Origin of the sequence: Roseateles microcysteis (assembly GCF_036880965.1) — a bacterium.
Taxonomy (GTDB): Bacteria; Pseudomonadota; Gammaproteobacteria; order Burkholderiales; family Burkholderiaceae_C; genus JAUASW01.
The window spans coordinates 112885-340898 of the sequence record NZ_JBAJMV010000005.1; the positions used below are offsets into that span (position 1 = coordinate 112885).

At 66.5% G+C, this 228014-nt stretch carries 193 protein-coding genes, 2 tRNA genes and 1 pseudogene (2 of these 196 only partly in view); 98 read left to right on the forward strand and 98 right to left on the reverse strand.

Annotated features, from left to right (window positions below):
- The 3 genes in view from V3596_RS14890 to V3596_RS14900 are tightly spaced (at most 17 nt apart) and all read left to right on the forward strand, a layout consistent with a single transcriptional unit that may run on beyond the window.
- Positions 1–558, forward strand: partial view of a glycoside hydrolase family 28 protein gene (locus V3596_RS14890; protein ID WP_334278565.1) — the end only. The gene continues 828 nt to the left of window position 1, outside the view; only the last 558 of its 1386 coding nucleotides appear in the window; the start codon falls outside the window, past its left edge; it ends in the stop codon at positions 556–558.
- A 17-nt stretch (positions 559–575) separates the two neighbouring features.
- Positions 576–887 (forward strand): L-rhamnose mutarotase, encoded by a 312-nt coding sequence (locus V3596_RS14895; protein WP_334278566.1) that lies wholly within the window; start codon positions 576–578, stop codon positions 885–887.
- Positions 888–896: 9 nt separating this feature from the next.
- Positions 897–3920, forward strand: coding sequence for a rhamnogalacturonan lyase family protein (locus V3596_RS14900; RefSeq protein WP_334278567.1), 3024 nt, complete (start codon positions 897–899; stop codon positions 3918–3920).
- A 121-nt stretch (positions 3921–4041) separates the two neighbouring features.
- Here V3596_RS14900 and V3596_RS14905 read toward each other — a convergent pair whose 3' ends face one another.
- The 9 genes from V3596_RS14905 to V3596_RS14945 form a co-directional block, all read right to left on the reverse strand.
- Entirely contained in the window at positions 4042–5076 is a 1035-nt protein-coding gene (locus V3596_RS14905; RefSeq protein ID WP_334278568.1) for a hypothetical protein, read from the reverse strand.
- 140 nt (positions 5077–5216) lie between these two features.
- Entirely contained in the window at positions 5217–6467 is a 1251-nt protein-coding gene (locus V3596_RS14910) for a D-alanyl-D-alanine carboxypeptidase family protein (protein WP_334278569.1), read from the reverse strand.
- Positions 6468–6587: 120 nt separating this feature from the next.
- Complete coding sequence (locus tag V3596_RS14915) at positions 6588–7256, reverse strand: GAF domain-containing protein (RefSeq protein ID WP_334278570.1); 669 nt, start codon at positions 7254–7256, stop codon at positions 6588–6590.
- A gap of 185 nt (positions 7257–7441) precedes the next feature.
- The gene (locus V3596_RS14920; RefSeq protein WP_334278571.1) at positions 7442–9478 is read right to left on the reverse strand and encodes a M13 family metallopeptidase; all 2037 of its coding nucleotides are present in this window, start codon (positions 9476–9478) and stop codon (positions 7442–7444) included.
- 122 nt (positions 9479–9600) lie between these two features.
- Entirely contained in the window at positions 9601–9864 is a 264-nt protein-coding gene (locus V3596_RS14925; protein WP_334278572.1) for a hypothetical protein, read from the reverse strand.
- Positions 9865–9901: 37 nt separating this feature from the next.
- Positions 9902–10504 (reverse strand): YdeI/OmpD-associated family protein, encoded by a 603-nt coding sequence (locus V3596_RS14930; protein WP_334278573.1) that lies wholly within the window; start codon positions 10502–10504, stop codon positions 9902–9904.
- Between the two features lie 96 nt (positions 10505–10600).
- Positions 10601–10951: an RNA recognition motif domain-containing protein gene (locus V3596_RS14935; RefSeq protein ID WP_334278575.1), complete on the reverse strand. Its 351-nt coding sequence runs from the start codon at positions 10949–10951 to the stop codon at positions 10601–10603.
- 103 nt (positions 10952–11054) lie between these two features.
- A complete protein-coding gene (locus V3596_RS14940) occupies positions 11055–11264 on the reverse strand; it encodes a hypothetical protein (RefSeq protein WP_334278576.1) in 210 nt (69 codons plus the stop codon).
- Positions 11265–11457: 193 nt separating this feature from the next.
- The gene (locus tag V3596_RS14945; protein ID WP_334278577.1) at positions 11458–12861 is read right to left on the reverse strand and encodes a TolB-like translocation protein; all 1404 of its coding nucleotides are present in this window, start codon (positions 12859–12861) and stop codon (positions 11458–11460) included.
- A 225-nt stretch (positions 12862–13086) separates the two neighbouring features.
- On the opposite strand from V3596_RS14945, the gene V3596_RS14950 reads away from it, so the two are divergent.
- The 8 genes from V3596_RS14950 to V3596_RS14985 all read left to right on the forward strand — a co-directional run bounded on the left by V3596_RS14950 (position 13087) and on the right by V3596_RS14985 (position 28408).
- A complete protein-coding gene (locus V3596_RS14950; protein WP_334278578.1) occupies positions 13087–14784 on the forward strand; it encodes a rhamnogalacturonan acetylesterase in 1698 nt (565 codons plus the stop codon).
- Positions 14771–18688, forward strand: coding sequence for a beta-galactosidase (locus V3596_RS14955; RefSeq protein WP_334278579.1), 3918 nt, complete (start codon positions 14771–14773; stop codon positions 18686–18688). The genes V3596_RS14950 and V3596_RS14955 overlap by 14 nt, the downstream gene beginning before the upstream one ends.
- 10 nt (positions 18689–18698) lie before the next feature.
- Positions 18699–21116: a glycoside hydrolase family 2 TIM barrel-domain containing protein gene (locus V3596_RS14960; RefSeq protein ID WP_334278580.1), complete on the forward strand. Its 2418-nt coding sequence runs from the start codon at positions 18699–18701 to the stop codon at positions 21114–21116.
- Positions 21113–24076, forward strand: a complete 2964-nt coding sequence (locus tag V3596_RS14965; RefSeq protein WP_334278581.1) for a glycoside hydrolase family 2 protein — start codon at positions 21113–21115, stop codon at positions 24074–24076. The genes V3596_RS14960 and V3596_RS14965 overlap by 4 nt, the downstream gene beginning before the upstream one ends.
- Positions 24073–25242, forward strand: coding sequence for a beta-galactosidase BglB (gene bglB / locus V3596_RS14970; RefSeq protein ID WP_334278582.1), 1170 nt, complete (start codon positions 24073–24075; stop codon positions 25240–25242). The genes V3596_RS14965 and bglB overlap by 4 nt, the downstream gene beginning before the upstream one ends.
- 34 nt (positions 25243–25276) lie before the next feature.
- On the forward strand, positions 25277–26893 hold the full coding sequence (locus tag V3596_RS14975; RefSeq protein WP_334278583.1) for an MFS transporter: 1617 nt from the start codon (positions 25277–25279) through the stop codon (positions 26891–26893).
- A gap of 81 nt (positions 26894–26974) precedes the next feature.
- Positions 26975–27607 (forward strand): histidine phosphatase family protein, encoded by a 633-nt coding sequence (locus V3596_RS14980; protein ID WP_334278584.1) that lies wholly within the window; start codon positions 26975–26977, stop codon positions 27605–27607.
- A 159-nt stretch (positions 27608–27766) separates the two neighbouring features.
- Positions 27767–28408 (forward strand): RpiB/LacA/LacB family sugar-phosphate isomerase, encoded by a 642-nt coding sequence (locus tag V3596_RS14985; RefSeq protein ID WP_334278585.1) that lies wholly within the window; start codon positions 27767–27769, stop codon positions 28406–28408.
- A 103-nt stretch (positions 28409–28511) separates the two neighbouring features.
- Here V3596_RS14985 and V3596_RS14990 read toward each other — a convergent pair whose 3' ends face one another.
- From V3596_RS14990 to V3596_RS15010, 5 genes and pseudogenes are all read right to left on the reverse strand, one after another.
- Entirely contained in the window at positions 28512–28898 is a 387-nt protein-coding gene (locus tag V3596_RS14990; protein WP_334278586.1) for a hypothetical protein, read from the reverse strand.
- 295 nt (positions 28899–29193) lie between these two features.
- Positions 29194–29883 (reverse strand): glutathione S-transferase family protein, encoded by a 690-nt coding sequence (locus tag V3596_RS14995; RefSeq protein ID WP_334278587.1) that lies wholly within the window; start codon positions 29881–29883, stop codon positions 29194–29196.
- 65 nt (positions 29884–29948) lie between these two features.
- Positions 29949–30677, reverse strand: a pseudogene (locus V3596_RS15000) (YoaK family protein); the annotation flags it as partial.
- A gap of 33 nt (positions 30678–30710) precedes the next feature.
- Positions 30711–31475 (reverse strand): spermine/spermidine synthase domain-containing protein, encoded by a 765-nt coding sequence (locus V3596_RS15005; protein ID WP_334278588.1) that lies wholly within the window; start codon positions 31473–31475, stop codon positions 30711–30713.
- A gap of 36 nt (positions 31476–31511) precedes the next feature.
- On the reverse strand, positions 31512–31862 hold the full coding sequence (locus V3596_RS15010) for a zinc ribbon domain-containing protein YjdM (RefSeq protein ID WP_334278589.1): 351 nt from the start codon (positions 31860–31862) through the stop codon (positions 31512–31514).
- 22 nt (positions 31863–31884) lie between these two features.
- On the opposite strand from V3596_RS15010, the gene V3596_RS15015 reads away from it, so the two are divergent.
- Positions 31885–32319: a hypothetical protein gene (locus V3596_RS15015; protein ID WP_334278590.1), complete on the forward strand. Its 435-nt coding sequence runs from the start codon at positions 31885–31887 to the stop codon at positions 32317–32319.
- 178 nt (positions 32320–32497) lie between these two features.
- On the opposite strand, the gene V3596_RS15020 is transcribed toward V3596_RS15015, so the two are convergent.
- From V3596_RS15020 to V3596_RS15080, 13 genes are all read right to left on the reverse strand, one after another.
- On the reverse strand, positions 32498–33310 hold the full coding sequence (locus V3596_RS15020) for a hypothetical protein (protein ID WP_334278591.1): 813 nt from the start codon (positions 33308–33310) through the stop codon (positions 32498–32500).
- A gap of 32 nt (positions 33311–33342) precedes the next feature.
- Positions 33343–34062: a retron system putative HNH endonuclease gene (locus V3596_RS15025; RefSeq protein WP_334278592.1), complete on the reverse strand. Its 720-nt coding sequence runs from the start codon at positions 34060–34062 to the stop codon at positions 33343–33345.
- Positions 34059–35480: an AAA family ATPase gene (locus V3596_RS15030; RefSeq protein WP_334278593.1), complete on the reverse strand. Its 1422-nt coding sequence runs from the start codon at positions 35478–35480 to the stop codon at positions 34059–34061. The genes V3596_RS15025 and V3596_RS15030 overlap by 4 nt, the downstream gene beginning before the upstream one ends.
- Positions 35481–35622: 142 nt before the next feature.
- Positions 35623–38871, reverse strand: a complete 3249-nt coding sequence (locus tag V3596_RS15035) for a type I restriction endonuclease subunit R (protein WP_416383985.1) — start codon at positions 38869–38871, stop codon at positions 35623–35625.
- A 64-nt stretch (positions 38872–38935) separates the two neighbouring features.
- Positions 38936–39418 (reverse strand): hypothetical protein, encoded by a 483-nt coding sequence (locus tag V3596_RS15040; RefSeq protein WP_334278595.1) that lies wholly within the window; start codon positions 39416–39418, stop codon positions 38936–38938.
- A 23-nt stretch (positions 39419–39441) separates the two neighbouring features.
- Complete coding sequence (locus tag V3596_RS15045) at positions 39442–40143, reverse strand: DUF3800 domain-containing protein (protein WP_334278596.1); 702 nt, start codon at positions 40141–40143, stop codon at positions 39442–39444.
- Complete coding sequence (locus V3596_RS15050) at positions 40140–41462, reverse strand: restriction endonuclease subunit S (protein WP_334278597.1); 1323 nt, start codon at positions 41460–41462, stop codon at positions 40140–40142. Before V3596_RS15050 ends, V3596_RS15045 begins: the two co-directional genes overlap by 4 nt.
- Positions 41452–43020 carry a class I SAM-dependent DNA methyltransferase gene (locus V3596_RS15055; RefSeq protein ID WP_334278598.1) on the reverse strand — a complete coding sequence of 523 codons (1569 nt, stop codon included), beginning with the start codon at positions 43018–43020 and terminating at the stop codon, positions 41452–41454. The genes V3596_RS15050 and V3596_RS15055 overlap by 11 nt, the downstream gene beginning before the upstream one ends.
- Before the next feature lie 16 nt (positions 43021–43036).
- Positions 43037–43810: an NYN domain-containing protein gene (locus V3596_RS15060; protein ID WP_334278599.1), complete on the reverse strand. Its 774-nt coding sequence runs from the start codon at positions 43808–43810 to the stop codon at positions 43037–43039.
- Positions 43811–44058: 248 nt separating this feature from the next.
- A complete protein-coding gene (locus V3596_RS15065) occupies positions 44059–44613 on the reverse strand; it encodes a DUF6933 domain-containing protein (protein WP_334278600.1) in 555 nt (184 codons plus the stop codon).
- Between the two features lie 87 nt (positions 44614–44700).
- Positions 44701–44776: transfer RNA gene (locus V3596_RS15070), tRNA-Asn, on the reverse strand.
- 71 nt (positions 44777–44847) lie between these two features.
- Positions 44848–44923, reverse strand: a tRNA-Asn gene (locus V3596_RS15075).
- A 36-nt stretch (positions 44924–44959) separates the two neighbouring features.
- Positions 44960–47083 (reverse strand): TonB-dependent siderophore receptor, encoded by a 2124-nt coding sequence (locus tag V3596_RS15080; RefSeq protein WP_334278601.1) that lies wholly within the window; start codon positions 47081–47083, stop codon positions 44960–44962.
- 362 nt (positions 47084–47445) lie between these two features.
- Here V3596_RS15080 and V3596_RS15085 point away from each other — a divergent pair, with 362 nt between their 5' ends.
- Positions 47446–52386, forward strand: coding sequence for a C39 family peptidase (locus V3596_RS15085; RefSeq protein ID WP_334278602.1), 4941 nt, complete (start codon positions 47446–47448; stop codon positions 52384–52386).
- Between the two features lie 48 nt (positions 52387–52434).
- On the opposite strand, the gene V3596_RS15090 is transcribed toward V3596_RS15085, so the two are convergent.
- From V3596_RS15090 to ybiB, 10 genes are all read right to left on the reverse strand, one after another.
- On the reverse strand, positions 52435–53547 hold the full coding sequence (locus V3596_RS15090; RefSeq protein WP_334278603.1) for an NAD(P)/FAD-dependent oxidoreductase: 1113 nt from the start codon (positions 53545–53547) through the stop codon (positions 52435–52437).
- 52 nt (positions 53548–53599) lie between these two features.
- Positions 53600–53923 (reverse strand): ferredoxin FdxA, encoded by a 324-nt coding sequence (gene fdxA, locus V3596_RS15095; protein ID WP_282826253.1) that lies wholly within the window; start codon positions 53921–53923, stop codon positions 53600–53602.
- 65 nt (positions 53924–53988) lie between these two features.
- Positions 53989–54762 carry a uroporphyrinogen-III C-methyltransferase gene (cobA, locus tag V3596_RS15100; protein ID WP_334278604.1) on the reverse strand — a complete coding sequence of 258 codons (774 nt, stop codon included), beginning with the start codon at positions 54760–54762 and terminating at the stop codon, positions 53989–53991.
- 5 nt (positions 54763–54767) lie between these two features.
- Positions 54768–56066, reverse strand: coding sequence for a sulfate adenylyltransferase subunit 1 (locus V3596_RS15105; protein WP_334278605.1), 1299 nt, complete (start codon positions 56064–56066; stop codon positions 54768–54770).
- Positions 56066–57025, reverse strand: a complete 960-nt coding sequence (gene cysD / locus V3596_RS15110; protein WP_334278606.1) for a sulfate adenylyltransferase subunit CysD — start codon at positions 57023–57025, stop codon at positions 56066–56068. The genes V3596_RS15105 and cysD overlap by 1 nt, the downstream gene beginning before the upstream one ends.
- On the reverse strand, positions 57022–57819 hold the full coding sequence (locus V3596_RS15115) for a phosphoadenylyl-sulfate reductase (protein WP_334278607.1): 798 nt from the start codon (positions 57817–57819) through the stop codon (positions 57022–57024). Before V3596_RS15115 ends, cysD begins: the two co-directional genes overlap by 4 nt.
- Positions 57816–58304, reverse strand: a complete 489-nt coding sequence (locus V3596_RS15120; RefSeq protein ID WP_334278608.1) for a DUF934 domain-containing protein — start codon at positions 58302–58304, stop codon at positions 57816–57818. Before V3596_RS15120 ends, V3596_RS15115 begins: the two co-directional genes overlap by 4 nt.
- An 18-nt stretch (positions 58305–58322) precedes the next feature.
- Positions 58323–60023, reverse strand: a complete 1701-nt coding sequence (locus tag V3596_RS15125) for a nitrite/sulfite reductase (protein ID WP_334278609.1) — start codon at positions 60021–60023, stop codon at positions 58323–58325.
- An 18-nt stretch (positions 60024–60041) separates the two neighbouring features.
- The gene (locus V3596_RS15130; RefSeq protein ID WP_334278610.1) at positions 60042–60809 is read right to left on the reverse strand and encodes a sulfite exporter TauE/SafE family protein; all 768 of its coding nucleotides are present in this window, start codon (positions 60807–60809) and stop codon (positions 60042–60044) included.
- A gap of 120 nt (positions 60810–60929) precedes the next feature.
- Positions 60930–61850, reverse strand: a complete 921-nt coding sequence (gene ybiB / locus V3596_RS15135) for a DNA-binding protein YbiB (RefSeq protein WP_334278611.1) — start codon at positions 61848–61850, stop codon at positions 60930–60932.
- A gap of 99 nt (positions 61851–61949) precedes the next feature.
- Between ybiB and V3596_RS15140 the strand changes: the two genes are divergently transcribed.
- Entirely contained in the window at positions 61950–62093 is a 144-nt protein-coding gene (locus tag V3596_RS15140; protein WP_334278612.1) for a hypothetical protein, read from the forward strand.
- 9 nt (positions 62094–62102) lie between these two features.
- Here the strand turns inward: V3596_RS15140 and V3596_RS15145 are convergent, their stop codons facing one another.
- Entirely contained in the window at positions 62103–62735 is a 633-nt protein-coding gene (locus V3596_RS15145) for a thiol:disulfide interchange protein DsbA/DsbL (protein WP_334278613.1), read from the reverse strand.
- A 54-nt stretch (positions 62736–62789) separates the two neighbouring features.
- Positions 62790–63677: a DUF4399 domain-containing protein gene (locus tag V3596_RS15150; protein ID WP_334278614.1), complete on the reverse strand. Its 888-nt coding sequence runs from the start codon at positions 63675–63677 to the stop codon at positions 62790–62792.
- A 187-nt stretch (positions 63678–63864) separates the two neighbouring features.
- On the opposite strand from V3596_RS15150, the gene V3596_RS15155 reads away from it, so the two are divergent.
- Complete coding sequence (locus V3596_RS15155) at positions 63865–64800, forward strand: patatin-like phospholipase family protein (protein ID WP_334278615.1); 936 nt, start codon at positions 63865–63867, stop codon at positions 64798–64800.
- Entirely contained in the window at positions 64800–65429 is a 630-nt protein-coding gene (locus V3596_RS15160; protein ID WP_334278616.1) for an LON peptidase substrate-binding domain-containing protein, read from the forward strand. Before V3596_RS15155 ends, V3596_RS15160 begins: the two co-directional genes overlap by 1 nt.
- A gap of 124 nt (positions 65430–65553) precedes the next feature.
- Here the strand turns inward: V3596_RS15160 and V3596_RS15165 are convergent, their stop codons facing one another.
- Positions 65554–66111 (reverse strand): phasin family protein, encoded by a 558-nt coding sequence (locus V3596_RS15165; RefSeq protein ID WP_334278618.1) that lies wholly within the window; start codon positions 66109–66111, stop codon positions 65554–65556.
- A gap of 243 nt (positions 66112–66354) precedes the next feature.
- On the opposite strand from V3596_RS15165, the gene V3596_RS15170 reads away from it, so the two are divergent.
- From V3596_RS15170 to V3596_RS15190, 5 genes are read left to right on the forward strand one after another with little or no spacing between them, the layout of a single operon-like run.
- Complete coding sequence (locus V3596_RS15170; RefSeq protein WP_334278619.1) at positions 66355–67296, forward strand: histone deacetylase family protein; 942 nt, start codon at positions 66355–66357, stop codon at positions 67294–67296.
- A gap of 11 nt (positions 67297–67307) precedes the next feature.
- On the forward strand, positions 67308–67766 hold the full coding sequence (locus V3596_RS15175; protein WP_334278620.1) for an acyl-CoA thioesterase: 459 nt from the start codon (positions 67308–67310) through the stop codon (positions 67764–67766).
- Positions 67763–68485, forward strand: a complete 723-nt coding sequence (locus tag V3596_RS15180) for a nitroreductase (RefSeq protein ID WP_334278621.1) — start codon at positions 67763–67765, stop codon at positions 68483–68485. The genes V3596_RS15175 and V3596_RS15180 overlap by 4 nt, the downstream gene beginning before the upstream one ends.
- A gap of 4 nt (positions 68486–68489) precedes the next feature.
- The gene (locus V3596_RS15185) at positions 68490–69470 is read left to right on the forward strand and encodes a 2-hydroxyacid dehydrogenase (protein WP_334278622.1); all 981 of its coding nucleotides are present in this window, start codon (positions 68490–68492) and stop codon (positions 69468–69470) included.
- Positions 69467–71314, forward strand: a complete 1848-nt coding sequence (locus V3596_RS15190; RefSeq protein WP_334278623.1) for a diguanylate cyclase — start codon at positions 69467–69469, stop codon at positions 71312–71314. The genes V3596_RS15185 and V3596_RS15190 overlap by 4 nt, the downstream gene beginning before the upstream one ends.
- Before the next feature lie 75 nt (positions 71315–71389).
- On the opposite strand, the gene pgaD is transcribed toward V3596_RS15190, so the two are convergent.
- The 4 genes from pgaD to V3596_RS15210 are packed head-to-tail and all read right to left on the reverse strand — an operon-like array spanning position 71390 to position 76567.
- A complete protein-coding gene (gene pgaD, locus V3596_RS15195) occupies positions 71390–71908 on the reverse strand; it encodes a poly-beta-1,6-N-acetyl-D-glucosamine biosynthesis protein PgaD (RefSeq protein WP_334278624.1) in 519 nt (172 codons plus the stop codon).
- Positions 71905–73167 (reverse strand): poly-beta-1,6-N-acetyl-D-glucosamine synthase, encoded by a 1263-nt coding sequence (gene pgaC / locus V3596_RS15200; protein ID WP_334278625.1) that lies wholly within the window; start codon positions 73165–73167, stop codon positions 71905–71907. The genes pgaD and pgaC overlap by 4 nt, the downstream gene beginning before the upstream one ends.
- Positions 73167–75656, reverse strand: coding sequence for a poly-beta-1,6 N-acetyl-D-glucosamine export porin PgaA (gene pgaA / locus V3596_RS15205; RefSeq protein WP_334278626.1), 2490 nt, complete (start codon positions 75654–75656; stop codon positions 73167–73169). The genes pgaC and pgaA overlap by 1 nt, the downstream gene beginning before the upstream one ends.
- Before the next feature lie 14 nt (positions 75657–75670).
- Positions 75671–76567 carry a PEP-CTERM sorting domain-containing protein gene (locus tag V3596_RS15210; RefSeq protein WP_334278627.1) on the reverse strand — a complete coding sequence of 299 codons (897 nt, stop codon included), beginning with the start codon at positions 76565–76567 and terminating at the stop codon, positions 75671–75673.
- Positions 76568–76800: 233 nt separating this feature from the next.
- Between V3596_RS15210 and V3596_RS15215 the strand changes: the two genes are divergently transcribed.
- The 4 genes from V3596_RS15215 (at position 76801) to V3596_RS15230 (ending at position 84344) form a co-directional block, all read left to right on the forward strand.
- A complete protein-coding gene (locus V3596_RS15215) occupies positions 76801–78195 on the forward strand; it encodes a DNA recombination protein RmuC (protein ID WP_334278628.1) in 1395 nt (464 codons plus the stop codon).
- Between the two features lie 4 nt (positions 78196–78199).
- Positions 78200–79366, forward strand: a complete 1167-nt coding sequence (locus V3596_RS15220; protein WP_334278629.1) for an MFS transporter — start codon at positions 78200–78202, stop codon at positions 79364–79366.
- Between the two features lie 47 nt (positions 79367–79413).
- Positions 79414–82218, forward strand: coding sequence for a M16 family metallopeptidase (locus V3596_RS15225; RefSeq protein ID WP_334278630.1), 2805 nt, complete (start codon positions 79414–79416; stop codon positions 82216–82218).
- Between the two features lie 65 nt (positions 82219–82283).
- The gene (locus V3596_RS15230; RefSeq protein WP_334278631.1) at positions 82284–84344 is read left to right on the forward strand and encodes a M66 family metalloprotease; all 2061 of its coding nucleotides are present in this window, start codon (positions 82284–82286) and stop codon (positions 84342–84344) included.
- On the opposite strand, the gene V3596_RS15235 is transcribed toward V3596_RS15230, so the two are convergent.
- A complete protein-coding gene (locus V3596_RS15235; protein WP_334278632.1) occupies positions 84302–84826 on the reverse strand; it encodes a hypothetical protein in 525 nt (174 codons plus the stop codon). The genes V3596_RS15230 and V3596_RS15235 overlap by 43 nt on opposite strands.
- Positions 84827–85077: 251 nt before the next feature.
- Here V3596_RS15235 and V3596_RS15240 point away from each other — a divergent pair, with 251 nt between their 5' ends.
- On the forward strand, positions 85078–86574 hold the full coding sequence (locus tag V3596_RS15240) for a sulfatase-like hydrolase/transferase (protein ID WP_334278633.1): 1497 nt from the start codon (positions 85078–85080) through the stop codon (positions 86572–86574).
- On the opposite strand, the gene V3596_RS15245 is transcribed toward V3596_RS15240, so the two are convergent.
- The 3 genes from V3596_RS15245 to V3596_RS15255 form a co-directional block, all read right to left on the reverse strand.
- Complete coding sequence (locus tag V3596_RS15245) at positions 86529–86981, reverse strand: universal stress protein (protein ID WP_334278634.1); 453 nt, start codon at positions 86979–86981, stop codon at positions 86529–86531. The two genes, V3596_RS15240 and V3596_RS15245, sit on opposite strands and share 46 nt — an antisense overlap.
- Positions 86982–87128: 147 nt before the next feature.
- Positions 87129–87683: a hypothetical protein gene (locus V3596_RS15250; RefSeq protein ID WP_334278635.1), complete on the reverse strand. Its 555-nt coding sequence runs from the start codon at positions 87681–87683 to the stop codon at positions 87129–87131.
- 43 nt (positions 87684–87726) lie between these two features.
- A complete protein-coding gene (locus V3596_RS15255) occupies positions 87727–88545 on the reverse strand; it encodes a beta/gamma crystallin-related protein (RefSeq protein ID WP_334278636.1) in 819 nt (272 codons plus the stop codon).
- A 192-nt stretch (positions 88546–88737) separates the two neighbouring features.
- Here V3596_RS15255 and V3596_RS15260 point away from each other — a divergent pair, with 192 nt between their 5' ends.
- Positions 88738–89139: a response regulator gene (locus V3596_RS15260; protein WP_334278637.1), complete on the forward strand. Its 402-nt coding sequence runs from the start codon at positions 88738–88740 to the stop codon at positions 89137–89139.
- Here V3596_RS15260 and V3596_RS15265 read toward each other — a convergent pair.
- On the reverse strand, positions 89117–89755 hold the full coding sequence (locus tag V3596_RS15265) for a response regulator transcription factor (protein WP_334278638.1): 639 nt from the start codon (positions 89753–89755) through the stop codon (positions 89117–89119). The genes V3596_RS15260 and V3596_RS15265 overlap by 23 nt on opposite strands.
- Positions 89756–89787: 32 nt before the next feature.
- On the opposite strand from V3596_RS15265, the gene V3596_RS15270 reads away from it, so the two are divergent.
- The 4 genes from V3596_RS15270 to V3596_RS15285 all read left to right on the forward strand — a co-directional run bounded on the left by V3596_RS15270 (position 89788) and on the right by V3596_RS15285 (position 91648).
- Entirely contained in the window at positions 89788–90489 is a 702-nt protein-coding gene (locus V3596_RS15270) for a sensor histidine kinase (protein WP_334278639.1), read from the forward strand.
- Positions 90490–90639: 150 nt separating this feature from the next.
- Positions 90640–90891, forward strand: coding sequence for a hypothetical protein (locus V3596_RS15275; RefSeq protein WP_334278640.1), 252 nt, complete (start codon positions 90640–90642; stop codon positions 90889–90891).
- Positions 90891–91298, forward strand: coding sequence for a hypothetical protein (locus V3596_RS15280; RefSeq protein WP_334278641.1), 408 nt, complete (start codon positions 90891–90893; stop codon positions 91296–91298). Before V3596_RS15275 ends, V3596_RS15280 begins: the two co-directional genes overlap by 1 nt.
- A complete protein-coding gene (locus tag V3596_RS15285) occupies positions 91295–91648 on the forward strand; it encodes a hypothetical protein (RefSeq protein WP_334278642.1) in 354 nt (117 codons plus the stop codon). The genes V3596_RS15280 and V3596_RS15285 overlap by 4 nt, the downstream gene beginning before the upstream one ends.
- Here the strand turns inward: V3596_RS15285 and V3596_RS15290 are convergent, their stop codons facing one another.
- The 5 genes from V3596_RS15290 to V3596_RS15310 all read right to left on the reverse strand — a co-directional run bounded on the left by V3596_RS15290 (position 91649) and on the right by V3596_RS15310 (position 94928).
- Entirely contained in the window at positions 91649–92419 is a 771-nt protein-coding gene (locus V3596_RS15290; RefSeq protein WP_334278644.1) for a GGDEF domain-containing protein, read from the reverse strand.
- Between the two features lie 194 nt (positions 92420–92613).
- Complete coding sequence (locus tag V3596_RS15295) at positions 92614–92772, reverse strand: DUF3309 family protein (protein ID WP_334278645.1); 159 nt, start codon at positions 92770–92772, stop codon at positions 92614–92616.
- Between the two features lie 121 nt (positions 92773–92893).
- On the reverse strand, positions 92894–93358 hold the full coding sequence (locus tag V3596_RS15300; protein ID WP_334278646.1) for an RcnB family protein: 465 nt from the start codon (positions 93356–93358) through the stop codon (positions 92894–92896).
- 73 nt (positions 93359–93431) lie between these two features.
- Positions 93432–94124, reverse strand: a complete 693-nt coding sequence (locus tag V3596_RS15305) for a Crp/Fnr family transcriptional regulator (RefSeq protein ID WP_334278647.1) — start codon at positions 94122–94124, stop codon at positions 93432–93434.
- Between the two features lie 84 nt (positions 94125–94208).
- Positions 94209–94928, reverse strand: coding sequence for a Crp/Fnr family transcriptional regulator (locus tag V3596_RS15310; RefSeq protein WP_334278649.1), 720 nt, complete (start codon positions 94926–94928; stop codon positions 94209–94211).
- Between the two features lie 160 nt (positions 94929–95088).
- Here V3596_RS15310 and V3596_RS15315 point away from each other — a divergent pair, with 160 nt between their 5' ends.
- The 4 genes from V3596_RS15315 (at position 95089) to V3596_RS15330 (ending at position 105389) form a co-directional block, all read left to right on the forward strand.
- The gene (locus tag V3596_RS15315) at positions 95089–95652 is read left to right on the forward strand and encodes a sterol desaturase family protein (protein WP_334278650.1); all 564 of its coding nucleotides are present in this window, start codon (positions 95089–95091) and stop codon (positions 95650–95652) included.
- A gap of 100 nt (positions 95653–95752) precedes the next feature.
- Positions 95753–96979, forward strand: a complete 1227-nt coding sequence (locus V3596_RS15320) for an OmpA family protein (protein ID WP_334278652.1) — start codon at positions 95753–95755, stop codon at positions 96977–96979.
- Positions 96980–96982: 3 nt separating this feature from the next.
- A complete protein-coding gene (locus tag V3596_RS15325) occupies positions 96983–97219 on the forward strand; it encodes a hypothetical protein (RefSeq protein WP_334278653.1) in 237 nt (78 codons plus the stop codon).
- A gap of 10 nt (positions 97220–97229) precedes the next feature.
- Positions 97230–105389 carry a glycoside hydrolase family 94 protein gene (locus V3596_RS15330; RefSeq protein WP_334278654.1) on the forward strand — a complete coding sequence of 2720 codons (8160 nt, stop codon included), beginning with the start codon at positions 97230–97232 and terminating at the stop codon, positions 105387–105389.
- A gap of 1 nt (position 105390) precedes the next feature.
- Here V3596_RS15330 and V3596_RS15335 read toward each other — a convergent pair whose 3' ends face one another.
- Positions 105391–106353 carry an OmpA family protein gene (locus V3596_RS15335; RefSeq protein WP_334278656.1) on the reverse strand — a complete coding sequence of 321 codons (963 nt, stop codon included), beginning with the start codon at positions 106351–106353 and terminating at the stop codon, positions 105391–105393.
- Positions 106350–106760, reverse strand: coding sequence for a DUF4398 domain-containing protein (locus V3596_RS15340; RefSeq protein WP_334278657.1), 411 nt, complete (start codon positions 106758–106760; stop codon positions 106350–106352). The genes V3596_RS15335 and V3596_RS15340 overlap by 4 nt, the downstream gene beginning before the upstream one ends.
- A gap of 203 nt (positions 106761–106963) precedes the next feature.
- Here V3596_RS15340 and V3596_RS15345 point away from each other — a divergent pair, with 203 nt between their 5' ends.
- Both V3596_RS15345 and V3596_RS15350 read left to right on the forward strand, forming a co-directional pair.
- The gene (locus V3596_RS15345) at positions 106964–107524 is read left to right on the forward strand and encodes a ferritin-like domain-containing protein (RefSeq protein ID WP_416383986.1); all 561 of its coding nucleotides are present in this window, start codon (positions 106964–106966) and stop codon (positions 107522–107524) included.
- Between the two features lie 50 nt (positions 107525–107574).
- Positions 107575–107889 carry a BON domain-containing protein gene (locus tag V3596_RS15350; RefSeq protein ID WP_334278658.1) on the forward strand — a complete coding sequence of 105 codons (315 nt, stop codon included), beginning with the start codon at positions 107575–107577 and terminating at the stop codon, positions 107887–107889.
- 40 nt (positions 107890–107929) lie between these two features.
- Here the strand turns inward: V3596_RS15350 and V3596_RS15355 are convergent, their stop codons facing one another.
- Positions 107930–109621, reverse strand: a complete 1692-nt coding sequence (locus tag V3596_RS15355) for an amidohydrolase (protein ID WP_334278659.1) — start codon at positions 109619–109621, stop codon at positions 107930–107932.
- Positions 109622–109723: 102 nt separating this feature from the next.
- On the opposite strand from V3596_RS15355, the gene V3596_RS15360 reads away from it, so the two are divergent.
- Genes V3596_RS15360 through V3596_RS15375 form a run of 4 tightly spaced genes read left to right on the forward strand, consistent with a single transcriptional unit; the run spans position 109724 to position 116703 of the window.
- Positions 109724–112711: a CHAT domain-containing protein gene (locus tag V3596_RS15360; protein ID WP_334278661.1), complete on the forward strand. Its 2988-nt coding sequence runs from the start codon at positions 109724–109726 to the stop codon at positions 112709–112711.
- Positions 112712–112757: 46 nt separating this feature from the next.
- Entirely contained in the window at positions 112758–113357 is a 600-nt protein-coding gene (locus V3596_RS15365; RefSeq protein ID WP_334278662.1) for a FecR family protein, read from the forward strand.
- 13 nt (positions 113358–113370) lie between these two features.
- Positions 113371–116286, forward strand: coding sequence for an EAL domain-containing protein (locus V3596_RS15370; protein WP_334278663.1), 2916 nt, complete (start codon positions 113371–113373; stop codon positions 116284–116286).
- Between the two features lie 21 nt (positions 116287–116307).
- Complete coding sequence (locus tag V3596_RS15375) at positions 116308–116703, forward strand: GFA family protein (protein ID WP_334278664.1); 396 nt, start codon at positions 116308–116310, stop codon at positions 116701–116703.
- A gap of 19 nt (positions 116704–116722) precedes the next feature.
- Here the strand turns inward: V3596_RS15375 and V3596_RS15380 are convergent, their stop codons facing one another.
- The 4 genes from V3596_RS15380 to V3596_RS15395 all read right to left on the reverse strand — a co-directional run bounded on the left by V3596_RS15380 (position 116723) and on the right by V3596_RS15395 (position 122821).
- Positions 116723–118738 carry a M3 family metallopeptidase gene (locus tag V3596_RS15380; RefSeq protein ID WP_334278665.1) on the reverse strand — a complete coding sequence of 672 codons (2016 nt, stop codon included), beginning with the start codon at positions 118736–118738 and terminating at the stop codon, positions 116723–116725.
- Positions 118739–118745: 7 nt separating this feature from the next.
- Positions 118746–119600: a bifunctional methylenetetrahydrofolate dehydrogenase/methenyltetrahydrofolate cyclohydrolase FolD gene (gene folD / locus V3596_RS15385; protein ID WP_334278666.1), complete on the reverse strand. Its 855-nt coding sequence runs from the start codon at positions 119598–119600 to the stop codon at positions 118746–118748.
- Between the two features lie 63 nt (positions 119601–119663).
- Positions 119664–120287 carry a response regulator transcription factor gene (locus V3596_RS15390; protein WP_334278667.1) on the reverse strand — a complete coding sequence of 208 codons (624 nt, stop codon included), beginning with the start codon at positions 120285–120287 and terminating at the stop codon, positions 119664–119666.
- Positions 120284–122821 carry a PAS domain S-box protein gene (locus tag V3596_RS15395; protein WP_334278668.1) on the reverse strand — a complete coding sequence of 846 codons (2538 nt, stop codon included), beginning with the start codon at positions 122819–122821 and terminating at the stop codon, positions 120284–120286. The genes V3596_RS15390 and V3596_RS15395 overlap by 4 nt, the downstream gene beginning before the upstream one ends.
- 176 nt (positions 122822–122997) lie before the next feature.
- Here V3596_RS15395 and aceE point away from each other — a divergent pair, with 176 nt between their 5' ends.
- From aceE to V3596_RS15425, 6 genes are all read left to right on the forward strand, one after another.
- Entirely contained in the window at positions 122998–125706 is a 2709-nt protein-coding gene (aceE, locus tag V3596_RS15400; RefSeq protein ID WP_334278669.1) for a pyruvate dehydrogenase (acetyl-transferring), homodimeric type, read from the forward strand.
- A 25-nt stretch (positions 125707–125731) separates the two neighbouring features.
- Positions 125732–127429 (forward strand): dihydrolipoyllysine-residue acetyltransferase, encoded by a 1698-nt coding sequence (gene aceF / locus V3596_RS15405; protein ID WP_334278670.1) that lies wholly within the window; start codon positions 125732–125734, stop codon positions 127427–127429.
- Positions 127430–127442: 13 nt separating this feature from the next.
- On the forward strand, positions 127443–129248 hold the full coding sequence (gene lpdA, locus V3596_RS15410; RefSeq protein ID WP_334278672.1) for a dihydrolipoyl dehydrogenase: 1806 nt from the start codon (positions 127443–127445) through the stop codon (positions 129246–129248).
- A gap of 520 nt (positions 129249–129768) precedes the next feature.
- Positions 129769–131100, forward strand: coding sequence for an NTP/NDP exchange transporter (locus V3596_RS15415; protein WP_334278673.1), 1332 nt, complete (start codon positions 129769–129771; stop codon positions 131098–131100).
- The gene (locus V3596_RS15420) at positions 131097–132221 is read left to right on the forward strand and encodes an NAD-dependent epimerase/dehydratase family protein (protein WP_334278674.1); all 1125 of its coding nucleotides are present in this window, start codon (positions 131097–131099) and stop codon (positions 132219–132221) included. The genes V3596_RS15415 and V3596_RS15420 overlap by 4 nt, the downstream gene beginning before the upstream one ends.
- Before the next feature lie 53 nt (positions 132222–132274).
- Complete coding sequence (locus V3596_RS15425; protein WP_334278676.1) at positions 132275–134149, forward strand: hypothetical protein; 1875 nt, start codon at positions 132275–132277, stop codon at positions 134147–134149.
- Between the two features lie 50 nt (positions 134150–134199).
- On the opposite strand, the gene V3596_RS15430 is transcribed toward V3596_RS15425, so the two are convergent.
- Complete coding sequence (locus V3596_RS15430; RefSeq protein WP_334278677.1) at positions 134200–134784, reverse strand: hypothetical protein; 585 nt, start codon at positions 134782–134784, stop codon at positions 134200–134202.
- Positions 134785–134861: 77 nt separating this feature from the next.
- On the opposite strand from V3596_RS15430, the gene V3596_RS15435 reads away from it, so the two are divergent.
- The gene (locus V3596_RS15435) at positions 134862–135743 is read left to right on the forward strand and encodes a BPSS1187 family protein (RefSeq protein ID WP_334278678.1); all 882 of its coding nucleotides are present in this window, start codon (positions 134862–134864) and stop codon (positions 135741–135743) included.
- Positions 135744–135756: 13 nt separating this feature from the next.
- Here the strand turns inward: V3596_RS15435 and V3596_RS15440 are convergent, their stop codons facing one another.
- Positions 135757–136134 (reverse strand): hypothetical protein, encoded by a 378-nt coding sequence (locus V3596_RS15440; protein WP_334278679.1) that lies wholly within the window; start codon positions 136132–136134, stop codon positions 135757–135759.
- Positions 136135–136279: 145 nt separating this feature from the next.
- Here V3596_RS15440 and V3596_RS15445 point away from each other — a divergent pair, with 145 nt between their 5' ends.
- On the forward strand, positions 136280–137458 hold the full coding sequence (locus V3596_RS15445; protein WP_334278680.1) for a DUF3667 domain-containing protein: 1179 nt from the start codon (positions 136280–136282) through the stop codon (positions 137456–137458).
- Between the two features lie 13 nt (positions 137459–137471).
- On the opposite strand, the gene V3596_RS15450 is transcribed toward V3596_RS15445, so the two are convergent.
- Positions 137472–138335: an HDOD domain-containing protein gene (locus V3596_RS15450; protein ID WP_334278681.1), complete on the reverse strand. Its 864-nt coding sequence runs from the start codon at positions 138333–138335 to the stop codon at positions 137472–137474.
- A gap of 166 nt (positions 138336–138501) precedes the next feature.
- On the opposite strand from V3596_RS15450, the gene V3596_RS15455 reads away from it, so the two are divergent.
- Together V3596_RS15455 and V3596_RS15460 are read left to right on the forward strand one after the other, a co-directional pair.
- Positions 138502–139125 (forward strand): transglutaminase-like cysteine peptidase, encoded by a 624-nt coding sequence (locus V3596_RS15455; protein ID WP_334278682.1) that lies wholly within the window; start codon positions 138502–138504, stop codon positions 139123–139125.
- 34 nt (positions 139126–139159) lie between these two features.
- Positions 139160–141079 carry a bifunctional diguanylate cyclase/phosphodiesterase gene (locus tag V3596_RS15460; protein ID WP_334278683.1) on the forward strand — a complete coding sequence of 640 codons (1920 nt, stop codon included), beginning with the start codon at positions 139160–139162 and terminating at the stop codon, positions 141077–141079.
- Positions 141080–141098: 19 nt separating this feature from the next.
- Here the strand turns inward: V3596_RS15460 and V3596_RS15465 are convergent, their stop codons facing one another.
- Together V3596_RS15465 and V3596_RS15470 are read right to left on the reverse strand one after the other, a co-directional pair.
- Positions 141099–142160, reverse strand: coding sequence for a proline iminopeptidase-family hydrolase (locus tag V3596_RS15465; RefSeq protein ID WP_334278684.1), 1062 nt, complete (start codon positions 142158–142160; stop codon positions 141099–141101).
- 43 nt (positions 142161–142203) lie between these two features.
- Positions 142204–142764: an NUDIX hydrolase gene (locus tag V3596_RS15470; protein WP_334278685.1), complete on the reverse strand. Its 561-nt coding sequence runs from the start codon at positions 142762–142764 to the stop codon at positions 142204–142206.
- Between the two features lie 70 nt (positions 142765–142834).
- Here V3596_RS15470 and maiA point away from each other — a divergent pair, with 70 nt between their 5' ends.
- Together maiA and pgeF are read left to right on the forward strand one after the other, a co-directional pair.
- Positions 142835–143473, forward strand: coding sequence for a maleylacetoacetate isomerase (gene maiA / locus V3596_RS15475; RefSeq protein ID WP_334278686.1), 639 nt, complete (start codon positions 142835–142837; stop codon positions 143471–143473).
- Positions 143474–143552: 79 nt separating this feature from the next.
- Positions 143553–144323 carry a peptidoglycan editing factor PgeF gene (gene pgeF / locus V3596_RS15480; protein ID WP_334278687.1) on the forward strand — a complete coding sequence of 257 codons (771 nt, stop codon included), beginning with the start codon at positions 143553–143555 and terminating at the stop codon, positions 144321–144323.
- On the opposite strand, the gene V3596_RS15485 is transcribed toward pgeF, so the two are convergent.
- Positions 144255–144527: a hypothetical protein gene (locus V3596_RS15485; protein WP_334278688.1), complete on the reverse strand. Its 273-nt coding sequence runs from the start codon at positions 144525–144527 to the stop codon at positions 144255–144257. The two genes, pgeF and V3596_RS15485, sit on opposite strands and share 69 nt — an antisense overlap.
- 162 nt (positions 144528–144689) lie before the next feature.
- On the opposite strand from V3596_RS15485, the gene phaC reads away from it, so the two are divergent.
- From phaC to phbB, 3 genes are all read left to right on the forward strand, one after another.
- Positions 144690–146318, forward strand: a complete 1629-nt coding sequence (gene phaC / locus V3596_RS15490) for a class I poly(R)-hydroxyalkanoic acid synthase (protein WP_334278930.1) — start codon at positions 144690–144692, stop codon at positions 146316–146318.
- A 25-nt stretch (positions 146319–146343) separates the two neighbouring features.
- On the forward strand, positions 146344–147525 hold the full coding sequence (locus V3596_RS15495) for an acetyl-CoA C-acetyltransferase (RefSeq protein WP_334278689.1): 1182 nt from the start codon (positions 146344–146346) through the stop codon (positions 147523–147525).
- A gap of 100 nt (positions 147526–147625) precedes the next feature.
- Complete coding sequence (phbB, locus tag V3596_RS15500; protein ID WP_334278690.1) at positions 147626–148363, forward strand: acetoacetyl-CoA reductase; 738 nt, start codon at positions 147626–147628, stop codon at positions 148361–148363.
- An 83-nt stretch (positions 148364–148446) separates the two neighbouring features.
- Here phbB and V3596_RS15505 read toward each other — a convergent pair whose 3' ends face one another.
- On the reverse strand, positions 148447–149238 hold the full coding sequence (locus tag V3596_RS15505) for an IclR family transcriptional regulator domain-containing protein (protein ID WP_334278691.1): 792 nt from the start codon (positions 149236–149238) through the stop codon (positions 148447–148449).
- A gap of 74 nt (positions 149239–149312) precedes the next feature.
- Here V3596_RS15505 and V3596_RS15510 point away from each other — a divergent pair, with 74 nt between their 5' ends.
- From V3596_RS15510 to ntrC, 9 genes are all read left to right on the forward strand, one after another.
- Complete coding sequence (locus V3596_RS15510; protein ID WP_334278692.1) at positions 149313–150125, forward strand: TIGR00266 family protein; 813 nt, start codon at positions 149313–149315, stop codon at positions 150123–150125.
- 76 nt (positions 150126–150201) lie between these two features.
- Positions 150202–151188, forward strand: a complete 987-nt coding sequence (locus V3596_RS15515; RefSeq protein WP_334278931.1) for a YncE family protein — start codon at positions 150202–150204, stop codon at positions 151186–151188.
- Positions 151185–151973 carry a polysaccharide deacetylase family protein gene (locus V3596_RS15520; RefSeq protein WP_395386617.1) on the forward strand — a complete coding sequence of 263 codons (789 nt, stop codon included), beginning with the start codon at positions 151185–151187 and terminating at the stop codon, positions 151971–151973. Before V3596_RS15515 ends, V3596_RS15520 begins: the two co-directional genes overlap by 4 nt.
- The gene (locus V3596_RS15525; protein ID WP_334278693.1) at positions 151970–152935 is read left to right on the forward strand and encodes a sterol desaturase family protein; all 966 of its coding nucleotides are present in this window, start codon (positions 151970–151972) and stop codon (positions 152933–152935) included. Before V3596_RS15520 ends, V3596_RS15525 begins: the two co-directional genes overlap by 4 nt.
- A 49-nt stretch (positions 152936–152984) precedes the next feature.
- Positions 152985–153839 (forward strand): EI24 domain-containing protein, encoded by an 855-nt coding sequence (locus tag V3596_RS15530; protein WP_334278933.1) that lies wholly within the window; start codon positions 152985–152987, stop codon positions 153837–153839.
- Positions 153840–154098: 259 nt separating this feature from the next.
- Positions 154099–155514, forward strand: coding sequence for a type I glutamate--ammonia ligase (glnA, locus tag V3596_RS15535; protein ID WP_334278695.1), 1416 nt, complete (start codon positions 154099–154101; stop codon positions 155512–155514).
- Positions 155515–155602: 88 nt separating this feature from the next.
- Complete coding sequence (locus tag V3596_RS15540) at positions 155603–156112, forward strand: hypothetical protein (protein WP_334278696.1); 510 nt, start codon at positions 155603–155605, stop codon at positions 156110–156112.
- 34 nt (positions 156113–156146) lie between these two features.
- A complete protein-coding gene (gene glnL, locus V3596_RS15545; protein WP_334278697.1) occupies positions 156147–157250 on the forward strand; it encodes a nitrogen regulation protein NR(II) in 1104 nt (367 codons plus the stop codon).
- An 18-nt stretch (positions 157251–157268) separates the two neighbouring features.
- Positions 157269–158750 (forward strand): nitrogen regulation protein NR(I), encoded by a 1482-nt coding sequence (ntrC, locus tag V3596_RS15550; protein WP_334278698.1) that lies wholly within the window; start codon positions 157269–157271, stop codon positions 158748–158750.
- On the opposite strand, the gene V3596_RS15555 is transcribed toward ntrC, so the two are convergent.
- Positions 158751–159701: an MBL fold metallo-hydrolase gene (locus tag V3596_RS15555; protein ID WP_334278699.1), complete on the reverse strand. Its 951-nt coding sequence runs from the start codon at positions 159699–159701 to the stop codon at positions 158751–158753.
- Positions 159702–159725: 24 nt separating this feature from the next.
- Here V3596_RS15555 and def point away from each other — a divergent pair, with 24 nt between their 5' ends.
- A complete protein-coding gene (def, locus tag V3596_RS15560) occupies positions 159726–160265 on the forward strand; it encodes a peptide deformylase (protein ID WP_334278700.1) in 540 nt (179 codons plus the stop codon).
- A 77-nt stretch (positions 160266–160342) separates the two neighbouring features.
- Entirely contained in the window at positions 160343–162370 is a 2028-nt protein-coding gene (locus V3596_RS15565) for a DUF6600 domain-containing protein (RefSeq protein WP_334278701.1), read from the forward strand.
- 10 nt (positions 162371–162380) lie between these two features.
- Here the strand turns inward: V3596_RS15565 and V3596_RS15570 are convergent, their stop codons facing one another.
- A complete protein-coding gene (locus V3596_RS15570; protein WP_416383988.1) occupies positions 162381–163010 on the reverse strand; it encodes an arylesterase in 630 nt (209 codons plus the stop codon).
- 17 nt (positions 163011–163027) lie between these two features.
- Here V3596_RS15570 and V3596_RS15575 point away from each other — a divergent pair, with 17 nt between their 5' ends.
- Positions 163028–163726, forward strand: coding sequence for an ABC transporter ATP-binding protein (locus V3596_RS15575; protein ID WP_334278702.1), 699 nt, complete (start codon positions 163028–163030; stop codon positions 163724–163726).
- A 491-nt stretch (positions 163727–164217) separates the two neighbouring features.
- Here the strand turns inward: V3596_RS15575 and V3596_RS15580 are convergent, their stop codons facing one another.
- The 5 genes from V3596_RS15580 to V3596_RS15600 form a co-directional block, all read right to left on the reverse strand.
- Positions 164218–165024, reverse strand: a complete 807-nt coding sequence (locus tag V3596_RS15580) for a peptidylprolyl isomerase (protein WP_334278703.1) — start codon at positions 165022–165024, stop codon at positions 164218–164220.
- Positions 165025–165092: 68 nt separating this feature from the next.
- Complete coding sequence (locus V3596_RS15585; protein WP_334278704.1) at positions 165093–165380, reverse strand: BolA family protein; 288 nt, start codon at positions 165378–165380, stop codon at positions 165093–165095.
- Positions 165377–166021, reverse strand: a complete 645-nt coding sequence (locus V3596_RS15590) for a septation protein A (RefSeq protein WP_334278705.1) — start codon at positions 166019–166021, stop codon at positions 165377–165379. The genes V3596_RS15585 and V3596_RS15590 overlap by 4 nt, the downstream gene beginning before the upstream one ends.
- Before the next feature lie 3 nt (positions 166022–166024).
- Complete coding sequence (gene msrB, locus V3596_RS15595) at positions 166025–166450, reverse strand: peptide-methionine (R)-S-oxide reductase MsrB (protein WP_334278706.1); 426 nt, start codon at positions 166448–166450, stop codon at positions 166025–166027.
- Complete coding sequence (locus V3596_RS15600) at positions 166447–167940, reverse strand: protein adenylyltransferase SelO (RefSeq protein WP_334278707.1); 1494 nt, start codon at positions 167938–167940, stop codon at positions 166447–166449. The genes msrB and V3596_RS15600 overlap by 4 nt, the downstream gene beginning before the upstream one ends.
- A 123-nt stretch (positions 167941–168063) precedes the next feature.
- On the opposite strand from V3596_RS15600, the gene V3596_RS15605 reads away from it, so the two are divergent.
- From V3596_RS15605 to V3596_RS15635, 7 genes are all read left to right on the forward strand, one after another.
- A complete protein-coding gene (locus tag V3596_RS15605; protein WP_334278708.1) occupies positions 168064–169710 on the forward strand; it encodes a 3-(methylthio)propionyl-CoA ligase in 1647 nt (548 codons plus the stop codon).
- Between the two features lie 111 nt (positions 169711–169821).
- On the forward strand, positions 169822–171063 hold the full coding sequence (locus V3596_RS15610; RefSeq protein WP_334278709.1) for a branched-chain amino acid ABC transporter substrate-binding protein: 1242 nt from the start codon (positions 169822–169824) through the stop codon (positions 171061–171063).
- A gap of 199 nt (positions 171064–171262) precedes the next feature.
- Positions 171263–172222 (forward strand): branched-chain amino acid ABC transporter permease, encoded by a 960-nt coding sequence (locus V3596_RS15615; protein WP_395386862.1) that lies wholly within the window; start codon positions 171263–171265, stop codon positions 172220–172222.
- 85 nt (positions 172223–172307) lie between these two features.
- A complete protein-coding gene (locus V3596_RS15620) occupies positions 172308–173615 on the forward strand; it encodes a branched-chain amino acid ABC transporter permease (RefSeq protein ID WP_334278711.1) in 1308 nt (435 codons plus the stop codon).
- On the forward strand, positions 173615–174385 hold the full coding sequence (locus tag V3596_RS15625; protein WP_334278712.1) for an ABC transporter ATP-binding protein: 771 nt from the start codon (positions 173615–173617) through the stop codon (positions 174383–174385). The genes V3596_RS15620 and V3596_RS15625 overlap by 1 nt, the downstream gene beginning before the upstream one ends.
- Positions 174382–175092 carry an ABC transporter ATP-binding protein gene (locus tag V3596_RS15630; RefSeq protein ID WP_334278713.1) on the forward strand — a complete coding sequence of 237 codons (711 nt, stop codon included), beginning with the start codon at positions 174382–174384 and terminating at the stop codon, positions 175090–175092. Before V3596_RS15625 ends, V3596_RS15630 begins: the two co-directional genes overlap by 4 nt.
- A 150-nt stretch (positions 175093–175242) precedes the next feature.
- Positions 175243–175626 (forward strand): hypothetical protein, encoded by a 384-nt coding sequence (locus V3596_RS15635; protein ID WP_334278714.1) that lies wholly within the window; start codon positions 175243–175245, stop codon positions 175624–175626.
- Here the strand turns inward: V3596_RS15635 and V3596_RS15640 are convergent.
- The 8 genes from V3596_RS15640 to V3596_RS15675 form a co-directional block, all read right to left on the reverse strand.
- On the reverse strand, positions 175623–176795 hold the full coding sequence (locus tag V3596_RS15640; protein ID WP_334278715.1) for an esterase/lipase family protein: 1173 nt from the start codon (positions 176793–176795) through the stop codon (positions 175623–175625). The genes V3596_RS15635 and V3596_RS15640 overlap by 4 nt on opposite strands.
- Before the next feature lie 61 nt (positions 176796–176856).
- A complete protein-coding gene (locus tag V3596_RS15645) occupies positions 176857–177774 on the reverse strand; it encodes a haloalkane dehalogenase (protein WP_334278716.1) in 918 nt (305 codons plus the stop codon).
- 15 nt (positions 177775–177789) lie between these two features.
- Complete coding sequence (locus tag V3596_RS15650) at positions 177790–178866, reverse strand: MBL fold metallo-hydrolase (RefSeq protein WP_334278717.1); 1077 nt, start codon at positions 178864–178866, stop codon at positions 177790–177792.
- Between the two features lie 24 nt (positions 178867–178890).
- Complete coding sequence (locus tag V3596_RS15655; protein ID WP_334278718.1) at positions 178891–179685, reverse strand: SDR family NAD(P)-dependent oxidoreductase; 795 nt, start codon at positions 179683–179685, stop codon at positions 178891–178893.
- Positions 179682–180929, reverse strand: a complete 1248-nt coding sequence (locus tag V3596_RS15660) for a hypothetical protein (RefSeq protein WP_334278719.1) — start codon at positions 180927–180929, stop codon at positions 179682–179684. Before V3596_RS15660 ends, V3596_RS15655 begins: the two co-directional genes overlap by 4 nt.
- Positions 180926–182704: an arylsulfatase gene (locus V3596_RS15665; RefSeq protein WP_334278720.1), complete on the reverse strand. Its 1779-nt coding sequence runs from the start codon at positions 182702–182704 to the stop codon at positions 180926–180928. The genes V3596_RS15660 and V3596_RS15665 overlap by 4 nt, the downstream gene beginning before the upstream one ends.
- 11 nt (positions 182705–182715) lie before the next feature.
- The gene (locus V3596_RS15670) at positions 182716–184005 is read right to left on the reverse strand and encodes a DsbA family protein (RefSeq protein WP_334278721.1); all 1290 of its coding nucleotides are present in this window, start codon (positions 184003–184005) and stop codon (positions 182716–182718) included.
- A gap of 11 nt (positions 184006–184016) precedes the next feature.
- Complete coding sequence (locus V3596_RS15675) at positions 184017–185204, reverse strand: SphA family protein (protein WP_334278722.1); 1188 nt, start codon at positions 185202–185204, stop codon at positions 184017–184019.
- 163 nt (positions 185205–185367) lie between these two features.
- On the opposite strand from V3596_RS15675, the gene V3596_RS15680 reads away from it, so the two are divergent.
- A complete protein-coding gene (locus tag V3596_RS15680; protein WP_334278723.1) occupies positions 185368–186009 on the forward strand; it encodes a TetR/AcrR family transcriptional regulator in 642 nt (213 codons plus the stop codon).
- A gap of 19 nt (positions 186010–186028) precedes the next feature.
- Here the strand turns inward: V3596_RS15680 and V3596_RS15685 are convergent, their stop codons facing one another.
- From V3596_RS15685 to V3596_RS15710, 6 genes are read right to left on the reverse strand one after another with little or no spacing between them, the layout of a single operon-like run.
- Entirely contained in the window at positions 186029–187420 is a 1392-nt protein-coding gene (locus tag V3596_RS15685) for a DUF1254 domain-containing protein (RefSeq protein WP_334278724.1), read from the reverse strand.
- Positions 187417–188448 carry a formylglycine-generating enzyme family protein gene (locus V3596_RS15690; protein WP_334278725.1) on the reverse strand — a complete coding sequence of 344 codons (1032 nt, stop codon included), beginning with the start codon at positions 188446–188448 and terminating at the stop codon, positions 187417–187419. Before V3596_RS15690 ends, V3596_RS15685 begins: the two co-directional genes overlap by 4 nt.
- Before the next feature lie 19 nt (positions 188449–188467).
- A complete protein-coding gene (locus V3596_RS15695; RefSeq protein WP_334278726.1) occupies positions 188468–190129 on the reverse strand; it encodes a sulfatase-like hydrolase/transferase in 1662 nt (553 codons plus the stop codon).
- 13 nt (positions 190130–190142) lie between these two features.
- Positions 190143–190763, reverse strand: a complete 621-nt coding sequence (locus tag V3596_RS15700; RefSeq protein WP_334278727.1) for a hypothetical protein — start codon at positions 190761–190763, stop codon at positions 190143–190145.
- Positions 190760–191593, reverse strand: a complete 834-nt coding sequence (locus tag V3596_RS15705; RefSeq protein ID WP_334278728.1) for a metal-dependent hydrolase — start codon at positions 191591–191593, stop codon at positions 190760–190762. Before V3596_RS15705 ends, V3596_RS15700 begins: the two co-directional genes overlap by 4 nt.
- 24 nt (positions 191594–191617) lie before the next feature.
- Positions 191618–193288: an AMP-binding protein gene (locus V3596_RS15710; RefSeq protein ID WP_334278729.1), complete on the reverse strand. Its 1671-nt coding sequence runs from the start codon at positions 193286–193288 to the stop codon at positions 191618–191620.
- A gap of 200 nt (positions 193289–193488) precedes the next feature.
- Between V3596_RS15710 and V3596_RS15715 the strand changes: the two genes are divergently transcribed.
- The 6 genes from V3596_RS15715 to V3596_RS15740 are packed head-to-tail and all read left to right on the forward strand — an operon-like array spanning position 193489 to position 200119.
- Positions 193489–195585, forward strand: coding sequence for a 3-hydroxyacyl-CoA dehydrogenase NAD-binding domain-containing protein (locus V3596_RS15715; RefSeq protein WP_334278730.1), 2097 nt, complete (start codon positions 193489–193491; stop codon positions 195583–195585).
- A gap of 18 nt (positions 195586–195603) precedes the next feature.
- Positions 195604–196779, forward strand: coding sequence for an acetyl-CoA C-acyltransferase (locus tag V3596_RS15720; RefSeq protein ID WP_334278731.1), 1176 nt, complete (start codon positions 195604–195606; stop codon positions 196777–196779).
- Between the two features lie 13 nt (positions 196780–196792).
- Positions 196793–198607: an acyl-CoA dehydrogenase gene (locus V3596_RS15725; RefSeq protein ID WP_334278732.1), complete on the forward strand. Its 1815-nt coding sequence runs from the start codon at positions 196793–196795 to the stop codon at positions 198605–198607.
- Positions 198594–198827 carry a hypothetical protein gene (locus V3596_RS15730; protein WP_334278733.1) on the forward strand — a complete coding sequence of 78 codons (234 nt, stop codon included), beginning with the start codon at positions 198594–198596 and terminating at the stop codon, positions 198825–198827. Before V3596_RS15725 ends, V3596_RS15730 begins: the two co-directional genes overlap by 14 nt.
- Positions 198828–198858: 31 nt before the next feature.
- Positions 198859–199650: an SDR family oxidoreductase gene (locus tag V3596_RS15735; protein ID WP_334278734.1), complete on the forward strand. Its 792-nt coding sequence runs from the start codon at positions 198859–198861 to the stop codon at positions 199648–199650.
- A gap of 4 nt (positions 199651–199654) precedes the next feature.
- Entirely contained in the window at positions 199655–200119 is a 465-nt protein-coding gene (locus tag V3596_RS15740; protein WP_334278735.1) for a PaaI family thioesterase, read from the forward strand.
- A gap of 2 nt (positions 200120–200121) precedes the next feature.
- On the opposite strand, the gene V3596_RS15745 is transcribed toward V3596_RS15740, so the two are convergent.
- Positions 200122–200937: a substrate-binding periplasmic protein gene (locus V3596_RS15745; protein ID WP_334278736.1), complete on the reverse strand. Its 816-nt coding sequence runs from the start codon at positions 200935–200937 to the stop codon at positions 200122–200124.
- 37 nt (positions 200938–200974) lie between these two features.
- Here V3596_RS15745 and V3596_RS15750 point away from each other — a divergent pair, with 37 nt between their 5' ends.
- Genes V3596_RS15750 through V3596_RS15775 form a run of 6 tightly spaced genes read left to right on the forward strand, consistent with a single transcriptional unit; the run spans position 200975 to position 205996 of the window.
- Entirely contained in the window at positions 200975–202000 is a 1026-nt protein-coding gene (locus V3596_RS15750) for an NADP-dependent oxidoreductase (RefSeq protein WP_334278737.1), read from the forward strand.
- Between the two features lie 2 nt (positions 202001–202002).
- Complete coding sequence (locus tag V3596_RS15755; RefSeq protein ID WP_334278738.1) at positions 202003–202437, forward strand: GNAT family N-acetyltransferase; 435 nt, start codon at positions 202003–202005, stop codon at positions 202435–202437.
- Positions 202434–203360, forward strand: coding sequence for a glutathione S-transferase family protein (locus tag V3596_RS15760; RefSeq protein ID WP_334278739.1), 927 nt, complete (start codon positions 202434–202436; stop codon positions 203358–203360). The genes V3596_RS15755 and V3596_RS15760 overlap by 4 nt, the downstream gene beginning before the upstream one ends.
- Positions 203361–203363: 3 nt before the next feature.
- Entirely contained in the window at positions 203364–204266 is a 903-nt protein-coding gene (locus V3596_RS15765; protein ID WP_334278740.1) for an SDR family oxidoreductase, read from the forward strand.
- A 51-nt stretch (positions 204267–204317) separates the two neighbouring features.
- Positions 204318–205568 carry a TIGR03862 family flavoprotein gene (locus V3596_RS15770; RefSeq protein WP_334278741.1) on the forward strand — a complete coding sequence of 417 codons (1251 nt, stop codon included), beginning with the start codon at positions 204318–204320 and terminating at the stop codon, positions 205566–205568.
- A complete protein-coding gene (locus V3596_RS15775; RefSeq protein WP_334278742.1) occupies positions 205565–205996 on the forward strand; it encodes an HIT family protein in 432 nt (143 codons plus the stop codon). The genes V3596_RS15770 and V3596_RS15775 overlap by 4 nt, the downstream gene beginning before the upstream one ends.
- A gap of 8 nt (positions 205997–206004) precedes the next feature.
- Here V3596_RS15775 and V3596_RS15780 read toward each other — a convergent pair whose 3' ends face one another.
- Positions 206005–206439 (reverse strand): hypothetical protein, encoded by a 435-nt coding sequence (locus V3596_RS15780; RefSeq protein WP_334278743.1) that lies wholly within the window; start codon positions 206437–206439, stop codon positions 206005–206007.
- A gap of 255 nt (positions 206440–206694) precedes the next feature.
- Entirely contained in the window at positions 206695–207477 is a 783-nt protein-coding gene (locus tag V3596_RS15785) for a substrate-binding periplasmic protein (RefSeq protein WP_334278744.1), read from the reverse strand.
- Positions 207478–207580: 103 nt separating this feature from the next.
- On the opposite strand from V3596_RS15785, the gene V3596_RS15790 reads away from it, so the two are divergent.
- From V3596_RS15790 to kdsA, 6 genes are all read left to right on the forward strand, one after another.
- Complete coding sequence (locus V3596_RS15790; RefSeq protein ID WP_334278745.1) at positions 207581–210568, forward strand: VIT domain-containing protein; 2988 nt, start codon at positions 207581–207583, stop codon at positions 210566–210568.
- A 60-nt stretch (positions 210569–210628) separates the two neighbouring features.
- Positions 210629–211063, forward strand: a complete 435-nt coding sequence (locus V3596_RS15795; RefSeq protein ID WP_334278746.1) for a gamma-butyrobetaine hydroxylase family protein — start codon at positions 210629–210631, stop codon at positions 211061–211063.
- 23 nt (positions 211064–211086) lie between these two features.
- Entirely contained in the window at positions 211087–211818 is a 732-nt protein-coding gene (gene ubiE / locus V3596_RS15800) for a bifunctional demethylmenaquinone methyltransferase/2-methoxy-6-polyprenyl-1,4-benzoquinol methylase UbiE (protein ID WP_334278747.1), read from the forward strand.
- A 233-nt stretch (positions 211819–212051) separates the two neighbouring features.
- A complete protein-coding gene (locus V3596_RS15805) occupies positions 212052–212978 on the forward strand; it encodes an EpsD family peptidyl-prolyl cis-trans isomerase (RefSeq protein WP_334278748.1) in 927 nt (308 codons plus the stop codon).
- A gap of 119 nt (positions 212979–213097) precedes the next feature.
- Positions 213098–214105, forward strand: a complete 1008-nt coding sequence (locus V3596_RS15810) for an NAD-dependent epimerase (protein WP_395386582.1) — start codon at positions 213098–213100, stop codon at positions 214103–214105.
- Positions 214106–214110: 5 nt separating this feature from the next.
- Entirely contained in the window at positions 214111–214950 is an 840-nt protein-coding gene (kdsA, locus tag V3596_RS15815) for a 3-deoxy-8-phosphooctulonate synthase (protein ID WP_334278749.1), read from the forward strand.
- A gap of 19 nt (positions 214951–214969) precedes the next feature.
- Here the strand turns inward: kdsA and rfbC are convergent, their stop codons facing one another.
- From rfbC to galE, 6 genes are all read right to left on the reverse strand, one after another.
- Positions 214970–215527 carry a dTDP-4-dehydrorhamnose 3,5-epimerase gene (gene rfbC / locus V3596_RS15820; protein ID WP_334278750.1) on the reverse strand — a complete coding sequence of 186 codons (558 nt, stop codon included), beginning with the start codon at positions 215525–215527 and terminating at the stop codon, positions 214970–214972.
- A 17-nt stretch (positions 215528–215544) separates the two neighbouring features.
- Positions 215545–216432, reverse strand: a complete 888-nt coding sequence (gene rfbA, locus V3596_RS15825; protein ID WP_334278751.1) for a glucose-1-phosphate thymidylyltransferase RfbA — start codon at positions 216430–216432, stop codon at positions 215545–215547.
- 10 nt (positions 216433–216442) lie between these two features.
- Positions 216443–217327, reverse strand: coding sequence for a dTDP-4-dehydrorhamnose reductase (rfbD, locus tag V3596_RS15830; protein WP_334278752.1), 885 nt, complete (start codon positions 217325–217327; stop codon positions 216443–216445).
- Between the two features lie 8 nt (positions 217328–217335).
- Complete coding sequence (rfbB, locus tag V3596_RS15835) at positions 217336–218391, reverse strand: dTDP-glucose 4,6-dehydratase (protein ID WP_334278753.1); 1056 nt, start codon at positions 218389–218391, stop codon at positions 217336–217338.
- 12 nt (positions 218392–218403) lie between these two features.
- Entirely contained in the window at positions 218404–219843 is a 1440-nt protein-coding gene (locus tag V3596_RS15840; protein ID WP_334278755.1) for a mannose-1-phosphate guanylyltransferase/mannose-6-phosphate isomerase, read from the reverse strand.
- A gap of 83 nt (positions 219844–219926) precedes the next feature.
- Positions 219927–220937 (reverse strand): UDP-glucose 4-epimerase GalE, encoded by a 1011-nt coding sequence (galE, locus tag V3596_RS15845; protein ID WP_334278756.1) that lies wholly within the window; start codon positions 220935–220937, stop codon positions 219927–219929.
- A gap of 150 nt (positions 220938–221087) precedes the next feature.
- Here galE and V3596_RS15850 point away from each other — a divergent pair, with 150 nt between their 5' ends.
- From V3596_RS15850 to V3596_RS15865, 4 genes are all read left to right on the forward strand, one after another.
- Positions 221088–221618 (forward strand): hypothetical protein, encoded by a 531-nt coding sequence (locus V3596_RS15850; RefSeq protein ID WP_334278757.1) that lies wholly within the window; start codon positions 221088–221090, stop codon positions 221616–221618.
- A complete protein-coding gene (ubiB, locus tag V3596_RS15855; protein WP_334278758.1) occupies positions 221615–223162 on the forward strand; it encodes a ubiquinone biosynthesis regulatory protein kinase UbiB in 1548 nt (515 codons plus the stop codon). Before V3596_RS15850 ends, ubiB begins: the two co-directional genes overlap by 4 nt.
- Positions 223163–223216: 54 nt before the next feature.
- Positions 223217–227059 (forward strand): two-component regulator propeller domain-containing protein, encoded by a 3843-nt coding sequence (locus V3596_RS15860; protein ID WP_334278759.1) that lies wholly within the window; start codon positions 223217–223219, stop codon positions 227057–227059.
- A gap of 111 nt (positions 227060–227170) precedes the next feature.
- Positions 227171–228014, forward strand: the 5' portion of a protein-coding gene (locus tag V3596_RS15865; RefSeq protein WP_334278760.1) for a high affinity choline transporter 1. Its footprint extends 632 nt past the window's final position; the window shows 844 of its 1476 coding nt (coding positions 1–844); the start codon lies at positions 227171–227173; its stop codon lies off the right edge, out of view.

Here is a 228014-nt window from a genome sequence, read left to right on the forward strand (position 1 = left end):
GAGGTGCATGCGCCGGTGCCGGTGGGCATCCTCTTCAAGTCGGCGCCGACACGGGGTGGCTTTGCGGAACGCTTGACGCTGCGCGACATCAAGCTGATCGACGTGCCCGTGGTGCTGCGCGCCACGATGAACTGGAACCCCGGCTACAGCCGCGCGGAGATTCCGGCTGGCATGGCGGACGTGCCCGCCCATTGGCGCGTGATTGCCAAGCCGGTGAGCGCCGAGGACGGCCGCACGCGCATCGCTGATGTGCGGGTCTCCGGCCTGCAGGCGCGCGGCGCACAGCTCGCCTTCGAGGTGGAGGGCGTGGCGCAGGCGCCGCTCGCCGGCTTCCGCTTTGACTGTATCGACATCGAAGCGCAGCGCGGCGGCTACATCTACGGCGCCAAGGACTGGCTGTTCAGCGACGCGAAGATCGTGCTGCTGGCCGGTGAACCCGTCGCCCTGCCCAACGACCAAGACGTGCAAGGCCTGCCCAGCAAGACCTGGCACTTGCAGGCATCGCTGAACAAGCCCGACCCGTCGCTGCAAAGCTTCGCGGTCCAGGATGTTTCCTGAAATCTGAGGTGAACGAGATGAACCACGCTTTCAAGATGAAGTTGAAGCCCGGCATGGTGGAGGAGTACCGCCGCCGCCACGATGAGCTCTGGCCCGACCTGGCGGAGGCGCTGCGCGGGGCGGGCATTTACGACTACTCGATCTTCCTGGACGAGGAAACGCTGTCGCTGTTCGCGGTCTTGAAGCGCAAGCCCGGCTATCCGTTCGACGACCTGCCCAAGCAGGCCGTGATGCGCCGCTGGTGGGACTACATGGCGCCGCTGATGGAATGCCATCCCGACAACCGCCCGATCGACTGGCCGCTGGAGCCGATGTTCCATTTCGACTGAGAGTTGCTGATGCGCCTTCTCCTCCCCACCTTGCTGATTGCGCTCTCGTGTGGCGCAGCCGCTGCTGCCCAATCGCTGCCGGCGCGGCAGATGGAAATGCTGGACCGCGGCCTGGTCGCCATTCCCTCTGATGCCGGCATGCTCGTCAGCTGGCGCCTGCTGGGCACGGATGCGGCCGACCTGAAGTTCAACCTCTACCGCGGCAAGACCAGGCTGAACAAGCAGCCGCTGGAAGCGAGCAACTTTCTCGATGCGGAGGGCAGGCCCGACAGCCGCTACACGCTCCGCCTGGTCAGCGCCGGCAAGGAGCAGGGCGCCGATGCCGCGAGCGCCAGCCCCTGGGCCGCGGCCTACCAGTCCATTCCGGTTAGGAAGCCGGCCGACGGCGTGACACCCGATGGCGTGGCCTACAGCTACCAGCTGAACGACGGCTCGGCCGCCGACCTGGATGGCGACGGCAGCTACGAGCTGATCGTCAAATGGCAGCCGAGCAATGCCAAGGACAACTCGCAGAAGGGCTACACCGGCCCCACCTATGTGGACGCCTACAAGCTCGATGGCACGCAGCTCTGGCGCATCGACCTCGGCCGCAACATCCGCGCCGGTGCCCACTACACGCACTTCCTGGCCTACGACTTCGACGGCGACGGCAAGGCCGAGCTGATGATGAAGACGGCCGACGGCAGCATCGACGGCCGCGGCACCGTGATCGGCGATGCCAGTGCCGACTACCGCAATGAAGGCGGCTATGTGCTGGCCGGCCCCGAGTTCCTGACCGTGTTCAATGGCATGACGGGTGCGGCGATGGCCACCGTGGACTATGTGCCCGGCCGCGGCGACTCGATGGCGACGACCTGGGGCGATGCCTATGGCAACCGCGTGGACCGCTTCCTGGCCGGCGTGGCCTATCTCGACGGCCAGCGGCCCAGCGCCGTGTTCTCGCGCGGCTACTACACCCGCGCCGTGCTCGCGGCCTGGGACTGGCGCGACGGCAAGCTGACGCAGCGCTGGGTGTTCGACAGCGACAAGGCCGGAGGCGAAGCCCGAGGGCAGGGCGCTCACTGGTTCTCGGTGGCCGACGTGGACGGCGATGGCAAGGACGACATCGTCTATGGCGCCGCCACCATCGCCAGCAATGGCACGCTGCTCTACAGCACCAATCTCTGCCACGGCGACGCCTTGCATGTGGGCAAGCTCGACCCGGCGCGGCCGGGCTTGCAGATCTTCATGGTCCACGAGGCGCCTAAGTGCTACGGCGAGCATGGCCTCGCGATGCACGACGCCGCCACCGGCAAGATCCTGTGGAGCATGTCGGGCAGGAACACCGATGTGGGCCGCGGTGTCTGCATGGACATCGACCCGGCCCATCCCGGCGAAGAATGCTGGGGCTCGATCGGCGGCCTGATGAGCGCCAGCGGCCAGCTGATCAGCGAGAAGGCGCCGCGCAAGTACAACTTCGCGATCTGGTGGGACGGCGACCTCCTGCGCGAATCGCTGGACCATGTCGGCATCGACAAGTGGGACCCGGCCTCCTTTTCGTTCAGCAAGCTGCTGGATGGCGCGAAGTTCGGGGCCAGGTCGAACAACGGCACCAAGGGCACGCCCGTGCTCTCGGCCGACCTGCTCGGCGACTGGCGCGAGGAAGTGGTCTGGCGCAATGCCGACGACACGGCACTGCTGGTCTTCAGCACGCCGCACCCGACCATGCAGCGCCTCACGACGCTGATGCACAACCCGCAGTACCGCGTGCAGGTGGCAGCGCAGAACGCCGGCTACAACCAGCCGCCGCATCCCAGCTTCCACCTCGGTGCGGGCATGGCCGCGCCGGTGCAGGAGGCGATGTACACGCCCTCGGCCAGCACGGCCGCCAGGCGGGTGGAGCTGGGCAAGGGCACGCCCGCACCAGGCTTCGAGCGCGGCGCGGCGGCCAACACCGGCAAGCCTTTCTACGTGGGCTTCGATCTGCCCGAAGGCAACTACGAGGTGCGCTTGTTGCTGGGCGACGATGCCGCGCCCTCAGACACCACGGTGCGCGCCGAACTGCGCCGCCTGATGCTCGAGCGGGTCATGGTGCCGGCCGGCGGCAGCCTGGAGCAGCGCTTCACCGTCAACATCCGCACGCCGAAGATCGCCGCGCGCCCTGGCCTCGAAGCCGGCAGCGTCAAGCTGAAGGCCCCGCGCGAAACGGTGGAAGAAGCCTGGGGCTGGGACCAACGCCTGACGCTGGAGTTCACCGGCACGAACCCGGCCGTGCGCCGCATCGAGGTCGTGCCGGTGAGTGCAACGCCCACGCTCTTCCTGCTCGGCGACTCCACCGTGGCCGACCAGTCGCAGGAGCCCTATGCCAGCTGGGGCCAGATGTTGCCCCGCTTCTTCAAGCCCGGCGTGGCGGTGGCCAACCATGGCGAATCGGGCGAGACCTTTCGCGACTCCCTGGCCCGCCGCCGCCTCGACAAGATCCTCTCCGTGCTCAAGCCCGGCGACACCGTGCTCTTCCAGTTCGGCCACAACGACCAGAAACAGCAGAAAGACGGCAGCGGTAATGCCGAGACTTACCGCGCGGAGTTGAAGCAGCACATCGAGGCCGTGCGCGCCTTCGGCGGCACGCCCGTGGTCGTCTCCTCGATGGAGCGCCGCAACTTCGACGAGCAGGCCAAGGTACGCCCCTCGCTGATCGAGTACGCCGAAGCGGCGCGCCAGGTTGCCAAGGAACTGGACGCGCCCTTCATCGACCTGAATGCGATCAGCAAGCGGGTCTACGAAGCGCTGGGCGTTGAAGGTTCACGCGCCGCGTTCGCGCAGCCCGAGCCGGGCAAGATCGACAACACGCATCACAGCAACTACGGGGCCTACCAGCTGGCGAAGGCGATTGCGCAGGGGCTGCGGGACGCGAAGCTGCCGGTGGCGGCGCTGTTGCGCGAGGACTTCGCGGGGTATGAGGCGGGGAGGCCGGATGCGGTGGCTGGCTTCGTGCTGCCGGCGAGCCCGAGGTTTACGCATGAGCGGCCGTTGGGGGATGAGGGGAACAGGTGAGGGGCGGGAGAGGGTGGGTGGCTGGTTGGGCAATGGCGACTATGCGCGGGAGCTGCCTGTTAACCTGCGCCCCACCAAGCCGCGGTTGGTGCCGCCGAGTAGCCGCACGCTCTTCGGGGCGTCAGGTCCCGTTCCTAAACTCCAAGTAGCCTCGCGCGTCGAGTGCTTCCCGTATTCGACGATCCTCACGACTTTTGCCCGTGTAAAAGGCGCAAATTTTTAGGTTGGATGAAAAGGACGTACTCAAGAAGTGAGCGGGATCAACTGCTGTCAATCCAAGTCGGATCTCGTTCAGTTCGATTAGATGCTCCAGGCCGGAGACGGATTGCAGCGTCTTGCAATTGAAGAGCTTTAGATGCTTCAACCGAGAGTTGGCTGGCGTTATGTCGAGGTGCTTTAGCTGGATCTGGTCCTCCACGGTCAGTGCCGTCAACTCGGGGAACCGGTCAAGGCCTTCCAACTTAGAAAGGCCCCGAACACGAACGATCTCTAGCTCTTGCAACTTCGGTGCGGCAACTTCCGAAATGGAGTCCCTGCCGCCTAGTCCGATAGTCAGCCTAGAGAGGTTGGTGACGCCGCCAATGAAGTCGAACTGGGTGCGCTTGGGAATACACCAAAGTGCCAGCGACTTGAGCATCGCCAGGTCTGAAATTGCGTCGATCCCTCTCGTGTGCCCTGACAAGTACAACGATTCGAGCTGGCCGTAGCCAGAGAGGTATGAAAGATCCAAATTGTTCGACTTGGTCGGCCCCAGCGAGAGCGAACGAACCGTTTGCAGGTTCGGGTTCTTCAGGAGGGTCGGGGCAGCAAGATTGTGAACGCCAATAGAGAGCCGCTCTAGATGCGTCAGCGTAGCGAGTGTCTCGACATTGAGAACACTTTGCAGGCAGTCAATGCTTAGGTTCGCAACACTGGGCACTTCCAGGAGTGCTTTGGCGTCAAAGTCCGAGTTGTAGTGTCCGTAAAACCGAACCTCTAGCTGGCTTCCATACCGGGCGCTGAGTTCGTCTATCGTCTTCAGATCGTTGCTGGTATAGATTGCTCTATCGAACTGGACGACAAGCCCTTCGCCGCCTTCCAAACGAGCGCCCGCGTCAGCCAGTTCCTCTTTGCTCGGGTTGTTGATGCGAGTCGGAACGCTCAATTGATGGGGCATCTATGTGAGACACGTGGCTGGTGATGCTAGCAGGCGTCGTACACGGATTTCAGCTGACCGCCTTGGGCTGATAGCAGTAGGTCGTGGCGACTCTATAAACGGCTGCAGTAAGCCTGTCGACGCCAAAACCCCCAGCTCCTTTACTTCGAGAACCACCCCGCCACCCGCTGACGCAGCCGTTCAAAGAACCCCGCCCGCTCCACGTCAGCCAGCGCCACCAAGTTGGCCTCGCCGAGTTGCTTGCCGTTGGCCGTGGCCACGATCTTGCCGATCACGGCGCCCTTGGCGATGGGTGCTTCAAGTGCTGGATTCAGCGTGACTGCCGTCTTGACGGCGGCGGCCTGGCCCTTGGGCACGACCAGCGACCAGGGCTGTGCAAGGCCGGCATTGACCGTGGGCGCCACGCCGTAGGTGACCTTGGCGCTGGTCAGCGTTGCGCCCGGCTGTGCAGGCGTGGCGGCCTCGAAGTTGGCGTAGCCCCAGTTGAACAGCACGCGCGTCTGGTCGGCGCGGGCCTGCTTGCTGTCGGCGTTCATGATGACCGAGATCAGGCGCATGCCGTTGCGATTGGCCGAGGCGGTCAGGCAGTAGCCCGCTTCTTCGGTGTGCCCGGTCTTGAGCCCGTCCACCGTGGAGTCGGTGTACAGCAGCGCATTGCGGTTGCCCTGCTTGATGCCGTTGTAGCTGAACTCGCGCTCGGCGTAGATCGGGTAGTACTCGCCGCTGTTGCGGATGATGGCTGCCGCCAGCACGGCCAGGTCGCGGGCCGAGGCCTTGTTGTTGGGATCGGGCAGGCCGGCCGAATTGGCGAACTGGGTCTTGCTCATGCCCAGCTTCTTCGCCTCAGCGTTCATCATCGCCACGAAGCCGGCCTCGGAGCCGCCGATGTGCTCGGCCAGGGCCTTGGAGGCATCGTTGCCGCTGGCGATGACCACGCCGCGCAGCATGTCCATCAGGGAGGCCTGCGCATTGAGCGGCACGAACATGCAGCTGTCGCCGTCCTTGCCGCCGCGGCACCAGGCGTTGAGGCTCATGGTGACCGGATCGGTGGGCTTGACCTTGCCGTTCTTGAGCGCCTGTTCGACCAGGTAGCTGGTCATCATCTTGGTCAGCGAGGCCGGCGGCAGCGGCTCGTCGGGGTTGGACGAGGCCAGGATCTGCCCGGTGTTGAAGTCCATCAGCACCCAAGCCTTGTTGGCGAGGACCGGCACCGACTGCCCGTTGGCGTCGGTGGTCATCGCGGGTTCAGCGGGGGCCTTGGCCTTTTGCTTGTGTGCGGTGGCACGCTGCTTGGTGTGCGGGGCGCTGAGCGCTGTGCTCGGCACGGCGACCAGGAGGGCGCTCGCAAGCACGATGGGAAGCTGGAAGACAGAGTGGGCGCGCGAATTCATCGAGAGGTGCTTTTTGGAAACGAAACAGCCGGGAGCATGAAAAGAGTCGGCAACTGGCAGGGGAGGCCACGAAGCCGGAGCAGGCATTGTGCCAATGAGTAGCGCTGTCGATGGCGGGGGCTACTGGCCCGGGCTGCTCGTCCCGGTGCCGACCTGGCGCTGGAGCAAGATGCAGTCAAGGGCAAATGCCATCTCCTCTGTCAGGTCGCCGAGCACGGCGAGCATCTCGCTGTCAAAGAAGTTCGGTTCCCCCGCACAGAGCATCAGCACCGCGTGGACTTGCGAGTCTCGGCGGATTGGCAGCCATGCGATGGAGCGTATGCTGTGATCCACCGCCTCCTCGCGCCAGCGGCCTGCTCGAGGGTCGAGGACGTAGTCGTTGCTGACCAGCTGGGTTCCGTCCAGCAGGGCTCGCACCGTGTATGTACCGCGCATCTCGGGCGCATCCAGGGCAAATGGATTCGGTACGTTTTCGAGGATGCGTGTCGCCGGTCCGGCGCTTCCCAGGCGCCGCACCCAGGCGCCGTCGACAGCGTAGACACAAGCCAGCACGGCATACCCGGTCTCCACGCTCATGCGGCAGGCCGCTTGCCAAAGTTCCTCTTCTCTCCGGTAGCTCCGGAATAGCCGGCTTGCCCGCGCGTGGGCCGCGAGAAAGCGGTTGAGCCGGTTGATTCGGCTGGATTCCGCGTTGAAGTGGCGCCGCTCGGCCTTCAGCAGGGCCAGCGCATAGACCAGGCCGGCGGCAAGTAGCGCGATGCACAGCATCAGCCAGTGGGTGCCCGTCAAGATTGAACTCCAGCGACAAGTGGGACTTCCTGGAATCTACTCTGACTAGGCGCACTGCAAGCGTCTGGCGAACCCTCTTGACGTTGGCCAGACCGGTGCGAGCCTGCAGCGCCCAACAAGAAGGGCCTGCAACGCCGGCCCTTCTGCCATTCAACGCATTCAGCGCTTGCGCGCCGCAGCAGCGCTTACCAGATCACCACCCGCTTCTCGTCCGGGCGCACCATCGGGTCACCCGCCTTGCAGCCATAGGCCTTGGCGAAGGCCGGCATGTTGGACGGCGCACCGTTGGCGCGGAAGCTGGCGGGCGAATGCACGTCGGTGTTCAGGCGCGTCAGCTGGGCCTGGTCGCGGATGCTGCCGGCCCACACCTTGGCCCAGTTCATGAAGAAGCGCTGGTCGCGGCTCATGCCGTCGAGCATGGCATCGGGCTTGCCGGCGGTGGCCTTGACCATGGCGTCGTACGCCATGTTGAGGCCGCCGAGGTCGCCGATGTTCTCGCCCAGCGTCATGCGGCCATTGACCTTCTTGTCCGGGTAGTTGGCCAGCGGCGCGTATTCGTCGGCCTGGGCCACCAGCTTGTTGGCACGTTCGTCGAAGCGCTTGCGGTCTTCGGCGGTCCACCAGTTGGTGTTGTTGCCCTCGCCGTCGAACTGGCTGCCCTGGTCGTCGAAGCCATGGCCGGCCTCGTGGCCGATGACGGCACCGATGCCGCCGTAGTTGATGGCGTCGTCACCCTTGGCGTAGTAGAAGGGCGGCTGCAGGATGGCTGCGGGGAAGTTGATGGTGTTGGTGGACGGGCTGTAGGAGGCATTGACCGTCTGCGGCGTCATGCCCCATTCATAGCGGTTCGTTTCCTTGCCGATCTTGGCGAGATTGAAGCGCTGGTTGAAGACGCGGGCCGCGCGCACATTGGCATAGTGGCTGTCGGCGGTGATGCTCAGGCCGCTCCAGTCACGCCAGTTGTCGGGGTAGCCGATCTTGGGCAGGAAGGTGGCCCACTTGGCGATGGCCTTGGCCTTGGTTTCCGGGCTCATCCAGTCGAGGTTCTCGATGCGTTCCTTCAGGGCATTGCGCACGTTGTCGACCAGCTCCTGCGCACGGGCCTTGGCCTCGGGCGGGAAGTACTCCTTCACATAGAGCTGGCCCAGGGCCTGGCCCATGCTGCCGTTGACCGCGCCCAGGGCGCGCTTCCAGCGGGCTTCCTGCTCGGGCGTGCCGTTGACAGCCTTGCCGTAGAAGGCGAAGTTCTCGTCCTGGAAGGCCTTGGACAGTGAAGGCGCCGCGCCGTCGATGGCGTGGAAGGCGAAATAGGCCTGCCATTGCGCCACCGGGGCCTCGGCCAGCAGGGCATCAAGTGCAGCGAAGAACTTGGGATGCGAGAGCGAGAAGCCGCCCGCGCTGGCCACGCCGGCATCGACCTTCATGACCTTGAAGTAGCTGGCCCAATCCCAGTGCGGGGTGATCTTGTTGGCCTGTTCGACGCTGACGAAGTTGTACTGGTTCGCAGGCTTGCGCAGCTCCACGCGCAGCAGGGAAGCGGCGGCCAGCTTCGTCTCGAGCTGCATCACCAGTGCGGCCCGGGCCTTGGCCTCTTCGGCGGGCGTGCCGGTCAGCTCGAAGTGCTTGGCGATGTGGGCCAGATAGGCCTCGCGCAGCTTGGCGTACTCGTCCTTGCTGTAGTACTCGGGGCCGGGCAGGCCGAGGCCGCCCTGGCTGGCGAATGCGATCTGGCGCTTGGCGTTCTTGTAGTCGGCGCTGACGCCGAAGCCGAAGGTGCGACCCTCGGCGCGGGCATGGGCATGCTGCAGCCAGGCAACCACATCGGCGCTGGTCTTCAGCGACTCGATGGCCGCGAGGTCCTTCTTGATCGGGTCGAAGCCGGCGCGCTCGATGGCGGCCTCGTCCATGGCGGCCCGGTAGATCCAGCCGATCTTCTGCTCGATGGAGCCTGCCTTGGCGCTGTCGGCATTCTTGGCCGCGGCCTCGACGATGCTGCGCTGCGCGTCCTGGCTCTTCTGGGCCAGGGCATCAAAGCCGCCCCAACGGCTCTTGTCCGCAGGGATGGGGTTGGCCTTGATCCAGTTGTTGTTGGACCAGGCATTGAAGTCGGTGCAGGCGGACAGGCTCTTGTCCACATCGGGCACGAATTCGGGGATGGCGGCGGCTTGGGCAAATTGGGCGCAGCACAGGGCTGCTGCCAGGGTCAGGGCGCGTGGGGTCACTCAAAACTCCAGGGAGGACGTAAATGCGAAGCGCGCACCATAGCCCCGCGGCCGAGTCGCCACCCATGCCGAAAGTCATTCAGGACTGCAAACAAAAGCAAATCCCGGCGGCCGGCCGGCTGTCAGCGGCGCGTGCGCGGCGGGCTCTTGCCGCGATGGGCCTTGGACCATTCGTAGTCGGAGCCATCGGGCAGCTTGCGGTCTGCGACCGTGGCTACGCCGGGCCGGCCAACGCTCTCCGCCAACTCGGTCGAGATGATGACGTGGTGCCGGCCTTCGCGTCGCCTGAGTTCAGCGCAGGCGAGCGCCTCGACCAACTGGCTGCCCTCGAATGCCTGGGAGGCGGGGCTGGTATCGGCTTCGAGCCAGAAGACAACGATGCTCATGGGGGGCTGATCCTGGCAATGCCTTGAGGGCGACGAGTCATTGTTTCTTTCCCTGCGGGTAGATCGTCTCGCCGCGCTTGAGCATGTCGACAAAGGCCGCGATCTTTTTCTGGCGGCCGGCTGCCGTCTTCATGTGGTGGACGCGAAAGGCGAGCGCAAAGCGGTTCTGCGCGCTGAGGCTAGCCAGCATGGCGCGGGCCTTGGGCTCGGCGTCGATGGCTGCCTGCAGGTCGTCAGGGATCTTCATGTCCTGGCCGCTGCCATAGGCGCGCTCCCAGCGGCCGTCAGCCTGGGCTGCCTGCACTTGCGCCAGGCCGTGCTCGGTCATCCGGCCTGCCTGGATCAGGCGCGCCACGTTGGCGACGTTGATCTTGCTCCACACACTCTTGCTGCGCCGTTTCGTGTAGCGCTGCAGGTAGCTCGTATCGTCCAAGCCCTTGCGCAAGCCATCGATCCAGCCCCAGCAAAGCACCACGTCGACGGCCTGCTTCGGCGTGATGGAAGCCAGGCCCGAGCTCACCTTGTGGATCTTGATCCAGACCTCGTCTGCCGTGTCGTGATGCTGGGCGAGCCAGTCGTGGAAGCTCTGCTCATCGGCGAACTCGCGGAGGTTCTCGGGGACTGTCGCTGGGGATGCCATGGGACGGGTGCTTGCTCGTGCGCGCAGAGTTTACTGAGGGCCGCAGCAAAAAAAACCGACTCGGGAGAGTCGGTTTTTTGCTGGAGCCTGCGGGCTTCAGTAGCGGCCGCCGCCAAAGCCACCGTTGCCGTAGCCGACGTCCGAGCGCTTGGCTGCGCGGTAGCCTTCCGGGCTGTAGCCCGTCGAGCTGTTGCCGGCTTCGCGAGGACGGGCCAGGTTGACGACGATCGAGCGTCCATCGACCGACATGCCGTTCAGCGCGGCGATGGCCTTTTCGGCGACTTCCGCGGAAGCCACTTCCACAAAACCGAAGCCTTTGGAAATGCCGGTGTCCCGGTCCATCATGACCCGGGCGGAGGAAACATTTCCGTACGCCGAGAAATTGCTTCTCAGGCTGGCATCGGTCACGGAGTAGGGCAGGTTGCCCACATAAAGTTTGCTGGTCATTGAAGATCCTTTCTGAAGTATCGGCGCACCGTCAGCGCGCACTGGGGCGACACGGCGGCCGCAGCGGGGGGAAGTGAGTGCAAGATCTGGCAGAAGCAGATGTTCAGCACGGAGGCGGGTTCGGCATGCAAGCCTGCAGCCAGCCCTGGGTGACCGCGAAGAGCCGCGCAGCGTCGCGCGACGCGAAGGTCTTGTCGAATCGGAACACGCGGCAGTAGCTGCCGTTGCCCTTGGCGCGATGAACCGAGAATGAGGCGCGAAAGCGGCCGCAGTCGGTCTGATGTGTCGCGGGCGAGACGACGAACTTGCCCATGGAAATTGCGGTGTTGGAAATCTTGTTCAGTCAGAGGCGCGGGCTTGAATTGCCCGGCGGGAGCGTGTGTTGGCTCGGATGGCCGCTGCTCAGCAGGCCAAGGAGGAGGTCGGTAGCCAATGGCAGCCGACCATGCGTGTCACCTGCCGTGGCGGTGCAGGGGTCAGGCGGATTATACCGCCCGGCCATCAGCTCACGGCTTGCCCGCCACGGCCCGCTTCAACCACGCCTGCGGCACCGGCACCACCACGATGTTCATGCCGCGTCCGTCGGGCGACAGCATGGCCGACTGGATCTGGATCCTGGTGCCATCGGGGCTGAAGGTGGGGTGGATGTGGTCGCGCGCGGTGTCCTTGTGGCCGGCGCTGAGCAGCATCATTTCGCTGGTCTTGCGGTCGATCAGGTAGAGGCCGCGCGCGAAGTCGTCGCCCACCGCCCAACGGCCGTCGGCCGAGCCGTGCACATGCCAGAGTCCGCTGCCTGAGGGCGTCTGCCCGACGATCTGCATTTCGCGGCTGCGCAGGTTGACGATGGCCAGGCCCGTCGGCTTCTCGCGCGTGCCGGACGGCCCCCACGCCGCGTCCTGCCCCGGGTTCGGGCCTTCCACGCCGGTGCCCGCCGGGCCCTTGTGCTCGACACCGGGAATCGGCCGGTGGCCCATGATGGCCAGGGCCACTTCGTCCTTGCCGATGATGGCCTCGTGCGTGACCCATTCGTGCTCAGACTCGGGGTAGAGCGGGCGCAGGCCCGTGCCGTCGCCCTTCACGGTCCAGGTGCGTTGCGGCGACTTGCCGCCGGTCTCCCAGCTGAACACCAGCTCGCCGGGGTTCCACAGATTGGCCTGGATGTGGCCAATCTGGAAAGGCACCGAAACCACATGCTGGATCGCACCGGTCAACACATTCATCTTGGCGATGCCGGTCGGGCCAGCGCCCATGTTGCGCGGGCCGAAGGGCGGTTCGATCTTGGTGCCGGGCGGCAGATGCTTGGCCGCAGCTGCCTTGGAGCCGACCCGGAAATAGAACCAGTCTTCATCGGCGTCGAGCGCCGTGTCGCCCACGGCGCCCAGCTCGGCCGGCACTTCGCCGACGATGCGCTGGTAGTGCTCGGCCTTCTTGAGCGTGCCGGCCTTGCTGTCGGCGAACAGGCGGGCGAGGTCCACCGCCACCACTTGCTTCTTCACTTCAACAGCCGGTGGCGTGCCCTTGGCGCGTGGCTCGGCTTCGCGCAGGAAGAAGAGCCGCATGCTTTTCTGCGCCGGGTTGAGCATGCCGTCGTAGCCGCCTTCGGTGACCTGCACGATGTCGCCGGTCTGCTCGTTCACGGCCATTGCTTCGCCGGCCACCATCGCGGAGCGGAAGATCAGCCACTGGCCATCAGACGTCCATTGCGGATGCGTCTGATAGATCTTGGCGTCGCCGTGCGGCTGCGTGGTCAGGAAGGTCAGCGGCGTGCCGGTGATCGGGTCCGTCACCACCTGGCGCTCCGACGGGAAGCGCTTGCCGATTTCCGCGAGGGCCGGCTGCGTGAGGGCCATCGAAACGCAGAGCAGGGCGCTGGCCCTCATCAAATTCGGCAGGGCTTTCAGCTTGTTCATGACTCAATGCGGTGCATGGAAGGTGGCGCGATGGTAGCCACGCACCCTCGCAATGAGCAGTGTCTTGAGCGGTCGATTCCGAATCGCTCACGATGATGCGTTATTGGTGCGCTGACGCATGGTTTCGGGCGAATCGCCCTAGCATTGCCGCCAAACAGGTCATGGGCTTTCCAAGCGCGTGGCGACAGTGCGCCCACAGCGCCCATATTTCGAGACAAAGCAGCCATGACTCTTTCCCGTCGGACTCGCTGGATCTTTGCTGGTCTTCTTGCTTGCTGGACTGCCGTTCAAGCGCAGGCGCCGCTGCCCGCTGCGGTGAACACCGACCCGCTCGGCGCCTTGAAGATCGTGCTGCCCGAGCCGGCCAATCCGGCCCTGCCCACGGTCATGCTGATCGGCGACTCCACCGTTCGCAATGGCCGCGACGATGGCCAGAACCTGGGCGTGGAAGGGCAGTGGGGTTGGGGCACGCCCATCGCCGCCTATTTCGACGCCAGCAAGGTCAACCTGGTCAACCGGGCCATCGGCGGCTTGAGCAGCCGCACCTACATCAGTGGCACGCACTGGCAGCGCACGGTCGCGCACCTGAAGCGCGGCGACACCTTGCTGATCCAGTTCGGCCACAACGACTCGAGCGCCATCAACGACAACAGCCGCGCTCGCGGCACCATCAAGGGCATTGGCGAAGAAAGCCAGGACATCGTCAATCAGCTGACGGGCCAGGCCGAAACGGTGCACAGCTATGGCTGGTACCTGCGCTTCTACATCGCGCAAGCGAAGGCGATGGGCGTCAAGCCCGTGATCGTTTCGCCGGTGCCGCGCAAGCGCTGGGACGAGGCCGGCAAGATCGGCCGCTCCAGTGGCAACGGCTACGCCGGCTGGGCCGCCGAGGTGGCGAAGCAGGAGGGCGTGCCCTTCATCGACCTGAACGAGCTGGTGGCGCAGCGCTACGACGCAATGGGCCGCGAGGCGGTGATGAGCCTGTTCCCGCGCGTGACGCCGGACGAATCGGTGCACACGAACTGGGCCGGGGCGCTGTTGAACGCGCAGATCGTCGTGGCCTCTTTGCAGCAGCAGAAGGCCGTGCCGGCCGAGTACATCCTGGCGGCGGACAAGGTGAAGCTGGTCTTGCCCGTTGCCAAACCGAAGGAGGACGATCGCCCGGTGGTGGACGCTGTCCGCGTGAGCAAGGAAGCGCCCATGAACGCGCAGCTGCCCAGCCTCTTCATCGTGGGCGACTCCACGGTCAGGAGTGGCGGCCAGAACGGCGCCTACGGCTGGGGCGAGCGCATCGCGCCCTTCTTCGACACGGCGAAGATCAACATCGTCAACCACGCCATCGGCGGCCGCAGCAGCCGCACCTTCCTGACTGAAGGGCGCTGGGCTTCAGTGATGGCGCAGCTGAAGGCAGGCGACTTCGTCCTGATCCAGTTCGGCCACAACGATGGTGGCCGCATTGGCGACCCGGCCTCCAAGCGCCGGGCCTCGGGCCCCGGCATCGGCGATGAAGTGGTGGACGACCCCAAGCCCGATGGCACCAGCGAGCAGGTGCACACCTTCGGCTGGTACATGGCCCGCTACATCGCCGACGCGCGCGCCAAGGGCGCGACGGTGGTCGTGCTCTCGCCGATTCCGCACAAGGACAAGTGGCAGCAGGGCCGCGACTTCGAGAACTTCGCGCAATGGGGCGAGCAGGTGGCCAAGGCCGGCGGCGCGCAGTTCATCGACCTGACCCTGCTGGTAGCGGCCGGCTACAAGGGCATCGGCGAAGAGAAGGTCAACGCCTTCTTCTCGGATGCGCGCACCCACACCAATGAGGCCGGCGCCGTCTTCAATGCAGCGCGCGTTGTCGATGGCCTGCGCCTGCTGCCTGGCAATCCGTTCGCCGCCTATCTCTCTGGAGCCGCCGATGCGCAGCGCTGATTTTTGCCGGCTGTGTGCCGGCTTTTCGCTGAGCCTTGCGCTGGGCCTCGCGAGCGTGGCCACGCAGGCGCAAGACCTGCCCGCGCAATTGCTCAATGCGGCACCCACGCCGACCAAGACCACCGTCGCGCCGGTCAAGAAGGGCGAGCACACTTATCTGATGTCGGCCTTCATGGCCACTTCGCAGAACACGCTGAGCCTGTTCAGCTCGAACGACGGCATCAACTTCACGACGCTGGCCTCCGAGGCCTATACGCCTGCCAAGGAGCTGCTGCGCGACCCGTCGATCATGCGGGCGGCCGATGGCCTGTACTACATCGCCTACACCACCAACTGGTCGGGCCAGACCTTCGGCATCGCCAAGTCCGCGGACCTCAAGAGCTGGACGCATGTGGCCGACGTCACCGTGCCGCTCGATGGCCTGAAGAACGTCTGGGCGCCCGAATGGTTCCGCGACAAGGACGGCCGCTGGCAGCTGGTGATGTCGCTTTCCACCCAGGGCACCGAAGGCCCGTTCGCCGCGTACTACATGACGCCGCTGGATGCGAGCTTCGCGAAGTTCTCGGCGCCGGTGCCGATGCAGGGCCTTTCCGGCAACTACATCGACACCTTTGTCGTGCTGAAGGACGGCAAGCACCACGCCTTCACCAAGAACGAGACCACCAAGCTGATCGAGCTGGCGACTGCTGAAACGCTTGCCGGCCCGTGGACCTTCGTGAAGCAGGGCGATTGGGCGGGCTGGGGCGGCCCGTCGGAAGGCCAGGCGCTGGCGCCCATCACCGGGGCAGATGGCCGCAAGGGCTGGCGCATCTATTTCGACGACTACATGACCAAGCGCTACTGGTACTCCGACAGCTTCGACGGCTTTCAGAGCTGGTCGAAGAAGAAGGAGCTGGGCGGCGTTTCCGGCACGGTGCGGCACTTCACCGTGATTGCCGAAGAGACGGCCGCGCTTGCCAAGGCCATCGCGCCCAAGGGCAAGGCCAGGAGCATTGCCTGGGACAGGTACTCGCTGATCATCGACGGCCGGCGTGAGATGATCTTTGCGGGCGAGTTCCATCCTTTCCGACTGCCATCGCCCAGCCTCTGGCGCGATGTGCTGCAGAAGATGAAGGCCTCGGGATTGAACGCCGTGTCCTTCTACTTCTCCTGGGGCTACCACTCGGCCAAGCCCGGGCATTACGACTTCAGCAATGTCCGCAATATCGAGCGGGCGATCCAGATGGCGGAGGAGGAGGGCCTCTTCGTCATCGCCCGCATGGGCCCGTATGTGAATGCCGAGCTGACCGGTGGCGGCTTCCCTGGCTGGCTGTTCCGCCAGCGGGCCGAGGCGCGCACCGATGCGGCCGAGTATCAAGAAGCGACTGACGAATGGATGACGCAGATCAACGCCATCCTGGCGCGCCACCAGATCACCGATGGTGGCGGCACGGTCATCGCCTACCAGCTGGAGAACGAGCTGTTCTCGGTGCAGCCCAAGAACATCCGCCACATGCAGCATCTGGCCGACAAGGCGCGGGCCGACGGCATCACCGTGCCGCTGTTCCACAACGCGGCCTCGCGCCTGCCGGACTGGGTGCCCAGGAGCTCCACGGCGCCGTTCGTCAACCATGGGCCGACCGACCTCTATGCGTTTGACGGCTACCCGGGCGGCGTGTGCGGCGTGGACGCGCAACCGGGCGCACCGGCGCGCGCGCCGGACTGGGGCATCTACGGCACCAATGTGCCCAAGGTCGGCTCGCTCGCGTCGCCCAACACGCCGGGCTTCGTGGCCGAGATCGGCGCGGGCTGGTTCGACTACTGGGGGTCGAACGGCACGTATGAATGCACGGCCAGGCGCCAGGGGCCGGGCTATCAGCGCGTGTTCTACGGCACCAGCCTGATCAATTCGCTGACCATCCATTCCATCTACATGGCCTTCGGCGGCACCAGCTGGGGCTGGCAGCCAGGGCCCATCGTCTACACCTCGTATGACTACGGCTCGCCGATCAGCGAAGCACGTGTGCTGCGCGACAAGGCCTATGTCCTGAAGCAGATGGGCAGCTTCGTGCAGGCCGCCGCGCCGGTGCTGGCGCAGATGGACAAGGGCGAGGTGATTGCGCCGTCCACCGACAAGATCAAGCTCTATCACAACCTCAACAAGGCGCTCGGCACGCATGTGCTGTTCGCGGTGCAGAACCCGTCGAGCAACACGGGCACGGAGCGCTTCACGTTCCCGCTGCAGACGCTTGACGGCAGCTACCGTGTGCCGCAAGCCGGCACGCTGCAGCTCTCGGGGCAGGACGCCAAGATGCTGCTGGCAGCGTACAAGATGGAGCGCCAGCACCTGGTCTATTCCACCTCGGAGATCCAGACGCATCTGCAGCAGGGCGAGCGCGATGTGGCCCTGCTCTACGGCCGCGTGGGTGAAGATGGCGAGACGGTTCTGCGCTTCGCCTCAAAGCCCAAGGTCGAGTTGCTGAGCGGCCAGGCGGCCGTGGCCTTTGATGCCAAGTCGGGCGACCTGCGCCTGAACTATCAGCACCAGGGCCTGATCGAACTGAAGATCAGCGGCGGAGGCCGCGCGCCGCTCGTGCTCCTGATCGCCGATGAAAAGACGGGCTGGCAGTTCTGGAAGCTGCAGAGCAACCAGGGTGCCGTGCTGGCGCAGAGCGCGGCCCTGCTGCGCACCGCGGAAGTGAAGGCCGGCGCGTTGGCGCTGACGGGTGATACGGAAGCGGACAGCGCGCTGCGCGTCTGGGTTCAGCCGGGCATCAAGTTGTTGAGCTTCAATGGCGAGCAGCTCACAAGCAAGCCGCAACGCGACAGCCTGCAGTCCACGGTGGCGCTCAAGGGCCCGGACAAGTTCACGCTGCCCGACCTGATGCAGCAGGCCTGGACCCGCCGCTGGGATTCGCTGGAGTCCAAGCCTGATTTCGACGACAGCAGCTGGCGCAAGACCGATGCCACCGGCTCAGCCGCCAATGTCTACACCGCACCCGACAAGGGCCAGCCGGTGCTGTCGATGAGCGAGTACGGCTTCCACCACGGTGACGTCTGGTACCGCGGCCGCTTCAAGGTGACCGACCCCAAGGCCAACCGTCTGGAGCTCTTTTTCGGCGGCGGCGGTGCGGGCCTGATCCAGGTGTGGCTCGATGGGCAGTTCATCGGCCAGCAAGACCACGACACCGGCCGCCCGTTCCCCGAGACGACCGACACCTTTCGCAAGACGCTGCAAGACCTGACCCCGGGCGAGCATGTCTTGTCGGTCCTGGTGCGCAACAACTCGCACAACTGGGACCTGTTTGCCGACGACGTGCACAAGGAAGCGCGCGGCCTCATTTCGGCCTCGCTGAGCACGCGCAGCGGCCAGCGCTTCGCCACAACCATCGCCTGGAAGATCCAGGGCAACAAGGGTGGTGAGGACATCGCCGACCTGGTGCGCGGCCCGATGAACAGCGGCGGCCTGTATGGCGAGCGCATGGGCTGGCATCTGCCGGCTGCGCGTGACCGCGACTTCAAGACCGGTTGGGAGAGCGCGTCGCCCAGCGCGGCGCCGCCCGCGCCGGGCAGCTATTGGCTGCGCACCGCCTTCAAGCTGGACCTGCCCAAGGGCCACGACATCCAGCTGGGCCTGGCCTTTGGCGACACCAGCAAGCCGCGCTCGGACGTCGAGAACCGCGCGCTGATCTTCGTCAACGGCTGGAACATGGGCCAGTTCATCGCCCACATCGGGCCGCAGCGGGTGTTCGTGATTCCGCCGGGCATCCTGAACCCGAATGGCGAGAACACGATTGCGCTGGCCGTGACGACTGACGGCCAGGCTGCCAATGCGCTGGAGCCGGTGAAGCTGGTGAACCTGCACACGGTGCGCGGCGGCGTGCCGCTCGAAGCCGTGCCGCAGTCGCGCTACCTGCAGCGCTGAGGTGACGACGATGAAGGCATTCTGGCGAGTCGGCATCGCAGCCCTGGCCCTGCTCAGCGGGCTGGCAACGGCGGCCTCGCGGGAGGTCCGCCCCCTGAATGAAGGCTGGCTGTTCAGCAAGAGCGATGCGGGCGCGGCCATGTCGCCCACATTCGACGACAGGAGCTGGCGCCCCGTTCAGTTGCCGCACGACTGGAGCCAGGAAGAGCCCTTCAGCGCGAACTACGGCAGCGGCAACGGCTATGCGGCCGGCGGCGTGGGCTGGTATCGCAAGCAGTTCCAGCTCGATGCTTCGCAGCGTGGCCGCCTGGTCAGCGTGGAGTTCGACGGCATCTACGAGCACTCGCAGGTCTGGATCAACGGCCAGTACGTGGGCGGCCGACCCTTCGGCTACAGCAGCTTCGCGCTGAACCTCACGCCCTATCTGCGCTTCGACGCGCCGAATGTGATTGCGGTGCGCGTGGATCATTCACGCCAGACCGACTCGCGCTTCTACAGCGGCTCCGGCATCTACCGGCTGGCGCGGCTGGTCATCACAGCCCCGATTCACATCGCGCAGTGGGGAAGCTTCGTGCGCACGCCGGTGGTGAGCGCCGCGAATGCAAAGGCTCAGGTCGACACCGAAGTCGTCAACGCGACGGCCAAGGCGCAAAGCCTGAGCCTCTTGAGCGAGCTGCTGGACCCGCAGGGCCGCGTGGTCGCTCGGCTGGAGAGCAGCTTGCGGCTCACGGCCGGTGAGGGCCGCTCCTTTGCGCAGGCCTTGAGCGTCGCCCGGCCGCAGCGCTGGTCGCTGGAGTCGCCCGCGCTCTACACCTTGCGCCAGCAGCTGCGGCAGGGGGATCGGGTTCTCGATGAGGCGGGCACGCCCTTTGGCATCCGCACGGCCCGCTTCGACCCGGACCGTGGCTTCTTCCTCAACGACCAGCCGCTGAAGATCAAGGGTGTCTGCCTGCATCACGATGCCGGCAGCCTGGGCGCGGCCGTGCCGGAGTCGGTGCTGGAACGCCGCCTGATCAAGCTGCGCGACATGGGCGTCAACGCCATCCGCACCAGCCACAACCCGCCGGCGCCCGAGCTGCTGGCGCTGACCGACAAGCTGGGCCTCCTGGTGCAGGCCGAGGCCTTCGACGAGTTCGCGCCGACCAAGCGCAAATGGATCGCCGGCTGGAATGTGGGCGAGCCGGGCCGGCATGGCTACGGCGAGTCCTTCGAGGCCTGGGGCGTGCGCGATATCGAAGACATGGTCAAGCGCGACCGCAACCATCCGAGCATCATCATGTGGAGCATCGGCAACGAGGTCGACTACGCGAACGACCCGTTCTCGCATCCGGTGCTGGGCAAGAAGTACAGGCCCGAGAACCCGCCGGCCAGCGAGCTGGTGCGTTTGGGCAAGCCGCTGGTCGCTGCGGTGAAGCGCATGGACAGCAGCCGCCCGGTGACTGCGGCAATGGCCCATGTGGAGATGTCGGACGCCGTGGGTTTCGGCGACATCCTCGACATTGCCGGCTACAACTACCAGGAGCTTCGCTACGCCGCCGACCACGCAGCCAAGCCGCGCCGTGTGATCTATGGCAGCGAGAACCGGCACGACTACAGCGCCTGGGCCGTGGTGCGCGACACCGACTACATCTCCGGCCAGTTCCTCTGGACCGGCATCGACTATCTCGGCGAGGCGGGCCGCTGGCCGCTGCGTGCCGCGGACTTCGGCCTGCTGGACCTGGCGAGCTTCAGGAAGCCGCGCGGTGCGTTTCGCGAAAGCCTGTGGAGCGACAAGCCGATGGTCTATATCGCCGCGGCCTTGCAGAGCGCGCAGTTGAACGCCTCGCAATCGGGGCAGGGCACGCCGCTCCTGGACCAGCAGCGCCGCGCCAAGGTGGAGGAGCATTGGAACTGGCCGGCAGGCGCGACCGTCACCGTCTCGGCCTACAGCAACTGCGACGAGATCCAGTTGCTGCTCAACGGCCAAGTGATCGGCAGCCAGCCGCGCAGCGCAGCGGTGGAGGGCGTGTTCACCTGGACCTTGCCCTATCAAGCCGGCGAGTTGAAGGCCGTGGGCCTGCGTGGCGGAAAGCCAGTCGCGGAGTTCGTCCTTAAGACGGCAGGGCCTGCGGCGCGCATCGCGCTGTCCAGCGAAGTAGCGGGCGATGGCGTCGCCCATGTGGAGTACCGCATCGTCGATGCCCAGGGTGTGCGTGTGCCGGACGCCGATCTGCGAATCACGTTCAGCTTGCAAGGCCCGCTGGAGATTCTCGGCATCGGCAATGGCAACCTGGCGGATGTGGATGACCCGCGCGATGCGGTGCACGCCACGTATCAGGGCCGGGGTCTGGCGGTTCTGCGGAACAAGGCGGGCGCGGGTGCTCGAACCCTGCAAGCCAGCGCACCCGGCCTCGCATCGGCGCAAATCAACCTGGGCGGAACGCCATGATCCAACGCTGCTTCGCTGCGGCCCTGATTTGCGTTGCCAGCCTGGCAAGCGCCCAGCCGCTCCCGCGCGAGCAGCTGGACTTCAACGCTGGCTGGCGCCTGCATGTTGGTGAGGCGGCGGGCGCGCAGGAGGCGAAGTTCGATGACTCGGCCTGGAAGCCCGTCACCTTGCCGCATGCGTGGAACGAAGACGAAGCTTTCAAGAAGGACATCAAGGACTTGTCGACCGGCATCGCCTGGTATCGCAAGAGCTTCACACTGCCCAAGACCATCGTGGGCCGCAAAGTCTTCATCGAGTTCGAAGGCGTGCGCCAGGCCGGTGAGGTCTGGCTCAACGGCAAGCGCCTGGGCCTGCATGAGAACGGCATCACGGCCTTCGGCTTTGACATCAGCGACGCCGTGCGCCCGGCGCCGGCTGTGAACGTGATGGCGGTGCGCACCGACAACGACTGGGCCTATCGCGAGCAGCTCTCCGGTGCTCGCTTCCAATGGTCGGACCGCAACTTCAACGCCAACTACGGCGGACTCTCGAAGAACCTGCGCCTGCACATTGCCGACAAGGTCTACCAGACGCTGCCGCTGTATGCGCACCTGGGAAGCACCGGCGTCTACGTTTACGCCAAGGACTTCGACATTGCCGGGCGCAGCGCGACCCTCCATGCCGAGTCGGAGATTCGCAATGAGGACGCCGCGGCACGCACGTTCGTCTACAAGGTCAGCGTGCAGGACGCAGCCGGCAAGACGGTCGCCAGCTTCGATGGCGGCCGTTACACGGTGGCACCACGGGAGAGCCTCACGGCCAAGGCTTCAGCGCGAGTCAGCGGCCTCAATTTCTGGAGCTGGGGCTACGGCTATCTCTACACGGTGACCACGTCCTTGGAAGCTGAAGGTCGGGTCTTCGATGCCGTGGCCACCCGCACGGGCTTTCGCAAGACCGAGTTCGCCCATGGCATGGTCAAGCTCAACGACCGGGCCTTGCAGATGAAGGGCTATGCGCAGCGCAGCTCGAACGAATGGCCGGCCGTGGGCATGTCCGTGCCCCCATGGCTCAGCGACTACAGCAATGGCCTGATGGTGGAGAGCGGCGCGAACCTGGTGCGCTGGATGCACATCACGCCCTGGAAGCAGGACGTTGAATCCTGCGACCGCGTGGGCCTGATGCAGATGCTGCCGGCCGGCGACTCCGAGCGCGATGCGCAGGGCCGCTCCTGGGTGGCGCGCACCGAGGTGATGCGCGATGCCATCATCCATTTCCGAAACAACCCGAGCGTCCTGGTCTACGAGTCTGGCAACAACGGCATCAGCGAAGCGCACATGGCGGAGATGAAGGCGCTGCGCGACCGCTTCGACCCGCACGGCGGCCGCGCCGCCGGCAGCCGCGACATGCTCGGGAGCCGCGAGGCCGAGTACGGCGGCGAGATGCTTTATGTGAACAAGAGTGCCCGCCAGCCTTTCTGGCAGACCGAGTATTCGCGGGACGAAGGCCTGCGCAAATACTGGGACGAGTTCTCGCCGCCCTTCCACAAGGACGGCGAAGGCCCGCTCTACAACGGGCAGGACGCCAGCGTCTACAACCGCAACCAGGATTCGCATGCGATCGAGAACGTGGTGCGCTGGTACGACTTCTGGCGCGAGCGTCCGGGCACCGGCACGCGCATGAACGGGGGCGGCCTGAACATCATCTTCTCCGACAGCAACACCCATCACCGCGGCGCCGAGAACTACCGCCGCAGCGGCGAGGTCGATGCGATGCGCATCGCGAAAGACGGCTTCTACGCGCACCAGGTGATGTGGGACGGCTGGGTGGATGTGGAACGGCCGCGCGCTCACATCATTGGCCATTGGAGCTACGCGGCCGGCGTGCGCAAGAACGTCACCGTGGTCTCCAGTGCGGCCACGGTCGAGCTGTTCCTGAACGGCAAGTCGCTGGGCAAGGCGCAGCCCACGAATGGATTCCTGTTCAGCTTCCGCGACGTGGCCTGGCAGGCCGGACGCTTGAAGGCCGTGGGCTATGACGCGCAAGGTCGAAAGATCACCGAGGCCCAGCACGAGACGGTCGGCCAGCCGGTGGCCTTGAAGCTCACCCGCATTGCCTCGCCGGTCGCGCTGCGCGCCGATGGCGCGGACATGGCGCTGCTCGAAGTCGAGGTGGTCGATGCCAAGGGTCGGCGCCATCCCATTGCATTGAACAGCGTGGAGTTCGAGCTGACGGGTCCGGCCGAATGGCGCGGCGGCATCGCCCAGGGGCCTGACAACTTCATTGGCGCCCGCACGCTGCCGGTCGAAGGCGGCGTGAACCGCGTGCTGGTGCGCACGAGCACCGAAGCCGGCCGCATCACGCTCACCGCCAAGTCGGCGGGTTTGAAGTCGGCGCAGATTGCCTTTGATTCCGTGGCGGTGCAGCCCGGCAGCATGGCCGGCGCTGATTTGCCGGGACGTCTGGATCGCGGCCCGACACCGGCCACGCCTGCGTTCAAGCCGACACGCATCGCCGTGCCGGTGGCAGGTGTCACGGCCACCGACGGCCTCGACCCCCGCCGCGCCATCGATGACGACGAGACGACCGCCTGGTCGGGCAAGCAGCCGATCAGCTTCGAACTGGCGCGGCCGGCCCGACTCACCGAAGTGACGATGAAGACGGCGGGATTCCGTGCCCGCAGCTATCCCGTTCGCATCACCGTTGACGGCAGGGAAGTGTTCCGTGGTGCCACGCCGCGCAGCCTCGGCTATGTCACGCTTACCCTGCAGCCGATTCTGGGCCGCAAGGTGATGATCGAGGTTCTGGGCGGCAGCGAGGCGCGCGAGGCCTTTGCCGGCATCACCGAGCTGGTCGACCAGAAGAACGCCACCACTGGCGAGCAGCTCGTTGGCAAGGGCGAGCTGGGCCTGATCGAGATCGAGTTTTATGAAGCCGCGGCTGCTGAATTGGCCGCGCGAGATGACAAGGGCAACAAGCCATGAGCAATCAACAACAGATTCTTTTCCCGGTCGATTCCTCGAAGATCGACCCGCTGCTTTCGCACCATGTGGCCGCGGTGGGCGCGAGCCAGGCCGATTACCGCGACGCGATCGACCGACTGATCCACAACCTGATCAATATCCGCGACGACGAAGGCAAGTTCCTCCTGCGTCTCGCGGACGGCCGCGTGCTCGACACCAAGAGCTGGAACGGCTGGGAATGGACGCAGGGCGTGGGCCTGTATGGTGTCTACAAGGTCTGGGAGATGACCGGCGACCAAAAGGCCTGGGACATCATGACCTCGTGGTTCGAGGCCCGCTTCAAGGAGGGCACGCCCTCGCGCAACATCAACACGGTGGCGCCTTTCCTGACGCTGGCGTACTTGTATGAGCGCACCGGCAACCGCACTTATTTGCCGTACCTGGACGCCTGGGGCGAGTGGGTCTACAGCGGCCTGCCGCGCACCGAAGAGGGCGGCTTCCAGCACATCGTCTACAACAGCGTGAACCACCAGCAGCTGTGGGACGACACGCTGATGATGTCGGTGATGCCGCTGGCCAAGATCGGCCTCCTGCTGAACCGCCCGCACTATGTGGAAGAGGCCAAGCGGCAGTTCATGGTCCACATCAAGTACCTGGCGGACCGCAAGACGGGCTTGTGGTTCCACGGCTGGACTTTTGAGGGCCGCCACAACTTCGCCAACGCCCTGTGGGCGCGCGGGAACAGCTGGGTCACCATCGTGATCCCGGAGTTCATCGAGCTGCTCGACCTGCCCAAGGACGATGCCTTGCGCCTGTTCCTGATCGAGACGCTGGAGGCGCAGGTCAAGGCTCTCGCCAAGTGCCAGACCGCTTCGGGCCTGTGGCGCACGATTCTTGATGACGAGACCTCGTATGAAGAGGCCGCCGCCTCGGCCGGCTTTGCCTACGGCATCCTGAAGGCGGTGCGCAAGGGCTATCTGCCAAAGGAGTACGAAGCGCTGGGCGTGAGTGCTGCCAAGGCGGTGCGCGCCAAGATCAACGACGCGGGAGAACTGACGCAGGTGAGCTTCGGCACGCCGGTGTTCAACAGCATCCAGGAATACAAGGACATCCCGCTCACCTCGATGCCGTTTGGACAGGCGATGGCCTTGCTCACGATGGGCGAGTTCATGTACAGATTCATTTGAGCCCCGTAATAGAACAAGAGAAGAGACAAGCAAGATGGCCGGAGACTACAAGAAGGTGCGCATCCCCAACTGGGTGAACTACTGGGGCTGGGGCTCGGGCGACATGCTGGGCGCGGGTGCACAGGCGGTGATCACCGGCTGGCTGTTCTATTTCTTCACCACCTTCTGCAGCCTGAGTGCCGTGGAAGCAGGGCTCATCCTCGGCCTGCCGCGCCTCCTGGAGGCGATCACCTGCCCCTTGATCGGCTATGTGTCTGACCACCTTCGCCACACCTGGGTGGGGCACAAGATCGGCCGGCGCAAGCTGTTCCTGCTGATCACCATTCCGCTGCTGCCCAGCTTCGCGCTGATCTTCCGCACCGGCCACACCTTCTACTACTACCTGCTCTGCTTCATCTTCTTCGAGCTGCTGTACACGATGTTTCTCATCCCCTGGGAAACGCTGGCGGCCGAGATGAGCCGCGACTATGCGGAGAAGGCCAAGTTCGCCGGTGCGCGCATGATCGTGGCGCAGAGCTCGGCCATCCTGGCCTCCTACCTGCCCACTCTGCTGATCAGCCAGTTCGGCGGCAAGGATTCGCCCGATACCTTCTTCTGGATGGCCGCCATCTTCGGCGTGATCTTCTCCATCGTCGTGACCATCGTGGTGCTGACGACCTGGGAGAGGCCCTATGGGCCGAAGGAGCTCGTGGCCTTGTCGCAGACCTTCAAGGGCCCGAGCCTGAAGACGGCCTTGAACATGCCGGTGAAGATGTTCGCCGACCTGTTCTCGACCCTGAAGATCCGCGCCTTCCGCCAGCACCTGAGCCTCTACCTCGGCGGCTATCTGTCGCAGGACATCTTCAACACCGCGTTCCCGATCTTCGTGGCCACGGTGCTGGCCGGCGCCACGCTGGTGATCTCGCAGCTGATGACGACGATGTATGTCGCGCAACTGATCTCGGTGATGGTGGCGATCAATATCGTGATCCGTACCGGCCCCTTGCTGGCCTACCGCATCGCGATCAGCTTCTTCGGCGCGGCGCTCGCGCTCTACCTTGCTTTCTTCCTCATGCAGCCGGCCGGCTTCGGCGCCAGCATGCAAGGCTTGAGCGGCAATATCTTCTCGGCCTTCAACCCCAGCGCGGCCGGCTTCTCGCCGAGCCTGGTCTTCTGGCTGTTCACACCCATCATCCTGGCGGGCCTGGGCCGAGGCACGCTGAACTTCGTGCCCTGGTCGGTCTACAACTACCTGCCCGATATCGATGAAGCCGTCACGGGCGAGCGCCGCGAAGGCATCTTTGCCGGCGTGATGACGCTGGTGCGCAAGGTCGCGCAGTCGGGCGCCATCATCCTGAGCGGCTGGATCATCGACATGGGCGGCTACATCTCGCCCAAGGCCCATCCCGGCCGGGTGATCGAGCAGACGCCCGAGGCCATCAACACCATCGTGGCGCTGATGGTGGGCGGTCCCATCGTCGTGATGGTGCTGGGCCTCGTCATCTCCTGGTCGTTCCGACTGAACGCCCGCACGCATGCGGTGCTGGTGCATGAAGTGGAGCGGCTGCGCGCCGGCGAGACCGAGGCCGAGTCGCCCGAGAACCGCCGCATCGTTGAAGACCTGACCGGCTGGCCGTACGAGAAGCTGTGGGGGCGGGGCGCGCGAGCCTGACAGGCCGGCGGCCTTGGCTTGGTGGGCGCGTGCACAATGGACTGACGCGGCCACCATGCGCGGGCACTACCGGGAGCACGCTTGAACGCACTGCCAACGATCTATCTGATCCGCCATGGCGAAACCGCCTGGTCCCTGGAAGGCAAGCACACCGGCGCCAGCGACCCGCCGCTGACCGCGCATGGCGAGGCGCAGGCGCGAGCGCTGGCGTGGCGCTTGATCGAGGTCGAGTTCAGCCATGTGCTGGTCAGCCCGCGGACGAGGGCGCAAAAGACTTGTGAGCTGGCCGAGCTGGCTTCGGTGAGCGAGGTGGAGCCCAAGCTTGCAGAGTGGAACTACGGCGACTACGAAGGCCTGACCCTCGCCGAGATCCGCAAGCAGCGGCCGAACTGGAACATCTGGCAGGACGGCAGCCCGCACGGCGAATCGCCCTCGGAGATGTCGGCCCGGGTAGACCGTCTGATCACGCACCTGAACTCCATGCACGGCAATGTCGCGCTCTTCACCCACGGCCATCTGGGCTCCGCGCTGGCGGCCCGCTGGATCGGAATGCACATCAGCGCGGGCCAGCATTTCGTGCTGCAGCCGGCCAGCCTGAGCATCCTGGGCCACACGACGGACCACACGCACAAGCACCTGATCGAGCTGTGGAACGAAACCGAGGTGGTGAGCCGGGCCGCCGAGGAGGCGGAGACAGCGCCGTCAAAGACCTGAACCTGCAGAGCTGGCTTCAAAAATTTGCTGCAACCAATCATTTTTTTGAAACAATGGTTCGAAATTTAGGGTTTTGACCGTTTTCCCGAGGATAAGCCGGCACAATGCCGCCTCAGCCCTTCGCTCAAGCCCTCCATTTCGACCCTCGAAAGCCAAGCCATGAAGATCGCTCTCATCATCGAGAACAGCCAAGCCGCCAAGTCCGATATCGTCTTCAACGCCTTGAAGACCGTTGCCGAGCCGCTGGGCCACGCCGTGCATCACTACGGCATGTACACGCCGGAAGACAAGGCCTCGCTGACCTATGTGATGAACGGCCTGCTGGCCGGCATCCTCCTGAACTCCAAGGCCGTCGACTTCGTCGTCACCGGCTGCGGCACCGGCATGGGCTCCATGCTGGCCTGCAACTCGATGCCCGGCGTGTTCTGTGGCCTCGTGATCGACCCGACCGATGCCTTCCTGTTCGGCCAGATCAATGACGGCAACTGCATGTCCATGCCCTACGCCAAGGGTTTCGGCTGGGCCGCCGAACTGAACCTGCAGGACTGCTATCGCAAGCTGCTCGAGAACGAGCGTGGCGCCGGCTACCCGAAGGAACGCGCGGCCATCATGGCCAAGAATCGCGGCATCCTGAAGGACCTGAAGGCAGCCTCCTGCAAGGACATGCTGAGCGTGCTGAAGGGCGTCGACCAAGACCTCCTGAAGGCCACCGTGTCGGGCGAGAAGTTCCAGGACCTGTTCTTCACGAACTGCCAGGACGACGCCATGGCCAGCTACATCAAGGGCGTGCTGGCGAGCTGATTTCGAGAAGGCGCTGCCCGCGGGCGGTGCCCCAGACATGCGAAACCCCCAGCGCCTCGAGTGAGGCCCTGAGGGTTTTTTCTTGCATGGCTGCGCGCCAGTGTCAGTCGCAGTTGGGCACGACAGGCTTGCTGCCGACCTTCATGCATTGCTTGTAGTTGTTGGGCAGGTCGCGCACCTCGCGGCTCTGGCCCTGGGTGAGCGTGAACTCTTCGACCACCTGGTGGGTGCAGGTCGTTGCCGGCTTGCCGCGCTCGCCATCGCCGGTCTGGCACTGGGTGGTGTAGAGCGTGTAGTTGCATTCACCAGTCGGGCTCTTCACGCATTCGAAGCGTGCGCTGCCGCCATTGCTCAGCCGCATGCGGCCGGCGGAGTTGTGGTCGTCGTTGGCGGGGGCCGTGATCGAGATGGAACAGGCGCTCAGCAGTGCGCCGGCGGCGACCGTGGCGAGCAGGGCGAGGGGGCGGAGCGTCAGGGCAGTGGATTTCATGTTCGAGCCTGGGTTGGAAAAGCCGCGATGCTATGCAGGCCGGGCCACCACTGCCCCCGCGCTGCGACGAACTGCATCGGCGCAAGCGCAGGCTGCAGCTCAGGTGGGCTTGGCCGCTTACTTGTCACTGGCCCGGTGCTCGACCAAGTGCTTGCGACTCCGGGATGGAAGGTGGCATGGGCAGGCGGCGCGGGACTCCTTCAAATGCGCGCCTGCGCCTGGCCGTACACCGCTGTGCCTCCCCCTGTTGCTCGATTCAGCTCTCAGCGACCAGAATTTGGGGGATGAACCGGCCTTAAGCCTGCGCCGGATCGAAGAAGCGCCGGGCCAGGCCGCTGCGGCCGGGGTAGTACTTGAAGAAGGGCCGTGCCTGATCGACTGTGCGCGCGACCGAGGGGTGAGCCATCAATCGCTCGAAATAGGCACTGAGGTGAACCTGCTCCGCGGGCAGGGGCACATAGGTCGCGGCATAGAACAGGGCGGGTGCAGCAGCGCAATCGGCCATGCTGAACGCATCGCCGCAGGCCCAGGTGCGGCCTTCGAGATGGCGGTTGATGAAGCTGTAGGCCGAGGAAATGCGCTCACGGGCCTGTGCCACACCCTGCGCATCGCGGCCACCTTCAGGCCGCAGGAGGTCGGCCGTCAAGGCCTGCATGGGCGTCATCACTTCCAGGTCGAAGACCCGGTCCCACAAACGCACTTCCAAGGCCGCATCTGGCTCATCCGGAATGAGCTTGCGGCCGGGGTGCGCATGGTGCTGCTGCAGGTACTCGATCATGATGCTCGACTCGGGCACCGGCCTCTGCCCGTCCACCAGCAGCGGCATCTTGCCGGTGGGCCACAAAGCCAGATATGCCGCCCGCTCCTGTGGGTCGCCCAGGTTGAGGAGCTTTTTCTCCACCTCGATGCCCAGGACATCGATGGCGATGAGCACCTTGTGGCAGTAGGAGGAGAGCGGGTGGTAATGCAGGGTGAGCGTGGCCATGAGCTTCCCGGTACTTTCTCGATCTGGATTGCAGGTGTTGGTCAGCTGCGTGTCTTCAGCGAAGCCAGGTCGTCCATCGCTGGCACACTCGCCACGAGCACCAGAAGCAAGGCCAGGGGCACCGTGGCGATGTAGCCCAGATGCTTGAAGCCCCAGGCGCCCATGATGGCGCCGAAGCAGAAGAAGGCCACCAGCGCACCCAGCACGCGCAGCCGGGTTCGATTGGCGCGCACTGCAGGCAATGCGCTATCGATGTTGCGGTTCCAGTAGATCAGCTTGCCGATCTCGATGCCGATGTCCGTGACCATGCCGGTCAAGTGGGTGGTGCGGACATCGGCTTGCGAGATCTTGGTGATCACCGCGTTTTGCAGGCCCATGATGAAGCACAGCAGCATCACGGTTGCCGGTACAAACAGACCTTGCATCTGCGACAGCTGAGCGCCCAGCAAGCCGAAGCCGAGCAGCAGGCCGGACTCGAGCAGCAGCGGCATCGCGTACTCGCTGTGCAGCTGCCGCCGGCGGGCGAAGTTGATCATGACTGCCGAGCAGGCGGCACCCAGCACGAAGCTCAGCAGGGCGCCAATGCCACCCAGCACCAGATTGAGGTTGCCCAGCACCAGGTCATCCGCCATGGCAGACACGATGCCCGTCATGTGGGAGGTGTACTGCTTGACGGCCAGGAAGCCGCCCGCATTCGCTGCGCCTGCCACGAAGGCAAGCACGCAGCCCAGCTGCTGGTTGGCAGCGGCGCTGCGGTCGCGGCCGGTGAGCCGGCGTGCATAGTGGACAGGCATGGACGGATTGTGGTGCCTGCCCTGGGGCCCGTGCTATCGGGACAGTTGCCACTGCCTGACGGCGGTGCTCGTGGCCGCGAATGCGGGCATCAGCTCGCTCCAGGTCTGCTCGTCCATCCCGGCCGGCCGGCGCAGTGCTGCCGGCTTGAACTTGCGCATCAGCAGGCCCTTGCAGGCGAACACGATGCTGTTGCTGCAATCGACGTCGGGCACAACGACCACCTCGTCACCAAAGCTGCGCTGGATGCGCGAAACAAAGCTGTCGAAGTGGCGATGCCCGCTGTGCAGGTTGACGACCATCAGTCCATCCGGCTGCAGCGCCTCGTGGCAGTTGTCGTAGAAGCGCTGCGAGCACAGCGCTGGCGGCTGGCCCTCGCTGTCGAAGCCGTCCACCATCAGCATGTCGACCTTGTAGGGCGGGAAGCGAACGAAATCGGCACCGTCGCCGCGCCGGACCTTGAAGCGCTCGTCGTCGGCTGGCACCTGGAACTCGTCGCGCAGCGCAATCACATGCGGATTGATCTCGACCACCTTGATGCGGGTGTCCGGCAGGTGCTGGTAGCAGAACTTGGCCATCGAGCCGCCGCCCAGGCCGATCATGGCCAGCGTGTCGGGCCTGTTGTTGAACAGCAGTGCCGCCATCATCGTGCGCGTGTAGTCCAGGTCCAGCGCGTAGGGCCGCTGCGTCTGCATGCGGCTCTGGATCTCGCAGATGGAGAAGTGCAAGGCCTTGGTGCTGAGCGTCTGGTAGACGAAAGGCTTGACGTGCTGGCTTGATGTGTCGGTTTGGTCGGGCATGGCGGGTTCAACAATACCAAGGCAGTCGGCGGCTGATCAAACCTTCTTGACGAATTCGGACTTCAAGCCCATCGCACCGATGCCGTCGATCTTGCAATCGATGTCGTGATCGCCGTCGGCCAGGCGGATGTTCTTGACCTTGGTGCCGACCTTGACCACGAGCGACGAGCCCTTGATCTTCAGGTCCTTGATCACGGTGACCGTGTCTCCGTCCTGCAGCACATTGCCCACCGCGTCCTTGATCACGCGTGCTTCATCTGCGGCGCCCGCTTCCTGCGCCTGGGCCGACCACTCATGCCCGCATTCCGGGCAGACCAGCATCGCTCCGTCCTCGTAGGCATAGGCCGAGTTGCACTGAGGGCAGGGTGGCAGGGCGGCGTCGGTCATACAGTGGGTCCTCGAAGCGGGAATGAAGAAGCCCCACCATCTTGCGATGCTGGGGCTCTTTGCCTGGCTGCTCGACCCGGGCTTGAACCAGGGGCCTACGGATGAAGAGCAGAGCCAGTGCAAATTTCTAAGTTGGCGAATTTTAGCGGAGTTGGGCTGGTGCCCAGCTTGCGCTCCTCTGGTGGTGCGTTTCGGTCTTGCGGGCGGCAGCGTCAGGCGCTGGACGGCGTACGCGCAAACCAGTGCTCGTTCAAGCACTCGTCGCGGAACTTGCCGGTACGGCATTGAGTCTGGTGAGAAGCTTTTGGGTGCAGCGAAACTCGAACACGATGGCGACACAGCTGTGAATCCGGAATCAAGTATCCGGCACAAAGGAAGAAGCCCCGACACATCGCTGCATCAGGGCTTCTCTACCTGGCTCCTCGACCTGGGCTCGAACCAGGGACCTACGGATTAACAGTCCTACGTCGCAGGAGCTCGACTTGAAGTAAAAATTGTTGCAAATCAAAAGCTTAGGCTCGACTGTAGCACTCGGGCGGCTGTCAAAAGGTGGACCAGATCGGGACCAGATAGTCCGAACTGCCCTTCGAGAGGACCGGGAATCGACCGCACGACATTGCCATAGGCGATCTCTTCTACATCAGCTCAAATGGCGACAGGACGCCGGCAAGGTGGCCTGCATGATCCTCATCGATGACCAGCCAGAGCATCGGGCCGTTCGACACTGTCGACTGCTTTAGGACATCAGCGATGGTCATGGTCGAACGTAGCAGGTCGTCATCGTGCAACTCCACCAACTCCATGCCGGCAGCCTTCGCCTCGTCTATGGTCTGGCCCAGTCGATTTTTCTTCGTCTCGCCATTCACACCTAAGAATTTCGCCAAACCGAGCTCTGAAATCAGCCACCAGGCGTTGGCGATTTGGACCGGTAGAAAAGAGAACGAGTGCATCAGCATGAGTTGCCGTGCATGAGCGAGCGGTTGCCAGGGCTCTACGGATATCGGGGATGTGACCATCACGCTGCCAACGGTTCTTTCAACATCAGCCATCAGCGCCTCCTCCAATCCGATGCACAGCTCGATGGCGGCTGTGGTGGCATGACGCGCATAGGCGCCAATATGCATTGCATCATTGCGGGCGGTTTGAACCGTTCTGTATAGCGCTTCAAATGACTTGAATCTGGAGGGAAACCTCGCGGCAAGTCCCGTCAACACCAGCGATCGTTGCGCACACTCTGCAATATGCGGCTTGTACGTCTCCAAAGTCCCTTGCATTCCGCGCAAGCGGAGGCCAAGCGCCTCAAGGGCAAAGCAGATCGCGCCAAACCCCTCTGCATCGGCCAAAGCCGCATAGCGTGCTTCGCGAAATCGGTCTCGGTAGTAGACGCGCTCCTCTGACAGCAGTGCCCGTGGCTGTGGCGGCGGGTGGCGCGGTCGATTAAGTGGCATTCAACAGGTTCGGCGAGCGCCGCAATTCCGTGTCACAGGAGCTGAGGAGCTTGCCGTCCAAGCACCCCCTCAGCTACGGGCCCAAAGAACTGTCGTGTCAGGCTAAAGAACGCGCTGAGCGAAGCTCCGGCCGGTACTAGGTCAAGCGCGACGAGGTGGTCAAGACTCCAGCCCTTCACCTGATGCTCATCGAAGAGGTCTTGGAGCTCGTCCCACCAGCGTTCACGCAACGATCTTAGATACGGGCTGTTCAGATTCAAAAGCTTGATGGTGTAGTCGGCGCGCGCGACATCGTTCGCGGCAAGCCCATCCCTTGGAACAACACGCCCATCGGAAAGGTAGGCAAAGAAACGAGCGCAGTCAGGCTGGTGGCACGACACAAAAAGAATCGGGTCGTAGTCGCTCCCTTTGGCATGGCCGCCGAAGACTTCAGAAGCTTGAGATTTCAAGTTGGCGAGATCCGCCTCACTGTTCAATGCACTTGCCGCTAGGTTCGAATAGTCGAACGTAAGTTGAGGGTACTTGCTTTTCGGTTGGACATGTTCAATGTGGTAACCAAGCCCAATCTGATCGGCGCGAATCTCCGAGTAACAGCACAGTTGGAATTGTTCATCCAAAAGACACTGCTCGACTACTGCCTTATGGCCGAAGCCACTCCAGCGCGACCTCGCCTGCGCAGCACTCGTAGGGGGATTCAAGTGGGCTTGTCCAAGGTGGTAGCCGCCACCACCCTGCTTGGAAATTGGCTTCATCGCTTCAACGATTCTTGACGCGCAATGCTTCGTTGCAGACGCAGAAGTTGAGGATGTTGCTGGCCAAGTGCAGCCGTCAATTCATTCATCAGCCGAAGTGCTTCATCGCTGGCGTATGCACCTTGGTCCACTAACGCTGTAAGCCGCTGGAGGCTAGGCTTTTCGGCGATTGGAGGTTGGGGATCTACGTGCATGACGCTTTGCAGTACTACATTGCTTGGCTCCCCATAGGTCTTCGCTAGGGGTTCCGCAGCAACGAATCGCCCGTTGATGTCCTTGCCGAGCACGCGAATATTTTCGCGTCGTACCGTGCTCAGGACTTGCGGGCTATGTGTCGTAATGATGAATTGAGTCGCCGGGAACGTGCGCATGAGGTCGGCCAAGACGCGCTGTTGCCAAGCCGGGTGAAGGTGGAGGTCGACCTCATCAATCAGCATGACAGCGGGTGCCATTAGCGACGGCGCTTCGGGCACATGCTCCAGAACCGCGTCATCCTCTATCGGCTGACCTATTGCTTGCCAAGCGGCCCACACTCGTTCTAGGGCGCCCGGGGTGTCGTACTCTAGTTGCGGGTTTCCCAGAGCCAAGCGACGGGCAAAGTCCAGGGCCAAAGCCAACATGCTTTGGTAGCCTTGGCTGAGCTGAGAAACTTGAAAGAGCGCACCTCCTCCAGCTGACTCGACGACAAACTTGTGATCGCGGCTGAAGTGTGGGTTGTGAAACGCGCCGCCCAGCACTGATTTGATGGCAGCGCGAACGGCTTCGAGTGATTTCGAAGGAGTGTAGTCGTCGGATAGAAGCCCCTTATTCGCACGAAGCTCATTTGCCTCTTCCGCATCAAACCACTTGAGCATCTCCTTAAAGTCACTTAGAGGCTCTAGCGCCCCGACGAGCGCCGAAGTCGGATGCGTATATGACTCTTGGGTGGACCTAAGGCGTTCTGGAATTTCAATGTAACCTCGGCGAGCGCCGTAATAGGCAAATACCGGGGTGAGCTCTGGCCCATCATATTTAATGCTCTTCTTTACGCCAGCCAAATACTCGACGAGTTTGCCTTCACCAAACTTTCGCGAAGGCTCGCGGCCTGCAATTGATGGGCGCCATACGTCCCACTGCAGGTCCTCAGCGGCATCTACAACGATCTGAGCAGTGTCACTAGTGGTCCAAGCTTGTCGCTTGCTCCGGCCTGTGTGTGAGACCAGCCGAAAATCGTTATCCCGAATGCTGACGCCCTTAAGCCGCTGATCGGCGGAAGACAGGTGTCTCAGGATTGGCGAGAGTCCAATCGCAATGGCGTCAAGAATTGCGGTTTTTCCTGCCCCGTTATCGCCTACGAGTACCGTTAGGCGAGGATGCAGGTCAACTTCCAGCTCATCAAAGCACCGGAAATTGCGGAGAGTTATTTTTCTCAGACGCATGGATAGTCAACTCACCGTAGCTACTTCGAATGATGTGTCGCGAGGCATTTGCAAGAATCGGCTGACAGTATGCCCGTTGCTAACGGGGCTGCAGAACAACCGGGACTGCAGCACACCCCAATTGGCAGGCCGCACACTACCTTTAGCCCCATATCTCCCTCAGTGCCTGCGCCTGCTGCAGCACCAACTCCACCGCCGCATCCTGCATGTCCGGCGGGTACTTGTACTTGCGCAGGATGCGCTTGACCATCAGCCGCAGGCTGGCGCGCACGCTCTCGCGTTCGGACCAGTCCACGCTCAGGTTCTTGCGCAGGTTCTCTGTCAGCTCGTGGGCGATCTTCTTCAGCGTTTCGTCGGTCAGCTCTTTGACGGCCGACTCGTTGTTGGCCAGGGCGTCATAGAAGCGCACCTCGTCGTCGGTCAGCCCCAAGGCCTCGCCGCGTGATGCCGCCTCGCGGAACTTCTTGGCCATCTCGACCAGCTCTTCCATGACCTGCGCGGTCTCGATTGAGCGGTTTTGGTAGCGGGTGATGACGTTGCCCAGCAGCTCGGAGAACTTCTTCTGCTGCACGACATTGCTGGCGAACTTGGACTTGATCTCGCCCTCCAGCAGCCGTTCCAGCAGCTCCACCGCCAGATTGCGCTCCGGTAGGCTCTTCACCTGAGCCAGGAACTCGTCATCGAGCAGGCCGATGTTGGGCTTGTCCAGACCGACCGCATCGAAGATGTCCACCACGGCGTCAGACACCACGGCCTGGCTGATGATCTGGCGGATCGCCTGCTCGCGCTGCTCATCCGTCTTCTTCTGCGCCGAGATCTCGCGCTTGGTCAGGATCACCTTCACCGCCTGGAGGAAGGCCACTTCCTCGCGCACGGCTTTGGCCTCGTCCAGCGTGCAGCACAACGTGAAGGCCTTGCTCATCGCCAGCGCCGCGTCGGCGAAGCGCTTCTTGCCGTCGCGGTTGCCCTCGGTCTTCAGGCCCAGCACATGGTTGGCTGCGCCCGCCAAGGTCTTGTGGCCGCCGGTCAAGAAACCGCTCCAGTCGTAGCCGTGCAGCATGGCCCGCAGCACATCCAGCTTCTCGGCCAGCACTGCGTAGGCCTCGTGTGCATCCACGGTCGGTCGGCCGCGTCCCTGGCTGGCCGTGTACTCGCGCATGGCCGCCTTCAGCTCGTTGCCGATGCCGATGTAGTCCACCACCAGGCCGCCTTGCTTGTCCTTGAATACGCGGTTCACGCGGGCAATCGCCTGCATGAGGTTGTGGCCCTTCATCGGCTTGTCCACGTACATGGTGTGCACGCAGGGGGCATCGAAGCCGGTGAGCCACATGTCGCGCACGATCACCAGCTTGAGCGGGTCCTGTGTTTCGTTGGGGTCCTTGAAGCGCTTCTCCAGCCGCTTCTTGACCTGGCTGCTGTAGATGTGGGGGCGCAGCAGCGCCTTGTCACTGGCCGAGCCGGTCATGATGATCTTGACCGCGCCCTTCTCGGGGTCGGCGTCATGCCAGTCCGGCCGTAGCTTGATGATCTCGTCGTAGAGGTGGACGCAGATATCGCGGCTCATCGCCACGACCATGGCCTTGCCGCGCTGGGCCGCATCACGGGCCTCGAAGTGCGTCACCAGATCGGCCGCCACGCTGGCCACGCGCGGCCCGGCGCCGACCACCTTCTCCAGCGCCGCCCAACGGCTCTTGAGCTTGGCCTGGGTGCTTTCCTCTTCGTCTTCGGCCAGCTCGTCCACCTCGTCGTCGATGGTGGGCAGTTCTTCGTCCTTCAGGCGCAGCTTGGCCAGACGCGACTCGTAGTAGATGGCGACCGTGGCGCCATCTTCCTTGGCCTGCTGCATGTCGTAGACATGGATGTAGTCGCCGAACACGGCCCGCGTGTCGCGGTCGGCCGCTGAAACCGGCGTGCCCGTGAAGGCCACGAACGTGGCATGGGGCAGGGCGTCGCGCAGATGCTGGGCGTAGCCGACTTGGTACTTGGTCTTGTACGCGGGGGACTCAAAATCCCCCGCCGTCAGCGCAGGCGCCATGCCATCGGTGGTCAGGGCGGCAGCCGCTGGCCCGCTGCGGACTTTGACCTCCTTCAGTTTGGCCTCAAAGCCGTACTGCGTGCGGTGTGCCTCATCGGCGATGACGACGATGTTGCGCCGGTCCGAGAGCATGGGGAACAAGTCCTCATCCTCGCCTGGCATGAACTTCTGGATGGTTGCAAAGACGATGCCGCCCGACGGCCGGTTGCTCAGCAGCGTGCGCAGCTCCTGCCGCGTGGTCGCTTGCACCGGCTGCTCGCGCAGCAGGTCCTGCGCCAGGCTGAACACGCCGAACAGCTGTCCGTCCAGGTCGTTGCGGTCGGTGATGACGACGATGGTCGGGTTCTCCATCGCCGGCTCTTGCATCACCCGTGCCGCAAAGCAGGTCATGGTGATGCTCTTGCCGCTGCCCTGGGTATGCCACACCACGCCACCCTTGCCGCGCAGCGCCGCACTGCTGTCGGGCCGTGATGCCGCCACCACATGCTCAATGGCCGCGCGCACCGCGTGGAACTGGTGATAGCCGGCAATCTTCTTGATCAGCCGCCCGTCGTCCTCGAAAAGCACGAAGTACCGCAGGTAGTCCAGCAGCATGGCCGGCGCCAGCGCGCCGCGCACCAGCGTTTCCAGCTCGTTGAACTCGCCCAGCGGGTCCAGGTCCGTGCCGCTGATCGTGCGCCACTGCTGGAAGCGCTCTTCATCGGCCGACAGCGACCCCACGCGCGCCTCGCTGCCATCCGAGATGACCAGCACCTCGTTGTACTGGAACACGTCCGGGATCTGGGCCTTGTAGGTCTGGATCTGGTCGAAGGCCTTCCAGATGTCGGCATGCGTGTCGGCCGGGTTCTTCAGCTCGATCAGCACCAGCGGCAGGCCGTTGACGAAGAGCACGATGTCCGGCCGGCGCGTGTGGTGCGCGCCCTTGATCGTGAACTGGTTGACCGCCCACCACTCGTTGTGGGCGACATTGCTCCAATCCACCAAGCGCACGAAGTCGCCGCGGGTCGCGCCGTCCTTCTGGTACTGCACCGGTACGCCGCCGACCAGCAGCTTGTGGAAGGCTCGGTTGGCCGAAAGCAGGGCAGGGATGCCGAGGTCCAGAACCTGCGCCAGCGCATCGTCGCGGGCGCTGGCCGGGATGCCGGGGTTCAGCTGATGGATGGCATGGGCCAGCCGGCTACGCAGCAGCACCTGGCGGTAGTCGCTGCGCTCGGGCGTTGCGCTATCGGGCGCGATGTCAGCGCCATGGCGGTGGACGTAGCCCAGCTCTGCCAGCCAAGACAGGGTGTCGGTTTCGAGTTGGTCTTCCGTCAACTTAAGGTTCCTCCCCAAAGTTCCGATATCGCCTATAATCACGCCAGCTCATCTGCCACGTGTAGAAGGAGTATCCGAAGCCCTTGCACATCCGTGTGCCGGGGCTTCAGTCTTTTCGGGCCGCCCAGAAGGCATCCCGCTCCTTGGTGAACTTGCGAATGGTGTGGCCGCGCAGGCAATATGCGGTCTTCAGCAGGCAATACCGGGTCCCTTCCTCGGTTTCACGCTTGGCAAGCACCACGGCAAAGTCGTGCGCCTCTGCCCAGATCACCACATGCGTCTCGCGTCCGCGCTGGTTCTCCCACCATGAGAACCCGTCGGATTCGGCATGCACAATGCACCATGCTACCCAGCGCACACGCTCACAACGAGCCAGGTCCGGGGTGCGGTCGTCTTCGTCGCGGTTGTCCTGGGCGGGGGCCTCCGAGATTAGGTGCCAGAAGCCGTAGCCCTTTTTCTTGGTCGTCGGATTAAACCGCACCTTCACCGGCTGCCCGAACAGCGTCAGGCCGGCGTGGGCAACCGTCTCCAGGTAGACCGCGTAGATCGCATCTTCATAGCGTGCCCAGTCCCCCCCGAAGGCGGACATGGGCATCAAGGGTGGAGGCGCACTCAAGCTTGCGGCCTCCAGATGAACAGGTTGAACTTGTCGGCGCGCAGCAACGAGCTTTGCTCCAGGCTCAGGCCCGAGCGATGCCGTACATGCGCCACCAGCGCCAGCTTGGCAGGGCTGTCCTGCAGCCCCCGGTGGGCGTACGACAGCGCGCCGATCAGCAGGTCTGCCAGCTGCAGCAGCAGCACATCGTGCGAATGCACCAATTCGACGGACTCGATTACCTGACGGTCGAAGTCGTAGTTGGCATTGCAGAGCACCTCATGCAGCTTGTCGACCTTGACTTGCCCCCGGGTGTCCTTGATGTCCAGAAAAATCCGGTAGCGCTTGCTCGGGTCGATCAGGCGATTGAGCAGCGTGTACCACTGCTTGTAGTAGAAGCCGTCGTGGTCCTGCCCAAACTTCGCGTGATCCAGCGCCTGCTTGTCAGGCACCACTAGGCCGCGGAAGTGAAGCAGCGGCTCGTCGAAAAACAAGTCCAGCAAAGCTTGATAGAACGCTACCTGACCCGGCGACACCTTGACCCACTTGATCTCGAAATGGGGGGGCAGGCCGAAGGAGGCCTTTAGATCCTTGATCTGCCGGGCCAGCATCTGCCGGTGCGAGGCGGGACACCACACGGCACCCAGCACCATGGCACGCAGGTGATCGTTTTCGAGGTGACACGACTCGTCGCAATAGATGTGAATGCGTTCGCTCATGCCAAGGCCTCGTCAGTGATCGCCCGCGCCTCCGGCAGCCGCAGTTGGCCGGAGATCAGGCGGGGGAGTAGGGTGTCGCGGACCTCTGTGAGAGAAAGCGCTTGCCGTTCGTTCGCGATCACGCGATCAAAGAGTGGCTGTGCGACGGCCAAGTAAGCCGCGATTACGTCCTTGCCTGGAAGCACGGCGGGAATTGGGCGGAACGCTTTCTTACTGATCTCCATGAAGGTTGAGCCGTTTGCGCGGCCCTTGATTTGCTCCATGTGGACTTGACACCAGCGCAGCATGTAAAGAGGCGGAAGTGCACCGCCAGGCAGCATGCCGATGTAGCCTTGATTGATTGCTACGGGCAGGTCAGTGATTGCCAAGTAGCCGATGGGCGCGCGTGACGACATCAATAGACTGCCCGCTGGTAACAGGCCGGAACCGATCTTGGCCAAGCCCGCGGCGCTGAGCTTGCGTTCTGTTGCGATCAACGCGGGTGAAGTGGCGCCAGATAGGTCCTTTGGCGTGGTCCAGGCGAATTCCGCTGGAGACCAGAACGCTGCGTTCTTGGTGTCGGGCGTTGCACCGCCAACCGTGTCAACGCAGTTCCCGATTGCCTGCACATTCCACCCCTTCGGCACCTTCCCCAACTCCGAATCCTCAAAGCTGTCGGGGAAAAGGGCGGCGGTGGCTTCGTCCATGCCTTCGGGGGCGCGGCCCTGCGCTAAAGCGCGCACGGGGTCGAAGTCCACGAACCAGGACTTGAACAGCGCCTGGGCGATGGCTTCAAGCGTGGCGTTGGTTTCGCGGAGCAGGGTGATGCGGTCGTCAATGTCCTGCATGAAGTTCGCTACGGCCGCCTGCTGCGGCAGCGGCGGCAAAGGAACTCGCACGGACTTCAGGTCCGCCAAATTGATGACCTGCTGTACTGAGCCTTTAGAGTGAGCCAGCAACAGGCCTCGACCTACTCTGGACCGGAGAAAGAACTGGACGTAGTTCGGGTAGACCTTGCCGGAATCCAATCTCACCAATCCGACTTGCCGGGCAATGTTGGCTCCGGCCAGACTCTTTGGCGCCAAGGCCACTTCGCCCGGATTCCCGACTAGCGAGACCAGTAGTTCGCCGCCTCGTAGCAGAGTTCGCGAGTACTGCTTTGAGACTTCCCTCGTAATTGTGCGCAGTTGGGAGATTTGGACTTGACCTGCAACTACGTCGCCGCCCCGAACGAACCGTACACCGTCCAAGCATTCTTCACCTGGCTTAACCACGCCATAGGTAATCGGAGTGCCGTCAGTTAAGTCTTCGAGCGGAACCAGCGGCCACTCAGAACTCATGCCCGAGCCCTCCCAGCTTGGCCCGAATCAACGCATCCAGCTCCGCCCCCTTGGCCATCTGCTCGCCCAGTTGCTCGGTCAGCCGCATCATCTTCTCGGCAAAAGCCTCGTCATCATCCTCGACGGCTTCGGCACCCACATAGCGCCCCGGCGTCAGCACATGGCCGTGCTGGGCAATCTCAGCCAACGGCACGCTGCGGCAGAAGCCCGGCATGTCCGCGTATTCGCCCACAACCTCGCCCGCCGCCGCCTCACCGCGCCACGAGGCCACGGTGCCGGCGATGCGCGCAATCTCGTCGTCCGCAAACTCGCACTGCACGCGGCTGAACATGCGGCCCAGCTTGCGGGCGTCGATGAACAAGACCTGGCCCTTGCGGGCCGCCGGCTTCTGCTTCGCCAGGAACCACAGGCAGGCCGGAATCTGCGTGTTGAAGAACAGTTGGCCGGGCAGGGCCACCATCACCTCCACCACATCGGCGTCCACCATCGCGGCGCGGATGACGCCCTCGTTGTTCTGGCTGGAGCTCATCGAGCCATTGGCCAGCACGATGCCGGCGCGGCCCGTGGGCTTTAGGTGGTGCAGCATGTGCTGCAGCCAGGCGTAGTTGGCATTGCCCTGTGGCGGGTCGCCGTACTGCCAGCGCGGGTCGCCCTCCAGGCTGCCGTGCCACCAATCGCTGATGTTGAAAGGCGGGTTGGCCAGGATGAAGTCGGCGCGCAGGTCGGGGTGCTGGTTGCGGGTGAAGGTGTCGCCCGGCTCGCGGCCCAGGTTGAAGTCGATGCCGCGGATGGCCAGGTTCATGGCGGCCAGGCGCCAGGTGGTGGGGTTGGCCTCCTGGCCGTAGATCGACACATCGCCCAGCTTGCCGCCGTGGGCCTCGATGAAGCGCTCGCTCTGAACAAACATGCCGCCCGAGCCGCAGCAGGGGTCGTACACCTGCCCATGGTGCGGCGCCAGCACGGCGACCAGCGTCTTGACGATGCTGGCCGGCGTGTAGAACTGGCCGCCCCGCTTGCCCTCGGCGCTGGCGAACATGCCGAGGAAGTACTCGTACACCTGCCCCAGCACGTCGCGGGCGGCGCTGGGGTTCTCGCCGAAGCCGATGGTGGACACCAGGTCCACCAGCTCACCGAGCTTGCCATCCGGCAGCTGGGCGCGTGCATAGCGCTTGTCCAGGATGCCCTTGAGCTTGGGGTTCTCGGCCTCGATCAGGCCCAGGGCTTCGTCGATGAGCTTGCCGATCTCGGGCCGCTTGGCCTGGGCACGCAGCGTTTCCCAGCGGGCCGCCTCGGGCACCCAGAACACGTTGACGGCGGTGTAGTAGTCGCGGTCGTCGGCCTCGGCAGCGAGGTCTTCGGGGCTGGCGTCACCGTAGAAGTATTCGTCGGCCGGGTCAGCCAGCCGCGCCACCACCTCGGCGCGGCGCGCGGCGAAGGTGTCCGAGATGTACTTCAGGAAGATCAGACCCAGCACCAAGTGCTTGTATTCGGCCGCGTCCATATTGGCGCGCAGCTTGTCGGCCGTGGCCCAGAGGGTATTCTTGATGTCGTCGAGCATGGCGCGAAGTTTGAATCTACGGAGTAGTTTTGAGTGGGGTTGAAGCAGCGACAGCCTTGTCTTTCGGCGCCGCAAGGGCCACCGTCCAGTGGCCGCCGTCTTCCTGCCTGACTTGGAGAAGATCGTAGGTCTTCAGCATGTTGAGCAAGCCCGAGTGCCCATGCGTCTGCGGCGAAAACGCGGGGTCAGTACGCCGCAGGTAGGAGCCCAGCCCGCTTACCGTGACATATCCGTCCGGGGTGTCCGCCGCCAGTAGCCTTACCGCATTGACGACCGATTTTGGCCTTTGTTTGGGCTTGGCCGAAGCTGGCGTCTTCGCCGCGGTTGCCTCGCTAGCCAACGCCGGCTCGGGCGGCGTCCACTCGAAGAACTGGTCGCTGGCGTTGCGCAGCGCATCCGGCGTCTTGGCCTCCCCGACGATGTGCACCGTGGCCCCACGCTCGCGCAGCTTGCGGCAGAGGTAGGCGAAGTCCGAGTCGCTGGTGACCAGGCAGAAGGTGTCGGCGCGCTGGTCGAAGAGCGCCTCGACGGCGTCGAGTGCCAACGCAATGTCGGCCGTGTTCTTGCCCGCGGCGTACTGGTACTGCAGGCAGGGCGTGAAGGCCAGGCGCACCAGCGCTTCCTGCCATTTGTTGGCCAGGGTGGCATGGTTGCCATAGCCACGCCGCAGCACCACCCGCCCAAACTGGGCAACGACCCGCAGCGCATATTCCAGAATCTCGGGCGTCGTGTTGTCGCAATCCACCAGGACCGCCACCCTGGAATCCATGCCCGAATCGATTTGTGCCATCGAGTTCTTCTCCCTATTTGGGCATCGATGATATTCGGGGCGCGAGCGGCGCCGCTCCGTGAGCGTTCGCGCTGTGGCGGGCGTTTCTACCTACGCGAATGCGGGCCGGGTGGCGGCGTGTGGGGTAGCGTAACTGCAGAACGGAAATGGGATCGGTGCCCTATCGCCGACCCAAAGAAAACCCCCCAACACCTTGCGATGCTGGGGGCTCTCTATCTGGCTCCTCGACCTGGGCTCGAACCAGGGACCTACGGATTAACAGGTCTATGGCTTAACCAATAGTCCGGAGGTGCTCCGCTGGCCTTGCTTAATGCACGGCGAGCAGCAAACGCTGCGACGGTCGCTGCATCCGGCGATCCGTACTCGATGACCTTCATTGGAGTTTGAGCAAGCCAGAGGGATTGCGCGAGCAGCGTTCGCTCTGGTTGATGGGTCAGCCCGACTTCGAGCTGAAACGCGAGATCGTTGAGCGATCCCAGAACTCGCCGGTTTGCCGTCTTCGCGATGGCCGACTGCTGCATGGCGTTGCGCTCGGCGACGACATCTTCTGCGGGTACTCCGATCGACAGCAGCAGGGGCTCCAGGGCTTCGCTGAACCGCCGAACCAGGGTCCGACCTTCCTTGGCGGGGACCACGACCGAAAGCAAAGTTCGTTCACTGATGGCGAGCACTACCTGTGTCCGTCCGGCGCGGACTATGTTGGCATACCAGTCGCCAAGAACAGAGTCCGGCGGCGCAGGCTCTGGTGCCGGTACGGCATTGAGTCTGGTGAGAAGCTTTTGGGTGCAGCGAAACGCGAACACGATGGCGACACAGCTGTGAATCCGGAATCAAGTATCCGGCACAAAGGAAGAAGCCCCGACACATCGCTGTATCAGGGCTTCTCTATCTGGCTCCTCGACCTGGGCTCGAACCAGGGACCTACGGATTAACAGTCCGGCGCTCTACCGACTGAGCTATCGAGGAATTGATCGGTACTACTGTCTTCTTACAAGCTGAAGCCGCTGCAACTTTCGAAGCAGCGGCTTCTTGTTCTGTGGCTCCTCGACCTGGGCTCGAACCAGGGACCTACGGATTAACAGTCCGGCGCTCTACCGACTGAGCTATCGAGGAACAGAGCCTTGCATTATAGACCAGATTTTTGAGCCTTTACAAGCTGAGCTCCAGGCTCGCTCTCCAGGTGCGGGGAGCGAGCGGGTAGAGGTAGGCATGCTCGTACTGGAAGGGCGATTCCTTCCATGCGCGCTTGTTGCTCAGGTTGTCGACGCCTGCGCGCCAGACCCACAGCTGGCGGCCCACGGCATGCTCGTAGCGCAGCGCTGCGTCCAGACGGGTCCAGGCCGGGATCTGCAGGCTGTTGTCGGGCAGCACTTCGCGTGCGCCTTCGCGGACCAGGCCCAGCTGCGCCTGCAGGCCGAGCATCAGTTGCTGGCGCGCCTGCAGCTTGATCGTGGTCGCCGGCACATTGGCCGGCGTCAGGCCGTTGAGGCCGGCGCTGACGCTGCCCTCATTGCGTGCGCGCAGCTTCATTGCGCTGGCAAGCACGCCACCACCGGTCCACTTCAAATCAGCCTGGGCTTCGATGCCGCGATGGCGCGCCTCGCCATCAGCCTGGCGCACGCAGCTGTTCGCCGTCGAGCCGCAGGCGCCGATGTCGCGCCATGCAGGACGCTGGATGTCGAAGGCCGCGATGGACCAGTCCACCGTCTTGCTGCCGGACTTCAGGCCAACCTCGAGCTGCTCGCTTTTCAAGGCAGGCAAGGCCTGACCCCGGTTGCTGTAGCGAGCGCGGTTGGGTGCCACTTCGCTCTCGATGCCCTGGCCCCAGCTGGCATAGGCCATCAGTTGCGAATTGAAGGCATAGCTCAGGCCCAGCCAGGGCGTGGTGAAGCTCTGCTCATAGCTGGTGGCTCGCGTGTCGCTGGTGTTGACGCGGTAGCTGCTGCGCTCGATGCGGCTGTGGCGCAGGCCCAGCCAGGCGTTCAGTTGCGGGCTCAGTTCGATGGCGTCGCGCAGGTAGAACTCGTGGCTGCGTTCATCGCGGTTGGTGTTGGCGTCGTTCAGCGTGCCATCGGCCGTGGTGCGCGGCACGCCGGAGATGTTCCCGGTGCCGGCCCAGTTGTAGGCCTGGCCCTGGAATCGGCTCCAGAAGCGCGTGAACAGCACCCCCGTGCTGAGCTTGTGCCGCAGGCCGCCAAGCACGACGGATCCGTTCAGCGAGAAGTCGGTGGCATCGCTGTTGCGGCGCTCGTTCTCGCTGCGGAAATCGTATTGATCGAAGTCGCCATTGGGGCAATAGCTCGATGCCCAGTAGCTGCCATCGGCGTCGCTGCAGCCAAAGGCGTAGGCCAGGCGGTCGTCGGTCTTCAGGCGCTGCATGCCCCAGTGGACTTGCGCCTTCCAGTCGCCGCTCAGGCGCTGCTGCCAGCGCAGCGAGGCCTGGCTGTTGTCGAACACCACCGGCTGGCTCCAGCGCTGGTTGTTGAGGTTGGTGCGCGGGTCGATGCTGCGGGCATCGGGCAGCTTGTTGCCGAGCAGACTGAAGCCAGGCTGGCTGGGTTGGCTTTGCTTGTTCAGTTCGAACTCGGCTTCCAGCAAGGTGTCGGGCGAGAGGCGCCAGTCGCCCGCCATGGCGAACAGATGGCGCTGGCCCTCGGCATCGCGCAACTCGGGCTTCAACACAGCGGTGCTGGCATTCAGGCGCAGGCCGAACGCCTTGCTGCTGCCGAAGCGATGGCTCAGGTCGGCGGCAAGCTCGGCCGTGCCGCGCTCACTGAATGCGATGGTGGTGCTGTGCAGCTCGAGCGTGGGGCGCTTGACGATCAGGTTGACGATGCCGCCCGGCGCGCTGGTGCCGGCCTGGATGCCGCTGCTGCCCTTGAGCACTTCAATGGCCGATTTGTTGCCCAGCGCCAGCGCGGTTTCCGCATTGATCGGCAGGCCGTCGCGGCGGTAGTTGAAGCGGTTGTCGAGGTCGAAGCCGCGAATCTTGAGGTAGGAGACATAGCCCTGCGAGTTGTAGGCATCGCCAATGCTGGCGTCCAGCGCGGTGATGCCGGAGAGGGCGTTGATGCCGCTGCTCAGCAGCTGCTCGGTGCCGAGCAGCGTGGCCTGCAGAGGCAGCTTGGCCACCGGCATGTCGCCAAAGCCGCCGACCTGCACGGGAGCTTCGGAGCGGCCGGTGATGGAGACGGTGGGGAGTTGCTGGGCCCAGGTGGCGCCGGCCAGAACGGCGGCGATGGGTGTGATGAGGAAGAGTTTTTTCTGTGCCATCGGAATGCAAAAGTCGATGGCAGGTCGGCGGACGACATGGCCCCGGGCGTCGCGAGAAAGAGTGCCGACGTGGGACGAGATGCGTGCTTCCCTGCGCGAGGATTACCTCGGGCCCGCAACGAGGCGGGCGCAATCAGGTTCAAAGGGACTTTCTCAGCCGGCCTGCTGATAAACAGCGAGCCAGCACCCCTAGCGAAGTGCCGCAGCGAACGAGTCGTTGCGGCGCGGGCGCGATTCTAAGTGATCGTCGCGGGGCCCCGTTGCATGAGGGACTTGAGAGGGCTTGAGGTGCCTGTGAGGCCTGCACGGCATGCGGGCCAGCCCTGATCGGCGCTGCGCCTGCGCTCAACTAGCATCGCGCCATGAAAAAAATCTGGGGAGGGGTCGCCGCTGCGGCCGATCATGAAGCCTTGCGTCAGATCGACGCCTGGCTCGACAGCGGCCAGTACCTGCAGGTGCACGCGCGTCTCGACGCCTTGCGTAATGGCGGTTCCATCGATGCGGGCATACGCACCGTGCGTGCCATCCGCCAGCTCGGCGCCGAGCGCGAGGGCGACGCGCTGTGCCTGCACCTTGGGCGCATTGCGCCCGACCATGCGGAGGCGCGCATAGGCCTGCTTCGCACGCGCCTGTACAACCGTGGCCCGGCGGCCTATTACGCCACGAGCGAGCGCCTGCCGCTCCAGGCCACGGCCAATGCCTCCGAGCGCGCACAGTACCTCTCGCTGCGCGGCGTGTGGTTGTCAGACTTGCGCGACATGTCCGAGGCGCGCAAGCTTCACGAGCAGGCGCTGGCGCTGGACGGCAGCGATCCCTGGCTGTGGATGGAGTGGAGCTATTCACTCACGCGGCAAGACCGTCATGCCGATGCCTTGCAGGCCGCCGAGCATGCCTTGCAGCTGTCGCCCGGCTACCGGTCGGGCATTCAGCAGAAGGCGCGGCTGCTGGTGCTGCTGCAGCGCCGGCCCGAGGCGCTGGCGCTGCTGGCACAGGCGCTGCCGCAAACTGAATGTGCAGCCATCGCCCTGCAGCTGGAAGAGCTGCTGGCGGACGAGCATCGCGATGAAGAAGCCCTGCAGCTGCTGGCCCAGGCCGAGCGCCTGCTGCCGCTGGCTGACCGCCAGGTCAAGTCGCGCCTGGCCGCCCGCCGCACCGACCGGCTGATGGCCCTGGGCCGCTGGGCCGAGGCCCGCGAGCAGGCCGCGCTGGTGGCGGGGCAGGGCTTTTATTCACGCATGGCAGAGCGCCTGGCCGAGCCACCCGCGGGCCAGCAGCGCTGCCTGCTGCCGCTTGAGTTTGTGCGCCAGCACTGGTCCACCTGTGCGCCGGCGACGCTGACGTCGCTGAGTCGCTTCTGGGGGCGCCAGGCCGAGCACCTGGAGATCGCTCAGGCAATCTGCTACGACGGCACGCCGGATGTGTCCGAGCGCCTGTGGGCGCTCGGGGCTGGCTGGCTGGTGCGCGAATTCAGGCTGGACTGGCCCACGGCCTGCAAGCTGCTGGACGCCGGCGTGCCATTCGCATTGGCCACCATGCATGCGGGTGGCGGCCATCTGCAGGCGGTGGTGGGCTACGACCGGCTACGCGGCACGCTGCTGATCCGCGACCCTTCCCAACCCCTGCATGCCGAGTACGAAGCCAGCGCGCTGCTCGACGGCAAGGGCGCCGATGGCCCGCGTGCCATGCTGATGATGCCGCCCGAGGAGGTTGGCCGCCTCGAAGGGATCGAGCTGCCCGAGGCCGATGCCTGGGACCTGCTGCATGCGCTGCAAGCGGCGCTGGAGCGTCACGAGCGCAGCGCGGCGCAGGCCGTGCTGGCGCAAATGCGCCAGCAGTATGCCGGCAGCCGCCTGGCCTGGCGCGCCGAGCGAGCCCTGGCGCTGTACGACGGCAACGAGGTGGCGATCCTTGCTGCCACCGAGGCCTTGCTGGCCCTGCATCCAGGCGATGTGAACTTGCAGCTGAGCAAGGCGTTTTCGCTCGGGCAGGTGCTTGGGCAGCGGGCAGCGGAGGAATACTTGCTGGCGCTCACAGCGGGCGAGATGCCCGAGCCGCTCGTGCTGATACGGCTGGCTGCGGCCTATGTCGACGATGGCCGTCGCCTGCCCGAAGCGCTCGGCCTGGTCTGGCGAGCGCTGCGTCGCGCCCCGGCACAAGGGCGCTTGTGGACGCAGTGGGCCATCCTGGTCTGGCAGCAGGGGCGGCGCGATGCGGCGCTGCCGCTGTACCGCTGGGCCTCCACGCTGCAGCCAGTGGACGAAGACAGCGCGATCGCATTCGCGCGCGCCTGCCGTATCCAGGGGCGCATCGAGGAGGGCCTGAACCTTTTGCGCGCGCGGGTCGATGAATGGGGTGACCGTTCCGGCAGCCCCGCTCTGAGCCTGGCCGATCAGCTTTCGCTGCTGGGGCGCCAGGGCGAGGCCGATGCGGTGCTAGAGGCCGCGCTCCTGCGCCGGCCGGAGGACGCCGAGCTGAAGGTGCAGGTGGCGGAAGCGTATCTGCGCCTGCAAAGACATGGAGCGGCCCGGGCTCTGCTCGAGGCTGCCGTTCAGCCCAGCAAGCGCGCCGGCCTCGAGCGGGCGCATGCGTTGCTGGCCGAGGCCGAGGAGCGGTTCGAGGACGCGCTTGCCCATGCCCGCGAGGCCGTGTCGCTGGAGCCGCTGCGCTTGCCGCACCACCGGCTGGTCATGCGCCTGCTGTCAAGGCGCGAAGGCCGGGCGGCCGCCCAGGCCTGGCTTGGCGAGCAGGCGGCACAGTTCCCGGCGCACTACGGACTGCAGGGCCTGCTTTACGAGTGGCTGGATGATGATGCCGTGGTCATCAATGCCCAGCTGGCACGCATTGAGCAGGCGCATCCCGATGATCCCTGGCTGCGCCGCGAGATGGCGATCCAGGCCTGCCGGCAAGGGCGCCACGACGACGCCGTGCAGCTCGCACAGCAGGCTTGCGCCCTGGCAACGGGGCGCGTGGAGAGCCACAGCACCCTGGCCTATGTGTTGCTCGCGCGCGAAGGCTATGCCGTCGCCCTTCCTCATCTGCAACAGGCCTTGCGGCTCGATGTCGACCACGACTATTCGCTGCGCACGCTGATCAATGCCGCGCCCGATCCGCAGCAGGCTCGCGCCGCAGCTGACTTCGCTGCTGCCGAGCTGCTGCGCCAAGTCACTATCGGAGATGGCCTGCTGAACTTTCAGGCCGTGGCTGGCAAGGCGATGCCGGCGGACGAGCTGGAGGCCTTGCTGCAGCGCGCCTGGACCGAGCGCCCCGAGCTCTGGCAGAGCTGGATAGCGCTGGGCCGCCAGTTGATCGAGATGGGCCTGGCCGAGGCCGCGCATGAGCTGCTGGCGCAGGCGGCGGAGCGCTTCAATGCCTTGCCCCGGTTGCAGCTGGAGCTTGCCGAAGCGCTGCGCCAGCTGGACCGCCGCGACCAGGCTCTGGAAGCGAGTGCCCGTGCGCTGGAACTCTCGCCGGGCTGGAACCAGGCGGTCCGCCTGCATGTGGACCTGCTGATCGAACATGGAAATCGAGGTGCCGAGGCCGAGCAAGTTTTGCGGCAGGCCTTGGTGCGTGAGCCCAACGATGACGACCTGATCGGCTTGCTGGCTTGGCTGCTGAAGCGCGAGGGGCGGGCAGACGACGCGCTGGAGCAGGCGCGTCGCTCGCTGCTGCTGGACCCGCGGGCCGAGTGGGTCTGGCGCCTGGCGCGCAGCATCTGCGAACAGGGCGAGCGGCTCGCGGACTTCGATGCATTGCTCGGGCAGGTGCAGCAAAGCCGCCCCGGCGATGCCTGGGCCTGGACAGTGCAGGCCCAGCAGCACCGGGACGATGCCACAGCCCTGGCGGCTGCAGAGCAGGCCTTGCAGCTGGAGCCGCGTCTGGAGGCCACCTGGCTGGCGCGCTTCGAGCGCCTGGCGCGCCTGTCGCGGCATGACGAGATCGCAACGCTGCTGGTGCAACTGCCCTGGCCGGCGCAGGCGCCGGTCGGACTGCGTGCCTGGTCTGCGCGGCTCGACTGGCGGCGCGGTGAGGCCGAGCGTGCGATTGCGCGCCGGCGCGAGTTGCTGACCGAGGCGCCGCATGACTTCGAGCTGTGGCGCGAGCTGGCCGATTGGCTGGACGAGCGCGACGATGGCCCCGGCTATCTTGAGGCGGCACGGCGGATGCGGGAGCTGGCTCCGCACCGGCCGGTGCCGCATGCTTATGTCGGCCATGCGTTGAGCAAGCTCAAGCGGCCGGCGGAGGCCATTGTGCCGCTGCAACGTGCCTTGCAGATTGATCCGACGTACGGCTTTGCTGCGCGCTGCCTGGGCCAGGCCGCGCGTGAGGCCGGGCAGCTCGATGCGGCAGACGAGGCCCTGCAGTCGCTGTGGGCTGTGGAGGCCACGCCGCGGGTGGCGCGCCAGGGCATTGATGTGGCTTGCGCAGCAGGCCAGCGCGAAGCCGGCCAAAGCTGGCTGGAGCGCTTGTGCACCTGCAAGGATTACGACACTGAACAAAGCTCGGCAGCGCTCGCTGCTCTGCGCAAGGCTGGCTGGGAAGACTTGCTAGCGCCCTTGCAGCAGGCGCAGCTGGCCCAGGGTGGCGGGCCTGCGGGCATCTGCCTGGAGTGGCTGCAGGATCAGCAAAGCCGCTGGACCGTGCTTGGCGCCCTGTACCAGTTGCACCGCCGGATGGTCCTCGGCACGGGCAACAGCCTCGCGATGGCAGGCTTGCACTGGGTGGGTGAGCAGATACCCATGGCGGCGAGCTGGTTCGTGCGCCGCCACGCTACGCGGCTGCGTGGCAATGACCAGCCCTGGGGCGAGGTCAGCTACGTGCTGATGTGCCGTGAGCGCTATGTCGAAGTGCTGCGCTGGACCGATGACTGGCGCTCGCGGCCTCGGGCGCCGATCTGGGCTCTGAGCAACCGATGTGCTTCGGCCTATATGCTGGGCGGGCTGCAGGAGATTGAGGCGCTGTTGCAGGCTGCCCTGCCGCGTGCGCCCTACAACGAAGACCTGCGACTGTGGCAGCTCGTGGTCGCGGCACGCGCCGGGCGGCTCGACGAGCTGGGTGAAGGCCTGCGCCGCTGCCATGAGTGGACGGCAGACAACTGGATGAAGCCGGTGATCAAGGCCTTGCGCAGCTTCGCGGAGATTGCGCGTGCGCCCGACACAGAAGACGCGCTCGCCAGCTTCCGAGCACTGTCACCGGGCATGGACCAGGCGCTGTCACGCCGGATCTATGTAGACCTGCGCCGGCAGCTGCTCACGCAGTACCTGACGGTCTCGCCTTGGATGCGCTGGCTGGCTGAGCAGACCTGAAAAAACAAAGGCCCGCACGCGGCGGGCCTTCTTTGCTGCGACTGACGCTCAGTCGAACACCGGCGAATCCACGCCCAGCACCTTGTGCAGCTTGGGGCTGGTTGTCGTGTACTGCAGGTGAATGCGCTTCTCCGGGAAGATGTAGGGCGCGGCGCCGAAGGCGGCGAGGGCGCACTCATGGAAGCCTGAGAGGATCAGCTTCTTCTTGCCCGGATAGGTGTTCACGTCGCCCACGGCGAAGATGCCGGGCACCGAGGTCTCGAACTTCTCGGTGTCGACGACGATCTGCTTGCGCTCCAGGGCCAGGCCCCACTCTGCGATGGGGCCGAGCTTCGGCGAGAGGCCGAAGAACACCAGCACTTCATCGCAGGGCACAACGCGCGTGACGCCGTCGCCGCCGGTGACCTTGACGCCGCTGAGCTTGTCGTCGGCCTCGACGATGTCGGTCACCTGGCCAACCAGGAACTGCATCTCGTAGGCGTCGCAGAGTTCCTTCATCTTCGCGACCGAGGCGGGTGCGGCGCGGAAGCCGTCGCGGCGGTGCAAGAGGATGACGCTCTCGGCCTTGTTGGCGCTGCCGTCGTCATTGCCGGCGCAGAAGTTCAGCGCCCAGTCGAGGGCGGAGTCGCCGCCGCCGACGATCAGCAGGTTCTTGCCGGCGAACTGCGCCGGGTTGCGCACGCGGTAATGCAGTTGGCTGTCGGTGTACTTCTCGATGCCGTCGACCTTCAGCGTGCGCGGCTGGAACGAGCCCACGCCACCGGCGATGAAGATGGTCTTGGTGAGAAAAGCCGTGCCCTTGCTGGTCTCGACATAGAAGCGGCCATCGTCCTGCTTCTGCACCGTGGTCACTTCCTGGCCCAGGTGGAAGGTGGCGCCGAAGGGCTCGATCTGCTTGAGCAGGTTGTCGGTCAGTTCCTTGCCGGTGCAGATGGGCACGGCCGGGATGTCGTAGATCGGCTTGTCCGGATACAGCTCGATGCACTGGCCGCCGGGGTAGGCCAGCGAGTCGATGATGTGCGCCTTGATCTCCAGCAGGCCCAGCTCGAACACCTGGAACAGGCCCACGGGGCCCGCGCCAACGATGACGGCATCGGTCTCGATGGGGCCACCGTGTTCGGCGGCGGTCTTGGCGATCTCTGCGTTCACTTGAAGTTCCATGTCAGGGTGCGCGGCGCTTGGCCGCGACTTCCTTGTTCAGTCTTTGATTCGGTCAGCGGATCAATTCGGGCAGCTTGCCCGTCTTGTCCTTCCAGTCGTCAGCGTCGGGCAGCGCGGGTTTGCGCTTGGTGATACTGGGCCACTTCTTGGCCAGATCGGCATTGAGCTTGATCATGTGCTGCTGATTGCCGGGCACGTCCTCTTCAGGGACGATGGCGTTCACCGGGCACTCCGGGATGCAGACGGCGCAGTCGATGCATTCGTCCGGATCGATCGTGAGGAAATTCGGGCCCTCGCGGAAGCAGTCAACGGGGCAGACATCGACGCAATCGGTGTATTTGCAGCGGATGCAGGCTTCGGTAACGACGTGGGTCATGGAGGCAGCTCGGTTTTTGTGGGCCCACCCTCGGCGCAGGTCGCAACCGGGGCAAAGCGCGGATTTTAATCGTTCAGGGTAATTACCTGGGCTTGAGCCAGATCCAGACCTGGGGACTTGACGGCTTTTTTACGCATTGGCGCCACATGGCGAGCCCCGGCGCCCACGGTCACCACCGTCGGGCGGCCCTTGTGCAGCAGCGCGGCGGCGGCCAGATCGGCCACCAGGTGATCGCTGGAAAGTGCATCGGCGCAGCCCGCCTTGGAGACCACCAGGGCCGGCGTGTCGGCCGGCCAGCCGGCCTGCTGCAGCTTGCGGGCGAGAAGCCCCAACTGGCGGCCGGCCATGTAGAACACCTCGGTATCGGCGCTCTTCATGGCCTGGAGGTCGCCCTCCTTGGTCATGGCCGTGCTCAGGGCCACGGTGCGGCCTTGGCCGCGGCGCGTCAGCGGGCGCTGGGTATGGGCGGCAGCGGCGATCGCGGCCGTGACGCCGGGCACCACTTCGCTTTCAATGCCGGCTTCGGCCAGTGCGACCAGCTCTTCCTCCAGGCGGCCGAAGATGCTGGCATCACCGCCCTTGAGGCGCACGACGACGGCATGGACCTGCGCCTGCTTGACCAGCAAGGCGTTGATCGCGGTCTGGGCCGTGGAGTCGCAGAAGCCGCGCTTGCCCACGTCCAGCCACAGCGCGTTCGGAGCGAACTCGCGCAGGGCCGGATCGGTGAGGGCGTCGAACAGCACTACATCGGCGCGCTGCAGGGCGCGGGCACCGCGCAGGGTGATCAGGTCGGCGGCGCCGGGGCCGGCGCTCACGAAGATGACTTTTCCTTGGGCCATCTTGATCACCTCACCAGCAAGGCGCCGGACGTGCGATTGCTTGTCGGGTCCACGACGATCAGTGCGCCACCCACGCGGTTCTCCGTGTACGGCTCCACCGGCAGTGGCTGCTGCGTCTCGATCTTCACGTGGCCGATCTCGTTGACCGCCAGCTCATGCGCTTGAGCTTCGGCCAGCGTGTGGATGTCCAGCTTGTGCTCGATGGCCGTGATGCGCGCCTGCACCCAGCGGTTGCCGTGGCGCACCCAGTACTTGCGACCGACCTGCGCCGGTTCGGTGTCCAGCCAGGCCAGCGTCGCTTCAAACGCCTGCTTGGGCTCGGCGCTGCCTGGGGTGACGATCCAGTCGCCGCGGCTCACGTCCAGCTGGCGGTCCAGCAGAAGACCGGCTGACTCGCCCGCCACGCTGTGTGCGACGGTTTCGCCCGCCTTGCGCACTTCAGCCACGATGGCCTTCTGGCCGCTGGGCAGCACCTGAATCTCGTCGCCGGCCTTGACCTGCCCATGGGCAATGCGGCCCCACAGGGTTCTGGGCTGATGGCCCGTGCCATCGCCATTGGTCGCCACGTACTGCACGGGAATGGCCAGTCGTCCTTCAACCTTCTCCTGCACCGTCGGCAGGCTCTCCAGCACTTGCAAGAGCGACGGGCCCTGGTACCAGCTCGCATCCAGTGGCTGCGTGACGTTGTCGCCCCGCAGTGCGCTGACCGGCACGATGGCTGTGACTTCAATGCCCGCGTCCTGCGCGAACTTGCGCAGCGCCGTGCCCACCTTGGCATAGCCCTCGGCCGGATGCTCCAGCGCGTCGATCTTGTTGATCGCAAACACGATGCTCGGCACCCGCAGCAGGTGCGCCAGCAGGCTGTGGCGGCGGGTCTGCGGCAGGAGCGTGATCTCGGCTTCATCGAGCTTCAACTTGGTGATGTCCACCAGCACGACCGCTGCATCGCTTCCCGCAGCCGCAGTCACCATGTTGCGCGTGTACTGCTCATGGCCCGGTGCATCGGCAATGATGAACTTGCGGGTCTTGGTGGCGAAGTAGCGGTAAGCGACATCGATGGTGATGCCTTGCTCGCGCTCGGCTTCCAGGCCGTCGGTCAGCAATGAGAGATCAATCGGCGCACCGGCGGCGCGCTTCTCCAGCGTGTCCAGCTGATCAGCCAGGATGGCCCGGCTGTCGAACAGCAGCCGGCCGATCAAGGTGCTCTTGCCATCGTCCACGCTGCCGGCCGTGAGGAAGCGCAAAGCCCGGTGCTGGGTGTCCACGTCTTGCTCGTGGACCAGATTGTTCAAGACGGCGCTCATCAGAAATAGCCTTCCTTTTTGCGGCGCTCCATCGAGGCCTCGCTGGTGCGGTCGTCCATGCGGGTGGCACCGCGCTCGCTGATGGTGACGGTCAGGGTCTCGGCGACGATCTCCGAGGCCGTCGCGGCATCGCTCTCCACCGGGCAGGTGCAGGTCATGTCGCCAACGGTGCGGAAGCGGACGGTTGCCGTCTCGACGGTCTCGCCTTCTTCGGGCGGCGTCACCTCGGTCAGCGGCACCAGCAAGCCCTTGCGGCGGATCACCGAGCGCTCGTGGGCGTAGTACAGCGACGGCAGCGGGATGTTCTCGCGGGCCAGGTAGAGCCAGACATCGAGCTCGGTCCAGTTCGAGATCGGGAAGGCGCGGAAGTGTTCGCCCGGGCGGATGCGGGTGTTGAACAGGTTCCACAGCTCCGGGCGCTGTTCCTTGGGCTGCCACTGGCCGAAGGAGTCGCGGTGGCTGAAGATGCGTTCCTTGGCGCGGGCTTTTTCTTCATCACGCCGGGCGCCGCCGATCAGCACGTCGAAGCGGTGTTCTTCGATGGATTCCAAGAGAGCGACCGTTTGATGGCCGTTGCGCGACTCCAGCGGGTGAGAGAGGCGCACCGTGCCGCGGGCGATGGAATCTTCCAGATGGCCGACGACCAGGCGCTCGCCCATCTCTTCAACACGGCGGTCGCGGAACGCGATGACCTCGGGGAAGTTGTGGCCGGTGTCCACGTGCAGCAAGGGGAATGGCAGACGGCCCTTGAACTCGTTACCAGACACGCGTTGCTTGAAGGCCTTCTCCGCCAGGCGCAGCACGACGCAGGAATCCTTGCCGCCCGAGAACAGCAGCGCCGGCCGCTCGAACGAGGCCGCCACTTCGCGCAGGATAAAGATGGCTTCTTCCTCGAGGTGATCCAGATGTCGGTGGTCCACCGATGGCAACAGCTTTTCCAAGTTCACAGGCGCGTTCATGCGTGCGCTCCAGTTTTCAATTCTTCATTCGAATGCGCCTTGTGCAAGCCGCATTCCTTCGCGTTCTCGTCCTCCCACCACCACCGTCCCGCGCGGAAATCCTCGCCGACGGCAATCGCCCTTGTGCAGGGCTCGCAACCGATGCTGGGCATGAACTGGTCATGCAGCAGGTTGTAGGGAACGTCAAACTTGTCGAGGTAGAACCAGACATCATTCCAGCTCCACTCGGCCAGCACATTGAGCTTGGTGCGGCCCTGGCCGTCTGGCTCGCTGAAGGGCACTTCGGCGCGGTTGGCTGACTGCTCGCGGCGCAGGCCGGTGATCCAGGCCGTGCGGCCGGCCAGCATGCGCGAGAGCGGCTCCAGCTTGCGAACCGCGCAGCAGGCCTTGCGCAGCGCCAGGCTCTCGTACATTGCCTTCTCGCCATTCGTGCGAACGAAGTGAATCACTTGCTCGTCAACCGGCTTGAAGACAGCAACCTGCAAGCCCAGCCGCGATTCGATCTGCGGCAGCAAGGCCAGCGTTTGCGCGTGCAGCTTGCCGGTGTCCAGCGTGGCCACATCAACGGCCAGGCCGTGGCGGGCGATCAGGTCGGTAATGACCATGTCTTCCGCACCCAGGCTGGTGGACTGGATCAGGCCGGCGCCATAGGTGGCAACCGCCTCGCGCAGCAGCTCGACGCTCTTGGCCAGGCGCGCCTCGAAGCCAGCGGTCTCGCGGGCATAGAGGGCCACGGCCGAGCTGCCGGCGCCGGCGCCGGGCAGGAACGACAGGCTGCTGCTCTCCGAGCTCATGCCGCCACCTTGGCAAACACGGGCTGATGTTGCAAGACATCACCCTGGTAGTGAGCAGGGAAGAAGGAGAGCGCGCGGCGAGCCGCGTCGAGGCTTTGATCAGCGCGCAATTGCACGGCATCGAAACCGCAGCGCTGCAAGAGCGGCAGCATGTCCACGAGCACTTCGCCTGTGGCGCGGATCTCGCCAGCAAAACGGTAGCGGGCACGCAAGAGGCGAGCCTGGCTGTAGGCGCGGCCGTCCACCCATTTCGGGAACTGCAGAACGATGACGGAGAGGCGCGGCAGGTCAGCCGCCAGGCCTTCGATGTCGAAGTCATTGCTCAGCTCAACGGCGGTGGCCAGACCGTCAGGCCAGTGCTCGCGCACGGCATGCCATTGCTCCAGCGTCAGCAGGCGATGCGAGGTGGTCGGCGGATGCGGGCTCGGGCCGTCTTCGCCTTGCACGCGCTGCCAGGGGTCTTGATGGGTGTCGATGAAATTCATGATCGTTCAGGCAATCAATCAGGCAGTCGCGTGTGCGGGTGCGGTGGACGTGCGGCGGGCATTGGCCGGCGCCTTGAAGGGCTCGATGCCGATGCGGCGCACGGTGTCGATGAAGCGCTCGCCGGCTGCGCGTTCCAGGCGGTAGGTTTCGACGATGGACTCGATCACCTCGCTGACCTCGTCGGCCGCGAAGGAGGGCCCGATCACCTTGCCGGCCTGCGACTTGCCCGACAGCGTCGAGCCGTCCGAGCCGCCGAGCGACACCTGGTACCACTCCTTGCCGTCCTTGTCGACGCCGAGGATGCCGATGTGGCCGCTGTGGTGGTGGCCGCAGCTGTTGATGCAGCCGCTGATGTGCAGGTCGATGTCGCCGATATCGTAGAGCTCGTCCAGGTCCTGGAAGCGCTCGGTGATCTCGCCGGCGATGGGGATGGAGCGGGCATTGGCCAGTGCGCAGAAGTCGCCGCCGGGGCAGGCAATCATGTCGGTCAAGTGGCCGATGTTGGGCGTGGCAAAGCCATTGGCCTTGGCCGCTTCAAAAACGGCCGCGAGATCGGCCTCGCGTACCCAGGGCAGGAGCAGGTTCTGGTCATGCGTGACACGCAATTCGCTCTGGCTGAACTGGTCTGACAGCGCGGCCGCAGCTTCCATCTGCGCATCGGTGGCATCGCCGGGCGGCAGGCCCACGCGCTTGAGCGACAGCGTCACGCCGCGATAGCCGCTCACGCGGTGGTTGTGCACATTGCGCTCCAGCCAACGCTTGTAGGCCGGGCTTGCGCCGGCAAAGATGTCAATGGCCGGCACGGCCTTGACGCCCGCGGGCACGACGAAGCTGGCGGCCACGCGGTCCAGCTCGGCTTGCGGGATCAGGTGCTCATGGCCACCCGCGTCGTCCGCCAGGATCAGGCGGAACTCTTCATTCACCGCGTCGAAGAACTTCTGGCCCTCGGCCTTGACCAGGATCTTGATGCGGGCCTTGTAGGCGTTGTCGCGGCGGCCGTAGCGGTTGTAGACGCGCACGATGGCCTCGATGTAGACGAGGATCTGCTGCCAGGGCAGGAAGGCGTGGATCTCCTGGCCAATGATGGGCGTGCGGCCCATGCCGCCACCGACCAGCACCTGGAAGCCGACTTCGCCAGCCTCGTTCTTCTTCAGTTGCAGGCCGATGTCGTGCCATGCGATGGCTGCGCGGTCTTCAGTGGCACCAGAGATGGCGATCTTGAACTTGCGCGGCAGGAAGGCGAACTCAGGGTGCAGGGTGCTCCACTGGCGCAGCACTTCGGCGTAGGGGCGCGGGTCGACGATTTCGTCTGCTGCCACGCCGGCCAGGCCGTCGCTGGTGATGTTGCGGATGCAGTTGCCGCTGGTCTGGATGCCGTGCATGTCCACCTCGGCCAGCAGGTCCATCACATCAGCCGACTTGACCAGCGGAATCCAGTTGTATTGCAGGTTCTGGCGCGTCGTGAAGTGGCCGTAGCCACGGTCGTATTCGCGGGCGATCTTGGCCAGCTGGCGCAGTTGATGGCTGGACATCACGCCATAGGGCACGGCCACGCGCAGCATCGGTGCATGGCGCTGCACATACCAGCCGTTCTGCAGGCGCAGCGGGCGGAATTCGTCGTCGGAGAGCGTGCCGGCGATATTGCGCTCCAGCTGGTCGCGGAACTGCGCGGCGCGGGCGCGGACGAACTGGCGGTCGAAATCGGTATACGCGTACATGGTCAGCGAACTCAAGAATCAGTGAATGACTTTCCAGCCGGCCATCAGGAGCGAGGCGCAGAGCAGGGCGCGGACGGCCCCGTCGGGCAGGCGGCGGGTGAGCTGGGCGCCAAGCCAGATGCCGGGTACCGAGCCGATCAGCAGCGGCACGAGCAGCGTCCAGTTCACATGGCCCAGCGTGGCATGGCCGATGCCGGCCACCAGCGTCAGCGGCACTGCGTGGGCGATGTCGCTGCCCACGATGTAGCGTGCCTCGAGGCGCGGATAGATCAGGAGGATCAGCGTCGCGCCAATCGCGCCGGCGCCGATGGAAGAGAGCGACACCAGCACGCCGAGGATGGCACCGGCGGCGATGGTCAGCGCCGGTTTGCGGGAATCGGGAATGTACTGCTCGAGCTTCAGCCCCAGGGCCTGCCAGCTCTTCTTGAAGGCGACCACGAGCGCCGTCAGCAAGAGGGCGATGCCCAGGGAGAAAGTGAGTGCCGCGGCCCAGCCCTTGGTGACGCCGCTCAGGTGCATCAGGGCGACGGTGGCGAGCGAGGCGGGGATGGATCCGGCCAGCAGGCGGCCCGTGATGTCCCAGCGCACATGGCCATGGCGGGCATGGGCCACCGAGCCGGAGACCTTGGTCAGCGCGGCAAACCACAGGTCGGTGCCGATGGCCACGGCTGGGCTGAGCCGGAACACCGACAGCAGCAGGGGCGTCATCAGCGAACCGCCGCCCACGCCGGTGATACCGACGATGGCGCCGACGCCAAATCCGCTGACAACCGCAATCCAGTCCAAAGCCGCTCCCGTTGGGGCTGGGCTGCCCCCGTGGCAACCCTAGGCGGCGGACTTTATCGACGCTTTATATATAAGCAAACTAAAAAATCGTTGTTGTTATATTCAGATCAAGAATAAGCATCAGAAGCGGGCAAGCTGAGCCAGGGCCTGGACCTGCTCGGCGATGCGCGGGGGGATAGCCTGGCGGCCGTCCAGCATCGCCTGAATCAGCATTGCGTTGGCGCTCGCTTCGCAATCCGGCGAGAGCGGCCAATCGATGTCGGTGGTGTCGGCAGGGTGCAGCTCCTGGGCCTGTCCGTCGGCAAAGCCGATCAGATGGGCGCGGCGGCGCAGGTGGGCATAGGCTTCGCCCTCGCTGGCCCTCATCAGCAAGGCGCGGCCACCGGCAGCGGTCAGCACCGGCAGGGCCTGGCCGAGGCTGTCCAGATACTCGGGATGCGTGACGGCCACGACCCGCACGCTGCGCCCAGGTGCGGCGTCCAGCAGCTTGGCCACGCTGTGGCCGCTGTTGCGAACGCCCAGGCGCGGGCGCAGGGCCATGAGCTTGTCCAGCCCCGGATTCAAGGCGGACAAGGGAAGGGCGGCGATGCGATGGCTGGACAGGCGCTCGCTGGCGGCAGCCACGTCAGCAGCCAGCGGCAGGCCCAGCGCGGCGAGCAGGTCAAACGGGCTTTGCCGGCTGTCGAAGTCATGGCGGCCATGAATCAGCACCGGCACGCCCTCGCGGGCCAGCAGCAGCGCCACCAGTGGCATCAGGTTGGCTTGCTTGCGCGCGCCATTGAAGCTGGGCAGGAGCACGCAGCGCGGGCCGTTGGGTACCAGGACCTGCGAGGTGCGCGCCTGCATCGCCCGCTCGAAGGCCAGCAGTTCTTCGGCGCATTCGCCCTTGATGCGCAGGCTCAGCAGGATGGCGCCGAGCTCCAGGTCGGGCACCTGGCCATCCAGAATGGCGCCGAACAGGTGTTCGGCCTGCTCGGCCGTCATGTCGCGGGCGCCGCGCGCGCCGCGGCCGATTTCCTTGATGAGGGCGGGGTACAGCATCGGGCCAGTGTAGATGTCGCAAACCTGATGAAAACCGGGTGCGACCGGCCCTAGACTCTCCCCCGGTGCAATCGGCACTGCAAACACCGGAGGGACGCCATGGCCAAGGGTCAGCAAAAGAGCAACAAGGAAACCAAGAAGCCGAAGAAGGACAGCTCGCCCGGCAAGGCGCCGTCGCCCGGCGCCGTGATGCCCACCGTCGTGACCGCGGTGATCGAGCGCGGCAAGAAGAAGGACAAGTAAGCAGGCGGCTCAGCCGCGCTTGGGCAGGTTCAGAAGGTAGTCGACCACGGCCATCGCCTGGTCGGTACCCTGGGCCATCTGCGGCGAGGTGCCATAGCGTCCGTTGACCACCAGCCAGGGCACGCCGTTCACGTCGTACTTGGTGGCGGCAGCCTGTGCCTGGCGGCAGCGGCTTTGCACCGAGAACGACTCCCACAGCTGCGCGAACTTGGCGCCGTCGAAGCCGTTGCGGCTGACAAAGGCCTGAATGGCCGGCAGCTCGCTCAGGTCCAGGTGTTCGACCTGCAAGGCATTGAACAGGCGCGAGTGCAGCTTGTCGCCGACGCCCATCGCTTCCAGGGTGTAGAAGATGCGCTGATGCGCCTCGGCCACCTTGCGGATCACGGCCGGCGTGCGCTTGAACTGGATGTCAGCCGGCTTGTTCTTCAGCCAGCGCTCCAGCGACGGCTCGAGAGCGAAGCAGGCGCCGCAGCCATACCAGAAGAACTCCATTACCTCGCCACGGCCGCCCGTGCTGGCCACCGGCTGCGGGTTGCTCAGCAGCTTGTAGTGCTGGCCCTCGATGGGCTTGCCCTGGGCCCAGGCCAGGCTGGGTGCGAGGCCGCCGATCAGGGCGGCCTGGGTGAATGCGCGTCGGTCCATCTGGAACCCTCCCGGTTTCTTGACCGGCGGATTCTGCCGCAAGCGCGGCTCGCTTCAACGGTCCTGACGCTGCACGGTGAAGCGCAAGGGAGAGGCACGCAGCAGCTGGGTGCCCTCGCCATCCAGCAGCCTCAGGTCGATCTCGTAGTCGCCTCTGGGTAGATCAACGAGGGCCTCGGTACGGCCGTCTGACAAGACCTGGCGCTGCACTTGCGCGCCACCCTTGCTGCTGATGGTGATGGCGAAATGGCCGGTGTCCTTGACCTTCTGCGTGGCCGGCGCGATGCCGAAGCCCACGGCGCCCAGGCTCAGCACGAAGGGGCTGGTGACGGGCTCCTCGTCGCGCAGGTTCTTCACGTAGACCTCCTTGCCACCGGGTCGAGGCGCCGAGATCGTGTCCTGGTACCAGAGCGCGCAGCTTTCCTCGAAGTTGCCGGGCTCGATGCGTGGCGCCGCTCCGCTGCGGCGGCCCAGCACATGGACGGTGATCTCGCGGCTGTAGACGAAATAGGGCCGGTGCTCATGATCGGCAAACAGCAGGCGCAAGGTGTGCTTGCCGTCCGGCAGATCGAGCTGGGTGCCGGTCTGGCCCTTGCCGAAATGCTTGTGGGTGTCGGAGAAGGGAATCTGCGCCTGGTGGTTCATCGGCAGCTGCGTGTCTATCAGGAGGTGGTGGTGGCCGGCCTTCTCGTTCTTGTTGCCGGCAGGCACCACGCCCATGCCGCGCACACCGAACTCGACCCAGAAAGGTGAGCGAACCGCATAGTTGTGGGCCAGGTTGACGAAGCTCACCGTGGTCGGGTCTCGCAGGTCTACCGAGGTGCGCTGCTGTGTGTGTGCCAGCCAGCAGCGTCGCTCAAGCGCTCCCGTCGGTAGTGGCTCTGCAAGGCTTGGTGCGGCAAGACCTGCGAGGGCAAGCAGAACAGGAATCTTGGACAGCATGCAAACCTCCCTGGCAACAGCTGGCCAGGTGATTCTTGCATCGCTGCCGACACTTGAGCCTCGCCTGTATCGGGGACGTCAGTGCGGATGCAGGGCCTGGGTCGGCCGCAGGCAGCTGTCGAGTTCGGCCTGTACCGCATGCCTCCAGCCGCCGCGCCATCGTGATGCTCATTCCTACAATGCAGCCATGCCCCAAGCCTCCAATCGCGCCTTGCTGGTGCGCCGCAGCCTGCTCCTCTGTGTCACGCTGGCCTTGTCCGCCTGTTCCAGCCTGCTGCCACCGCCTGCGACGCCGCCGGTCACGGTGCCTGTTCCCGTGGAGCCCGTGACACCCAAACCGCCACCCAAGCCTCCGCGTATCGGCCTGGCCCTGGGTGGCGGCGCGGCCCGAGGCTTTGCGCATATCGGCGTGATCCAGGTGCTGGAAGAAAATGGCATCAAGGTCGACCTGGTGGCCGGGACCTCGGCCGGCAGCCTGGTGGCGGCGCTCTATGCCTCGGGCAAGAACGGCAACGAGATGGCGCTCCTGGCCGAGAGCATGGACGAAGGCGCGATCACCGACTGGGCCTTCCCGACCCGTGGCCTGATCCGTGGCGAGGCGCTGGCGCGCTATGTGCGCGAGAAAACCGGCAACAAGCTGATCGAGCAGATGCCGCTGCCGCTGGGCATCGTCGCCACCGACCTGTCGGACGGCTCGCCCATCCTCTTCCGCAGCGGCGATACCGGCGCGGCGGTGCGGGCCTCGAGCGCGGTGCCGGCGGTGTTCCAGCCGGTCAAGATCGGCACGCGGGAGTATGTGGATGGCGGCCTCGTTGCGCCGGTGCCGGTGCGCTTTGCGCGGCAGATGGGCGCCGAGCTCGTGATCGCGGTGGATATCACCTCTCCGCCGGAGGAAAAACCGCCCGGCGATGCCTTGCGCATGCTCCTTCAGACCTTCTCCATCATGGGCCGCAGCATCAACTCCTATGAGCTTCGCGATGCCGACGTGGTGCTGCGCCCCAGCCTCAATGGCGTGGGCAGCGCAGACTTCACGGCCCGCAAGCGCTCGATCCAGGCCGGCCGAGAGGTGGCGCTGAGCATGCTGGCGGCGATCCGCCAGCGCATTGCCGCGAAGACCCACTGATGGTCCAGCGCATCGAGCTTTTTCCGCTCAGTTCGGTGCTGTTCCCGGGCGGGCACCTGAACCTGCGCATCTTCGAGCCGCGCTACCTGGACCTGATCCAGCGCTGCCTGAAGACCGGCGAGCCCTTTGGTGTCGTTGCGCTGACGGCCGGTGGCGAGGCGCGCCAGCGTGGCGAGGGCGAAGCCTTTGTCCAGGAGTCTTTCGAGACCCTGGGCACGCTGGCCCATGTCGATCATTGCGAGCGGCCGCAGCCCGGCTTGCTGCAGGTCCGCTGCACCGGCGGCCAGCGTTTCTCGCTCAGCCGGAGCGAGTGTCTGGCGCATGGCCTGTGGGTGGGCGAGGGCCGGCTCTTGCCGGATGATGCAGCGGTGCCCGTGCCTCCGGACCTGCTGCGTGTCAGCCGCAACCTGCAATTGCTCCTGAGCCAGTTCGAACAGGCCGTCGCGGCCGAAGACCTGCCCTTGCAGCCGCCCTATCACTGGGACGATTGCGGCTGGCTTGCCAACCGCTGGTGCGAGATCCTGCCCTTGCCGCAGCTCGAGAAGCAGCGCCTGCTGGCGCTGGACAACCCGCTCCTGAGACTGGAACTGGTGTCCGATCAGCTGGATCGCGGCCTGCGACAGCCATGAAAAAAGCCCAGTGCAGGGCACTGGGCTGAACGGTACTTGGTGAAGCAGAGCTTCTCGCGGGTACCAGGAGACAACTTGCATGCCCGCCGCGTGGGCCGCGGGCCAAGAGGCTCAGAGTCGTTGCTCAGGCAGCGGCGCGCTTGCTCGAGCGGGTGGCCGTTTGCGTGGCCTTGACGGCCTGGCTGGTGACAGCCTGGAAGTTGGCTTCGGCCACTTCAGCGGCTTGCTTGGCAGCCTTCTGGGCGGTTTCCAGCGCGTTGGTGGCAGCAGCGACAGCCGACTTCACCAGGGCGACGGCGCTTTCGCTGCCGGCCGGTGCGTTCTTGACGGCGTTGTCGACGACGGAGGTGAACTTCTTCTGCACGTCAGCGAACTGGCCTTCGGCGAGCTTGGCAACTTCGGCGTTGGTGGCGGCAGCGATGTCATACAGATGACGGCTGTAGGCAGCGGCCTTGTCGGCGCTGGGTTGCAGCAGCGACTGTTGCAGGCTCAGCAGCTCTTGAGCGTCTTTGACCGACAGGGCGGCCGTGGTCGTTTCGGCGACTTCGCTCAGCGCGGTCTTGGCGACTTGCAGGTTCAGCTCGACCAGCTTTTCAACGCCTTCGAAGGCCTTGTTGGTCAGGCCGAACAGGGTTTCGACATTGGCCTTGTGTGCAGCAAAAACTTGTTCCGGGGTCAGCATGGTGTTTTCTCCTGAAAGGGTGGAAATGCTTGGGGACTCGGGCTTGCAGTTCTTTTGTTGCACTGCAGCATGGATCGAAGTATCGGGGCCGTCCGGGTCGATTGCAAGTACTTTTTGCTGCACTGCACCAAATAATTTGTAAATGACCTTCGACCTCCCTGGCCCCCTCGGCAAGAGTGCCGGGCGCCGGTGACGCGCGCATGACGGTCAAGCCCGCTGCAAGCCGGTATCGTGGCGCCCACGATGCTTGTTTTCCATTCCGACGCCCACAGCCTGGCCCTGCCGCCGGGCCACCGTTTTCCGCAGGACAAGTACCGGATGCTGCGTGCGGCGCTGGAGGCCGATCCGGGCCTGATCCGACTGCAGGCGGCTGACGCCGCCAGCGAAGGCGAGCTGGCGTTGGTGCATTCGCCCTCCTATCTGGATGCGGTCCTGCAGGGCCATCTGAGTGCCGCCCAGCAGCGGGAAATAGGTTTCCCCTGGTCGCCCTCGATGGTGGAGCGTTCGCGCCGCTCGGTCGGCGCCACCATCATGGCCGCCCGGGCGGCGCTGGCCGAAGGGCTGGCGGCCAACCTGGCCGGCGGTACCCACCATGCCCAGGAAGACAAGGGCTCCGGCTATTGCGTCTTCAACGACGTCGCCGTGGCGGCGCGGCTGATGCAGGCCGAATGGCATCGCCGCTACGGGCACAGCCGCCCCGGCCTCAAGGTGCTGGTGATCGACCTCGACGTGCACCAGGGCAATGGCACGGCGACCATCTTCAGTGGAGACAACAGCGTCTTCACCTTCTCCATGCACGGGGAAAACAACTTTCCTTTCCGCAAGGCAGCCAGCGACCTGGACGTGGAGCTGCCGGACGGCTGCGGCGACGAGGCGTATCTTGCTGCACTCGATCGTGCCCTGGCCCAGGTCTGGCAGCGCCTGGAGCCGCCAACGGGCCTGGCCTTCTACCTGGCCGGTGCCGACCCGCATGAGGGAGACCGCCTTGGCCGGCTCAAGTTGACGACCGCTGGCCTGCGCGAGCGGGATCGGCGCGTCTTCGAGGCCCTGCGCGAGCGCCGCATCCCGGTGGCGCTGTCAATGGCTGGTGGCTATGGTCATGATGTGGCCGTGACGGTGGCCCTGCAAGTGAGTACCCTGAGAGAGGCGGCGCACAGCTGGTCCGCCTGGCAGGCCCCGCAATGAAAGAATGAGTCATGAGCAGCAACAGCAGCAGCCCCCGCCCGCAGCCAGAACCGCGCAGTGCCTACGCCCAGTTCGTGCGCCTTGGCACCCGCTGGATGGACAACGACATCTACGGCCACCTGAACAACGTCGTCTACTACAGCCTCTTCGACACCGCGGTGAACCAGTACCTGATCGCGCAAGGCGCGCTGGACATCCACGGCGGCGAGGTGATCGGCCTGGTGGTCGAGACGCATTGCAACTTCTTCGATTCGCTGGCATTTCCGCAGGCCATCGATGCCGGCATCCGGGTCAGCCAGCAGGGCCGCTCCAGCGTGCGCTACGAAATCGGCCTGTTCGCGAAAGGCGCCGATACCTGCGCCGCCCGTGGGCACTTCATCCATGTCTATGTGGACCGCGAAAACCGCCGCCCGGTGGCCGCCCTGCCGGCACCCTATCTGCAAGCCTTGCAAGGACTGACCCTGCCATGAGCACCGCCAACCGATTTGACATCCCCACGCCCGAGCAGACCGCCAACGTCGATGCGGCCATCGAGAGCCGCCATTCCATGCGCGCCTTCCTGCCCACGCCCGTTGCCCGCCAGGTGATCGAAGACATCCTGCGTGTGGCTTCGCGCGCGCCTTCAGGCACGAACACCCAGCCCTGGCAGGTCCATGTGCTGACCGGTGTTGCCAGGCAGCGGCTGTCCGACCGCATCATGGCCGTCTACGACGACCCGACCGAGCTCGCCGCGCACAGCGAGGAGTACGCCTACTATCCGCGCGAGTGGGTCTCGCCCTATATCGACCGCCGCCGCAAGATCGGCTGGGACCTGTACGGCCTGCTGAACGTCGCCAAGACCGACAAGGCCCGCATGCATGACCAGCATGGCCGCAACTACCAGTTCTTCGATGCGCCGGTGGGCCTGATGTTCACCATCGATCGTGTGATGCAGCAGGGCAGCTGGCTGGACTACGGCATGTTCATCCAGAACGTGATGATCGCCGCCCGGGCTCGTGGCCTGCACACCTGCCCGCAGGCGGCGTTCACGCAGTTCCATCGCCTGATCGCTGAAGAGCTGCAGCTCAAGCCCGAGCAGCAACTGGTGTGCGGCATGTCGCTCGGCTTTGCTGATCCGGCCGCGGTCGAGAACGGTCTGGTTACCGAGCGGGCGCCGGTGGCTGAGTTCACGCGATTCTTGGAAGGCTGATGCCATGAAGGTGCTGATCGCCCGCCGCGTTTTCGACTCCGTCGTCGAGCGCCTGGCCGCGCATTTCGAGGTCGAGACCAACCCCGAAGACACGGTCTTCAGCAAGGCGGAGCTGATTGCCAGGCTGCAGGGCAAGGCGGGCGCCTTCATCACCGGCAGTGAGCGCATCGATGCCGAGGTGCTGGACGCCTGCCCCGGCCTCAAGGCCGTCTGCAATATGGCCGTGGGCTACAACAACATCGACCTGGCGGCCTGCACTGCGCGCGGCGTGCTCGCGTCGAACACGCCGGACGTGCTGACCGAGACCACGGCCGACTTCGGCTTCGCGCTGATGATGGCCACCGCGCGCCGCATGGCCGAGAGCGAGCATTTCCTCCGCCGTGGCGAATGGAGCAAGTGGGCCGTGGACATGTTCACCGGCTCCGACGTGCATGGCGCCACGCTGGCCATTCTCGGCATGGGCCGCATCGGCCGGGCCATTGCGCGGCGCGGGCACCTGGGCTTTGGCATGCCGGTGATCTATCACAACCGGTCGCGGCTGGCGCCCGAACTGGAAGCCGAGGTCGGTGCGCGCTACGTGTCGAAAGAGCAGTTGCTGAAAGAGGCCGACCACTTGGTGATCGTCCTGCCTTATTCCGCCGAGTCGCATCACAGCATCGGCGCGGCCGAGCTGGCGCTGATGAAGCCACAGGCGACGCTGACCAATGTGGCCCGAGGCGGCATCGTGGATGACGCCGCGCTGGCACAGGCGCTGCGCGAGCGCCGCATTGCGGCGGCCGGGCTCGATGTGTTCGAGGGCGAGCCCAGGGTCCATCCCGACCTGCTGGCCCTGCCCAATGTCGTGTTGACACCGCACATCGCCAGCGCCACCGTGAAGACGCGCCTGGCCATGGCGAACCTGGCGTCCGACAACCTGATTGCCGCGCTCACCGGCGCAGCGCCGCCCACACCTCTCAATTCCGAAGTGCTGCCCCTGAAACGATGAACCGCTTGCGTGGATTCGCACTTGCGCTGGGCCTGTTCCTGAGCGCGGCAGGGGCCAGCGCGGCCGGGCCGGCGCTTGACGTCTCGCAGCCAGGCAGCGATGGGCTGTCGCTGACCTCGCATTTCGAGGTGCTCGAAGACAGCAGCGGGGCGCTGAAGCTGGCTGAGGTCCTTTCGCCCCGCCAGGCTGGCCTGTTCAAGCCCAGCACCGGCAACGGTCAGGCGCTGGGGTTCTCCTACACAAAGTCGGCCGTCTGGTTGCGGCTGCAGCTGGCCAACCCGGGCGATCAGGCGCTGGAGCGTCTGATCGAGATCAGCTACCCGCTGCTGGCCGAGGTCGACGTCTACCTTCCAGACCCAGCCGGCCTCTACCGCGTGACCGAGACCGGCTTTGCCCGCCCCTTCGCCGCGCGGCCGCACCCCAGCCGCTTCTATGTGATTCCGCTTGCGCTGCCGGCGAAGAGCGAGCAGACCGTCTATCTGCGGCTCAAGACGCCGAACTCCCTGAACGTGCCGGCCCGGCTGTGGTCGCCCGAGGCCCATGCCAGGCACGAGCGTGCCGGCTACGTGACTCAGGGCATCTACTTCGGCCTGGTGCTGGCGATCACGCTCTACAACCTGATGCTGTTCCTGGCGCTGCGCGACCTGAGCTTCCTGCTCTATGTCGCCTTCGCGGCCAGCGTGGCCACGGCGCTGGCCACCTTCACCGGCTTGGGTGCCGAGTACCTGTGGGGCGACCTGCCGGCCTGGACGGTGGTGGGCGTCAATGTGCCGTCTTCCATTGCGGCGGTGGCCTTGCTGCTGTTCACCCGCCGCGTGCTCGACACCTCGCTGCTGCTGCCGCGGCTGGACAAGGCCTTGCGGCTGATGGTGGTGGTGAACCTCTTGTGCGTGCCGATGCTGGTCTTCTTCTTCCAGCGCTTCGCGCCGCTGTTCGTGGTGCTGAATTCGCTGACAGCCTTGCTGCTCTTGCTGGTGGGCGTGATGGGGGCCATCAAGCGCCATCGCAGCGCCTATTACTTCGTGGCGGCGTTCGTCGTGATCCTTTTGGCCGTTGTGCTCACGCATTTGCGCAACCTCGGCCTGCTGCCCACCAATGTGCTGACCAGCGAAGGCACGCAGTTCGGCTCGGCCATCGAGATGCTGCTGCTGTCCTTCGCCCTGGCCGACCGCTACAACACCTTGCGCCGCGAGAAGGCCAGGGCACAACGCGAGGCGCTGAGGGTGCAAGGGGAGCTGGTCAACGAACTGCGCGCTTCCGAGCAGTCGCTCGAAAGTCGCGTTGCAGCGCGCACCGCCGAACTGGAGCTGCTCAACCGCAAGCTGGCGGCGATGAGCACCACCGACGGACTCACCGGCATTGCCAACCGCCGCCAGTTCGATACCCAGCTGCTGAGCGAGTGGACGCGCGCGCTGCGCCTGCATCAACCGCTGGCGCTGGCGCTGATCGACGTGGATTTCTTCAAGAAGTTCAACGACCGCTATGGCCACCAGGCCGGCGACGACTGCTTGCGCCGGGTTGCGCATGCGCTGGCCAGCACCGTCTGCCGCGAGGGGGACCTGGTGGCCCGCTACGGCGGCGAGGAGTTTGTCTTCATCGCGCCGGCCAGCGACACCGCGGCGGCCTTGCAACTGGCCAGGCGGGTCAGTGCGGCGGTGCGCGAGCTGGCCATCCCGCATGCCGATTCGCCCAGCGGTGTGCTGACGCTCAGCATCGGTGTGGCTTCCTGCGTTCCACACCCGGACCAGCAGACGCACAGCCTGCTGGCGGCTGCCGACCGGGCGCTTTACCGCGCCAAGGAGCAGGGGCGTGACCAGGTGCAGAGCGGCGAAGTCGAGCCCTGAGTCGGCGCAAGGTCTCGACCCAGCATCACCCCCTGTTCAAGGCGATGTGAGCGCCTTGGGCGGCCCGCAGCCTGCTCAGTGGGTGGCTGCCAGGCTGCGCGCCTCGGCCACGACGGCTTCCACGCGTGCATCGCGCGCGGCCGCGCGGTCTTCGATCCGGACGATGGCACCGTGGTCGTCGTGATGAACCGTCATCACCTGATGCTGCCGTGCCTTGCAGATGAGCTCTTCGCTCAGGCCGAAGGACTGTGCGATGGCGGCCGGTGCCGGCACCGGGAAGTCGCGGCGCCGGTCCACACCGCGGAAGCGCAGGTGGTTGTACTTGGCCCAGAGCAGCAGGGAGCCGCCCATGGCCATGATCACCAGGGCATAGGCGCCGACCAGCCCCAGGAAGCCGTGGTAGCCCTCGAGTTGGAGCATGTGGCGCTGAAAGCGCAGGCCGAAGAACAGCCAGCCCGCCATCGTGACCACAGGCAGCCACAGCGCAAACCAGACGATCCAGAACGCGGCCGTCAGTGCACCGAACATGGCGCGCTGGCGCCAGGTCATCAGGTCGGGCCGGTCGATGATCAACTGCGGCGATGGCTTCTTCATGGCTGCAGCCCTCGGTCAGGGCTCTTCCAGCGCGCACGGCGGCTGCCGCGCAGGATGACCTTGGGAATCGCGACCAGGGTGGTGAACACGCTCAGGAACCAGAAGGCGAGCGGATACCAGATCATCCAGTAGTAGTAACGACCGAGGCCGCGCTCGTAGCGCGAGTCCAGGAACATGCTGACGCCGAACTGCATCAGGCAGGTGGTACCGATCACGAGGCCCGCCCAGCCGGGCAGCAGCGTGCTGATCTGCAGCGGCTCGGGCAGAGGCAGGACCTGGCCCAGCAGGAACAGCGCGATCACACCGGCCATGGAGTAGGCCCAGAGCACGCTGGCAAAGTATTCAAGGTAGACCGGGATCATGCGGCGATGCCGCCACTTGCCGAACACGCCATGCTGGCTGAACAGCACCTGCGTGCCGCCCATGGCCCAGCGTAGGCGTTGGCGCCACAGGCCCTTGAAGGTCTCGGGCATCAGGATCCAGCACAGCGCATTGGGCTCGAAGCGCACATCCCAGTGCCGCATCTGCAGTCGCCAGCTGATGTCGATGTCTTCGGTCAGCGCCTCCGGGTTCCAGTAGCCTGCATGGTGCAGCGCGGCGCGGCGCAGGCAGACCATCACGCCTGACACCGTGAACACCTTGCCGTAGGTGCGTTGCGCCCGCTTGATCAGGCCGATGATGGAGGAGAACTCGCCCACCTGGATGCGGCCCAGCAGGGTGGAGCGTGTGCGGATGCGCGGGTTGCCGGTCACGGCGCCGACGCGCGGGCCGGACAGCAGGTGGCGCATCATCCAGCGCAGGCAATGCGGGTCGACGATGGAGTCGCCGTCGATGCACAGGAAGAAGTCGAAGCGTGCCACGGCCGCTGCGGTGTTGAGCCCCACGGCCTTGCCCTGGTTGCGCGCCAGATGGATCACGCGGATGCGCATGTCCTCGCCGGCAAGCGCCTCCAGGATCTGCGGCGTCTCGTCGGTGCTGCCGTCGTCTATCAGCAGGATCTCGTACTCGGGATAGTCGATGGCCCGCAGCGCGGCCACGGTGTCGCGGATGTTCGCGGCCTCGTTGTGGCAGGGCACCAGCACGCTGACGCCCGGGTAGCTCGGCAGCGGCGCGGGCTGGTCGAACGCCGGGTCGCGGCGCTCGTAGTGGAAGTAATAGAACAGGCCGCCGCACATCCACAGGTAGGACATGAACAGCGGGTAGTAGAAGGTGAAGCCGAACAGCAGGCCGAGTGCGTCGAAGGCGAAGAGGTCTGTCATCAGAACCTCCACAGCGCGTTCAGGTAGGCGTGCAGCTTGCTTTCGTAGACGCCGTCATAGGCGAAACGGCGGCTGCCGATGCCGTAGCGCAGGTTGCCGCTTGGCGCCCATTGCCATTCATGCTCGTAGCGCAGTTCCTGGAACGGGCGCCAGCCAAAGCTGCGCTCGACGAAGGCCGTGCCCAGCCGCACCTCGCTGGTCTGGCGGTAGTTGCCCACGGTCAACGACAGGCGCTGGTTGAAGCTGCGTTCATAGCGGCGCCAGGTCAGCCAGTCGGCGGCCAGGGTGGCGGAGACCGCCAGATCACGCTTGGGGTTGAAGTAGACCGTGTCGGGCAGCGTGTTGCTGCTGGTGTAGCCGGCCAGCGTGAGGTCCAGCGTGCGGCTGTGGCTGCTGTGCAGGCGTTCCTGCCAGCTCAGGGCCAGGGCCTGCCGGCGATTGCCGTCGTTGAAATCGTAGAAGGAGGCATCGGCCGCGACGCGGCGTTGCTCGTCCTGGCGCCAGGCGCCGCCCAGCACGGTGCGGCTGGCGTGCAGATAGGTCGGTGCGCCGGCCTGCGAGTCGGGTTGGCGCGCCTTCAAGGGGAAGTCGTTGGTCTGGCTTTCATGGCGCAGGCGCCAGGACCAATGGTCGTCCTGTTGCCAGCCCAGGGCGGCAGCCCAGACGGTGTCCTTGGCGTTGCGCAGGTCCTGGCCCAGCTCCGCAGTGAGCTGCAGGTCGCGGCGGGTCCATTCGAGGCCGGCGCTGAGACGCTCATGCTGCGCCTCGGTGCCGCCAAAGCGGGCGCGCGCCAGATGGTGGTTGGCGAACGCGCGCAGGCCTTGCGCCGATTGGCCGCTCTGGTAGCTCGACTCCCACAGCAGCTCGCTGTTGCCTGCTACCAGGCCCTGACCGAAGCCGCGGGTGATGCCGCTCGAGAGCGTGGATTTCGAGCGCTGCTCCCACTCGCGCAGCAGGCGCTGCACGGCAGGATGTTCGGGTGCTTCGGCACGCAGGCTGGCAATCGTCGTGGCGGCTGCTTCGATATCGCCTTGCGCCCACTGCGCATTGGCCAGGCCGATGCGCGCACGCAGATGGCCGGGCTCGGCGGTCAGCACGCGTTCGAAGCGGGCTTGCGCGGCACGCGGCTGGCCACGCTGGGCCAGCAGCTCGCCTTGCTCCAGCCAGAGGCCGCTGTCGGTGGGTTGCTCGCGCATCAGGGCGCTCAGCGAGGCTTGCGCTTCGTCGAGCCGATTGGCAAAGCGCAGCATGGTCGCCTGGGCCCGGCGGGCGGCGAGCGATTGCCTGCTCTGTGCCAGCCAGTGGTCAAGGCCTTGCGCCAGACCGGCGAAATCTTCCGCTTCCAGCTCGGCATAGAGCAGGCCGCCGTGGGCGTTGACTTCAGCGGCCTCGGCCAGGGCGCGCTTGTACAAGGTGCGCGCCTCTTCGGGCTGGCGCAGCGCGAGCAGTGCGTCGGCCGCAGCCAGCAGCACATAGGGTGCGACCGGCTCGGTGCCGGCATCGAGTGCCCTGAACTCGGCCACGGCGGCGGCCATGTCGCCGCGGTCCCGCAGTGCTTGCACGCGGTCCTGGCGCAGGCGCTTGACCAGGTCCGGGCGCCCAGCCGCTTCGGCTTGCGCGCTCAGCCGGGCGTTCTCGGCCATGGTCTCGTCCACCAGGCGATAGCGGGCCGGCGTGTAGTCGCGCTCCAGCAAGGCGCTTGCCGCGCGGACGCGGCCGGCATGGGCTTGCAGCAGGGCTTCGAAATCGGGGGAGGGCGCGGGAGCCGGCGTCGGAATCGCCTCGGCGACCGCAGCGGCCTGTGGCGCGCGCGGCGGCTCCGGCGGCGCGTTGGGCGCTTGAACGGTTGCTGCCTGTGTTGCTTGGCCCGGCTGCACTGCCTGTGGCGCTGCCGGTGCCTGACCCAGAGCCGCCAGGCGCTGCGCGAAAGGCCGGGCCCGCTCGCTCTCCGCGCGCACGCTCAAGGCTTCATGCGCGGAGCGCAGCAGGGCCGGCTTGCGCGCCCCCAGTTTCAGCACGCGCTGCAATTGCTTGTCTGATTGGGGGGCTTGCCTGGTGTCCAGCAGGGCCAGTGCATGGCCCAGGGCGGCGTCGGCATCGGCCGGCTTGCGGCTGGTGAGCAGGCGATAGGCTTGCACGGCGCGCGCAGGCTGCTGGCCATGCAGGGCCGAATGGCCGATGGCGGCCAGCACGTAGTCGGGCGTGTCCTTGTCCAGCTTCAGCTGACGGCTGGCGGCCAGCGCCTGCACGTGGCGGTCGGCCCAGCTCAGGACGGCGATCAGGTCATGTCGATAGACCGCGTTGCCGGGTTGCTCGCGCACCAGGCGCTCCAGCACGGGCAGCGCCCTTTCATAGCGACCCGCGCGCGCGTCGACGATGGCCGTGCCATGCGGGTCAACCGCTGCAGCAGCGGGTAAAAAAGCAGAGAGCGCCGCAGCGATGGCCACGGCGCCCAACGCCGCACCAGGGCGGGCAGCCCGGGGTCTCATGCGGCCGCGCAGGCTCAGGAGGCCGCGGTGGCCAGCGCCCGGCGCTGACGCCCCACGACCCGCGAGCTGCCCCAGAGACCGGCCAGCGCCAGGGCCAGCAGTGCGGCCGAGCCTGGTTCAGGCACCTCGGACGGCACCTGGGTGAACAGTTGCTCCTTGCTCACTGTTTCCCAGTAACCGTCCCAGGGCTTGATGCCGAAGTCGATCACGCCAGCCTGCAGCCGGTTGTAGTAGCTCAGGTCGACGCCGTAATAGCCGGCTGCCAGCTCGATGCCGCCGCCGGCACCCAGGGTGTCGGCCAGGGAATAGGAGCTGCGGCCGGGGCCGCCGGCCACCGAGTCCTGCAGCATCGACAGCGTCTGGCCGCTGCCATGCAGGGAGAAGGAGAAGCCATCGTCGGCAAAGATGCCGAGGTCGTAGAAGCCGCTGGTGCCGATGTAGAGGAAGCCGCTGAAGATGGCGGCGTAGTTCCATTGGTCGCAGTGCGCTGCCTCAGGTGCCATCGGGCAATCGCTGGTGCTCGGGCCGACGACCGGCGCGACCGGGCGCACATAGTCCATGTTCCAGGTGCCCAGCGAGCCGCTGGCCTGCAGGTTGTTGTAGACATCATTGGCGAAACTGACCGCCGACACCGTGCTGGCGCTGTTCAGGACCAGGGCGCTGCCACTGGCCTGGATCTGTGCGAGGTCGCCGATGGACCAGATGCCCGTGCCCCAGGCGGTGTCCTTGATGACTTCGCCGTTGTAGACGTAGTTGCTGAACTTGGCACTGTCGTCCACCTTGTACCAGCTGCCTGCCAGACCGCTGCCGACGGCTCCCGGCGCGGCCACCAGAGGAATCAGGCCGGCATGGGCCACGGCCGTGCTCAGGCCGACTGCCAGCGCAGCCAGACTTGGGGCGAATTTGAGCAAGAAAGACGTGGAGCGAGACATGAAGAACAGACCCTCGGTGCGTGTTGTGTTCGTGCGCCTCAATCATAGGGGGCGACCCTAGTTTGGCCGGGTACTTTGTCACGGAGCGAGGCCTTCTCAGACACCCCGACTTGAGGGGGGAAGAGGCCCGCAAGCGCTATTGGTGACCCCTTTTGGGCGCTGATCGACGTGCCTGAAGGCAGGGGCGGGCGCCTGCTGACACAATGGCCGCCATGAGCTTGATCGACCTGATGCTGCTGGGCCTTCTGGCCATCGTTCTCCTTCTCCTGGTGCTGATCTGGACCCGCTTGAAAGCGCAGGAGCAGGGCTCGCCGGCGCTGACCCAGGCGCTGCAGCAAAGCAGTGAGCGCCTGGAGCGCGAGCTGCGCGACGAGCTCGGCCGCAGCGCCAGCTCGACGCGCCAGGAGATGGTGCAAGGCCTGGCCCAGTTCCAGCAGGTGCTGTCGCAAGGCCTGCAGGGCACGAACCAGAGCCTGGCCGCTCAGGCCCTGGCTGCCCGCGAGGCGCAAGATGCGGCCGCGGCACGCAGCGCGCAGTCGGTGACCGAGGCGATGCAGAGGCTCTCGGACGCGATGCGCGAGCAGCTCAAGGCCATGTCCACCACCAACGAGCAGCGCCTGAACGAAGTGCGGGTGTCGGTGGAGCAGCGGCTCGGCGCGATCCAGCAGGACAACGAGAAGAAGCTCGAGCAGATGCGCGCCACCGTCGACGAGAAGCTGCACGCCACGCTGGAGCAGCGCCTGGGCGAGAGCTTCAAGCAGGTGGCAGACCGCCTGGAGCAGGTGCACAAGGGCCTCGGTGAAATGCAGAACCTGGCGCGCGACGTGGGTTCGCTGAACCGGGTGCTGACCAATGTGAAGACGCGCGGCATCTTTGGCGAGGTGCAGCTGGCCGGCCTGCTGGAGCAGGTGTTCACGCCCGAGCAGTACGCCGCCAATGTGGCCACGGTGCCGGGCAGCAATGAGCGGGTCGAGTTCGCGATCAAGCTGCCCGGCCAACGCGACGATGGCCAACCACTGTGGCTGCCCATCGATGCCAAGTTCCCGCGCGAAGACTACGAGCGGCTGCTGGAAGCGCAGGACCGCGCCGACGCGCCGGCTGCCGAAGCAGCGGCCAAGGCCATCGAGGCGCGGCTGCGGCTGGAGGCGCGCAGCATCCGCGTCAAGTATGTCGCGCCGCCGCATACCACCGATTTCGCCATCCTCTTCCTGCCCACCGAGGGCCTCTATGCCGAGGCGCTGCGCCGGCCCGGCCTGGTCGAGAGCCTGCAGCGCGAATGCAAGGTCATGCTGGTGGGCCCGACCACCTTGCTCGCCACCTTGACCAGCCTGCAGATGGGCTTTCGCACGCTGGCGCTGGAGAAGCGTTCGGCCGAGGTCTGGGAGGTGCTGGGTGCGGTCAAGACCGAGTTCGGCAAGTTCGGCGATGTGCTGGCCAAGACCAAGAAAAAGCTGGACGAGGCCAGCAGCACGATCGAGCTGGCCGAGACCCGCACGCGCCAGATGAGCCGCAAGCTCAAGACGGTCGAGGCCATGCCCGAGGACGCGGCGCAGAAGCTGCTGAACCTCGGCCTGGGCGATGCATCGGACGAGGCCGACGAGGCCTGATCCGATGCACGCCGCCGCGCCGCCGAAAGATCTGCGCAAGGCCTTTCCCGCCGTCATCGTCACGCTGATCGCGATCCACGCCTGCATGGCGGTGACGCGCGTTGCTTCCAGCCTCTGGGTGCTCAAGCAGGGCTACGGCGAATGGACGGTGGGCGTCCTCCTGAGCCTGTTCGCGGTGGCGCCCATCTTGCTGTCGCTGTGGGCGGGGCGCTTGTCAGACAAGCATGGCTTCCATCGTCCGGTGGGTGTCGGTGTGCTGCTTGCACTCGGTGGCGCCCTGGTCGCGGTGAGCTGGCAATCGATCTGGACGCTGGGCCTGTCCTGCCTGGCCAGTGGCGGCGCGATCGCGGTGGCGGCGGTCGCCATCCAGCGGGAAGCCGGACTGATGGCCGACGACGCCAGCCAGCTGAAGAAGGTGTTCAGCTGGGTGGCGCTGGGGCCAGCCTTGTCCAACGCCATTGCGCCGGTGATGGCGGGGCTGCTGATCGACCATGTGAGTTTCCGCGCGGCCTTCGCCCTGGCTGCGCTGCTGCCCTTGCTGGCTTGGGGCCTGGCCCAGCGCGTGCCGCGTCATCCGCCGGCACCGCCCCTGGCCGGCACGAAGGTGAGGCCCGCGTGGGACCTGCTGCGCATGCCGGCGCTGCGCCGACTGCTGCTGGTCAATATCGCGCTGTCGGCCAGCTGGGATTCGCACAGCTTTGTCGTGCCCGTGGTCGGCCATGCGCGCGAGCTGTCGGCTTCCAGCATCGGCCTGGTGCTGGGCAGCTTTGCGGTGGCGGCCACGCTGGTGCGGCTGGCCATCGTGCGCTGGGCCGTGCATCTGCATGAGTTGAAGGCCCTGCGCAGCGCCATGCTGCTGGCGATGCTGATGCTGGGCCTTTACGCGTGGTTGCCAGGCACGGCCGGGCTGATGTTCGGCTCCGCCGTGCTGGGCATCGCACTGGGCTCGGTGCAGCCCATGGTCTTGTCGATGCTGCACCAGGTCACGCCGGCTGACCGGCATGGCCAGGCGCTGGGCCTGCGCATGCTGACGGTCAACAGCGCCACGGTGGCCATGCCCATGGGCTTCGGGCTGCTGGCAAGTGCTCTTGGTGCTGCCGCGCCGATGATTCTGATGGCCAGCCTTTTGCTGCTGGCGCAATGGCCGGCACGCGCGCTCAAGAGCCCCTGAGGGCGGCGCACAATGGCGGCCGTCTATACCGGAGCACAGGGCACGTGATGAGAACAACAAGCCAAAAGATCTTCCGTCTCAGCCTCTTGGCTGCCGCGCTGGCGCTGGCCGGATGTGCAAACCAACTGCCTGCGCAGGAACGACCCGCCGCTGTGGCCGTGCAGCCTGCTGCGAAGCCAGCAGCCCTCGCCGCCGCGCCCACCTTCGTGCGCGAACTCGGCGGCATCCGCGAGTACCGACTGCAGAGCGGCCTGCAGATCCTGCTCTTCCCCGACGAGGCGCAGAGCACCACGACGGTGAACATCACCTACCGCGTCGGCAGCCGCCATGAATCGCAAGGCGAATATGGCATGGCCCATTTGCTCGAACACCTGGTGTTCAAGGGCACGCCCACCTACAAGAAGATCGACGCGGAATTTGCCAAGCGCGCGATGCGCACCAATGGTTCCACCACCGTGGACCGTACCAACTATTTCGCCTCCTTCAATGCCAATGATGAGACGCTGGCATTCGCCATCGACCTCGAAGCCGACCGCATGGTCAACAGCTTCATCGCCAAGGCCGACCTCGATTCGGAAATGAGCGTGGTGCGCAACGAGTTCGAGCGTGGCGAGAACAACGGCATGCAGGTGCTGGCCCAGCGCGTGCAGGCCGTGGCCAACGACTGGCATGCCTACGGCCATTCGACCATCGGCCCGAAGAGCGATATCGAGAACGTGCCGATCGAGAAGCTGCAGGCCTTCTACAAGCGCTACTACCGGCCCGACAACGCCACGCTCCTGGTGGCGGGCCGCTTCGATACCGAGAAGACGCTGCAACTGATCGCCAGGTCCTTCGGGCCGCTGGTGAAGCCGGCAGAGGCGATTGCTCAGCCCTACACGGTGGAGCCGCCGCAGGACGGCGAGCGCAGCGTGGTGGTGCGGCGCGTGGGCGGCCAGCCGGCCGTGGTGGCCTACTACCATGTGCCCGCCATCGCCCACCCGGACACCGCGCCGCTGATTGTCTTGAGCCTCCTGATGTCGATGCAGCCGAGCGGCCATCTCTACAAGGAGCTGGTCGAGACCAAGCTGGCCGTCGGCGCCGGCCTGTTCGGCCTGGGTGGCTACGCGCCGGGCGGCACGCAGGCCATGGCGGTGCTGCCTCCCGATGGCGACATTGCGAAGATCGAGCAGAAGTTGCTGGACCTGGTGGAAGGCCGCACCGGCAAGCCCTTTGACGAAGCCGAACTCAAGCGCGTGCGCGACATCGCGGTGCTGGGCTATCGCGAGCAGATGAAGCGCCCGGAGGCGCTGATCCAGCAGATCTCCTCCCTGCTCGGCGCCGGCGACTGGCGCCTGATGTTCCAGATCATGGAAGACCTGCCCAAGGTCACGCTCACTGACGTCGAGCGCGTCCGCAAGGCCTACTTCCGCCCGGCCAACCGCACGGTGGGCCGCTACCTGCCTGCCACCGAGGTCGAGCGCGTGGCCATTCCTGCCGCGCCGGCGCTCGACGAGCGCCTGGCCCAGCTGCAAGGCCCGCCCAAGATCGAGGAGGGCGAGCGCTTCGACCCGACGGTGCAGAACCTGCAGTCACGCAGCCAGCGCCGCACGCTCGCGTCGGGCATCGAACTCTCGACCCTGAACAAGCAGACCCGCGGCAACACCGTCACGCTGCAGTTGCGCCTGCGCTGGGGTGAGCCCCGTGCCACCACCTTGGCGCTGGGCACCGACATGATCGACGAGCTGATGAACGAAGGCAGCACGAACTGGGACAAGCAGAAGCTGCGCGATGAGCTGGTGCGGCTGAAGGCCAACCTCTCGATCCGTGGCGGCAACCAGGGCGCGACCGTGTCGATCAGCGCCGAGCGTGACACGCTCTTGCCGGTCCTGAGAATTGCTGCCGATGTCCTGCAGCAGCCCCTGCTGCCGGCGGATGCCTTTGATCGCATCAGGAAGCAGAACCTGGCTGGGCTCGATGCCTCGCGCCAGGAGCTGGAGACCCTGCGTTCCGAAGCCACGCGAGGCCATGTCAACAAGGCGCGCGGCACCCAGCCGGGCGACCCTGACTATGTGCCCAGCCTGGAAGAACAGATCGACGAACTGAAGCGCACCACGCTGGACGACGCGCGCAAGTTCTACCGCGACTACTGGTCGGCCAATGACGCCCGCGTGGCCGTGGTGGGTGCCTTGCCCGAGGGCCTGGACGCTGCCATCGAGCAGGCCTTCGGTGCCTGGAAGAAGCGGCAGGCGCAGCGCTTTGTGCGTCATGTGACGAAGCCGGCGGTCATTCCCGCAGCGCGCTTCGATGTGCAGGCCAAGGACAAGACCAGCGCGATGCTGCAGATGAGCCAGCGCTTCGAGCTCGGCAGCCAGGACGCCGACTACCTGCCGATGCTGCTGGCCGTGCATGTGCTCGGCGGCGGTGGCATGGAAAGCCGCCTGAGCAATCGCGTGCGCCAGCAGGAGGGCTTGAGCTATGGCGTGGGCGCCGGCTTGCAGGCCGACTACTTCAGCCGCGACGCGGCCTTGCGCATTGGTGGCACCTTTGCGCCGCAAAACCGCGAGCGCATGCTGGCGGTGATCCAGGAAGAGCTGGCCCGTTTGACAAGCGATGGCATCACCGAAGCCGAGCTGTCGCGGGCCAAGAAAGACCTGCTGGAAGGCTGGCGCCAGGGCCGCTCCAGCGATGGCGGCCTGGCCAGCTCCCTGAACTGGTTTGCCGAGATCGGCAAGGACTGGCTGAGCCAGGACGGCATGACCGAAACCAGGCTCCAGGCCGTGACCGTGGCGCAGGCCAATGCGGCCTGGAAAAAGCTGGTGAGGCCTGAAGGCTTCGTGATCAGCACGGCTGGCGACTTCAACAGGAAGTGAACGCCGATTCCCGTCAAACACCCAGGCGATCCGGCGCAGACCGGAGCCACCCAGGAGGAAAGAAGATGAAGTCACAGTTCCGCGGCAGCGCGTTCCCGGGCGCCGTCGCCCTTGCACTTACCAGTCTGCTTGCCGCCTGTGGCGGCGGAGGTGGAGGCGGCAGCAATGGCAGCTCGATCACCGTGATCGCGCCCAGCATCCAGACCCAGCCCGCCGCGGCCGAGTCGCAGCGCTGCGAGGCCGTCAACTTCTCGGTCATCGCGTCCGGCACCGGCCCGCTGAGCTACCAGTGGCAGCGCAATGATCAGGACATCCCCGGCGCCAACAAGGCCTCGCTGCAGATCAATGCCGGCACGGCAGACGACGGCGCCCGCTACAGCGTGACCGTCAGCAATAGCGGCGGCCAGGTCAAGTCGACAGCCGCGACGCTGAAGGTCAATGCGGTTGACGAATCCAAGCTGAGCATCGCCTCGGTCGAGCTGGCGCAAGTCATGCTGCTCGACAGCAAGGACGCGGCCCTGGAGCTGGTGCAGGAGCGCGAGGTGCTGGTCAAGGTCAATGCCCGTGCACCCGCGCCGATGCACTGCAAACCGAGCGGCACGCTGCGCATCGAAGATGCGGGCGGGCAACTGCTGCGTGAGCTGGCGCTGGCGGCGCCGCTGCTGCCGATTCCTGCCGTGGCCTCCGACGCGGTCAGCCTGCTGGACAGCTACAGCGCGACCGTGCCGGCCGAGCTGGTCAAGCCCGGCGTGCGCCTGGTAGTGAGCCTGCCGGGCCAGACCCCGGCACAGCAGATTGCACCCATGGTGTCGCCCAGCCCTGCCATCACCCTGGTGGCCATTCCGCTGCAGGTGGCCGAGAGCGTGGCCCAGATTCCTGCAGGCATTCCCGACTACATCCGGGCCCGCTCACCGGTGCAGGGACTGACACAGGAAAACCGCGGCGTGCTGCGCTCCACCGCGCTGACGGCGCAGCCCACCGCCAAGGAAGAATGGACCGATGCGCTGTCCAAGCTGCTGACCGAGGTCAACAACCTGCGCACGCTGGAAGGCCGGCCGGCCCGCAGCTATTACTACGGCTTCGTGCGCCAGGACGTGATCGGCAGTACCGTGGGCCTGGGCTATCGGCCCGGTGGCGCGGCTGTCGGCTACGACCGACCCACCTTCCCGGAAGCGGCGCTGGACACCTTGCAGCATGAGCTCGGCCACAACTTCAACCTGCAACATGCGCCCTGCGGCGAGCCGGCCAATCCGGACCCGCTCTATCCCTATGCCAATGCGCAGATGGGTGCAGGCAGCCGCATGGTCTGGGGCTACAACAGCGTCACCAAGCTGTTCACCGATCCGAATGACCTGGCCAACCACGACCTGATGAGCTATTGCAGCGGTGCCTGGTTCTCCGACTACAACTACGGCCGCATCCAGCAGCGCCTGCGCACCGCGCTGCCGAGCACGAAGGCGGCGGCCGGCGTTCAGATCGCCAGTGCGGCGCGGGCTGCTGCCGAGCCCGAAGCGCTGCTGCTGGTCAGTGGCGAGATCGGCCCAAGGGGTGCCAAGCTCGGCGCGCCGCGCGCCTACAGCGGCATCGCCGATCTGCCCACGGACGGGCCGTTCACGCTGACGCTGAACCTGGCCAGCGGCGAACTGCGGCAGTGGCGATTCGAAGCCCAGGCACTGGAGCATGCGCCGCAGATCCGCCATTTCAGCTTCAGCATTGCGCATCCCGGTGCGATCGCCAGCCTCAGCATCAGCCGCGATGGCCAGGTGCTGCATGCGCAGGGCGAGGCCGGTGAGGCCGGCAAGCGCCGGGCACAGCAAGTGGCCGCGCCGCAGGTGCAGGCTGCCATCGACAGGGGGCACTTGAGCATGCAATGGAATGCCCAGCAATGGCCGCAGCTCGGCATCACCCAGCTGGGCAGCGACGGCCGGCGCCGCGTGCTGGGCTTTGGTCTGGCCGGCGGCAAGGCGGCTGTCCAGGTGCAGGGCGAGGTCCTGGGCTTTGAGCTCAGCTTCTCCGATGGCCTGAACAGCCAGCTGCTGTGGCTGGATTCATCCGGCCGCGTGCAGGCCAGCTCGCCGGCTGCTCAGGGCCGCGCTGGCGGCATTGGCGGCAAGCTCGCCTTGTAGGACTCCAGCACCAGCTGATACTGCGCTTCGGTCAGCAGCTCCTTCAGCCGCTGATGGAAGCGGCGCACATCGGCATAGGCTGCCGCATGTTCGCTGAGTGCTTCCTGCTCCAGGCGCAGGTCGCGGTCCACATCGACGAGCGCTGACACCGGCGGCTTGCGGTCGCGGCGGCGCTCGTTCAATTCAGCCAGGTCGCGCAGGTCGCGCAGCAGCGCGTCCCAGGCTTCGGCCTGCGGGGCTTGCAGTGCCAGTGTCGGGCGCAACTGCACGAGGCGTTCATGCCAGACGCGCAGCCGCTCGGGCGCCTGCACGGGCCGGTTGTCGGCCGCTTGCGGCGGCGGCTGGCGGCGCTCGCCTTTTTCTCCCATGCCACGGCCACCACCGCCGCCACCCATGCCACCACCGGGAGGGAATTGGGCTTGGGTGGCCGAGGCCAGGAGCAGGCAGGAGAGGAGCAGGGCGAGTTGGCGCAGCTTGGGCATGTGGGAAGCCAGTCGGGTGAAGGATGAGCCCAGTGTCTGCGCGCCAAGGCTCAGGCTCGTAGCGGCTGTGTCAAGAAAGGTGAAGTGTGGCTGGCGCCCGGATGCCCCAGCCCGGTGCCTGGGCGTGCCCAGCAACGCAAACTTACCTTTGTTCACCCAAGCCGCCTGGCGCGCAACCTTGGCACACCGCCGGGCAACAGCGGCTGCGCACACTGCCCCTTCCGTCCTCTCGGCAGTGCCTGTTCCCCACCGTGCCCCAAGCATTCTCCGCGTTGCGCCACTGGCTCACGCCCGTTCTGATCTTTCTGCTGATCCTGTTGGTCAGCGCCTGCGCCTTCATGCGCAAATACCTGGGGCCGGTCACGCTCGACCAAGTGGTCTTTCATCTGCAGTACGGCGGGCTGGACTATGCCGATCCGCGCATGATCTCGCGCGCCCTGCGCTACCTGTTCGGCAGCGTGCTGCTCGCGGCGTTGGCGACCTGGGCCCTGCGCCGCATCTCGCTGCGGCTGCAGCGCGGCCTGTGGCTGCTGCTCTTGGGTGGCGCCGCCTTCTCGGTCAGTGCCACGGTGGACGACGCTTGCGATGACGCTCAGGCCGATGCGATGGCGCAGCGCTATGTGGACCCGAGCGCCCAGCAGTTCGAGCAGGCGGGCCCGGCGCCTGACGTCTTGATCGTCTTCATCGAATCACTGGATGAGCGCTATGCCGAGCCCCGCCTGGCTCACGGCCCAGCCCTCACCGAGTTGGCCGACTGGCGAGCACGCGGCCAGCGCTTTGGCGCGATGCGCACGCTGGGCGGCTCCAGCTGGACGGTGGGCGGCCTGTTCAGCGCTCTCTGCGGCGTGCCCTTGCAGCCGGTGGGGCTGATGAGCCGCCATGCGCTGGAATACTCGACGCGCTTCTTCGATGGCGGTGCCTGCCTCACCGATGTGCTCGCCCGCCAGGGCTGGGAGCTGAGCTTCTACGGTGGCGCCTCGCTGAAGTTCGCTGGCAAGGGCTTGTTCATGTCCAAGCACCAGGTGGCGCGCCGCTTCGGCCGCGAGCAGTGGCATGGTCAGGGCGTGGAAGTGCCCGGCGAAGGCTGGGGCCTGCTGGACGCGGAGCTGGCCGAGGAGGCCTGGGCCGACATGCAGCGGCCGCGCGATGGCGACAGGCCGCGCGCCTCCTTGCTGCTGACCGTGAACACGCACGGCCCCTCAGGCACGGCGGACCCGGGCTGCGGCCAGTCCGAAGACGGCGAGCTCTCGGCCGACGAGCAGATGGCCCGCGCGCTGGCCTGCACCGACCATGTGGTCGCGCGGCTGGCCAAGCGCTTTGCTTCGCAGGCCGATGGCCGACGCAAGCTGGTCTGGATCATGGGCGACCACGTCGGCCCCACGCCGCTGCTGTTTGACGGCACCGACGAGCAGTGGCGCAATCGCAGCCTGTTCCACTCGCTGGCCCGCTTTGATGGCAAGGGCCGCGCCGAGTCGCTGCCTGCGGCAGGTCAACGCACGTTCAGCCATCTGGACGTGCTGCCCACGCTGGCTGAGGCCCTGGGCTTGCGCTGGCAGCCGCAGGCGCATCGCCTGGGTCTGGGTGTTTCACTGCTCGCGCAGGAACAACCGCCCACGCTGCTGGAGCAGCAGGGCTTTGAGCGCAGCAATGCCCAGCTGGCCTGCCCCTCGCCCCTGTTCCACCGACTGTGGGTGGACCGGCCTCAGGCCGAGGGAGAGCGCAGCAGGAGCACCGGCACCGGGGCCTGACGCACGATCATCTCGGCATCGCTGCCCAGCAAGGCGCGGCCCACGCCGCGGCGCCCATGCGTGCCCAGCACGATCAGTTGCGCGCCGCACTTGACGGCGGCATCGGTCACCACATCGGCCACCCGCTGGGCAAAGCCCTCGGCGAGCTGGGTCTCCACCGGCAGGCCGGCTGCCTCGACCCCGGCGCGGGCCTTGAGCAGGATCTGCTCGCCGCCCTGGTGCAGCAGGTCAAAGACTTCGGGCGTGATGCCCAGGCCCGCGCTCGGGTAGGCGTTGAAGGAGAGCATGTCCACCACATGGACGAGGTGCAGCCTGGCATTGCACAAGCGCGCCAGGCGGATCGCTTCGGCCAGACCGAGCTCCGAAGTGGGGCTGCCATCGATGGGCACCAGGATCTTGCTGTACATGAGCGCCTCCTTGCAAACCAGAGCCCATGCTCCCCCTGCGGGCGCGAGCGAGCATTGAGTTGGGTCAATTTTTGGACCATGAACAGAGCGGCCCGCCGCTCCTTGCTGAAGGCGGGCCGATTCATCGTGGAAACGGGCAGTGAGAGCTCAAGCTTTGCCGAACTTGCTCTTGGCGGCGCTCACGCAGGCGGCCTTGGCTTCGCCGGCCAGGGCTTCGCATTTTTCTGCGGCAACCTTGTACTCGGCATCGCGCTTGTCGGCGGCGGCGTCCTTGCGCGCTTCGCTGATCTTCTTGCCTGCCTTGGCGTCAGCCAGCGCGGTGGTTTCCGCCGCCTTGGCCTCCTTGACGCAGACGTCCTTGTCGTTGCCAGCCTTGTCGTCGCAGCGTTCCTTGGCTACGGCATAGGCCGACTCGGCCTTGGCCACGAGCACCTTGGTGTGATCGGCCGGCTTGCCGCTGAACGTGAAGTCCAGCTCGGCGTAGGCGACCTTCTCCTTGCCCTTGGCTTCTTCGATGCAGATGTCCTTGGCGTTCATGGCCAGGCTGTCGCAGGCGGCCTTGTCGGATTTGTAGTCGGCGCCGATACGGGTCTTGGCGCTGTCGAACTCGCTCTTGGTCATCGGTGCGGCGCTGGCACTGCCCCAAAGCGTCAGCAGGGCGCTGAGTACCAGGGAGGTGCGGACTTGGTGTTGCATGGTCATGGTCTTGCCTTTTTGAGGTGTGGGGAGGAGGAAGGGGTGAAGCTCAGGCGCGCGGCTCGCCGTCGCGGTTGACGGTGACGGTGTCGCCCGGAGGCTGGGTCAATTGCACGCGGTGCGAGCGGCCGCGGAACACATAGCTGACGTCCCAGTAGGAGGGTTGGGCCTGATCGCGCACACTGCTGCAGCGCTGCACGTTCTGGCTGGCCACCTGCTGGCCCTGTTCGTTGCGGCCGATGTTGGAGCCCAGTGCCGCACCGGCGACCACGCCGCCGACGGTGGCGATGTCACGGCCGGTGCCACCGCCGATCTGGTGCCCGATGATGCCGCCCACCACCGCGCCCATCAGGGCTGCCGGCACGTTGGCGCCGCGGCGCTCCGGCGCCACCTGTTCGCGCTCGATCCAGCAGCGCTGGTTGTTCGGTCCGACCACGGCGCGTACCGAGGTCACCTCGGCCTGAAAGGTGCGCTCCTGGCCGCGGCGGCGGTAGTCGCTGACCACCAGCGGTGCCGGTGCGTAGCGGTCGTCGTCGATTCGGTCATTGCGGGCGATGCGCCGCACCGAGGAGATGCTGTTGTTCATGCCCAGCGCTTCCAGCGAGGCGTAGCGACCCTGCATCAAGACCCGGCACTGCCCTTCGAAGTTCTGGTGTTCGCAGACTTCCCAGCGATCGCGACCGCTCACCACCACGGATGAGCTGCGGTCATTGAAGCCGACACGCTCGAAGTTGCGCACCGTGGCCTGGTTGTTGGTGAAGCTGCGGCCCTCGAAGCCGCCGCGTTCAAAGAATGTGATCTGGGCCAGGGCAGGGCCGGCCAAGGCGAAGCCGGCAAGCGCCAGCGCGTACTTCAATGATGGGTTCATAGGGTTCTCCGAAAGACCTCGGTCAGTCTGGCCGTCGCGCCACACGCTGCACAGCAGCCGGAGCCGCCATATCCGGTAGGTGGCGTCCTACCCGGACGAGGCTTGTAGGACTGCGCTGACAAGGCGAATGCCATGCTGCCGATGGCGGCTGCTCGTGGGTCCGGGCATGCTTTGGCCATCCACATGTCGTCCATGCCAACGCTCAACACCTATCTCATCGAAGACAGCGCGGTGATCCGCGAGCACCTCATCGCAACGCTCGAAGAGCTGGCGCCGGTCCGGGTGCTGGGCAGCGCCAGCGACGAGGCGTCGGCCCTGCAGTGGCTGGCCGCGCCCGACCATGCGGTGGACCTGGTGCTGATCGATCTCTTCCTGGCCGGCGGCTCGGGCCTGGGGGTCCTGCGCGCGCTCAGCAATCTCCCGCAGCGCCCGGTACTTGTCGTGCTCAGCAATTTCGTCAGCCCCGACATGCGCCGCCATTGTCTGAGCCTGGGCGCGGTGCGGGTGTTCGACAAGTCGAGCGAGGTCGAGGCGCTGCTGGACTACTGCGCCGAGCTGGCCGCCGGTCAAGTCAGCGAATCAAGTCCTGCTTGAGCGCGTAGTAGGTGAGCTCGCTGTTGCTCGTGAGGTTGAGCTTTTCCATCACGCGGCTGCGGTAGGTGCTGATGGTCTTGGCGCTCAGGCACATGCCCTGCGCGACATGGCCCACGGTCTCGCCGCGCGCCAGGCGCAGGAAGACCTGCAGCTCGCGTTCGGACAAACGGCTGTGCAGTGGGGCATCGCCTACCGCATCCTCAGCCAGGCCCTCGGCCAGACGCTCGGCCACGCCGGCCGAAATGTACTTGCGGCCGCGCGCCAGCACGCGGATGGCGCGCACGATTTCCTCGGGCTCGCAGTCCTTGCTGAGGTAGCCGCTGGCGCCCTGGCGCAGCAGGGCTGTGGCGTAGTGGGTGTCGGAAAAGCCGCTGAGCATCAGCACCGGCAGGCCTGGCATGCGCGCATGGATGGCGGCCAGTGCATCGACGCCGCCATGCACCGGCATGGCGATGTCCAGCAGCAGTACATCGACTTCGCCATGCCGCGCGATGTCCAGCGCGGCACGGCCGTCGGCCGCTTCGGCCACGACCTCGAAGTCGGCCTGTTCGCTGAAATACTGGCGCAGGCCGGCACGAACCAGCGCATGATCGTCCACGATGGCGAGCCTGATCATGGGCAGCCTCCAATCAGCATCCGGGAGTTGGTGTGAGCATTCGGCAAGGCCTTGAGAACACCCGCCTGGAAGCCGAGGTGGCACGTCGAACGGCGCAGTTGACCGAGCTGGCCCGCCACATGCAGACGGTGCGCGAAGACGAGCGCGCGCGGCTGGCGCGCGACCTGCACGATGAACTCGGTGCGCTCCTGACCTCGGCAAGGCTCGACGCCGCCCGCATCCGCGCCCGCCTGGGCGACACGGCGCCCGAGGCGCTGGAGCGGCTTGCGCATCTGGTGCAGACGCTGGACACGGTGGTGGCCCTGAAGCGCCGCATCATCGAAGACCTGCGCCCCTCGGCCCTCGCGCATCTGGGCCTGCCCATCACGCTGGACATCCTGGCGCGCGAGTTCGGCGAGCAGTCGGGCCTGCAGATCCATTGCGATCTGATGGCGACCCAGCTGGTGCCCGCCGCCGAGCTGACCATGTACCGGTTGGTGCAGGAGGCGCTCAACAACGTGGCCAAGCATGCCGGCGCGCGCCAGGTCTGGATCAAGCTGCAGGCCCTGGCCGGCGAGCCGGTGCACCTGAGCGTGCGTGATGATGGCTGCGGCTTCCTGCCCTGCGCAGCCAGCAGCGCCAGCCATGGCCTGGCGGGCATGCGCTTCCGTGTCGAGGCCGAAGGCGGCAGCCTCGAGATCCATTCGGCGCCGGGCCAGGGAACGCAGATCAGCGCCAGCCTGCCGCTGGCCTGAGGTCGGTCTTGTCCTACGCAGCGGCGCTGCGTCGGCCGACAAATGCGCGGCCGTCACGACGATGGTCGCCAACGGCAGCGAGCCTGAGACTGGGGCCATCGCAACGAAGGCGTTGCGAGTCATCTTGTTGTTCATTGCGAAGGAAACCCCATGAAAGCTGAAGTCACGATAGAACCCGGCAACACCGTCGATGCCCAACCGCTGTTCAGCCGCGCGGCCGAGCAGGCCAAGGAGCTGGTCCATCGCAGTGGCGCGGCGATTCGCGAGCAGGCCCACAAGGCCTCCGACAGCACGGTCAGCTACATCCGCGCCGAGCCGGTCAAGGCCGTGTTGATCGCTGCTGCCAGCGGTGCAGCCCTGGCCACCGTGATCGGCCTGCTGTCGCGTTCGCGCCGGGATTGATGAGCATGTGGCCTGCCTGGTTGCAGATGCTGGCGGCGCGCCCGCAGTTGCTGGCCGAGCATGGCCAGGCCTATGTGCAACTGCTGGGCGAAGAGTCGGGCGAGGCACTGGCCGGTTGGCGGCGTCAGTTGATCTGGCATCTGCTCGCTGGCCTGTGCCTCGCGATGGCCTTGCTGCTCGCGGGCACGGCGTGCCTGCTTGCGGCCGCATTGCCGTTGGCGCAGATGCCCTTGCCCTGGCTGTTGCTGGCCTTGCCTTTACTGCCCCTGCTCGCCGGGTTGGCTTGCTGGCAGCAGGCGGGCAGGGCGCAGGCGCGCTGCTTTGTGCGCCTGCGGCAGCAACTGCGCGCCGACGAGGTGCTGCTGCAAGAGTTGCTGGCCCCGCCCTCGAAAGGAGCCACGCCATGAGCAGCGCCGCTGTTGTGCGGCTGGAACTCTCGCGCCAGAAGATGCGTGCCGCCTTGCAATCCCCGGGCCTGCCGCTGGAGAGCCTGCTGCTGCAGCGCGCCGCCGGCCGGGCCAATGAAGCGCTGGAGCCCTTGCTGCAACCAATCGCCCGCAAACACCCCTGGTTGCTGGTGATGGGGGCTGCCGCGCTGGGCGGCTGCCTGGTGGCGGCCAGGCCCTGGCGTTGGCCGCTGATGGCCTTGCTGCCAACGCTGCTGCCCGCCGTTCTGCCCCAGTTGCTGAGCGGCATCGCACAGCAGGGCTTGCTCGAGGGCCTGCTGACGCTGTTGCGGCGACCACCGCCGTCTTGATCAGCGCGCGGCGCTCTGGTCAAAGAAGGCATGGCCGCTGTGTTGCTGCTTGGCGTGGTACATCGCCAGGTCGGCGGCCTTGAGCAGGTCGGTTACCGTCTGGCCATCGGCCGGACAAAGCGAGATGCCAATGCTGGGCTTGATGCTGAGCTTCAAGATGCCCAGGGTCAGCGGTGCAGCCACCACCTCATGAAGCTTGACCGCCAGCTGGATCAGCTGGCCACGGCTGTGCCAGTCCAGGCGCAGGCAGGCGAACTCGTCGCCGCCGATGCGGCTGATCATGTCCCCCTGTCGCACCACGCGGCTCAGGCGCGAGGCCACGACGCGCAGCAGCTCGTCGCCGATCTGGTGGCCATGGTTGTCGTTGATCGCCTTGAAACCGTCAAGGTCCATGAAGAGCACGGCCATGCCGGGCGGCGGCGTGCCCTCATCATGGCGCAGCGCCAGCTCCAGGCGCTGGCGGAAATAGCGCCGGTTGGGCAGGCCGGTCAGGGTGTCGTGCAGTGCCATGTGGCGGGCGCGCCGCTCGCCGGCCTGGGTGCCGGCCAGCTCGGCCTGCGCCTGCTCCAGCTCCAGCTGCATGCTGTGCAGTGCCTGCTGAGCGAGCAGGCGCTGTTCGGCCAGGTGTCCGGCCAGGCCGCTCTGCAGCTGATCCAGCGCCACCGCGCAGGTCAGCATCTGCTGGCGCAGATAGCGAACAGCCTCGGCATGGTCGTCAGTATGGGGGCGCTGCCCTGCCTGCAGCCGGAGCCGGGTCTTGACCGCCTCCATCAGCGGCTCCCAGTCGGCTGGCGGCGGGCGAACTTGCGGTCCTGGCAGCGCAGTCTGCGGTTTCAGTACCAGCGGCTGTGCGGGTGGCTGCGCATTGCCTGGCCAGGATCTGGAGAGGGTGGCAGCAGAAGTTGGGGCAGGGGCTGAGCTCAGCATGGAGTCTCCTTGCGACAAGTCATCAGATCGGTCGGGCTTCAGAGCCGGCCGCCCAGGAGCATCAGGACCAGCACCACCACGATCAGGCCCAGCGCACCGCTTGGCAGGTAGCCCCAGCCGCGGCTGTGCGGCCATGTGGGCATGGCGCCGACCAGCATCAGGATCAGCACGATCAACAGCAGTACGCTTATAGACATGGCGTTGCGCTCCTTTTCAGGGGGAGAGGCCGCAGCCTGCGGCAGGTGAAATGCCCGGTCTGTGCGACAGCGCACGCACGGGAGGATGCCTCAGCGTGGCAACAACGCTCGTGCATGGCGTTCACTGGCTGAGGATCAGTTGCAGGATGACGCCGGTGGCGATTGCCACCAGCAGGTAGTCGCTGCCGGTCTGCACCCAGTGGTAGCCGCGCGGCGGCGAGCTCAGGCGGTGGCCGCGCCAGTCTTCCACCACAAAAGTACGGCTGCGGTAGTAGCTGGGCAGGCGGTCGCCGCGATGAAAGCTGTGGTCGGGGCCGGCGCCGCGCGAGTCCCAGCCGCCACGGCCATCGCGCCAGCGTGGCTGGCCGCGCTCGCCGCGCTCGTCGCGGTTGTCACGCTGTTCATGGTGATTGCGCTGGTCCCGGCGCTGCCGCTGCTGCTCGCGCTGCTCGCGCTGGTTGTTTTCGCGCTCGCGCTCGCGTTGTCGTTCGCGCTGCGGCGGGCCCTGGGCCTGGACAACGCCGCTCGCCAGCAGGGAGAGGGCCAGCATCAGTGAACGGTACATCAGGCTGCGACTGTGGGTCATGGTGGACTCCGGTGGTGTAGTAGCACCATAGGCCGGGCGAGCCTGCGCATCGGTGCGCTGGCGAACCCAGGCGCTAATCGAGAAAGTCCTCCAGCGAGGTGCGCTCGCTGGCGTAGCAACTGCAGGCGGCGGCTTCCAGTCCTGGGCGGTCCAGCACCTGGATGTCGCCACGGTGGTAGCGGATCAGGCCGGCGCGCTGCATGGCCCCGGCCGCCGCCGTGACGCCGACACGGCGCACACCCAGCATGCTGGCCAGGAACTCATGCGTCATCTGGAAGCTGTCGGCATGGGCGCGGTCCTGCGTCATCAGCAGCCAGCGCGCCAGGCGCGGGCCGATCATATGGAAGCGCAGGCAGCCGGCCGCATTGGCCTGCTGGGCCAGGCGCACATAGAGGTAGCGCTGCAAGAGCTGTTGCAAAGGCGGGCTGACGGACAGTTCCCGCTTGAACGCAACGGCGCCGATGCGCCAGGCCAGTCCGGGGCCCTGCACCAGGGCCTGGAGCAAGGCCGCCCGAATGCCCAGCAGCAGATGCAGGCCGACCATGCCTTCATTGCCGACCAGGCCCACCTCCAGGCTCGGGTGGGCATCGATCCTGGTGAGCATCGACACATAGGCCCGCACTGGGAAGTAGGCGTAGCTGGTGATGTCGCCGCGCTGCCACAGAGTCTCGCCCATGCCCAGGGTCACAGGCTGGCAGGCGGCCAGGAGTCGCGCCCTGTCGAGGCGGGGCAGGCGGGCAATCAGGTCGTTCCTGGGCTCGGACAAGCGGCTCTCCGGCAGTGATTCGCCAGTCTTGTACGGCTGTGCTTCTGCTGACTGTCTGCCAGCGTACAGAGTGCATGGCTCGCGTCAGCGCGCGGGCAGGTCTGGCAGCAGACGTTCGTACTCCCTGCGCACCACCTCGTAGCATTCGCAGCTGCGCGCCTCCAGGCCGGGCCGGTCCAGCACGCTGATGTGGCCGCGCGCATAGCGGATCAGGCCGGCTGCCTGCAGCTTCAAGGCGCTTTCGGTCACGCCCTCTCGTCGCACGCCCAGCATGTTGGCGATCAGCTCCTGCGTCATCACCAGCTCGTTGCTGGTCAGCCGGTCCAGGCTCAGCAGCAGCCAGCGGCAGAGCTGCTGGTCCAGCGAATGGTGGCGGTTGCAGACGGCAGTCTGGGCCATCTGCGTGATGAGAGCCTGGGTGTAGCGCAGCAGCAGGTGCATCACCGGCCCGCCACGCTCGAACTCGTCGCGCATGCCCTGGGCGCGCAGCCGGTAGCCTTCGCCAGCGCTTTGCACCACGGCGCGGCTGGGCGTCGAGCCGCCGCCCATGAACAGCGCAATGCCCACCAGGCCCTCGTTGCCGACCACGGCGATCTCGGCCGAGGCACCGTTTTCCAGCACATAGAGCAGGGACACGATGGCCGAGGTCGGGAAATAGACGTGGCTGAGCGTGCGCCCCGACTCGTAAAGCACCTGGCCCAGCGGCAGTGCCACCCATTCCAGCTGAGGCAGCCAGCGCTGCAACTCGGCCTCGGGCAGGGCGGCCAGCAGATGGTTGTTCAAAGGGGGTATTCGTTCTGGCATGGCGGCTTCGCGCGACAGCGGGGCTGGCGACACCACAGCGTGGCATCGGAAAGCGCCAGGCCGACTATAGGCAGTTGCGGCCAGATCATTGGTGCGCTAGCGCACAGACCATTCGTGAGGCTCCACCTAGCTTGTGCTGCTGTTCAACGAGGGATGATGCATGGACCTGCTGTCGATGGAACAAAGCCCGGGCACCTATCGCGCCGACTTCGTGCTGTACGGCTCGCTGGTCTTGCTGCTGGTCAGCCTGAGCCTGTGGAACGCGGCACCGCATCCGGCCGGATGGCTGGCCGCGCTGCTGGCGGGCTTTGCCCTCTGGAGCCTGATCGAGTACCTGGTGCATCGCTTTGTCCTGCATGGCATCGAGCCGTTCAAGCGCCTGCATGCGGTGCACCACGCCCGGCCGCGTGCGCTCTACGGCCTGCCCACGCTGTTCAGCCTGCCGCTGTTTGCAGGGCTGGTATTCCTGCCGCTGCTGGTGCTGCTGGGCTTGTGGCCCAGCTTGCCGTTGATGGCCGGTGTGTTGGCGGGCTATCTGTTCTACGGCCTGGCTCACCACCTGGCTCACCAGGGCCTGTCAAAAAAATGGCCAGGCCCGGCCTGGCAGTTGCGCCGGCAACGCTGGCATGCCCACCACCATGGGGGCCAGGCCGCCTGCTACGGCGTCAGCACCGGCGTCTGGGACCAGTTGCTGGGAACCGGCTGGCGCAAGGGGGTTCGCTAGCGCACAGACCCGCAGCGGCCTTGGCGTCGATAAAGGCAACTCGGTGCGTGAGGTCATGCATGCACACCGCGACGCTCACAACCGACCCAAAGGACTGTTCATGAAATCGTTCCACCACACAGCCGCAGCCCCGCCCCGTACTTCGCAGCGCCCGCTGCTGCGCCTGCTGGCCCTGGCTGGCCTCGGCCCCTTGACCCTGCTCAGCGCCACGGCGCAGGAGGCCGGCTATGGCTATGGCGGCCTGTCCGTTGGCCAGTCACGCTCGCGCATTGACGAAGCGCGCCTGCTCAGCAGCCGCATGGGTGCGGGTATGAGCCTCACCACCCTGGATCGCGACCGCACCGCCACCGGCTACAAGGCCTTACTCGGCTACCAGATGAGCGACATGTGGGCCATCGAAGGCGGCTATTTCAATCTCGGCCGCTTCAACTTCGGTGGCGACGTCACGCCACCCGGGCGCCTGAACGGCAGCCTGCGCGCCCAGGGCTTCAATGCCGACCTGGTGGCGCGCGTGCCGCTGACCCAGAACCTCTCGGCGCTGGCGCGGGTGGGCGGCATCTATGGCCGCACCAACGACCACTTCGAAGGCTCCGGCTCTGCCCAGCCCATCAACACCAGCCCGACGACGCGCGGCAAGGGCTACAAGGCCGGCCTGGGCCTGAACTATGCGATCTCCTCGACGCTGTCGGTACGCGCCGAGGCCGAGCGCTACCGCGTCTATGACGCGATTGGCGGTCGCGGCAACATCAACCTGGTCTCGGTCGGCCTGGTGATGCCTTTCGACAGCCCGCGTCCGGCGCCCCGTCGCTCGGAGGCGCCTGCGCCCATGCCGGTGATGGCCCAGGCCGAACCGCCGATGGTCATGCCGCCGCCCGCGCCGCCGGCACTGCAGGTGGTGATGGCTCCGCCGCCCCCGCCGCCCCCGCCGCCCGCGCCGCCGCAGCGCCAGCGCGTCAGCTTCTCGGCCGAATCGCTGTTCGGCTTCGACAACGCCGTTGTGCGCCCCGAAGGCCGCAGTGCCCTTGACGGCTTCAGCGCCCAGACGCGCGGACTCACGTTCGAGCAGATCAATGTCGAGGGCTATACCGACCGTCTGGGCACCGAGCGCTACAACCAGAACCTTTCGCAGCAGCGCGCCGATGCCGTCAAGGCTTACCTGGTGAGCAGCGGTGGCCTGACGGCGGGCAAGATCACCGCCACTGGGCATGGCGAAAGCAAGCCCATCACGCTGCTGGCAGATTGCCGAGGCACGCAGGCGTCGGCGCGTTTGATCGCCTGCCTGCAGCCGGACCGCCGGGTCGAAATCGAAGTGGTCGGATCGCGCTGAGCCATGGCCGCTGCTTTCACTCCGTCGCACTGGAGCACGGCCAGTGGCAACGACAGCACGGACACCTCGCCCATGGAGTTGTCGGTTCTGGGCGAGCATGTGCGCCAGTGCCGCGGCCTGCCAGGGCGGCTGACCGCCGTGCATTGCGGTGCCCAGCGCATGCTGGGTTTCTGCAGCGCACGCCTGGTCAGCAGCGTGTTGGTGCTGACATTGCTGGCCGCTGCGCTCTGGTGGCTCTAGGAGCCATGGCATGAATGCCAGCGCCGCCCTGCATCGCTGGCCGGATGAGGACGCGCGTGAGCTGCTGGACACGGCGCGAGGCCCCTTGCTGCCGGCGCTGCGGGCCGAGATCTTCGGCCCGCAGCGCTTTGCCGAACATGGCCGCAGCCTCGGTCTCAGCCACCGCAGCGCCCATTGCGCAGGCAGCGGGCGAAGCTTCTTCCCAAGCCTGCGCAGCAATATCGACAGCCTGCGGGCCTCACAGCGCTACATCGCCAACATTGCGGCCCAGGGCGGCGACATCAGCCCGGCGGCCGAATGGCTGCTCGACAACTTCCATCTGATCGATGCCCAGCTGAAAGAGGTGCGCGAAGGCCTGCCGCGCGGCTACTACCGTGAGCTGCCGGTGCTCACAACGCCGCCCTTGGCGGGACTGCCGCGCGTCTACGGCGTGGCCTGGGCCTTTGTGGCCCATACCGATGGCCAGTTCGACGAGGAGCTGCTTGTGAAGTTCCTGGCCGCGTATCAGGAGAGCTGCCCGCTGGACCTCGGCGAGATGTGGGCGCTGCCGACGACGCTGCGGGTGGTGCTGATCGAGAACCTGCGCCGCCTGTCTGAACGACTGGCCTGCGACAAGGCTGCCCGCGAGCTGGCCGACCTTTGCGCCGACCAGGCGCTGCACTGCAGCCAGAGCCGGCTGGACAGCCTGCTTAAGCGACTGCGGGCGCGCGGTGTGGCCACGGCCTTCCTGACCCAGCTGGCCTTGCGGCTGCGCGAACAGCAGGCGCCCGCCGCGCAGCGCCTGATGGCCTGGCTGCAGGCGACCGATGCCGGCATCGTGCCCGGCGCACCTTGGGTGGCACCGACGGCGGACAACCTGAGTGTGGGCAATGCCGTGGGTTCGCTGCGCGCCATCGGGGATGCGGATTGGACCGACATCGTGGCCCGCGGCAGCGCCCTGGCGCGCCTGATGCTGAGCTCGCCGCTGTTCCGCGCCGAGCATGCCTTGACCCGCGATCAGACCCTGCATGGCATCGAGCAGCTGGCACGGCGCAGCGGCCGCAGCGAGCTTGTGGTGGCGCGTCAGTTGCTGGCCCTGATGGCCGCTTCGCCGCAGGCCAGCCTGGCTCCGGCGGCCGCCTGCTTCTGGCTGCAGGGCGAGGGCCGGCCGACGCTCATGCATGCCCTGGGCCTGCACGAGCGCGGGCGGCAAGTCCTCAAGGCGGGCCTGCATCGCGCGGCCCTGCCGCTCTACCTCGGCAGCATCTTGGCCACCACGGCGCTGCTGTCCGCGGCCCTGCTGCCGGCGGGCGCCTCGGCGCTGGCCTGGCTGCTGGTGGCGCTGCCGGCCTCGGAGGCGGTGATCGCCCTGGTCCATCGCCTGATCAGCGAATCCCTGAGTCCGACCCAGTTGCCCCGCCTGGCCCTGGTCGAGGGCCTCTGCCCCGAGCACCAGGTGATGGTGGTGGTGCCGGCCCTGCTGGGCGACATGGCCAGCAGCCGCGCGCTGGCCCGCCGCCTGGAGCTGCACTACCTGGCCAACCGCGAAGCCTGCGCGCAGTTCGCGCTCTTGAGCGACTGGCCCGATGCCGACCAGGCCGACGCGCCGCTGGACGGCTGGATGCTGCACGAGGCGCAGACCGTGATTGCCGACCTCAACACCCGCTACCCGACGGCCGCAGAGTCGCCGCGCCGCTTCCTGTTGCTGCACCGGCGGCGCGAGTTCAGTGAGAGCGAGCAGCGCTGGATCGGCTGGGAGCGCAAGCGCGGCAAGCTGGAGCAACTGATCGCCCGGCTGGCCGGAGAGGGCGAGCCCGAGGATTTTGTGGAACTGGGCGAGCTGTCCAGGCAGGCCGAGGGCACGCGCTATCTGCTGACGCTGGACAGCGACACCGGCCTGCCGCCGGGGCGCCTGCGCGAGCTGGTCGGCGTGGCCGCGCATCCCTACAACGAGCCGCGCCTGGCCGCCGACGGCCGCAGCCTGGTCAGCGGCTACGCCATCCTGCAGCCGCGCATTGCCGCGCCGCTGCCGCCGCGCGGCCAGCGCAGCGCCTTCTACCGGCTCTTCGCCGGCCGCGGCGGCAGCGATCCCTACAGCGCCGCCAGCTCCGAGGTCTACCAGGACCTGTTCGGTGAGGGCAGTTTCAGCGGCAAGGGTCTGCTGCAGGTGCAGGTGCTGCACAAGCTGCTGGCCGGGCGCCTGCCCGAGGGTCAGGTCTTGAGCCACGACCTGCTGGAAGGCGCACTCAGCCGCGCCGCCGCGCTGAGCGAGCTGACCCTGATCGAGGAGGCGCCCCAGCATCCGGACGTGGCTGCCGCCCGCCAGCACCGCTGGATGCGTGGCGACTGGCAGTTGCTGCCCTTCCTCGGGCTGCGCATGCGCGCGGTCAACCGCTGGAAGCTGGTGGACAACCTGCGCCGCTCCCTGCTGGCGCCCGTTTCGATGCTCTTGCTGCTGCTGGCGCTCTCGGGCCAGCTGATGTCGCCCTGGGTGGCACTGATGCTGGTCTTGGTCGCCCAGTCCGCCGGGACCCTGCTGGGCGCGCTGACCGGCCTGGCCTCGCAGCGCGAGGACCTGGCGCGCTGGCATTTCTACCGCCAGGCGCTGATCGACCTCGTGCGTGCGTTTGCCGCCGGCCTGTGGTTGATGTGGCAGCTGGTGGAGCAGGTGCTGGGCGCGCTGGACGCCATCGTGCGGGCGCTGTACCGGCTGCTGGTCAGCCGTCGCCATCTCCTGCAATGGACCACCAGCGCGGCCGTGCAGGCTGCCGCCGAACCGCGCCTGCAGCCGCTCTTGCGCCGCCACGCGCCGGGCATGTACTTGTCCCTGGGCTTGTTCGCCGGCCTGCTGATGGTCGATACGCCGGTGCCGGGCCTGAGCCTGGCGTTGTGCCTGGCCTGGAGCCTCGCGCCGTTGGGCATCTGGTGGGCGGGGCGGCCCGAGCGGCTGGCGGCCGAGCTGAGCGGGGCGCAGCGCGAGGATCTGGAGCGCATCGCCCGCGACACCTGGCGCTTCTTCGAGCGCAGCGTGGGTCCGGATGATCGCCATCTGCCACCCGATAACCTGCAGCTGCTGCCGCATGAGGCGCTGGCGCACCGAACCTCGCCGACCAATATCGGCCTCTACCTGCTCAGTGCCGCCTGTGCCTGCGAGTTCGGCTGGATCGCGCGGCGTGAGCTGGTCGAGCGACTGACGGCGACGCTGGACAGCCTGGCCACGCTGCAGCGCCACCGCGGCCATTTCCTCAACTGGTACGACACCCAGAGCGGCCTGGCGCTGGCGCCGCACTATGTGTCCAGCGTCGACAGCGGCAATCTCAGCGGCCACCTCTTGTGCGTGGCCGAGGCCTGCCTGGACTTTGCACTGCGCAGCGAGGCCGGGCATGAGCCCGCCAGCATTGCGCATGGCTTGCGTGCCCTGGCGGCGCGCTGCCAGCAACTCGCCTGGGAACCGGACTACGCCTTCCTCTACCACGCGAAGCGCCACCTACTGCACATCGGCTACCGGCTGACGGAGCAGGAGCTCGACACCGGGCTCTACGACCTGCTGGCTTCGGAGTCGCGTCTGACCAGCCTCTTGGCCATTGCCAAGGGCGATGTGCCGGTGCGCCACTGGGCGGCGCTGGGCCGGCCGTTCTTTGCGCGCGGCGGCCGGGCCGGACTGCGCTCCTGGTCGGGCTCGATGTTCGAGTACCTGATGCCCAGCCTGATGCTGGCCGAACCACCTGGCAGCGTGCTGGACCAGGCCGGCCGCGTGGCCTTGCGGGAGCAGATGGACTTTGGCGCGGCTCACGGCCTCCCCTGGGGCATGTCGGAATCGGCCTATGCGGGGCGCGACCACACGCTGGCCTACCAGTACGCGCCGCAGGGCGTGCCCAGGCTGGCACTGCGGCGCACGCCGCCGGACGAACTGGTGGTGGCGCCCTATGCCACGGCGCTGGCGGCCATGCTGGATCCGCGAGCGGCGCTGCGCAACTTTGCCGCGCTGGCTGCTCTGGGCGCGCGCGGCGGCATGGGCTTCATCGAGGCCCTGGACTTCACGCCGGCGCGGCTGCTGGGCCATGAGCGCGTCATGCCGGTGGCCACCCTGATGGCCCACCACCAGGGCATGAGCCTGGTGGCGCTGACCCAGGTGCTGCGCGCCGGCATCGTGCAACGCTGGGGCATGGCCTGCGCCCCGATTGCTGCCGTGGCCTCCTTGCTGCATGAGCGTGCGCCGCGCGAGATCTCGCGGCTGCATGTGCTGCCGCCGCCGGCGCTCGCGGGCTCGCTGCCGCGCCGTGCCGCTGCGCTGATGCAGGAGCTGCGGCCGGGCCAGGCTGCCATCGAGCCCACCCATCTGCTGGGCAACGGCCGCTACACCGTGGCGCTGCGGCCCAATGGTGCTGGCTGGAGCCAGTGGCGCGAATGGGGCCTCACCCGCTGGCGCGACGATGCGCTGCGCGACGAGCACGGGCACTTCTTCTTCCTGCGGCGCGGCGTTGGCGCGCGCCTGGTATCGCTGAGCCAGCACCCGGCGCCGGATGCCGAGGCCGAGTACGGGGCGCAGTTCCACGCCGACCGCGTGTGCCTGAACGCCCGTTGGAGCGACCTGCACAGCCGCGTCAGCGTCTGGGTCAGCCCGGAAGACGACATCGAGTTCCGCCAGGTCGAGCTGCGCAATCTGGGCAATGAGCCCCTGGAGCTGGAGCTGTGCTCGGCCTTCGAACCCACGCTCTCGACGCCGCGAGCCGACGAGGCGCACCCGGCCTTTGTCCAGCTGTTCCTGCGCGCCCAGTGGCTGGCGGCGCAGCAGGCCCTGCGCTTGGAGCGCCGGCCGCGCCTGCCGGAAGAGGCGGCGCTGCAGCTGGTCCATTTCCTGGCCGACAGCGAGCCGCCCTGCAAGGTCCTGCAGCTGCAGGTGGATCGGCAGCAATGGCTGGGGCGCAACCGCGCCGTCTGCGGGCCGCTCGGCGCCTTGCAGGCGGCACCGGTCGAAGGCGTTGTGGAGCTGACCACCGGCCTCGACCCGGTCTGCGTGCTCGCCGTGCGCCTGCGCATCGCGCCGGGCGCCAAGGCGGTGCTGACTTTTGCCACCGCCGTGTCCGACCAGGCGACGGTGCTTGAAGCGGTGCTCGACAAATACCGCCAGCCCAGCCAGTTGCAGCGCTCCGCCCTGATGTCGGCCACGCTGACTTCGGTGCGCCTGCATGAGCTGGGGCTGAGCCCCGAGAACTTTGCCGCCCTGCAGACGCTCAACACCGCCATGCTGCTGACGCTGGCCCGGCCCGACGCGCCCGCCGAGGCCGGCTGTGACCGGCGCAGCCTGTGGCGCTTCGGCATCTCGGGCGAGCGGCCGCTGCTGCTGGTGACGGCTCATGCGATCCAGGGCCTCGGGCTGCTGCGCACGCTGGCGCAGGCCTTGCGCTGGTGGAGCTTTGCCGGCGTGGGCTGCGATCTGGTGGTGCTCAATGCCGAGACCTCGTCCTACCAGATGGCCTTGCAGCATGAGCTGGCCTGCCTGGCCGAGCGCCATGCGGCGGCTGCGGCGGGCAATGCAGGCGACTCGCGCCGCTGCGGCTTCCATCTGCTGCGTTCTGACGAGCTCAGTGCCATCGAGCTGGCCACCTTGCAGGTCTTGGCGCGCGTCCGCTGGCAGGCCGATGGGCGACCGTTGCATCAGCAGGTCCTGGTCCTGGCCACCGCCCATGAACGCGAGCGGGAGCTGCGCGGCGAGATGTCGATCACGCCGCTGGAGGTGGCCAGCACCGACGCGCAGCCGGTGCCGGCACCGCAGGGCCACTTTGTCGATGGCGGCAGCGAATTTGCCTTCGAGGTCAGTGCGCAGCTGCGACCGGCGCGGCCCTGGATCAATGTGATCGCCAATGCCCGCTTCGGTTGCCAGGTGAGCGAGGCGGGCGGCGGCTACAGCTGGGCCATCAACAGCCGGCTGCATCAGCTGACTGCCTGGAGCAATGACGCGGTGGCCGACCCGCCGGCCGAATGGTGGCTGGTGCAGGACCTGGTCACCCGCGAGGCCTGGAGCCTCAGCTCTTCGGCCTGGGGGGGCGATGGGCAGCGCTACGACGTGAGCCATGGCCAGGGTTGGAGCAGCATCGAGCACAAGCGCGGCACGCTGGCCGTGAGCATGACGATCTGCGTCGATGCGAAGACGGCCCTCAAGCAGGTGCACATCGAGTTGTTCAACAACGGCCCGCGGCCGCGCTCGCTGCGCCTGCTGGGCCTGGCCGAATGGCTGATGGGCGCGCAGCGCAGCGACCGCGCCGGCGTTTCCTGCGCCATGCAGCGCCAGCGCCTGGCCCATGGCAGCGTGACCGCGCTGCAGGCAACCCAGCGCGAGTGCGCGACAGGCTTTGGCGACGCCACCGCCTTTCTGGCCCTGGTGCTGGATGCCGAGGCGCAAGCGCCCGACTGGAGCTGCGACCGCCGCGAGCTGTTCGATGCGCGGGGCCGCCTGGTGCTGCCCGACCATCTGGCGCAGCGCGCCGGCACCGGTCTCGACCCCTGCGCCTTGCTGGCCACCGAACTGGTGCTGGCGCCGGGCGGTCGCTGCGAGCGGGTGTTCCTGCTTGGCCACGCCGAGAGCCCGAGCGCAGCACGCCAGCTGGCGGCCGAGGCTGCCATGGTCAAGCCTGCCGAGCGGGAAGCAGCAGCGCGTGGCGCGTGGGACCGGCTGCTGGGCGCGGTCACGGTCACGACGCCCGATCCGCTCTTCGATGCCCTGGTCAACCGCTGGTTGCTCTACCAGGTGCAGAGCTGCCGGCTCTGGGCCAAGGCCGGCTTCTACCAGGCCGGCGGCGCCAGCGGCTTCCGCGATCAGCTGCAGGATGTGCTGGCTCTGGCCTGGGCTGCGCCTGAGCGTCTGCGAGCGCAGTTGCTGGCCAGCGGGGCGCGCCAGTTCGCAGCCGGCGATGTGCAGCATTGGTGGCATGAGCCGGGCGGCGCCGGCGTGCGCACGCGCTGCTCGGACGACCGGCTGTGGCTGGTCCATGCCTGCCTGCACTACCTGCGCGCCACCGGCGATCAGGCGGTGATGGATGAGGAACTGCCCTTCCTGCTGGGCCGCGAGGTGCCGGCCGAGGCAGAGGATGTCTATGAAGCGCCGAGCAGCGATGGTGGATCGGGCACGCTGTACGAGCATGCCGCGCGCGCTCTGGATGCGAGCCTGGCCAGCGGCGTTCATGGCCTGCCGCTGATGGGCAGCGGAGACTGGAACGACGGCATGAACCGGGTGGGCGCGGCCGGGCGGGGCGAGTCGGTCTGGCTGGCCTGGTTCCTGTGCCGGCTGATCGAGGACTTCGTGCCGCTGGCGCGCGGCCGCGGCGAGTTCGACCGGGCGCGCAACTGGGAGCGCGTGGCCCAGGGCTGGCGCACGTCCTTGCAGGGCCATGCGTGGGACGTCCATTGGTACCGCCGTGCCTTCTTTGACGACGGCTCGGTGCTCGGCACCGAGCAGGGCAGCGAAGCCCGCATCGACCTGATCGCGCAGGCCTGGAGCGTGCTCTCTGGCGTGGCGTCGCCGGCCCGCCAGCAGCAGGCCTTGCGCGCCATGCAGGCCGAGCTGGTGGATCCGGTGGCCGGCCTGATCCGCCTGCTCGACCCGCCCTTGCAAACGCAGCAGCCGGACGCCGGCTACATCCAGGCCTACCCGCCCGGGGTGCGCGAGAACGGCGGCCAGTACAGCCATGCCGGCGTTTGGGCGCTGATGGCGCAGGCGGCCGGTGGTGTGGATGACGAGCAGGAGACGGTGGGCGATCGGGTCTACCGCTACTTCCGCTACCTGAGCCCGGCGCACCGCGCGGCCGATGCGCAGATGGGGCGGGTCTATGGGCTGGAGCCCTATGCGGTGGCGGGCGATGTCTACAGCCAGCCTCCCTATGTGGGGCGGGGCGGCTGGAGCTGGTACACCGGCGCGGCGGCCTGGCTGCAGCGCGCTGCGATCGAGTCGATGTTCGGCCTGCGCCTCTCGGCCACGGAACTGAGCCTGCAGCCCTGTCTGCCGGCGAGCTGGCAGCGCGCCGAACTGTGCCTGCAAAGAGAGGGGCGGGAGATGCGCTTCATCCTCGTGCGCGGGCCGGTCGGAGAGATCCTGGCCCTGGAACCCCGCGCCAGGCTGCTGCCGCGGGGTCAGGTCTTGCTGTGGACGGAGTTGTCGGCGCTCAGCAGCTTTGTCGTGCCGCTGAGCGGGTGAATCAACGAGCCGCTGAGAGCTGGCCGTTCAGGTCGGACAGCACGATCTCGACACGGCGGTTCAGTTGCCGGCCGGTGGCGGTGTCGTTGCTGGCCACCGGGCTGGACTCGCCATAGCCGCGCACCGTGATGCGGTCCGACAGCACGCCGCCATTGATCAGGGCGTTGCGCACCATCGTGGCACGCTGGATTGACAGGGTCTGGTTGCTGTCGTCGCTGCCCACGCTGTCGGTGAAGCCCTCGATGCGCAGCTTGCGATCCGGGTACTGCTTCATGAAGGCCGTCAGCTTGTCTATGCCCGCCATTGCGCCGGGCTTGAGGTCCGAGCGGTTGTTGTCGAACAGCACGTCGCCCATGGTGATCACCATGCCGCGATCGGTCTGCTTGGCGTTCAGCTCGCGAAGCTGGGTTTCGAGCTGGTAGTTGCGGACCCTGGCATCGTCGGCCGCAAGCTGGGCGGCGTTGGCGCGTGACTGGGCCGCAGCGGCCTCGCGTTGCGAATCTTCGGCTTCGCGCTGCGAGGCATTCGATTGCCGCTGCGAGGCGGCAGCCTGCAGCTTGGCATCCTCGGCCGACAGCCTGGCCGTGTCGGCCTCCTGCGTGCGGGCTTCCAGGCGGATCCGGTCGCGCGAGGCCGTGGCATTGGCGATCGTGCGCTCGGCTGCGCGCTGCTTGCCGGTCTGCATGGCGATCGCGCTGCGTTGCTTGGCCAGGTAGGACCAGTGATCGACATCGCTCGGCACCTCATTGTTCTGCCAGGCTGCATCGGCGCGGGTCATGGCTTCGCTGGCGGTCTTGAGCTCGGGAGAGGCAAGCTCGCGGGTGTCGCGGTCGTTCTGGGCGCTGCGGTACTCGCTGCGAGCCTCGGCCAGGCGCGGGTTGTCGGCACGCAGGGTGCTGCAGGCAGACAGGGCGGCCAGGGCCAGCACGCTGAGCGTGCCAGTCATCAATGTCAGCTTGTTCATGAGGGTTCCTTGGTGTTGGACTTGCGCTGCAGCTCTTCGCGCAGCACGCGGCTGCTTTCCTGCAGTTCGGCGGCGGACTTGCCGGCCTTGCCGGCATTGGCCTTGGACTCGGCCAGGCGGGCATCGACACTCGACTCGCGCGCCAGGTTGAGGGCCAGGGCGTTGTCCTGGTTGCTCAGCGCCTGCTTGGCGCGGCTGTGCTTGTCCTGCGCGCTGCGCATTTCCTGCGGCGCCCATTGCGTGCCGCCAGCGCCGGTGGCTGAGGCCAGTGCCACGCCCGAAGCCTCGATCTCGGCATTGGGCGGCGGCACGCTCGCACAGGCGAGCAGGGCGAAGCTGGCGGTGGCCACCAGCAGGGTCAGGCGCAATCGGGGCAGGCCTGGGGTGGTGGGGTGGGGCAGCTTCATCATCGGACTCCTTGTGGTGTGCCGATCAGCCTCTGCCGGCCCGGCTCGCGCATCTGTTCGTTGCCGCACACAAGTCCACAAGGGCCTGCTGTCCTACAAGCAGTCGAGCCACCGGACTATGGCGAGCGGCCGCCCCCGGGGCCACATTGCAGATACTGGATCGGCCGCTCTTGCGTGTGCCGCTCAGCCCACCGAAAGCCACCATGTCCGCAACCGAACACAAGCACTACGCCCTGATCGACCAACCCGAGATGAAGCTCGATACGGTGGCGCTGGACGCGGCCCGCTCCAGCCTGGAGCAAGGCGCCATGACGCCGCACTACGGCCCCTGGCGCTACGAGATCATCAAGATGCTCAACGACTCGCTGGCCACCGAGCTGGTCTGCGTGCTGCGCTACAAGCGCCATCACTTCACCGCCGACGGCCTGGCCTCGGCGCATATCGCCGAGGAATTCCTGGTCCATGCCGGCGAGGAAGCCGTGCATGCGGACCGGCTGGCCAAGCGCATCGTGCAGCTGGGCGGCGAGCCGGACTTTTCGCCCGAGTCGCTGACCCGGCGCAGCCATGCGGCCTATGACGACTCGCGCGACCTGCGCCAGATGATCCGTTCCAACCTGATTGCCGAGCGGGTGGCCATCGAGGCCTACAGCCAGCTGATCACTCTGATCGGCGACAAGGACTCGACCACCCGCCGCCTGCTCGAAGACATCCTCGCCGATGAGCAAAAGCATGCCGAGGAACTGCGCGACTGGCTGGCTGATTGACGGCCGGCTTCGCGCTTAACCATTTCAACCATCCCTGAAGGAGCTCCACCATGAACGTTCGATACACGCTGGCCCTGAGTGCCACCACCGTGGCCCTGTTGTTCACCGCCGGTTGCGCCGTCACGCGCGGCCAGGAAACGGTGGGCGCCTATGTGGACGACACCGCGATCACCACGGCCGTCAAGGCCCGCTTCGTCGACAACAGCGAGGTCGATGCCTCGGCCATCAGTGTCGAGACGATGAAGGGCACGGTCATGCTGTCGGGCTTTGCCAAGAACTCGCGTGAACGCACGATGGCTGAGACGCTCACCTGGCGTGTGGCCGGCGTGAAGGCCGTGAAGAACGAAGTAGCGATCCGGCCCTGACAGCCCCCCGGGGCTGATCAGGCCCCGTGAAGGCTTGCGCTCAGCGCGGCGCTTCGAACACCAGCTTCCCGCCAACCCAGGTCTGCAGCACCTTGGTCTTCAGGAGCGCGGCCGGCGAGGCGCCGAGCGGGTCGTGGTCAACGATGATGAAGTCGGCCCGGGCGCCCGGTGTCAGAGTGCCGATCTCGCCTTCGCGCCGTGTTGCGTAAGCCGCGGCGCGGGTGAAGCAATCGAGCGCCTGCAGGCTGTTCAAGGCCTGCTGGCCGTACCAGCCACCGGGTGGCTTGCCTTCGGCGTCCTGGCGCGTCACGGCGGCGTACAGGCCGGCCCAGGGCGTCGGTTCCTCGACCGGGAAGTCGGAGCCGCAAGCCAGGCGCGCGCCAGCTTTCAGGAGGCGCTGCCAGGCATAGGCGCCCTGGATGCGCTGTGCGCCGACGCGGTCTTCGGCCATGTTCATGTCCGAGGTGGCGTGCACCGGCTGCACCGAGGCGATCACCTGGGCCTTGGCCAGGCGAGGGATGTCGGCCAAGGCGATCACCTGCGCATGCTCGATGCGGTGGCGCAGGGCGGTGCTCTTCGCGCCCATCTCGCGCTGCAGGGTCTCGAAGCCGACCAGCACCTGGCGATTGGCCGCATCGCCGATGGCGTGCACATTGACCTGGAAGCCGGCCTTTGCGGCCGCGCGCATCCGGGCGAGCAACTCATCGTTCTTGTTGAACAGCAGCCCCTGCGTTTGCGGCGCGTCGCTGTAGGGCGCCAGCAAGGCCGCGCCGCGGCTGCCCAGCGCGCCGTCGGCGAAGAGCTTGACCATGCGCAGGCTGTACATGCCATCGCCGCTGGGCGCCAGCGGGCCTTCGCGGCGCAGGCGTTCGATCAGGGCGTTGTCGCTGCCGCGCGCCATGCCGTCGATGCGAACCTTCAGCTTGCCCTCGGCCGCGAATTCGCGCATCAGCTGGTCGGCTTCGTTCGAAATGCCTGCGTCCTGCACCGAGGTCAGGCCCAGGCTCAGCAGCTCCTTCTGCGCCACCTCGAGCGCGGCGCGCGCTTGCGCCTTGGAGGGCTCGGGGATGTGGCGGCCGACGAGGCCCATGGCGCCATCGACCAGCACGCCGGTCGGCTCGCCGCGCTCATCGCGTTCGATCTTGCCGCCTTGCGGATCAGGCGTGTCGCGGGTGATGCCGGCGATCTGCAGGGCGCGGCTGTTGGCCCAGCCGGCATGGCCGTCCACGCGCTCCAGCCACACCGGGCGCTGGCTCTCGGCGCTGTCCAGCTCGGCGGCCGTGGGGAACCGGCCCAGCTTCCAGTTCGCCTGGTTCCAGCCACCGCCCAGCAGCCAGGCCGAGTCGGGCCATTTCGCCGCGTGGGCCTTGATCGCGGCGAGCGCGGCGTTCAGGTCTGCCGTTTCGCGCAACGACAGCGAGAGGCGCGAGAAGCCCAGGTCGAGCACATGGCCATGGGCATCGATCAGCCCTGGCATCAAGACCTGACCCTTGGCATCGACCCGGCGAGCGTCCACAGCCTTGGCCTCGAGGGCCGCCAGCTTGCCGGTGGCCACGACCCGACCGTTGCCATCGATGGCGATGCTGTCGAAGCGCTGGACGCGGCCTTTCTCGTCGAGCGTGAGGCCGCGCGCGTTGTGGATCAGCAGCGGCTCGGCCGCATGGGCCGCGCCGAACAGCAGCGACAAGGCCAGGACGGTCGGGCGGAGCAGGGCAGGCAGGTGTTTTTGCATGAGCTTGAGTATCAAGCCTTGCCCCCCATCCCGGCGTCGGGCCCTTCCCGAGGGCGCACGGCGCTTCTACGATGGACAGGCGTCGTTCAGGAGAATCTCTTCATGCGTCAGTGGCTGCTTGCCGTCTTGCTGGGTTTGACCCTGGGGCCCGTTCAGGCGCAGGAGGACCCGCTCGCCGGCATCGAGGAGCTGGAACTGGCCGGCCAGGCGCTGAGCCCCGAGCAGGCGCGGCAAGTGCTTGCCGAGGCGCTGCCCGCTGACAAGGACGCTCGTTACACGGTCCTGCAACGCCAGTTGCGCGCCGCCCAGCAGCTCAATGAGCGCGGGCGCCATCTCGAGCTGGCCAGGCAATTGGCGGAAGCCGGGCGCGGCCGGCCCGGCGGCGAGGCCTGGATCCGGGTCTACCTGAACGCCGAGTTCACCTGGGGCAGCTCGGGTGCCGCCCTGGCCGCCTGCGAGCCTTGGCTGGTAGACACGAGCCTGAGCCCCGCCACGCGGGCCATGGTGGCGCTGCGCCAGACCTACTACGCAGCGCAGGGCACGGACCGGGCGGTGACCAGCCGCATGTGGTCACGAGCCGATGCGCTCGCCCGGCCACTGCTCGGGCGGCCCGACACACCGGTTCACCTGCGCGAGGACTGGCTGCATGTGCGCTCCGAGGTTGAGCGGCTGGAGGGCGACACGCTGGCCTCGCTGGCCACCCTGCGCGAGGCCGTTGGCGTGGCGCGCCGCAATGAAGCCGAGCTGCGCAAGCGCAAGCTGCCGCCGCGCGATCCGGAGCTGCTCGAGGCCATGGGCTGGCATGACAGCGCGCAGGGCATGCTGGTCTATGCACTGGTGCGGCAGGGGCGGGCGGCGGAGGCCATCGAGCTGGGCCAGGCCAATCTGGCCTTGTGGCGCAGCAGCCAGCTCAGCGACACCCTGGGCGCGCGCTGGCACTACCGCCTCGCCACCGCCTTGAACGCGGTGCAGCAGTTCCGGCCCGCGCTGGTGGTGGCGCGCGAGTCCGCGGCCATGCTGCAAAGGCAGGGGGTCAAGTCGTCCAGCCACACCGCCTGGCTGGCCCATCAGGAGCTGGTGCGTTCGCTGATGGGCCTCAAGCGCTGGAGCGAGGCCGATACCGTCTATCGCGCCTTCCTCGCCAGCATCGACGGCGAAGACACGCTGGCCCGCAGCCGCGCGCTCGACAACCGCCTGCTGGCGCTGCTGGCGGCCAAGAGTGCCCGCCTGGACGAAGCGCTGGAGATCGCCAACCGCCAGTACGGCTATCGCAACCGCCTCTATGGCGCCAGGCATCCGCAGACGCAGGAGAGTGCCGGCGTGCGCGCCGTCGTGCGGCTGATGCGCGGCGAACTCGCGCCGGCCCTGGAGGACTATGAGCAGCTCTTTGCCGCCACGCTGGACAGTCCCGGCGGCTGGCTCGATCTCGACCAGCGGGGATTTCGCGGCTTTGTCCTGGGCCTGGCCTTCGAGGAATTTCTCGACCATGTCGCGCAGCGAGCCTTGAAGGGCGAGAAGCTGCCGCCCGCGTTGATGGAACGGGCCATGCAGCTGGCTGATCGCAGCATGCTCGGCAGCACCCAGCGCGCCCTGGTCGACAGCACTGCCCGCCTGCTGGCCGCCACACCGGCCTTGCGCCATCTGCTGGAGCAGGAGCAGGCCCAGCGGCAGGCGGCCGCCGCGCAGTTTGCGAAGTTGCCGGCCAGTCTGGCCCAGGAGGATCGGCTGCGCAAGGAGATGGTCACTGAGGCTTTCAAGGCACTGCCGCCAGCCGAGCGCAAGGCCAGGGCCACCGAGCTTGCTGCCCTGCGCGAACAGATCCGCAGCCAGAAGGCCGAAGGCGGCGCGGCGCGCGAACAGCTCGAGCAGCGCCGCGCCGAGATCGCCCGCCAGTACCCGGCTTATGCGGACCTGCTCATGCCGCCCACACCCTCCGCCAAGGTGCTGCGCGGCTTGCTGGAGCGGGGCGAGGGGCTGCTGCTGATCCATGCCGGCGAACACGCCACCCTGGTCTGGCTGCAGACCAGCGACGGCTCACTGGCCCTGCATGCCAGCCCGCTCGGCGCCGAGGACCTGGCCGCCAAGGTGGCGCAGGCGCGCACCGCACTGGACGCGTCCGCCTTGGGAAAGCCGGTGCAGACGGCCGTGTTGCACCAGCTCTATCGCGAGTTGCTGGCGCCGCTGGAGGCCCAGTGGCGCGGGCTCGACTCGCTGCTGGTGGCCAGCGAAGGCGCTTTGTCCAGCCTGCCGCTGGCCACCCTGGTCACCGAGCCAGGGGGCGCCCAAGCGGCCTGGCTCGTGCGCCGCCTGGCGGTCACGCAATTGCCGGCGGCTTCCGCGTTGCAGGCCTTGCGCCGCGGCGCCAGCCCCGCAGCCGCGGCCCGGCCGCTGATGGGATTTGGCGACCCGCTGTTCGGTGCCGCACCCGCACCGGCCGGGCGCGGCAAGCGAGCCGTCGGCCGTGTCGATGCCGAATGGGGCTTCCGCTATGCCGAGGTGCCGCCACTGCCGGAAACGCGCGCCGAGCTGCTGGCTTTGGCCAAGGTGCTGGGCGCCGACCCGCAGGCAGACCTGCGCCTGGGGGCCCAGGCCACGCGCCGCGCGGTGCTGGCCATGCCGCTGCAGGACCGTCGCGTCGTCGCCTTTGCCACCCATGGGCTGATGCCTGGCGAGCTGCCCGGCATCTCCAAGCCGGCGCTGGCGATGGCGGCCGAAGCCGACGAGCGCGAATCGCCGCTGCTGGAGCTGGATGATGTGCTGAACCTGCGGCTGAACGCGCAATGGGTGCTGCTCTCGGCCTGCAACACGGCGGCGGGCGAGCAGGGCGGGGCGGCGATGTCGGGCCTGGTTCGTGGCTTCTTCTTCGCTGGCGCGCGCTCGGTGCTGGCCACGCACTGGGCGGTCGAGTCGGCTTCGGCAGCGGCGCTCAGCGCGGCCACCTTCCAGGCTGCGGCCGCCGGGGCGGCCTCGCGTGCTGCCAGTTTGCGTCAGGCCCAGCTGGCGATGCTGGAAGGTCGCCTGGGTGAGGGACAGTGGCAACATCCGTACTACTGGGCAGGCTATGCCCTATTCGGCGATCCCCGTCGCTGAGCTAGCATCAGTTGCAATCTCGAAAGGCAATGCCATGAAGCGCTGGTTGGGAACACTTGTGGGATTGGCGGTGATTGGTGCCGCGACGGCTCAGGCGGCCCCCGTCGCCGAAGTGATGGCGGTGCTGGGCGAGGCCCAGGTCGATGGCAAGCCCCTCGCTGTCGGCGCCAAGCTGGAAGCGGGCGTCGAGTTGCGCACCGGCGCCAAGGGCCGGGTGCGGCTGAAGTTCGTCGACGGCTCCTCGGTGGTGATCAGCGATGCCAGCCGGGTGCGCATCCAGAGATTCGAACCTGCGGCCGATGGCAAACTGCGCGATGCCACGCTGTGGCTGGAGCTGGGCCTGATCGGCCAGAAGGTCGCGCCCGGCGGTGGCTGGGAGGTACGCACGCCCACGGCGGTGACGGCGGTGCGTGGCACGGAGTTCGTCGTCGAGGTCGGTGGCGACCAGGCCACGGCCGTCCATGTGCAGACCGGCCAGGTGGCGGTGCAGGCCAGCAGCCGCACCCGCGGCATCCTGCCCAAGCCGCCGGTGATGCTTGATACGCAGGCCGATGGCACCCAATGCTCGGCCACCGGCTGCGACGCCTCCAAGCGCTGGTCGGGGCAGAGGGTCCAGGACATGCAGAGTCGCCTGGCTGGCGTCTGACTGGCGCTGACCCATGCGCGCGCGTCTGGGCTACTGGCTCGTCGCACTGATTGCCTCGGCCCTGGCCATCCTGGGCTGGTGGCAGCGCGCGAACATCAGCCTGCTGGAGCGGATCGACAGCCTCAGCCTCGATGCGCAGATGCAATGGCGCGGGCCTTTGCAGCCGCGCCTGCCCATCCTGATCGTCACCATCGACGAAGCCAGCGCGATGCGCGGCGGCACGCCAGACCGCCGGGCGCTGACCGCGGCCCTGGACCGCCTGAGCAAGGCCGGCGCGCGGCTGGTGGCCCTGGACATCCTGCTGCTCGATGCCGGCGACCCGACCGTCGATGCGGCGCTGGCCGCATCGATCAAGCGATCGGGCCGCGTGCTGCTGCCCTATGCCCTGGGCGAGGAGCCGGGTCCTGACGGCAGCGACAGCCGCGCGGTGCTGGACAGCGCCTGGCCCAAGGTCGAGGGTGATGTGGCCAAGGCGCCCACGCCCTTGCGTGCGCGCCGCCTGCTGGCGCCGCTGCCGCTGTTTGCCGATGCGGCCCTGGGCCTGGGCAATGTGGGCGCGCAGCGCAGCAGCGACGGCGCCTTGCGCTATGACCTGCCGGCCCTGGGCCTGGGCGGCGAGGTCTACCCGACCTTGGCGGTTCGTGTCGCAGCCCAGTTGCGTGGAGCGGACTGGCAGCAGGCCTGGCTGCGCCTGGGCCGCGAGGCAGCTGTCGGCACGCTGCAGGTGCCCATCGACGGCCTCTCCCGTCAATGGCTCAACTACTACGGCCCCGGGGGCACCTTCGAGCGCCTCTCGTTTGCCGAACTCCTGAAGGGCAAGGTGGACGATGCCAGTCTGAAAGACCGCATCGTGTTGATAGGTACCACGGCGCTTGGCAGCGGCGATGCTTTTCCGACCACCTTCGACCCCGGTCTGCCTGGCGTCGAGCGCCTCGCCACGGCGATTGACAACCTGATTGGTGAGCGGGTGCTGCGCCGACCCGATTGGGCTGCAGCATCCGAGCTTGTGTTGATGCTGGGGCTGCCGCTGCTGGTGATAGGTCTGCTCTCGCGCTGGCGCCTGCGCGCTGCGCTGCCGGTGCTGATCGTTGTTGCCCTGGTCTTGCTGGTGCTGCTGCAGCGGCGCTTCGAGCTGCACCATGAGTTCATCGCGCCCGCCTTCCCGGTGCTGGCCGCTGTGCTGGCCGTGCTGGGTGCGCTGGCGCTGCGCGCCGCTGATGAGCATCAGCGCCGGCAGCTGGCGCTGGTCGCCCTGAAGGAGAGCGAAGAGCGCTATGCCCTGGCGGCCGAAGGTGCGAATGACGGGCTGTGGGACTGGGACCTGGAAGCAGGCACCGTGCACTACTCGCCACGCTGGCTGGCGCTGATGGGGCTCGACGTGGCCGAGGCCGCAGACATCAAGGCCTGGACGCTGCCACTGCCACCGGCTGCCGGCAGGGAGTTCGAGCGGGTGTTGGACGAGCATCTGCAGGGCCGTAGCCGCCAGCTCCACCACCTGCTCGAGTTCGAGCAGGGCGGGCAGCACCGCTGGCTGCTGGCGCGGGGCATGGCCACGCGTGAGGGCGGCCGCGCGGTGCGCATGGCCGGCTCGCTGACCGATGTGTCCGAGCTGCATCGCCTGCAGCAGCAGATCAGCCATGATGCCCTGCATGACCGCCTGACGGGCCTGCCCAACCGGGCGATGTTCCGCGTGCAACTGGAATCGGCGATGGCCGAAGGCGACGCCGGCCTGGTACTCCTCGGCCTGGACGAGTTCCGCGCCTTCAACGAGGCTCAGGGTCTGGCCGCAGGCGACGCGGTGCTGGTCGAAACCGCACAGCGCCTGCGCATGCGTGAGGGACAGGCCATGATGGCCGGTCGCCTGGGCCCCGACGAGTTCGGCCTCATCTTCCGCGCTCGCCATGGCGACAACAACGGCCTGGTCGCCTGGGTGCTCGATCAGTTCGAGATTCCCTATCCGCTGCCCGAGGGTGGCAAGCACCGGCTCTCCGCCTGCGTGGGCTGGGCGCAGGCGGCAGAAGGGCCCGCCAACGCAGACGAGTTGATCGCAGCGGCGGAAGGCGCGCTGGCACGGGCCAAGATGCAGGGCCCGGGCAATCGCCATTGCTACGACCCGGCCGAGCAGATGGTCGAACGCTCGCGCCGCTGGTTGCGCGAGCAAATCGATGTGGCCCTGGCCGAGGGGGGGCAGTTCAAGCTCTTCTACCAGCCCTTCATCCGGCTGTCGGACCGACAACTGCTCGGCTTCGAGGCGCTGATCCGCTGGCACCATCCGCAACGCGGCCTCGTGATGCCGGGAGATTTCATCCCGGTCGCCGAGGCCAGCGGCCAGATCGCCGACATCGGCCGCTGGACGCTGATGGAAGCGGCGGCGCAATTGCGCCGCTGGCAGGCCCTGGGCTTCACGGGCGAGATCGCCGTCAATGTCTCCGGCGTGCAATTGGAGCGCGACCAGGAGCTGCTGAGCGATGCGCACGCCGTCTTGAAGGCGCTGGGCGATGTGCCACCGAAGCAGCTGAAGCTGGAAGTGACCGAGAGCATGGCCATGGCCAACCCGCAGCGCAGCGCCGAGGTCTTGCGCGAGCTGGCCAGCCTCGGGTTCAAGCTCTCGATCGACGACTTCGGCACCGGCTATTCATCGCTGGCCTATCTGCACCGTTTCCCGTTTGACACCTTGAAGATCGACCGCAGCTTCGTGATGCGCCTGGAGGCGGGCCGCGAGGCGGTCGAGATCGTCCGCACCATCGTCGGCCTGGCCAATGCGTTGGGCAAGCAGACGCTTGCCGAGGGCGTCGAAGACGAAGCGCAGGCCGCGCAGCTGACCGCCCTGGGTGTGCAGGTCGGCCAGGGCTGGCTGTTTGCCAAGGCGCTGCCCGAGAGCGAGGCCGAGCGATGGATCATCAGGGCCGGCGCCGAATCAGCCAGCTGAAACGACCAGAGAGAGGCACCGATGTCCAAACGTCTCGCATCCTGCACCTGCGGCCAGCTCAAGGCCGAAGTCGATGGAGACCCGGTCCGCATCTCGATCTGTCATTGCCTGAACTGCCAGCGGCGCAGTGGTGGGCCGTTTGCCGAGCAGGCTCGCTTTCCGCGCGCGAATGTGCGTGTGGCCGGCCGCTCCACGGTCTACGCCTTGACAGGCGATGGCGGCACCACGGCGCGCTTCCACTTCTGCCCGACTTGCGGCGCCACCGTCTATTACGAAATGGATGCGATGCCGGAGTTCCTGGCCATTCCGGTCGGCGCCTTTGCCGACCCCAGCTTTCCAACGCCCGGCGTCTCGGTCTACGAGGACCGCAAGCACAGCTGGGTGGTGCCGCCGCCCGAGGCGGAGCATTACGCCTGAGCGGGCGGCAGTTCCTCGGTCAGGCCATGCCCTGATGGCGCAGCAAGGCGTCGATGCTGGGCTCACGGCCGCGGAAGGCCTTGAAGTTCTCCAGCGCGTCACGTGAGCCGCCCATTTCCAGGATGCTGCGCAGGTAGCGCTTGCCGGTGGCCGGGTTGAACACGCCTTCGTCCTCGAAAGCGCTCCATGCATCAGCGGAGAGCACCTCGGCCCACTTGTAGCTGTAGTAGCCGGCCGAATAGCCGCCCGCGAAGATGTGCGAGAAGCTGTGCTGGAAGCGATTGAATTCCGGCGGCACGATCACGCTGACTTCGGCGCGGACTTCGTTCAAGAGGGTCTGAACCGCAGCCTCCGAGCCGGGTTCGGCATGCAGGCGCATGTCGAACAGCGAGAACTCGATCTGGCGCAGGGTCTGCAGCCCGCTCTGGAAGTTCTTGGCCGCCGTCATCTTGTCGAACAGCGCGCGGGGCAGCGGCTCGCCACTGTCCACATGGCTGGAGAGCTGCTGCAGCACCTCCCATTCCCAGCAGAAGTTCTCCATGAACTGGCTGGGCAGTTCCACAGCGTCCCATTCGACGCCGGAGATGCCCGACACGCCCAGCTCATCCACTTGCGTGAGCAGGTGGTGCAGGCCGTGGCCGAACTCGTGGAACAGCGTCGTCACGTCGTCATGCGTCAGCAGCGCCGGCTTGCCGTCAACGGGCGAGCTGAAGTTGCAGACCAGTTGCGCGACCGGCGTCTGCTGCGAGCCATCCGGGCGGGCCCAGCGGCTGCGCACCTCGTCCATCCAGGCGCCGGGTCGCTTGCCGGTACGCGCGTACAAATCGAGGTAGAACTGGCCGATCAAGCTGCCATTTCTCTCCAGGCGATAGAACTTGACCGATTCGTGCCAGACCTCCGCCTGCGCTTCAACGATCTTGACGTCAAACAGGCGCTCGATGATGTCGAACAGGCCTTGCAGTACACGCGGCACGGTCAGGTATTGGCGCACCTCCTGGTCGCTGAACGCGTAGCGGGCTTCCTTCAGTTTCTCGGAGACATAGGCGTTGTCCCAGACCTGCAACTCGGCCATGCCCAGCGCCGAAGCGGCGAACTCGCGCAGCTCGGCCAGGTCCTTCTCGGCATAGGGTCGTGCGCGGTGGGCCAGGTCGCGCAGGAAGTCCAGCACCTGGGCCGGCGATTCGGCCATCTTGGGCACGAGCGAGACGGTGGCGAAATTCGGATAGCCCAGCAGCTGCGCCTCTTCCTGGCGCAGCATCAGGAGCTCCTGCATCAGCGGGCCGTTGTCCAGCGCCGGGTTGGCACCCAGCTCGCTGGCGCGTGTGGAGTAGGCGCGGTAAATGCGCTCGCGCAGGGCGCGGTCGTCGGCGTACTGCATCACCGGCATGTAGCTGGGGAACTGCAGCGTCAGCTTGTGGCCTTGCTTGCCCTCTGCTTGCGCTGCGTTGCGGGCGGCGCTGACCACGTCGTCGGGTACGCCCTTGAGTTCGTCCGCAGTCGCGTAGTAGGCGTAGGCATCCGTGGCGTCCAGCACATGCTCGGAGAACTTCTGACCGAGCTCGGCGCTACGTTCCTGGATGGCGGCGAAGCGCTCGCGATCAGCACCTTGCAGCTCGGCGCCCGACAGCACGAAGTCGCGGATCCACAGCTTCAAGGCCTGCTGGCGCGGCGCGCTCAGGCTCGCTGCCTTGGCATTGATGGCCTTGTACTTGGCGAACAGCTTTTCGTCGGCACCCAGCTCCGTGTAGAACTCTGTGACGGCCGGCAGCATGCCGTTGTAGGCCTCGCGCAGCTCAGGCGTGTTGGCCACGGCATTCAAGTGGCTGACGGCGCCCCATGACGTCGACAGCCGCTCGGTCGCCACGCTCAGCACGCGGGCCAGGGTGTCGAAGTCGGCGGGCGTTTCCTCGTCGGTGGCGACGATCAGGGCCGCCTTTGCGTCGTCAAGCAGCTTGGAAATGGCCGGCTGGATGTGCTCGGGCTTGATCTGCGCAAAGTGGGGCAGGGCGTCGGTGGAGAGCAGCGGGTTCGTCATCTTGAGCTCAGGAAGCGGCACGTTCTGCGGACTCTAAGGTGTTCACCAGCAGCATGGTGATGGTCATGGGCCCAACCCCACCCGGCACCGGGGTGATCCAGCCGGCCACCTCTTTCACGCCGTCGAAATCGACGTCGCCGCAGAGCTTGCCTTCATCGTTGCGGTTCATGCCCACGTCGATCACGACGGCGCCGGGCTTGACCATGTCGGCGGTGAGCACATTGCGCTTGCCCACGGCGGCCACGACCACGTCGGCCTGGCGTGTCATTGCGCCCAGGTCCGCCGTGCCGCTGTGGCAGACGGTGACGGTGGCATTGGCCTGCAAGAGCATCATGGCCATGGGCTTGCCGACGATATTGGAGCGGCCGATCACGACCGCGTGCTTGCCCTTCAAGTCCTTCATGCCGATGCTCTCCAGCATCTTCATGCAGCCGTAGGGCGTGCAGGCCTTGAAACCCTTCTCGCCCACCATCAGGGCGCCGGCCGAAGCGACGTGGAAGCCGTCCACGTCCTTCTCGGGTGAGATGGCCTCGATGACCTTGTGGTCGTCGATGTGCTTGGGCAGCGGCAGCTGAACGAGGATGCCGTGGATGGCGGGATCGTTGTTGAGCGCTTCGACGCGTGCCAGCAGATCGGCCTCGCTCATCGTGGCTTCGTACTTCTCCAGCACCGAGTGAAGGCCGGCGTCTTCGCAGGCCTTGACCTTGTTGCGCACATAGACCTGGCTGGCCTGGTTGTCGCCGACCAGAACGACGGCCAGGCCGGGCTTGACGCCCTTGGCGGTGAGGGCGGCGGCGCGCTGCGCAACTTCGGTACGGACTTGCTTTGACAGCGCAACGCCGTCGATCAACTGTGCAGTCATTTGGAACTCCTCAATGCAAGAGGCCGCTGTCTCGCAGCGGCCTCGTGGGGGTAAGCGTGGGTATCAGGCCTTGGCCGGTGCGCCGAGTGCGATCTTGAGCAGATCGGCCACGGTGTTGGCGTTGAGCTTTTCCATGATGTTGGCGCGGTGGGCCTCGACCGTCTTGATCGAGATGCCCAGGTCGTCGGCGATCTGCTTGTTCAGGCGGCCGGCGACGATGCGCTCCAGCACCTGCGCTTCACGCGTGGTGAGGCGGCTCAAGAGCGCGTCGCGGCTGGCGGCTTCCTGGTGGCTGGAGAAGGCTTCGCGGGCCTGGTCGAGCATGCGCTCGACGAGGGCCAGGAGCTCGTCTTCCTTGAAGGGCTTCTCGATGAAGTCCATCGCGCCCTTCTTCATGGTCTGCACGGCCATCGGCACGTCGCCGTGGCCCGTGATGAAGACCACCGGCAGCGGGCTGCGGCGCTCCAGCAGGCGGTCCTGCAGTTCCAGGCCGCTCATGCCATCCATGCGGATGTCGGCGATCAGGCAGGCGACTTCGCGGGGGTCGTAACGGCTGAGGAAGGATTCGGCCGAGTCAAAACACTTGACGCGGTAGTCCTTGCCCTCAAGCAGCCATTGCAGCGAATCGCGCACGGCCTCGTCATCGTCGACAACGTAGACGTTGCCCTTCTTCGGAATCAAGCTCATGGTGTAGCAGCAGTGTTCAATGCATTGCCCGAGGGCTCGGGGCGTGGAATATCTACCGGGATGGTGAAGGCGAACCTGCACCCCACGATGGCCGCGCCATTGTAGAGGTTCTCAGCACGGATCCGGCCCTGGTGGGACTCGACGATAGACCGGCATAACCCTAAGCCAATGCCCATGCCATCGGACTTTGTGGAGAAGAATGCCTCGTACATCCGCTCTATGACTTCGTCCGGCAGGCCCGGCCCCATGTCGGTCACCGAGAACTCGACGTGCCCCCCTAATTCCGGGGTGTGCTTGGGCACCACACGCAGTTCGATGTGGCGGCGCGAAGTGGGCAAGCCGGCGTTGTCGATGGCTTCGGCCGCGTTCTTCAGCAGGTTCATCAAGACCTGTTCGATCAGGATCGGATCGACCAGCAATTGCGGCAGCCGTTGGGCGACATACGAATGGATCGCGACATTGCGGCGGCGCAATTCGATGCCGGCAAGTTCGACCGCGTCCTCCACGATCTCGGTGGCGCTGCTCGGCTGGCGCTGCGGCTCGCTGCGCTTCACGAAGTTGCGGATGCGGTGAATGATCTGGCCGGCACGCTGGGCCTGCTTGGCGGTCTTCTCCAGTGCGGTCAGCAGGTCTTCCTTGCGGATGTTGTCGTCGCGCACGCGCGAGACCATGCCGTTGCAGTAGTTGGTGATGGCGGTGAGCGGCTGGTTCAGCTCGTGGGCCACGCTGGAGGCCATCTCGCCCATCGTCATCAGGCGGCTGGTGACCTGCGACTTGGCGGCGGCCAGGGCCTGCTGCTCCTCGGCATGGCGGCGGGCGGTGATGTCGGTGGCGATCAGCATCTGCGCCAGACGGCCGTCGGTCCACTGCAGGTAGCGCGCCCGCACGTCGAACCACATCTGCAGCGACTCGACAAAGACCTCGCGCGGGTCGGAGCCGATCTCGGTCAGGTGCTGGGCGGGCAGGCCGCTGTAGTCGTCCACCGCCTCGTCGGACTCGGCCGCCATCTGGCTGCCCGCGAGCATGGCGTGGCCGCTCGGGTCGGCACCGAACCAGAGCCGGTAGCTGCGGTTGGCGAACAGCAGCTCGCTCTGCTGGACCGAGAGCACCGACACCGCGGCGTCCAAGCCCTCGAGCACCGTGGTGAAGCGCTCATGCGAGGCGCTGAGCTGGTCGCGCACCCGCTTGGCCTCGGTGATGTTGGTCATCGAGGTCATCCAGCCGGTCTGCTTGCCCTTGGGGTCGATGAGCGGGCTCACATACATGCGGGCGTCGAAGATGGTGCCGTCCTTGCGCATCACCTTCACTTCGGCGCCGCCGGCCGGGCTGCGGCCCTGGATTTCCTGTTGCAGGAGGCGGGCGTTTTCCTCGTAGCGATCTGGCGGCCAGTAAGGGAAGGGCGGCTTGCGTCCGATCAGCTCGGCCTCTGAAAAGCCGGTCATCGCGCAGAAGGCCGGGTTCACATAGGAGATGCGCGAATCCATGTCCATGGCGCGCATGCCGGTGAGCATGGAGTTCTCCATGGCGCGGCGGAAATTCGTCTCGTTGATCAGGGCGCTCTGGATGTGCATGCGCCGGCGCATGTGCTTCCAGGTGCCTAGCAGCATCCAGACGGTCAGCACCGAGAGGGCCACCACCATCCAGAACAGCGTGTTGGAGATCAGGCCGATGGAGGTGCGATAGCCCTGGCCGCGCAGCACCAGGCCGTTGTTCGACGGCAGGGGCAGCTCCTTGAAGATCGGCGTGCGCTGGAAGCGCTGGCCCGGCATCTGGGTGACGGTGCTGAAGAGCACCTGGTCCCGCGCGTCGATCACGGCAATCGCATGGCGGTTGCTGACCTCGTGGGGCACGTAGTAGCGCAGGAGCGACTCGACCGAGTATTCGGCGACCAGCACGCCATGGAAGTTGTTGCGGTCCAGCACCGGCACATGGAGCTGGAACACGGCGGTGTTGTTGGCATCGCTGAACGACGCCGAGTAGTGCTCGCGGCGCTTTTCCTTGACGATCTGGAAGGCAAGCTCAGCGGCATTGGGCTGGCCGTTGGCGGCCACCGCCGGCAGCGAGGGATCGGGGCCGCTGTCGCTGGCCTGGCTGTCGGTCTGGAAGCCGGCGCCACTGACGCTGGCCCGGCGCTCGCGGCGGGCATTGAGCCAGGTGATCTGCGTCAGCTCCTGGCGGTCGCGGGCAAAGCTGCTCGCCTGGGCGCGGAATTCGGCCGTGTCGATGCCGCGGCTCACGATGTCGCGCGCGATCTGGGTCAGCTGCTGCTGGTTCTCGGAGAGCCGCAGCCGCAGCTGCTGCTGGACGATCTCGGTGTCGCGCTTGACGGCTTCCGATTCGCGTTCGATTTCCTCGTTCCGCAGATACCAGAAGGCCGCAATGATGGCGGCCAGGAACAGCAGCACGGAGATCAGCGGGCCCAGCGTGGCAAAGCGGTCCTGGCGCGACGGCGACTGGCGGCGCCACCAGCCGGTCAGCTGGCGTTGGGTGGGGGTCAGCAAGCGCGAGGCCGCGCTCTTCAAGTCAAAAGGCATGGGCCGAATTATCGGGGTGCGATCTGCAGGCCCTCCGGGCGGGCAAACCATTGAAATATCGCAATGCGAAACGCTATCGCACGATTTGGAAATAGAAATGAGTTGTGGGAAACTCCCGGCCGAGCTTTTCGAGTACACCCTCTAAAGACACACGACATACGAGACAAGGAGACAGCATGTCCGCGCAGCCCCAGTCCTTCCTAGGCGCAGCCGCCAATGACACCGACGCCCTCGAAACCAAGGAATGGCTGGACGCCCTGTCTGCCGTCATTGGCGAGGAAGGTGGCGAGCGCGCTCACTTCCTGCTGAATCAGCTGATCGACCATGCCCGCCAGTCCGGCATCGACGTGCCTTTCTCGGCTACCACGCCCTATGTGAACACGATTCCCGCCGACCAGGAGGCTCGCACCCCCGGCAATATCGAGATCGAAAAGCGCCTGCGCGCCTACATGCGCTGGAACGCCATGGCCATGGTCGTGCGCGCCAACCGCCTGAACCCGGCTGACGGCGGCGACCTGGGTGGCCACATCGGTTCCTTCGCCTCGCTGGCTTCGATGCTCGGCGCCGGCTTCAACCACTTCTGGCACGCCGAGAGCGAAGGCCACGGCGGCGACCTGCTCTACATCCAGGGCCACAGCTCGCCCGGCATCTACGCCCGCGCCTTCCTGGAGGGCCGCCTGTCCGAAGAGCAGCTCGACAGCTTCCGCCAGGAAGTCGACGGCAAGGGCCTCTCGAGCTACCCGCACCCGAAGCTGATGCCCGAGTTCTGGCAGTTCCCCACCGTCTCGATGGGTCTCGGCCCCTTGATGGCCATCTACCAGGCCCGCTTCCTGAAGTACCTGCATGCCCGCGGCATCGCCGACACGGCCAATCGCAAGGTCTGGGCCTTCATGGGCGACGGCGAGATGGACGAACCCGAATCGCTGGGTGCCATCGGCCTGGCGGCGCGCGAAGGCCTGGACAACCTGGTCTTCATCGTCAACTGCAACCTTCAGCGCCTGGACGGCCCGGTGCGTGGCAACGGCAAGATCATCCAGGAGCTGGAAGGCGAGTTCCGCGGCAGCGGCTGGAAGGTCATCAAGCTGATCTGGGGCAAGGGCTGGGACGAGCTGCTGGCACGCGACAAGAGCGGCAAGTTGAAGCAGCTGATGATGGAAACCGTGGACGGCGACTACCAGGCCATGAAGGCCAACGACGGCGCCTACGTCCGCAAGCATTTCTTCGGCAAGTACCCCGAGACGGCCAAGCTCGTGGAGCACATGACCGACGAAGAAATCTTCGAGCTGCGCCGCGGCGGCCACCAGCCGGAAAAGGTCTTCGCTGCCTTCCACGCGGCCCACAACAACAATTCGGGCCAACCGACGCTCCTGCTGGTCAAGACCGTCAAGGGCTATGGCATGGGCAAGGCCGGTGAAGGCAAGAACACCGTCCACCAGACCAAGAAGCTGAGCGACGAAGACATCAAGTACATCCGCGACCGTTTCGGCATCCCGATTCCGGACAGCGAGCTGCCCAAGCTGCCGTATTACAAGCCGGCCGATGACACCCCGGAAATGCGCTACCTGCACGAGCGCCGCAAGGCCCTCGGCGGCTACCTGCCGCAGCGTCGCGTGAAGACCGACGAGAGCTTCACCGTGCCGCCGCTGGACACCTTCAAGGCCGTGCTCGAGCCGACCGCCGAAGGCCGCGAGATCTCGACGACGCAAGCCTATGTCCGCTTCCTCACGCAGCTGCTGCGCGACAAGGACCTCGGCCCGCGCGTGGTGCCCATCCTGGTGGACGAGGCCCGCACTTTCGGCATGGAAGGCCTGTTCCGCCAGATCGGCATCTACAACCCCAAGGGTCAGCTCTACACCCCGGTCGACAAGGACCAGGTGATGTACTACCGCGAGGACAAGGCCGGCCAGATCCTTCAGGAAGGCATCAACGAAGCGGGCGGCATGGCCTCGTGGATCGCTGCGGCCACGTCGTACTCGACGAACAACCGCGTGATGATCCCGTTCTATGTCTACTACTCGATGTTCGGCTTCCAGCGCATCGGCGATCTGGCCTGGGCGGCGGGCGACATGCAGGCGCGCGGCTTCCTGCTGGGCGGCACCTCGGGGCGCACCACGCTGAACGGCGAAGGCCTGCAGCATGAAGACGGCCACAGCCACATCCTGGCCGGCACCATCCCGAACTGCATCTCCTACGACCCGAGCTTCGCGCATGAAGTCGCCGTCATCATGCACAGTGGCTTGAAGCGCATGGTCGAGAACCAGGAGAACGTCTACTTCTACCTGACGCTCCTGAACGAGAACTATGCGATGCCGGGCCTGAAGCAGGGCACGGAAGAGCAGATCCTGAAGGGCATGTATTTGCTCGAAGAGGCTGCACCGACGCAAGTGCAGGTCAACCTCCTGGGCTCCGGCACCATCCTGCGCGAAAGCCAGGCGGCCAAGAAGCTGCTGGAAGAAGAGTGGGGCATCGGCGCCAATGTGTGGAGCTGCCCGAGCTTCAACGAGCTGGCCCGCGACGGCCAGAATGCCGAGCGCTGGAACCTGCTGCACCCCACCGAACTGGCCTGCGTGCCCTTCGTGACGCAGCAGCTCAGCAAGACCAGCGGCCCGGTGGTTGCCTCGACCGACTACATGAAGAACTACGCCGAGCAGATCCGCGCCTTCATCCCCGCCGGCCGTTCGTACAAGGTGCTGGGCACCGACGGCTACGGCCGCTCGGACTTCCGCTCCAAGCTGCGCGAGCACTTCGAGATCAACCGCCATTACATCGTCGTGGCGGCGCTGAAGTCCCTGGCCGATGAAGGCAAGCTGCCTGCAGCCAAGGTGGCCGAAGCCATCGTGAAGTACGGCATCAACGCAAACAAAATCAACCCGCTGTACGCCTGATCGCGCGGCCCACGGAGACAAGAACATGGCATTGGTTGAAGTCAAAGTTCCCGACATCGGCGACGTCAGCGACGTCGCGGTGATCGAGTTGATGGTCAAGGTCGGCGACACGGTCAAGCTCGAGCAGAGTCTGGTGACGGTCGAGAGCGACAAGGCCTCGATGGAAATTCCGAGCAGCGCCGCCGGCGTGGTCAAGGAAATCAAGATCGCACTGGGCGACAAGGTCAGCGAAGGCAGCTTGCTGCTGGTGCTGGAGGCGGACGCCGCGACAGCGGCGGTACCGACGTTTGCAACCGCCGCCGAAGTGGCCGCGCCACCGCCTGCTGCACCTCCTCCGGCCGCACCGCCGCCGGCAGCGCCCACTGCGGCCGCTCCTTCGCAGACAAGCGCCGGTATGAGCTCTGTCGAGGTCAGCGTTCCGGACATCGGTGACTTCGACGAAGTCGCCGTGATCGAAGTGATGGTCAAGGTCGGCGACACCGTCAAGGTCGAGCAGAGCCTGATCACCGTCGAAAGCGACAAGGCCTCGATGGAGATCCCGAGCTCGCATGCTGGCGTGATCAAGTCGCTGACGGTCAAGCTCGGCGACAAGGTCGCCAAGGGCTCCGTGCTCGCAGTGCTGGAAGTGCAGGGCGCTGCTGCGCCGGCCACGCCGGCCGCTGCCGCACCCGCTCAGCCCGCTGCTGTTGCTGCCGCACCGGCTGCGGCTGTCGCTGCGCCCGCGAGCGCTCCCGTTGCTGCCGTACCGGCGCACGACCCCACCGCCTCCAAGGGCGCTCTGCCGCACGCTTCGCCAAGCATTCGCAAGCTCGCCCGCGAGCTAGGCGTGCCGCTGGCCGAAGTCAAGGGCTCCGGTCCCAAGGGCCGCATCGTCGAGAGCGACATCCAGGGCTTCGTGAAGTCCGTGATGTCCGGCGCGGTGCAAACCGCGGCGCAGAAGGCTGCGGCGCCTGCTGCTTCCGCCTCGGGTGGCGGCATCTCCGGCTTGCTGCCCTGGCCCAAGGTCGACTTCGAGAAGTTCGGCCCCATCGAGCGCAAGGAACTCTCGCGCATCAAGAAGATCAGCGGCGCCAACCTGCATCGCAACTGGGTGGTCATCCCGCACGTCACCAACCACGACGACGCGGACATCACCGAGCTCGAAGCCTTCCGCGTGCAGACCAACAAGGAAAACGAGAAGGCCGGCATCAAGGTCACGATGCTCGCCTTCATGATCAAGGCCGCCGTGGCTGCCTTGAAGAAGTTCCCCGAGTTCAATTCCTCGCTGGAAGGTGAGGGCGATGCCCAGAAGCTCGTGCTGAAGAGCTACTACAACATCGGCTTCGCGGCTGACACGCCCAACGGCCTGGTGGTGCCGGTGATCAAGAATGCCGACCAGAAGGGCATCTTCCAGATCAGCCAGGAAATGGGCGACCTGGCCAAGAAGGCTCGCGACGGCAAGCTGGGCCCGGCCGACATGAGCGGCGGCTGCTTCTCGATCTCGTCGCTGGGCGGCATCGGCGGCAAGTACTTCACGCCCATCATCAATGCGCCGGAAGTGGCCATCATGGGTGTCTGCAAGAGCAGCATCGAGCCCGTGTGGGACGGCAAGGCCTTCCAGCCGCGCCTGATCCTGCCGCTCAGCTTGAGCTGGGACCACCGCGTGATCGACGGCGCCGCCGCTGCTCGCTTCAACGTCTACTTCGCATCGCTGCTGGCGGACTTCCGCCGCATCGCGCTTTGATCGGGAGCACGCAATGGCACTGATCGAAGTGAAGGTTCCCGACATCGGCGACGTGAGCGATGTGGCCGTGATCGAACTGCTGGTGAAAGCCGGCGACACGGTGAAAGCCGAGCAAAGCCTGGTGACCGTCGAGAGCGACAAGGCCTCGATGGAGATCCCGAGTTCCGCCGCTGGCGTGGTCAAGGAGCTGAAGGTCAAGCTCGGCGACAAGGTCAGCGAAGGCTCGGTGCTCCTGATGCTGGAAAGCGCGGATGCAGCGGCTGCTGCGCCGGCTCCAGCACCGGCTGCGGCTGCGCCCGCAGCGGCCCCGGTCGTTGCACCGACGGCTGCCAGCCACAGCGGCGGCGCCGATCTCGAATGTGATGTCGTCGTGCTCGGCGGCGGCCCTGGCGGCTACTCGGCAGCGTTCCGCGCGGCCGACCTCGGCTTGAAGGTCGTGCTGGTCGAGCGCTATGCCACGCTCGGCGGCGTCTGCCTGAATGTGGGTTGCATCCCGTCCAAGGCGCTCTTGCATGTGGCGGCCGTGATGGACGAGGTCTCGCACATGGCCGACCTGGGCGTGGACTTCGGCGCGCCGACGGTCAACGTCGACAAGCTGCGCGGCCACAAGGAAAAGGTCATAGCCAAGCTGACCGGCGGCCTGAATGCCATGGCCAAGATGCGCAAGGTCACGGTTGTGCGCGGCTACGGCACTTTCCTCGACCCGCAGCATCTGCAGGTTGAAGAGACCACCGGCACGGCGCAAGAGAAGACCGGTGCCAGCAAGACCGTGCGCTTCAAGAAGGCGATCATCGCGGCCGGCTCGGCGGCGGTGCGCCTGCCTTTCCTGCCGAACGACGATCGCATCGTCGACTCGACCGGCGCGCTGGCCCTGGCCGGCACGCCCAAGAAGATGCTGATCATCGGCGGCGGCATCATCGGCCTGGAAATGGGCACGGTGTACTCGACGCTCGGCGCGCGTCTGGACGTGGTCGAAATGCTCGACGGCCTGATGCAGGGCGCCGACCGCGACCTGGTGAAGGTCTGGCAGAAGATGAACGCCCACCGCTTCGACAACATCATGTTGAAGACCAAGACGGTGGGTGCCGAAGCCACGCCGCAAGGCATCAAGGTGCAGTTCGAAACGCTGGAAGGCGTGAAGAGCGAAGGCCTGTACGACCTGGTGCTGCAAGCCGTGGGCCGCACGCCCAATGGCAAGAAGATCGCGGCCGACAAGGCCGGCGTGGCGGTGACCGATCGCGGCTTCATCAATGTCGACGTGCAGATGCGCACCAACGTGCCCAACATCTTCGCCATCGGCGACATCGTCGGCCAGCCGATGCTGGCGCACAAGGCGGTGCATGAGGCGCATGTCGCCGCTGAAGTGGCTGCTGGTGAATTGCTCGGCGATGCCAAGCTGGCCAAGGCGCAGTTCGACGCGCGCGTGATTCCGAGCGTGGCCTACACCGATCCGGAAGTGGCTTGGGTAGGGCTCACCGAAGACCAGGCCAAGGCGCAAGGCATCAAGGTCAAGAAGGGCCTGTTCCCCTGGACGGCTTCTGGCCGCGCCATCGCCAACGGCCGCGACGAGGGCTACACCAAGCTGCTGTTCGATGATTCCCCTGAGGCCCATGGTCACGGCAAGATCCTCGGCGGCGGCATCGTCGGCACGCACGCCGGCGACATGATCGGCGAGATCGCGCTGGCCATCGAGATGGGCGCGGACGCCGTGGACATCGGCAAGACCATCCACCCGCACCCGACGCTGGGCGAATCCATCGGCATGGCCGCCGAGATCGCGCACGGCAGCTGCACGGATGTGCCGCCACAGCGGAAGTAAGTGATCCACTCGCTGATGAAAGCCCGGACCGGCAACGGTTCCGGGCTTTTTGTTTGATGCGTGGCCCAGGAGGCGGATTTCGGCACGTTGCAGCCGTTCGCGTTGAAGCTCGTTCGCGCTGCCGAGGCCATCGGGTGAGGGCTTGTGCTCCTGTCCCCCGGACCGGGCTTCGCCCGATCCTCCTCCTTTACCTCGCCCAAACCCTCACCCGACACCCTCGGCCGAACCTGCGCATGCCACCAGGCGAAGGCCACGGCGGTGCGGATCAGGTCGGCAGTGGGTTTCCCGAAGCGAGGTAAAGGAGGAGGACCTGGCTCAGCCAGGGCCGGGGGACACGAGCGCAGGGGAACCCGCTGGCGGCCTGATCTTCGACCAACCGAGGAACAAGAAAACGAATGGCAGCAATGTGCCGAGAGCCGCACATCGATTCCTCAATGTCCCCCGGGGTTTACCCTCCGTGACTAACCGCAAGCCCCGCACCCCCAGCTCTAATCGCCGTCAAACAAGACCGATTGGGATGATGACCGCGACATCAAGACTTCAGAAGCTCGTGCTCCTGCGCCCCGGCGAAGGCCGGGCCTTGCTGTGGGCGGCGGCCTATTTCTTCTTTCTGCTGATGGCGCTGTACCTGCTGCGACCGGTACGCGAGGCCTTCGGAATTGCCCGCGGCGCCGACAAGCTGCCCTGGCTGATGACCGGCACGATGGTGGTGATGCTGCTGGTCAACCCGCTCTACGCGGCCCTCGTCTCGCGCATGCAGCGCCGCCGCTTCATCCCGCTGGTCTCGCACTTCTTCGCGGCCAATCTGCTGGTGCTCGCAGCGCTGTTCTTCTGGCTGCCCGAGCATGGCGGCACCACGCTGGGCTATGTGTTCTACATCTGGCTGAGCATTTTCAACCTGTTCGTGGTGTCGGTGTTCTGGAGCCTGATGGCCGATGTGTTCACCGAGGACCAGGGCAAGCGCCTGTTCGGCATGATCTCAATGGGCGGCACGCTCGGTGCTGTTGTCGGTGCCGCCGTGACCGAGGCGCTCAGCAGTGGCAGCCTTGGCGTGAAGTTCGAGCCTGCGGCCCTGATGCTCACAGCCGTCATCGGGCTGGAGCTGGCCGTGCTCTGCATGAGCCGGCTGGGCCGCATGTTCCACCTGTCAGAGGCCTCGGATGCCGGCCAGCAGGCGCGCGAGCCGGGGCCTGATTTCAAGGCAGGCTTCAAGGCCATCATGGCCTCGCGCTATCTGCAGGCGATCTGCCTCTACATGCTGCTGTTCACGGTCACCACGACCTTTCTGTACCTGTTCCAGGGCGAGATCGTGGCCAAGACCTTTGCCACCGGCGCGGAGCGCACGGCGGCCTTCGCGCGGCTGGACCTGTGGGTCAATGTCCTGACGCTGTGCACCCAACTACTGATCACGAGCCGCCTGATCCGCACCATCGGCGTGGCCGGCGTGCTGCTGGTGCTGCCCATCCTGACCACCCTCGGTTTTGGCGCGCTGGCGCTGTGGCCGAGCTTTGCGATGCTGGCCGTCGTGCAGGTGCTGCGCCGGGGTATTCACTATGCCGTGGACCGGCCGGCGCGCGAGATCCTCTACATACCGCTGGGGCCGGAAGAGAAGTACAAGTCCAAGGCCTTCATCGACACCTTCGTCTTTCGCGGCGGCGATTTCCTGGGCGTCTGGGCGCCGGCCTTCTTCAGCGCGCTGGCGGTGCCGGTTTCACTTGCTGCATTGGCATGCGCTGGAGGCTGGGTAACGGTGGCGGCGCGCCTGGGTCGCATGGTCCGGCGGCGGTCGCCGGCCGTGGTTTCTTCGCCCGCCTCTGCGGGCCGGGTTGAGTTCATCAAGGAGCACACATGAGCATCAAGAACAAGAGCTTCTCGCGTCGGCAGGTCCTGCAAGCCGGCGCTGCATTGAGCGGCGCGAGCCTGCTCGGACCGGTGACGGCAGCAGCGCCAGCGCCCAAGCGCATCCTGATCCTGGGCGGCACCGGCATTCTCGGCCCGGCCATCGTCGAGGTCGCGCGGGCGCGCGGCCACACCCTGACGCTGTTCAACCGTGGCCGCACGCGCCCGGGTCTGTTTCCCGACATCGAGAAGCGCCAGGGCGACCGCGACCCTCTGAAGGGCGAGGGCATCAAGTCGCTGGAAACCGGCGAATGGGACGCGGTGATCGACGACTCCGGCTACTACCCGCGCATGGTCGGCGCCTCGGCCGAACTGCTGGCGCCGCGCGTCAAGCACTACATCTACATCTCCAGCATCTCCTGCTACAAGGAACCCAACCCGGTCAACGGCGATGAAGACGCGCCGCTGGCCGTGCTGGCCGACCCCAAGGTCGAGGAGATGGGCAAGAACTTCGAGAACTACGGCGGCCTGAAGGCGGCCTGCGAAGCGGCGGCCGAAAAGGCGCTGCCGGGTCGCACCACCATCGTCCGCCCCGGCTATATCGTCGGGCCGGATGACCCGACCGGCCGCTTCACCTACTGGCCGGTGCGCTTCGACAAGGGCGGCGAGATCGCCGTGCCCGGCGCGCCCACCGACCCCTTCCAGCTGATCGATGTGCGCGACCTGGCCGAATGGCTGGTCCTGATGGTCGAGAACCGCACGACCGGCAAGTTCAACGCCATCGGCCCCGAGAAGGCGATGACCTGGGGCCGCGCGATTGCCGCCTGCCAGAAGGCCACCAAGGCTCAGAGCACGCTGACCTGGATTCCGGGCGAGTTCATGGCCAAGCAGCAGGACATCGAGTTCCCGATCTGGGCGCCGTACCACGGCGACACCAAGGGCTTCCACACCTGGCAGAACAAGCGTGCGGTGGCCGCCGGCATGCGTTTCCGCCCGATCGAGCAGACGGTGACAGACACGCTGGCCTGGTATCAAGGCCAGTTGAAAGTGGAGAAGGGCCGCGTGAAGATGGCTTTCACGCCGGAGAACGAGGCCGAGATCCTGAAGCGCTGGAAGGCCTCAAAGGCGGGCTGACCGATCGCGCCCAGCAACAATTCGCTCACACGGCGCGGAGAAACTTCGCGCCCATGAGCGTTTTCTCTCCCCTCAAGTCGCGCCTGCCTGGCGCCGTCCTCTTGCTGTTGCCGGCCCTCGTGGGCCTGGCAGCGTCGTCGGCCCGGGCCGAGATCCCGGTGCACTTCAGCGGCGGCGAAGACCGCTGGTCAAAGCTGGTGGCCCAGCAGACCTTGCCGCGCAGCCGCGAAGCCATGGCGGCGTTGGAAGCGTTCGCGCAGGCGCAGTACGGCGTGAAGCTCGACGGCCGCATGCGGCTCCTGATGCAGGCCACGCCCACCGCGGCTGCGCCTGAAGGCGCAGGCAATGCAAGCCTGATTCTCAAGGTCGAGGCCGGCATGGGCGAGGCCGAGCTGCGCCAGTGCGCCTTGGGCCAGCCCTTGCGCCAGGGCATGCTCAGCGTCATCGATGAAATTGCGGGCGGCCAGAGCAAGAAGCTGCCGACCTGGTTGGCTTCTGGCCTGGCCGAGACGGTGAGCCGCCAGATCGTGGTCGGCTTGCAGTTGCCGCCGCTGCCGCCCTATGCGGCCGAGCCGCCTATCAATCGCCCTGAAGGTGTGGATGCCCGCAAGGCCGAGCAGATGGTGCAGGCGGCGCAGCGCAGCCGCCAGAGTCAGCGTCTCAGCGTGACGGCCCTCGAGGCCTTGCAGCAGCGCCTGGGCGACAGCTTCCATCCGCGCATGAAGGCCTATCTGGAGGCGGCCGCGCGTGATGGCTTTGATGCGGATGCAAGCTTCGCTGCGCAATTCAACATCACGCCCACCGAGCTGCTGGCTTCGATGGAGCAGGGGGCGGCCGCCCAGGCCGAGGCCGGCGAGGACAGGCCGGCACCGCTCAAGCTATCGCTGGCCCAGGTCGATGTGAGCCGCGACAAGCCCGAGCTGCAGCAGGCCTGGGCCGCCTTCATGCAGGCCACCAAGCCACGTGCGCTCGCGCTGGCCAGCGATGGCAATTGGGGCGTTGGCAGCGAATCGCTGCGGCCGGTGGACAAGGCCCTGGAAGCCTGCAAGGGCAAGGGTGGCGCCAACTGCCGCCTGTTCGCGCTGGACGATGAGGTGCTCGCGCGCCCCGACCGCGCCCATGTGGCCGTGCAGATGGGCGGCTATGTCTACGACGATTTCGCCAGGCAGGTGGAGCGTGACTGGCTGGGCCTGGTGCGCCAGGCCAGCGCGCAGTTCGACCGCCTGGTGAATGACGTGCTGAAGGTGCGCCTGGTGCGCGATGCGCGCATCTATGTGGCCGCGGGCGTCAGCGACTACGAGCAGATCCTGCGCGAGGACATGCGCATGCCCGTGGAGCGGGCCGAGCTGCAGGGCGAGGTCAGCGGCGGCCTGTCCAACAGCCGCGGCCAGATCGCGCTGAAGTTCACGCCCAGGCAGAACCGCGCGGCGGCCTATGACATGGCCGTGAAGACCACCCTGCACGAGCTGACGCACGAGCTGCAGAAGCAGCTCGACAACCGGCATGCCGGCTTCAGCCCGCCGGCCTGGCTGCGTGAAGGCACGGCCGACCTGATGGCCTACCTGTTGGCGCCGCAGGTGCGCATCAATGATGCCGAGGCCGAAGCCTTGCGCAACTGGCGCGAGCGCAATCTGAACTGGTGGCGCACCGGCAACAAGACCGGCCTGCAGGCCGACGACATGGTCGACGTGGCGCCGTCCGGCTGGACCCGAATGATGAAAGAGAAGCGCGGCAACTACCAGATGGCCGGGCTGATGAGCATGTATCTGCAGGCCATCACCGGAGAGCGCTTCCTGCCCTCCTGGGTGGCCTACTACCGGCTGGCCGGGCAGAAGGGGCAGAAGCCTGCAGCCGCCTTCGAGCAGGCCTTTGGCCTGGGCGAAGCGGAGTTCCATGCCGACTTCAAGCGTTGGCTCGCGCAGCAGTAGACCGCCAGGGACCCTCGGCAGGACTCCCATGGGAGTCCTGCCGAGGGTCCCTAGAACGACGGCAGGCTGGCGCAGTTGGCCACGCTCCAGCGGTCGACCAGGATGCGAAAACTCGCGTTCACCTGCACGCGCTGCCATTGCCCCTGTGGCAGTTCGCAAGACCAGTCGCGGCCGCTCGAATCATGAAGTTGCAGAAGGTAGCGTTCTTGCCGCTTGCCCAGCCGCTCGGCGCCCATGCCATCGGCACCGGCGCTGGCCAGCTTCGGGCTGGGCCAGCTGGGCGGTGTCGGCGCCTGGCCTTCGTTGCGAATGCCCCAGCGCCGCCGCCATTGCGGCGAGGTGTAGCGGCAATGCTCGCCGCCGGCAGGCCGTCCGTCCGCGGCCTTGGTCGTCACACGGCGGGCCAGGACCTGTGCGTCCGCCGGCAGTTCATCGCACCAGCCGGAGTTGGTTTCCTGGACCCGCTGCTCGACCTCGATTTCGTATTGCCAGGTCTTGCTCACCACTTCCACAACGACCCCCCGGGGGCCATAGAGCTTCCAGGCGATGGGCGCCAGCGCGAGGCAGCACAGGCCAAGCAGGGCCCAGCGCAGCGGACGCGGGAGGGTGGCAAGGCGGAAGCGGACGGGACCCATGGCGGCGCATTGTCTACGCAGCGTACCGCTACCATCGGCGCGGCATGGCCACAGCAGTCATGACAGGAGTGTGCTGAATGAAGTCAGCCCGGAAGATTCAAGTGTTGCTGGCGGGCCTGCTGCTCGCAGGCCTGGTGTCGGCGAACGCTGCCGAGCAGCGCCTGTTGATCGAGCCGAAGCAGACGGACGAACGCCTCGCCGCCGGCGAGCCACCGCATCTGGTGGCCTATGACACCGAGAAGGCGCAGGCGCCGCTCTTTGTCTGGCTGCCCGGCACCAATGGCCGTGCATCGCCGGGGCCGCGGCAACTCTTCGACACCGTGCTGCAGCAGGGCTATCGGCTGATCTCGCTGACCTACCTGAACTCGGTGGCGGTGTCGCAGGTCTGTGTCGGCGCCACTTTGCGGTCCCAGCCGTCGTGCGCGGGCCGCATGCGCCAGCACCGGGTCTGGGGCGAGCCGCACACGCGCCTGATCGACGACAAACCAGAGGACGCCATCGTGCCGCGCCTCACACGCCTGCTCCAGCATCTGGCGCGCAGCGATGCCGCCGGCCAGTGGGCGCAATACCTGGACGGCGAGGAGCCGCGCTGGGACCGCATCGTGCTGGCCGGCCAGTCGCAGGGCGGCGGCATGGCCGGCTTCATCGCGCAGACGCGCCGCGTGGCCGGCGTCATCATGTTCTCGGGCGGCTGGGATCGTGCTTCCAGCGGCGCGGACATCGCCGAGTGGTATTCCAGGCAGAGCCTGACACCGCCGCAGCGCTGGCATGCCACCTTCCACAAGGACGAGCCGCAGGCCTCGACCATGGAGCGCATCTACCGCCGCCAGGGCGTGCCGGCAGCGCAGATCCATGCCTTGTCGGAAAAGGTGAGGGAGGGCGGCAATCCGCATGGCGAGGGCATCGCCAACCCGGTCTATCGACCCTTGTGGGAACAGATGCTGAAACTGCAGCCTTGAAGCGCGCGGGGCCTCAGGCGGTTTCGCGGCGCACCTGCTGAGCCTCGCGGCGTTGACGGACACCGTCGGTCACCTGCTTGAGCTGCTCGCCGCGGGCCAGCAGCTCCTGCTGCAGATGCTCGTTGTCGCGAGCCAGCGCCTCGAGGCGGGCGATGGATTCAGCGCTGGCGCCGGCAAGCGTGGTGGTCCAGAGGGGCAGCGCATCGCCCGCACCCTGTGCTGCGGGCTTGCGCAGTTGCCGGGCCACCAGCCACAGCATGCCAAGCACGGCGCCGCTGATGATCAGGGTGGACAGCCAATGGCTGGCTAGCACCGGCATGAGGTCGGCGGCCATTGCCCCGCCGACGGCAATCAGCAGGGCCACGCAGGACAGGGCAAGGCGCTTGAGCATCAGAAACCAAGCTCCGCAAGGGCTAGGGCGGTAAATGAGCGGGCGCATGATAGGCGCAAGGGCTGGCTATGCAAGAGAGTATTTCTCCTGCCCTTGTGCGAGGGCCGATACACTCGCGGCCGTTGAGAAGCGGGGGACCCTGGGCATGAGTATTGAAGTGGCAGGCGAGGTGCTCGCCGAGGCAGTGATCGCCAACGAGCTGGGCAAGTCGGGCGAGGGCGCCAGCGCGCGGCCGCACCAGAGCTGTGCCAACTGCGGCACTGCGCTGACCGGTCGTTACTGCCATCAATGTGGCCAGGTCGGTCATGTGCATCGTTCGTTGCTGCACATGTTCGAGGAGTTCCTGCACGGTATCTTCCATTTCGACACCAAGGCCTGGCGCACCGTGCCGGCGCTCATCGTTCATCCCGGTCGACTGACCCGCGCCTATGTCGATGGTCAGCGCGCCCGGCATGTGGCGCCGCTGCCGCTGTTCCTGTTCATGATCTTCCTGATGTTCTTCACCTTCTCGCTGACCAGCAGCAACGGGACGGACAGCAGCGAGAACACCGACAAGGGTCAGACCTTCGTCTCGACCAAGGCTCAGAAGAAGATTGACAAGAAGATCGAAGCCAGCCGGGCCAGGGTGGCCGAGCTGCAGGCGAGCATTGCCAAGCTCGATGAAAAATCGGACGAGCGCGCTGACCTGGAGGCGGAACTGGTCGAGGAAAAGGCCCGCCTCGAGGGGCTTCAGACGGCTGGGGTGATTGTGCAGACCGGCTCAGCCAGCAGCCCGGTGTCCGGCTCGATCAGCGTTGGGCCGGATTCAGCGGCCAGCCAAAGCAGGAGCGAAAGCAAGCGCGACGACACCAGCGAGGCCGCCATCCACAAGAACCTGAAGGACAACGTGCCGTGGCTTTCCAATGCGGCCTTCGAGAAGAAGATCAAGCATGCGCTCGAGAACAAGGAGCTGGCGCTCTACAAGATGAAGGGCGCGGCGGCGAAGTTCGCCATCCTCCTGATGCCGATCTCGCTGCCCTTCCTGTGGTTGCTGTTCCCGTTCAGCCGCCGCTTCACCATGTTCGACCACGCGGTCTTCTCGCTGTACTCGCTGTGCTTCATGGCCGGGCTGATGTCGGTGCTGGCCGTGCTCGGCGCGCTGGGCTGGACCTTCCTGGTCGTGATGCTGAGCATGTTCGCGCCGCCCATCCACATGTTCGCGCAGCTGCGTGGCACCTATGGCCTGAGCAAGACCACGGCCTTCCTGCGCACGATTGCCCTGCTGTTCGTGGCGCTGTGCTCGCTGCTGGTCTACGGCCTGCTGGTGGTTTACATGAGCATGTGAGAGGGCGAGGCCTTCAGGCCTCGTCGAAGAGCGGACGCAATTGCTCGTCCCATTGCTCCAGCTCTTCCGGCCCGATCTGCAGCCAGTCCAGCGCCCGCTGGCTGTGCAGCTTCCAGTCGGCATCGGCGTCGAGCCCCTCGTGGGCGCGCATCAATTGCTCGGCCACCAGACCGGCGGCCACCAGGGTGTGCAGCTCGGCATGGATGCTGCCGTCACCCAGCGACACGAAATCGTGATGCAGGCGGATGGCGGCCATCAGCTCGGGCGCCATGTTCCAGGCGCGCACCACCAGGGCACCAACCACGGCATGGTCGGTCTTGTGGTTGGCATTTTCGGTGGCGATGAAGGGCCGGTCGATGCGTGCGCCGGCCTCGATCATGGTCGATCCGTAGCCGCGCACGCTTTGCAGCAGCACCGGCATGCCGACATGGCAGAACAGGCCGAAGGTATAGGCCAGGCCCGGAGAGAGCCCTGGCAACTGGCGGGCGATGAAGTCCATCGCGATGGCGCGCTTGGTCGAGCGCTCCCAGAAACGGCCCAGTTGCGGGTTGTTCACCGGTATCGCGTTCTTCAGCAGGAAGCCGGTCAGGATGGCCGCCGTCTCGCGCAGGCCCAGGCGGTTCATGGCCTGGCCGACGGTGGAGCAGGGTTGCCCATCGGCCATGTGTACCGGGCTGTTCGCGGTCCGCATCAGGATGACCGACATCGCCACGTCGGCGCTGGCGATGCGGGACACCTCGTTCAGATCGGGCTCGGCCTGCGCCATCGCTTGTTGCAGGCGAGCCAGAAGCTCCGGGCAGGGCGGGATGACGATCTGGCGCAGCGAACCGCGCGCGCGCGCAGCGTCGATTTCTTCTCGGATGGCTTCAGTTTTCATGCGGGATTTCAGGTCGGGCGCGCGGCCGCGGCGATGGCGCCTGGGTCTTGCCTGTAGAGTGACCGGATTATCGCCAGCCAAGCCTTGGCAGGTCTGGGCGACGGTCAGCGACTTTGGAGGATTCTTGCTCGCTTTGCTTGGGAATCGGCTGCGATCTGCCTGGACCTTGAGCTTTGTCTGCCTCTTGGGGCTGACGGCGGCTCCGGCCTGGGCGCTCGAGCCGGCCCAGCTGATGGACGCGGCCGCCAGGATCGGCCCGCGCGCACCGAGGCAAGCGCAGTTGCTCCTGCAGATGATCGAGCGGGCCCGCCGCCTGGGTGATGGCCCGCGCCTGACCCTGGTCAACAGCTATATCAACCAGCGCATCGCCTTCCATGCCGATCAGGAAGTCTGGGGTCAGCCTGACTACTGGGCCAGCCCGCTGGAAAGCCTCAGCAGGGGCAAGGGCGATTGCGAGGACATTGCGATCGCCAAGTATTTCAGCCTCGTTTCGGCCGGCGTGCCGGAGTCGCGCTTGCGCATGGTCTATGTGCGCGCCATGCTGGACGGCAAGCCCGAGGCGCACATGGTCTTGGCCTACTATGCGCAGCCGGAAAGCGTGCCGCTGATTCTGGACAATCTGCAGGGCGAGGTGAAGGCGGCTTCGCAGCGGCCCGACCTGGCGCCGGTGTTCAGTTTCAATGCCGAAGGCCTGTGGCAGGGTGTGGGCCAACGCAACACCGGCGACCCGTTGACGCGGCTGTCGATGTGGCGCGAGCTGCTGGCCAAGGTGCGGGCCGAGGGCTTCTGATGATGACCGACAACATCAACACGACGGGAACAAGATGTCGCTGATACGCCAGATGTGGATGCTGCTGGTGGCCGTGCTGCTGCTGGCCTTGGCTGGCAGCGTGGCGCTTTCCACCGCCTCCCTGCGCGAGCTCCTGCAGGCGCAGCTGCAGATGAAGAACAGCGACAACGCGCAATCGCTGGCGCTGGCGCTCTCGCAGCAGCAGGGCGACGCGGCGCTGATGGAACTGGCGATCTCGGCGCAGTTCGACACCGGCCACTACCAGCGCCTGGTCCTGCGCAAGCCCGACGGCAACGTGGCCCTGGAGCGCAGTGCCTCGGCCAAGCCTGCACAAGCGCCGGCCTGGTTCGTCTCGCTCGCGCCCATCACGGCTGCGCCGGGCGTGGCCCAGGTCAGCAATGGTTGGAATGCCATCGGCACGGTCGAGGTGCAAAGCCATTCGTCCTATGTGCATGACGAGCTCTGGCGCAGCAGCCTGCGCATGGCACTTCTGCTGACAGGCCTCGGCGCTGTCGCCGTGGCCTTGGCGCTGGCTGTGCTGCGCCGCATCCGCCGGCCGCTGGATCTTGCCGTGGCGCAGGCACAGTCGGTTGTGGACGGCCAGTTCGCCACCGTGGCCGAGCCCAGCGTGCCCGAGCTCAAGCGCCTGACGCAGGCCATGAACACCATGGTCTTGCGAATGAAGGCCTTGTTCGATGGGCAGGCCGAGCAGCTTCAGGTCTTGCGCCAGCAGGCTCATTGCGACGCCTTGACCGGCCTCTCGCACCGCAGCCATTTCATGGCGGAGCTGGAGTCCGCCCTGGCGCGCGATGAAGGCCCGGTGGCCGCCGGCCTGATCCTGCTGCGCTTACGCGATCTGGCCGGCCTGAATGAACGTCTGGGCCATGGGGCCGTGGACCAGGCCTTGCTGGCAATTGCCCACGCCCTGCAAACCTACCCTGAGCGGGTTCCGGGCTGCCTGGTTGGCCGACTGAACGGTGCCGACTTCGCGCTGTGGTTGCCAGCCGCGGGTGTTGCGCAAGACAGCGCTTCAGCCCTTGCCGACGCGTTGCGGGCCAGCCTGCCGGCTTTCGGCCATGGCCTGCAGGTCGCACTGGGCGCGGCGGAGTTGCCGCGTTCGCGCGGGTCCAGCGCCTGGTTTGCGGCCGCCGATGCTGCCCTGGCCCGGGCCGAGGCGCGCGGTGGTTTCGCCGTCGATTCATCAACCGAGCAGCTGCCCGAGGCCTTGCTGCAAGGCGAGCGAGCCTGGCGCGCCCAGATCACCGAGGCGCTGCGGGAGCGTCGTGCGCGGCTGCAGGAGTTCCCGGTGCTGGACCGCCAGGGCGTGCTCCTGCATCTTGAATGCCCGCTGCAGATGCAGATGGAAGCGCGTGCTGAATTCCAGCCCGCCGCCCGCTGGCTGCCGCTCGCGGCTCGCAGCCGCTTGACTGCCGAGGTGGACTTGCTGGCTGTCGGCATGGCGCTGGAAGCGATTGCCCGCGATGGCCAGCAGCGCTGCGTCAACGTGGCGCCGGCCTCGCTGCTCGAAGGCAGCTTTGTTGCGCACTTGCGCGAGCTGGTGCTGCAGGCACCCGTTGCGGCGCGCAAGCTGGGCCTGGAGCTGGCAGAGGGCGCTGCGCTCCAGCATTTCGAACTGCTGCAGGAGCTGGGCCGGCAACTGCGGCCGCTGGGCGTCAAGCTGGGCCTGGAGCATTGCGGCGCCGGCCTCATGCAGGTCGAACGTCTCTACCAGGCCGGCCTGGACTACGTGAAGCTCGACGCCTCGGTGCTCTCGGGTGTGTCAGGCGACGCGGCCCGCGCCGCCTTCGTGCGCGGCCTGGTCATCATGCTGCGCAGCCTGGCCCTGAAGGTCTACGGCGAAGGCCTGCAGCAGGCGATGGACGTGCAGGCCTTGTGGGACTGCGAGCTGGACGGTGTGACCGGGCCGTGGGCAACGGCCCAGTCACGGGCCTGAAACCAGAACTGTCCAGGCTTCAGAACTTGCCGCTGTCCACGTCGCGGATGAACTGGACCAGGCCGGTGAAGTAGGTGGCCTGGTCGTCGTACATCGACATGTGCGAACCCTGCGGGCAATGCAGGTAGCGGCCCTTGCCCAGCTTGGTGGCGATCATCTCCATGTGCTTGGGGTCCATGGTGTCGTGCTGGCCGCCGATGCTCAGGGTCGGCACCTTGATCTTCTCCAGGTCGGCCACGCGGTCCCATTTCTCCAGCTTGCCGCTGGTGCCCATCTCGCTGGGCCCCTGCATCGGGATGTAGACCTCCTTGTTGATGCGGGCGAAGGCACGGTTGACCGGGTCGGGCCACTGGTCTGGCGGCATGCGCAGGATATGGTGCACGTAGAAATGCGGCACCAGCAGTTCCATGTAGCGCGGGTTGTCGTAATCCTTCTTGGCCTCGATGGCCTTGATCTCCGCGAGCACCTTCTGGTCCATGGCCGGCATCAGCACCTTCTCTGCATAGGCGGCGTAGGCGGGAATGCTGGCCATCATGTTGGAGATGACCATGCCCTTGAGATGCTGCTGGTACTTGAGCGCGTACTCGATGGCCAGCAGGCCGCCCCAGGAGTGGCCCAGGAGGTAGAAGTTGCTGCTGTCCAGCTTCAAGGCCTGGCGCACCTGCTCGACTTCCTCGACGAAGCGCGGCAGCTCCCACAACGAACCGTCCTTGGGCTGGTCGCTGAAGGCGGAGCCCAGCTGGTCGTAGTAGTAGTACTCGATGCCTTCCTTGGGGAAGTAGCTGTCGAAGGCCTCGAAGTATTCATGCGTGGCGCCCGGGCCGCCGTGCAGCAGCAGCACCTTGATCTTGGGGTTGTTGCCGACCCGCTTGGTCCAGACCTTGAACTTGCCCTTGGGCGTGTCGATGGTGATCTGCCGCACGCCGCCGCTCAGCACATCGTCGCGGCCGGTGTTGTCGAAGTAGGCGCCGGGCGCCGGTGCTGTGGGTGCTGTGGGCGGAGCTGGCGGCGTGGGCGGCGCCGGCGGCGAGCAGGCGGCGAGGCTGAACAGGACTACAAGCAGGCAGGCAAGGCGTTTCATGGCACCCTCTGTTGTTCAAGGTGCGCGCATTGTGCTGCCGGCGTCAGCTGATGTCAGCGCTGTGTAGCTGGAAGGGGCGGCCCAGGCGCCGGTCCTCGAAGAATCTCTGAAGGGTCTCGCGCACGGTGCGGAAGGCGATTTCGTCCCAGGGCACCTCATGCTCGTGGAAGAGCCTGGCCTCCAGCGTCTCGGGCCCTGGGTTGAACTCGGGCGAGAGCAGGGTGGCGCGGAAGTAGAGATGGATCTGGCCGACCTTGACCACGTTCAGGAGGCAATAGAGCTCATGCAGCGCGATCTGCGCGCCGGCTTCTTCATCGGTTTCTCGCTGCGCGCCTTCGGCCGCGGTTTCGCCAAGTTCCAGGAAGCCGGCGGGCAAGGTCCAGAACCCGTAGCGCGGCTCGATGGCGCGCTTGCACAGGAGCACCTGGCCGTCAGGGCCATCGCCCCAGACCGGCAAGGTGCCGACCACATTGATGGGGTTCTCGTAGTGGATGGCGCCGCAGGACAGGCAGGTCGCGCGTTCACGGTTGTCATCGGCCGGCACGCGGTACTCGACCGGGCTGCCGCACGTGGGGCAATGCTTGAAGCGACGCGCGAGGAACATGGGCTCAGTGTAGCCAGCCGGTGGCATGATGACCGTGCGGGCCCGACCCCAAGCATCGACAAGAAACGCCATGGAACTTTTCAACTACTTCCGCTCCTCGGCCTCCTACCGCGTGCGCATCGCGCTGGCGCTCAAGGGCCTGGACTACGACTACAAATCCGTGCACCTCGCCAGGAACGAACACCTGGGCGAAAGCTACAGCGCGGTGGCCAGTTCGCGCCTGGTGCCGCTCCTGCGCGATGGCGATGCGGTCGTCACCCAGTCGATGGCCATCATCGAGTACCTCGATGAAACCCATCCCGAGCCGCCGCTGCTGCCCAGCGATGCCTTGGGTCGTGCGCGCGTGCGGGCGTTGGCGCAGGACATCGCCTGCGAGATCCACCCGCTCAACAACCTGCGCGTCCTGCGCTATCTGGTCAAGGACATGGGCCTGAGCGAAGACCAGAAGACCCGCTGGTACAAGCACTGGGTGGAGACCGGCTTGGAGGCCGTCGAGCAGCGCTTGCTGCGTGAGGGCGCGTCAGGCCGGTTCTGCCATGGCGACACGCCCGGCCTGGCGGACTGCGTGCTGGTTCCGCAGATATTCAATGCCCAGCGCTTTGAATGCCGGCTCGATCATGTGCCCGCGGTGATGAAGGTGTTTGAGACCTGCATGGCACTGGACGCTTTCAGCAAGACGCAACCCTCGGCGTGCCCGGATGCTGAATGAGGTCCGAGCGCAGGGCTGCCCCAAGCCGGACCACGTCCCCTCGGGGGACCGACCGGTGTACTCATCGGTCGAGGGGCAAATGATCGATCCGGACTGGTTGATCCCTGACTGGGAGTTGCCCGCGGCATGGCCGCGCATCAAGGCCTTCATGACCACGCGGGCCGGCGGCGTCAGCACCGGTGCTCATGCGAGCATGAATGTCGGCCGGGCGGTACAGGACGATCCGGCCGCGGTGAATGCCAACCGCACCAAGGTTGACGAGGCGCTGGGCGCGCCGGCCGTCTTCCTGCATCAGGTGCATGGCGCTGATGTTCTGCATCTTGAAGCGGCGCACCTGGATGGTGAACGGCCCAAGTTCGACGCCAGCATCAGCACCAGGCCGGGGATTGGCTGCGCCATCCAGGTGGCTGACTGCCTGCCGGTGCTGTTCGCAGCGCCTGGCGCAGTGGGGGGCGCACATGCCGGCTGGCGCGGCCTGGCTGGCGGCGTGCTGGAGAACACGGTGCGCGATTTGTGTGAGGCCGCTGGCTGCGAGCCGGCCGAGCTGCGTGCGTGGATGGGGCCTTGCATTGGCCCAAGGCAGTTCGAGGTGGGTGCCGACGTCGTTCAGGCTTTCGGCGGCTCGACGGATTCACCCGATCCTGACTTCTTCGTCTACCGCGCCAATGCGCAGGGCGAGCCGCGCTGGCTGGCCAACCTGCCGGCGCTGGCTCGCGAGCGATTGCAGCGGGTCGGCTTGACGCAAGTCAGTGGCGGCCACTGGTGCACGCGCAGCGAGCCCTCACGGTTCTTTTCGTTCCGGCATGAGCCGCTCGCCGGCCGCATGGTCGCTGCCATCCGGCTCCTGTGATGCTGCCGGTTCCTGGGTCTCGGCCTTGCGGCGCGCTGCGCGGCGGGCTGGTGTTCCCATCAGGTAGAGCACGATGGAGAGCGGCAGCACGCCATAGAGCAGGAGCGTGAAGAAGGCGCCGATCACGGTGCCCTGGCTGCTGGTGGCTTCAGTCAGGGCCATGAGCAGGACGACGAAGGCCCAGGCGATTGCAACGATGTACATGCGGTGTCATAGCAAGGTAAGTAAAGCAGCGTACAACAGCGGCTGGGTCGCTGTGGCAAGCTTCTTGCCTGATGATCGGCGATGACCAGGAGACATATGAGCAAGAAGAACAGCAAGGGCGCCAGCACTGAAGCTGAGGCGCCGCAGGATCCAATGGCCGCCATGGCGGGCTTGGGCGAGGCGATGAAGTCGCTGGCCGGGCTGCAGATACCGGTCGATGCCCTGCAGCAGATGCAGCAGTCCTATCTGCAGCAGGCCACCGAGCTGTGGAACCGCAGCCTGAGCCTCCCCGAAGCCAAGCCGCTGCCCGACCGTCGTTTCGCCGACCTGGCCTGGGCCAGCAATCCGGCCGGCGCCTTCACCGCCCAGCTCTACCTGCTCAATGCGCGCACCTTGATGGAGCTGGCAGAGAAGGTCGAAGGCGATGAGAAGACCAAGGCACGCATTCGCTTCGCTGTCCAGCAATGGGTGGATGCCGCAGCGCCGAGCAACTATCTCGCGCTCAATCCCGAGGCCCAGGCCCTGGCGCTGAAGACCAAGGGCGAGAGCATTGCCAAGGGCGTGCAGCAGCTGTTCGCCGACATCCAGCGCGGCCATGTCTCGCAGACGGATGAGAGCGCCTTCGAGGTCGGCCGCAATGTCGCCACGACTGAGGGCAGCGTGGTGTTCGAGAACGAACTGTTCCAGCTGATCGAGTACAAGCCGCTCACCCCGCAGGTGCACGGCAGGCCTTTCCTGCTGGTGCCGCCCTGCATCAACAAGTTCTACATCCTCGACCTGCAGCCAGAGAACTCCCTGATCCGCTACGCCGTGAGCCAGGGCCATCGGGTCTTCGTGGTCAGCTGGCGCAATCCGGACGAGAGCTGCAAGGCCTGGACCTGGGACGACTACATCGAGAAAGCCGCGATCCAGGCCATCCGGGTGGTGCAGGAAATCGGCGGCAGCGAGCAGATCAACACCCTGGGCTTCTGCGTTGGCGGCACCATCCTCGCCACCGCCTTGGGCGTGCTGGCGGCGCGAGGCGAGCAGCCGGCGGCCAGCCTGACCCTGCTCACCACGCTGATCGATTTCGAGAGCAACGGCATCCTAGACATCTTCATCGACGAGCTGTCGGTCGAGATGCGTGAGAACACATTGGGCCCGAATGCGCCGCAGGGCCCGGGTCTGCTGGCCGGCAAGGAACTGGCCACGACCTTCAGCTTCCTCAGGCCCAACGACCTGGTCTGGAACTATGTGGTCGGCAACTACCTGAAAGGCGAGGCGCCGCCACCGTTCGACCTCCTGTACTGGAATGGCGATTCGACCAATCTGCCGGGCCCCTTCTATTGCTGGTACCTGCGCCACACCTACCTGCAGAACGAGCTGAAGCTGCCGGGCAAGCTGACGGTGTGTGGCGAGCAGCTCGACCTCAGCAAGATCGAGGCGCCGGTCTACATCTACGGCTCGCGCGAAGACCATATCGTGCCCTGGGATGCGGCCTACCGTTCAACGCAGGTGTTCAGCGGCAAGAAGCGCTTCATGCTGGGCGCCTCGGGTCATATCGCCGGCGTGATCAATCCGCCGGCCAAGGGCAAGCGCAGCCATTGGGTGGGCAAGGGCAACACCTTCCCCAAGAAGGCGCAGGATTGGCTGGATGCAGCCACCGAGCATCCGGGCAGCTGGTGGACCGACTGGTCCACCTGGCTGGCCAGCCACGCCGGCCCCAAGAAGGCCGCGCCCAAGACCGCGGGCAGCCGCAAGTACAAGGCCATCGAGCCTGCACCCGGTCGCTACGTGAAGCAGAAGGCTTGATTGCCAGATCGTTCAGGAGACATTCATGAGTACCGACATCGTCATCGTCGCCGCGGCCCGCACCGCCATCGGCAAATTCGGCGGCACCTTGGCCAAGACACCAGCGCCCGAGCTGGGTGCCACGGTGGTGAAAGAACTGCTGCGCCGCAGCGGCCTGGAAGGCAGCCAGATCGGTGAAGTCATTCTTGGCCAGGTGCTGACCGCCGGCTCGGGCCAGAACCCGGCCCGCCAGACCGTCATCAAGGCCGGCCTGCCCAACACGGTGCCGGCCATGACCATCAACAAGGTCTGCGGCTCGGGCCTGAAGGCCGTGATGCTGGCGGCGCAAGCCATCCGCGACGGTGACAGCGAGATCGTCATCGCCGGTGGCCAGGAGAGCATGAGCCTTTCGCCCCACGTGCTGCCGAACTCGCGCGACGGCCAGCGCATGGGCGACTGGAAGATGGTCGACACCATGATCGTGGACGGCCTCTGGGACGTCTACAACCAGTACCACATGGGCATCACGGCCGAGAACGTGGCCAAGGAATTCGGCATCAGCCGCGCCATGCAGGATGAGCTGGCGCTGGGTTCGCAGCTGAAGGCCGCAGCGGCCCAGGAAGCCGGCCGCTTCAAGGACGAGATCGTGCCGGTCTCGATTGCGCAGAAGAAGGGCGACGCCATCTCTTTCGACGCCGATGAGTTCATCAACCGCAAGAGCACGGCCGAAGTACTGGCTGGCCTGCGCCCCGCCTTCGACAAGGCCGGCAGCGTGACCGCCGGCAATGCCTCGGGCCTGAACGACGGCGCCGCCGGCGTTGTTGTGATGAGTGCGGCCAAGGCCGCGGCCCTGGGCCTGAAGCCGCTGGCCCGCATCGCCAGCTACGCCTCGGCCGGGCTCGACCCGGCCACCATGGGCATGGGCCCGGTGCCCGCGGCCCGCAAGGCGTTGGAGCGTGCCGGCTGGAAGCCGCAGGACCTGGACCTGCTCGAGATCAACGAGGCCTTCGCGGCCCAGGCTAGTGCCGTGCACCAGCAGATGGGTTGGGATACGAGCAAGGTGAACGTGAACGGCGGCGCCATTGCGCTGGGCCACCCGATCGGCGCCTCCGGCTGCCGCATCCTGGTGACGCTGCTGCATGAGATGCAGCGCCGTGACGCCAAGAAGGGCATCGCCTCGCTGTGCATCGGCGGCGGCATGGGCGTGGCGCTCACGGTCGAGCGCTGAGCAACAGAAATAGGGGCGGACCCGCTTGACCGCCGCGGCGGCTTGCGGGAGCCTGCAAATGCATAGAAATAGCCCTCAGGGCATAGATAGGAGACAAGCGATGAGCAAGAAGATTGCATATGTGACCGGCGGCATGGGCGGCATCGGAACCTCGATGTGTCAGCGCCTGCACCGGGACGGATTCACGGTCATCGCCGGCTGCGGCCCGAGCCGCGACTACGACAAGTGGCTGACTGAACAGAGCGCGCTGGGCTATACCTTCTACGCCTCCGTCGGCAACGTGGCCGACTGGGATTCGACCGTGGCGGCCTTTGCCAAGGTCAAGGCCGAGCATGGTCCGGTCGATGTGCTGGTGAACAACGCCGGCATCACGCGTGACGGCATGTTCCGCAAGATGAGCCGCGCCGACTGGGATGCGGTGATGAACACCAACCTGAACTCGATGTTCAACGTCACCAAGCAGGTGATCGAGGACATGCTCGACAAGGGCTGGGGCCGCATCATCAACATCTCGTCGGTCAACGGCGAGAAGGGCCAGTTCGGCCAGACCAACTATTCGGCTGCCAAGGCCGGCATGCACGGCTTCACGATGGCGCTGGCGCAGGAAGTGGCCAGCAAGGGCGTGACGGTGAACACCGTGAGCCCAGGCTATATCGGCACCGACATGGTCAAGGCCGTGCGCCCCGACGTGCTGGAGAAGATCGTTGCCTCGATCCCGATCAAGCGCCTGGGCACGCCGGAGGAAATCGCCTCGGTCGTGGCCTGGCTGGCGGGTGAGGAGTCGGGCTTCACCACCGGCGCAGACTTCAGCTGCAACGGCGGCCTGCACATGGGTTGAGCTAAGGGCTCTCTCGGCAAATAGCGGCCTTCGGGCCGCTTCTTCATTGGCGATCCAGGATCACCACGGTCCCGGTCGGCCTGTCAGGATTTCAAGGCCAGCAGACCGGAGATGCTCTGCGCTGCGGCAAGCAGCTTGGGTAGGCCGCGCTCCAGCAGCGCCTCGGGCGGCATGCGGTTGACCTGTGCGCCGATGTTCAAGGCGGCTATGACCTGGCCACTGCGGTCGGTGATGGGCGCGGCCAGTGAAATCAGGCCGTCTTCCAGCTCCTGATTGATCAGGCTCCAGCCCTGCTTGCGGGCCTGGTGGATGCGCTCGCGCAGCTGGTCCACATCGGCCACCGTGTGCGCCGTGTTGCGGGTGATCTGCAGCCTGGCCAGCCGCATTTCCAGCTCATGCTCGGGCAGGGCACCCAGCAGCACGCGGCCCATCGAGGTGCACCAGGCCGGCAGGCGGCTGCCCAGGCCCAGGTTGATGCTCATGATCTTGCGTGCCGGCACGCGCAGCACGTAGACGATGTCTTCGCCGTCCAGCACGGCGGCCGAGCAGGACTCCTGCAGCTCGGCGGTCAGCGCCTGCATCGCCGGCTCGGCAAGATGCCACAGCGGCTGCGAGCTCAGGTAGGCAAAGCCCAGGTCGAGCGTCTTGGGCGTGAGATAGAACAGGCGGCCATCCAGCTTCACATAGCCGAGCGACTCCAGCGTCAGCAGGATGCGGCGCGCGCCGGCCCGGCTCAGGCCGCAGCGCTTTGCCACTTCGGTGAGCGTCTGCCGCGGTGCTGCGGCGCTGAAAGCGCGTATCACCGCCAGGCCGCGGGCGAAGGACTGCACATAGCTGTCGCCGGGCTTCAGCGCCGGCAGCTCGGGTTCGCTCATGCGGCGAGTATAGGGAGCAGGCGCGGTGGTTTTGGGTAGGATGCCGCCCATTGAACTGCCTACTGGAGAGAGCAATGGCAATGGATGTGGTGGACTACGAGATCAAGGGCGCGGAGATGCAGTTCGTCGAGGTCGAACTGGACCCGGGCGAAGCAGCCATCGGCGAGGCCGGCAGCATGATGTTCATGGATGCCAGCATCAGCATGGACACGCTGTTCGGCGACGGCTCGGCCAACCAGGGCGGTTTCCTGGGCAAGCTGCTGGGCGCCGGCAAGCGCCTGATCACCGGTGAATCGCTGTTCACGACGGTCTACACCAACACCGGCTCCGGCAAGCAGCGCGTGGCCTTTGCCGCACCGTACCCGGGCAAGATCCTTCCGATGGACCTGCGCCAGCTCGGCGGCATGCTGATCTGCCAGAAAGATGCTTTCCTCTGCGCCGCGCGCGGCGTGAGCCTCGGGATTGCCTTGCAGCAGAAGCTGGGCGTCGGCTTCTTTGGTGGCGAGGGCTTCATCATGCAGAAGCTCGAGGGCGATGGCCTGGCCTTCGTGCACGCCGGCGGCACCGTGGTGCGCCGCACGCTGCAGCCCGGCCAGACCGTGATGGTCGACACCGGCTGCGTGGTGGCATACACGCCCAATGTGAACTTCGAGATCCAGTACGTCGGCAAGATCAAGACCGCGCTGTTCGGCGGCGAAGGTCTGTTCCTGGCCAAGATGACCGGCCCGGGCGAGATCTGGCTGCAGAGCCTGCCGTTCTCGCGCCTGGCTTCGCGCATCTTCGCGGCCGCGCCGCAGCGCGGTGGCAGCCGTGAGGAGGGCTCGGTGCTGGGTGGCTTCGCGACCGGCGGCCTGCTGGGCGGCATCCTCGGCGGCGACAACGAATAGTGTGTGAGGTCAAGGGCCGGCGCCAGCCGGCCCTCTACACTGGCGCCAGTCGCCCATCGTCCGCCTCGAGGATTTCCTGATGTTCTCCCGTTTCTGCGCCGTTGCTGCCCTGGCACTGGCTGCCGGTGCTGCCCAGGCCGCGCCCCACCCGATCTTTGTCCTGAATTCGCTCGATGCCGACATCAGCGTCATTGATCCGGTCACGTTCAAGCAGGTCAAGCGCATCCCCACCGGCAAGGAGCCGCATCACCTCTACCTGACGCCTGACGACAAGTCCATGGTGGTGGCCAATGCGCTCGGGGATTCGCTGACCTTCATCGACCCCAAGACGGCCGAGGTGCAGCGCGTGATCCGCAAGGTCACCGACCCCTACCACCTTCGCTTCTCGCCCGACATGAAGTGGTTCATCACCGCTGGCAACCGGCTGGACCATATTGCGCTGTACCGCTGGCAGCCGCAGAACGCTGAGCAGCCACTTTTCCTGGTCAAGCGCATCCCGGCGCCCAAGACACCCAGCCACCTGTTCATCGACACCAAGAGCACGGTGGTCTATGCGAGCCTGCAGGACAGCGATGAGCTGACCGCGATCGACCTGACGACCCTGGCCCCGCGCTGGAAAGTTCCGGTCGGCAAGATGCCGGCCGACATCTACCTGACGCCCGACGACAAGCACCTGCTGGTGGCGCTGACCGGCGACAAGCTGGTCGAGGTTTATGACGTGACCGGTGCCGCACCCAAGCTGGTCAAGCGCATTCCAACCGGCAATGGCGCGCACAGCTTCCGCGCCTTTGGCGACAAGCGCCATGTGCTGGTCAGCAACCGCGCGGCCAACAACATCAGCAAGATCGACCTGCAGAGCTTCACGGTGGTCGACACCTTGCCCGGCCCCGGCGGCCCGGACGATATGGAGATCCTGCCGGACGGCAAGACGCTGCTCGTCACCTCACGTTGGGCGCGCAAGCTCACCATGATCGACATGAGCACACGCAAGGTCGTGAAGCAGGTGGTGGTGGGCAAGTCGCCGCACGGCGTCTGGACCCTGGACCACATGCCCCGCCAGTGAAACTTCGTCGCCTGATCATTGCAGCGTTGCTGCTGGGGCAAGCCGCGGCGCAGGCCGCGCCGAGCTGCAGCAAGCCGGTCTACCTGAGCTTCGACACCGGCCACATGGGCGTGGCGCCCTTGGTGGCTGAGCTGCTCAAGCGCTATGACGCCCGTGCCACCTTTTTCCTGGCCAATGAGCCGACACAGAGTGGCGGCAAGACGCTGGACGAGGAATGGGCGCCGTGGTGGCGCGCGCGTGCAGCCGAGGGCCATGACTTCGGCTCGCACACCTGGGAGCACGACACCTGGCTGGCGGACCTGCCCGATGGCCGTTTCAAGGTGCGCACTGCGGCCGGCATCGAGAAGCCACGCATCCGCGAGCTGACGGCCGCGCAGTACTGCGAAGGCCTGCGCAAGCCGGCCCAGCGCTTTCAGGCAATGACGGGGAAGGCGATGTCGCCGATCTTCCGTCCACCGGCCGGCAAGACCTCGCCCGCGCTGCTTGCGGCCGCCCAGGCCTGCGGCTTCACCGCGGTGCTGTGGAGCCCGGCCGGTTTTCTCGGCGATGAATTGCCCAGCGACCGCTATCCGAATGCCCACTTGCTGGAACGCGCACTGCGCGACATCCGGCCGGGCGATATCCTGATGGCCCACCTGGGCATCTGGCAACGCCAGGACGCCTGGGCGCCCGCCGTGCTGGAGCCGCTGATGAAGGGCCTGATCGACAAGGGCATGTGCTTCGCGGCGATGCGCGAGCATCCCGGCTTTGCGGCCGTGATGAACAAGCCGCTGGAGTTGCCATGATCGACAAGCTGGTCGAGCTTTTCGGCGAAGCCCAGCAATGGCTGTTCGAGTCGCTGGTCCAGCCTCTCGTGTTCGGCATCGGCCTGGGCGCCCGCCTGGAAGACGCCTACGAGGCCACCGGCTGGCTGCTGGTCGGCCTCTTGCAGATCGCCGTGATGCTGACCGTCTTGCGCGCGCTGGAACGCTGGCGACCGGTCGAGGCGGTGAGCGACCGCGCGGCCGTGCGGGTCGACATCCTCTACACGCTCATCCATCGCCTGGGGCTGTTCCGGCTGGCGATGTTCTTCAGCCTGGACCCGATCTTTGATGCCCTGTCCGGCGAGATGCGCATGCTGGGAGTGCCGACCTGGCAGCTCGACGGTCTCTGGCCCGGCGTGACTGACCAGCCGATGGTGAGCTTCCTGCTCTACCTCTTGGTGTTCGACTTGCTCATGTATTGGCTGCACCGCGCGCAGCATTCCTTCAACTGGTGGTGGTCCCTGCATTCGCTGCATCACAGCCAGCGCCAGATGACGCTGTGGAGCGACAACCGCAACCACCTGCTGGACGATGTGCTGATCGACGCCGCCTTTGTGCTGGTGGCGCGCCTGATCGGCGTGGGCCCGGGGCAGTTCGTGGCCCTGGTGGCGATCTCGCAGTTGATGGAAAGCCTGCAGCATGCCAATGCGCGGATCTGGTTTGGTGCCGTGCTGGAGCGCGTGCTGGTGAGCCCGCGTTTCCATCGCCGCCATCACTCCATCGGCATAGGCCACGAGTCGGGCGGCCGTGGCACGCTGGGCGGCCACAACTTCGCAGTGCTGTTCCCGCTCTGGGACATCGTCTTCGGCACGGCCGACTTCAAGCTGCAATACGATGCCACCGGCGTGCGCGACCAGCTGCCCGAAGAGGGCGGGCGCGACTACGGCCGCGGCTTCTGGGCCCAGCAGTGGCTGGGCTTGAAGCGCCTGGCCGGCCGAGGCTGAACAGCTGGCCAGCCAGCAAGACAAGCGCAGGAGAGCAGCTTTGGAACATATGAGCCGACTGGGCGACTCTTTCTGGCGCGCGGCCGCCTACTGCCTGCACCCCAAGGTGATCGGGCTGTCGCTCCTGCCCTTGCTGGTGGTGGCGCTGCTCAGCGGCGTCTTCATGTATTTCGGCTGGGAGGCTTCGGTCGCCGGTGTGCGTGCCACGCTCGAGCAATGGAAGCTGGTCGAAAGCCTGCTGCAATGGCTGGACGCCATGGGCGCCGGCGGCTTCCGCAGCGCGCTGGCGCCGCTGGTCGTTCTGGCCATGGTGTTGCCGGTGATCGTGCTCATGAGCCTCCTCCTGGTCGCGCTGTGCATGACGCAGGCCATCGTGGGCCTGGTGGCGGCCAGGCGCTTCCCGACCCTCGAGAAGAAGCAGGGCGGCGGCCTGATCCAGGGCGTGTTCATCGCGCTGGGCGCTACCTTGCTGGCCTTGGGCGCGCTCGTCGTCAGCATGCCTTTCTGGCTGATACCGCCGGTGATCCTGATCCTGCCGCCGCTGATCTGGGGCTGGCTGAGCTTCAAGATCTTCAGCTTCGACGTGCTGGCAGCCCATGCCTCGGCCGAGGAGCGCCGGCAACTGCTGCAGGCGCATCGCGGGCCACTGCTGGCCATTGGCGTGATCACCGGTTATCTGGGCGCGGCGCCGGCCTTCATCTGGGCCCTGGGCGTGATGGCGGTGGTGCTGGCGCCGTTCCTGATCCTGGTGACGATCTGGCTCTACATGCTGGTCTTCGCCTTCTCGACCGCCTGGTTCGCCCACTATGCGCTGGCCGCCTTGCAGCAGCTGCGCGCGGCCGCAGTGCCGCCCGCGCCGCCACCACCGCCGGTGGAGCTCGAAGTGCTCACGCCACTGAGCTGAAATGCTGCGCCAATTTGGTGCCAGGTTAGGCGCCATTTTGGTGCCCGACGTTGGCGCGTGGTGCACTTCGGAGGTGCGTAAACCCTGATCGTCGGCCCCGTCGCGGCGCATAATGTGGCCTCGCAGCGCCTGTGCACCAGAGGCAGGCGGCCAACAGCGGTTTTGTCATGGTGTTGGCACACAAACTGCTAATTAATACCCCGTAGCGCCCACGCGCTCGCCGAATTCCACATTGAACCTACTGCAGCAGGAGCTATTGATGGCCAAGACCGTCGCCGACGTGATGAAGATGGTGAAGGAAAACGAAGTCAAGTTCGTCGACTTCCGCTTCACCGATACCCGTGGCAAGGAACAGCATGTGTCCGTGCCGGTTTCCCACTTCGACGAAGACAAGTTCACGTCGGGTCATGCATTCGACGGTTCGTCGATCGCCGGCTGGAAGGGCATCGAAGCCTCCGACATGCTGCTGATCCCGGACCCGAACACGGCCAATATCGACCCCTTCTTCGAAGAGCCGACCCTGATCCTGTCCTGCGACGTGATCGACCCCACCGACGGCAAGGCCTATGAGCGCGACCCGCGTTCGCTGGCCAAGCGCGCCGAGGCCTACCTGAAGTCTTCCGGCCTGGGCGACACCGCCTACTTCGGTCCGGAACCCGAATTCTTCATCTTCGACTCGATCCGCTGGGGCAATGACATGTCCGGCTGCTTCTTCAAGATCGAAAGCGAAGAAGCTGCCTGGAACACCGGCAAGGAGTACGAGCACGGTAACAGCGGCTACCGCCCCACCGTCAAGGGCGGCTACTTCCCCGTGCCCCCGGTCGACGCCGGCCAGGACATGCGCTCGGAAATGTGCCTGATCCTCGAACAGCTGGGCATCCCGGTCGAGGTGCATCACCATGAAGTGGCCAACGCCGGCCAGATGGAAATCGGCACCAAGTTCAGCTCGCTGGTGCAGCGCGCCGACTGGACCCAGCTGCAGAAGTACGTGGTGCAGAACGTGGCCCATGCCTACGGCAAGACCGCCACCTTCATGCCCAAGCCCATCGTTGGCGACAACGGTTCCGGCATGCACGTTCACCAGTCGGTCTGGAAGGACGGCAAGAACCTGTTCGCTGGCGACGGCTATGCAGGCCTGTCCGACTTCGCCCTGTACTACATCGGCGGCATCATCAAGCATGCTCGCGCGCTGAACGCCATCACCAACCCGGGTACGAACTCGTACAAGCGCCTGGTGCCTGGCTTCGAAGCCCCGGTGAAGCTGGCCTACTCGGCCAAGAACCGCTCGGCCTCGATCCGCATCCCCTACGTGGCCAACCCCAAGGGCCGCCGCGTCGAAGCGCGCTTCCCCGATCCTTCGGCCAATCCGTACCTGTGCTTCGCAGCACTGCTGATGGCGGGCCTGGACGGCGTCGAAAACAAGATCCACCCGGGCGAAGCCGCCACCAAGGATCTGTACCACCTGCCGCCGGAAGAAGACGCGAAGATCCCGACCGTCTGCCACAGCCTGGATCAGGCCCTGGAGTACCTGGACAAGGACCGCGCCTTCCTGACCAAGGGTGGCGTGTTCACCGACAGCTTCATCGATGCCTATATCGACCTGAAGATGCAGGAAGTGACCCGCTTCCGCATGGCAACGCACCCGGTCGAATACGACATGTACTACAGCCTGTAATGGCAGTGAGCCCCAGCCAAACCGGCTGATACAGACAAAGGGACGGTCTTGGCCGTCCCTTTTACATTCATGCGCCACAATCGCCCTCATGAGCATTCATCTGCGAGCTGCCCGGTACCTGTTGCCGGCTCTGCTGTTGGCCCTGCTTGGCGAGGCCAGCGCTCAGACCATCGTCTATCGTTGCCCCGGCCCGCCGGTGCTGTACACCGATGCCCTGAGCGCGAAGGAAGCGCAAGAGAAGGGCTGCCGCACCATCGAGGGCGCGCCCATCACGGTGCTGCAACCGGCGCGCCGGCCGGCACCGCCTGCCAGCGGCACAGTCAGCAGCAATGCGCGGCCGAACGAGAGCAAGGTCGAGTCGCAACAGCAACGCGGCCGCGACAGCGAGCGGCGCTCGGTGCTGCAGGCCGAGTTGCGCAATGCCGAGTCCAAGTTGTCGGAGCTGCGTGCCGAGTACAACAACGGCACGCCAGAGCGTCGTGGCGAAGAGCGCAACTACCAGAAATATCTGGACCGTGTGGCCGAGCTGAAGGCCAGCATCACGCGTCAGGAAGCCGACATCGAGGCGCTCAAGCGCGAGATCAGCAAGCTGCCTTGACTCGGCGGCCGCGGCCGCTTGCAGGAGCAGTCCGATGAGCACGAACCCACGCGGCCTGGAGTCGCAGTTCGCTGGCTTCGACTTGCTGGCTACCATGGTGGCCGTGATCCAGCCTGACGGCGAATGCCTGTTTGCCAATGCTGCGTTCGAGAACGTCATGCGGCTCTCGCGCCGCGCGGTCGTCCACGGCAATCTCTATGACTGGCTGGTCGATGCCTCGCATCTGCGCGAGGCGGTGGCCGGCGTGGCCCGCAACGCCTATTCCAGCAGCCGCTTCGACGCGCACCTGCGCCGCAATCCCCAGCACCAGCAGCGCAACGAAGAACCCCTGCCGGTGCAGGTCATCGTCAGCCAGATCGAGGGTCAGGCCCTGGTGCTGGTGGAGCTGATCGAGAACGAACAGCAGATGCGCCAGGACCGCGAGGAGCGCACGCTGGACCAGGTGCAGGCGACCAAGGAGCTGGTGCGCAACCTGGCCCATGAAATCAAGAATCCGCTCGGCGGCATCCGTGGTGCCGCGCAGTTGCTGGCCATGGAGCTGCAAGGTACCGAGCTGTGGGACGAGCTGGCCGAATACACGCAGGTGATCGTGCACGAGGCGGACCGGCTGCAGAGCCTGGTGGACCGCTTGCTCGCCCCGCACCGGCGCGCCCAGGTGGTGGTGGACGTGAACATTCACGAGGTTTGCGAACGGGTGAGGGCTCTGGTGCTGGCGGAGTTTCCGCGCGGCCTGGCCATCGTCCGCGACTACGACACCTCGCTGCCCGACTTCCGCGGCGACCGCGAGCAGCTGATCCAGGCGGTGCTCAACATCGTCCAGAACGCGGCGCTGGCCCTGCAGCCGCGCATCGCTGCGGGCGATGCCTGTATCACCTTGCGCACGAGAGTCGCGCGCCAAGTGACCATCGGCAAGCAGCGCTGGCGCTTGGCATTGGAATTGCATGTGGAAGACAACGGCCCCGGTGTGCCGGCCGAGATCCGAGATCGCATCTTCTTCCCCCTGGTGTCGGGGCGCGATGGCGGTTCAGGGCTTGGCCTCACGCTGGCGCAGACGATCGCCCAACAGCACCAGGGCATGATCGACTGCGAGAGCGAACCGGGCCGGACCGATTTTCGAATTACCTTGCCACTGCCCTGACGGCGGAAGAGGCGCTGAATGAAATCTATCTGGGTTGTTGACGACGACCACTCGATCCGCTTCGTGCTCGAGAAGGCACTGAGCCGCGAGGGCATGCCGGTGCGCAGCTTCAGCAACACGCGCGACCTGCTCACGGCGCTGGAGACCGACAGCCCGCAGGTGCTGGTGTCGGACATCCGCATGCCGGGTGGCTCGGGCCTGGACCTGCTGGCCAAGGTGCGCGAGCAGCATCCCACGCTGCCGGTCATCATCATGACCGCCTACTCCGACCTGGACAGCGCGGTCGCCGCCTTCCAGGGGGGGGCCTTTGAATATCTTCCCAAGCCCTTCGACCTGCCGCGAGCCGTGGAGCTGATCCGCCGCGCACAGGAAGAGAGCCTGCGCGAAGCGGTGGCCGAGGAGCAGGCCGCGCAACTGCCCGAGATGCTGGGCCAGGCGCCTGCGATGCAGGACGTGTTCCGCGCCATCGGCCGCCTGTCGCAAAGCCATGTGACGGTCTTGATCACCGGTGAGTCGGGCTCGGGCAAGGAGCTGGTTGCGCGCGCGCTGCACAAGCACAGCCCGCGCGCCGAAGGCCCGTTCGTGGCGATCAACACCGCGGCCATTCCGAAAGACCTGCTGGAGAGCGAGCTCTTCGGCCATGAGCGCGGCGCCTTCACCGGCGCTCAGGCCACCCGGCGCGGTCGCTTCGAGCAGGCCGATGGCGGCACGCTGTTCCTGGACGAGATCGGCGACATGCCGCTGGACCTGCAAACCCGTTTGCTGCGCGTCTTGTCCGACGGCCAGTTCTATCGGGTTGGCGGCCACAGCCCGCTGCGCAGCAATGTGCGCGTGATCGCGGCCACGCACCAGAACCTGGAAGAGCGGGTGCGGCTGGGCGCCTTCCGCGAAGACCTGTTCCACCGCCTGAACGTGATCCGGCTGCGCCTGCCAGCCTTGCGTGAGCGCCGCGAAGACATTCCGGTGCTGGCGCGCTACTTCCTGCAGCGCAGTGCCACGGAGCTGGGTGTCGAGGCCAAGCGGCTGTCGGACGCTGCGCTCTCGCGCCTGGAGAACTTCGACTTCCCGGGCAATGTCCGGCAGCTGGAGAACATCTGCCACTGGCTCAGCGTCATGGCGCCGAGTCAGGTGGTTGAGGCCAAGGACCTGCCGCAGGAGCTGCTGGGCGTGGTGATGCCTGCCGCGTCTTCTGCGCCCATGGGCGAGAGCGCTCCGGCCGCTGCGTCAGGCGGCTTCGCGCCATCGGCGGGCACGGTCAGCGCTGCCAGCGTCGGCAGCGGCCCCGAAGTCTGGGTTACCGAAATGGCCCGCGAGGCCCGCAGGCTCTTGCTGGCCGGTGAGCCCGATGTCTGGGATCAACTGACGCGGCGTTTCGAGGCCAGCCTGATCCTGACTGCGCTGGACATCACGCGCGGCCGCCGGATCGAAGCCGCGCAGAAGCTCGGCATCGGTCGCAACACGATCACCCGCAAGATCCAGGAGCTGGGTTTGGACGTCTGATCAGGTGGCGCGCTTGTCGAGCCAGACGGCCAGGCCCTGGGCATTCAGCTCGATGTCCATGGCCAGCAATTCAAGCTGACGCTCCGGCAGCAAGGCGCAGCCATGTCGGCGCAGTTCCTCGAGGTAGTGCTCTGAGAGGCCTAGCTTCAGCTTCTCATGGCGCTCGGGGTCGGCTTTTAAGGGCAGGGCCAGCGCCACCATCGCGTCGATCTGCGCATGCAGCGAGGCCGCCAGCCGGCCCACGTCGCCGACGCGGCTGTAATGGGTCAGGAACATCTGCCAGGGGCCGTAACTCATCATCCGTGTGATCGAGGCCTTCAGGGCTTGCGGTTCGAACTGCACCGGCGTGCTGGTGGGCAGCACCCAGGGGCCGGCGGCGGTGTCGAACTCACGGTAGGACAGGCCGAAGGTATCGCCGGTGAACCAGCCGCGTGTCCTTGCATCCCAGATGCAATGGTGGTGGCGGGCATGGCCGGGAGTGTCGATCAGCAGCAGCTCGCGGCCGCCCAGCGAGACGGTCTGTCCGTCAAAGCTCTCATCCACCCGCTCGGCCGGCACCCCGCGCAGCTGCCCGTAGCTGCGCTGCATTTCCTCTTCGCCATAGACCGCCAGCGCACCGAGATAGAGCGCCTTTGGATCGATCAGGTGACGTGCACCGCGGGGGTGCACCAGCAGGCGTGCATTCGGCAGCGACTGCATCAGGAGACCCACGCCGCCGGCATGGTCCAGGTGCACATGGGTCGGAATGACCCAGTCGACCGCCTCGACACCCAGGCCCAGTGATGCCAGGGCCGCCAGCAGGCGCGGCACCGCGTGGTTGGTGCCGGTGTCGATGAAGGCGGCGCGGCCGTTCTCGACCATCAGATAGGCGGCGTCGAAGTGGTCGCGCTGGAAGGCCGTGTCGATGGCGTAGATGCCATTGCCCAGGTCCTCGACAAAATCCGGCTGCATGGCTGCTTTCGTAGAATCCGGCGCATGGCCGTCAGAGAAATCTTGAAGATGGGTGACCCGCGGCTGTTGCGCGTGGCCCGGAATGTTACGGAGTTTGGCACGCCCGCCCTGCGCGAGCTGGTGGCCGACATGTTCGACACCATGGCCGCTGCCAGGGGCGTCGGGCTGGCGGCACCGCAGATCGGCGTGGACCTGCGACTGGTCATCTTCGGATTCCAGCGCAGCGAGCGCTATCCGGACGCGCCGGCCGTGCCCCAGACCATCCTCCTGAATCCGAGCATCACGCCGCTGACTGACGAAGAGGAAGAGGGCTGGGAAGGCTGCCTCTCGGTGCCGGGCCTGCGCGGCGTGGTGCCGCGCGCCACGCGCATCCGCTACGAAGGCTTCGGCCTGGACGGTGAGCCGATCCTGCGCGAGGCGGAGGGCTTTCATGCCCGGGTGGTCCAGCATGAGTGCGATCATCTGCAAGGCCTGCTGTACCCGATGCGGGTGCGGGACTTCACGAGGTTTGGCTACACCAGCGTGCTGTTCCCCGAACTCGACCCCAGTGCCGACGAAGATTGATTTGTCGTAATGGTCTGTAACCCGGTCAGCGACTGCCAGCGCTGCCGCGTTCAGGCTTGACCGACCGAGGAGCGCCCATGGCCAGCCACGTACAGAAGAACAGCAGCAGCCGACTGATTCCCTTCTTCCTGCTCTTGATGTTTGCCAGCCTGCTGCTGGCCTTCAAGCCTGCCTATGCAGACCCGCCCGGGCGGGTGGGCCGGGTGGCCGACGTGGTCGGCGAAGCCTGGCTCTTCGATGCCGAAGACAAGGAGTGGCAGAAGGTCGAACGCAACCAGCCCATCACCGAAGGCGACCGGCTGCGCACCGACAACGGCGCCCGTGTCACCCTGCGCATCGGCTCCACCAGCATCTGGCTCGACGAGCGCGCCGATCTTGAATTCAGCCGTCTGGACGACGAGGCCGTGGAGCTGCTGCTCGCTCGCGGCCAGCTTGCCATGCGGCTTCGCTCGCGCGAGAACATCGCCGAGACCCGCATCCTGACCCGCGAGGGCCGCTTCGCCTTCGAGCGCGAAGGCCTGTACCGGGTCGACCAGCTGGAGCGCGGCAGCCGCGCCTATGCCTGGCTGGGCCAGCTCCGCTTCGAACCCAGGGGCGACGGCATGCCCACGCTCCTGAGCGGTGGTGAGCAAGCCGAGTTCTGGTGGGGCAATGGCCCCCGTGTCGAGCGCCAGCGCATCGAGCGCGATTTCTTCGGCGACTGGGCCGTGGCCCAGAGCGAATCCGAGGGCGATGGCCCGGTCAACCGCTATGTCTCGTCCGAGATGACCGGCGCGGAAGACCTGGACCGACATGGCCGCTGGGAGCAGCATGATGAGTACGGTGCGATCTGGTTTCCGCTGGCACTGGCCGTCGACTGGGCGCCCTACCGCTACGGCCGCTGGGCCTGGGTGCGGCCCTGGGGCTGGACCTGGGTGGATGACGCGCGCTGGGGCTTTGCCCCTTTCCACTATGGCCGTTGGGTGCAGGTGCGTGGCCGCTGGTGCTGGGCGCCGGGGCGCTATGTGAACCGCCCGGTGTTTGCTCCGGCGCTGGTGGCCTGGGTGGGCGGCGGCAATTTCTCTGTGGGTGTGAGCATCGGCGGTGGCCGACACAGCCCGCCGCCGCGCCATGGCTGGTTCCCGCTGGGCCCGCGTGAAGCCTATGTGCCCGGCTACAAGCACAGCCCGCACTATGTGAACCGCATCAACGTGGATGTCGATGTGCGCGTGGGTGGTGGTTCGCCGCGCTATCGCAACCGCGATGTGGTGGGCGCCATCAGCGTGCTGCCGCACGAGCAGCAGTGGCGTGGCCGTCCGCAGCCCTACAAGCCCGATATGGGCCCGGTGCAGCCGGTGGTGCAGGCGCCGTCGCGAGGCGAGGGCGGCCCGGGACGCGGCCAGCGCGTGGATCCGCCGAGCTGGGTGGGGCAGCGGGACCATCGCGACCCGCGCGACCGTGGCAACCGCGGGCCAGATCGCAGCGACCGGGCTGACCGTGACGACCGCGACGACCGCCCGACCTGGCGCGACAAGCTGCCGCGTCCGGGCAATCCGGCGCCGGTGGTGGCAGTGCCGCAGCCGGGCAGCGTGCAGGCTCCGGCCCAGCCGCAGGTGTCGCCTGTGCCGCCAGTGACGCAGCCGACCCAGCAGCAACAGCCCGGACCTCGTGAGGACCGCTGGGGCAACTACCGCCCGCAGGACCAAGGCCAGCAGGGCGGCGAAGACCGCCGAGGCTGGCGCCGTGATGATCGGCGCGACGACCGTCGCGAGCCGCCGGTGCAGCAGCCTCAAGCGCCCCAGCTGCCGCAAGTGCAGCCGCCGCAGGTGCCTCAGGTGCCCCAGGTCCAGGTGCCGCAGGTGCAGCAACCGCAAGTGCAGCAGCCGCAGTTCGGTGGCTGGCGCCGTGACCGTGGCGAGGACAGGCGCGAAGACCGCCCGACCCAGCCCGCCTGGACGCCGCCGCGTCCGGCGGAGGCTCGCCCGCCGCAGCCCATGCCCGCCATGCCTCAGGTGCAGATGCCTCAGCCCGCCCGCCCGCAGGCGCCCGAAGCCGCTCCGCAGCGCAAGCGCGAGGACGAAAGCCGCAACAGGCCGCCTGGCCGCAAGGAAGAGAAGGAGCGCTGAACCGTCGCCCCTAGAGCAGGGGCTTCAGCGCCGGCCAGACGTTGTCCAGCATCACGGGATGCGCCCGGGCCAAGGGATGGATGCGGTCGCTCTGGAACCAGCTCTCGGCATCCGCGCGGTCGGCCACGCCTTTGAGCAAGAAGGGAACGAGGCCGGCCTTTTCTTCCTTGGCCACCTGCTCGAAGACTTCGGCAAATTCACGCCCATAGGCCGCGCCATAGTTGGGCGGCATCTGCATGCCCAGCAAGAGCACCTTGGCGCCGGCCGCCTTGGCCGCGCGGGTCATGGCGCGCAGGTTGTCCTTGCTCATCGCCATCGGCAGCCCGCGCAGCGCGTCATTGCCACCGAGTTCGATCACGAGAATCGACGGCTTGTGCTGCTTCAAGACTGCGTTCAGGCGCGAGCGGCCGCCCGAGGTGGTGTCGCCGCTGATGCTCGCATTGACGACCTTGGCATTCACTCTCTGCGCAGCGAGCCTTTGCTCCAGCAGCGCCACCCAGCCAGTGCCGCGGGCCAGGCCGTATTCGGCCGAAAGGCTGTCGCCCAGCACCACGATGCGCTTCTCCGCTTCAGCGGCGAGCGCCAGCGGCATGGCCGCCCACAGGCTACAGTGCAGCAACCAGTCACGCCGCTTGAGCATCAGCATCCAAACCACCCATGTCTTCTGAATTCATCATCGAAGTCGACCATGTCCGCAAATCGGTGGTCGACGCCACCGGCGAGCTGACGATTCTGCATGACATCAGCTTCCGGCTGGAGGCGCGGGAATCGGTGGCCATCGTCGGCGCATCGGGCTCGGGCAAGAGCACCTTGCTGGCCATACTCGCCGGCCTGGACAAACCCACCAGCGGCACGGTGCGGCTGCGCGGGCAGGACATGTTCGTGCTCGATGAAGATCAGCGCGCCGCATTGCGAGCCAGGGAGCTGGGCTTTGTGTTCCAGAGCTTCCAGCTGCTGGCCAATCTGAATGCCCTGGAGAACGTGATGCTGCCGCTGGAGCTGCGCGGCATTCGCGACGCCCGCGCGCAGGCCACGGCGATGCTGGAGCGCGTCGGCCTCGGTCAGCGCCTGGGCCACTATCCGCGCGTGCTTTCGGGTGGCGAGCAGCAGCGCGTGGCGCTGGCGCGAGCCTTTGTGCAGCGCCCGGCGCTGTTGCTGGCGGACGAGCCCACTGGCAGTCTGGACTACGCCACCGGTGCCGCCGTGATGGAGCTGATGTTCGAGCTCAACCGCGAAGCGGGCACCACGCTCGTGCTGGTCACGCACGACCGCCAGATTGCCGAGCGCTGTGAGAGGCAGCTGCGAATTGAGGCTGGCAGGCTGGTGGAGTCAAGATTGGCAGATGCGCCTGCGTAAATGCGCCTGCGTAAATAAGCAGGGTCATCGCCGATCGCCGGGGATGTCTCCTGCCGGCACGTAGCAGCCGTTCGCGTTGAAGCTCGTTCGCGCTGCCGAGGCCATCGGGTGAGGGCTTGTGCTCCTGTCCCCCGGACCGGGCTTCGCCCGATCCTCCTCCTTTACCTCGCCCAAACCCTCACCCGACACCCTCGGCCGAACCTGCGCATGCCACCAGGCGAAGGCCACAGTGGTGCGGATCAGGACGGCAGTGGGTTTCCCGAAGCGAGGTAAAGGAGAAGGACCTGGCGCAGCCAGGGCCGGGGGACACGAGCGCAGGGGAACCCGCTGGCGGCCTGATCTTCGACCAACCGAGGAACAAGAAAACGAATGGCAGCAATGTGCCGTTTGTGGACTTCACCGCAGATCGGTGAAGGACCCAAAAGAAAGCCCGCCGAGAGGCGGGCTTCTTCAGGTCATCCCAGGCGTTTAACGCCTCGGGGCGAGCCGATTTACTTGCTCCACTTGTAGTCGGTCTTGGCCTTGCTCTTCAGCTCTTGCTGGAAGGCGCCGACCTTTTGCTGTTCGATGCGCTGCTTCAGCTGGGCCTTGACGTCGTCGAAGGCCGGAAAGGTGGCTTCGCGGGTGTCTTCCAGGCGGATGACGTGGTAGCCGAACTGCGTCTTGACCGGGGTCTCGGTCATCTCGCCCTTCTTCAGCAGCTTGATGGCTTGCGAGAACTCGGGCACGTAGCCATTCGGGTTGGCGAAGTCGAGGTCACCGCCGTTGGCTGCCGAACCGGGGTCCTTGGAGTTCTTGGTGGCCAGCTCTTCGAACTTGGCGCCGGCCTTGATCTGGGCGATCAGGGCCTTGGCGTCGTCTTCCTTCTCGACCAGGATGTGACGGGCACGGTACTCAAGGCCGGCGTTGGCGGCTTTGTACTTGTCGTACTCGGCCGAAGCTTCAGCGTCCGTGACCGGGTTCTTCTTCTTGAAGTCGTCGAACAGGGTGCGGATCAGGATCATCTGGCGAGCCTGTTCCATCTGGTCCTTGTAGGCGGCCGACTGGGGAATGGCACGCTTTTCGGCTTCCTGGATGAAGATCTCGCGCAGCACGACTTCGTCCTTGACCTGGGCTTCCAGCTCCGGCGTGATCGCCTGGCCCTGGCCATTGGACGCGACTTGCTTCAGGAGCGAGTCGGCACGTGCCTTGGGCACGGCCTTGCCGTTGACGGTGGTGATGTTTTGCGCGCTGGCCGTCACGGGCACGAGCGCAGCGGTCAGGGCCGCAACTGCGGCGGCAAGCACAAACTTCTTCATGGGATTGGGTGTCTAGCTAGGCTAAAAAAATGGCGCCAGGGCGGCGCATCGCTTGGGTTTTCGAGGCCTCAGGGTTCTCCCGGGGCGCGGGCCTGGACGGCCAGCGCATGGATGCCCTGTTGCATCAATTCACCGAGGGAATGATATACGAGCCGATGCCGAGCCACCTTGTTAAGGCCCGTAAAGCTGGCGCTGACGATGCTCACGCTGTAGTGGCCACCCTCGCGTGCACCGGCATGGCCGGCGTGCTGGGCGCTGTCGTCCTGCAGCTGCAATTCAATGGGATCGAGGGCGGCGCGCAGGCGGCGTTCGATCTCGGCCAGGCTGGCCTTCGGGGTGATCGGGGTGATGCTCATGTCTTCGGCTCCTCGGCCGCCGGCTCATCGTCGGGCAGGTGGCGGGCCAGATAGAAGCCCTGGCCCAGCACGAAGACGATCATCATGCCCACCGTGCCGAAGGCCTTGAAGCTGGCCCAGGTGGAGGTGGAGAAGTTGTAGGCGACCAGGATGTTGACCAGGCCCATCAAGGCGAAGAAGCCGACCCAGGCCCAGTTCAGGCGGCGCCAGACTTCTTCGGGCAAGGGCATCTCCTTGCCCAGCGCTGCCTTGATCAGGCTCTTGCCGAAGAAGGCCTGGCTGCCCCAGAAGGTCAGCGCCATGACCCAGTAAAGGCCCGTGGGCTTCCACTTGATGAAGGTCTCGTTGTGGAACCAGACGGTCAGGCCGCCCAGCACCACCACGAGCGCCAGGCTGATCCACAGCATCAGGTCGACCTTCTTGCCGCGCAGCTTCAGATAAAGCACCTGGGCCAGCGTGGCGGCCACCACCACCAGCGTGGCCAGCAGCACCGGTGCCTCTTCGGGGCCGACCTGGCCGCCCGAGACCATGAAGCCGAAATGCTCGGTCGCGAACAGGGCGGCGGCGGCCTTGCGGCCCTCCGCCAGCTTGAAGGTGACGAAGAACAGCGCCAGCGGCAGGAAGTCGAACAGGATCTTCATCGATCAGGGCTTGGAATCGCTATCGGGCGCGAAGTCTATCGCGGCGGAGTTGATGCAGAAGCGCTCGCCGGTCGGCTGCGGGCCGTCCGGGAACACATGGCCCAGGTGGGAGCCGCAGTTGTTGCAGCGCACCTCGACGCGCACCATGCCGTGGCTCTTGTCGACCACGCGCTCGATGACCTCCGAATTGACCGGCGCCCAGTAGCTGGGCCAGCCGCAACCGGCGTCAAACTTGGTGTCGGCCTCGAAGAGCCTGGTACCACAGCCCACGCATTTGTATTCGCCGCTTTGCCAGTGGTCCCAGTACTTGCCGGTGAAGGCGCGCTCGGTGGCTGCGTGGCGGGCCACCTGGTATTGCATGGGGTCGAGTTGCTCGCGCCACTCGGCATCGGTCTTCTGGACCGGGTAGGTCTTGTCGGATGAGCTCATGATGAACAGGACACCTCAAGTTGGGCCGCCCAGTCGGGCGGGAAGCCGGCGTCGGAGGCCAGCACCGGTTCGTCGAACGGGCGGAGCAGAACTTTCAGCAAGCGCTCGATTTCCGTGAAATCGCCCTCACGTGCCAGGCGGATGGCGCCCTCGGCCAGGTGGTTGCGCAGGACGACTGCCGGGTTCACCGCGGTCATGCGCTTGCGGCGCTCGACGTCGCTGCTGGCCTCGGCCTGCAAGCGGGCGCGGTAGCGCTGGGCCCAGGCATCGAAGGCCTCGCGGTCCACGAACAGATCGCGCATGGCTTCATTGCTCGCCCCGGCGCTGCTGTCGAAGCTGCCCAGCCGCCGCCAGGCAATCGTGTAGTCGGTGTGATGGGCGGCCATCAGCTTCAGCCAGTCGTCGGCCAGTTCGCGGTCCTGCGGCAGGCTGCTGACCAAGCCCAGCTTGGCGCGCAGGCGGCCCAGCATCTCGGCAGGGAAGGCCTCACGATAGGACTCCAGCGCAGCCAGCAAAGGCTCCGAAGCCGTCTCCGGGTCGCCCGGCACCAAGGGCATCAGCGCCTGTGCCAGCGCATGCAGATTCCAGAACGCCACATTGGGCTGCCGGGCATAGGCATAGCGGCCCTGGTGGTCGCTGTGGTTGCAGACATGGCCGGGATCGAAGCCGTCCATGAAGCCGAAGGGGCCGTAGTCCAGCGTCAGGCCCAGCATCGACATATTGTCGGTATTCATCACCCCATGCATGAAGCCCACGGCCTGCCAGTCGGCCATCAGGCTCGCGGTCTGGCGGCTGATTCTCTCCAGCAGGGCGGCCGCGGGCACAGCGGCGTCGCGGCATTCCGGCGCGTGCTGGTCCAGCACATGCTCGAACAACTGCTGCAATTGCGGCAGCAGGCCGTGATGCGCGAAATGCTCGAAATGGCCAAAACGCAGGAAGCTCGGCGCGACCCGGGTCACGATGGCGCCCGTCTCGACGTCCTCGCGCCTCACCCGAAGGCTGGAGCCGGTGATGCAGAGCGCGCGCGTCGTCGGGATGCCCAGGGCGGCCATGGCTTCGGAGCAAAGGAACTCGCGGATCGAGGAGCGCAAGACCGCCCGGCCGTCACCCATGCGCGAGTAGGGCGTGCGTCCGGCACCCTTGAGCTGCAGCTCGAAGCGCTGCCCCTTGTTCTCGATCTCGCCGATGTGCAGCGCGCGGCCATCGCCCAGCTGGCCCGCCCAGACACCAAACTGGTGCCCGCTGTACACGCTGGCCCAGCCGATGCCGTTGCCTGCGCCACCGCCACCGCCATTGCCGCTCAGCAGCGCCAGCGCTTCGGGGCTGCGCCAGTCCGCAGCAAGACCCAGCAGGTCCGCGCAGGGTTCGCTGTGGGCCACCCAATGCGGCCCGGGGACGGGCTCGGGCGAAAGTTCGGTCAGGAAATCCGGCCCCAGCCGGCTGTAGCCTTGGGCGCTGCGAGCCAGCGCCAGCCCAGGGAAAACGTGCATGTCCGCAGTGTAACGAGGGTGACTTTGCACCAAGTTTCAGAGGGTTAACATGGCCCGAGACCGGCTGTCCTGCGGTGGCAGCGACGCTGACGACAAAGACACAAGAATGTCCAGGAGACTGCCATGGCGATGATGGGCCAGATGATGGCGATGCCCTTGCTGATTTCTTCGCTGATCCAGCATGCGGCACGGCATGCCGGCGACACCGAGATCGTCAGCAAGCGGGTCGAAGGCGACCTGCACCGCTACACCTGGAAGGACGTGGAGCTGCGCTCACGCAAGCTCGCGCAGGCCTTTGCGCGCTTGGGCTGCGCTCCCGGCGACCGCATTGCCACGCTGGCCTGGAACGGCTACCGCCATCTCGAGATCTATTACGGCAGCTCGGGCTCGGCCCTGGTCTGCCACACGATCAACCCGCGCCTGTTCCCTGAGCAGATCGCCTGGATTGCCAACGACGCACAAGACTCGGTGCTGTGCTTCGACCTGAACTTCCTGCCGCTGATCGAGAAGCTTTGCGCTCAGATGCCGAGCATCAAGCACTACATCCTGATGTGCGGCCGTTCGCACATGCCGGCAGCCACGACGATCCCGAACCTGCTCTGCTACGAAGAGCTGGTCGAAGCCGAGAACGGCGACTATCAGTGGCCGCTGTTCGACGAGAACACGGCCTCCAGCATCTGCTACACCTCGGGCACCACAGGCCACCCCAAGGGTGCGGTCTACAGCCACCGTTCGTCCTTGCTGCATGCATTCGCCTCGGCGATGCCTGACGCGATGGACTGCTCGGCCAAGGACGTGATCCTGCCGGTGGTGCCGATGTTCCACGTCAATGCCTGGGGCCTGCCTTACAGCTCGGCCATCGTTGGCGCCAAGCTGGTGTTCCCGGGCCCGCACCTGGATGGCAAGTCGCTGTTCGAATTGTTCGAGAGCGAAGGCGTCACCTTCAGTGCCGGCGTGCCCACGGTCTGGCTGGGCTTGCTCACCTATGTGAAGACCAACAAGCTGAAGTTCACGACCTTCAAGCGCACCGTGATCGGCGGCTCGGCCTGCCCACCGGCCATGCTGGCCACGCTGATGGACGACTACGGCGTCGAAGTGATCCATGCCTGGGGCATGACCGAGCTCTCGCCGCTGGGCACGTTGTCCAAGCTCACCAGCAAGCAGCTCCTGCTGCCGCCCGAACAGCAGCGCAAGGTCCTGGAGAAGCAGGGCAAGGTGATCTACGGCATCGACATGGCCATCATCGACGACGAGGGCGAAGCACTGCCATGGGACGGCGAGGCGTCGGGCAACCTGGTCGTGCGCGGCCATTGGGTGATCAACCAGTACTACGGCGCGAAGGAGTCGCCGCTGGTCGATGTGAAGGGTCAGGGCCAGTGGTTCCCGACCGGCGACGTGGCCACCATCGACGGCGACGGCTTCATGCAGATCACCGACCGCAGCAAGGACGTGATCAAGTCCGGCGGTGAGTGGATCAGCTCCATCGACCTCGAGAACATCGCCATGGCCCATCCGGCCGTGCACGAGGCGGCGGCGATTGCCTCGCGCCATCCCAAGTGGGATGAACGTCCCCTGCTGGTGGTGGTCAGGAAGCCCAATGCCGAATTGACGCGCGAAGAGTTGCTGGCCTTCTACGAAGGGCGCATCGCCAAATGGCAGATCCCGGATGACGTGGTCTTTGTGGCGGAGATCCCGCACACGGCCACCGGCAAGATTCAGAAACTCAAACTGCGCGAGCAGTTCAAGGACCACCGCCTGCCGGGCGCCTGAGTCGGCACCTCAGGTGGGGGAAGTCCCCAGGGCCGAGCGGGCGCAGACCCGCTACTGTGGCCGCGCAAGCAATACAAGTCTTTAGACCTTGCAAACCAAAAGGAGACAACGATGTACAGCAGCAAGCGCACCCTGACGATGACCGCCGCGGCGGTGACCCTCAGCCTGATGGCCGGCACGGCCCTGGCGCAGAAGGGCGAAACGGTCAAGATCGCCTTCATCGATCCTCTCTCCGGCCTCCTGGGCCCGGTCGGCCAGAACCAGGTCAAGACCCTGCAGTTCCTGCTGGAGAAGTACAACAAGAGCAACCCGGCCGGCGTGAAGTTCGAACTGGTCACCTTCGACAACAAGCTGAGCCCCGCTGAAACGCTGACGGCTTTCAAGGCTGCCACCGACCAGGGCATCCGCTACGTCACGCAAGGCGACAGCTCGGGCGTGGCCGCCGCGCTGCTGGACGCCGTGATCAAGCACAACGAGCGCAACCCGGGCAAGGAAGTCGTCTACCTGAACCACTCGGCGGTGGACCCCGACCTGACCAACAGCAAGTGCAACTACTGGCACTTCCGCTTTGACGCCGACACCTCGATGAAGATGGAAGCGATCACGACCTTCATGAAGGACATGCCGGACGTGAAGAAGGTCTTCCTGCTGAACCAGAACTATGCGCACGGCCATCAGGTCGCCAAGTACGCCAAGGAACTGCTGGCCCGCAAGCGCCCGGATGTCCAGATCGTCGGCGAAGACCTGCACCCGATCGCCCAGGTGCGCGATTTCGCGCCCTATGTGGCCAAGATCAAGGCCAGCGGTGCCGACACGGTGATCACCGGCAACTGGGGCTCCGACCTGGCGCTGTTCATCAAGGCGGCGAACGAAGCCGGCTACACGGGCAAGTTCTTCACCTACTACACCAGCACCACGGGCACGCCGACAGCCATCGGCGCGGCCGGCGCCGGCCGCATCTACCAGGTGGCCTACAGCCACTACAACATGGGTGGCCAGACGCAGCAGTGGGGCGACGAGTACAAGGCCAAGTTCAAGGACGACCTGTACACCAACAGCCTGGTGCATATCCTGAACTACCTGGGTCAGGCCATGGCCAACGCCAAGTCGACCAACCCGGTCAAGGTGGCTGCCGCGCTGGAAGGCCTGACGCTCAAGAGCTTCAATGGCGAAGTGACCATGCGCAAGACCGACCACCAGCTGCAGCAGCCGCTGTACGTGACGCGTTGGGAAAAGGCCAGCAAGCAGTACCCGTACAGCCCGGAAGACACCGGCTACACGCTGGCGCCGGTGAAGACTTACGAGTCGTACGTTTCGAGCACGCCGACCTCGTGCCAGATGAAGAGGCCTTAAGGCCCACCCCCGTTGCCGCTTACGCGGCTCCCCCTCAAGGGGGCGCACCCAGTGGCCTGGCAAAGCCAGTTCCACGGGTGCCACTTGATCAGTAGCACCTGAGGCCGGCGCTTCGCGCGCCGGCCTTCTTGAGTGAGTCGTCGTGGACCAAATCCTCATCAATTTGCTGAACGGCCTGTCCTCGGGACTGCTGCTGTTCATGCTGAGCTCCGGCCTGACGCTGATTTTCAGCATGATGGGCGTGCTCAATTTCGCCCATGCGAGCTTCTACATGCTGGGCGCCTATGCGGCCTATGCGCTGGTGGGCGTGCTGGGTTTCTGGCCTTCGCTGATCCTGTCGCCGCTGGTGGTGGGGCTCTTGGGCGCGGGCTTCGAGCGCATGGCCTTGCGGCGGGTCCACAAGTTCGGCCATGTGCCTGAGCTCTTGATCACCTTCGGCGTCAGCTACGTGATTCTCGAGCTGGTGCAACTGATCTTCGGCCGTACGGCCGTTCCCTTCACGCCGCCGCCTTCACTGCAAGGCTCGGCTTTCACATTCGTGCAGAGTGCCAGCTCGGGCTTCTCCATTGTCTGGGGTGCTGCACCGGCCGATGTTTGCGCCCAGGCTTCCTGCTCCAACTTTCCCCTGACCCGCCTGTTCATGATGGGCGTGGCTTTGCTGATGCTCGTCTCGCTGTGGCTGCTGCTGACGCGCACCCGCATCGGCCTTGTGATCCAGGCGGCGCTCACCCATCCCGATATGGCCGAGGCCCTGGGCCACAACGTGCCGCGCGTCCTGATGATGGTGTTCGGCGGCGGTTGCGCACTGGCGGGGCTGGCTGGTGTGATCGGCGGCTTCACCTTCGTGACCGAGCCCTCGATGGCGCTGGTGGTCGGCCCCATCATCTTCGTGGTCATTGTGGTGGGCGGCATCGGCTCGCTGGCCGGTGCCTTCGTCGGCTCGCTGGTGATCGGCCTCCTGCAGACGCTGCCGCTGACCATCGATGCCTCGCTGGGTTCGGCCCTGGCCGGCATCGGCATCAAGTTCGGGCCTGACAGCGTGCTGTACCCCATCCTGCGCCAGCGCGTGGCCGACCTGACCCCCACCTTGCCCTATCTGCTGATGGTGCTGATCCTGATCTTCCGGCCCAAGGGCCTTCTTGGCACGCGGGAGGACTAAAAAAAATGATGCCCCCACGCTCACTTCGTTCGCTGCCCCCCGAGGGGGCGCAGGCCTCCCTTGGTGCGGCCCGGCGGGAGTCCTGATGAACAAAGTCCTCGCGGGAACCGCCAACTTCCATTTCAAACCCTACAACGTTGGCCGCTGGATCGTCTGGGGCTTCTTCGCCCTGGTGCTGGCCGTGGCGCCGCTGGTCTGGACCAGCGGCCTCGCCCAGACCATGCTCACCCAGATCGGCATCGGCATCATTGCCTGCCTGGCCTACAACATGCTGCTGGGGCAGGGCGGCATGCTCAGCTTCGGGCACGCGATCTACAGCGGCTTCGGCGCTTTCCTGGCGATCCACACGCTGAACGTGATCACACGTGGTGCGCTGCCGATTCCGGTTAGCTTGGTGCCGCTGGTCGGCGGGCTGTCGGGCCTTCTGCTGGCCAGCCTGCTGGGCTATGTCTCGACCAAGAAGGCTGGCACGCCATTCGCGATGATCACGCTGGGCCTCGGAGAACTGATCGGCTCGATGTTCCTGATGCTGCCGGAGTTCTTCGGCGGCGAGGGCGGCGTCTCCAGCAACCGCGTGATCGGCGCGCCTGTCATGGGCATCACCTTCGGCCCGCAGATCCAGGTGTATTACCTGGTGGCAATCTACTGCTTCATCTGTACCGGCTTGATGTTTGCGCTGACGCGCACGCCGCTGGGCCGCATGCTGAATGCGGTGCGAGACAACCCGGAGCGCGTCGAGTTTGTCGGCTACGACACTCAGTGGGTGCGCTACATGGTGTTCATGATCTCGGGCTTCTTCGCCGGCGTGGCCGGTGGCCTGGGTGCGATCAATACCGAAATCGTCACGGCCGAGGTCGTGGGCGCGGCCCGCTCCGGGGCCTTCCTGCTCTTCACCTTCCTCGGTGGCGCGACATTCTTCTTCGGGCCCATCCTCGGCGCGGTCCTGATGGTCGTGGCGCTGGTGTTCCTGTCCGAGCTGACCAAGGCCTGGTTGCTTTATCTTGGCCTGATCTTCCTGTTCATGGTGATGTACGCGCCCGGCGGCGTGGCCAGCCTGATCATGATGAATCTGCGGGTTGCGGCCTTTGGCAAGCTCTCCAAGCTATGGACGTCTTATCTGGCGCTCGCCGGCACGGCACTGACCATGTTGGTCGGCGGCGGTGCGATGGTTGAAATGCTCTACCACCGCCAGTTGAACGAAGCGATGGGCCCCGAGCTGGTCTTCATGGGTGCCACGCTGGACAGCTCGCGCATCGACGCCTGGTTCGGCGCCAGCATGGTGCTGGCCATCGGCCTCGTGCTGTTCGAGGTTGCGCGGCGCCAGTACAAGCGCGAGTGGGACGAGATCCAGGAAGAGATCGAAAAAGAGATCAAACGTCGGGAGAGCCTCTGATGGCGGCGAGTGAATTTGCGTTGGAGCTCCTGGATGTGCGCAAGAGCTTTGGCAAGACCGAGATCATCCGCGGCGCGCAACTGCAGGTGCGGCCGGGCGAGCGGGTGGCCATCATCGGCCCGAATGGCGCGGGCAAGAGCACGCTTTTCAATCTGATCAGCGGGCGCTTCGGCCTTAGCAGTGGGGAGATCAAGCTGCACGGCGAGCGTATCGACGGCAAGAAGCCTTACGAGATCAACCGCCGGGGCCTGTCGCGCAGTTTCCAGGTCTCCAACCTGTTCACGCGCTTGTCGGTGTTCGAGAACATCCGCTGTGCCGTGCTCTGGAGCATGGGCTACCGCTACGCCTTCTGGAAGTTCCTGGCCGACCTGGACGACGCGAACGACCGCGCTGAAGCCGTGCTCGAGATGATCAAGCTCGACAAGCGCCGCGACGTGCTGGCGATGAACCTCACCTATGCGGAAGCGCGCGCGCTGGAAATCGGCATCACGATTGCCGGCGGCAGCAGCGTGATCCTGCTGGACGAGCCCACCGCCGGCATGAGCAAGAGCGAGACCAAACGCTTCATCCAGCTGATTCGAGAAGTCACCGAAGGCAAGACCCTGCTGACCGTGGAGCATGACATGGGCGTGGTGTTCGGCCTGGCCGACAAGATCGCGGTGCTGGTCTATGGCGAGGTGATTGCCTTTGACGTGCCGGAGGCGGTGCGGGCGAATGCGAAAGTTCAAGAAGCCTATCTGGGCTCTGTTCTCGCCGAGGTGCACGCATGAACGCCCCCCGCAACCTGAAGCTTGAGAACGTCCACGCCTTCTACGGCAAGAGCCATGTCCTGCATGGCGTGACGATGGAAGTGAAGGCCGGCGAGATCGTCGCCCTGCTCGGCCGCAATGGCTCGGGCCGCTCCACGACGGTGAAGACGGTGATGGGCCAGGTCGATGGCCATGGCTCGATCAAGTTCGGCGATCGCGATCTGCTGGGCGAGAAGGGCTACCGCGTGGCCCATGCCGGCATCGGCTATGTGCCGGAGAACCGCGACATCTTCCCCAAGCTCACGGTGCATCAGAACCTGATGCTCGGCCAGAAGTCGGGCGCGAAGAATCCCAGGTGGGGCTTCGACGACATGTACCAGATGTTCCCGCGGCTCAAAGAACGCCAGCACACCGAGGCTGGTGTGCTTTCAGGCGGCGAGCAGCAGATGCTGACCCTGTGTCGCACGCTGATGGGCGACCCCGATCTCATCATGATCGACGAGCCCACCGAGGGTCTGGCACCCAAGATCGTCGAGCTGGTGGCCGAGTACCTGAAGGAACTCAAGCGCCGCGGCATTGCCGTGCTGCTGGTGGAGCAGAAGCTGGCCATCGCGCTGGAGATTTCCGAACGCTGCTACGTGATGGGCCACGGCCGCATCGTCTTCGAAGGCACGCCGGCCGACCTGCGCGGCAACGCCTACATCCGCAAGGAGTGGCTGGAGGTGTGAGGCGGGGCAAGGCTTTTGTCGGCGGTCATTTGTCCCTCATAGGGCGGACACAAGCCCTGCTGGGCCGGCAAGCGCGACTTTTCCCCTGCCCAGACCGGGCGGGCAGCGCTACATTTGGCCCAGGCAACAGCAGATTGCGAAGGGTTGTAGATGGACGCCAATCAGTGGTTGATCGCCGCCGCCGGATTCCTGGCCGGCCTGGGGGTCGCCGGTGGTGCCGCTTTCTGGTGGTTCAGCCGGCAGATGAAGGCCGCCGCGGCGCGGGTCGACAAAGTCGAGAAGGCGCGGCAGTTTGCCGGCCAGCAAGTCACGCAGGCGCGCAAGCAGGTCGAGGCCTTGCAGAAGGAGCTCGGCGAACTCAAGCATGCGGCCAAGGCCGCCACCTTGCGGCCCTTCAAGCATTCGGAACCGCCTCAGCCTGAGGCCCCGGCCGCAATCGATCCCTTCCTGCCCCTGGCGCCCGCGGCGCCCCCGACCCCGGTCGGTGCCGACGGCTTTGCCGACACGCTGGTGCTCAAGCCCAAGAAGAGCTAAGCCAGCCACTCCTGGAGCTGAACGGTCACTTCCGGCCGGCTCAGGAGTTCCAGGTGCCCCATGCTGTAGCCAATGGCCTGCCGCTCCTTCGCGAAGGCAAGGCCGAGCTCAGGGTCGGCGTGCTGGCCCAGGGCGCTTGCCAGAGGCACCAGGCCGTCCCCCAGCAAGCGATCCGCCAGCGCGCCGCGCCTGGCTGCCAGCGTGGCGGCGTAGCTGAAGCAGGCGATGCCCTCGGGCAGGGGCTGCACTTGCGCGTCCAGGCCGTGGCGCAGGTCGGTGATGCCGGCGCTGCGCACTTTCGCCAGCTTGGCCAGCGGCGCGGTGTAGGACATGCTGCCCAGCAGCAGCTCGACCCAGTTGCCGGCTTTCTCCAGCGGCGCGCCCTGGTGCGGCGTGCCGAGGAAGACGATGCGCTGCAGCCGGTCCGGCCAGTGCAGCCCCAGCTGGCGCGCGCTGTGCACGGCATGGCGGATCAGAAGGCCGCCCATGCTGTGGGCCAGCACGTCGAGCTGTTCGCCTGCGCGTGTGCCCAAGGCCTGTTCCAGCAGCAAGGCCAGTTCGCGGCCGTTCTCTGCAATCGGGCGGCCGGTGTTGTAGCGAAGATAGACGGGCGCGATGCCCAGCGAGGCGGCGAGGGCCACGCCGTGGTCATGCCCCTCGCGCCGCCATTGCAGATCGTTCATGCACAGGCCATGGATCAGCAGCAGATGCCGTGGCGCGGCGCTCAGGGCATCGGGGTCGATCGCTGCGCCCGCCCGGCGCAAGCTCATGCGGGTGGCCAGCGGGTTGGCGCTGGCAGCCAGGCGGTCGCCGATCACGCCATTCAGTGCGGCCAGCACGGCGGCGCGCTCGGGACTGTCGGCATCCACCGGTTGGCCTGACTCGATCAGAGGCTCCAGCAGGGAAAGGCTTCGTTCGACGCCAGCGCCGACCAGACCGGTCAGCCCGTGCACGGTGCGGTAGGCCAGGCCGGTGAGGCCACGGGCCCTCCCAGGCACCTCGCCAGCGGGCGCGCCCAGCCTGCGCCAGACCGATTGGTGCATGCCCTCGACCACCCGGGTCAGGCCTTGCGTGCCCTCGGTGGCAAGGCGGGCGGCACCGCGCAGGTCGCTGGCGCGCAGGTGTCGCAGTGCTGAAGGCTTGCTCTGCTGCTTGGTCTTGGTACTCATGGCCGTGCTCCCTTGCCGGAACCCGTGCCGACCTTGGCATGCAGTAGACCTCAGGTGACGATCAGCCGTCCACCACCGTGGTCTGACGGATGAAGTCCGCGATGGCCTGGGCCAGTTCGGGGCCCTTGTCTTCCTGCAGAAAGTGCCCCGCGCCGCGCGTGATGGCGTGCGGCTGCCCCTGGGCCCCGGGCACCAGGCGCTGGAACAGCTTCTCGCCGCCCCGCGTGATCGGGTCGCGGCTGCTGAAGAGGGTCAGAAAGGGCTTGTCCCAGCGCTTCAGCACCGCCCAGGCCTGCTCGTTGGCGGCGCGCTCGGGGTCGTTCGGCGTGGTCGGCACAAAGCCCGGGAACAGGCGCGCCGCGAGGCGGTAGCGCCGGCCGGGGAAGGGCGCGTCATAGGCCGCGATCTCGGCCGGGCTGAGCTTGGCCACGCAGCCGCTGTCGACGATGCGCCCGATCGGGAACCAGGGGCTCCAGCGTGCGAACGCGCGCCAGAGCTTGAAGGCACGCGGCACCGGCACCGTGCCGGTGGGCAGGCCGCCATTGGCCAGCACGGCGCGGGCGAAGCGGTCCGGGTGGGTGGTGAGCATGCGCAGGCCGATCAGCGAGCCCCAGTCCTGGCAGAACAGCGTGAGCCCGCGCAGGTCCATCGCCAGCAGCCAGTCGCACATCCAGCGCACATGCTGGGCATAGGAATAGACCTGGCGCTCGGTCGGCTTGTCGGAACGGCCGAAGCCGATCAGGTCGGGCACGATGACGCGATGGCCGGCGGCCACGAGGCCCGGGATCATCTTGCGGTACAGGTAGGACCAGGTCGGCTCGCCATGCATCAGCAAGACCGGCGCGCCATCACGCGGGCCTTCGTCGATGTAGGCATAGCGCAGGCCGTCGATCTCGAGGTAGTGCGGCTCGTAGGGGAAGTCGGGCAACTGGGCAAAGCAGGCCTCGGGGGTGCGCAGCACCTGCAAGGGACGCGTCATGGGAATCTCCTAAATTCAGAAGCGACGCTGGTGCCGGATCTCGGGGCTGCTGGCCGGCAGGCTCACAAGATCACCATCGATGCCCACACGCAGCGGGCCGGTGTAGATCTCGCCGGCTCGCCCGAGGAAGGCGGCCTCCATGCCGGGCAAGGGCAGCGGCGGCGCGATGTGGTTGAGCAGCAGGTAGCGCACCTGGGCATCGCGCGCCACCTCGGCCGCTTGCTCGGGCGAGCTGTGGTAGTCCACGATGTCGGCCATCAGCTTCTTCACGTTGGGCCGGCCGGCCTTGGCGGCGGCCTCGCCGATCAGGCCGACCATGGGCGCGGCCAGGGCCTCGTGCACCAGCAGGTCCACGCCCCGGGCCTCGCGCGTGACCGCGGCCGACTTCTTGGTGTCGCCGCTGATCACCACGCTGCGGTCCTTGTAGCGGATGCGGTAGCCCACGGCCGGATGCACCGGCGCATGATCCACGGCGAACGCGGCGATCTCCAGATCGCCTTCCTTCAGCAGCACCAGCGGCCCGTTCTGCGGCACGGTGAAGGCCCGGGCCTCGCCGCCAAAACCGCCAGGCGGCAGCGTGGCCTCGCCGTGGTGGGCGATGCGGTAGCCGCTGTCGGCGCGGTAGGCCTGGCGCAGGCCGTCCACCACGTCCTGCACGCCCTCGGGGCCGTAGACCGGCGCTGGCTTGGCATTGCCGGTCGAGACCCAGCGCTGCAGCAGCAGCTCGCCCAGGCCGTCAAGGTGGTCCGAATGGAAATGCGTGAGGAAGATCGCCTCGATGCGGCCATGGGCCAGGCCGAAGCGCCCCAGGTTGCGCACGGAAGTGTTGCCGGCGTCGAAGACGAAGGCATGCGGCCCGGCGATGACCAGGGTGCAGGGGCCGCCGCGCTTGTCGTCGGAGAAGGGCGATCCGGCGCCGCACAGTCCCACATGCAGGCCATCGGGCAGCTCGCGCAACGGGTCGGCGGCCAGGTGGGCCGTGGCCACGCGGCTGGCGATGGCCAGGCTCAGCGGCGCGCGGTAGACATAGGCCAGGGCCAGGCCCAGCGCGGCCAGCAGGCCCAGACCCAGGGCAAGTTTCTTCAGCTTCATCGAAGGCTCCCGATTCAAGGCGGATCAAACGCCGAAGATGCGCGCCAGCTGCACCCCGAGGCCCTGCCACCAGGGCGAGACGTAGCGCAGGCGCGGGCGCTTGGCTTGCGCGGCAAGGACGATCTTGGCCACGATGCCGTCGCTGCTGCGCGCCTCCAGCAGCCGGAACACGCGGGTCTCCTCGGCCCGCAGTTGCTCCACCTGGCCGGCGAAGTAGGAGCTCTGCTGCATCCAGGCGTACTTGCGCTCGGTCATGCGCTGGTTGAAGCCGGTGTGGATCGCGCCTGGCTCGATCAGCGCCACCTGCACGCCGCATCGGAGCCGGTCGAGCTCGGCCCGCAGTCCGGCGGCGCCGGCCGACAACGCGAACTTGCTCATCGAATACGGCATCAGAAAGGGCATGGGCACGCGGCCGGCGATGGAGCTGACGAACAGCACCGTGCCCGAGCGGCGCGCGATCATGCCGGCCAGCGCAACCTGGCTGAGGGCCAGGGTCGAAAAGAGATTGACCTCGAAGGTCTGACGTATGCGCTGCACATCCACCTCGGCGAGCGAGCCGGATTCGCCCACGCCGGCGTTGTTGATCAGCACGTCCAGCGGCTCGTCGCGCAGGCTTTCGCGGTCGGCCGGGTCGGTGATGTCGAGCTTGCGCACCTGCAGTCGCTGGCCCCGGCGCTCGCTCTCGGCGCGCAAGGCCGTGGCCTGGGCCTCGTCGGCGGTGGTGGCGATCACGCGGTGGCCGCGTGCCGCAAGTGCAAACGCCGCGTCGCGGCCGATGCCGCTGCCCGCGCCGGTGATGAGGATGGTCTTGGCTTTCATTGCACATGCACCCGGGTGAGGCGGTCCATCGAGGACCAGTAGAAATCGCGCCCGAAGCCGCTGCTCGGGAATACCACGCCCTGCATGTGGCCGGCGGTGCGCACCCGGCCGAGCTCGGCACCCGTCTCGATGGCAAGCACCACGACCGACTCGCGCAGGCCCCGGTGGTCGTTGACCACCAGCTCGCCGGTGTCGGGGTACAGGATCATGTGGCTGGCCGCACCGAAGGGCTGGCGCTGCCAGAGCGGGGCCAGGTCGGCCAGTGCCTCGCCATAGCGCCAGGCGCGCAGCACTGCATTGGCCGAGTCGTAGGCGACGACGATGCGCCGGCGCGGGTCCAGCAGCGGTGGGTTGGTGATGGCGCCGCGCGGCAGGCCGCTGACCTCCAGGGCCTGCACCGAGCCGTCGCGCAGCGACACGCGGATCAGGCGGTTGGCGCCGGCGCTGCGTGCGGCACCGGTCATGCGCACCAGGTAGCGGTGGCGGCCGTTGTCCATCAGCCAGGCCTGGTCACCGTCGATCACCAGGTCCCAGCCATGGCTGTTGGGGCTGCCGGCCAGGTAGTCGGGTTGCCAGCCGGAGTCCAACTGCAGTTGGCGAGACGCGTCATCCCAGTGGTAGCGGTAGAGATGACGCAGCCCCACCACGTAGACGGTGTTGCCCACGGCACTGAGCCTGGCAACAGATGGCTCGGGCAGGTCCACGTCGGCCGCGGCGCTGGCCAATTGCTCGTCCAGCACGCTCAGGCGCGCCGGGGTGCGTTCGGACAGGTTCTTGGTGACGATCAGGCCGTTGTCCAGGATCACGAAGGAGTTGTAGGGCTCGGCCACCGGCAGCTCGCAACTGGCCATCAGCTGGCAGTCGCTGTCCAGCCGGTGCCCATGCCGGCCATAGACCACGTAGAGCGAGCCGTTGCGGTGCACGGCCAGGCCGCCCGGCCACATGGGTCCGCCGCGCAGTCGGGGTGAGCACCGCAGCGTGCGCAGGCTGACCGGGTCGATGCGCTCCACGCAGGCTGTGGTCGGCAGGCCGAGGTGCGCGCGCAAGGCCGAATGCGTCAGCAGGAAGACCTCGCCGGGCGCGCCCAGCACGGTCATGGTGCTGAGTTGGGTGCGGCGGCTGGTCTGCGCGAGGCGCTCGCCGGGCTGCAGCGCGAGGCCCGGTGTGCCATGCGGCGATTGCAGGCGTGCCGGCCCGCCGTCCTCGCCGGGCCAGGGGCTGTCGAAGTAGCCGGCTGCACTCATCGGGCGCGGCGCCGGCGCCAGATCCAGAAGCCCAGTCCGACTCCGATCAGCAGCAGCACGGCGATGACAGGCGCGCGGTAACGCGGGATGTAGACCAGGTGGATGGCATTGGTCATCACCTGCTGGCGCGGCTCGTAGTCGGGCGGCATGGGCAGCACGCCGTTGGCCTTGGCATAGGCCTCGTAGTCGGCCAGCATCTGGCGGAAGACCTCGGGCCGTTGCGCTTTCAGGTCGGTGGTCTCACCGGGGTCGCGGCGGATGTCGTAGAGATGCCATTGGCCGTCGCCCACCGGCGGGATGTTGCGTATCAGCTTGAGGTCGCCCTTGAACAAGGCCTCGTTGCCGGACAGCTCATAGCCCACCGGCTCGTCGGCCGGATGCACGCGTTCGACTTCGCCGCGCAGGGCGGGCAGCAGGCTGCGGCCGTGGATGGGCTCGACCGGCTGGCCGCGGTACTGGGTGCCCGGGTGCTGCGTGCCTGCGAGTTCCAGCAGCGTGGGAACGATGTCGTTGATGTGCGTGAAGCTGTTCTGGACCTTGTCGGCCGGCATGTCGGGCACGCCCGCCACGATCAGCGGCACGCGGATGCCGCCTTCGCCGCTGTAGAACTTGTAGGTGGCCAGTGGCGAGGCGGCGGCGCTGCCCCAGCTTGGGCCGATCACGGTGTAGGCGCCCTTGGCCCCGAGGCTGTCGATGTCGCGCTTGTACTGCCAGTCCAGCCACAGCCGGCCGAGCGGCACCTCGTAGGGGTCGGAAGCTTCCGACCCGTTGTCGGACAGAAACAGGAAGACCGTGTTGTCGTACTGGCCGGTCTGCTTCAGGTAGTCGACCAGGCGGCCCACATGGTGGTCCATGGCCTCGGCCATGGCCGCATAGACCTCCATGCGGCGGGCGTCGTAGGCCTGCTGCTGCGGCGTGTTGCTGGCCCAGTCGGCCGTGGTGCTCATGCGCACCATGGCCGTGTCGGGCGGCACCAGGCCGAGCGCGGCAGCGCGGTCGCGCCGGGCCTGGCGGATCGCGTCCCAGCCGGCGTCGTAGCGGCCCTTGTACTTGTCGATGAAGGCCTTGGGGGCCTGCAGCGGGATGTGGTTGGCCTGGAAGGCCACGTAGGCGAAGAAGGGCTGCTGCTGGCGCTTGTCGCTGCGGATGTAGTCGATGGCGCGGTCGACGAAATACTCCGACGAGTAGTAGTCGGCGGGCATCTTGGCGGGCTTGCCGTCTTCGTACCAGTAGACCTGGTCGTTCAGGTCCAGGTAGCGCTTGCCGGTCTCCCAGTTGTCGGAGCCGCTGTCGCCCTGGATCAGCGAGCGGTCGAAGCCGCGCTGGTCCGGCAGGTTGTAGGGCTCCTTGCCCACATGCCATTTGCCGGCCACATAGGTGCGGTAGCCGCTGTCGCGCAAGAGCGAGGCCACGGTCACGACCTCGCGCTTGAGCACGCTCAGGTAGCCGGGCTGGCCGAGGTGCTCCAGCGGAATCGCCTCGCGCATGTTGCCGACGCCATTGCGGTGGTTGTCCACGCCGGTGAGCAGCATCGAGCGGGTGGGCGAGCAGGAGGCGCTCACATGGAAGTTGGAAAAGCGCATGCCGCGCCTGGCCAGGGCGTCGAGGTTGGGCGTGGCGATCTCGCCGCCGAAGGCGCCCACGTCGCTGAAGCCCCAGTCGTCGGCCAGGAAGACCACGATATTGGGCCGGCGAGGTGTATCGGGAGCGGGCGTGGGTGCGGCCCCTGCGAAGCCAACGAGCGCCAGTGCCATGAAGGGAGTCAGTCGGGTCATCGGCTTCAACATCAGCGGATCGCTTTCGACAACAGGGTCTCGGTCACCGCCCACAAGCGGTCCTGGCCCCAGACGGCGCAGGCCCCCACGCTGAACGAGGGCACGCCCCACAGGCCCAGCCCGAGCAGGGCCTGGCGATTGGCCTCGGCGGTCTGGCGCCATTGCTCGTCCAGCAGGGCGCGCTGGGCCTGCGCCCAATCGAGGCCGGCACGCTCCGCGATGCGACGCAGGCCGCTGTCGCTGCCGGCGTCCAGACCCTCGGCCCAGACGCCCTGCATGAAGCTGCTCACATAGGCCTGACCCCGGCCCAGGCTTTCGGCGAGCGGTATCAGGGCGAGGCCGCGCTCGGTCGGCCGTCCCACCGGGTCATTGATGCGGCCGAAGGGCGTGCCGCGCAGGCGTGCCTCGCGGGCTGCATCGGCGGCGATGTAGCGGCGCTTCTCGCGCGGCACCGGCAGGCCGCGCATGACCATGGGCAGCACGAAACGCAGGCGCACCGGCGCACCCGTGAGCCGGCCCAGTTCGAACACCCGCGGCGCCACGATGGCCGAGTAGGGGCTGCGCAGCGAGAAGAAGAGGTCGATGGGTGGGGGCGTGTCCAGGAGGCAGGGGGCGGCCAGGTCGGGCGCGGGCGGATGCAGGCAGCCCGACACCCCCGGCGCCTGCGCGCCGAGTGCCTGAAGCCGCTGTTCCAGGTGGTGCAGCCGGTCCAGCCCCCAGTACCACTCGCCGCCATAGAAGAAGGTGGCGCCGAGGTAGTGACCCAGCTGCTGCCGGGTGTGGCCGCCTTCGGCCAGTGCCTGGGCCACGTCTATCGGCCCGGCTTCCTCGCCAGCCAGGCTGAGGCCGCGCCACAGGGCCTCGCTGCGCTCGCCGGCGCGTTTCATGAAGTCGCCGTGCGCGAGGTCGGCCGTCAGCTGAGCCTGCACCCGCGCCAAGGTGGCCGCATCGGGCTGGGCGCCGGGGTCCTTGAAGTACAGGCCCAGGTGGGCTGCGAGCAGGGCTGCATCGCGCCGGCTGTAGGCCACCAGGCGCTCGCGTTCGGGCGCGGCACTGGCGGCGGGAGGTGGGACCAGGTGCGGCACCCAATCGACGCGGTAGCGCGCCGCGAGCGCCGGCAGTTGCTGGGCTGCCAACGCGCTGTAGGGGTCGTCGACCTGATGGAAGTAGTGCACCTGGTGGGGTGCGCCGCGCGCCAGGCGCCGCCGCTCGAAGGCCGCCCGGCGAGCGGCCAGCCGCTCGGGCGAGAGCAGGCGCTGGCTGATGGCGGGCATCAGCAGACGCTGGAGGAGCGACGCCATGCCCGAGCGCCTCACCAGGCCTTGATGAAGCGAAGCTGGGTGGTGCGCGTCACCAGGGTGTTGCGGCCGCCGAAGTTCTGGCTGTAATGCAGGTTGAAGCCCGCTTCCTTGCCCGGCAGCTTGTAGGACAGGAAAGGGCCCCAGCTGAAGTTGCGGTAGCGGTTGCCGTCGGTCAGGGCGGCGGCGCCGGTACCTGAGTCGTCGCTGAACTGCTGGATGCCCAGCACGTTCGCGCCGAGGGCCCAGTCACCCATGACCTTGACCGCGCCGAACTCCATGTAGACGTAGTTGCCGCTGAGGTACTGCGTGTCCTTGTTCTTGGTGTTCAGCCCCACGGAAACCCGGCCCGCCACGGTGACGCCCGAGGTCCAGGATTCGCCCGGCTTGTCGGGGTTGACCGAATAGCTGACCGCCACGCCGGGGCGCAAGGTGTAGAAATTGCCGAAGCCGGGGTTCGGGCCGCGTGCGGCGTCGTAGCTGCCGGTGGGCAGGAACAGCGAGGCACCTGCCGCGACCTTCAGATGGCCCTCGTGGTGCACCCAGACCGCCGACAGCTCGGCATCACCGACACCGCTGACCTTGATCGATTGCGCGGCCGATTGAGCCGCCACGCCGGCCTGGACCTGGGCGTTGACCACGTCTGCCACCTGGCTGATCGCGCCGCGCAAGGCGGCCGGCAGTGCTGCAGAGGGTGTCGGCGTCACCGTGCCCAGGGGCTGGGCGGCGATGAAGGTTCGCTCCTGGCTGATCAGCGGCACGTTGATCGCGAAGGCGATGCGGCCGCCGCCATAGGTGCTCTCGGTGAGATAGCCACCCAGCAGGTTGACCTGGTTCTGGCGCTGGCTGAAGTCGACGGTGCCGGTGGGCACCGACAGCGAATAGACACCGTCGCCGACGGCGCCCTTGGTCGGGCCGCTGAGGGGAAGCGGCACGGTGCGGGCCGGCACGCCGATGCGGTTGCCCTGGCCGTCGACCACCTTGTAGATGTCGGCCACGCTCAGCACGACGGTACCGAAGAAGCCTGGGTTGTCGGCCGGCGTGGCCATCTCGCCGCCGAAAGCGCCGACGGGCGACTGCCGCAGCTTGTAGCCCTCGCTGGCCAGTGCCTGGGTGGCAAGGCCGGTGGCAGAGAGCGCCAGCGCCGTGGCGGCAAGGCCGCGCAGCGGCGAGGGCGGGAGTTGCGGTGTGCGTCGGGTCATGGCCATGTCTCCTGGGTTTGTCTGGCTGGAAGATGGCTGTTCAACAGCTCTGATTCTCCATACACTTGTGTCTTGACGAGACGAATGTAGCGGATCAACCCCGTCCCGTCTGCACAGGGAAAACGCGGGCACCGGGGCCTGCTGCGACACAATGCCTGCCGCCATGAACACCAGCACGCCGCCCAAGAAGACGCCCAGGAAGAGTCCCCGCCCCAGCAAGACCGAGTCGGCACGCCTGGGGCGCGACGACTGGCTCAATGCCGCCTACGAGGCCGTCGTGGAAGGCGGCTTCGACCAGGTGCGCGTGCTGCTGATCGCCGACAAGCTCGGTGTCACGCGCGGCAGCTTCTACTGGCATTTCACCGACCATGCGGACCTGGTCACCTCGCTGTGCAAGCAATGGTGCGAGCGCGAAATCGCCGATGACCGCCGCCTGCAGGCACATGCCAGCGACGACCCGGTCGCCGACCTGGTGCATGTGCTGGACGAAGCCCTGTCGCGCGGTGGCGTGGACCTCAAGAACATGCGCTTCGAGCTCGCGCTGCGCGGTCTGGGTCGGCGCGACCCGGCCGTGGCCAAGCTGCTCGTGGCAGTGGACGAGGCGCGCATGGCCGTGTTCATCGAGAAGTTCCAGCGCCTCACCGGAGACGAGAAGACGGCCACCGAGCTCTCGGTGCTGTTCTACCTGGCGGTCACCGGCGGCGTGCAGGCGCTGGCGCGGCCTTCCAGCAATGCCAGCATTGCCGCCTTCATCCGCAACCTGATTGCCGACTACCTGATCCGCAAGCAGGCGCCGGCCGCCTGACCCTGCCTGGCTTGCCGGCTCAGCGCTGCCGCTCGAGCCCGGGCATGGTCCAGGCGCCGCCCAGGGCGGCCGGTTCTGGCCAGTAGAGCCGGGCCGTCAATTGGAACGGCTGGCCGCGCAGCACCGGCAACCAGTTGCTGCGCCGTGCTTCCTCGGGCGCTTCTGCCTGTAGCCACAGGTCGAGCGAACCGTCGGCGTTGTACTGAAGCGGGTCGCGGTCGCCGATGGCGTAGCGGCCTGTCGCCACCGGCAGGAAGAAGTCGTCCATGCCGTAGGCCGTGACCGACCAGAAGGCGCGCACCGGCGGCAATTGCCCGGCCGCGAAGTGCAGGCGGTAGCGATGGTCGCCGTGCAGCGGCTGGCCCTGCGCGTCGAGACGCGTGCTGGGGTAGAGCGAATCGGCCGGCAGGTTGGCGCCCAGCCCCACCATGGCGACGGCTGCGCGCGTGGCGTAGTCGCTGCCGTAGTCGCCGAGATTGGCGGGCGGCGTCCGCCAGCCTTGTTGTGCGCCGGCCGTGTCTCGCAGCGCCTGGCCGATGCGCCAGTCCGCCAGCCAGCGCCCGAGCGCGACCGACTGGCGTTCCAGCCATCCCCACCGAGGTGGCTGGCCGGGGCCCACGCCCAGGCGCGCCAGCTGGTCCAGCATCGCCCGGTCTTGAGCATGCGGCGGGTTGGCCTGCATCAGGCGGGCCAGGTGGCCGAAGAAGGTCGAGACATCCATCGCCTGCATCTGGGCAATCGGCGCGACCGGTGGTGTGGCGGCAGCTCGCCAGGCAGGCTCGGGCGTGGGGCGGCCGGCCTGCCAGTCGGCCAGCGAGCGCAGGCTCAGGCCGTCCTGCAGCCGGTGGGCCGTGGCGTAGTCGGCCACGCCATTGGTCTGCGTGCGGCCTATCAGCCAGACCATCTGTGTGGGCGCACGCAGCAAGGTCAGGCCCGGCGGCGGCGTGCCTTGCCAGCCCGGGCCCACAAGCAGGTAGCTTGCCGGACCTGTGCCGGTGGTGCGCGTTCCCGGCGACGCGAACACATGGGTCCAGGCATCCATGAAGGGCATGAGCGCATAGCGCTGCGCATTCGCTGCCATCTCGAACACCCAGGGCCCCTGGTCGGCATTGATGAAGGCCGAGGTGTACAGCGTGTCCACGTTCGGGCGCACCACGGCCTTGAAGTCGGCAGCGGGGAAACGGCGCACCCGGCGCAGCGTGTTCTCAGGGCCGACGGCCGCGGCCGAGCCCTGGCGCGAGAGCTCCATGATGACCAGCGGATAGCCGTACAGATAGGCCTCGGCGCCGGCCCGGATGCGAACAGCCTGCGAGATCAGCAGGGCCAGCAGCAGGGCGAGCAACACCAGCACGCCGCCCAGCAGGCGCAGGGCGGGCGAGGAGCGCTTGGCGGATGGATGGACGCGCGTCATGGCGGTGCTGTGCGCAGCACGGTGCGAAAGCCCAGATGGCTGGTGGCCAGGTCTTCTTCCTGCGGCTGGCGGGCGCCGGCCCGGTAGCGCATGCAGTAGTCGGGCGCGCAGAGGAAGGAGCCGCCCTTGATCACGCGCACGGCCGTCTGGCCGCGCTGCAACGCGGCGGGCAACTGGTCCGGCGGCGGGCTGCTGGCCTCGAAATGGCCGGGGCGGTAGAGGTCGACCGTGAGCTCCCAGACATTGCCGATCAGGTCAAAGAGGCCCAGCGCATTGGGCGCGTAGCAGCCCGCCGGCGCCAGACCGAGAAACCCATCGGCGGCCGAGTTCTTGACCGGGAACGGCCCCTGCCAGGTGTTGGCCTGTTCGGGCTGGGCATGCTCCTGCTGGGGCGGCGGCCGGCTCGGGCTGGCGGAGCGCGCCGCCCATTCCCATTCGGCCTCGGTGGGCAGGCTGCGGCCCCTCCAGCGCGCATAGGCTTCAGCATCCGCAAGCGTGATGGCTACCACCGGGAAGGCTTCTCGCCCCTCGATCGAGGTGGCCGGGCCGGCCGGATGGCGCCAGTTGGCGCCAGGGATGAAGCGCCACCACTGGCGCACATCGGTCGTGCCGTCGACCTTGTCGGGCGCGACGAACACCACGGCCCCGGGCTGGCGCAGCTCCGGCGGCAGCTCGGGGTGGGCCGCGGCATCGACGGCCCGCTCTGCCGTCGTCACGTAGCCGGTGGCGTGCACGAAGGCGGCGAACTGCGCATTCGTGACCTCGGTGCGGTCCATCCAGAAGCCGGCCACCTCCACGGGGCGCCGGGGCTGCTCCTCGCGGTAGATGTCGTCGCCTTGCACATAGCGGCCGGCCGGTACCCAGACCATGTCTGGATGCGGGCTGCCCTGGGGCGGCGCGGGCAGCTCGCAGCGCAGGCGCTCGGCGACCGCGGGCGCGCGGCGCGCCTGGGCGGCCCACAGCGCAGCGCCGGCGAGGCCGGCAAGCAGCAACACGAGAGCCATGCGAGGCAGGGTGGGCAGGCGCATCGTCGCGGTGTCAGTTGAGTCAGTTGAACCAGTAGGTGTACTCGTCGCCGGGCAGCTGCTTCTTGTCCAGCGTCTTGTCGATCATCACCGGCAGGGCGATGAACGAGGGCCAGAGCGGCGCTGGCATGCCGGCATGGTGAGACTCGAGCAGCTTGCGCAGCGCGTCGCGCTTGTCGGCCCGGCTGGCGATCAGGTTGTGGCGCTCGGTCGGGTCCTCGTTCAGGTTGAACAGCCACTCCTTGCGCGGCAGCTCCGAGGAGATCAGCTTCCAGCCCTCAGCCTGCACGGCGCGGTAGCGGCCATCGCGCCAGAACAGCGGCCGCTGCGGCTGCGTGGCCGGCGCACCGGCGAGGAAGGGCAGCAGGTTGACGCCGTCAATCACGCGGTCCGTCGGCAGCTTGGCCCCGGCCGCGGCAACGGCCGTGGGCAGCACGTCGATGTTGCTGATCGGAGCCGGGTAGTGCTGGCCCGCCGCGATGTGGCCCGGCCACTTGGCGGCATAGGGCACGCGCAGGCCGCCCTCGAAGAAGGTGAGCTTCCAGCCCCGGTAAGGCTGGTTCACGTCGGGCAGGCCGATGTAGCCGGGTGCGCCGTTGTCGCTGGTGAAGATCACCAGGGTGTTGTCGTCGAGGCCCTGGTCCTTCAGCGCCTGCAGCACGCGGCCGACGCTGCGGTCCAGCGAACGCACCATGGCGGCATAGACGCGCTGGCGGTGGTCCTTGATCTGGGGCAGGGCGTCGTAGTCTTCCTTGCTGGCCTGCAGCGGCGTGTGCACGCCCCAGTGCGCGAGGTAGAGCAGGAAGGGCCGGTGCTTGTTCTTCTCGATGACGCGCACCGCCTCGTCGGTGAAGTAGTCGGTCAGGTAGCGATCGGGCTCGAACCATTGGCCGCCGTTGAAGCTCACGCCGAAGCGCATGTTGGGCCACAGGAAGCGGTCGATCGGGTCGAAGTCCTGCTTGGCGTTGACGGCGCGCGGGTCCTTCTCCGGCAGGTAGAGACCGCTTTCCATGAACAGGGTTTCATCGAAGCCCTGGTTGTTGGGCCGCATCTCGGGCGTGCTGCCCAGGTGCCACTTGCCGATGTGCACCGTGTGGTAGCCGGCGGGCTTCAGCAGCTTGGCCAGCGTCATCTCGGAGGGCGGCATGCCGAGGTCGTTGAAGTCCTTGGCGCCGGCCGCCGCCTGCTTGTCGATCTGCACCGGGTAGAGCCGGTCGGGGTCTGCGTAGAGCTCGCCGGCCACGCGGGCCATGGCGCCCGGCGTGGGCGTGAACTCGACGCCGAAGCGCCAGGGGTAGCGGCCGGTCAGCAGCGCGGCGCGCGAGACGGTGCACACGGCACTGCCCGCATAGCCGCGGTCGAAGCGGGCGCCGTCGCGGGCGATGGAGTCGATGGCCGGCGTCGGCACGCCCAGCGCAGCGAGGCCACCGCCGCCCATGGTGACGTCGTTGATGCCCAGGTCGTCGGCCAGGATGACGACGATGTTCGGTGGCCGCTTGCCCGCAGGCTGCGCGGGGCCGGCTTCCCAGGGTGCCGGGCGATGCGGCCCGCGCGGAAAAAAGAGGTCGGTGTACCAGCCGAGGGAATACTGCAGGATCAGCAGCCGGTTGGCATAGGCCAGGCCGCCGAGCAGCACCAGCAACGCCGCCGTGATCAGCAGGCCCCTGCGCCATCTCTTGCTCATGCGCTTGCGCTCCTCAGGACAGCCACAGGTACAGCGGCAGGGCCGCCACGGCGAGCAGAGCACCGACCAGCAGTCGCACGGCCAGCAGGCTGATCATCGGCCGGACCGGGAACACCTGTGTGCTCGCTATGGCCGCCCATTTGTGCATCGTGATGTCCTGTTGCTCGATGGCCAGGGCGAAGCGCAGGAAGTCGCGCCGGCTGCGGTAGCGCACCATGGCCACGTAGTCCCAGGGCGCCACACCGGGCTCGGTGATGAACTGGCCGCTGCGGCGCGCCACGAACACCAGCAGGTTGCCGTAGCGCAGCAGGTGCGGCAGCAGGGCGCGGCCATAGCGCTGGTCGGCTGCCTTGGCGCTCTTGCCGTAGTGCTCGTAGCCGGGCGGGTAGAGCGCCTCGGCGCGGTGGCGCACCAGGTTCTGCATCACGAATTCGCGGCCATCGTCATGGCTCACCAGGAGACGCACGTCGTCCAGCAGCGCTTGGGCCTGCGGCCCCTTGGCGCGCGCGCCGAGCCGCTGCAGGTAGGACTCGATTTCCTCGGCGCTCAGCGGCCGGCCGCGTCCGCCGTACCACCACAGGAAGGCGGCATACAGCGTGGCCAGTGCAAGCAGCAAGCCTTGCGCGGCGCTCATGCTGCCGGGCTCGCGGCGCCGACCACGCTGAACTGCGCGGCGTTGTCGCGCAGCCATTGCTGCGAGCGGCTGGCATCGTGCTGGCTCGGATGGAAGTCCTCGCGCGTGTAGTCGCGCCACTGCGCGTAGTTGCCGCGCAGCATGCCGTCCTTGCTGAACAGCAGCCGCCAGGCGCTGCGCCAGGTGCTCATCTTGAAGAGCGCGCGGTCCTGCCAGAGGTTGCGCAGGGTCTGGCGCGTCACGTCAGACAGGAAGGTGATCGTGATGTAGCGGAACACGCGCAGCCGCCAGACATGGTTGCCGCCGCAGGCCTGGTACATGTCGAAGGCCGTGCAGCGGTGCTCGGACTCCTCGGCGCTGTGCCACAGCCACAGCGTCTGCAGGCGCGGCTCCGCACCTGCCAGCGCCTCGGGATGGCGCAGCATCCAGTCGGCGAACAGGGCGGTGAAATGCTCGGTGGCCGCGGTGGCCGCAAGGTGGATGCGCAGGTCGCGGTGGGCGTTGACCTTCAGCCGGCGCAGCCCGCGCCGCTCGATCTCGTTGCTCAGGCCCTGGGCAATCAGGTGCTCATTGAACAGCCCGTGGATACGCCGGTGCGTGGCCTCCTGGCCGATGAAGCCCTGCACCTCGGCGGCAAAGGGGGTGCGCTTTTCTTCCGGCAAGGACTTCAGGCCGGTGCGCACCGAGTCGATGAAGTACTGCTCGCCCACCGGGAAGCTCATCGACAGGGCGTTGAAGAAGGCCGAGCGAAAGGCGTCGCCGCCATTCCAGCGCACGGCAAAGGGCGTGCTGAGATCGATCAGCAATCGGCGGACGACAAGGTCAGACATGGCGTGTTCTCGGGAAAGCTGGTTTCAGGCGCGCTCGCGCAGCTCGCGGCGCAGGATCTTGCCCACATTGCTCTTGGGCAGGCTGTCGATGAAGTCGATCTGCTGCGGCCGCTTGTAGGCCGTGAGGTGCTCGCGGCAATGCGCGCGCAGGGCGGCTTCGTCGAGCGTCGGCGTCTTCTTCACCACGAAGAGCCGGACGGCCTCGCCGGTCGTGTCGCTCGGCTTGCCGACGGCGGCCACTTCGAGGACGTCGGGATGCATCATCACGACCTCCTCGATCTCGTTCGGGTACACATTGAAGCCGGAGACCAGGATCATGTCCTTCAGCCGGTCGACGATGCGCAGGAAACCGCGCTCGTCCATCACGGCCACATCGCCGGTGCGCAGGAAGCCGTCGGCCGTCATCACCCGGGCCGTCTCATCCGGCCGGCGCCAGTAGCCCTGCATGACCTGCGGGCCGCGCACGCACAGCTCGCCGGCCTGGCCCGTTGGCAGCTCCTGGCCTTCGTCGTCGCGTATCGACACCTCGGTCGAGGGCATGGGCAGGCCGATGCTGCCGCTGAAGGCGGTCTGGTCCAGCGGCGTGCAGGTCACCGTGGGCGAGCACTCGGTGAGGCCATAGCCCTCCAGCAGCGGCGCGCCGGTGAGTTGCTGCCAGCGCTCGGCCACCGGCCGCTGCACGGCCGCGCCGCCACCGAGTGCGAAGCGCAGGCCGCTGAAGTCGAGCGCCGCGAAGCCGGGTTCGTTGATCAGACCGTTGAACAGCGTGTTCACGGCCGGCATCGAGTTGAAGCGGTAGCGAGACAGGATCTTGACGAAGGCCGCGAGGTTGCGCGGGTCCGCCACCAGCACGTTCGTGCCGCCGAGGCCGAAGAAGCCGAGGCAGGTGCCGAGCGCAAACACGTGGTACAGCGGAATGGCCGTGATGCTCACCAGCGGTTCGTCAAGTTCCAGGAAGGGATCGATCCAGGCGCGGCCCTGCGCCACATTGGCCATCACATTGCCGTGGCTCAGCATCGCGCCCTTGGCGCCGCCGGTCGTGCCGCCGGTGTATTGAAGAAAGGCCAGGTCCTGCGGCCCCATGGCGACACGCTGGAACTGCGCGGCCGCGCCCGCCCGCAGCATCGCGCCGAAATCGACCTTGCCCTCGAGCTGGTAGGGCGGCACCACGCGCTTGACGTGGCGGGCGAGAAAGTTGCCGAGCTGGCGCTTGATCGGCGGCATCAGGTCGGCCACGCCGGTCACGACCACATGGCGCACGCCGGTGTTGGCGATCACGCGGGCCAGGGTGTGGGCGAACAGGTCGACCACGATCATGGCCTCGGCGCCCGCGTCCTTCAGCTGGTGCTCGAGCTCCCGCGCCGTGTACATCGGGTTGACGTTGACCACCACATAGCCGGCGCGCAGCAGGCCGAACAGGCAGACCGGGTACTGCAGCAGGTTGGGCATCATCAGCGCCACCCGGCTGCCGCGCGGCAGCTTCAGCACCGACTGGAAGTAGGCCGCGACCTGGCGGCTCAGCGTGTCGAGCTGCGTGTAGCTCAGGCCCACGCCGGTGGCGCCGCTGACGAAGGCGGTCTTGGGCCCGTGCCGGGCGACGCCGTCCTCGAACAGGTCGACCAGGGAGCCGAGGCCGGCCACGTCGATCTCGGCCGGGACGCCCGGCGGGTAGCTTGCCAACCAGATCTTTTGCATGTCGTTGTCGGGCAATGCGTTGTCTCAGTACAGTAGTGTATGGTCCGCGGCCGACGTGGCGCAACCGCTCTCGCGCTGGTAGTTGCCCGCAGAGCCGGGCGGCCAGCGCCCCGGTCTTGTGTCGCAGCAGGGACAACGGGCAGTCGCGAACCCTGCCTAGAATCGAACGATCGTTCTATTCCGTGCCTGAAGGGGTAAGCATGACTGCCACATATGAAGTCCGCGGCACTGTTGCCGTGATCACCTTGAGCAACCCGCCGGTCAACGGCCTGGGCTATGCCACCCGCAAGGCGGCGGCCGAGGCGATCCAGCGCGCGGAGGAGGATGGCGAGGTCAAGGCCATCATCATCACCGGCGCCGGCAAGGCCTTCTCTGGCGGCGCCGACATCAAGGAGTTCGGGACCCCGAAGGCGCTGGCCGAACCCAATCTGCACAGCCTCATCAGCGTGGCGGAGAACTGCAGCAAGCCCATCGTGGCCGCCATCCACACGGTCTGCATGGGCGGTGGCCTGGAGCTGGCCCTGGGCTGCCACTACCGCGTGGCCGCACCCGGCGCCAAGATCGCGCTGCCCGAAGTGAAACTGGGCTTGCTGCCCGGCGCTGGCGGCACGCAGCGGCTGCCGCGCGCGCTGGGCGTGGAGCCGGCGCTGAACATGATCGTCAGTGGCGAGCCGGTCAACAGCGAGCTGCTGGCCATGGTGCCGGGCCAGATCCTGTTCAACCGCATCATCGAAGGCGACCTGATCGACGGCGCCATGGTCTTCGCCAAGGAAATGGCCGATGTGCGCCCGCTGCCCAAGGTGCGCGACCTCAAGGCCCGCGTGGCCAATGGCGAGGCCTTCTTCCAGTTCGCCCGCAACATGGTCGGCGGCATGAGCAAGAATTTCCCGGCGCCGCTGCGCTGCCTGGAAGCGGTGGCGGCTTCGGTCAACATGAAGTTCGACGACGGCATCAAGGCCGAGCGCGAAGGCTTCGTCGCGCTGATGATGACGCCGGAATCGAAGGCCCTGCGCCATGCCTTCTTTGCCGAGCGCGCCGCCAGCAAGATCGGTGATGTGCCGGACGACACGCCTGTGCGCAAGATTGCCAAGGTCGCCGTCATCGGCGCCGGCACCATGGGCGGCGGCATCACCATGAACTTCCTGAACGCCGGCATCCCTGTGACCATGCTGGAGACCAAGCAGGAAGCGCTGGACCGCGGCGTCGCCACCATCCGCAAGAACTACGAAGCCCAGGTCAAGAAGGGCAAGCTGAAGGAAGAGAAATACAACGAGCGCATGTCGCTGCTCGCCACGACCTTGAGCTACGACGCCATCGGCGACGCCGACCTGGTGATCGAGGCGGTGTTCGAGGAGCTGGGCGTCAAGGAGTCCGTCTTCAAGCAGCTCGACAAGGTGATGAAGCCCGGCGCCATCCTCGCCTCCAACACCTCGACGCTGGACGTCAACAAGATTGCCTCGTTCACCGATCGTCCGCAGGACGTGGTGGGCATGCACTTCTTCAGCCCGGCCAATGTGATGAAGCTGCTGGAAGTTGTGCGCGGCGAGAAGACCGCCAAGGACGTGCTGGCTACTGTGATGCAACTCGCCAAGAAGATCCGCAAGACGGCCGTGGTCTCGGGCGTCTGCGACGGCTTCATCGGCAACCGCATGATCGAGCAGTACAGCCGCCAGGCCGGCTTCCTGCTCGACGAGGGCTGCTCGCCGCAACAGGTGGACAAGGCGGCCGAGCGCTTCGGCTTTGCGATGGGCCCCTTCCGCATGGGTGACCTGGCCGGCAATGACATCGGCTGGGCGATCCGCAAGCGCCGCTATGTCGAGAAGCCGAACCTGAACTACTCCAAGAGCGCCGACCTGCTCTGCGAGATGGGCCGCTACGGACAGAAGACGCAGGCCGGCTGGTATGACTACCAGGCCGGCAAGCGGGACGCGATCCCGTCCAAGGCCGTCGAGCAGATGCTGGAAATGCACCGCGCTGCGCAAGGCATCACGCCGCGCCAGATCACGGATGAAGAGATCGTGCATCGCCTGGTCTTCGCGCTGGTGAATGAAGCCGCACATCTGCTTGAAGAGGGCATCGCCCAGCGCGCGTCCGACGTGGACATGGTCTACCTGACCGGCTACGGCTTCCCGCTGTGGCGCGGTGGCCCGATGTGCTACGCCGATACCTTCGGCCTCTACAACGTGGTGCAGACGATGAAGCGCTTTGCCCGCAATCCGCATGACGACGCCAACTTCTGGCAACCCGCGCCGCTCTTGGCTCGCCTCGTCGAGCAAGGCAAGAGCTTCACTGAATAAGGCCAGGAGAGATTCACCATGAGCAAGGCACTGATTGTTTCCACCGCCCGCACCCCGCTGACCAAGAGCTGGAAGGGTTCCTTCAACATGACGCACGGCGCCACGCTGGGTGGCCATGCGGTGCAGGCCGCCGTGCAGCGCGCCGGCATCGATGCCAGCCACATCGAAGACGTGCTGATGGGCTGCGCCACGCCCGAAGGCGCGACAGGCGGCAATATCGCCCGCCAGATTGCGCTGCGTGCCGGCCTGCCGATCACGGTCAGCGGCGTCACCATCAACCGCTTCTGTTCCTCGGGGCTGCAGACCATCGCCATGGCTGCGCAGCGCGTCATCGCCGGTGAGGGCGACGTGTATGTGGCCGGCGGCGTGGAGAGCATCTCCTGCGTCCAGAACGAGGCCAACCGCCACATGTATGCCGACCCTGCGCTGCTGAAGATCAAGCCCGAGATCTACTGGAGCATGCTGCAGACCGCCGAGCAGGTGGCCAAGCGCTACAACATCTCGCGCGAGCGCATGGACCACTACGGCGCCGGCAGCCAGCAGAAGGCCTGCGCGGCCCAAGCAGCCGGCAAGTTCATCGACGAGATTGCTCCGATCACCGTGACCATGGGCGTCGTGGACAAGATCCGCGGCATGACGACCAAGGAAGTGACCGTGTCGGCCGACGAAGGCCTGCGTGAAGGCACGACCTTCGAAGGCATCAAGGACCTGCGCAGCGCCTTGCCCGGCGGCGTGATCTCGGCCGGCAATGCCAGCCAGTTCAGCGATGGCGCCGGTGCCTGCGTGGTGGTCAGCGAAGACTATGCTCAGCAGCACAGCCTCAAGCCCCTCGGCCGTTTCCTCGGCTTTGCCGTGGCTGGCTGCGAGCCCGATGAAATGGGCATCGGCCCGGTGTTTGCCGTGCCCAAGGTCCTGAAGAAGCTGGGCCTCAAGGTGTCGGACATCGACCTGTGGGAGCTGAACGAAGCCTTCGCCGTGCAGGTGCTTTATTGCGCCGACACGCTGGGTATCCCGATGGACCGCCTGAATGTCAACGGCGGTGCGATCGCCGTCGGCCACCCCTATGGCGTGTCGGGCCAACGTCTGACCGGCCACGCGCTGATCGAAGGCAAGCGCCGTGGCGCCAAGCTGGTGTGCGTCACCATGTGCATCGGCGGTGGCATGGGCGCTGCCGGCGTGTTTGAAGTGCTCTGATCTGCTGCCTGCGATGCGCCAGACCCTCGATTTCCTGCTCAACGACTGGCTCAAGGTCGAGGCCCTGAACCAGCGAGAGCGTTTCGCCGACCACTCCAGCGAGACTTTCGGTGCGGTGCTGGACACCAGCGAGCGCATCGCCCGCGAGAAGTTCGCGCCCTTCAACCGCCTGGTCGATACCGAAGAGCCTCACTTCGATGGCGACAAGGTGCACTTGCCCGCCGCCACCAAGGCAGCGATGGACGCTTTTGTCGAGAGCGGCCTCTTGGCCGCCGCGCAGGACTACGACCTGGGCGGCATGCAGCTGCCCTGCGTGATCGAGATGGCGGCCAAGACCTTCTTCAGCAAGGCCAGCGTGGCGCTGTCGGGCTACCCGATGCTGACCAAGGGCAATGCCAACCTGCTGATGGCGCATGGCACGGACAGGCAGCGCGAGGTGTTCGCGGCGAACGAGTTCTCCGGCCGCTGGTTCGGCACCATGTGCTTGTCGGAGCCGCAGGCGGGCTCCTCGCTGTCCGACATCGCGACGCGGGCCGAGCCCGATGGTGACGACGCTTTTGCGGATGTCTTGGGCCCGCGCTACCGCCTCAAGGGCAACAAGATGTGGATCTCGGGCGGCGAGCATGAGCTGTCGGAGAACATCATTCATCTGGTGCTGGCCAAGATCCCCGGCCCCGACGGCAAGACCTTGCCGGGCACCAAGGGCATTTCGCTCTTCATCGTGCCCAAGAAGCTCGTGAATGCCACTGGCGAGCTGACCGGCGAACGCAACGACGTCTCGCTGGCCGGACTGAACCACAAGCTCGGCTACCGCGGCACGACCAACTGCCTGCTGAACTTCGGCGAGGGCCGCTTCAAGCCGGGCGGCAAGGCCGGCGCCGTGGGCTACCTCGTGGGCCAGCCGGGCGACGGCCTCAAGTGCATGTTCCACATGATGAACGAGGCGCGCATCGGCGTGGGCCTGGGCGCCGTGATGCTGGGCTACGCAGGCTATGAAGCGAGCCTGGAGTACGCGCGCCAGCGGCCGCAGGGCCGGCCCATCGGCCCGTCAGGAAAAGACTCGTCGCAAGCGCAGCGGCCCATCATCGAACACGCCGACGTGCGCCGCATGCTGCTGGCGCAGAAGAGCTTTGTCGAAGGCGGCCTGGCCCTGTCGCTGTTCTGTGCCCGCCTGGTCGATGAAGAACACACCGGCGACGAAGCCAGCGCGACAGAAGCCAAGCTCCTGCTGGAAGTGCTGACCCCCATCGCCAAGAGCTGGCCGAGCGAGTGGTGCCTGGAGGCCAATTCGCTGGCCATCCAGGTGCTGGGCGGCTATGGCTACACGCGCGACTTTCCGGTCGAGCAGTACTGGCGCGACAACCGGCTCAACATGATTCACGAGGGCACGCATGGCATCCAGGGCCTGGACCTGCTGGGCCGCAAGGTGGTGATGAATGGCGGCAATGCGCTGATGGCGCTGGCCGGCCGCATCAACGCCACGGTGCAGCAGGCCCTGCAGCAACCCGCACTGGCCGAGCAGGCCAACCAGCTGGCGGCCGCCATGGCCCGCGTGGGCCGCGCCACCAAGGCCGCCTGGGCCACCGGCAACCCGGAAGAGGCGCTGGCCAATGCCACGCTCTATCTGCAGGCTTTCGGCCATCTCGTGCTGGCCTGGGTCTGGCTGGACCTGAGCTTGTGCGCCACAGGCGAGAATGACTTTGCGCGCGGCAAGCAGGCTGCGGCGAAGTACTTCTTTGCTTATGAGCTGCCCAAGCTTGCCGCCTGGCTGGAACCGGTCGAGCGGCGCGATGGCCTGTGCCGGGAGATCGAGGATGGCTGGTTCTGAAACGACGGGCGAGACGAAGACCGTCACGCAGCAGACGCTGGCGTGGATCGAGCGTCTGGTCTGGATTCTGATTTACGGCGGCCTGCTGGCCGTGGTGCTGGGCCTGTTCCTGGTGCAGGGCGGCCGCTCCGTCACGCTGGGCTCGGTGCTGATGGCCAAGGGTGGCATCGCCACCGGCGCCGGTGTATTCCTGATCTTCCTGCGCTCGCGGATGAAGTAGCGCAGGCTCCAACCCTCTTCGAAAGACTGGCATGACTGACCGCGTTCAATCCCTGTTCGACCTGACGGGCCAGGTGGCCCTCGTCACCGGCGGCTCGCGCGGCCTCGGCCTGCAGATCGCCGAGAGCCTGGGCGAGGCCGGCGCCAGGATCATGCTCACATCGCGCAAGGCCGCCGACCTGGAAGAGGCGGCTGCGCACCTGCAGGCGCGCGGCATCGATGCCAACTGGATCGCCGCGGACGCTGCTGACGAAGCGCAGGCGCGCGGGGTCGTCGCGCAGACCATGGAGCGGCTGGGCCAGATCGACATCCTGGTCAACAACGCCGGCGCCACCTGGGGCGCGCCGGCTGAAGCGCATCCGGTCGAGGCCTGGGACAAGGTCATGGACCTGAACATCCGCAGCCTCTTCGTGTTTGCGCAGGCTGTGGCCCAGGCCAGCATGATTCTGCGCCGTCGGGGTCGCATCATCAACGTGGCCTCGATCGCCGGCCTCGGCGGCAACCCGACGATGATGAAGACCATCGCCTACAACACCAGCAAGGGCGCGGTGGTGAACTTCACCCGCGCGCTGGCCGGCGAATGGGGTGAGTACGGCATCACCGTGAATGCGCTGGCGCCGGGCTTCTTCCCGAGCAAGATGACCAAGGGCCTGCTGGCCACGGTCGGCGCCGAGAACCTGGCGGCTGCCGCGCCGCTGCGCCGCCTGGGCGACGATGAAGATCTGAAGGGCGCGGCGCTGCTGTTTGCCAGCCGTGCCGGCAAGCACATCACCGGGCAGATCCTGGCAGTCGACGGTGGCGTCAGCGCCCTCGTCGGAGGCTGAGCGAATGAGCAAGTCACCGGCGCTCAAGTTCCCCGTTCACATTCCTTTTGTCGAGCAGCTGGGTTTCGAGCTGCACAGCATCGGCGACGGCATGGCAGAACTCCGCGTGGACCTGAAGGAGGCCCACCTGAACTCCTGGGAAGTGGCCCATGGCGGCGTGCTGATGACCTTGCTGGACGTGGCCATGGCCCATGCAGCGCGCAGCATCCACCGCGACCAGCCGGACTTCGGCCCGGGCGTGGTCACGGTCGAGATGAAAACCTCCTTCATGCGACCCGGCGAAGGCGAGCTGCGCGCGGTGGGCAAGCTGCTGCATCGCTCGACGACGATGGCCTTCTGCGAAGGCTCGGTGTTTGGCGAGGATGGCAAGCTCTGTGCGCATGCCACCGGCACCTTCAAGTACCTGCGGGCCCTGCCGAGCCGCGGGCGCAGCCTCAAGGACCTGAAGCGTCGCGACGAACAGGCCTGAGCTCAGGGCTGGTCCTGATAGCTCCGCACGATGCGCGCCAGCTCTCCGCTGGCCTGCAGCCGGCTCAAGGCACGCTCGATCCGTTCATGCTGGGCCGCCGATAGCTTGCGGCTGGTCCAGAAGAAGATCGCCTCCTCGTGAATGACCTTGGGTAGCAGCTTGATCTGCCCCTGAAGTCCAGCCGCTTGGATGGCCCGGCGAAGAGCGAACTCGCCGCCGTAGAAAAAGCGGGAGCGCTGGGCCAGCAGCTTGCGCAGATTGGCCTGGTAGTCGCCGGTGGACTCATCGATCCGGAAGCCGTGGCCTTGCAGGAAGGCGCCCTGCGCCGAGCCACGCACGGTGATCACCGGCTGCTTCCCAGCCAGCTTTCGGAGCTCGGCCAGGCTGGCAGGCATCGCGTCGTCGTTGCTGCGCACAGCCACCATTTGCCGGGCCACGTACAGCGGCGTTTCCACGCGCCGGGCATAGGCATGGCGGGCCGGCTGTTCCAGCAGCCCGCAGGCGGCACCCACGCTGCCATTGCGCAGGCCCTGGTCGATCAGGCTCAGCGAGAGTTCGCGGTCCATGCCCTCGAAGCGCAGAGCCGGCTCCAGCTTCTGCATGGCCTGCAGCAGGTCGGGGCAGATGCCGCGAGGCTGGCCGGTGCCGAGGATGAATTTGTGCGGCGCCTTCTCCTGCGCCGGCAGGAAGATGGCCGGCTCGACAGCGCCCGCCTGCACCGGGCACAGCAGGACCAGGCCGACCAGCAGGAGTAAAAAAGAACGACCGTGCTTTTCTGTCGCCGAAGAGACGCCAGGCCTTTGGCCGACATGCTTCAATCGGCGCCATCGAATTCCAGACCGAAAGCCCCCTGACATGACTACCTCCGCTACCAATCGCCAGATTCTGCTGGCTTCGCGTCCGCAAGGCGAGCCCACGGGCGACAACTTCAAGCTGGTGGAAACCGCAGTGCCCGCGCTGGCCGATGGCCAGGTGCTGGTGCGCAACCACTTCCTGAGCCTGGATCCCTATATGCGCGGCCGCATGAATGAGGGCAAGAGCTATGCCGCGCCCCAGCCCTTGAACGAAGTGATGATCGGCGGCACCGCCGGTGAAGTGGTCGAGTCGAAGAACCCCCACTTCAAGGCGGGCGACAAGGTCGTCGGCATGGGCGGCTGGCAGGAGTATCAACTCGTGGACGCCAGCCAGCGTGGCGTGCTGCAGAAGGTCGACACCACGCACATTCCGCTGTCTGCCTACCTCGGCGCCGTGGGCATGCCTGGCGTCACGGCCTGGTACGGCCTGATCAAGATCATCAACCCCAAGGCCGGCGAGACCATCGTGGTCAGTGCTGCCAGCGGTGCAGTGGGCGGCGCGGTCGGCCAACTGGCCAAGACGCGCGGTGCGCGCGCCGTGGGTATCGCCGGTGGTGCTGACAAGTGCCGCTATCTGGTTGAAGAGCTCGGCTTCGATGCCTGCATCGACTACAAGGAACACAAGGACCTGAAGTCGCTGTCTGCGGCCTTGAAGGCGGCCTGCCCGAATGGCATCGACGGCTATTTCGAGAATGTCGGCGGCATGATCCTCGACGCGGTGCTGCTGCGCGCCAATGCCTTCAGCCGTGTGGCCATGTGCGGAATGATCTCGGGCTACAACGGTGAGCCGATCCCGATGACCTATCCGCAGATGATCCTGACCAACCGGATGAAGGTCGAGGGCTTCATCGTCTCCGAGCACATGGAAGTCTGGCCGGAAGCGCTGAAGGAACTGGGCACGCTGGTGGCCACCGGCAAGCTCAAGTACCGCGAGAGCGTGGCCCAAGGCCTTGCCGCCGCGCCTGAGGCCTTCCTCGGCCTGCTCAAGGGTCGGAACTTCGGCAAGCAACTGGTCAAGCTGATCTGACGATGTTGCAGTGGAGCTGCTCGCGCCTGGAGGCCTTGGGCGCCCTGGCGCTGTACGAGGTGCTCAAGCTTCGCTCGGAGGTCTTTGTGCTCGAGCAGCAATGCATCTATCTCGACCCGGACGGCGCCGATCTGCAAGCCTGGCACCTGCTGGGTCGGGGCGAGGGCGGCGAGCTGCAGGCCTATGCGCGCTTGCTGGAAGGCCCGCGCATCGGCCGCGTGCTGACGGCGCCGGGTGCGCGAGGCGCCGGCCAGGGCAGGGCGCTGATGCATGAGGCGATAGCCCAGTGTGAGCGCCTCTGGCCGGGCCAGCCCATCGAGCTCGCCGCGCAGGCCTATCTTCAGCGCTTCTATGCCAGCCTTGGTTTCGAGCCGACCTCGGCACTGTACGAAGAAGACGGTATTCCCCACATCGACATGAAGAGACCCGCGCAATGAGCGACCTGATCCTGCACCACTACGCCGGCTCGCCCTTTTCCGAGAAAGTGCGGCTCGTCCTCGGCTACAAGGGCCTGGCCTGGCAGAGCGTCAATGTGCCGGTGATGATGCCCAAACCCGACGTGGTGGCGTTGACCGGTGGCTACCGTCGCACGCCCTTTCTGCAGGTCGGCGCCGACATCTATTGCGACACCGCCCTCATGTGCCGCGTGATCGAGCAACATTCGCCCGCGCCGAGCCTGTGGCCCGCCAGCGCTGCGGGTCAGACGGACCTGCTCGCCCAGTGGGCCGACAGCGATCTGTTCTGGGTGGCGGTTCCGTACACCATGCAGCCGGCTGGCGCGGCAGCGATCTTTGCCGGCGCGCCGCCCGAGTTCATGCAGGCCTTCGCGGCGGACCGTGGAGCGATGACAGCCGGCATGAAGCGGCCGACCACGCGCGACGCGGCAGCGGCGCTGCAGAGCTACCTCGGCTGGCTGGAACAGATGCTCGGCGATGGCCGCGGTTTCCTTTGCGGCGCTGCGGCGAGCCTGGCGGACTTCTCGGTTGCGCAGTCCATCTGGTACATCCGTCGCGCGCCGCCGGTGTCGGGCATCCTGGCGCCGTTCACGCGGGTGGCGGCCTGGTATGAGCGCGTCGCGGCCTTCGGCCATGGCGAGGCCAGCAAGCTCTCCAGTGCTGACGCGATTGCCGTCGCCAACAGCAGCACGCCCGTGGCCTGTCTGGTACAGCCGGGCCTGGGCTTCGAGGCTGGTGCGGCCGTCCAGGTCTCGGCCATGGATTACGCCAGTGACATCGTTGCCGGCGAGCTGGTCGGCCTCAGTCATGAATCCATCACCTTGCGCCGTGTCGATGAACGCGCGGGCACGGTCCACGTCCATTTCCCGCGCATTGCCTACTCGCTGCGCAATTCGGAGAGCTGAAGAATGCTGAACTACGCAGGCAAGACCGCCGTCATCACCGGCGCAGGCTCGGGCTTCGGCCTGGAAGTGGCTCGTGTCGCTGCCAAACGCGGCATGAACCTCGTGCTGTGCGATGTGCAGGCCGATGCGCTGGACAAGGCCGCGGCCGAGTTCGAAGGCCAGGTGCCGGTGCTGGCCCGGCGCGTCGACGTGGCCAAGGCCGCCGAGATGGAAGCGCTGGCCGCCGCAGTGAAGGAGCGCTTCGGCGCGCCGAATTTCGTCTTCAACAACGCCGGTGTCGGCTCGGGTGGCCTGATCTGGGAGAACACGCTGGCCGACTGGGAATGGGTGCTGGGCGTCAACCTGATGGGCGTGGTGCATGGCGTTCGCCTGTTCACGCCGATGATGCTGGAAGCCGCCGCGGCCGACCCGGGTTTCGAAGGCCATATCGTCAACACTGCCTCGATGGCCGGCATGCTGAACCCGCCGAACATGGGCGTCTACAACGTCAGCAAGCATGCCGTGGTCTCCTTGAGCGAAACGCTCTACCAGGACCTGGGCCTGGTCAGCGAACAGGTGCGGTGCTCGGTGCTGTGCCCCTTCTTCGTGCCCACCGGGATCTCGCAAAGCCACCGCAACCGGCCGGCCGAGTTCGCGAGCGGCAAGCCCAGCAAGAGCCAGCTGATCAGCCAGGCAATGACCGACAAGGCCGTCACCTCGAGCAAGGTCACGGCAGCCGATGTGGCTGCGCTGGTGTTCGACGCCATGGACCGGGAGCAGTTCTACATCTTCAGCCATCCAAAGGCCCTGGCTGGCGTGCAGACCCGGCTCGAAGACGTGATGCAGCTGCGCAACCCGACCGACCCGTTCCATGACAAGCCCGAGATCGGGCAGCAATTGAAGGCGGCGCTGCGCAACCGGTCTTGAGCCCAGCGAAGAGGCTGAGACAATGGCCAGCCTCCCTCTTTCGACCCTCTCATGCCGTCCTCTGAACCTGCCTCCCGCCGTGCCATCGTCATCGGTGGTGGCCCTGCCGGCCTGATGGCCGCCGAGCGGCTGCGCGCGGCTGGCGTTGCCGTGGACCTCTTCGATGCCAAGCCCTCGGTCGGCCGCAAGTTCCTGCTGGCTGGCAAGGGTGGCCTGAACCTCACGCATTCGGAAGACGCTGCGCCATTCCGCAGCCGCTTTGCCGAGCGCAGTACCGAGGTGGGCCGCTGGCTGGATCGCTTCGACGGCCCGGCCCTGCGCTCCTGGGCAGCGGACCTGGGCGTGGACACCTTTGTCGGCAGCTCGGGCCGCGTCTTCCCCATCGAGATGAAGGCGGCGCCGCTCTTGCGCGCCTGGCTGCAGCGGCTGCGCGCCAGCGGCGTGCGTTTCCATATGCGGCGGCGCTGGCTAGGCTGGGCCGAGGACGGGCGCAGCCTGCGCTTCCAGCGCGAGGACGGCAGCGAAGAACAGCACCAGGCCGGCGCGGTCGTGCTGGCCCTGGGCGGCGCCTCCTGGCCGCAACTGGGGTCGGATGCGGCCTGGGTGCCCATGCTTGAGACGCGTGGCGTCGAGATCGCTGCGTTGCGTGCCGCCAATTGCGGCTTTGACGTGGGCAGGGCCTGGACGCCACTGTTCGCCGAGCGCTTTGCCGGCCAGCCGGTCAAGCCGGTGGCTTTGAACTTTGCCGGCAGGAGCGGCCGCACTTTCCGGCGGCAGGGCGAGTTCGTCATCACCGCGACCGGCATCGAGGGATCGCTGGTCTACGCAGCCTCGAGCCTCTTGCGCGATGAGATTGCCGAGTTTGGTGAGGCGCAGATCGAGCTCGACCTGCTGCCCGGCCGAAGCGCCGAGTTCGTGGCCGCCGAATGCGCGCGCGGCCGCGGCTCGCGTTCCATGTCCACCCACCTGAAGAGCCGGCTGAGCATCGAAGGCCTGAAGGCGGGTCTGCTGCACGAGCTGCTGAGCAAGGATGAGTACCACGACCCGGCGACGGTGGCCCGCATCTTGAAGGCCGCGCCGCTCAAGCTTACGCGGGCCCGGCCGGTGGCCGAAGCGATCAGCACCGCAGGCGGCGTGAAGCTGGAGGCGCTGGACGACGGCCTGCAGTTGCAGGCCTTGCCGGGCGTGTTCTGCGTCGGCGAGATGCTGGACTGGGAGGCGCCGACCGGCGGCTATCTGCTCACCGCCAGCATGGCCAGCGCCTGGGTGGCGGCCGAGGCTGCGGCAAAATCCCTGGCATGAACACGACAGTCGATTGCCCGCTGTGCAGCAATGCCGGCGGCCTGCTTGTCTTGCAAACGCCGAAGTGGCGCGTCATCCGCTCAACGGATGATGTCAACTTCCCGGCCTTCTATCGCTTGATCTGGCAGGCGCATTTGGCCGAGTTCAGCGACCTGGCCGCAGACGAGCGCTCATGCTGCATGGAGGCGGTCGTTCGCATCGAGCAGGTCTTGCGCGAGGCCTTGCAGCCGACCAAGATCAACCTGGCCACCCTGGGCAATGTCGTGCCGCATCTGCACTGGCACGTGATCGCGCGCTTCGACTGGGACAGTCACTTCCCGAACCCCGTCTGGGGCACGGCACGGCGCGAGGTGAGCGGCGGGGCCGAGGCACGCTTGCCTCTGCCCCTGGTCGATCTGGATCGCCGCGTCGCTCTTGCCTTGCGCTGAAGCAGTGCTCAGTCGATCAGCATGGCCATCTGCTTGCCGGGGTGGACGCTGTCCGGCGAGACGATGTGGATGTTGAAGGCATAGGTTTGCGGCTGCGTGGTGCCGCTGTTGCATTCGAGGCCGCGCATCGCCTTGCGGACGCCGTCGCGATAGGTGTCAGCGCCGCGGGCCTTGACGCCATGCACGCCATCGCCGTCCAGCGTGAACTCGACGCGCAGGACGCCGGTTTCCTGGTGCATGCCCCAGATCGGGGACAGCTTGTTCTGCAGCACGGCCGCGATGCTCGGGCAGCTGGCCTTGACATCGGTGCGCACGGCAGCGGATTGCTTGCCGCTGACTTCAACGCGCTTGAGTTCGTCCTGAGGTGCCGCCAGCGTCAGCGCGCTGACCAGGCTCAGAGGGATGGCGACCAGCAGGGTCTTGACGAGGGACTTGGTTTGCATGACGGGCTCCTAGATTGAACATGAGGCTGCCGTTTCGCTGCGCTGTCGAGTGCTTTGCGATCCGGTCTGCCTGCAGGTTAGGTGGAGCTCCGTCTTGGCCCAACAGGCAGGCGACAGATGCCTGAACTGACGCGACGATCTGCCTCAATCGGCGATGAGTTGCATTCGTCGCAAACCCTGATTTCATCGACCATTTCTTGTGGCACGGATGCCGCAAGTCATGTTCTTCGCCGCTGGCTTTGCCAGCGTCAGGCGTCAGTGGCTTGGCGTCGGTGCCGCGCTGATGTACTTCTGCACGATGGCTTGATAGCTGCCATCTTTCTGCATCGCTTCGGTGGTGTTGTTGAAGCGCGCAACGAAGGCAGCATCGACCGTCTTCTTGCTGAAGGCGAAGCCTGAGGCCTCATCCGACACCACGACCTCGGTCACGCGCACCTGGTCTTGCAGGCCCAGCTGGGCAAGCTCGTAGCGGGCGGTCAGCTCGTCGGCAATCACGCCGTCGATGCGGCGCAGCTTGAGCATCTGCCAGAGGCTGCGGCGCGAGCCGCTCTTCTCCAGGGTGCGCATGAAGCTCGCGTCGCGGCTCAGGCTGGCGTACTCCGGCCCGTAGCTCACGCCCAATTGCACGCCGAGGCGGAAGCCGCTGCTGCGGATTTCCGCGAGGCCTTGCTGTGGCCATATTGCCTTGGCATCGACATGGGCGAACAGCATGTTGCGCGAATGCCAGCGGTCGATGGCGAAATGGGCGTAGGCCTCGCGGTCCGGCCGGCGCAGTGCGCCGGGCAGGATGTCCAGGCGGCCGGCCTCCAGCTCGGTCAGGGCGCGGGCGAAAGGCATTTCGAGCAGTCGGACCTGGCAGTCCATGCGCGCCAGGATGGTGCGCACCAGCTCGATGTTCAGGCCGGTGATCTCGCCCGTGGCCAGGCGCATGCTGTAGGGCGGGTCTTCGTTCCAGCGCTGGGTCAGCAGGCAGGGCTTGGCGGCCAGCGCCAATCCGCAGCCCGTCATCAGCGCAGCAGCAAGAAGAATCCTTTGCATTCGGTGCATCGCCGCGATTGTGGAGCATGCCGGGGCTGGCCCGATGTGTTCGTGTGCGCCATCCATTACGCTTTGGGCATCAAGCAATAGGGGGGAGAAACAAATGCTCATGAATCATGGCCTGCATCGACTCATCGGCCTGGCGCTGGCGGCCGGCCTGTTCGGAGCGGCGCTTGCGCAATCGCCAGCCGCGGATGCATCGCGGCCGCCCCCTCCCATGATGCCGCCGGTGCCAACCATGCCGCCGCTGCGCTTCTTCGTGCCCGAAGCCAAGCTGCCGGTGCAGATTGCCAGTGTCTCTGTGCGGGCCGAGCTGGCCGGCTCACTGGCGCGCACCGAGCTGGAGCTGGTGCTGCGCAACCCGAACGAGCGGGTGCTGGAAGGCACGCTGGAGTTCCCCTTGCAGGACGGCCAGTCGGTCGATGGATTTGCCCTGGACATCGGCGGCGAGTTGCGGCCGGCCGTGCCGGTGGAGAAGGCACGCGGCCAGCAGGTCTTCGAAGAGATCACCCGTCGTCGCGTCGACCCCGCGCTGCTGGAGCGAACGGCCGGCAACGTCTACCGGCTGCGGGTCTATCCCTTGCCTGCCAAGGGCACGCGTCGCGTCGTGTTGCAGCTGCTGCAGCCGCTCGCGGCGGATGCCCAGGGCAGGGTGCAATGGCAGCTGCCGCTGGACTTCGGGCAGGCGATCGGCAAGCTGGATCTGGCCGTTTCCGCCCGCGGCCTCGAGATGAAGGCGCTGAAGCTCGACCCCGAGTTCCAGGATGCGGCCAGCAAGCCGCTGGACGATGGCACGCTCCTGAGCCTGTCGCGGCAGGACAGCCGGCCGCAGCGGCCGTTCACGCTCAGCTGGGCGGCGGTGCCCAGGCAGGTGATCAGCACCGGCCGTCATGAAGAGCGGGATTATTTCTATGCCGAGCTGCCCGTGCCCGAGCAGCGCGGCCCGCGCCTGGCGCTGCGTCGCCTGGCGCTGGTGTGGGATGCGTCGGGTTCGGGCGCCCAGCGTGACCATGACCGCGAGTTCGCGCTGCTGGAAGCGCTGCTGCTAGGCAGCTCGCAGGTTGATGTGCAACTGGTGGTGAGCCGTGACGCGGCCGAGCCGGTGCGCACTTTCAGCGTGCGGGGCGGTGACTGGCGGGAGCTGCGCCGGCACCTGGAAGGCCTGGCCTACGACGGCGCCAGCAATGCCGCCGCCTGGGTCGCGCCTGCCGGGCAAGACCTGGCCCTGCTGTTCAGCGACGGCCTGGCCAACTGGGGCTCACCGCAATTACCGCGCAGCCCGGCACCGCTGCAGGCCGTCTCGGCGGCGCAGCGTGCCGACCTGAGCCGCTTGCGCCAACTGGCCGAGGTCAGCGGCGGCACCCTGGTCAATCTTGCAACGCTCGATGCAGCCGAAGCGGCCGAGACCCTGCTGCGCCCAGGCCTGCGCGTCGTTGACGTCAAGGCCGAAGGCGCCGAGCTGGTCGAGCTGGCCTCGCAGCGGCCTGAAGGGGCTCGGCTGGCCCTGGCCGGGCGACTGACGGCGGCTGAGGCCATGGTGACCCTGCAGCTGCAGGATGCCCGGGGCCGCAAGCAAGTGCACACGCTGAGCATCAGTGGTTCGCGCGAGCGCCGCAGCGACGGCCCGCCGCCCCTGGCCGCCCAGCGCTGGGCAGACCTGCGCATCGCGCGGCTTGAGACCCAGGCCAGCCTGCACCGGGCCGAGATCAAGCGCCTGGGCCAGCAGTTCCATAGGCTCACGAGTGGCAGCTCGCTGATCGTGCTGGACAACCTGGTCGACTATGTCCGCTACGAGATCATGCCGCCGCCTTCGATGCGTCAGGCCTACGAGGCAGCAATGGCGCGACAACTGGGCCAGCGCCAGCAGAGCCGGAGCATGCATCTTGACCGCCTGGCCCGCCGCTATGAGGAGCGCATCAGCTGGTGGGAGCGCGAGTTCCCCAAGGATGGCAAGCCGGTCCCGAAGCGAGCACCGGCGCCACCCCCCGTGCTCAACACGCCGACCACTTCGATGCCGGCGCCAGCGCCGATTGCCGCAAGCCCGGCGCCGTCCTTCATTGCACCTCCGCCGGCCCCCGCCCCGCGAGCTGCACCGGTTGCGGCCGCCGCGCCGGCGATGATGGCCGAGGTGGCGACACGAGCCCGGGTGGATGGGATGCCCGGCAGCAGCGCCAGCACCGCCATCGTGGCCAGCATCCAGCTGCAGCAATGGCAGCCCGATGCGCCCCATGCCCGCCGCCTGCGCGAGGCCAGCGCAGCGCAGCGCTATGCCATCTACATGGACGAGCGTGCCGGCCAGGCGCGCAGCACGGCCTTCTTTCTGGACGCGGCCGAGGTTTTCTTCAGCAAGGGCCAGCCTGAGCTGGGCCTGCGCGTGCTTTCCAACCTGGCCGAGATGGAGCTGGAGAGCCGAGCGCTCTTGCGCGTGCTGGCCTACCGGCTGCAGCAGGCGGGTCAGGTGAACCTGGCCCTGCCCATCCTGGAGCGGGTGCGCGAGCTGGCGCCCGAGGAGCCGCAATCCTGGCGCGACCTCGGTCTGGCCTACGCGGCGGCAGGTCAGCCGCAGCGCGCCATCGAGCTGCTCTGGGACTGTGCCTCCCGGCCCTGGGATGGCCGCTTCGCCGACATCGACATCACCGCTCTGGTCGAGCTCAATGCGCTGGCCGCGCGCAAGCCGGGGCTGGATGTCTCCATGGTCGACGCCAGGCTGCGCCGCAACCTGCCGCTGGATGTGCGGGCGGTGCTGGGCTGGGATGCCGACAACACCGACATCGACCTCTGGGTGGTCGATCCCAATGGCGACCGCACCCATTACGCCGCGCCGCTGAGTTACCAGGGCGGCAAGCTCTCGCGCGATTTCACCGGCGGCTATGGGCCCGAGGAGTTCGCGCTGCGCCTGGCCAAGCCAGGTCGCTATGAGGTGAGGGCGCAGTTTTTCGGCCATCAGCAGCAGATCCTGACGCCGCACACCACGCTGATGCTCTGGCTGGCCACCGGCTTTGGCAAGCCGGACCAGAAAGACCAGCAGATCGTGCTGCGGCTCAGCGGGCGCGGCGACCAGGTGCTGGTCGGGACCTTCGAAGTGAAGTGAGCTGGCGAGGCGGGCCTGTGCCGGGCGTGGGTATCGGTGCGGCCGCTACACTGGGAGCCCATGGCCGGCCTCGACAAGAACTCCCCCACGCCCACCGACATCACCGTGCATCAGCAGTCACGGCAGCTCGAGGTGGGCTTCTCCGACGGCGCGCGTTTTCGCATCCCTTTCGAGCTGATGCGGGTCTACAGCCCTTCCGCCGAGGTCAAGGGCCATGGACCGGGCCAGGAGACCCTGCAGCACGGCAAGCGCGAGGTGGGCATCGTCTCGATCAACGCCGTGGGCCATTACGCGGTGCAGCCGGTGTTCTCGGACGGCCATGAAAGTGGCCTGTTCAGCTGGGACTACCTCTACGAGCTGGGTGCAAACGAGGCGCAGCTCTGGCAGGACTACGAGGCCCGCCTGGCCGCCGCCGGTGTCAGCCGCGACACGCCGATGGCCGCCAAGGCGGGGCCCGGCGGTGCGGGCTCATCCTGCAGCAGCCATTCGCATTGATTTGACAGGCAGAGAACTCTGACATGAGCAGCACCCACTTCGGCTTCCAGACCGTCGACGAAACCGAGAAGGCCAAGCGCGTGCGCGGCGTCTTCGACTCGGTCGCCTCGCGCTACGACGTGATGAACGACCTGATGTCGATGGGCATGCACCGCGCCTGGAAGAAGTACACGGTGGCCGTGGCCAACCTGAAGCCGGGCCAGCGCGTGCTCGACATCGCCGGCGGCACCGGCGACCTGTCGCGCGCCTTTGCCCGCGAGGTGGGCGAGAGCGGCATGGTGGTGCACACCGACATCAACGAGGCCATGCTGCGCCAGGGCCGCAACCGCCTACTGGACGAAGGCCTGGTGCTGCCCACCAATCTCTGCGATGCCGAGAAGCTGCCCTACAAGAGCGAGAGCTTCGACCTCGTGAGCGTGGCCTTCGGCCTGCGCAACATGACGCTCAAGGACGTGGCGCTGGCCGAGATGTGCCGGGTGCTCAAGCCCGGCGGCCGATTGCTGGTGCTGGAGTTTTCCAAGGTGGCGGCACCGCTGGCCAAGCCTTACGACTGGTATTCCTTCAACATCCTGCCCAAGCTGGGCCAGCTGATTGCCGGCGACGCCGAGAGCTACCGCTACCTGGCCGAATCGATCCGCATGCACCCTGACCAGCAGACGCTCAAGGCCATGATGAAGACCGCCGGCTTCGGCCACGTGGACGTGCACAACCTGAGTGCCGGCGTCGTCGCCCTGCACGCCGGGATCAAATGCTGAGGCCGGACTCAAACAGTCCTGAGGACTGTTTGTGCCTGCCGAAGGGCCCCGAGTCTGGCGGGGCGCGGCCTGCAAGGCTGATCTGCCGCCTGGGGTAAACCGCAGCCCTTCAGGCAAGGGGGCGCGGCTTCGGTGCTGCTTGCGAAAGCTACACTCGGTCGCCGCTGTGGCGGGCCTGCGCCCGCCAGGCGGATCGGCCCATCCGGGCCCCGAATCCGATGGAGCTTCCAGACATGCAAGAGCAAACTTTCCCGGCTGCCCGCAGCCATCGCGTCCTGGTCCTGGCCGCAGCTGCCAGCCTGAGCCTGGTGCTGACTGCCTGTGGCGGCGGCAAGTCCGAGCCCGGCGTGCCGGCGGCCAAGGTCAACAAGGGCGAGGTCACGGTCCAGCAGATCAACGCGGTGCTGACGGCCCAGCGCGTCAAGCCCGAGCTCACCGATGTCGCCAGCCGCCAGGTTCTGGAGCGCCTGATCGAGCAGGAACTGGCGGTGCAGAAGGCGGTCGAACTCAAGCTCGACAACGATCCCAAGGTGCTGCAGCAGATCGAAGCGGCCAAGCGCGAAATCATCATGCGCGCCTATGCCGATCACATTGGCCAGAAAGTGACCAAGCCGACCGATGCCGAGATCGCCAAGTACTACGCCGAGAAGCCGGCCCTGTTTGGCGAACGCCGCATCTACAACCTGCAGGAGCTGACCATCGAGGCCTCGCCCGAGCAGCTGACGGCCTTGCGCGCACGTCTGGCAACGGCCAAGACCCTGACCGAGTTCATCGAATTCATGCGCAGCCAGCAGGTGCGTTTCAACGCCAGCCAGGCAGTGCGTGCGGCCGAGCAGCTGCCCATGGGCGTGCTGGACGCTGTCGCGCGACTCAAGGATGGCCAGTCGCTGGTGGTGCCGAATGCCAATGGCATGCAGGTGCTCTATCTGCAGGGCTCGCGGAGCAATCCGGTGGACGAAACCCGCGCCCGCCCGGCGATCGAGCAGTTCCTGAGCAACCAGCGCAAGGCCGAACTGGCGGCCAAGGAACTGAAGGCCTTGCGTGAGGCAGCCAAGATCGAGTACCTGGGCAAGTTTGCCGAGAAGGCACCGGCTGCCGCCAGCGCGCCGGCCGATGCCGCCTCGCTGCTGGCGCCCTCAGCCAGCGAAGCTGTCAAGTAAGTCCGGGACGCGCCGACCCGGCGCCGTAGGCGAATCGTCTTTCTAGGGGAAAATGCGGCTCGCCTCAGCGCCAGCGCGCCGCTTCCCGCAGTGCCCGGCCCCAGCGACTTGGAGAAATCTTGAAAGTACTCGTCACCGGCGCCGCCGGCTTCATCGGCATGCATGTCAGCCAGATCCTGCTGGCGCGCGGCGACCAGGTGGTCGGCCTCGACAACCTGAACGACTACTACGACCCGCAGCTGAAGCACGACCGCCTGGCGCGCCTCACGCCGCACCCGGGCTTCAAGTTCGTCAAGCTCGACATCGCCGACCGTCCCGGGATGGAGGCGCTGTTCGCGGCCGAGAAGTTTGATCGTGTGATCCACCTGGCCGCCCAGGCCGGTGTGCGCTACTCGATCCAGAACCCCCACGCCTACATCGAGTCCAATATTCAGGGCTACATGAACGTGCTGGAAGGCTGTCGCCACAACAAAGTCGGCCACCTGGTCTATGCCTCCAGCTCCAGCGTCTATGGTGGCAATACGCTGATGCCGTTCTCCGAGCATCACAGCGTCGACCATCCGGTGAGCCTGTACGCAGCCACCAAGAAGGCCAACGAGCTGATGGCCCACACCTACAGCCATCTCTACGGCCTGCCCACCACGGGCCTGCGATTCTTCACGGTCTACGGCCCCTGGGGCCGGCCGGACATGGCGCTCTTTCTGTTCACCAAGGCCATCATCGAAGGCAAGCCGATCAACGTGTTCAACCACGGCCAGATGGTGCGCGACTTCACCTATGTGGACGACATCGCCGAAGGCGTGATCCGCGTGCTGGACCGTGTGGCCAGTGCCGACCCGGCGTACGACCCGGCCGTCGCCGACCCGGCGCGCTCCAACGTGCCCTACCGCGTCTTCAATATCGGCAACCATGACCCGATCACCTTGATGGAATTCATCGAGGCCATCGAGCAGGCGGTGGGCAAGGAAGCAATCAAGAATTTCATGCCGCTGCAGGACGGTGACGTGCCGGCCACCCACGCCGATGTGGCCGAGCTGGGCGAGTGGACCGGCTTCAAGCCGGCGATGCCGGTGCCCGAAGGCGTCAAGCGCTTCGTCGCCTGGTATCGCGACTACTTCAAGGTTTGAGTTTCATGGTCAAGATCAACAACATCAGCGTCGACAACGCAGCGCCCTTCGTGCTGTTCGGCGGCGTCAATGTGCTGGAGTCCGAGCAGTTCGCGGTGGACGTCTGCGGCGAGTACGTCCGCGTCACGCAAAAGCTGGGCATCCCCTATGTCTTCAAGGCCTCGTTCGACAAGGCCAACCGCTCATCCATCCACTCGTATCGCGGCCCCGGCCTCGAGGCCGGCCTGAAGATCTTCGAGGCGGTCAAGAAGGCGCATGGTGTGGCCGTGCTGACCGATGTGCATGAACCCTGGCAGGCCGCCGAAGTTGGCGCCGTGGCCGATGTACTGCAGTTGCCCGCCTTCCTGGCGCGCCAGACCGACCTGGTCGTGGCCCTGGCCAAGACCGGCCGCGTCATCAACATCAAGAAGCCGCAGTTCGTCAGCCCGCCGCAGATGAAGAACATCGTCGAGAAGTTCGAGGAATGTGGCAATCCGAACCTGATGCTTTGCGACCGCGGCGCGCAGTTCGGCTACGACAACCTCGTGGTCGACATGCTGGGCTTTGGCGTGATGAAGCAGGTCAGCGGCAACAAGCCGGTGATCTTTGACGTGACCCACGCGCTGCAGCAGCGCGAATCGGGTGCTGCCGCCTCGGGCGGCCGCCGTGGCCAGGTCACCGAGCTGGCCCGCTCCGGCATGGCCCTCGGTCTGGCCGGCCTGTTCCTGGAGTCGCATCCCGACCCGGCCAAGGCCAAGTGCGACGGCCCCAGCGCCCTGCGTCTGTCGCAGCTGGAAGCCTTCCTGCAGCAGGTCAAGGCGGTGGACGATCTGGTCAAGAGCCTGCCGGCCCTGGACACAAATTGACCGGCTGCTGAGACGCTGATCAGTCGAAAGACTTGGCGTCGCCGAGCAGCGGCGCCGCCTTGTCCTTCTCGGCCAGCAGCGGCGCCACGCCGGTGTCGGGCCATTCGATGCCAATCGTCGGGTCGTTCCAGCGCACCGCGCCTTCGCTGTGCGGGGCGTAGAGATCGGTGGTCTTGTAGAGAAAGTCTGCAGACTCCGACAGCACCAGGAAACCGTGCGCGAAGCCCGGTGGAATCCACAGCTGGCGTTGGTTCTCGGCGCTCAGCTCCACGCCTTGCCAGCGGCCGAAGTTCGGGCTGCTGCGGCGCATGTCCACGGCAACGTCGAACACCGCGCCCGAGACCACACGCACCAGCTTGCCCTGCGCATGCGGCGGCAACTGGAAATGCAGGCCACGAAGCACGCCGCGAGCCGAGCGTGAATGGTTGTCCTGCACAAAGCGCAGGCTGTTGCCGGTGGCGGCGTTGAAGACCTGCTCGTTCCAGCTTTCGGTGAAGAAGCCGCGCGCATCGCCGAACACGCGCGGTTCGACGATCAGGACCTCGGGCAGGCTGGTGGGGGTGATCTTGAGGCTCATGACTGCAGACGGCTGATTCAGAAAGCGCGCTTCTCGTTCAGGAGGCGCAAGAGGTACTGGCCATAGCCGTTCTTGGCCAGCGGGTGGGCCAGCGCCTCGAGCTGGGCCGCATCGATCCAGCCCGAGCGGAAGGCCACTTCCTCGGGGCAGGCGACCTTGAGGCCCTGGCGCTTTTCCAGCGTGGCGATGAACTGGCTGGCTTCCAGCAGGCTGTCGTGCGTGCCGGTGTCCAGCCAGGCGTAGCCGCGTCCCATGATCTCCACCTGCAACTGCTGCTGGCGCAGGTACTGCGCGTTCACGTCGGTGATCTCGAGCTCGCCGCGGGCGCTGGGCTTGATGGCGGCGGCGATGTCGCAAACCTGCTCATCGTAGAAGTAGAGCCCCGTTACGGCGTAGTTGCTCTTTGGCGCCTTGGGCTTCTCTTCGATCGACCGGGCCTGCTGCTTGTCGTCGAACTCCACCACGCCATAGCGCTCCGGGTCGGTCACGTGGTAGGCGAAGACGGTGGCACCGGTTTCGCTGCTGGCCGCATGGCTCAAGAGGCCCTGGAAGTCGTGGCCGTAGAAGATGTTGTCGCCCAGGACGAGTGCCGACGGCGCGCCATCGATGAACTGCTTGCCGAGGATGAAGGCCTGGGCGAGGCCGTCGGGGCTGGGCTGCACGCAGTAGCTGATGTTCAGGCCCCAGCGCGAGCCGTCGCCCAGCAGGGCTTCGAAGCGTGGTGTGTCTTGCGGCGTGCTGATCAGCAGGATGTCGCGAATGCCCGCCAGCATCAGCGTGCTCAGCGGGTAATAGACCATGGGCTTGTCATACACCGGCAGCAGCTGCTTGCTCATGGCCAGGGTGGCCGGGTGCAGGCGTGTGCCTGAGCCGCCAGCGAGGATGATGCCCTTGCGTTGTTTCATGGCGTGGTCCTCAAAGGATCTCGTTCAACATGCGGTCCACGCCTTGCTGCCAATGGGGCAGGCGCAGGCCGAAGGCGGCCTGCAGCTTGGCGGTGCAGAGCCGCGAATTCAGGGGCCGGCGCGCCGGCGTCGGATAGTCGCTGGTCGGGATGGCCAGCACCTGCTCGGGCGCCACCTTGATGGCATGGCCGCGGGCGCGAGCCCATTCGATCACGTGGCTGGCATAGGCATGCCAGCTGGTTTCGCCGGCGGCCACGGCGTTGTAGAGGCCCGAGAGCGAAGGATCGGCCAGCGTGGCGCGGATCATGTGGGCGCTGAGGTCGGCCAGCAGGTCGGCGCCGGTCGGGGCGCCGATCTGGTCGGCAATCACCTTGAGCTGATCGCGTTCGGCAGCCAGACGCAGCATGGTCTTGGCAAAGTTGCCGCCGCGGGCCGCATAGACCCAGCTGGTGCGCAGGATCAGGTGCTGGCAGCGGCTGGCCTGGATGGCTGTCTCGGCGGCGGCCTTGCCTGCGCCGTAGACGCTCAGCGGCGCGATGGAGGCGTTCTCGTCACGCGGCTGGTCGCCGCTGCCGTCGAACACGTAGTCGCTGCTGTAGTGGACCAGCAGGGCGCCGAGTTCCGCTGCCGCTGACGCCAGCGTGCTGACCGCTACGGCATTGATCTGCTGCGCCAGGCCGGCTTCTGATTCGGCCTTGTCGACAGCGGTGTAGGCCGCCGCGTTGACGATGACCTGCGGTGCCTCACGCATCACCCGGGCATGCACAGACTCCGAGTCGGCCAGGTCGCCGCCCTGATCGCGCCGGTCCAGCGCGACCAGCTCGCCCAGCGGCGCCAGCGCACGCTGCAGCTCCCAGCCCAACTGGCCGCTCTTGCCGAGCAGCAAAATCTTCATTTGAAGGCTCAACCGTAGTGCTTGTTCAGCCAGTCGCGGTAGGCGCCGCTCTGCACGCGAGCCACCCAGTCCGGATTGTCGAGATACCACTGCACCGTCTTGCGGATGCCGGTCTGGAAGGTCTCGGCCGGGCGCCAGCCGAGCTCGCGCTCGATCTTGCGGGCGTCAATGGCATAGCGGCGGTCATGACCCGGGCGGTCGGTCACATAGGTGATCAGGCGCTCGTAAGGGCCAGCGGCTGACGGGCGCAATTCATCGAGCAGGGCGCACACCGTCTTGACGATGTCGATATTGGCCATCTCGTTCCAGCCGCCGATGTTGTAGACCTCGCCGACGCGGCCACCCGCGATCACGGCGCGGATCGCGGACGCGTGGTCGGTCACGTAGAGCCAGTCGCGGATCTGCTGCCCGTCGCCGTAGACCGGCAGCGGCTTGCCCGCGAGGGCGTTGACGATCATCAGCGGTATCAGCTTCTCGGGGAAGTGATAGGGCCCGTAGTTGTTCGAGCAGTTGCTCGTCAGCACGGGCAGGCCGTAGGTGTGATGCCAGGCGCGCACCAGGTGGTCGCTCGCGGCCTTGCTGGCCGAGTAGGGGCTGTTGGGCTCGTAGGGGTTGGTTTCGGTGAAGGGCGCATCGTCCTTCTTCAGCGAGCCATAGACCTCGTCGGTCGAGACATGGTGGAAGCGGAATCCCGCCTTTTCCTCGCCCTGCAAGGCGCCCCAGTAGGCGCGCGCCGCTTCGAGCAGGGTGAAGGTGCCTTCGATATTGGTGCGCACGAATGCAGCGGGGCCATGGATCGAGCGGTCCACATGGCTCTCGGCCGCGAAGTGGACGATGGCGCGCGGCCTGTGCTCGGCCAGCAGCCGGTCGAGCAGGGCGCGGTCGCAGATGTCGCCCTTGACGAAGACATGGCGGGCGTCGCCGTCCAGCGTCTTCAGGTTCTCGAGATTGCCGGCATAGCTGAGCACGTCGAGATTGATGACGGTCTCGTCGCTTTGCTTCACCCAGTCGAGGACGAAGTTGCTGCCGATGAAGCCGGCGCCGCCGGTGACAAGAATGCTCATGATGTTGAATGCCTAACTTCTTCCATACGTGTCATCGAAGCGCACGATGTCGTCTTCGCCCAGGTACGAGCCGGACTGGACCTCGATGATCTCCAGCGGCACCTTGCCCGGGTTGCGCAGGCGGTGCTTTTCGCCGAGCGGGATGTAGGTGCTTTGGTTCTCGCTGATCAGGAGGACCTGCTCGCCATTGGTGACTTCGGCCGTGCCCGAGACGACGATCCAGTGCTCGGCGCGGTGGTGGTGCATCTGCAGGCTAAGCGAAGCGCCTGGCTTGACCATGATGCGCTTGACCTGGAAGCGCTCGCCATGGTCGATGCTGTCGTACCAGCCCCAGGGGCGGTGCACCTTGCGCGGCAGGTCCAGCTCGCCGCGCTGGCTGGCATGCAGCTGGTTGACGATGGCCTTAACCTCCTGGCTGCGCGCGCGGTCGGTCACGAGCACGGCGTCGGGTGTCTCGACGACCACCACATCTTCCAGCCCGACCACGCTCACCAGGCGGCTGGTGGCATGCACCAGCGTGTTCTTGCTGGCCTTGATGATGGCGTCGCCGAAGGCGGCATTGCCATCGGCGTCCTTGTCGGCGACCAGCCAGACGGCTTCCCATGCGCCGAGGTCATTCCAGCCAGCGGCCAAGGGAACCATGCGCAAAGGGAAGGGGCTGCCGGGGCAGCGTTCCATCACCGCATAGTCGATGGACTCGGCCGGCACGGCGGCGAACTCCTTCTTGCCTGGGCGGATGAACTTGGCATCCGTCGTGCGGGCAGCCCAGGCGGCGCGGGTGGTTTCGAGGATGTCCGGACGGAACTGGCCGAGCGCGGCGATCCAGACGCTGGCGCGCAGCACGAACATGCCGGCGTTCCAGAAGTAGTCGCCGCTGGCCAGATAGGCTTCTGCGGTGGCCAGGTCCGGCTTCTCCACGAAGGCGGCAACAGCCAGACCGCTCGCATCGGCCGATGCGCGGATGTAGCCGTAGCCGGTTTCGGGGCGCTCCGGCGTGATGCCAAGGATGACGATGGCGCCGTCCGCGGCCTGGCGCACGGCCTCTTGCATCGCCTTCTTGAAAGCTGCGGGGTCGGTGACCGTCTGGTCGGCGGGCGTCACCACCAGCACCGGGTCTGTGCCGTCTTCAAGTGCGGCCAGGGCAGCCAAGGTCACGGCCGGAGCCGTGTTGCGACCACAAGGCTCCAGCAGGGCGGCTCCAGGTTCGATGGCCGTCTCCCGCAGCTGGTCGAGCAGGAGGAAGCGATGCTCCTCGTTGCCAACGATCAGCGGTGCGGCCGCGGCAATGCCGGGCGCGGCCAGCTCGGCCAGGCGTCGGGCGGCTTGCTGGAACAGGCTCTCGTTGCCTGCCAGCACCAGGAACTGCTTGGGATAGCCCGCGCGCGACAGCGGCCACAGCCGGGTGCCGCTGCCGCCGGCCATGATGACGGGTTGAACCTTGATCGAGCTCATGAGTCTCCTGATTGTGTTCAGTCTGCGACGGGCTCAATCGCCCGATAAAGCTGTGTGAGTCCCTGCTTTGCCGGCACCCGCCGTCAAAAGCCCTGAGGATTGAGGCTTTGCCAGCGCCAGCTGTCTTCGCACATGGTGGCCAGGCCGCGGGTGGCTCGCCAGCCCAGCTTCTCGGCGGCCAGGCTCGGATCCGCCCAGCAGGCGGCCACGTCGCCGGCGCGGCGAGGTGCAAATTCGTAAGGCACGGGCTTGCCGCTGGCGGCCTCGTAGGCACGCACCACGTCCAGCACGCTGTAGCCCTGGCCGGTGCCGAGGTTGACGGTGATGGACTCCGGATGGCTGAGCAGGAAGCGCACAGCCGCCACATGGCCTTCAGCGAGGTCCAGCACATGGATGTAGTCGCGCACGCCGGTGCCGTCGGGTGTGTCGTAATCGTTGCCGAAGACCTTCAGCACATCGCGACGGCCCACGGCCACCTGCGCGACGTAAGGCATCAGGTTGTTGGGAATGCCGCGTGGGTCTTCGCCGATCTGGCCGCTCTCGTGGGCGCCCACCGGGTTGAAGTAGCGCAACGCGGCGGTCTGCCAGCGCGGGTCGGCGGCACCCACGTCACGCAGGATGGTTTCGCCGATCAGCTTGGTCTGGCCGTAGGGGTTGACCGCCGACACCGGCGCATCTTCCCGCAGTGGCAGCTTCTCAGGCGTGCCATAGACGGTGGCGCTGGAGCTGAAGACGATGCGGCGGCAGCCGTGTGCAGCCATCGTGGCGCAAACAGTCAGCAGGCCGCCAATGTTGTTGCGGTAGTAGTCCAGCGGCTTCTCGCCCGATTCGCCGACCGCCTTGAAGGCGGCGAAATGAACGACGGCATCGAACTGATGCTTGGCGAAGACGGCCTCCAAGGCCTCGGGGTCGCCGACATCGGCACATTCGAACACCGGCATGGCGCCGGCCAACTGCGCCAGGCGCGGCAGCACGGCGGGCGAGCTGTTGGAGAAATCGTCTACGCCGACCACTTCGTAGCCGGCGGCGAGCAGGGCCAGCCAGGTGTGGGAGCCGATATAGCCGGTGGCGCCGGTCAGCAGAATCTTGCTCATGGTCTCTCGCGGATCAGGGCCGGCCCGAGACGGGCGGCTAGCGCGCGGATTCTCTCTCATGAGCTTCGCGCGGCCGACTGCAGAACGTGGCAAATCCCCGCTATACGGGACGTCGTCCAGGGACTGAGGCCTGCTGCCTACAATCCGACCATGATTTTCGATCAATGGTCCCAACTCCTCGCCCCTGCCGTGCAGGAGCGAATCGTGCTGCTCATCAACCATGTGCTGTCGCGCGAGAGCGTGGCCACCGAGCGGCTGAAGCCGCAATCGGGCCGCAGCCTGGTGCTGAGCCTGGCCGGCTGGCCCTCGCTGCTGCCGACCGCGCCCGACCTGGTGCTGCAGGTGACGCCGGCCGGCCTGTTTGAGCGCCTGGAGACGCCGCCGGCCGATGTCTCGCTGCGCGTGGAATTGGACGCCAGCAACCCGGCCGCGATGGCGCTGGGCGCGCTCAGCGGCGTCAAGCCCAAGGTCACGGTGCAGGGCGATGCGGCGCTGGCCGGTGAGGTGAACTGGCTGATCGAGAACCTGCGCTGGGACATTGCCGACGACCTGGCCGGCCTGGTTGGTCCGATGGCGGCCCAGCAGCTGGCCCGTTTTGGAGAAGCCGCCACGGCGGCGCTGGCCAGCCTGGCCGGCGTGGCCAAGGGTGCGGCAGGCTTTGCCGCGCGCAAGAGCTCATGAGGTATCTGGCCCGGCTGCTGGTCATCGTCTGGACCATCCGGCGCTTCGGCCTGGATGTGCTGCTGCTGACGGCTTTCGGCGCCCGGCGTTTCCGCACCTTGCGCAAGCTGCTGTCCTTCGGCCGCAGCTGGCAGGAGCCGCGCGGCGTGCGCCTGCGCCTGGCCTTCGAGCGGCTGGGCCCGATCTTCGTCAAGTTCGGCCAGGTGCTGTCGACCCGGCGTGACCTGCTGCCGCCCGACATCGCCACCGAACTGGCCCGGCTGCAGGACAACGTGCCGCCGTTTGATGCCGCACATTCGCGCGCCCTGATCGAGCAGGCTTTCGGCAAGTCCATCGAGGACTTGTTCGAGACCTTCGATGCCGAGCCGGTGGCCAGCGCCTCGATCGCGCAGGTGCATTTCGCCACGCTGAAGGGCGGCCGCGAGGTGGCGGTGAAGGTCCTGCGCCCCGGCATGGCCGACGTGATCGACGACGACATCGCCCTGATGCGCACGCTGGCCAACTGGGTCGAGCGGCTGTCGGCCGATGGCCGGCGCCTGAAGCCGCGCGAGGTCGTGGCCGAGTTCGACACCTACCTGCACGACGAGCTCGATCTCGTTCGCGAAGCCGCCAATGCCGCGCAGCTGCGCCGCAACATGGAAGGCCTCGGCCTGGTGATGGTGCCCGAGATGATCTGGGACCTGTGCACGCAGGACGTGATCGTGATGGAGCGCATGACCGGCGTGCCGATCTCGCAGATGCAGCGCCTGCGCGAGGCTGGTGTCGACATCAAGAAGCTGGCCCGCGACGGCGTGACCATCTTCTTCACCCAGGTGTTCCGCGACGGCTTCTTCCATGCCGACATGCACCCGGGCAATATCCAGGTGAGTCTGGCGCCGGAGACCTTCGGCCGCTACATCGCCCTGGACTTCGGCATCATCGGCACGCTGACCGAGGTCGACAAGGACTACCTGGCGCAGAACTTCGTCGCCTTCTTCCGGCGCGACTACAAGCGCGTCGCCGAGCTGCATATCGAGTCGGGCTGGGTGCCGGCCGAGACGCGGGTCGATGAGCTGGAGAGCGCCATCCGGGCCGTCTGCGAGCCGCATTTCGACCGGCCGCTGAAAGACATCTCGCTGGGCCAGGTCCTGATGCGCCTGTTCCAGGCCTCGCGCCGATTCAATGTCGAGATCCAGCCGCAGCTGGTGCTCTTGCAGAAGACGCTCCTGAACATCGAAGGCCTCGGGCGTCAGCTCGACCCCGAGCTGGACCTGTGGGCCACGGCCAAGCCCTTCCTCGAGCGCTGGATGAACGAGCAGATCGGCTGGCGCGCCTTGCTCAACCAGCTCAAGAAAGAGGCGCCGCGCTATGCGCAATTGCTGCCCGAGCTGCCGCGCCTGTTGCATGACGCACTGGAGCGCCAGGCATCGCCACGCGACGGCGAACTGATGCGAGCGCTCCTGCAGGAGCAACGCCGCACCAACCGGCTGCTGCAGGGCGTGGTCTATGGCGGCCTGGGCTTTGTGCTGGGCCTGTTGGCGATGCGCTTCATCAGCGCCCTCTGACCCCGGGGGAAGCCGCTACTGGAGCTGGCAGGCGTTTGCGCTTAGTCTGGGCGCATGCCGCCCATTCGCGTCCTGCTTGTGTTCTGTGTCTTGGTGCTGGCGGCGTCAGCGCATGCCGGGCCGGGGCTGCAGAGCCTGCGCTTCGAGCATCTGCTGCCTGAGCAGATGGGCAGCAACGGCAGCGTGCAGTGCGGGCTGCAGGATGGCTTGGGCCAGATGTGGCTGGGCACCAGCTACGGCCTGGTGCGCTTTGATGGCCGGCGCGGCCAGCTCTTCAGCGCCGACCCGCGCGACAAGAACTCGCTCAGCCATGCCTGGGTCCAGGATCTGGCGCAATTGCCCGATGGCCGCCTGCTGGTGGCCACGGCTGGCGGCCTCAATGTGTTTGATCCAGCCACCGAACGCAATGAGCGCATCGAGCTGCCCGGGCAGCGCAGCGGCCCTCACCTCACGGTGCTGAGCCTGGCGCCTGCGGCGGGTGGGCGCTGGTGGCTGCAGGGGCATTTCGAGCTGTGGCTGTTTGATCCGCAGAGCCGGCAAATGCAAGCGATGACACTGCCGGGCCTGCGGCCCCTGGTGGCAGGCCGCCGCACCCTCTTGCGCGGCCTGCGGACCGATGGCGAAGGCGGTGTCTGGCTGGTTGCGGGCGCCGAGCTGGTCCATGTCGACTCGCGAGGCCAGGTTCTGCAGCGCTGGCCGCTGCCACCGTTTCAAGGCAGCCGGATCTCGCTGCGCGCCATGGTGCTTGACCAGGACGGCCGGGCCTGGATTGCAGGCGAAGGGGGCGTCGCGGTGATGGAGCTGGCCAGCGGGCGTGCGCTGGATTTTCCCAAGGCGCTGGGCCTGCCCGTGAGCGCCATCAATTCCTTGTGGCGCGACCACAAGGGCGGCGTCTGGCTGGCCTACGGCTCCGAGGGGCTCTGGCACTGGCCGCGCGGCGGCTTGCGGGCGGAGTCGCACAAGCGGCATCCGGCCCTCCCCAACAGCTTGTTCAGCAATGCCGTCTCCAGCGTGTTCCAGGACCGCGGCGGTGTGCTGTGGGTCGGCACCTGGAGTGGCGGTGTCTCGTTGGCCGACCTGTCGAACAGCGGCTTCTCGACCTACCGTGCGGTCCATGGCGAACCCGAAACGCTGGCCCACGATTCGGTGCAGGCGATTGCGCCGATCGATGCTGAGCAGGCCTGGGTTGCCAGCTATGGCGGCGGTCTCGACTGGTTGGAGCTGGCCACCGGCCGGGTTGAGCATGTGCCGTCGCAGGGCCAGCCCTTGAAGTTCCTGCGCAAGCTGCTGCTGCAGCCGGGGCGAGGATTGTGGATAGGTGCCGATGACGGCCTGTTCCTGATGGACACGGGCAGCAGGCGCGTGCAGCGGATCGACATCGGCCCGCTGGGTGGCACCAGTGCCTCCGTGGGCGCGCTGGCGCTGGCTGCCGACGGTAGCTTGTGGGCAGGCACCGATGCGGGGCTGCTGGAGCTTGTTCCCGGCCTGCCGGCGCAGCGTCACAAACGGCCGCAATCGGGCAGCGGCGGTCTGGCGCACGACAAGATCCAGCGCCTGCTGATCGACAAGGCGGGCCGGCTGTGGGTGGGTAGCGAAGCCGGTCTGCAAGTCCGCGAGGGCGGGCGCTTTGGAGCGCTCATTCCCGTGGATGCCGCGCTGGCCAAGCCCGATTCGCTCAGCATCAGCGGCCTGGCCCAGGATGCTCAAGGCCAAGTGTGGGTGGGCAGCCGCTTGGGCCTGCACCGGCTGGAAGGGGAGGGCCATGGTCGGCGATTGAGTTCCTGGTCCAGGCGGCTGGGCCTGCCCGAGACCAGGATCCACAACCTGCAGAACGCCGCCGACGGCGCGCTCTGGATGAGTACCGATGCGGCATTGATTCGCGTGAATCCCGAGCGCAGCAGCGCTCGTTCCTATCCTGCCGGCAGCGGCCCGATGCTGGCAGGGTTCGGGCCGGGCAGCAGCGCCGCCGGGCCGGATGGGCGGCTGTTCTATGGTGGCTCCGGCCTGCTGGCTTTCGATCCAAGCCGGCTGAGCGACAACCACCAGGCACCCGCAGTGCTGCTGTCGGACCTGCGCGTTTTCAACCGGTCGCTGCGCGATGAGCCCCTGCCGGAACGGGCCGGCGAGCCGGCCACCAACCTTGCGGTGCTGGGCGTGTCCGGGCCGCTGGAGCGCGCCCGCGCGCTGCGCTTGAGCCATCGCGAGGCCATGGTCAGCTTCGACTTGCGGGCTCAGCATTTCGTCGGCGTTGGCCAGATCCGCTATGCCTGGAAGCTGGAGGGATTCGATCGTGACTGGATCCAGGGCAAGCCCGGCGAAGGCCTGGCAACCTACACCAACCTCAATGCCGGCAATTTCAGGCTGATGGCCAAGGCCGCCAATTCGGATGGCATCTGGGGTGAGCCGCGCGAGCTGCTGACCGTGGAGGTGCTCCCGCCCTGGTGGCGCAGTCTGTGGTTCCGTACGCTGGTGCTGCTGGCGCTGGTGGCGGGCCTGGTCACCGCCTGGCAATTGCGCCTGCGGCGTCTGAAGCAGACGCAGCGTGAGCTGGAGGTCGAGGTCGAGCGTCGCACTGCGCAGGTGCGCGAGCAACGCCAGCAGATTGCGACGCTGAGCGAAATCGGACGCGAACTCACCGCCTCGCTGGACCTGCAGGCGATCCAGCAGGCCTTGTTCGCGCATGTGGAATCGCTGATGCCAGCCACAGCGTTTGGTGTCGGCCTGGTCAATCGCGAGGAGCGCGTGGTCGAGTTCGACTACATGGTCGAGCGCGGCAAGGCCTTCAAGCCCTACCGGCGCAGCCTCGACAGTCTCGAGCAGCCGGCGGCGCGATGCGTGGCCAGCGGCGAGGCCTTCATGATCCACGAGTTCGAGCATGACAACCGCCTGCTCGACACCGGCGTGCGCGAGCACGAAGGCCAGCGCCTGCTGCTGCAGGATGGCAGCGAGCCGGCCCGGTCACGTTCCGCGCTCTATGTGCCCTTGAAGGTCAAGGGCGAGGTGATCGGCATCCTGAGCGTGCTCAGCGACCTGGCCGGCGCCTTCAAGCAGACGCATCTGGACATGCTGCAGACGTTGGGCGCCTATGCCGCCGTGGCGCTGGACAACGCCGACGCCTACCGCCAATTGCAGCAGGCGCAGGCGCAGCTGGTCGAGCAGAAGAAGCTGGCTTCGCTCGGCTCGCTGGTGGCTGGCGTGGCGCATGAGCTGAACACGCCGCTGGGCAACGGCCTGATGGCGGCGAGCACCTTGCAGGAGGAGGCGCGGCAGTTCGTGGTCAAGGCCGGTACCGGGCTGCGCCGCTCGGACGTCCAGGCCTTCTGCGAAACAGCCGAGCAGGGCACCAGCCTCTTGATGCGCAGCCTGAATGCGGCTGCACGCCTGGTCGCCAGCTTCAAGCAACTGTCGGTTGATCAGAGTCGCGAGCAGCGTCGGCATTTCGATCTGGCGGATCTGGTCGCCGAAGTCGAGAGAGCTCAAGCCAATCAGATTCAGGCCGGCGGCCATCAGTTGAGGCTGTCGGTTCCTGAAGGGCTGACGCTCGATAGCTATCCAGAACCACTGACGCAGGTGCTGGGGCAACTGTTCAGCAATGCGCTGGTCCATGGCTTTTCCGGTGGCCAGCCGGGCGTGATCCAGCTGGCGGCCGAGCCCCTGGGCAGCGAGCGCCTGCGGCTGCGCTTCAGCGACGATGGCCAGGGCATCGCGCCCGAGGACCTGGGCCGCATCTTCGACCCGTTCTTCACCACGACGCTGGGCAGCGGCAGCAACGGCCTGGGCCTGCACCTTTGCTACACCATCGTCGGCTCGCTGCTGGGCGGGCAGATCACCGCACGCAGCGAGCCGGGGCAGGGGGCCACCTTCGAAATCGTGCTGCCGAGGGTGGCGCCGCGATGACTGCGACGGCCGCCCCCGGGTGATTCCCCGGGGGGAATCGCCAGCAAGGGCTCAACGATAATGCGCGCCTTCTCGTAGTCGCCGCGGGCCCGGCTTCACTGGCCTCCAGACATGAACATCACGCTGATCAGCTTCGTCGTGCTCTATCTGCTGGGCACCCTGGCCCTGGGTGTCTGGGCCGGTACCCGGATCAAGAACACCAGCGACTTCGCCATCGCCGGCCGCAGCTTGCCGCTGGCCATGGTCATCACCACCACCTTCGCCACCTGGTTTGGCGCCGAGACGGTGATGGGCATCCCGGCCAAGTTCGTGCAGGGCGGGCTGAATGCCATCGTCGAAGACCCGCTGGGCGCCGGCACCTGCCTGATCCTGGTGGGCGCCTTCTTTGCCACCAAGCTGTACCGCCAGAACCTGCTGACCATCGGTGACTTCTATCGCCAGCGCTTTGGCAAGGGCATCGAGGTGTTCTGCTCGAGCGCCATCATCCTGAGCTACCTGGGTTGGGTGGCCGCTCAGATCACGGCCCTGGGCCTGGTGTTCTCGGTGCTGACGCAGGGCGCCATGTCCGAGGAAATGGGCATGGTCGTCGGCACGCTGGCCGTGCTGATCTATGTGGTGGTGGGTGGTTTCCTGGCCGTGGCCTGGACCGACTTCATCCAGATGATCGTGCTGGTGATCGGCCTCTCGGTCATTGCAGTGTTCTCCGCTGACCTGGCCGGCGGCGCCGGCAATGTGGTCGCCATGGCCCAGAGCAAGGATCTTTTCAGGTTCCTGCCTGAGCCCACGTTCACCGAGATGGCCATGTTCCTCGGCGCCGCCGTGACCATGATGCTGGGCTCGATACCGCAGCAGGACGTGTTCCAGCGCGTGATGTCGGCCAAGGACGAGAAGACCGCCCGCAACGGCGCCATGATCGGCGGCATCAGCTACATCCTCTTCGCCGCGGTGCCGATGT

Coding starts and splice junctions, on each gene's coding strand:
- V3596_RS15220 (WP_334278629.1), top strand. CDS start 78,200: ATGCACGCCGCCGCGCCGCCGAAAGATCTGCGCAAGGCCTTTCCCGCC.
- V3596_RS15720 (WP_334278731.1), top strand. CDS start 195,604: ATGAGCAAGGCACTGATTGTTTCCACCGCCCGCACCCCGCTGACCAAG.
- V3596_RS15325 (WP_334278653.1), top strand. CDS start 96,983: ATGGCCGCTGCTTTCACTCCGTCGCACTGGAGCACGGCCAGTGGCAAC.
- fdxA (WP_282826253.1), bottom strand. CDS start 53,923: ATGACCCACGTCGTTACCGAAGCCTGCATCCGCTGCAAATACACCGAT.
- V3596_RS15485 (WP_334278688.1), bottom strand. CDS start 144,527: ATGTACATCGTTGCAATCGCCTGGGCCTTCGTCGTCCTGCTCATGGCC.
- V3596_RS15650 (WP_334278717.1), bottom strand. CDS start 178,866: ATGAAGCTGAAGAAACTTGCCCTGGGTCTGGGCCTGCTGGCCGCGCTG.
- V3596_RS15350 (WP_334278658.1), top strand. CDS start 107,575: ATGAACGTTCGATACACGCTGGCCCTGAGTGCCACCACCGTGGCCCTG.
- rfbB (WP_334278753.1), bottom strand. CDS start 218,391: ATGAGCATTCTTGTCACCGGCGGCGCCGGCTTCATCGGCAGCAACTTC.
- V3596_RS15005 (WP_334278588.1), bottom strand. CDS start 31,475: ATGCCCGACCAAACCGACACATCAAGCCAGCACGTCAAGCCTTTCGTC.
- V3596_RS15260 (WP_334278637.1), top strand. CDS start 88,738: ATGCCAACGCTCAACACCTATCTCATCGAAGACAGCGCGGTGATCCGC.
- V3596_RS15710 (WP_334278729.1), bottom strand. CDS start 193,288: ATGCAAAAGATCTGGTTGGCAAGCTACCCGCCGGGCGTCCCGGCCGAG.
- V3596_RS15620 (WP_334278711.1), top strand. CDS start 172,308: ATGAACAAAGTCCTCGCGGGAACCGCCAACTTCCATTTCAAACCCTAC.
- V3596_RS15860 (WP_334278759.1), top strand. CDS start 223,217: ATGCCGCCCATTCGCGTCCTGCTTGTGTTCTGTGTCTTGGTGCTGGCG.
- V3596_RS15495 (WP_334278689.1), top strand. CDS start 146,344: ATGAGTACCGACATCGTCATCGTCGCCGCGGCCCGCACCGCCATCGGC.
- V3596_RS15735 (WP_334278734.1), top strand. CDS start 198,859: ATGACTGACCGCGTTCAATCCCTGTTCGACCTGACGGGCCAGGTGGCC.
- V3596_RS15170 (WP_334278619.1), top strand. CDS start 66,355: ATGCTTGTTTTCCATTCCGACGCCCACAGCCTGGCCCTGCCGCCGGGC.
- V3596_RS15275 (WP_334278640.1), top strand. CDS start 90,640: ATGAAAGCTGAAGTCACGATAGAACCCGGCAACACCGTCGATGCCCAA.
- folD (WP_334278666.1), bottom strand. CDS start 119,600: ATGACTGCACAGTTGATCGACGGCGTTGCGCTGTCAAAGCAAGTCCGT.
- V3596_RS15450 (WP_334278681.1), bottom strand. CDS start 138,335: ATGAAAACTGAAGCCATCCGAGAAGAAATCGACGCTGCGCGCGCGCGC.
- V3596_RS15250 (WP_334278635.1), bottom strand. CDS start 87,683: ATGACCATGCAACACCAAGTCCGCACCTCCCTGGTACTCAGCGCCCTG.
- V3596_RS15420 (WP_334278674.1), top strand. CDS start 131,097: ATGAGCATCAAGAACAAGAGCTTCTCGCGTCGGCAGGTCCTGCAAGCC.
- V3596_RS15145 (WP_334278613.1), bottom strand. CDS start 62,735: ATGGACCGACGCGCATTCACCCAGGCCGCCCTGATCGGCGGCCTCGCA.
- V3596_RS14950 (WP_334278578.1), top strand. CDS start 13,087: ATGACTCTTTCCCGTCGGACTCGCTGGATCTTTGCTGGTCTTCTTGCT.
- V3596_RS15265 (WP_334278638.1), bottom strand. CDS start 89,755: ATGATCAGGCTCGCCATCGTGGACGATCATGCGCTGGTTCGTGCCGGC.
- V3596_RS15370 (WP_334278663.1), top strand. CDS start 113,371: ATGCGCGCGCGTCTGGGCTACTGGCTCGTCGCACTGATTGCCTCGGCC.
- V3596_RS15010 (WP_334278589.1), bottom strand. CDS start 31,862: ATGACCGACGCCGCCCTGCCACCCTGCCCTCAGTGCAACTCGGCCTAT.
- kdsA (WP_334278749.1), top strand. CDS start 214,111: ATGGTCAAGATCAACAACATCAGCGTCGACAACGCAGCGCCCTTCGTG.
- V3596_RS15430 (WP_334278677.1), bottom strand. CDS start 134,784: ATGGGTCCCGTCCGCTTCCGCCTTGCCACCCTCCCGCGTCCGCTGCGC.
- V3596_RS15215 (WP_334278628.1), top strand. CDS start 76,801: ATGAGCTTGATCGACCTGATGCTGCTGGGCCTTCTGGCCATCGTTCTC.
- V3596_RS15580 (WP_334278703.1), bottom strand. CDS start 165,024: ATGAAGAAGTTTGTGCTTGCCGCCGCAGTTGCGGCCCTGACCGCTGCG.
- V3596_RS15340 (WP_334278657.1), bottom strand. CDS start 106,760: ATGAAGCTGCCCCACCCCACCACCCCAGGCCTGCCCCGATTGCGCCTG.
- V3596_RS15705 (WP_334278728.1), bottom strand. CDS start 191,593: ATGTCTGACCTTGTCGTCCGCCGATTGCTGATCGATCTCAGCACGCCC.
- V3596_RS15125 (WP_334278609.1), bottom strand. CDS start 60,023: ATGTACGCGTATACCGATTTCGACCGCCAGTTCGTCCGCGCCCGCGCC.
- V3596_RS15020 (WP_334278591.1), bottom strand. CDS start 33,310: ATGCCACTTAATCGACCGCGCCACCCGCCGCCACAGCCACGGGCACTG.
- V3596_RS15470 (WP_334278685.1), bottom strand. CDS start 142,764: ATGTTCCTCGCGCGTCGCTTCAAGCATTGCCCCACGTGCGGCAGCCCG.
- V3596_RS14975 (WP_334278583.1), top strand. CDS start 25,277: ATGGCCGGAGACTACAAGAAGGTGCGCATCCCCAACTGGGTGAACTAC.
- V3596_RS14940 (WP_334278576.1), bottom strand. CDS start 11,264: ATGGGCAAGTTCGTCGTCTCGCCCGCGACACATCAGACCGACTGCGGC.
- V3596_RS15660 (WP_334278719.1), bottom strand. CDS start 180,929: ATGAGTGCAGCCGGCTACTTCGACAGCCCCTGGCCCGGCGAGGACGGC.
- pgaD (WP_334278624.1), bottom strand. CDS start 71,908: ATGAAGAAGCCATCGCCGCAGTTGATCATCGACCGGCCCGACCTGATG.
- rfbD (WP_334278752.1), bottom strand. CDS start 217,327: ATGAAGATTTTGCTGCTCGGCAAGAGCGGCCAGTTGGGCTGGGAGCTG.
- V3596_RS15180 (WP_334278621.1), top strand. CDS start 67,763: ATGAGCACCGCCAACCGATTTGACATCCCCACGCCCGAGCAGACCGCC.
- V3596_RS14965 (WP_334278581.1), top strand. CDS start 21,113: ATGATCCAACGCTGCTTCGCTGCGGCCCTGATTTGCGTTGCCAGCCTG.
- aceE (WP_334278669.1), top strand. CDS start 122,998: ATGTCCGCGCAGCCCCAGTCCTTCCTAGGCGCAGCCGCCAATGACACC.
- V3596_RS15850 (WP_334278757.1), top strand. CDS start 221,088: ATGATTTTCGATCAATGGTCCCAACTCCTCGCCCCTGCCGTGCAGGAG.
- V3596_RS15695 (WP_334278726.1), bottom strand. CDS start 190,129: ATGAGCAAGAGATGGCGCAGGGGCCTGCTGATCACGGCGGCGTTGCTG.
- aceF (WP_334278670.1), top strand. CDS start 125,732: ATGGCATTGGTTGAAGTCAAAGTTCCCGACATCGGCGACGTCAGCGAC.
- V3596_RS15445 (WP_334278680.1), top strand. CDS start 136,280: ATGAGTATTGAAGTGGCAGGCGAGGTGCTCGCCGAGGCAGTGATCGCC.
- V3596_RS15285 (WP_334278642.1), top strand. CDS start 91,295: ATGAGCAGCGCCGCTGTTGTGCGGCTGGAACTCTCGCGCCAGAAGATG.
- rfbC (WP_334278750.1), bottom strand. CDS start 215,527: ATGAGCCTCAAGATCACCCCCACCAGCCTGCCCGAGGTCCTGATCGTC.
- V3596_RS15770 (WP_334278741.1), top strand. CDS start 204,318: ATGCCGTCCTCTGAACCTGCCTCCCGCCGTGCCATCGTCATCGGTGGT.
- V3596_RS15725 (WP_334278732.1), top strand. CDS start 196,793: ATGCGCCAGACCCTCGATTTCCTGCTCAACGACTGGCTCAAGGTCGAG.
- V3596_RS15645 (WP_334278716.1), bottom strand. CDS start 177,774: ATGACGCGTCCCTTGCAGGTGCTGCGCACCCCCGAGGCCTGCTTTGCC.
- V3596_RS15225 (WP_334278630.1), top strand. CDS start 79,414: ATGAGAACAACAAGCCAAAAGATCTTCCGTCTCAGCCTCTTGGCTGCC.
- V3596_RS15685 (WP_334278724.1), bottom strand. CDS start 187,420: ATGACGCGCGTCCATCCATCCGCCAAGCGCTCCTCGCCCGCCCTGCGC.
- V3596_RS15525 (WP_334278693.1), top strand. CDS start 151,970: ATGATCGACAAGCTGGTCGAGCTTTTCGGCGAAGCCCAGCAATGGCTG.
- V3596_RS15415 (WP_334278673.1), top strand. CDS start 129,769: ATGACCGCGACATCAAGACTTCAGAAGCTCGTGCTCCTGCGCCCCGGC.
- V3596_RS15465 (WP_334278684.1), bottom strand. CDS start 142,160: ATGAAACGCCTTGCCTGCCTGCTTGTAGTCCTGTTCAGCCTCGCCGCC.
- V3596_RS15730 (WP_334278733.1), top strand. CDS start 198,594: ATGGCTGGTTCTGAAACGACGGGCGAGACGAAGACCGTCACGCAGCAG.
- V3596_RS15700 (WP_334278727.1), bottom strand. CDS start 190,763: ATGAGCGCCGCGCAAGGCTTGCTGCTTGCACTGGCCACGCTGTATGCC.
- V3596_RS15235 (WP_334278632.1), bottom strand. CDS start 84,826: ATGCCCAAGCTGCGCCAACTCGCCCTGCTCCTCTCCTGCCTGCTCCTG.
- V3596_RS15060 (WP_334278599.1), bottom strand. CDS start 43,810: ATGGCACAAATCGATTCGGGCATGGATTCCAGGGTGGCGGTCCTGGTG.
- V3596_RS15280 (WP_334278641.1), top strand. CDS start 90,891: ATGAGCATGTGGCCTGCCTGGTTGCAGATGCTGGCGGCGCGCCCGCAG.
- V3596_RS15805 (WP_334278748.1), top strand. CDS start 212,052: ATGCAAGAGCAAACTTTCCCGGCTGCCCGCAGCCATCGCGTCCTGGTC.
- V3596_RS15030 (WP_334278593.1), bottom strand. CDS start 35,480: ATGCGTCTGAGAAAAATAACTCTCCGCAATTTCCGGTGCTTTGATGAG.
- V3596_RS14930 (WP_334278573.1), bottom strand. CDS start 10,504: ATGGCATCCCCAGCGACAGTCCCCGAGAACCTCCGCGAGTTCGCCGAT.
- V3596_RS15795 (WP_334278746.1), top strand. CDS start 210,629: ATGGCCGGCCTCGACAAGAACTCCCCCACGCCCACCGACATCACCGTG.
- V3596_RS15300 (WP_334278646.1), bottom strand. CDS start 93,358: ATGACCCACAGTCGCAGCCTGATGTACCGTTCACTGATGCTGGCCCTC.
- V3596_RS15295 (WP_334278645.1), bottom strand. CDS start 92,772: ATGTCTATAAGCGTACTGCTGTTGATCGTGCTGATCCTGATGCTGGTC.
- V3596_RS14945 (WP_334278577.1), bottom strand. CDS start 12,861: ATGAACAAGCTGAAAGCCCTGCCGAATTTGATGAGGGCCAGCGCCCTG.
- ubiB (WP_334278758.1), top strand. CDS start 221,615: ATGAGGTATCTGGCCCGGCTGCTGGTCATCGTCTGGACCATCCGGCGC.
- V3596_RS15310 (WP_334278649.1), bottom strand. CDS start 94,928: ATGCCAGAACGAATACCCCCTTTGAACAACCATCTGCTGGCCGCCCTG.
- V3596_RS15150 (WP_334278614.1), bottom strand. CDS start 63,677: ATGCTGTCCAAGATTCCTGTTCTGCTTGCCCTCGCAGGTCTTGCCGCA.
- bglB (WP_334278582.1), top strand. CDS start 24,073: ATGAGCAATCAACAACAGATTCTTTTCCCGGTCGATTCCTCGAAGATC.
- V3596_RS15045 (WP_334278596.1), bottom strand. CDS start 40,143: ATGAGCGAACGCATTCACATCTATTGCGACGAGTCGTGTCACCTCGAA.
- V3596_RS15615 (WP_395386862.1), top strand. CDS start 171,263: ATGCTGAGCTCCGGCCTGACGCTGATTTTCAGCATGATGGGCGTGCTC.
- V3596_RS15665 (WP_334278720.1), bottom strand. CDS start 182,704: ATGACCCGACTGACTCCCTTCATGGCACTGGCGCTCGTTGGCTTCGCA.
- pgeF (WP_334278687.1), top strand. CDS start 143,553: ATGATCGATCCGGACTGGTTGATCCCTGACTGGGAGTTGCCCGCGGCA.
- V3596_RS15565 (WP_334278701.1), top strand. CDS start 160,343: ATGGCCAGCCACGTACAGAAGAACAGCAGCAGCCGACTGATTCCCTTC.
- V3596_RS15375 (WP_334278664.1), top strand. CDS start 116,308: ATGTCCAAACGTCTCGCATCCTGCACCTGCGGCCAGCTCAAGGCCGAA.
- V3596_RS15360 (WP_334278661.1), top strand. CDS start 109,724: ATGCGTCAGTGGCTGCTTGCCGTCTTGCTGGGTTTGACCCTGGGGCCC.
- glnL (WP_334278697.1), top strand. CDS start 156,147: ATGAGCACGAACCCACGCGGCCTGGAGTCGCAGTTCGCTGGCTTCGAC.
- msrB (WP_334278706.1), bottom strand. CDS start 166,450: ATGAGCTCATCCGACAAGACCTACCCGGTCCAGAAGACCGATGCCGAG.
- phaC (WP_334278930.1), top strand. CDS start 144,690: ATGGCGGGCTTGGGCGAGGCGATGAAGTCGCTGGCCGGGCTGCAGATA.
- V3596_RS14935 (WP_334278575.1), bottom strand. CDS start 10,951: ATGACCAGCAAACTTTATGTGGGCAACCTGCCCTACTCCGTGACCGAT.
- V3596_RS15335 (WP_334278656.1), bottom strand. CDS start 106,353: ATGAACAAGCTGACATTGATGACTGGCACGCTCAGCGTGCTGGCCCTG.
- pgaA (WP_334278626.1), bottom strand. CDS start 75,656: ATGAGACCCCGGGCTGCCCGCCCTGGTGCGGCGTTGGGCGCCGTGGCC.
- V3596_RS15755 (WP_334278738.1), top strand. CDS start 202,003: ATGTTGCAGTGGAGCTGCTCGCGCCTGGAGGCCTTGGGCGCCCTGGCG.
- V3596_RS15765 (WP_334278740.1), top strand. CDS start 203,364: ATGCTGAACTACGCAGGCAAGACCGCCGTCATCACCGGCGCAGGCTCG.
- V3596_RS15395 (WP_334278668.1), bottom strand. CDS start 122,821: ATGCCTTTTGACTTGAAGAGCGCGGCCTCGCGCTTGCTGACCCCCACC.
- V3596_RS15175 (WP_334278620.1), top strand. CDS start 67,308: ATGAGCAGCAACAGCAGCAGCCCCCGCCCGCAGCCAGAACCGCGCAGT.
- V3596_RS15025 (WP_334278592.1), bottom strand. CDS start 34,062: ATGAAGCCAATTTCCAAGCAGGGTGGTGGCGGCTACCACCTTGGACAA.
- V3596_RS15155 (WP_334278615.1), top strand. CDS start 63,865: ATGCCCCAAGCCTCCAATCGCGCCTTGCTGGTGCGCCGCAGCCTGCTC.
- V3596_RS15780 (WP_334278743.1), bottom strand. CDS start 206,439: ATGCAAACCAAGTCCCTCGTCAAGACCCTGCTGGTCGCCATCCCTCTG.
- rfbA (WP_334278751.1), bottom strand. CDS start 216,432: ATGAAACAACGCAAGGGCATCATCCTCGCTGGCGGCTCAGGCACACGC.
- V3596_RS15255 (WP_334278636.1), bottom strand. CDS start 88,545: ATGAACCCATCATTGAAGTACGCGCTGGCGCTTGCCGGCTTCGCCTTG.
- V3596_RS15575 (WP_334278702.1), top strand. CDS start 163,028: ATGTCTTCTGAATTCATCATCGAAGTCGACCATGTCCGCAAATCGGTG.
- V3596_RS15785 (WP_334278744.1), bottom strand. CDS start 207,477: ATGCAAAGGATTCTTCTTGCTGCTGCGCTGATGACGGGCTGCGGATTG.
- V3596_RS15050 (WP_334278597.1), bottom strand. CDS start 41,462: ATGAGTTCTGAGTGGCCGCTGGTTCCGCTCGAAGACTTAACTGACGGC.
- V3596_RS15680 (WP_334278723.1), top strand. CDS start 185,368: ATGAACACCAGCACGCCGCCCAAGAAGACGCCCAGGAAGAGTCCCCGC.
- V3596_RS15290 (WP_334278644.1), bottom strand. CDS start 92,419: ATGGAGGCGGTCAAGACCCGGCTCCGGCTGCAGGCAGGGCAGCGCCCC.
- V3596_RS15440 (WP_334278679.1), bottom strand. CDS start 136,134: ATGCTCAAGCGCCTTGCCCTGTCCTGCGTGGCCCTGCTGATTGCCGTC.
- V3596_RS15140 (WP_334278612.1), top strand. CDS start 61,950: ATGGCCAAGGGTCAGCAAAAGAGCAACAAGGAAACCAAGAAGCCGAAG.
- V3596_RS15590 (WP_334278705.1), bottom strand. CDS start 166,021: ATGAAGATCCTGTTCGACTTCCTGCCGCTGGCGCTGTTCTTCGTCACC.
- ybiB (WP_334278611.1), bottom strand. CDS start 61,850: ATGCTGTACCCCGCCCTCATCAAGGAAATCGGCCGCGGCGCGCGCGGC.
- glnA (WP_334278695.1), top strand. CDS start 154,099: ATGGCCAAGACCGTCGCCGACGTGATGAAGATGGTGAAGGAAAACGAA.
- V3596_RS15750 (WP_334278737.1), top strand. CDS start 200,975: ATGACTACCTCCGCTACCAATCGCCAGATTCTGCTGGCTTCGCGTCCG.
- V3596_RS15190 (WP_334278623.1), top strand. CDS start 69,467: ATGAACCGCTTGCGTGGATTCGCACTTGCGCTGGGCCTGTTCCTGAGC.
- V3596_RS15435 (WP_334278678.1), top strand. CDS start 134,862: ATGAAGTCAGCCCGGAAGATTCAAGTGTTGCTGGCGGGCCTGCTGCTC.
- V3596_RS15640 (WP_334278715.1), bottom strand. CDS start 176,795: ATGAGTACCAAGACCAAGCAGCAGAGCAAGCCTTCAGCACTGCGACAC.
- V3596_RS15585 (WP_334278704.1), bottom strand. CDS start 165,380: ATGAGCATCACCCCGATCACCCCGAAGGCCAGCCTGGCCGAGATCGAA.
- V3596_RS15085 (WP_334278602.1), top strand. CDS start 47,446: ATGAAAAAAATCTGGGGAGGGGTCGCCGCTGCGGCCGATCATGAAGCC.
- V3596_RS15740 (WP_334278735.1), top strand. CDS start 199,655: ATGAGCAAGTCACCGGCGCTCAAGTTCCCCGTTCACATTCCTTTTGTC.
- V3596_RS15055 (WP_334278598.1), bottom strand. CDS start 43,020: ATGCTCGACGACATCAAGAATACCCTCTGGGCCACGGCCGACAAGCTG.
- V3596_RS15625 (WP_334278712.1), top strand. CDS start 173,615: ATGGCGGCGAGTGAATTTGCGTTGGAGCTCCTGGATGTGCGCAAGAGC.
- V3596_RS15675 (WP_334278722.1), bottom strand. CDS start 185,204: ATGACCCGACGCACACCGCAACTCCCGCCCTCGCCGCTGCGCGGCCTT.
- V3596_RS14990 (WP_334278586.1), bottom strand. CDS start 28,898: ATGAAATCCACTGCCCTGACGCTCCGCCCCCTCGCCCTGCTCGCCACG.
- V3596_RS15530 (WP_334278933.1), top strand. CDS start 152,985: ATGAGCCGACTGGGCGACTCTTTCTGGCGCGCGGCCGCCTACTGCCTG.
- V3596_RS15630 (WP_334278713.1), top strand. CDS start 174,382: ATGAACGCCCCCCGCAACCTGAAGCTTGAGAACGTCCACGCCTTCTAC.
- V3596_RS15775 (WP_334278742.1), top strand. CDS start 205,565: ATGAACACGACAGTCGATTGCCCGCTGTGCAGCAATGCCGGCGGCCTG.
- V3596_RS14895 (WP_334278566.1), top strand. CDS start 576: ATGAACCACGCTTTCAAGATGAAGTTGAAGCCCGGCATGGTGGAGGAG.
- ntrC (WP_334278698.1), top strand. CDS start 157,269: ATGAAATCTATCTGGGTTGTTGACGACGACCACTCGATCCGCTTCGTG.
- V3596_RS15355 (WP_334278659.1), bottom strand. CDS start 109,621: ATGCAAAAACACCTGCCTGCCCTGCTCCGCCCGACCGTCCTGGCCTTG.
- V3596_RS15105 (WP_334278605.1), bottom strand. CDS start 56,066: ATGAGCGCCGTCTTGAACAATCTGGTCCACGAGCAAGACGTGGACACC.
- V3596_RS15715 (WP_334278730.1), top strand. CDS start 193,489: ATGACTGCCACATATGAAGTCCGCGGCACTGTTGCCGTGATCACCTTG.
- V3596_RS15230 (WP_334278631.1), top strand. CDS start 82,284: ATGAAGTCACAGTTCCGCGGCAGCGCGTTCCCGGGCGCCGTCGCCCTT.
- maiA (WP_334278686.1), top strand. CDS start 142,835: ATGGAACTTTTCAACTACTTCCGCTCCTCGGCCTCCTACCGCGTGCGC.
- V3596_RS15090 (WP_334278603.1), bottom strand. CDS start 53,547: ATGGAACTTCAAGTGAACGCAGAGATCGCCAAGACCGCCGCCGAACAC.
- V3596_RS15610 (WP_334278709.1), top strand. CDS start 169,822: ATGTACAGCAGCAAGCGCACCCTGACGATGACCGCCGCGGCGGTGACC.
- V3596_RS15540 (WP_334278696.1), top strand. CDS start 155,603: ATGAGCATTCATCTGCGAGCTGCCCGGTACCTGTTGCCGGCTCTGCTG.
- V3596_RS15380 (WP_334278665.1), bottom strand. CDS start 118,738: ATGACGAACCCGCTGCTCTCCACCGACGCCCTGCCCCACTTTGCGCAG.
- cobA (WP_334278604.1), bottom strand. CDS start 54,762: ATGGCCCAAGGAAAAGTCATCTTCGTGAGCGCCGGCCCCGGCGCCGCC.
- V3596_RS15015 (WP_334278590.1), top strand. CDS start 31,885: ATGAAGAAGCCCCACCATCTTGCGATGCTGGGGCTCTTTGCCTGGCTG.
- V3596_RS15320 (WP_334278652.1), top strand. CDS start 95,753: ATGAAATCGTTCCACCACACAGCCGCAGCCCCGCCCCGTACTTCGCAG.
- V3596_RS15165 (WP_334278618.1), bottom strand. CDS start 66,111: ATGCTGACCCCGGAACAAGTTTTTGCTGCACACAAGGCCAATGTCGAA.
- V3596_RS15510 (WP_334278692.1), top strand. CDS start 149,313: ATGGCAATGGATGTGGTGGACTACGAGATCAAGGGCGCGGAGATGCAG.
- V3596_RS14905 (WP_334278568.1), bottom strand. CDS start 5,076: ATGCCCCATCAATTGAGCGTTCCGACTCGCATCAACAACCCGAGCAAA.
- def (WP_334278700.1), top strand. CDS start 159,726: ATGGCCGTCAGAGAAATCTTGAAGATGGGTGACCCGCGGCTGTTGCGC.
- V3596_RS15315 (WP_334278650.1), top strand. CDS start 95,089: ATGGACCTGCTGTCGATGGAACAAAGCCCGGGCACCTATCGCGCCGAC.
- phbB (WP_334278690.1), top strand. CDS start 147,626: ATGAGCAAGAAGATTGCATATGTGACCGGCGGCATGGGCGGCATCGGA.
- lpdA (WP_334278672.1), top strand. CDS start 127,443: ATGGCACTGATCGAAGTGAAGGTTCCCGACATCGGCGACGTGAGCGAT.
- V3596_RS15390 (WP_334278667.1), bottom strand. CDS start 120,287: ATGAGCTTGATTCCGAAGAAGGGCAACGTCTACGTTGTCGACGATGAC.
- V3596_RS15425 (WP_334278676.1), top strand. CDS start 132,275: ATGAGCGTTTTCTCTCCCCTCAAGTCGCGCCTGCCTGGCGCCGTCCTC.
- V3596_RS15790 (WP_334278745.1), top strand. CDS start 207,581: ATGCTCATGAATCATGGCCTGCATCGACTCATCGGCCTGGCGCTGGCG.
- V3596_RS15115 (WP_334278607.1), bottom strand. CDS start 57,819: ATGAGCTCGGAGAGCAGCAGCCTGTCGTTCCTGCCCGGCGCCGGCGCC.
- pgaC (WP_334278625.1), bottom strand. CDS start 73,167: ATGACAGACCTCTTCGCCTTCGACGCACTCGGCCTGCTGTTCGGCTTC.
- V3596_RS15690 (WP_334278725.1), bottom strand. CDS start 188,448: ATGCGCCTGCCCACCCTGCCTCGCATGGCTCTCGTGTTGCTGCTTGCC.
- V3596_RS15185 (WP_334278622.1), top strand. CDS start 68,490: ATGAAGGTGCTGATCGCCCGCCGCGTTTTCGACTCCGTCGTCGAGCGC.
- V3596_RS15345 (WP_416383986.1), top strand. CDS start 106,964: ATGTCCGCAACCGAACACAAGCACTACGCCCTGATCGACCAACCCGAG.
- V3596_RS14900 (WP_334278567.1), top strand. CDS start 897: ATGCGCCTTCTCCTCCCCACCTTGCTGATTGCGCTCTCGTGTGGCGCA.
- V3596_RS14910 (WP_334278569.1), bottom strand. CDS start 6,467: ATGAATTCGCGCGCCCACTCTGTCTTCCAGCTTCCCATCGTGCTTGCG.
- V3596_RS14960 (WP_334278580.1), top strand. CDS start 18,699: ATGAAGGCATTCTGGCGAGTCGGCATCGCAGCCCTGGCCCTGCTCAGC.
- V3596_RS15160 (WP_334278616.1), top strand. CDS start 64,800: ATGGTCCAGCGCATCGAGCTTTTTCCGCTCAGTTCGGTGCTGTTCCCG.
- V3596_RS15040 (WP_334278595.1), bottom strand. CDS start 39,418: ATGTCCGCCTTCGGGGGGGACTGGGCACGCTATGAAGATGCGATCTAC.
- V3596_RS15080 (WP_334278601.1), bottom strand. CDS start 47,083: ATGGCACAGAAAAAACTCTTCCTCATCACACCCATCGCCGCCGTTCTG.
- V3596_RS15505 (WP_334278691.1), bottom strand. CDS start 149,238: ATGAGCGAACCCGAGCTGCCGGCGCTGAAGCCCGGCGACAGCTATGTG.
- V3596_RS15635 (WP_334278714.1), top strand. CDS start 175,243: ATGGACGCCAATCAGTGGTTGATCGCCGCCGCCGGATTCCTGGCCGGC.
- V3596_RS14985 (WP_334278585.1), top strand. CDS start 27,767: ATGAAGATCGCTCTCATCATCGAGAACAGCCAAGCCGCCAAGTCCGAT.
- cysD (WP_334278606.1), bottom strand. CDS start 57,025: ATGAACGCGCCTGTGAACTTGGAAAAGCTGTTGCCATCGGTGGACCAC.
- V3596_RS15460 (WP_334278683.1), top strand. CDS start 139,160: ATGTCGCTGATACGCCAGATGTGGATGCTGCTGGTGGCCGTGCTGCTG.
- V3596_RS15605 (WP_334278708.1), top strand. CDS start 168,064: ATGGCGATGATGGGCCAGATGATGGCGATGCCCTTGCTGATTTCTTCG.
- V3596_RS15600 (WP_334278707.1), bottom strand. CDS start 167,940: ATGCACGTTTTCCCTGGGCTGGCGCTGGCTCGCAGCGCCCAAGGCTAC.
- V3596_RS15570 (WP_416383988.1), bottom strand. CDS start 163,010: ATGCTCAAGCGGCGTGACTGGTTGCTGCACTGTAGCCTGTGGGCGGCC.
- V3596_RS15760 (WP_334278739.1), top strand. CDS start 202,434: ATGAGCGACCTGATCCTGCACCACTACGCCGGCTCGCCCTTTTCCGAG.
- V3596_RS15330 (WP_334278654.1), top strand. CDS start 97,230: ATGAATGCCAGCGCCGCCCTGCATCGCTGGCCGGATGAGGACGCGCGT.
- V3596_RS15245 (WP_334278634.1), bottom strand. CDS start 86,981: ATGTACAGCAAGATCCTGGTGCCCATCGATGGCAGCCCCACTTCGGAG.
- V3596_RS15120 (WP_334278608.1), bottom strand. CDS start 58,304: ATGAATTTCATCGACACCCATCAAGACCCCTGGCAGCGCGTGCAAGGC.
- V3596_RS15655 (WP_334278718.1), bottom strand. CDS start 179,685: ATGAAAGCCAAGACCATCCTCATCACCGGCGCGGGCAGCGGCATCGGC.
- V3596_RS14955 (WP_334278579.1), top strand. CDS start 14,771: ATGCGCAGCGCTGATTTTTGCCGGCTGTGTGCCGGCTTTTCGCTGAGC.
- V3596_RS14925 (WP_334278572.1), bottom strand. CDS start 9,864: ATGAGCATCGTTGTCTTCTGGCTCGAAGCCGATACCAGCCCCGCCTCC.
- V3596_RS15670 (WP_334278721.1), bottom strand. CDS start 184,005: ATGGCGTCGCTCCTCCAGCGTCTGCTGATGCCCGCCATCAGCCAGCGC.
- ubiE (WP_334278747.1), top strand. CDS start 211,087: ATGAGCAGCACCCACTTCGGCTTCCAGACCGTCGACGAAACCGAGAAG.
- V3596_RS15840 (WP_334278755.1), bottom strand. CDS start 219,843: ATGAGCTCGATCAAGGTTCAACCCGTCATCATGGCCGGCGGCAGCGGC.
- galE (WP_334278756.1), bottom strand. CDS start 220,937: ATGAGCAAGATTCTGCTGACCGGCGCCACCGGCTATATCGGCTCCCAC.
- V3596_RS14995 (WP_334278587.1), bottom strand. CDS start 29,883: ATGGCCACGCTCACCCTGCATTACCACCCGCTCTCCTCCTACTGCCAC.
- V3596_RS15555 (WP_334278699.1), bottom strand. CDS start 159,701: ATGCAGCCGGATTTTGTCGAGGACCTGGGCAATGGCATCTACGCCATC.